The organism is Phytoactinopolyspora limicola (genome assembly GCF_011320225.1).
Taxonomy (GTDB): Bacteria; Actinomycetota; Actinomycetes; order Jiangellales; family Jiangellaceae; genus Phytoactinopolyspora; species Phytoactinopolyspora limicola.
In genome coordinates this window covers 1-230,686 of sequence record NZ_JAAOEN010000002.1, presented here as the reverse complement: position 1 = coordinate 230,686, position 230,686 = coordinate 1, and the positions used below count along the sequence as shown (strand labels likewise).

Annotated in this window: 206 protein-coding genes, 1 tRNA gene and 1 pseudogene; 100 read left to right on the top strand and 108 right to left on the bottom strand. The window is 67.5% G+C overall.

What is annotated here, in order from left to right; translation table 11 throughout:
• Positions 1-26 precede the first annotated feature (26 nt).
• The 4 genes from G8760_RS06695 to G8760_RS06680 all read right to left on the bottom strand — a co-directional run bounded on the left by G8760_RS06695 (position 27) and on the right by G8760_RS06680 (position 3,739).
• Positions 27-533 carry an AmiS/UreI family transporter gene (locus tag G8760_RS06695; protein WP_166348715.1) on the bottom strand — a complete coding sequence of 169 codons (507 nt, stop codon included), beginning with the start codon at positions 531-533 and terminating at the stop codon, positions 27-29.
• A 175-nt stretch (positions 534-708) separates the two neighbouring features.
• On the bottom strand, positions 709-1,962 hold the full coding sequence (gene fmdA / locus G8760_RS06690) for a formamidase (protein WP_166348712.1): 1,254 nt from the start codon (positions 1,960-1,962) through the stop codon (positions 709-711).
• A 126-nt stretch (positions 1,963-2,088) separates the two neighbouring features.
• Positions 2,089-2,370 (bottom strand): FmdB family zinc ribbon protein, encoded by a 282-nt coding sequence (locus G8760_RS06685; protein ID WP_166348709.1) that lies wholly within the window; start codon positions 2,368-2,370, stop codon positions 2,089-2,091.
• Between the two features lie 292 nt (positions 2,371-2,662).
• On the bottom strand, positions 2,663-3,739 hold the full coding sequence (locus tag G8760_RS06680) for a substrate-binding domain-containing protein (protein ID WP_246222459.1): 1,077 nt from the start codon (positions 3,737-3,739) through the stop codon (positions 2,663-2,665).
• A gap of 109 nt (positions 3,740-3,848) precedes the next feature.
• On the opposite strand from G8760_RS06680, the gene G8760_RS06675 reads away from it, so the two are divergent.
• Positions 3,849-4,322 (top strand): MarR family winged helix-turn-helix transcriptional regulator, encoded by a 474-nt coding sequence (locus tag G8760_RS06675; RefSeq protein ID WP_166348703.1) that lies wholly within the window; start codon positions 3,849-3,851, stop codon positions 4,320-4,322.
• A 51-nt stretch (positions 4,323-4,373) separates the two neighbouring features.
• On the opposite strand, the gene G8760_RS06670 is transcribed toward G8760_RS06675, so the two are convergent.
• On the bottom strand, positions 4,374-5,723 hold the full coding sequence (locus G8760_RS06670; RefSeq protein WP_343074378.1) for a PTS transporter subunit EIIC: 1,350 nt from the start codon (positions 5,721-5,723) through the stop codon (positions 4,374-4,376).
• Between the two features lie 470 nt (positions 5,724-6,193).
• Between G8760_RS06670 and G8760_RS31070 the strand changes: the two genes are divergently transcribed.
• Positions 6,194-6,424 carry a PTS sugar transporter subunit IIB gene (locus G8760_RS31070; protein WP_246222486.1) on the top strand — a complete coding sequence of 77 codons (231 nt, stop codon included), beginning with the start codon at positions 6,194-6,196 and terminating at the stop codon, positions 6,422-6,424.
• The gene (locus G8760_RS06660) at positions 6,421-6,897 is read left to right on the top strand and encodes a PTS sugar transporter subunit IIA (RefSeq protein ID WP_166348697.1); all 477 of its coding nucleotides are present in this window, start codon (positions 6,421-6,423) and stop codon (positions 6,895-6,897) included. The genes G8760_RS31070 and G8760_RS06660 overlap by 4 nt, the downstream gene beginning before the upstream one ends.
• Before the next feature lie 15 nt (positions 6,898-6,912).
• On the opposite strand, the gene G8760_RS06655 is transcribed toward G8760_RS06660, so the two are convergent.
• Both G8760_RS06655 and G8760_RS06650 read right to left on the bottom strand, forming a co-directional pair.
• A complete protein-coding gene (locus G8760_RS06655) occupies positions 6,913-7,680 on the bottom strand; it encodes a 3-hydroxyacyl-CoA dehydrogenase (protein WP_166348694.1) in 768 nt (255 codons plus the stop codon).
• Between the two features lie 102 nt (positions 7,681-7,782).
• Positions 7,783-8,679 (bottom strand): diacylglycerol/lipid kinase family protein, encoded by an 897-nt coding sequence (locus tag G8760_RS06650; RefSeq protein WP_166348691.1) that lies wholly within the window; start codon positions 8,677-8,679, stop codon positions 7,783-7,785.
• 62 nt (positions 8,680-8,741) lie between these two features.
• Here G8760_RS06650 and G8760_RS06645 point away from each other — a divergent pair, with 62 nt between their 5' ends.
• The 8 genes from G8760_RS06645 (at position 8,742) to G8760_RS06610 (ending at position 17,777) form a co-directional block, all read left to right on the top strand.
• Positions 8,742-9,878, top strand: coding sequence for an RDD family protein (locus G8760_RS06645; RefSeq protein WP_166348688.1), 1,137 nt, complete (start codon positions 8,742-8,744; stop codon positions 9,876-9,878).
• Between the two features lie 94 nt (positions 9,879-9,972).
• Entirely contained in the window at positions 9,973-10,758 is a 786-nt protein-coding gene (locus G8760_RS06640) for an META domain-containing protein (protein WP_166348685.1), read from the top strand.
• Positions 10,759-10,956: 198 nt separating this feature from the next.
• Complete coding sequence (locus G8760_RS06635) at positions 10,957-11,967, top strand: zinc-dependent alcohol dehydrogenase (RefSeq protein WP_166348682.1); 1,011 nt, start codon at positions 10,957-10,959, stop codon at positions 11,965-11,967.
• Positions 11,968-11,998: 31 nt separating this feature from the next.
• On the top strand, positions 11,999-12,592 hold the full coding sequence (locus tag G8760_RS06630) for a 2-oxoacid:acceptor oxidoreductase family protein (RefSeq protein WP_166348679.1): 594 nt from the start codon (positions 11,999-12,001) through the stop codon (positions 12,590-12,592).
• Positions 12,573-13,868, top strand: coding sequence for a transketolase C-terminal domain-containing protein (locus G8760_RS06625; protein WP_166348676.1), 1,296 nt, complete (start codon positions 12,573-12,575; stop codon positions 13,866-13,868). Before G8760_RS06630 ends, G8760_RS06625 begins: the two co-directional genes overlap by 20 nt.
• Complete coding sequence (locus tag G8760_RS06620) at positions 13,868-14,890, top strand: thiamine pyrophosphate-dependent enzyme (RefSeq protein WP_166348673.1); 1,023 nt, start codon at positions 13,868-13,870, stop codon at positions 14,888-14,890. Before G8760_RS06625 ends, G8760_RS06620 begins: the two co-directional genes overlap by 1 nt.
• Complete coding sequence (locus G8760_RS06615) at positions 14,890-16,515, top strand: NAD(P)-binding protein (protein ID WP_207782092.1); 1,626 nt, start codon at positions 14,890-14,892, stop codon at positions 16,513-16,515. The genes G8760_RS06620 and G8760_RS06615 overlap by 1 nt, the downstream gene beginning before the upstream one ends.
• 470 nt (positions 16,516-16,985) lie before the next feature.
• Positions 16,986-17,777: a 2-oxo acid dehydrogenase subunit E2 gene (locus G8760_RS06610; RefSeq protein ID WP_166348667.1), complete on the top strand. Its 792-nt coding sequence runs from the start codon at positions 16,986-16,988 to the stop codon at positions 17,775-17,777.
• Positions 17,778-17,890: 113 nt separating this feature from the next.
• Here G8760_RS06610 and G8760_RS29760 read toward each other — a convergent pair whose 3' ends face one another.
• The gene (locus tag G8760_RS29760) at positions 17,891-19,576 is read right to left on the bottom strand and encodes an HNH endonuclease signature motif containing protein (RefSeq protein ID WP_207782091.1); all 1,686 of its coding nucleotides are present in this window, start codon (positions 19,574-19,576) and stop codon (positions 17,891-17,893) included.
• Between the two features lie 171 nt (positions 19,577-19,747).
• On the opposite strand from G8760_RS29760, the gene G8760_RS06600 reads away from it, so the two are divergent.
• Positions 19,748-20,797, top strand: a complete 1,050-nt coding sequence (locus G8760_RS06600) for a DUF3048 domain-containing protein (RefSeq protein ID WP_166348664.1) — start codon at positions 19,748-19,750, stop codon at positions 20,795-20,797.
• A 46-nt stretch (positions 20,798-20,843) separates the two neighbouring features.
• On the opposite strand, the gene narI is transcribed toward G8760_RS06600, so the two are convergent.
• The 4 genes from narI to G8760_RS06580 form a co-directional block, all read right to left on the bottom strand.
• Complete coding sequence (narI, locus tag G8760_RS06595) at positions 20,844-21,557, bottom strand: respiratory nitrate reductase subunit gamma (RefSeq protein ID WP_166348661.1); 714 nt, start codon at positions 21,555-21,557, stop codon at positions 20,844-20,846.
• Positions 21,554-22,174 (bottom strand): nitrate reductase molybdenum cofactor assembly chaperone, encoded by a 621-nt coding sequence (narJ, locus tag G8760_RS06590; RefSeq protein WP_166348658.1) that lies wholly within the window; start codon positions 22,172-22,174, stop codon positions 21,554-21,556. The genes narI and narJ overlap by 4 nt, the downstream gene beginning before the upstream one ends.
• Positions 22,167-23,831, bottom strand: coding sequence for a nitrate reductase subunit beta (narH, locus tag G8760_RS06585; RefSeq protein ID WP_207782172.1), 1,665 nt, complete (start codon positions 23,829-23,831; stop codon positions 22,167-22,169). The genes narJ and narH overlap by 8 nt, the downstream gene beginning before the upstream one ends.
• 68 nt (positions 23,832-23,899) lie before the next feature.
• Entirely contained in the window at positions 23,900-27,643 is a 3,744-nt protein-coding gene (locus G8760_RS06580) for a nitrate reductase subunit alpha (protein ID WP_166348655.1), read from the bottom strand.
• 158 nt (positions 27,644-27,801) lie between these two features.
• Between G8760_RS06580 and G8760_RS06575 the strand changes: the two genes are divergently transcribed.
• The 4 genes from G8760_RS06575 (at position 27,802) to G8760_RS06560 (ending at position 31,206) form a co-directional block, all read left to right on the top strand.
• Positions 27,802-29,028 carry an MFS transporter gene (locus G8760_RS06575; protein WP_166349957.1) on the top strand — a complete coding sequence of 409 codons (1,227 nt, stop codon included), beginning with the start codon at positions 27,802-27,804 and terminating at the stop codon, positions 29,026-29,028.
• Between the two features lie 45 nt (positions 29,029-29,073).
• Complete coding sequence (locus G8760_RS06570; RefSeq protein WP_166348652.1) at positions 29,074-29,760, top strand: ABC transporter ATP-binding protein; 687 nt, start codon at positions 29,074-29,076, stop codon at positions 29,758-29,760.
• A 2-nt stretch (positions 29,761-29,762) separates the two neighbouring features.
• Positions 29,763-30,548, top strand: a complete 786-nt coding sequence (locus G8760_RS06565) for an ABC transporter permease (protein ID WP_166348649.1) — start codon at positions 29,763-29,765, stop codon at positions 30,546-30,548.
• 217 nt (positions 30,549-30,765) lie between these two features.
• On the top strand, positions 30,766-31,206 hold the full coding sequence (locus G8760_RS06560; RefSeq protein ID WP_166348646.1) for a pyridoxamine 5'-phosphate oxidase family protein: 441 nt from the start codon (positions 30,766-30,768) through the stop codon (positions 31,204-31,206).
• On the opposite strand, the gene G8760_RS06555 is transcribed toward G8760_RS06560, so the two are convergent.
• Positions 31,173-31,697 carry a hydrogenase maturation protease gene (locus tag G8760_RS06555; protein WP_166348643.1) on the bottom strand — a complete coding sequence of 175 codons (525 nt, stop codon included), beginning with the start codon at positions 31,695-31,697 and terminating at the stop codon, positions 31,173-31,175. The two genes, G8760_RS06560 and G8760_RS06555, sit on opposite strands and share 34 nt — an antisense overlap.
• Before the next feature lie 247 nt (positions 31,698-31,944).
• On the opposite strand from G8760_RS06555, the gene G8760_RS06550 reads away from it, so the two are divergent.
• Entirely contained in the window at positions 31,945-34,218 is a 2,274-nt protein-coding gene (locus tag G8760_RS06550) for a heavy metal translocating P-type ATPase (RefSeq protein ID WP_207782090.1), read from the top strand.
• 23 nt (positions 34,219-34,241) lie between these two features.
• On the opposite strand, the gene G8760_RS06545 is transcribed toward G8760_RS06550, so the two are convergent.
• Entirely contained in the window at positions 34,242-35,183 is a 942-nt protein-coding gene (locus G8760_RS06545; protein ID WP_166348640.1) for a universal stress protein, read from the bottom strand.
• A 215-nt stretch (positions 35,184-35,398) separates the two neighbouring features.
• On the opposite strand from G8760_RS06545, the gene G8760_RS06540 reads away from it, so the two are divergent.
• Positions 35,399-35,599 carry a DUF1918 domain-containing protein gene (locus G8760_RS06540; RefSeq protein WP_166348637.1) on the top strand — a complete coding sequence of 67 codons (201 nt, stop codon included), beginning with the start codon at positions 35,399-35,401 and terminating at the stop codon, positions 35,597-35,599.
• Positions 35,600-35,648: 49 nt separating this feature from the next.
• On the opposite strand, the gene G8760_RS06535 is transcribed toward G8760_RS06540, so the two are convergent.
• The 12 genes from G8760_RS06535 to G8760_RS06480 all read right to left on the bottom strand — a co-directional run bounded on the left by G8760_RS06535 (position 35,649) and on the right by G8760_RS06480 (position 47,768).
• Positions 35,649-35,879: a hypothetical protein gene (locus G8760_RS06535; RefSeq protein WP_207782089.1), complete on the bottom strand. Its 231-nt coding sequence runs from the start codon at positions 35,877-35,879 to the stop codon at positions 35,649-35,651.
• Between the two features lie 202 nt (positions 35,880-36,081).
• Positions 36,082-37,647, bottom strand: coding sequence for a DoxX family membrane protein (locus G8760_RS06530; protein ID WP_166348634.1), 1,566 nt, complete (start codon positions 37,645-37,647; stop codon positions 36,082-36,084).
• 174 nt (positions 37,648-37,821) lie between these two features.
• Positions 37,822-38,307, bottom strand: a complete 486-nt coding sequence (locus G8760_RS06525) for a hydrogenase maturation protease (RefSeq protein WP_207782088.1) — start codon at positions 38,305-38,307, stop codon at positions 37,822-37,824.
• Complete coding sequence (locus tag G8760_RS06520) at positions 38,304-39,602, bottom strand: Ni/Fe hydrogenase subunit alpha (RefSeq protein WP_166348629.1); 1,299 nt, start codon at positions 39,600-39,602, stop codon at positions 38,304-38,306. The genes G8760_RS06525 and G8760_RS06520 overlap by 4 nt, the downstream gene beginning before the upstream one ends.
• Positions 39,599-40,381, bottom strand: a complete 783-nt coding sequence (locus G8760_RS06515) for an NADH-quinone oxidoreductase subunit B family protein (protein ID WP_166348626.1) — start codon at positions 40,379-40,381, stop codon at positions 39,599-39,601. The genes G8760_RS06520 and G8760_RS06515 overlap by 4 nt, the downstream gene beginning before the upstream one ends.
• A 4-nt stretch (positions 40,382-40,385) precedes the next feature.
• Positions 40,386-41,207, bottom strand: coding sequence for an FAD/NAD(P)-binding protein (locus G8760_RS06510; RefSeq protein ID WP_207782087.1), 822 nt, complete (start codon positions 41,205-41,207; stop codon positions 40,386-40,388).
• Positions 41,204-42,409, bottom strand: coding sequence for a 4Fe-4S dicluster domain-containing protein (locus G8760_RS06505; RefSeq protein WP_207782086.1), 1,206 nt, complete (start codon positions 42,407-42,409; stop codon positions 41,204-41,206). The genes G8760_RS06510 and G8760_RS06505 overlap by 4 nt, the downstream gene beginning before the upstream one ends.
• A 303-nt stretch (positions 42,410-42,712) precedes the next feature.
• Complete coding sequence (gene hypE, locus G8760_RS06500; RefSeq protein ID WP_166348620.1) at positions 42,713-43,783, bottom strand: hydrogenase expression/formation protein HypE; 1,071 nt, start codon at positions 43,781-43,783, stop codon at positions 42,713-42,715.
• Complete coding sequence (gene hypD, locus G8760_RS06495) at positions 43,780-44,868, bottom strand: hydrogenase formation protein HypD (protein ID WP_166348617.1); 1,089 nt, start codon at positions 44,866-44,868, stop codon at positions 43,780-43,782. Before hypD ends, hypE begins: the two co-directional genes overlap by 4 nt.
• Entirely contained in the window at positions 44,865-45,137 is a 273-nt protein-coding gene (locus tag G8760_RS06490; RefSeq protein ID WP_166348614.1) for a HypC/HybG/HupF family hydrogenase formation chaperone, read from the bottom strand. Before G8760_RS06490 ends, hypD begins: the two co-directional genes overlap by 4 nt.
• Positions 45,138-45,141: 4 nt before the next feature.
• Positions 45,142-47,499 carry a carbamoyltransferase HypF gene (gene hypF / locus G8760_RS06485; protein WP_166348611.1) on the bottom strand — a complete coding sequence of 786 codons (2,358 nt, stop codon included), beginning with the start codon at positions 47,497-47,499 and terminating at the stop codon, positions 45,142-45,144.
• Positions 47,496-47,768 (bottom strand): DUF1876 domain-containing protein, encoded by a 273-nt coding sequence (locus G8760_RS06480; protein ID WP_166348608.1) that lies wholly within the window; start codon positions 47,766-47,768, stop codon positions 47,496-47,498. The genes hypF and G8760_RS06480 overlap by 4 nt, the downstream gene beginning before the upstream one ends.
• Positions 47,769-47,963: 195 nt before the next feature.
• Here G8760_RS06480 and G8760_RS06475 point away from each other — a divergent pair, with 195 nt between their 5' ends.
• The 5 genes from G8760_RS06475 to G8760_RS06455 all read left to right on the top strand — a co-directional run bounded on the left by G8760_RS06475 (position 47,964) and on the right by G8760_RS06455 (position 54,696).
• Positions 47,964-48,653, top strand: a complete 690-nt coding sequence (locus G8760_RS06475) for a CBS domain-containing protein (RefSeq protein WP_166348605.1) — start codon at positions 47,964-47,966, stop codon at positions 48,651-48,653.
• A 51-nt stretch (positions 48,654-48,704) separates the two neighbouring features.
• Positions 48,705-51,149, top strand: a complete 2,445-nt coding sequence (gene ppsA / locus G8760_RS06470) for a phosphoenolpyruvate synthase (RefSeq protein WP_166348602.1) — start codon at positions 48,705-48,707, stop codon at positions 51,147-51,149.
• Positions 51,150-51,181: 32 nt separating this feature from the next.
• Positions 51,182-52,087 carry a universal stress protein gene (locus tag G8760_RS06465; RefSeq protein WP_166348599.1) on the top strand — a complete coding sequence of 302 codons (906 nt, stop codon included), beginning with the start codon at positions 51,182-51,184 and terminating at the stop codon, positions 52,085-52,087.
• Positions 52,088-52,101: 14 nt separating this feature from the next.
• Entirely contained in the window at positions 52,102-52,911 is an 810-nt protein-coding gene (locus G8760_RS06460; RefSeq protein ID WP_166348596.1) for an HAD family hydrolase, read from the top strand.
• Between the two features lie 87 nt (positions 52,912-52,998).
• Complete coding sequence (locus G8760_RS06455; RefSeq protein WP_166348593.1) at positions 52,999-54,696, top strand: sensor histidine kinase; 1,698 nt, start codon at positions 52,999-53,001, stop codon at positions 54,694-54,696.
• A 239-nt stretch (positions 54,697-54,935) separates the two neighbouring features.
• Here G8760_RS06455 and G8760_RS06450 read toward each other — a convergent pair whose 3' ends face one another.
• The 3 genes from G8760_RS06450 to G8760_RS06440 all read right to left on the bottom strand — a co-directional run bounded on the left by G8760_RS06450 (position 54,936) and on the right by G8760_RS06440 (position 59,412).
• Positions 54,936-55,628 carry a response regulator transcription factor gene (locus G8760_RS06450; RefSeq protein WP_246222456.1) on the bottom strand — a complete coding sequence of 231 codons (693 nt, stop codon included), beginning with the start codon at positions 55,626-55,628 and terminating at the stop codon, positions 54,936-54,938.
• A 71-nt stretch (positions 55,629-55,699) separates the two neighbouring features.
• Positions 55,700-58,489: an HAD-IC family P-type ATPase gene (locus G8760_RS06445; protein ID WP_166348587.1), complete on the bottom strand. Its 2,790-nt coding sequence runs from the start codon at positions 58,487-58,489 to the stop codon at positions 55,700-55,702.
• On the bottom strand, positions 58,486-59,412 hold the full coding sequence (locus G8760_RS06440) for a universal stress protein (RefSeq protein ID WP_166348584.1): 927 nt from the start codon (positions 59,410-59,412) through the stop codon (positions 58,486-58,488). Before G8760_RS06440 ends, G8760_RS06445 begins: the two co-directional genes overlap by 4 nt.
• A gap of 225 nt (positions 59,413-59,637) precedes the next feature.
• Here G8760_RS06440 and G8760_RS06435 point away from each other — a divergent pair, with 225 nt between their 5' ends.
• A complete protein-coding gene (locus G8760_RS06435; protein ID WP_207782084.1) occupies positions 59,638-60,072 on the top strand; it encodes a pyridoxamine 5'-phosphate oxidase family protein in 435 nt (144 codons plus the stop codon).
• Between the two features lie 143 nt (positions 60,073-60,215).
• Positions 60,216-60,788, top strand: coding sequence for a DoxX family membrane protein (locus tag G8760_RS06430; protein WP_166348581.1), 573 nt, complete (start codon positions 60,216-60,218; stop codon positions 60,786-60,788).
• A 97-nt stretch (positions 60,789-60,885) separates the two neighbouring features.
• Here the strand turns inward: G8760_RS06430 and G8760_RS06425 are convergent, their stop codons facing one another.
• The 6 genes from G8760_RS06425 to G8760_RS06400 all read right to left on the bottom strand — a co-directional run bounded on the left by G8760_RS06425 (position 60,886) and on the right by G8760_RS06400 (position 65,834).
• Complete coding sequence (locus G8760_RS06425; protein WP_166348578.1) at positions 60,886-61,419, bottom strand: DUF1707 and DUF4190 domain-containing protein; 534 nt, start codon at positions 61,417-61,419, stop codon at positions 60,886-60,888.
• A gap of 101 nt (positions 61,420-61,520) precedes the next feature.
• On the bottom strand, positions 61,521-62,000 hold the full coding sequence (locus G8760_RS06420) for an NUDIX hydrolase (protein WP_166348575.1): 480 nt from the start codon (positions 61,998-62,000) through the stop codon (positions 61,521-61,523).
• Entirely contained in the window at positions 61,997-62,635 is a 639-nt protein-coding gene (locus tag G8760_RS06415) for a response regulator (RefSeq protein ID WP_166348572.1), read from the bottom strand. Before G8760_RS06415 ends, G8760_RS06420 begins: the two co-directional genes overlap by 4 nt.
• Positions 62,636-62,773: 138 nt before the next feature.
• A complete protein-coding gene (locus G8760_RS06410; RefSeq protein ID WP_166348569.1) occupies positions 62,774-64,102 on the bottom strand; it encodes a sensor histidine kinase in 1,329 nt (442 codons plus the stop codon).
• Positions 64,078-64,950 carry an ABC transporter permease gene (locus tag G8760_RS06405; RefSeq protein ID WP_166348566.1) on the bottom strand — a complete coding sequence of 291 codons (873 nt, stop codon included), beginning with the start codon at positions 64,948-64,950 and terminating at the stop codon, positions 64,078-64,080. Before G8760_RS06405 ends, G8760_RS06410 begins: the two co-directional genes overlap by 25 nt.
• A complete protein-coding gene (locus G8760_RS06400) occupies positions 64,947-65,834 on the bottom strand; it encodes an ATP-binding cassette domain-containing protein (protein ID WP_166349946.1) in 888 nt (295 codons plus the stop codon). The genes G8760_RS06405 and G8760_RS06400 overlap by 4 nt, the downstream gene beginning before the upstream one ends.
• A 593-nt stretch (positions 65,835-66,427) precedes the next feature.
• On the opposite strand from G8760_RS06400, the gene G8760_RS30525 reads away from it, so the two are divergent.
• Positions 66,428-69,337: a helix-turn-helix transcriptional regulator gene (locus G8760_RS30525; protein ID WP_166348563.1), complete on the top strand. Its 2,910-nt coding sequence runs from the start codon at positions 66,428-66,430 to the stop codon at positions 69,335-69,337.
• Between the two features lie 45 nt (positions 69,338-69,382).
• On the opposite strand, the gene G8760_RS06390 is transcribed toward G8760_RS30525, so the two are convergent.
• Complete coding sequence (locus tag G8760_RS06390; RefSeq protein ID WP_166348560.1) at positions 69,383-70,003, bottom strand: MBL fold metallo-hydrolase; 621 nt, start codon at positions 70,001-70,003, stop codon at positions 69,383-69,385.
• Positions 70,004-70,301: 298 nt separating this feature from the next.
• Here G8760_RS06390 and G8760_RS06385 point away from each other — a divergent pair, with 298 nt between their 5' ends.
• Both G8760_RS06385 and G8760_RS06380 read left to right on the top strand, forming a co-directional pair.
• Positions 70,302-70,715: a hypothetical protein gene (locus G8760_RS06385; RefSeq protein WP_166348557.1), complete on the top strand. Its 414-nt coding sequence runs from the start codon at positions 70,302-70,304 to the stop codon at positions 70,713-70,715.
• A 45-nt stretch (positions 70,716-70,760) separates the two neighbouring features.
• Positions 70,761-71,252, top strand: coding sequence for a cupredoxin domain-containing protein (locus G8760_RS06380; protein WP_166348554.1), 492 nt, complete (start codon positions 70,761-70,763; stop codon positions 71,250-71,252).
• Positions 71,253-71,343: 91 nt separating this feature from the next.
• Here G8760_RS06380 and G8760_RS06375 read toward each other — a convergent pair whose 3' ends face one another.
• The 7 genes from G8760_RS06375 to G8760_RS06345 form a co-directional block, all read right to left on the bottom strand.
• On the bottom strand, positions 71,344-72,324 hold the full coding sequence (locus G8760_RS06375) for an LLM class flavin-dependent oxidoreductase (RefSeq protein WP_166348551.1): 981 nt from the start codon (positions 72,322-72,324) through the stop codon (positions 71,344-71,346).
• Positions 72,325-72,603: 279 nt separating this feature from the next.
• The gene (locus G8760_RS06370; protein WP_166348549.1) at positions 72,604-73,773 is read right to left on the bottom strand and encodes a glycoside hydrolase family 3 protein; all 1,170 of its coding nucleotides are present in this window, start codon (positions 73,771-73,773) and stop codon (positions 72,604-72,606) included.
• 20 nt (positions 73,774-73,793) lie between these two features.
• Positions 73,794-74,870: an ABC transporter ATP-binding protein gene (locus G8760_RS06365; RefSeq protein ID WP_166348547.1), complete on the bottom strand. Its 1,077-nt coding sequence runs from the start codon at positions 74,868-74,870 to the stop codon at positions 73,794-73,796.
• Positions 74,867-75,922, bottom strand: coding sequence for an ABC transporter ATP-binding protein (locus G8760_RS06360; protein ID WP_207782082.1), 1,056 nt, complete (start codon positions 75,920-75,922; stop codon positions 74,867-74,869). The genes G8760_RS06365 and G8760_RS06360 overlap by 4 nt, the downstream gene beginning before the upstream one ends.
• A gap of 2 nt (positions 75,923-75,924) precedes the next feature.
• Positions 75,925-76,830: an ABC transporter permease gene (locus tag G8760_RS06355; RefSeq protein WP_166348545.1), complete on the bottom strand. Its 906-nt coding sequence runs from the start codon at positions 76,828-76,830 to the stop codon at positions 75,925-75,927.
• Complete coding sequence (locus G8760_RS06350; RefSeq protein WP_207782081.1) at positions 76,827-77,831, bottom strand: ABC transporter permease; 1,005 nt, start codon at positions 77,829-77,831, stop codon at positions 76,827-76,829. The genes G8760_RS06355 and G8760_RS06350 overlap by 4 nt, the downstream gene beginning before the upstream one ends.
• Positions 77,832-77,859: 28 nt before the next feature.
• Positions 77,860-79,482, bottom strand: a complete 1,623-nt coding sequence (locus G8760_RS06345; protein WP_166348542.1) for an ABC transporter substrate-binding protein — start codon at positions 79,480-79,482, stop codon at positions 77,860-77,862.
• Here G8760_RS06345 and G8760_RS06340 point away from each other — a divergent pair.
• Positions 79,456-79,812: a hypothetical protein gene (locus tag G8760_RS06340; RefSeq protein WP_166348539.1), complete on the top strand. Its 357-nt coding sequence runs from the start codon at positions 79,456-79,458 to the stop codon at positions 79,810-79,812. The genes G8760_RS06345 and G8760_RS06340 overlap by 27 nt on opposite strands.
• A 701-nt stretch (positions 79,813-80,513) precedes the next feature.
• On the opposite strand, the gene G8760_RS06335 is transcribed toward G8760_RS06340, so the two are convergent.
• Genes G8760_RS06335 through G8760_RS06310 form a run of 6 tightly spaced genes read right to left on the bottom strand, consistent with a single transcriptional unit; the run spans position 80,514 to position 89,385 of the window.
• Complete coding sequence (locus G8760_RS06335) at positions 80,514-83,372, bottom strand: hypothetical protein (RefSeq protein ID WP_166348536.1); 2,859 nt, start codon at positions 83,370-83,372, stop codon at positions 80,514-80,516.
• A 3-nt stretch (positions 83,373-83,375) separates the two neighbouring features.
• Positions 83,376-85,301 carry a BNR-4 repeat-containing protein gene (locus G8760_RS06330; protein ID WP_166348534.1) on the bottom strand — a complete coding sequence of 642 codons (1,926 nt, stop codon included), beginning with the start codon at positions 85,299-85,301 and terminating at the stop codon, positions 83,376-83,378.
• 51 nt (positions 85,302-85,352) lie between these two features.
• On the bottom strand, positions 85,353-86,657 hold the full coding sequence (locus G8760_RS06325) for a sugar ABC transporter substrate-binding protein (protein WP_166348531.1): 1,305 nt from the start codon (positions 86,655-86,657) through the stop codon (positions 85,353-85,355).
• Between the two features lie 45 nt (positions 86,658-86,702).
• Complete coding sequence (locus tag G8760_RS06320; protein ID WP_166348528.1) at positions 86,703-87,617, bottom strand: carbohydrate ABC transporter permease; 915 nt, start codon at positions 87,615-87,617, stop codon at positions 86,703-86,705.
• The gene (locus G8760_RS06315) at positions 87,614-88,585 is read right to left on the bottom strand and encodes a carbohydrate ABC transporter permease (RefSeq protein WP_166348525.1); all 972 of its coding nucleotides are present in this window, start codon (positions 88,583-88,585) and stop codon (positions 87,614-87,616) included. Before G8760_RS06315 ends, G8760_RS06320 begins: the two co-directional genes overlap by 4 nt.
• The gene (locus G8760_RS06310) at positions 88,582-89,385 is read right to left on the bottom strand and encodes an IclR family transcriptional regulator (RefSeq protein WP_166348522.1); all 804 of its coding nucleotides are present in this window, start codon (positions 89,383-89,385) and stop codon (positions 88,582-88,584) included. The genes G8760_RS06315 and G8760_RS06310 overlap by 4 nt, the downstream gene beginning before the upstream one ends.
• A 134-nt stretch (positions 89,386-89,519) precedes the next feature.
• On the opposite strand from G8760_RS06310, the gene G8760_RS06305 reads away from it, so the two are divergent.
• From G8760_RS06305 to G8760_RS06280, 6 genes are all read left to right on the top strand, one after another.
• Entirely contained in the window at positions 89,520-90,719 is a 1,200-nt protein-coding gene (locus G8760_RS06305) for a mandelate racemase/muconate lactonizing enzyme family protein (protein WP_166349940.1), read from the top strand.
• Positions 90,716-91,630 (top strand): dihydrodipicolinate synthase family protein, encoded by a 915-nt coding sequence (locus G8760_RS06300; protein ID WP_166348519.1) that lies wholly within the window; start codon positions 90,716-90,718, stop codon positions 91,628-91,630. The genes G8760_RS06305 and G8760_RS06300 overlap by 4 nt, the downstream gene beginning before the upstream one ends.
• Positions 91,631-91,700: 70 nt before the next feature.
• Positions 91,701-92,426, top strand: coding sequence for an SDR family NAD(P)-dependent oxidoreductase (locus tag G8760_RS06295; RefSeq protein ID WP_166348516.1), 726 nt, complete (start codon positions 91,701-91,703; stop codon positions 92,424-92,426).
• A gap of 80 nt (positions 92,427-92,506) precedes the next feature.
• Complete coding sequence (locus tag G8760_RS06290; protein WP_166348513.1) at positions 92,507-93,511, top strand: zinc-binding alcohol dehydrogenase family protein; 1,005 nt, start codon at positions 92,507-92,509, stop codon at positions 93,509-93,511.
• Positions 93,512-93,860: 349 nt separating this feature from the next.
• Entirely contained in the window at positions 93,861-94,034 is a 174-nt protein-coding gene (locus tag G8760_RS06285; RefSeq protein ID WP_166348510.1) for a hypothetical protein, read from the top strand.
• Entirely contained in the window at positions 94,031-94,276 is a 246-nt protein-coding gene (locus tag G8760_RS06280; RefSeq protein WP_166348507.1) for a hypothetical protein, read from the top strand. Before G8760_RS06285 ends, G8760_RS06280 begins: the two co-directional genes overlap by 4 nt.
• 796 nt (positions 94,277-95,072) lie before the next feature.
• Here the strand turns inward: G8760_RS06280 and G8760_RS06275 are convergent.
• The 3 genes from G8760_RS06275 to G8760_RS06265 form a co-directional block, all read right to left on the bottom strand.
• Positions 95,073-95,954, bottom strand: coding sequence for a hypothetical protein (locus G8760_RS06275; protein ID WP_166348504.1), 882 nt, complete (start codon positions 95,952-95,954; stop codon positions 95,073-95,075).
• Positions 95,929-96,465 carry a SigE family RNA polymerase sigma factor gene (locus tag G8760_RS06270; protein WP_166348501.1) on the bottom strand — a complete coding sequence of 179 codons (537 nt, stop codon included), beginning with the start codon at positions 96,463-96,465 and terminating at the stop codon, positions 95,929-95,931. The genes G8760_RS06275 and G8760_RS06270 overlap by 26 nt, the downstream gene beginning before the upstream one ends.
• 212 nt (positions 96,466-96,677) lie before the next feature.
• Positions 96,678-97,517, bottom strand: coding sequence for an oxygenase MpaB family protein (locus G8760_RS06265; protein ID WP_166348498.1), 840 nt, complete (start codon positions 97,515-97,517; stop codon positions 96,678-96,680).
• Between the two features lie 100 nt (positions 97,518-97,617).
• Here G8760_RS06265 and G8760_RS06260 point away from each other — a divergent pair, with 100 nt between their 5' ends.
• Positions 97,618-98,577 (top strand): NADP-dependent oxidoreductase, encoded by a 960-nt coding sequence (locus G8760_RS06260; RefSeq protein ID WP_166348495.1) that lies wholly within the window; start codon positions 97,618-97,620, stop codon positions 98,575-98,577.
• Between the two features lie 67 nt (positions 98,578-98,644).
• Here G8760_RS06260 and G8760_RS06255 read toward each other — a convergent pair whose 3' ends face one another.
• On the bottom strand, positions 98,645-99,718 hold the full coding sequence (locus G8760_RS06255; RefSeq protein WP_166348492.1) for a 3-deoxy-7-phosphoheptulonate synthase: 1,074 nt from the start codon (positions 99,716-99,718) through the stop codon (positions 98,645-98,647).
• Between the two features lie 450 nt (positions 99,719-100,168).
• On the opposite strand from G8760_RS06255, the gene G8760_RS06250 reads away from it, so the two are divergent.
• From G8760_RS06250 to G8760_RS06235, 4 genes are all read left to right on the top strand, one after another.
• Positions 100,169-101,623 (top strand): amidase, encoded by a 1,455-nt coding sequence (locus G8760_RS06250; protein ID WP_166348489.1) that lies wholly within the window; start codon positions 100,169-100,171, stop codon positions 101,621-101,623.
• 183 nt (positions 101,624-101,806) lie between these two features.
• Positions 101,807-102,457 carry a TetR/AcrR family transcriptional regulator gene (locus tag G8760_RS06245; RefSeq protein WP_166348486.1) on the top strand — a complete coding sequence of 217 codons (651 nt, stop codon included), beginning with the start codon at positions 101,807-101,809 and terminating at the stop codon, positions 102,455-102,457.
• A gap of 180 nt (positions 102,458-102,637) precedes the next feature.
• On the top strand, positions 102,638-104,254 hold the full coding sequence (locus tag G8760_RS06240) for an MFS transporter (RefSeq protein ID WP_166348483.1): 1,617 nt from the start codon (positions 102,638-102,640) through the stop codon (positions 104,252-104,254).
• Positions 104,255-105,014: 760 nt separating this feature from the next.
• On the top strand, positions 105,015-105,701 hold the full coding sequence (locus tag G8760_RS06235) for a TIGR03936 family radical SAM-associated protein (RefSeq protein WP_166348480.1): 687 nt from the start codon (positions 105,015-105,017) through the stop codon (positions 105,699-105,701).
• 43 nt (positions 105,702-105,744) lie between these two features.
• On the opposite strand, the gene G8760_RS06230 is transcribed toward G8760_RS06235, so the two are convergent.
• Positions 105,745-106,473 carry an aspartate/glutamate racemase family protein gene (locus G8760_RS06230; protein WP_166348477.1) on the bottom strand — a complete coding sequence of 243 codons (729 nt, stop codon included), beginning with the start codon at positions 106,471-106,473 and terminating at the stop codon, positions 105,745-105,747.
• Between the two features lie 117 nt (positions 106,474-106,590).
• Here G8760_RS06230 and G8760_RS06225 point away from each other — a divergent pair, with 117 nt between their 5' ends.
• Together G8760_RS06225 and G8760_RS06220 are read left to right on the top strand one after the other, a co-directional pair.
• Positions 106,591-107,559 (top strand): TIGR03621 family F420-dependent LLM class oxidoreductase, encoded by a 969-nt coding sequence (locus tag G8760_RS06225; RefSeq protein ID WP_166348474.1) that lies wholly within the window; start codon positions 106,591-106,593, stop codon positions 107,557-107,559.
• Between the two features lie 191 nt (positions 107,560-107,750).
• Positions 107,751-108,428, top strand: coding sequence for a FadR/GntR family transcriptional regulator (locus G8760_RS06220; protein WP_166348469.1), 678 nt, complete (start codon positions 107,751-107,753; stop codon positions 108,426-108,428).
• On the opposite strand, the gene G8760_RS06215 is transcribed toward G8760_RS06220, so the two are convergent.
• From G8760_RS06215 to G8760_RS06205, 3 genes are read right to left on the bottom strand one after another with little or no spacing between them, the layout of a single operon-like run.
• Positions 108,429-109,514, bottom strand: coding sequence for an aldo/keto reductase (locus G8760_RS06215; RefSeq protein ID WP_343074377.1), 1,086 nt, complete (start codon positions 109,512-109,514; stop codon positions 108,429-108,431).
• Between the two features lie 5 nt (positions 109,515-109,519).
• Positions 109,520-109,831: an L-rhamnose mutarotase gene (locus G8760_RS06210; RefSeq protein WP_166348463.1), complete on the bottom strand. Its 312-nt coding sequence runs from the start codon at positions 109,829-109,831 to the stop codon at positions 109,520-109,522.
• A gap of 43 nt (positions 109,832-109,874) precedes the next feature.
• Positions 109,875-111,197: an L-fuconate dehydratase gene (locus G8760_RS06205; protein ID WP_246222455.1), complete on the bottom strand. Its 1,323-nt coding sequence runs from the start codon at positions 111,195-111,197 to the stop codon at positions 109,875-109,877.
• Between the two features lie 193 nt (positions 111,198-111,390).
• Between G8760_RS06205 and polX the strand changes: the two genes are divergently transcribed.
• The 7 genes from polX to G8760_RS06170 all read left to right on the top strand — a co-directional run bounded on the left by polX (position 111,391) and on the right by G8760_RS06170 (position 118,468).
• The gene (polX, locus tag G8760_RS06200; protein WP_166348457.1) at positions 111,391-113,106 is read left to right on the top strand and encodes a DNA polymerase/3'-5' exonuclease PolX; all 1,716 of its coding nucleotides are present in this window, start codon (positions 111,391-111,393) and stop codon (positions 113,104-113,106) included.
• Positions 113,107-113,240: 134 nt separating this feature from the next.
• On the top strand, positions 113,241-113,552 hold the full coding sequence (gene rplU / locus G8760_RS06195) for a 50S ribosomal protein L21 (RefSeq protein WP_166348454.1): 312 nt from the start codon (positions 113,241-113,243) through the stop codon (positions 113,550-113,552).
• A gap of 73 nt (positions 113,553-113,625) precedes the next feature.
• Positions 113,626-113,883 (top strand): 50S ribosomal protein L27, encoded by a 258-nt coding sequence (gene rpmA / locus G8760_RS06190; RefSeq protein WP_166348451.1) that lies wholly within the window; start codon positions 113,626-113,628, stop codon positions 113,881-113,883.
• A gap of 191 nt (positions 113,884-114,074) precedes the next feature.
• Positions 114,075-115,433, top strand: a complete 1,359-nt coding sequence (gene obgE / locus G8760_RS06185) for a GTPase ObgE (RefSeq protein ID WP_166349938.1) — start codon at positions 114,075-114,077, stop codon at positions 115,431-115,433.
• Between the two features lie 2 nt (positions 115,434-115,435).
• Entirely contained in the window at positions 115,436-116,563 is a 1,128-nt protein-coding gene (gene proB, locus G8760_RS06180) for a glutamate 5-kinase (protein ID WP_166348448.1), read from the top strand.
• A gap of 63 nt (positions 116,564-116,626) precedes the next feature.
• The gene (locus tag G8760_RS06175) at positions 116,627-117,544 is read left to right on the top strand and encodes a sulfotransferase domain-containing protein (RefSeq protein WP_166348445.1); all 918 of its coding nucleotides are present in this window, start codon (positions 116,627-116,629) and stop codon (positions 117,542-117,544) included.
• Between the two features lie 87 nt (positions 117,545-117,631).
• Positions 117,632-118,468 (top strand): LLM class F420-dependent oxidoreductase, encoded by an 837-nt coding sequence (locus G8760_RS06170; RefSeq protein WP_166348442.1) that lies wholly within the window; start codon positions 117,632-117,634, stop codon positions 118,466-118,468.
• Between the two features lie 21 nt (positions 118,469-118,489).
• Here the strand turns inward: G8760_RS06170 and G8760_RS06165 are convergent, their stop codons facing one another.
• Together G8760_RS06165 and G8760_RS06160 are read right to left on the bottom strand one after the other, a co-directional pair.
• Positions 118,490-120,124 (bottom strand): DHA2 family efflux MFS transporter permease subunit, encoded by a 1,635-nt coding sequence (locus G8760_RS06165; protein WP_166348439.1) that lies wholly within the window; start codon positions 120,122-120,124, stop codon positions 118,490-118,492.
• Positions 120,121-120,708: a PadR family transcriptional regulator gene (locus G8760_RS06160; protein ID WP_166348436.1), complete on the bottom strand. Its 588-nt coding sequence runs from the start codon at positions 120,706-120,708 to the stop codon at positions 120,121-120,123. The genes G8760_RS06165 and G8760_RS06160 overlap by 4 nt, the downstream gene beginning before the upstream one ends.
• A 154-nt stretch (positions 120,709-120,862) precedes the next feature.
• On the opposite strand from G8760_RS06160, the gene G8760_RS06155 reads away from it, so the two are divergent.
• From G8760_RS06155 to G8760_RS06115, 9 genes are all read left to right on the top strand, one after another.
• Positions 120,863-122,125, top strand: coding sequence for a glutamate-5-semialdehyde dehydrogenase (locus G8760_RS06155; RefSeq protein ID WP_166348433.1), 1,263 nt, complete (start codon positions 120,863-120,865; stop codon positions 122,123-122,125).
• Between the two features lie 94 nt (positions 122,126-122,219).
• Entirely contained in the window at positions 122,220-122,363 is a 144-nt protein-coding gene (locus tag G8760_RS06150) for a hypothetical protein (protein WP_166348430.1), read from the top strand.
• Between the two features lie 91 nt (positions 122,364-122,454).
• On the top strand, positions 122,455-123,051 hold the full coding sequence (gene nadD, locus G8760_RS06145) for a nicotinate-nucleotide adenylyltransferase (RefSeq protein WP_246222453.1): 597 nt from the start codon (positions 122,455-122,457) through the stop codon (positions 123,049-123,051).
• A gap of 49 nt (positions 123,052-123,100) precedes the next feature.
• Positions 123,101-123,493 carry a ribosome silencing factor gene (gene rsfS / locus G8760_RS06140; RefSeq protein ID WP_166348427.1) on the top strand — a complete coding sequence of 131 codons (393 nt, stop codon included), beginning with the start codon at positions 123,101-123,103 and terminating at the stop codon, positions 123,491-123,493.
• Complete coding sequence (locus tag G8760_RS06135) at positions 123,490-124,125, top strand: histidine phosphatase family protein (protein WP_166348425.1); 636 nt, start codon at positions 123,490-123,492, stop codon at positions 124,123-124,125. The genes rsfS and G8760_RS06135 overlap by 4 nt, the downstream gene beginning before the upstream one ends.
• Positions 124,126-124,213: 88 nt before the next feature.
• Positions 124,214-124,286: transfer RNA gene (locus G8760_RS06130), tRNA-Ala, on the top strand.
• A gap of 421 nt (positions 124,287-124,707) precedes the next feature.
• On the top strand, positions 124,708-126,003 hold the full coding sequence (locus tag G8760_RS06125; RefSeq protein WP_166348423.1) for a DUF4143 domain-containing protein: 1,296 nt from the start codon (positions 124,708-124,710) through the stop codon (positions 126,001-126,003).
• A 177-nt stretch (positions 126,004-126,180) separates the two neighbouring features.
• A complete protein-coding gene (locus G8760_RS06120) occupies positions 126,181-126,657 on the top strand; it encodes a peroxiredoxin family protein (RefSeq protein WP_166348421.1) in 477 nt (158 codons plus the stop codon).
• A gap of 10 nt (positions 126,658-126,667) precedes the next feature.
• On the top strand, positions 126,668-127,249 hold the full coding sequence (locus tag G8760_RS06115) for an RNA polymerase sigma factor (protein WP_166348419.1): 582 nt from the start codon (positions 126,668-126,670) through the stop codon (positions 127,247-127,249).
• Positions 127,250-127,412: 163 nt separating this feature from the next.
• On the opposite strand, the gene G8760_RS06110 is transcribed toward G8760_RS06115, so the two are convergent.
• The 3 genes from G8760_RS06110 to G8760_RS06100 form a co-directional block, all read right to left on the bottom strand.
• Entirely contained in the window at positions 127,413-129,749 is a 2,337-nt protein-coding gene (locus G8760_RS06110) for an MMPL family transporter (protein WP_166348417.1), read from the bottom strand.
• Between the two features lie 112 nt (positions 129,750-129,861).
• Complete coding sequence (locus G8760_RS06105) at positions 129,862-130,644, bottom strand: helix-turn-helix transcriptional regulator (RefSeq protein ID WP_166348415.1); 783 nt, start codon at positions 130,642-130,644, stop codon at positions 129,862-129,864.
• Positions 130,645-130,703: 59 nt separating this feature from the next.
• Complete coding sequence (locus tag G8760_RS06100) at positions 130,704-131,174, bottom strand: MarR family winged helix-turn-helix transcriptional regulator (RefSeq protein ID WP_166348413.1); 471 nt, start codon at positions 131,172-131,174, stop codon at positions 130,704-130,706.
• Between the two features lie 561 nt (positions 131,175-131,735).
• Between G8760_RS06100 and G8760_RS06095 the strand changes: the two genes are divergently transcribed.
• The gene (locus G8760_RS06095) at positions 131,736-132,380 is read left to right on the top strand and encodes a rhodanese-like domain-containing protein (protein ID WP_207782076.1); all 645 of its coding nucleotides are present in this window, start codon (positions 131,736-131,738) and stop codon (positions 132,378-132,380) included.
• A gap of 136 nt (positions 132,381-132,516) precedes the next feature.
• Here G8760_RS06095 and G8760_RS06090 read toward each other — a convergent pair whose 3' ends face one another.
• Positions 132,517-133,146, bottom strand: a complete 630-nt coding sequence (locus G8760_RS06090) for a GntR family transcriptional regulator (RefSeq protein WP_166348411.1) — start codon at positions 133,144-133,146, stop codon at positions 132,517-132,519.
• Positions 133,147-133,253: 107 nt separating this feature from the next.
• Between G8760_RS06090 and G8760_RS06085 the strand changes: the two genes are divergently transcribed.
• Together G8760_RS06085 and G8760_RS06080 are read left to right on the top strand one after the other, a co-directional pair.
• Entirely contained in the window at positions 133,254-134,267 is a 1,014-nt protein-coding gene (locus G8760_RS06085) for an acetamidase/formamidase family protein (RefSeq protein WP_166348409.1), read from the top strand.
• A 32-nt stretch (positions 134,268-134,299) separates the two neighbouring features.
• Positions 134,300-135,058, top strand: a complete 759-nt coding sequence (locus G8760_RS06080; protein WP_166348407.1) for an SDR family NAD(P)-dependent oxidoreductase — start codon at positions 134,300-134,302, stop codon at positions 135,056-135,058.
• Positions 135,059-135,198: 140 nt separating this feature from the next.
• On the opposite strand, the gene G8760_RS06075 is transcribed toward G8760_RS06080, so the two are convergent.
• The 4 genes from G8760_RS06075 to G8760_RS06060 all read right to left on the bottom strand — a co-directional run bounded on the left by G8760_RS06075 (position 135,199) and on the right by G8760_RS06060 (position 138,140).
• Positions 135,199-136,002, bottom strand: coding sequence for an SDR family oxidoreductase (locus G8760_RS06075; RefSeq protein WP_166348405.1), 804 nt, complete (start codon positions 136,000-136,002; stop codon positions 135,199-135,201).
• 67 nt (positions 136,003-136,069) lie between these two features.
• Positions 136,070-136,297, bottom strand: a complete 228-nt coding sequence (locus G8760_RS30110; protein WP_211198946.1) for an ATP-binding protein — start codon at positions 136,295-136,297, stop codon at positions 136,070-136,072.
• Positions 136,298-136,358: 61 nt separating this feature from the next.
• Positions 136,359-137,414 carry a dipeptidase gene (locus tag G8760_RS06065; protein ID WP_166348403.1) on the bottom strand — a complete coding sequence of 352 codons (1,056 nt, stop codon included), beginning with the start codon at positions 137,412-137,414 and terminating at the stop codon, positions 136,359-136,361.
• Positions 137,415-137,543: 129 nt separating this feature from the next.
• The gene (locus G8760_RS06060) at positions 137,544-138,140 is read right to left on the bottom strand and encodes a helix-turn-helix domain-containing protein (RefSeq protein ID WP_166348401.1); all 597 of its coding nucleotides are present in this window, start codon (positions 138,138-138,140) and stop codon (positions 137,544-137,546) included.
• Positions 138,141-138,249: 109 nt separating this feature from the next.
• On the opposite strand from G8760_RS06060, the gene G8760_RS06055 reads away from it, so the two are divergent.
• Positions 138,250-139,212, top strand: coding sequence for an NAD(P)/FAD-dependent oxidoreductase (locus G8760_RS06055; RefSeq protein ID WP_207782075.1), 963 nt, complete (start codon positions 138,250-138,252; stop codon positions 139,210-139,212).
• A complete protein-coding gene (locus tag G8760_RS06050) occupies positions 139,209-140,393 on the top strand; it encodes an MFS transporter (RefSeq protein WP_166348398.1) in 1,185 nt (394 codons plus the stop codon). The genes G8760_RS06055 and G8760_RS06050 overlap by 4 nt, the downstream gene beginning before the upstream one ends.
• A gap of 28 nt (positions 140,394-140,421) precedes the next feature.
• On the opposite strand, the gene G8760_RS06045 is transcribed toward G8760_RS06050, so the two are convergent.
• Complete coding sequence (locus tag G8760_RS06045) at positions 140,422-140,979, bottom strand: TetR/AcrR family transcriptional regulator (protein WP_166348397.1); 558 nt, start codon at positions 140,977-140,979, stop codon at positions 140,422-140,424.
• Positions 140,980-141,025: 46 nt separating this feature from the next.
• Positions 141,026-142,060 (bottom strand): FAD-dependent monooxygenase, encoded by a 1,035-nt coding sequence (locus G8760_RS06040; protein WP_166348396.1) that lies wholly within the window; start codon positions 142,058-142,060, stop codon positions 141,026-141,028.
• 170 nt (positions 142,061-142,230) lie between these two features.
• On the opposite strand from G8760_RS06040, the gene G8760_RS06035 reads away from it, so the two are divergent.
• Together G8760_RS06035 and G8760_RS06030 are read left to right on the top strand one after the other, a co-directional pair.
• Positions 142,231-142,800, top strand: a complete 570-nt coding sequence (locus tag G8760_RS06035) for a sigma-70 family RNA polymerase sigma factor (protein ID WP_166348395.1) — start codon at positions 142,231-142,233, stop codon at positions 142,798-142,800.
• On the top strand, positions 142,797-144,041 hold the full coding sequence (locus G8760_RS06030) for a hypothetical protein (protein ID WP_166348394.1): 1,245 nt from the start codon (positions 142,797-142,799) through the stop codon (positions 144,039-144,041). Before G8760_RS06035 ends, G8760_RS06030 begins: the two co-directional genes overlap by 4 nt.
• A gap of 76 nt (positions 144,042-144,117) precedes the next feature.
• Here G8760_RS06030 and G8760_RS06025 read toward each other — a convergent pair whose 3' ends face one another.
• Positions 144,118-144,573 (bottom strand): cupin domain-containing protein, encoded by a 456-nt coding sequence (locus G8760_RS06025; RefSeq protein WP_166348393.1) that lies wholly within the window; start codon positions 144,571-144,573, stop codon positions 144,118-144,120.
• A 255-nt stretch (positions 144,574-144,828) separates the two neighbouring features.
• Here G8760_RS06025 and G8760_RS06020 point away from each other — a divergent pair, with 255 nt between their 5' ends.
• Positions 144,829-145,038: an NUDIX hydrolase gene (locus G8760_RS06020; protein WP_166348392.1), complete on the top strand. Its 210-nt coding sequence runs from the start codon at positions 144,829-144,831 to the stop codon at positions 145,036-145,038.
• A 236-nt stretch (positions 145,039-145,274) separates the two neighbouring features.
• Here the strand turns inward: G8760_RS06020 and G8760_RS06015 are convergent, their stop codons facing one another.
• On the bottom strand, positions 145,275-145,910 hold the full coding sequence (locus G8760_RS06015) for a TetR/AcrR family transcriptional regulator (RefSeq protein ID WP_166348391.1): 636 nt from the start codon (positions 145,908-145,910) through the stop codon (positions 145,275-145,277).
• Positions 145,911-146,244: 334 nt separating this feature from the next.
• On the opposite strand from G8760_RS06015, the gene G8760_RS30520 reads away from it, so the two are divergent.
• On the top strand, positions 146,245-146,379 hold the full coding sequence (locus G8760_RS30520; RefSeq protein WP_281355134.1) for a hypothetical protein: 135 nt from the start codon (positions 146,245-146,247) through the stop codon (positions 146,377-146,379).
• Between the two features lie 40 nt (positions 146,380-146,419).
• Here G8760_RS30520 and G8760_RS06010 read toward each other — a convergent pair whose 3' ends face one another.
• Genes G8760_RS06010 through G8760_RS06000 form a run of 3 tightly spaced genes read right to left on the bottom strand, consistent with a single transcriptional unit; the run spans position 146,420 to position 149,129 of the window.
• Entirely contained in the window at positions 146,420-147,253 is an 834-nt protein-coding gene (locus tag G8760_RS06010; RefSeq protein ID WP_166348390.1) for a class II fructose-bisphosphate aldolase, read from the bottom strand.
• On the bottom strand, positions 147,250-148,173 hold the full coding sequence (locus G8760_RS06005; RefSeq protein WP_166348389.1) for a 1-phosphofructokinase family hexose kinase: 924 nt from the start codon (positions 148,171-148,173) through the stop codon (positions 147,250-147,252). The genes G8760_RS06010 and G8760_RS06005 overlap by 4 nt, the downstream gene beginning before the upstream one ends.
• Positions 148,170-149,129: an ROK family protein gene (locus G8760_RS06000; RefSeq protein ID WP_207782074.1), complete on the bottom strand. Its 960-nt coding sequence runs from the start codon at positions 149,127-149,129 to the stop codon at positions 148,170-148,172. The genes G8760_RS06005 and G8760_RS06000 overlap by 4 nt, the downstream gene beginning before the upstream one ends.
• A gap of 531 nt (positions 149,130-149,660) precedes the next feature.
• Here G8760_RS06000 and G8760_RS05995 point away from each other — a divergent pair.
• Entirely contained in the window at positions 149,661-150,485 is an 825-nt protein-coding gene (locus G8760_RS05995; RefSeq protein WP_166348388.1) for a DeoR/GlpR family DNA-binding transcription regulator, read from the top strand.
• A 19-nt stretch (positions 150,486-150,504) separates the two neighbouring features.
• Here the strand turns inward: G8760_RS05995 and G8760_RS05990 are convergent, their stop codons facing one another.
• A complete protein-coding gene (locus G8760_RS05990) occupies positions 150,505-151,131 on the bottom strand; it encodes a TetR/AcrR family transcriptional regulator (protein WP_166348387.1) in 627 nt (208 codons plus the stop codon).
• Positions 151,132-151,252: 121 nt separating this feature from the next.
• On the opposite strand from G8760_RS05990, the gene G8760_RS05985 reads away from it, so the two are divergent.
• Together G8760_RS05985 and G8760_RS30185 are read left to right on the top strand one after the other, a co-directional pair.
• Positions 151,253-151,960 (top strand): ArsR/SmtB family transcription factor, encoded by a 708-nt coding sequence (locus G8760_RS05985; RefSeq protein ID WP_166348386.1) that lies wholly within the window; start codon positions 151,253-151,255, stop codon positions 151,958-151,960.
• A 94-nt stretch (positions 151,961-152,054) separates the two neighbouring features.
• Positions 152,055-152,453 (top strand): annotated as a pseudogene (locus G8760_RS30185) (ACT domain-containing protein); the annotation flags it as partial.
• Between the two features lie 60 nt (positions 152,454-152,513).
• On the opposite strand, the gene G8760_RS05975 reads toward G8760_RS30185, so the two are convergent.
• Entirely contained in the window at positions 152,514-153,269 is a 756-nt protein-coding gene (locus G8760_RS05975; protein ID WP_207782073.1) for a siderophore-interacting protein, read from the bottom strand.
• A 242-nt stretch (positions 153,270-153,511) separates the two neighbouring features.
• Here G8760_RS05975 and G8760_RS05970 point away from each other — a divergent pair, with 242 nt between their 5' ends.
• Entirely contained in the window at positions 153,512-154,240 is a 729-nt protein-coding gene (locus G8760_RS05970; protein WP_207782072.1) for a TetR/AcrR family transcriptional regulator, read from the top strand.
• On the opposite strand, the gene G8760_RS05965 is transcribed toward G8760_RS05970, so the two are convergent.
• The gene (locus G8760_RS05965; protein WP_166348377.1) at positions 154,233-154,832 is read right to left on the bottom strand and encodes a DnaJ domain-containing protein; all 600 of its coding nucleotides are present in this window, start codon (positions 154,830-154,832) and stop codon (positions 154,233-154,235) included. The two genes, G8760_RS05970 and G8760_RS05965, sit on opposite strands and share 8 nt — an antisense overlap.
• Before the next feature lie 216 nt (positions 154,833-155,048).
• On the opposite strand from G8760_RS05965, the gene G8760_RS05960 reads away from it, so the two are divergent.
• Positions 155,049-155,327 carry a hypothetical protein gene (locus G8760_RS05960; protein WP_166348374.1) on the top strand — a complete coding sequence of 93 codons (279 nt, stop codon included), beginning with the start codon at positions 155,049-155,051 and terminating at the stop codon, positions 155,325-155,327.
• A gap of 90 nt (positions 155,328-155,417) precedes the next feature.
• Here G8760_RS05960 and G8760_RS05955 read toward each other — a convergent pair whose 3' ends face one another.
• Positions 155,418-156,551, bottom strand: a complete 1,134-nt coding sequence (locus G8760_RS05955; RefSeq protein WP_207782071.1) for a DNA alkylation repair protein — start codon at positions 156,549-156,551, stop codon at positions 155,418-155,420.
• 142 nt (positions 156,552-156,693) lie between these two features.
• On the opposite strand from G8760_RS05955, the gene G8760_RS05950 reads away from it, so the two are divergent.
• Positions 156,694-157,116 carry a protein-tyrosine phosphatase family protein gene (locus G8760_RS05950; protein ID WP_207782070.1) on the top strand — a complete coding sequence of 141 codons (423 nt, stop codon included), beginning with the start codon at positions 156,694-156,696 and terminating at the stop codon, positions 157,114-157,116.
• 299 nt (positions 157,117-157,415) lie between these two features.
• Complete coding sequence (locus G8760_RS05945; RefSeq protein WP_207782069.1) at positions 157,416-159,026, top strand: ABC-F family ATP-binding cassette domain-containing protein; 1,611 nt, start codon at positions 157,416-157,418, stop codon at positions 159,024-159,026.
• A gap of 439 nt (positions 159,027-159,465) precedes the next feature.
• On the opposite strand, the gene G8760_RS05940 is transcribed toward G8760_RS05945, so the two are convergent.
• Genes G8760_RS05940 through G8760_RS05900 form a run of 9 tightly spaced genes read right to left on the bottom strand, consistent with a single transcriptional unit; the run spans position 159,466 to position 169,340 of the window.
• The gene (locus G8760_RS05940) at positions 159,466-160,245 is read right to left on the bottom strand and encodes an SDR family NAD(P)-dependent oxidoreductase (RefSeq protein ID WP_166348371.1); all 780 of its coding nucleotides are present in this window, start codon (positions 160,243-160,245) and stop codon (positions 159,466-159,468) included.
• A gap of 12 nt (positions 160,246-160,257) precedes the next feature.
• On the bottom strand, positions 160,258-161,745 hold the full coding sequence (locus G8760_RS05935; protein WP_166348368.1) for an aldehyde dehydrogenase family protein: 1,488 nt from the start codon (positions 161,743-161,745) through the stop codon (positions 160,258-160,260).
• Positions 161,742-162,941, bottom strand: a complete 1,200-nt coding sequence (locus G8760_RS05930; RefSeq protein WP_166348365.1) for a M20 family metallopeptidase — start codon at positions 162,939-162,941, stop codon at positions 161,742-161,744. Before G8760_RS05930 ends, G8760_RS05935 begins: the two co-directional genes overlap by 4 nt.
• Positions 162,941-163,807, bottom strand: a complete 867-nt coding sequence (locus G8760_RS05925; RefSeq protein ID WP_207782068.1) for an ABC transporter ATP-binding protein — start codon at positions 163,805-163,807, stop codon at positions 162,941-162,943. Before G8760_RS05925 ends, G8760_RS05930 begins: the two co-directional genes overlap by 1 nt.
• Positions 163,804-164,781, bottom strand: coding sequence for an ABC transporter ATP-binding protein (locus G8760_RS05920; RefSeq protein WP_425502296.1), 978 nt, complete (start codon positions 164,779-164,781; stop codon positions 163,804-163,806). The genes G8760_RS05925 and G8760_RS05920 overlap by 4 nt, the downstream gene beginning before the upstream one ends.
• Before the next feature lie 41 nt (positions 164,782-164,822).
• Positions 164,823-165,701, bottom strand: a complete 879-nt coding sequence (locus G8760_RS05915) for an ABC transporter permease (RefSeq protein ID WP_166348362.1) — start codon at positions 165,699-165,701, stop codon at positions 164,823-164,825.
• Entirely contained in the window at positions 165,698-166,645 is a 948-nt protein-coding gene (locus tag G8760_RS05910; protein ID WP_166348359.1) for an ABC transporter permease, read from the bottom strand. The genes G8760_RS05915 and G8760_RS05910 overlap by 4 nt, the downstream gene beginning before the upstream one ends.
• A gap of 50 nt (positions 166,646-166,695) precedes the next feature.
• Entirely contained in the window at positions 166,696-168,279 is a 1,584-nt protein-coding gene (locus G8760_RS05905) for an ABC transporter substrate-binding protein (protein ID WP_166348356.1), read from the bottom strand.
• The gene (locus G8760_RS05900; RefSeq protein WP_166348353.1) at positions 168,276-169,340 is read right to left on the bottom strand and encodes an isocitrate/isopropylmalate dehydrogenase family protein; all 1,065 of its coding nucleotides are present in this window, start codon (positions 169,338-169,340) and stop codon (positions 168,276-168,278) included. The genes G8760_RS05905 and G8760_RS05900 overlap by 4 nt, the downstream gene beginning before the upstream one ends.
• Before the next feature lie 161 nt (positions 169,341-169,501).
• Here G8760_RS05900 and G8760_RS05895 point away from each other — a divergent pair, with 161 nt between their 5' ends.
• Positions 169,502-170,299 carry a FadR/GntR family transcriptional regulator gene (locus G8760_RS05895; RefSeq protein ID WP_246222451.1) on the top strand — a complete coding sequence of 266 codons (798 nt, stop codon included), beginning with the start codon at positions 169,502-169,504 and terminating at the stop codon, positions 170,297-170,299.
• 121 nt (positions 170,300-170,420) lie between these two features.
• Complete coding sequence (locus tag G8760_RS05890; RefSeq protein ID WP_207782067.1) at positions 170,421-171,683, top strand: P1 family peptidase; 1,263 nt, start codon at positions 170,421-170,423, stop codon at positions 171,681-171,683.
• Between the two features lie 58 nt (positions 171,684-171,741).
• On the opposite strand, the gene G8760_RS05885 is transcribed toward G8760_RS05890, so the two are convergent.
• Positions 171,742-173,382, bottom strand: a complete 1,641-nt coding sequence (locus G8760_RS05885) for a PucR family transcriptional regulator (RefSeq protein ID WP_166348350.1) — start codon at positions 173,380-173,382, stop codon at positions 171,742-171,744.
• On the bottom strand, positions 173,379-174,671 hold the full coding sequence (locus G8760_RS05880) for a hypothetical protein (protein WP_166348347.1): 1,293 nt from the start codon (positions 174,669-174,671) through the stop codon (positions 173,379-173,381). Before G8760_RS05880 ends, G8760_RS05885 begins: the two co-directional genes overlap by 4 nt.
• Before the next feature lie 414 nt (positions 174,672-175,085).
• Between G8760_RS05880 and G8760_RS05875 the strand changes: the two genes are divergently transcribed.
• Both G8760_RS05875 and G8760_RS05870 read left to right on the top strand, forming a co-directional pair.
• Positions 175,086-178,487, top strand: coding sequence for a pyruvate carboxylase (locus G8760_RS05875; protein ID WP_166348344.1), 3,402 nt, complete (start codon positions 175,086-175,088; stop codon positions 178,485-178,487).
• Positions 178,484-179,338, top strand: coding sequence for an amidohydrolase family protein (locus tag G8760_RS05870; RefSeq protein WP_166348341.1), 855 nt, complete (start codon positions 178,484-178,486; stop codon positions 179,336-179,338). Before G8760_RS05875 ends, G8760_RS05870 begins: the two co-directional genes overlap by 4 nt.
• A 63-nt stretch (positions 179,339-179,401) precedes the next feature.
• Here the strand turns inward: G8760_RS05870 and glpK (G8760_RS05865) are convergent, their stop codons facing one another.
• Both glpK (G8760_RS05865) and G8760_RS05860 read right to left on the bottom strand, forming a co-directional pair.
• Complete coding sequence (gene glpK, locus G8760_RS05865) at positions 179,402-180,901, bottom strand: glycerol kinase GlpK (protein ID WP_166348338.1); 1,500 nt, start codon at positions 180,899-180,901, stop codon at positions 179,402-179,404.
• Between the two features lie 237 nt (positions 180,902-181,138).
• Positions 181,139-181,903, bottom strand: a complete 765-nt coding sequence (locus G8760_RS05860; protein WP_166348335.1) for an IclR family transcriptional regulator — start codon at positions 181,901-181,903, stop codon at positions 181,139-181,141.
• Positions 181,904-182,323: 420 nt separating this feature from the next.
• Here G8760_RS05860 and G8760_RS05855 point away from each other — a divergent pair, with 420 nt between their 5' ends.
• The 5 genes from G8760_RS05855 to G8760_RS05835 all read left to right on the top strand — a co-directional run bounded on the left by G8760_RS05855 (position 182,324) and on the right by G8760_RS05835 (position 189,336).
• Positions 182,324-183,085 (top strand): MIP/aquaporin family protein, encoded by a 762-nt coding sequence (locus G8760_RS05855; RefSeq protein WP_425502295.1) that lies wholly within the window; start codon positions 182,324-182,326, stop codon positions 183,083-183,085.
• Positions 183,086-183,174: 89 nt separating this feature from the next.
• Positions 183,175-184,692, top strand: coding sequence for a glycerol kinase GlpK (glpK, locus tag G8760_RS05850; protein WP_166348328.1), 1,518 nt, complete (start codon positions 183,175-183,177; stop codon positions 184,690-184,692).
• Between the two features lie 129 nt (positions 184,693-184,821).
• The gene (locus G8760_RS05845) at positions 184,822-186,531 is read left to right on the top strand and encodes a glycerol-3-phosphate dehydrogenase/oxidase (protein ID WP_166348324.1); all 1,710 of its coding nucleotides are present in this window, start codon (positions 184,822-184,824) and stop codon (positions 186,529-186,531) included.
• A 151-nt stretch (positions 186,532-186,682) separates the two neighbouring features.
• Positions 186,683-187,087, top strand: coding sequence for a hypothetical protein (locus G8760_RS05840; RefSeq protein WP_166348321.1), 405 nt, complete (start codon positions 186,683-186,685; stop codon positions 187,085-187,087).
• 374 nt (positions 187,088-187,461) lie between these two features.
• On the top strand, positions 187,462-189,336 hold the full coding sequence (locus G8760_RS05835; protein WP_207782066.1) for a glycerophosphodiester phosphodiesterase family protein: 1,875 nt from the start codon (positions 187,462-187,464) through the stop codon (positions 189,334-189,336).
• Positions 189,337-189,370: 34 nt separating this feature from the next.
• Here G8760_RS05835 and G8760_RS30515 read toward each other — a convergent pair whose 3' ends face one another.
• Positions 189,371-189,499, bottom strand: a complete 129-nt coding sequence (locus G8760_RS30515; RefSeq protein ID WP_281355133.1) for a hypothetical protein — start codon at positions 189,497-189,499, stop codon at positions 189,371-189,373.
• A gap of 48 nt (positions 189,500-189,547) precedes the next feature.
• On the opposite strand from G8760_RS30515, the gene G8760_RS05830 reads away from it, so the two are divergent.
• The 5 genes from G8760_RS05830 (at position 189,548) to G8760_RS05810 (ending at position 195,343) form a co-directional block, all read left to right on the top strand.
• Complete coding sequence (locus G8760_RS05830) at positions 189,548-190,579, top strand: extracellular solute-binding protein (RefSeq protein ID WP_166348315.1); 1,032 nt, start codon at positions 189,548-189,550, stop codon at positions 190,577-190,579.
• The gene (locus G8760_RS05825; RefSeq protein ID WP_207782065.1) at positions 190,569-191,822 is read left to right on the top strand and encodes an ABC transporter ATP-binding protein; all 1,254 of its coding nucleotides are present in this window, start codon (positions 190,569-190,571) and stop codon (positions 191,820-191,822) included. Before G8760_RS05830 ends, G8760_RS05825 begins: the two co-directional genes overlap by 11 nt.
• The gene (locus tag G8760_RS05820; RefSeq protein ID WP_207782064.1) at positions 191,819-193,603 is read left to right on the top strand and encodes an ABC transporter permease; all 1,785 of its coding nucleotides are present in this window, start codon (positions 191,819-191,821) and stop codon (positions 193,601-193,603) included. Before G8760_RS05825 ends, G8760_RS05820 begins: the two co-directional genes overlap by 4 nt.
• A gap of 43 nt (positions 193,604-193,646) precedes the next feature.
• Complete coding sequence (locus tag G8760_RS05815; RefSeq protein ID WP_166348310.1) at positions 193,647-194,468, top strand: HAD-IIA family hydrolase; 822 nt, start codon at positions 193,647-193,649, stop codon at positions 194,466-194,468.
• An 89-nt stretch (positions 194,469-194,557) separates the two neighbouring features.
• Positions 194,558-195,343 (top strand): DeoR/GlpR family DNA-binding transcription regulator, encoded by a 786-nt coding sequence (locus G8760_RS05810; RefSeq protein ID WP_166348305.1) that lies wholly within the window; start codon positions 194,558-194,560, stop codon positions 195,341-195,343.
• Between the two features lie 16 nt (positions 195,344-195,359).
• Here G8760_RS05810 and G8760_RS05805 read toward each other — a convergent pair whose 3' ends face one another.
• The gene (locus G8760_RS05805) at positions 195,360-195,620 is read right to left on the bottom strand and encodes a hypothetical protein (protein WP_166348301.1); all 261 of its coding nucleotides are present in this window, start codon (positions 195,618-195,620) and stop codon (positions 195,360-195,362) included.
• 219 nt (positions 195,621-195,839) lie between these two features.
• Complete coding sequence (locus tag G8760_RS05800; RefSeq protein WP_166348297.1) at positions 195,840-196,364, bottom strand: hypothetical protein; 525 nt, start codon at positions 196,362-196,364, stop codon at positions 195,840-195,842.
• 167 nt (positions 196,365-196,531) lie between these two features.
• Between G8760_RS05800 and G8760_RS05795 the strand changes: the two genes are divergently transcribed.
• A complete protein-coding gene (locus G8760_RS05795; RefSeq protein ID WP_166348292.1) occupies positions 196,532-197,623 on the top strand; it encodes a fatty acid desaturase family protein in 1,092 nt (363 codons plus the stop codon).
• 72 nt (positions 197,624-197,695) lie between these two features.
• On the opposite strand, the gene G8760_RS05790 is transcribed toward G8760_RS05795, so the two are convergent.
• From G8760_RS05790 to G8760_RS05765, 6 genes are all read right to left on the bottom strand, one after another.
• A complete protein-coding gene (locus tag G8760_RS05790; RefSeq protein ID WP_166348289.1) occupies positions 197,696-199,057 on the bottom strand; it encodes an acyltransferase family protein in 1,362 nt (453 codons plus the stop codon).
• Between the two features lie 89 nt (positions 199,058-199,146).
• A complete protein-coding gene (locus tag G8760_RS05785) occupies positions 199,147-202,005 on the bottom strand; it encodes a sugar-binding protein (RefSeq protein WP_166348286.1) in 2,859 nt (952 codons plus the stop codon).
• Positions 202,006-202,155: 150 nt separating this feature from the next.
• Positions 202,156-202,959, bottom strand: a complete 804-nt coding sequence (locus G8760_RS05780; RefSeq protein WP_166348283.1) for a carbohydrate ABC transporter permease — start codon at positions 202,957-202,959, stop codon at positions 202,156-202,158.
• Positions 202,956-204,038 carry a carbohydrate ABC transporter permease gene (locus tag G8760_RS05775; protein ID WP_166348280.1) on the bottom strand — a complete coding sequence of 361 codons (1,083 nt, stop codon included), beginning with the start codon at positions 204,036-204,038 and terminating at the stop codon, positions 202,956-202,958. The genes G8760_RS05780 and G8760_RS05775 overlap by 4 nt, the downstream gene beginning before the upstream one ends.
• A gap of 191 nt (positions 204,039-204,229) precedes the next feature.
• Complete coding sequence (locus tag G8760_RS05770) at positions 204,230-205,624, bottom strand: extracellular solute-binding protein (RefSeq protein ID WP_166348278.1); 1,395 nt, start codon at positions 205,622-205,624, stop codon at positions 204,230-204,232.
• Between the two features lie 32 nt (positions 205,625-205,656).
• Positions 205,657-206,784, bottom strand: a complete 1,128-nt coding sequence (locus G8760_RS05765; protein WP_166348275.1) for a PfkB family carbohydrate kinase — start codon at positions 206,782-206,784, stop codon at positions 205,657-205,659.
• A gap of 261 nt (positions 206,785-207,045) precedes the next feature.
• Between G8760_RS05765 and G8760_RS05760 the strand changes: the two genes are divergently transcribed.
• Both G8760_RS05760 and G8760_RS05755 read left to right on the top strand, forming a co-directional pair.
• Positions 207,046-207,798, top strand: a complete 753-nt coding sequence (locus G8760_RS05760) for a DeoR/GlpR family DNA-binding transcription regulator (RefSeq protein WP_166348272.1) — start codon at positions 207,046-207,048, stop codon at positions 207,796-207,798.
• On the top strand, positions 207,795-209,126 hold the full coding sequence (locus G8760_RS05755) for a 6-phospho-beta-glucosidase (protein WP_166348269.1): 1,332 nt from the start codon (positions 207,795-207,797) through the stop codon (positions 209,124-209,126). Before G8760_RS05760 ends, G8760_RS05755 begins: the two co-directional genes overlap by 4 nt.
• Before the next feature lie 82 nt (positions 209,127-209,208).
• Here G8760_RS05755 and G8760_RS05750 read toward each other — a convergent pair whose 3' ends face one another.
• Together G8760_RS05750 and G8760_RS05745 are read right to left on the bottom strand one after the other, a co-directional pair.
• On the bottom strand, positions 209,209-210,981 hold the full coding sequence (locus G8760_RS05750) for an ABC transporter ATP-binding protein (protein ID WP_166348266.1): 1,773 nt from the start codon (positions 210,979-210,981) through the stop codon (positions 209,209-209,211).
• The gene (locus G8760_RS05745) at positions 210,978-212,792 is read right to left on the bottom strand and encodes an ABC transporter ATP-binding protein/permease (protein ID WP_166348263.1); all 1,815 of its coding nucleotides are present in this window, start codon (positions 212,790-212,792) and stop codon (positions 210,978-210,980) included. Before G8760_RS05745 ends, G8760_RS05750 begins: the two co-directional genes overlap by 4 nt.
• Before the next feature lie 119 nt (positions 212,793-212,911).
• Here G8760_RS05745 and G8760_RS05740 point away from each other — a divergent pair, with 119 nt between their 5' ends.
• The 5 genes from G8760_RS05740 (at position 212,912) to G8760_RS05720 (ending at position 218,066) form a co-directional block, all read left to right on the top strand.
• Positions 212,912-213,943, top strand: coding sequence for an ABC transporter substrate-binding protein (locus G8760_RS05740; RefSeq protein WP_166348260.1), 1,032 nt, complete (start codon positions 212,912-212,914; stop codon positions 213,941-213,943).
• Positions 213,940-214,989: a FecCD family ABC transporter permease gene (locus tag G8760_RS05735; RefSeq protein ID WP_166348257.1), complete on the top strand. Its 1,050-nt coding sequence runs from the start codon at positions 213,940-213,942 to the stop codon at positions 214,987-214,989. Before G8760_RS05740 ends, G8760_RS05735 begins: the two co-directional genes overlap by 4 nt.
• Entirely contained in the window at positions 214,986-216,092 is a 1,107-nt protein-coding gene (locus G8760_RS05730; protein WP_166348254.1) for a FecCD family ABC transporter permease, read from the top strand. The genes G8760_RS05735 and G8760_RS05730 overlap by 4 nt, the downstream gene beginning before the upstream one ends.
• A gap of 43 nt (positions 216,093-216,135) precedes the next feature.
• Positions 216,136-216,936: an ABC transporter ATP-binding protein gene (locus tag G8760_RS05725; protein ID WP_166348251.1), complete on the top strand. Its 801-nt coding sequence runs from the start codon at positions 216,136-216,138 to the stop codon at positions 216,934-216,936.
• Positions 216,937-217,100: 164 nt separating this feature from the next.
• Positions 217,101-218,066 (top strand): type IV toxin-antitoxin system AbiEi family antitoxin domain-containing protein, encoded by a 966-nt coding sequence (locus tag G8760_RS05720; protein ID WP_343074376.1) that lies wholly within the window; start codon positions 217,101-217,103, stop codon positions 218,064-218,066.
• 44 nt (positions 218,067-218,110) lie between these two features.
• Here the strand turns inward: G8760_RS05720 and G8760_RS05715 are convergent, their stop codons facing one another.
• Both G8760_RS05715 and G8760_RS05710 read right to left on the bottom strand, forming a co-directional pair.
• Complete coding sequence (locus G8760_RS05715) at positions 218,111-218,818, bottom strand: hypothetical protein (protein ID WP_166348248.1); 708 nt, start codon at positions 218,816-218,818, stop codon at positions 218,111-218,113.
• Positions 218,819-218,967: 149 nt separating this feature from the next.
• Positions 218,968-219,732 (bottom strand): histidine phosphatase family protein, encoded by a 765-nt coding sequence (locus G8760_RS05710; protein ID WP_166348245.1) that lies wholly within the window; start codon positions 219,730-219,732, stop codon positions 218,968-218,970.
• Between the two features lie 177 nt (positions 219,733-219,909).
• Here G8760_RS05710 and G8760_RS05705 point away from each other — a divergent pair, with 177 nt between their 5' ends.
• On the top strand, positions 219,910-221,580 hold the full coding sequence (locus G8760_RS05705; RefSeq protein WP_207782060.1) for an MDR family MFS transporter: 1,671 nt from the start codon (positions 219,910-219,912) through the stop codon (positions 221,578-221,580).
• A 58-nt stretch (positions 221,581-221,638) separates the two neighbouring features.
• Here G8760_RS05705 and G8760_RS05700 read toward each other — a convergent pair whose 3' ends face one another.
• From G8760_RS05700 to G8760_RS05685, 4 genes are read right to left on the bottom strand one after another with little or no spacing between them, the layout of a single operon-like run.
• A complete protein-coding gene (locus G8760_RS05700) occupies positions 221,639-222,166 on the bottom strand; it encodes a hypothetical protein (RefSeq protein WP_166348242.1) in 528 nt (175 codons plus the stop codon).
• The gene (locus G8760_RS05695; protein WP_166348239.1) at positions 222,163-223,560 is read right to left on the bottom strand and encodes a DUF58 domain-containing protein; all 1,398 of its coding nucleotides are present in this window, start codon (positions 223,558-223,560) and stop codon (positions 222,163-222,165) included. The genes G8760_RS05700 and G8760_RS05695 overlap by 4 nt, the downstream gene beginning before the upstream one ends.
• Positions 223,557-224,084, bottom strand: a complete 528-nt coding sequence (locus tag G8760_RS05690) for a hypothetical protein (protein ID WP_166348236.1) — start codon at positions 224,082-224,084, stop codon at positions 223,557-223,559. The genes G8760_RS05695 and G8760_RS05690 overlap by 4 nt, the downstream gene beginning before the upstream one ends.
• On the bottom strand, positions 224,081-224,920 hold the full coding sequence (locus G8760_RS05685) for a DUF4129 domain-containing protein (RefSeq protein ID WP_166348233.1): 840 nt from the start codon (positions 224,918-224,920) through the stop codon (positions 224,081-224,083). Before G8760_RS05685 ends, G8760_RS05690 begins: the two co-directional genes overlap by 4 nt.
• Before the next feature lie 412 nt (positions 224,921-225,332).
• Between G8760_RS05685 and G8760_RS05680 the strand changes: the two genes are divergently transcribed.
• From G8760_RS05680 to G8760_RS05670, 3 genes are all read left to right on the top strand, one after another.
• Positions 225,333-225,893, top strand: a complete 561-nt coding sequence (locus G8760_RS05680; protein ID WP_343074375.1) for a vitamin K epoxide reductase family protein — start codon at positions 225,333-225,335, stop codon at positions 225,891-225,893.
• A gap of 327 nt (positions 225,894-226,220) precedes the next feature.
• Positions 226,221-229,106, top strand: a complete 2,886-nt coding sequence (gene leuS, locus G8760_RS05675) for a leucine--tRNA ligase (RefSeq protein ID WP_166348227.1) — start codon at positions 226,221-226,223, stop codon at positions 229,104-229,106.
• Between the two features lie 14 nt (positions 229,107-229,120).
• The gene (locus tag G8760_RS05670) at positions 229,121-230,101 is read left to right on the top strand and encodes a DegV family protein (RefSeq protein ID WP_166349906.1); all 981 of its coding nucleotides are present in this window, start codon (positions 229,121-229,123) and stop codon (positions 230,099-230,101) included.
• Positions 230,102-230,686 lie beyond the last annotated feature (585 nt).

Below are 230,686 nucleotides of genomic sequence, written 5' to 3'. Positions count from 1 at the left end.
TCCCGAATACCCAGTGGTACTCGGGTTCAGATGTAGTCGTTGAGTACCAGGAATCCGGGCAGCCAGGCAGTCCCGACCCCTACTGCGATGGTGACGTAGGCGGCGAACTGCTGGATGGGGCGTTTGAGCGCCAGCAGCAGGAAGTACAGGAACCACAGCACGGCCCACGCGGCCCAGCTGAGGCCTAGCCACACGAGGAAGGTGTCACCACCGGTATCCGACAACGTGATGATCGAGACCGGAACAGCGGTGATGGCGACGAACAGGCAATACCAGCCTAGTCCGGAGCCTTCCGCGTCGATGTACTGGTTGTAGGCCACCCACAGGTAGGTGAAGGCGAAGAGAAGGACATAGCCGGCCAGCTGGATCGAATCGAGATCCTGTTGGGAGATGGCGAAGATCGCCACCACCAGGCCGACGAGCCCGGTGAAGACGTTCATGATGGCGACTTCTCGGGCGTTGATCCGGCCGAGGAGCCAGATGCCGTTGACGAAGAGGACGGCACCGACATAGAGCAAGACGAGGCCAAGCAATGATGTCACCTCCGGTTCGGCACGCCGTGCCGACTGTGGTGATCGTGAGCCGCTTTCGGCCCTCGCCGCCGGTGATCATGTGCAGGAATGTGTCGCTATAGCGACCGGAACCAGCTCACGATCACCGGGGCATGGGGCGAGAATCAGCTGACGATCACGGGTTGAGGGCTCGTCGTTACGAGGCGACCGCGACCTGACCGCGGTCTTTCGCCACCGGGCCGCTAGCGGTTGGCCGGATGTCGTCCTCGAAGATCGCCGTCGGCAGGTAAAGCGAGCAGCAGGCGTTGGGCAGGTCGACGACGGCGCTGACCCGGCCCTCGACCGGAGCCGTGCCGATGATGCCGTAGGCCTGTTCGCCCGTGTAGCCGAACTTCTTCAGGTATTCGATGGCGTTCAGGCAGGCATTCTTGTAGGCGAGAGTGGCGTCCATGTATTCGTTCGTGTTCGTGGCGTGGTCGACGGAGACCCCCGCGAAGCAGACGAACTCCGAGTAGCGCGGCTCGACGTTGCCGGGCATGAAGATGGGGTTCGTCGTGACCCCGTACTTCTCCATGCCGCCCTTGATCAGGTCGACACCGAAGTCGATGAACCCGCCCATCTCGATGGCGCCACAGAAGGTAATCTCACCATCGCCTTGGCTGAAGTGCAGGTCGCCGCCGGAGAACTTGGCTCCCGGCACGTGTACCGGGTAGTAGATCCTGGAGCCACGGGTGAGGTTCTTGATGTCGTGGTTGCCGCCGTTCTCCCGGGCGGGAATCGTGCGTGCACCTTCGCGGGCGACCTTGGCGAATTCGGCGGAACCCCGGTCGAGTGCGCCGGCCAGCGCGTTGGTCTCGTCCGGAGGCAGCGCCAGTGGCGGAACCCGGTCCGGATCGCGAGCGATGAGCGCCCGTTCCCGCTCGTTCCACTTGGCCAGGAGTTCCGCGGACGGGGCGGTGCCGAACAGGCCCGGGTGAGTGATTCCGGTGTAGGACACACCTGGGATATGCCGCGACGAGGCCTGCTGGCCCCGGAAGTCCCAGATCATCTTGTAGGCGTCGGGGTAGTAGTCGGTGAGGAAGCCGCCGCCGTTGACCTTCGAGAAGATGCCGGTGTAGCCCCAGCCCTGTCCGGGAAGGCTGCCGACGGACTGCGGGATTGGTCCAAGGTCCAGGATGTCGATGACGAGGAGGTCTCCCGGCTCGGCGCCACGGATCCCGACTGGGCCGCTGAGGACGTGGCAGCGCAGTAGATCCATGTCGCGGATGTCGTTGGACGAGTCGTCGTTGACTACCTGGCCGTCGGTCCAGTCGAGGCATTCGATGCGGAACTCGTCACCAGGAGAGACCTCCGAAGCGATCGGGATGTCGGGATGCCAGCGGTTGTGACCAGGAATGTCCTGGTCGAACATGGAGCGCGAGTAGTCGATGGAGAATGCGACGTCGGGCATGGCGGTACCTCCGATTGGCGACGAGGCGGAATGACGTGACGTGGCGACGTGCAACTGAGGCTGTCCTGGCGAGGTGACCAGGACGTGGTGTGAAGTTGCAGAGCGCTGGCGGCTCGGCTAGTCCGGTCAGGGTGCCGGTAGGCGTGCCTGGCGCGGGTCGCTGAAACGACGCTGTTGGGGTCGCTGCGGTGGTACCCGGGTCACGACCTCTGGTTCGTCTTGCGACTTCTCGGCCCGGTCCAGTGCCCTGGTCAAGGGGTTCGAGCCGCGGTTGAAGTTCGGCGTGGAGTAGAAGCGTCGGGCGTTGGTCCCGCACTCGTCGCAGGTGTGCGACGTGGGAGCGGAGCCGATAGCCCGGATCACCTCGAAGACTCCGCATCGGGTGCAGCAATACTCGTAGATCGCCACGGTTCTCCCTTCCCGTTCCGAGGAACGCTCGACAGCTCAGAACGCGGCGCGGAAGCCAGCGTAATACCACCGCGACGGAATATTTCCGTATCGGAACAATATCGGTGGCGTGATACCCCGTCAAGAGTGGCGCGAGCAGCCCGGAAACCGGCCAGCGAACTAACGATCATGGTGCTCACGCGGGTTGAGCGCGTGGTTCGGCGGTGTCGGTGACGACCGTGAATCCGCCTGTTGTGGTGAGGGTGACCGCCGGCCGATCACCTGGAACGTCGTCCCGCGTGTCTGAAGATCGCTACAGCTGAGTGACGACGTCGAAGTCGGTGCCGTCCGCACGCGCCAGGTAGACACGTTGCATGAGGTGTTGACCCTTCAAATGCACCGAACCGCGCGGACCGTGGTATCCAACCGGAGAGTTGGTGCTGTGCACGATGTTGCGGACGTCGAGCGAACCGGCCTGCCGGACGAGTGCGGCCAGCAGTTGGATCGCCTCATAACACGACTCACCCATGCTGTTCAGGACCGGTGCGTCCGCGCCGAAACGGCGGGCGTAGCGCCCGTGTAACTCGAGTGCGTCCGGCGTGGCGAGTGTGCCGAAATACCCGGCGGCCGAGAACACGTCATGTGTGGCGCCCGCCCCGCTGGCCAGCAGCATGTTCTCATCCATCAACGAGCTGAGCCGGACCATGCGGCGGTCGAGGCCGGCCGCGGCGAAAGCGCGGTTGAAGTGGACCGCGTCCTGCCCCACGAGAAGCATGAGAACACCCTGCGCTGAACTCCGTCGAAGCCGCTGAATCACCTGGCTGAAGTTGTTCTGCCCGAGAGGGACGAAGATCTCTTCGGTGATGTGGAGGTCGAGGTCGCCGACGAAGTTGTGGACGGCGGTCGCCGAACCCCGGGGCCAGAGGTAATCGTCGCCCACAACAGCCCAGCGGCGGACTCCGAACTCGCGGGCCAGCCAGGCCATCGCCGGTGCGATCTGGTGGTCGGGGGTCTCACCTGCGAGGAAGACCCCGGGGGTGTGTTCGCCGCCCTCGTACAAGGTTCCGTACACGTACGGAAGGTCGCCGTGTAGGTGGGCGGCCAGGGCCTGGCGTACGTTCGACAGATGCCAGCCGGTGACGGCGTCGATCTGACCCTTGCGGGCAAGAGTTGCGACGCGGCGAGCGACATCGTGCGGAGATCCGGCGCCATCGATAGGCACCAGCCTGACCTCCCGGCCGAGCAGGCCACCCTGTTCGTTGATCTCCTCACCGGCGAGCACGGAGCAGGCCATACAGGAGAGGCCGAAGATGCCGGCCGGCCCGTTCATGGGAATCACCAGGCCGACGTTCACGGTCGCGGTACGCGAGACCGCCCCACGGAGCGGCACCTTCCGTAGAATAGGCGCACAGAACACCGAATGATCGACCGGCGCGGCTCCAGGCTCATCTCGCCAGGAGACCTCGCCGTACTGTTGGAGACTCGAGGACATTACGCTCATGGGAATCACCGATACCGAGCGGGTGCTCCAGATTGTAGGAGACCTGGACCGGCTACTGGTAGGGGTTCGCGATCCTGTCTTGAAACAGATCGGTATCGGACGTGAACATTGGCAGGTCCTGCGCTTGCTCGCCGATGGTGAGGGACACGCGATGGGCGAGATCTCCGACGCCATGGGTTTGGCCGGTGCCACCGCCACCCGCGTCGTCGATGCGCTGGCCCAGAAGATGCAGGTCTACCGGCGTAGCGACCCGCTCGACCGGCGGCGGGTGCTGATCTTCCTGGCCGAGCCGGGGCGGGCCACGCTCAACCAGGTGGACGAGGTGATGCTCCAGCGGACCGACCAACTGCTAGTCGACTTCGACCCGGCTGACCGGAACGAACTGCTGCGGCTGCTAGGTCAACTTGTCGCCGTGGCGGCAACCCCAGCGTCGCGCCCGTCCCCAGTGGCCGTGAAACGCGAAGCGCTTTGACGCCGAACCTGACGCCGCGCCCCCTGGCGGCCACACCGCTGACCTGACAAGTCAGCGTGGGTCGGTGTCGGACGGCTGGTCGATCAGTGGTGGGAGGTCGTCGTCGCTCGCACTGGACTGGCGCACAGCTTGGTGTCCGGTAGCGGTGGTGGCCGCCGCGGTCCCGGTGGCGGTCGACGGTGCTGTGCCTGGCTGGCCGGCGACGATCTCGGCGGCCTCTTCACCGAGCGACGCCTCAATGGACTCTGTATCTTCCTCACGGCCCGGCGTACGCATGTTCCACTTGGTGATGATCCAGCGGAACAGCACGTAATAGATCACGGCGTATCCCAGGCCGATCACTATCAACCACAGCGGTCCTTCCGCGATCCGGAAGTTGAGCAGGTAGTCGATGCCTCCGGCTGAGAAACCGAATCCATCCCGCAGTTCAAGCGCGTTGACCAAGGCCAGCGATGTACCGGTGAGGATCGCGTGCACCACGAACAGGGGGAAGGCCACGAACAAGAACGCGAACTCCAGCGGTTCGGTCACGCCGGTGATGAACGACGTCAGGGCAGCGGAGAGCATGATGCCGCCGACGATCTTCTTCTGGCTCGGGCGGGCGGTGTGCCAGATGGCCAGCGCGGCGGCTGGCAGCGCGAACATCATGATGGGGAAGAACCCAGTCATGAAGGATCCCGCCGTTGGGTCGTTCGCGAAGAAGCGGGGGATATCGCCGTGGACGATTTCCCCGGCCGCGGTCTCGTAGTCGCCGACCTGGAACCAGACGATGTTGTTCGGGATGTGATGCAGGCCCAGGGGGATCAGCATCCGGTTGGCGAAGCCGTATAGGCCGCCCCCGGCCACTTCGTGTTCACCCGTCCATTCACCGAACGACGCCAGGCCACTGCTGAACGGCCGGTAGATGAAGCTCATCAACACACCGATGAGCACAGCCGCGAACGACGTGACGATCGGAACGAATCGGCGCCCACCGAAGAATGCGAGGTACGACGGAAGCTTGATCCGATAGAAGCGCTGCCAGAGAACGGCGGCCACGATACCCATGATGATGCCGCCCAGCACGCCGAAGTTGATCAACTCTTGTTCTTCACCGGCGGCCGGCTCCCCGAGGATGTGTGGCGACATCGCCTCGGTCACACCACGGAAGACCAGGTAGCCGACGAGGCCGGCCAGTGCCGTGGAACCGTCGGACTTGCGCGCGAACCCGATGGCGACGCCAAGCGCGAACAGCAACGGCAGGGCCGCGAACAGTGCATCGCCGGCAGCGGCCATGACATCGCCCACCGGTTCCAGCCAACTGAGCCATCCGTACTGCGCCAGGCCGTCGACGCCGAGCATGTCGGGCTGGCCGACGCGTAGTAGTAGGGCGGCCGCGGGTAGCACGGCGATGGGGAGCATCAGGCTGCGGCCTATGCGTTGTCCGTGGGTGAGTGACGACCCCCACCACTTCTTCCACGCAGAGTCGCTACCTCCAGAGTTCTGCCCCGGGGATTCACCCGGTGCAGTGGCCGTTGCCGGATCAGGCTGGCGACCAGTCGGTTCAGTTGGATCCGTGCTGCTCATGTGGGCTTCTCCTCGCCTTGTCCGGTTATCCGCGCGCAGAGGAGATCGCCTGCCGGTCAGGATCCTCGCCTGCCCTCCGATCATCGGTAGCTCGGTCAATGTCTGGGCAGGTCTGACCGTCGCTACCTGGTGGGACGAAGGTCCTTCACACCATGACCGGGAGGCACTTGGCGATGCCTGGTGAACCGGCGACGCTGGTCATCAGCATCGGTGAGCCAATCGAGGACGCGGATCAACTGACGCGGATCAACCCTCGAGGACGCCGGATCAGCTGCGAACAGGCCGGACCTGCTGTGGAGGGCAACATGAGCAAAGCCGAACGGATCCTGGCTGCGCTGGGTGGTTCTGACAACATCATCGAGATCGAGCCGTGTATCACGCGATTACGCGCGGAGGTTGAGGATCCGTCGTTGGTCGACGAGGCGGCGCTCAAGGCCACGGGCGCCCATGGGGTCATGCGGGCCGGGGCGGCAGTCCAGGTGGTCGTCGGCCCGGAGGCGGACACGTTGGCGACCGAGATCGAGGACTTGATGTGAGCCGAACCGTTGCCGCACCCGTCTCAGGGCGGATCATCAGCCTGGCCGACGTACCGGACGCGGTCTTCGCTGAAGGACTCGTCGGTCCGGGCATCGCTATCGACCCGGGCGGCACGGGCCCGGTGACGGCTGTGGCACCCATCGACGGGTCGGTGGTCAAGCTGCACCCGCACGCGTACATCGTTCAGGCCGCCGCGGGGATGGCGGTGCTGGTTCACCTCGGCATCGATACCGTCGAGTTGGCTGGGCAGGGTTTCGAGACGCTGGTGCCGGAGAAGGCCACCGTCGTGGTCGGGCAGCCGCTGGTCACCTGGAACCCCGTGCAGGTAGCGGGTGGCGGCCGAGCGGCGGTATGCCCGGTGGTGGCGCTGGAGGCTCCGGCGGCCGCGATCTCACCGCTGGTGAAGCCTGGGGATGTGATCGCGGCCGGCGAGCCGTTGTTCGTCTGGGACAGCACCGCCGCCCAGGTGTGACGGCGAGCGGAGACGTCAGCGCGGCGCCATCCGGATCGCGCCGTCGAGGCGGATGGTTTCGCCATTGAGCATGGCGTTGGCGACGATGTGTGTCACCAGGGCGGCGTATTCGTCCGGCCGGCCGAGTCGGCTGGGGTGCGGGACTTGGGTGCCGAGAGACTGCTGGGCTTCCTCGGGCAGGGCTTCGAGCAGCGGCGTCTTGAACAAACCCGGGGCGATGGTGGTGACGCGGATCAGATGCTGGGCCAGATCACGCGCGATCGGCAAGGTCATGCCAACGATGCCGCCCTTCGATGCTGAATAGGCCGCCTGGCCGATCTGTCCGTCGAACGCCGCGACCGACGCGGTGTTGACGATGACGCCGCGTTCCTCATCCACTGGCTCGAGGCTGATCATCCGCTCCGCGGCGAGCCGGATGACATTGAAGGTGCCGACCAGGTTCACCTCGACGGTGCGCCGGAACGCGTCGTAGGGGAAAGGTCCCTTCTTGCCGACGACGCGGAATACGTCGGTGCCGATACCCGCACAGTTCACGACGATCCGCAACGCACCCACACTGGCGGCGGCGTCGAGCGCCGACTCTACGCCCGCTTCGTCGGTGACGTCGGCGGGCGAGAAAACGGCCGCGTCGCCGAGTTCGGCTGCGGCCGACGCTCCATTGGATGACGGAAGGTCGACGATGACGACGCGGGCGCCGTCGTTGACCAGTCGTTTCGCCGTGGCCAGTCCGAGGCCGGAGGCGCCTCCGGTGACGAGCGCGACGGTGTCAGGGGTGATGTCCATGCGGGCCTGCCTCACGTGGTCGGTTTGGGACGGTCCGGGATCGCCGGATGTCCTTGGAAGGCACCCTAAATGCCCGGCGTGGTCCGGTGAGCGGTGGGATGGTCATCCAGGATGAGCGGACCCATCCGACGCGAGTACTCGAAGTGCACCGGGCCGTACGCGGATCGTGACCGGCAGTGTGCCGAGTAGTTCGCCGTCGCCGCCGTAGGGCAGGCCGCGGTCGGCATCGATGTGGATCTCGCGGCCCTTGAGGATCTCCACCTCGGGCCGGTTCACGTGAGCACCGGTGTACAGCTCTCGCATGGCGATGGAGGTGAACGCTCGCTTCGAGACATCGCGGAGAACGACGACGTCCAGTACACCGTCGTCGACGCGGGCGTCCGGTGCGGGGCGGCGGCCGTTGCCGTAGAAGCCGGAGTTGGCGGCGACCACGGTGTAGCCGCGAGCTTCGTGCACCGCACCGTCCACGGTGATGCGGTAGCGTGCCGGCCGCCAGCTCAGCAAGGCGCGCCCGGCGGCGTAGTGGTAGGCGGCGCCGCCCAACAGCCGCACCCGGTTGAAGTACTGGTTGGCGACGGCGTCGATGCCGGTGTAGACACTGCCGATGACGACATCGCCGTCGACGTCGATGACATCCACCGGCTGCGGTTGCGCAGTCAGCAACACTCTCGCCAACGACGCCGGGTCCCGCGGCAGGGACAACTGGCGGGCGAAGTCGTTTCCACGGCCGGCGGGGACGATGCCTAACACGCCGCCGGCGTCGGCCACCATCGCCGCGAGGCCGCCGGCCGTGCCGTCGCCGCCCACCGCCAGCACGACGTCGCCACGTTCGACGGCGGCCTTCGCCAGCTCCGCTCCCTGTGCCGGATCATGGCTGAGTTCGACGGCGACGATCGAACCAGCATCCCGGAGATGGCCGACGAGCTGGCTGAGCCTTGCCTTGGCTCGCCGGCGGTGGCTGCCGGCCGCGGGATTCACGACGGCGGTGAACGTGCGCAATGATCCGGCCCCTTCGTGTCGGGATCGGGTGATGATAGCCCGTCGCCGGTAGAGTCGCCGGAATGGGACGCGTGAGCGGTGCACCTGACGGCGCGCAGCCGCCGAAGTCGAAGGGCAGGCTCAGCCGGCTCGCCGGCGCGGTGACCGGACGTGTCGTCGAAACCATCGACCCCGACACGGTCATCGACCATGTCGACGTCGATCACCTACTCGATCGGGTCGACGTGGACCGGTTGCTGGACCGGGTGGACGTCAACCGGCTGCTCGAGCGGGTCGGAGTGGACGCCTTGCTCGATCGGGTGGACGTGGACCGGTTGCTGGACCGGGTGGACGTGGACCGGTTGCTGGACCGGGTGGACGTGGACCGGCTGATGGACCGGGTCGACGTCAACCGGCTCGTCGCCAGAGTGGATTTCGACGCCGCCCTGAACAACGTCGACCTCGAGGCGGCGGTGCGCCGCGCGGGGGTACCGGAGATCGTCGCGGAGAGCACAGGACGGATGGCGGGTTCGGTGCTCGACCTGGCCCGGCGGCAGATCGCCGGGTTGGACATCGTCGTCGACCGGATCGTGAACAAGGTCCTGCGGCGGGATTCGGCGACGCAGCCGCTCGGTCCACCGGCGCTCGTCGGGCAGACAACCGGGGCGCCGGGTCAGGGAGCGCTGGACGGGGCGTCGCGGCTGAGCGTCACCGGCCACTATGCGGGCGTGGCGAGCCGCGCGGTCAGTGCGCTGGCCGACCTGGGCATCGTCATCGTGTCGTTCACCGCGGGTCTGGCCGGGATCGACGTGCTCGCCCGGGTGTTGTGGAACGCCCCGCTGGGTGACGACCTCGCTGGGCCGGCCTGGACAGTGGCACTAGCCGGGTGGGCCTTCCTCTACGTGTACGTCAGCCTGATGATCGCCGGCCGGACGGTAGGCAAGGGAATGGTGGGGCTGCGGGTGGTGGCGGCGGAGGGCGGCACGCTGTCCGGACGCCGTGCGCTGGGGAGAACTCTCACATTCCCGCTCAGCGCACTGGTCGCCGGTGTCGGCTTCTTGTTGATCATCGTGCAGCGGGAGCATCGGGCTCTGCATGACCTCCTGGCCGGTACCGCCGTTGTGTATGACTGGGGCGGTCGAGAAGCGGAGCTGCCCGGGCCGCTCTCGGAGTTCCTCGCCCGGCGCGCCGGGACAGAATACTCCTCGCTCTCCCGCTGATCATTGGCTTTTGACTACCGAATTCGGTAGTCAAAAGCCAATGATCAGCGAAAATGTACGCGGTGTCGTTCGGCCCGTTGGGGAGGAGTGGGAGATGCGGACCACGAGGTATGCGGCCGGATTCGCCCTGGCGGCGCTTCTGCTGGCCGGATGTGGTGGGGACGACGAAACAGACGGCGACGCCACCGGTGACGGCGCCATCGACGGGGAGTGGGAGCTGACCGAAGGAACCGGTCCGGGCGGTCCGTTGCCACTGGCCGACGATTACCGGGTGACGTTGACGATCGACGGCACCCAGATCGGTGGTGTCTCGGCGTGTAACCACTACGGCGCCACCGCGAGCCGGGACGGAGACACGTTCGCCATCGCCGAGATCGAGAGCACCGCCATGGGCTGTGAACCTACCGCCATGGACCTGGAGGTCGCCTATCACGAAGCGCTCCGCGACGTCGCCACGGCGACCCGCGAGGGTGACGTGCTGGTTCTTGCCGGCCCCCTAACCGACCTGCGCTTCACCGAAATCCCGCCGGTGCCGACGGCAGAGCTGGTCGGCACGGAATGGTTGTTGGACACCCTGATCGACGGGGAGGTCGCCTCCAGCGTGGGCGGCGACCCGGCCACCTTGTTGCTCGCCGCCGACGGCTCACTGACCGCCACCACCGGATGCCGGGAGCTGATCGGGCAGTACACCGAGGCGGGCGGGGAGGTTGTGGTCACCGAGTTGGCCGTGACCGACCAGCTGTGCCCGGACGAGCTCCAGGCGCAGGACGAACACGTCATCGATGTCATCGGGGACGGGTTCCAGGCGGACGTCGAGGGCGACCGGCTCACACTGACGTCCACCGGAGGGCTAGGCCTGGTGTACCACGTGACGTTGTAGCGCTGCGGACTCCGGAGGCTTCCGCCCGACGCCTGACAGACCACACCGCACACGGACCGGCGGTTGGTCGTCGAGATCGATGGCCGACCGACCCCAGTGGCAGTGACCTTCGCCTCTCACGCCACCCTGGCCAGGTGCGACACCGTGGATGCCATCACAAGAGCCAGGCCCGGCGTCGGGCAGAAGAGGGGACTCGTCATGAGGGCAGCGGTCGTACGTGAACTCGGTGCGCCGGTAGTGCTGGAGGATCGTGTCGATCCAGAGCCGGCGCCGGGGCAGATCCTCGTCCGGATGGAGGCGAGCGGTTTATGCCACACCGACATCCACGCCGTACACGGTGACTGGCCGGTGAGACCACATCCGCCGTTCGTGCCAGGGCACGAGGGAGTGGGGTTGGTGGAGAAACTCGGCCTCGGGGTGACCCACCTGGAGATCGGAGACCGAGTGGCGGTTCCGTGGCTCGGCTGGGCATGTGGGCGCTGCCAGCACTGCTTGACCGGATGGGAGACGCTGTGCCTGAAGCAGCAGAACACAGGCTACGGCGTCGACGGCGGCTGGGCAGGCTCCATGCTCGCGTGGGCGGACTTCGCCGCTCGCGTCCCCGACGGCGTGACCGCGGCTGAGGCGGCGCCGTTGACATGTGCCGGCGTGACGACGTATAAGGCGCTCAAAGTTGCCGGCGTCGGGCCTACCGATCTGGTAGCCATCTCCGGCGTCGGCGGACTCGGGCATCTCGCGGTGCAGTACGCCAAGATCGCGGGGGCGACGGTGGCGGCGATCGACATCACCGACGAGAAGCTCGAACTGGCACGTGAACTCGGCGCGGACATCGTCATCGACGCCCGCACCGACGACCCCGCCAAGGTCCTCCAGGAGCATGGTGGGGCCGATGCGGCGATCGGGCTGGCGGTGGACAACGCGTCCTTCGCCGCGGCCTACGCCGGCCTGCGCCGAGGTGGGCGTTTGGTGCTCGTCGCGCTTCCGGCGCAAGGCACCATCGACATCCCGGTGTTCGAGACCGTGCTGAACGGCACGTCCGTCATCGGGTCGATCGTGGGTACCCGCGCCGACCTAGCCGAGGTGTTCGCGCTGCATGCCGCCGGACGCACCCGGGTGATCTACGAGACCCGGCCGCTCAGCACAGTCAACGAGGCAATTCAAGATGTGCTGGCCGGCACGGTCAAAGCCCGCATCGTTTTCACTCCTTAAACCCGGCGTGAGTGCGGGGATCGGACCCGATATGTTCCAGATCCGGATACACGGCCGTGGTGGCCAGGGCGTCGTCACCGCCTCGGAGTTGCTGTCGGTGGCGGCGTTCGCCGAGGGCCACCACGCGCAGGCCTTTCCCAGCTTCGGCTCGGAGCGGACCGGAGCGCCGGTGGTCTCTTTCTGCCGGATCGACACGGTACCTATCCGCACCCGGGAGCCGGTCGTGGAACCCGACGCGGTGATCGTCCAGGACGCCACCCTGCTCCGTGCTGTCGACGTGCTCGCCGGCCTGCCAGCAAGCGGATTCGTCGTGCTGAATATGGCGCGAGATCTCGACGAAGATCTGCGTGCCCGGCTGAGCGCGTTTCGACCGGACCGGGTGGCCGTCGTTCCCGCCACCGAGTTGGCGCTCGAACACGTTGGCCGGCCCGTGCCGAACGCCGCGTTGCTCGGTGGGTTCGCGGCGCTCACAGGTGCCGTGTCGCTCGACGCCGTGGTCACCGCTATCGAGGAGCGATTCGGCCCGGACGTCGCCGTCGGCAACGTCGCTGCCGCTCGTGAAGCGCACCGAACGGTCCGGACATGTCGTGAGGAGTCTGGAGCCCATGTCCACACCATCGCCTGACCAACGGCAGATCGAGGGCTCGCGCGGCGTCGCGGAGACGGTCGCACGCTGCCGCCCCGAGGTGATTTGCGCATACCCGATCTCGCCGCAGACGCACATTGTCGAGGCGTTGAGCGCACTGGTGAAGTCCGGCGAGCTGACACCATGTGAGTACGTCAACGTGGAGTCCGAGTTCGCCGCGATGTCGGCGGCGATCGGGGCGTCGGTCACCGGGTCACGGGCATATACGGCCACCGCCAGCCAAGGGCTGCTGTACATGGTCGAAGCCGTGTACAACGCCGCGGGACTTGGGCTTCCGATCGTGATGACGGTCGCCAACCGGGCGATCGGCGCGCCGATCAACATCTGGAACGACCACAGCGACTCGATGTCACAACGTGACTCCGGCTGGATCCAGCTCTACGCCGAGGACAACCAGGAAGCGTTGGACCTGCATGTTCAGGCATTCCGGCTGGCCGAGGAGCTCTCCGTGCCGGTGATGGTCTGTATGGACGGGTTCATCCTGACCCACGCGTACGAGCCGCTCGCGGTCCCGGACCAGGAGAAGGTCGACGCGTTCCTCCCGCGATTCCTACCACGGCAGGTCCTCGACCCTGGGGATCCGATCTCGATCGGGGCGATGGTGGGGCCGGAGGCGTTCACCGAGGTGCGCTATCTCGCTCACCTGAAGCAGTTGCGAGCGCTCGACCTCATCGCGGAGGTCTCGAGAGAATTCAGGGACACGTTCGGCCGCGACTCCGGTGGTCTGGTGCGCTCGTACCGGTGCGCGGACGCCGACACCGTCGTGGTGGCCCTCGGCTCGGTGCTCGGCACTATCAAAGACACCGTCGACGAGATGCGTACTGAGGGCGAACGGATCGGAGTTGTGGGCATCACGTCGTTCCGGCCCTTCCCGTTCGAGGCGGTCAGCCGGGCGCTGGCGGTTGCGAACCGTGTCGTCGTCGTGGAACGGGCGTTCTCCGTCGGCGTCGGCGGAATCGTCACCTCGGATGTGCGGGCGAGCACGGCGAACCTCGGCACTGGCCGTCGTCCCCGCGAGTACACCGTGGTGGCGGGGCTCGGCGGACGTCCGATCAGTAAGGCGTCCCTGCGCCGGGTGTTCACCGATGCCATCGCCGACCGGCTGGAACCACTGACGTTCATGGACCTCGATCAGGACCTCGTGAACGGAGAACTGCGCCGGATCGGCGCCTCGCCGCGATCCGGCCCGACGGCGGAGAACCTCCTGCACGAACTGCGCGTGAACGCGAGGCAGATCCCGGAGAGGAGCACGTGATGGTCGCTCAGCCGATCAAGTTCTACCAGACGGGCAGCTTCGCCGTCGGCAACCGGCTCCTTCCACCGGAGCAGCGTTCCGTACAGGCGGCACCGGACCGCGCGAATGCACTGACGTGCGGGCACCGGGCCTGCCAAGGGTGCGGTGAGGCGCTCGGCGCCCGGTATGTGGTCGACGCCGCGCTGCGGGCGAGTGGTAGGCAACTGATCGCGGTCAACGCCACCGGCTGCCTGGAGGTGTTCTCCACGCCCTACCCGGAGACCGCGTGGCAGCTGCCCTGGATGCACTCGCTGTTCGCTAACGCTCCCGCGGTGGCGACGGGGGTGGCCGCGGCGCTCCGTGCACAGGGCCGCACCGACGTTCGGGTGCTCGGCCAAGGCGGCGACGGCGGCACCGTGGACATCGGGTTCGCCTGCCTGTCCGGCATGTTCGAGCGTAATGACGACGTGCTGTACGTCTGTTACGACAACGAGGCCTATATGAACACCGGTGTGCAGCGCTCCGGAGCGACCCCGCCCGCCGCTCGGACCGCGACCACGCAGGCCGTTGGGCCGGAACCAGGAAACGTGTTCGGGCAAGGCAAGAACGTCCCGCTGATCGCGATGGCGCACGAGATCCCGTACGTCGCTACCGCTACCGTCGCCGAGCTGCGCGATCTTGAGGCCAAGGTGGAGTACGCCATGAGCCTGCAGGGTGCTCGCTACCTGCATGTGCTCGTTCCGTGTCCGCTTGGGTGGGGGAGTTCGTCGGCGGACACGATCAGGCTTGCCCGGTTGGCCAAGGAGTCAGGTCTCTTTCCGGTGTTCGAGGCCGAGCGAGGGGTGATCACCGGGGTGTCGAAGATCCGCCGACGGGTCCCGGTCGACGACTATCTACGCCTTCAGGGGCGTTACGCACACCTCTTCGGAGCGGAACCCCGCCCGGACGTCGTCGCCCGGCTGCAAGGGTGCGCGGATCGCAACATTCAGCGTTTCGGCTTGCTCGACGACGAGATGGAAGAGTCTGGGGAGGTGCGTCAGTGATGGACCGGCCGTTCGCGATCACGCTCGGCGTCGGATCGAGCCTGGCCAACAAGACGGGAAGCTGGCGTACCGAGCGGCCGGTGTACACCAACCTCCTGCCACCGTGCGTCAACGCCTGCCCGGCGGGAGAGCAGATCCAGCAGTGGCTCTACCAAGCCGAGGACGGCGGCTACGAGCGGGCCTGGCGGCAGATCATGGCCGACAACCCGTTCCCCGCGATCATGGGCCGGGTCTGCTATCGCCCCTGCGAGACGGCGTGTAACCGCGGCCAGCTCGACGAGTCCGTCGGCATCAACTCGGTAGAACGGTTCCTCGGAGACGAGGCCATCCGGCACGGATGGACAGTACCGGTGACGGCACACAAGACCGGAAAGCGTGTCCTCGTGGTGGGCGCCGGGCCGGCTGGGCTGGCCGCTGCGTACCACCTGATCCTCCTTGGTCACGACGTCACGATCCGCGACCAGGGAGCCGCTGCCGGAGGGATGATGCGCTACGGCATTCCCGAGTACCGGCTGGGCCGTGCGGTTCTCGACGCCGAGATCCAGCGGATTCTCGACATGGGGGTCACCCTGGAGCTGGAGAGCCGGGTTGGCGACGTGGCCGAAGCGATGCGGGCCGGTGGCTTCGATGCCGTCTTCCTCGGAGTCGGAGCGCACATCGGTCAGCGCACCTACATTCCGGCTGGCGACTCCGCGCGGATCCTCGATGCCGTCACGGTGCTGCGCGAGACACAGGGCGACACCCGCCCGTTCCTGGGCCGGCGGGTCGCGGTGTACGGCGGGGGGAACACCGCATTGGACGTAGCACGTACGGCGAAGCGGCTCGGCACGAGCGACCCCGTCGTCGTGTACCGGCGCACCCGGGACCGGATGCCGGCACACGACTTCGAGGTGGCTGAGGCGATCGAGGAAGGCGTCCGGATGAACTGGCTGTCCACCGTCGCGCACGCGGGCGAGCAGTCGATCACCATCGAGCGGATGGAACTGGACGACGCCGGGTTCCCGCAGCCCACCGGCGAGTTCGAGGAGCTTGACGTGGACGCCCTCGTCCTGGCGATCGGTCAGGTCAGCGACCTCGCCCTCGTGGAGGGGGCCGGCGACGTCGAGGTGTCGGACGCCACCGTCGTCGTGGACGACCACATGATGACCGGGCACCCGGGGATCTTCGCCGGGGGCGACATGGTGCGCTCCGACCGGACGGTCACCGCGGCCGTGGGGCACGCCAAGCGGGCTGCCCGCCACATGGACGCGTGGCTGCGCTCGGGTTCGTACGACGAGCCCGCGCAACCGGAACTCGCCTCTTACGACAAACTCAATACCTGGTACTACTCCGATGCGCCGAAGCAGCACCGGCCCAAACTCGACGCCGCTCGGCGGGTGTCGACGTTCGACGAGGTCGTCAGTGGCTTGGACGAGGCCACCGCGTTGTTCGAGGCGCGGCGCTGCCTGTCCTGCGGCAACTGCTTCGAATGCGACAACTGCTACGGCGTGTGCCCGGACAATGCCATCACGAAGCTCGGGCCGGGGCTGGGATACGAGATCGACTACGACTACTGCAAGGGCTGCGACCTGTGTGTCGCCGAGTGCCCGGCGGGAGCGATCTCCACCGTTCCAGAACAGTCCTGATCTGCCGGCAGCCGCATCGGAACACGGCACCTCGGCGGCGCTGGGCTGTTGGGGACCTTCGGACCTCTGACGCAGGCCGCTCGCCCCTACAGCCCGCGGCACCAATGGTTCATCCTGAAAGTGGACACCCGCCGACGAGGAGATGGGCACAACAGCAGAGAGGCGCAACTAGGTGGCTCCTAGGCCACGAATCCCACCATCGATGCGATGGAAGCGCCTGCTGGGAACAGCTCCCACCAACACCGGCCGACGGGTGTCCGTCGCTGCTGCGCCGCGCTCCTTCGGGGTATAGGGAGCGACGTCGTGTACGTATCCCGCACCGGGTGCCGGTCAGTCAGCCGATCGAAGGGGGCACGCGATGGACGTCGTACCATTCCGCACCTCCGGCCTGAGGGGCCAGACATTCCTGTTGGTTCATGAAGGCAGCGGAGTGCTCGACGGGCCGACGGCCGGCGAGCGGTGAGGCAGCCATGACAGCCAGGCGCCGCCAGGTCGAGTTCCGGCCATTCCCGGCGCGTCGGCGTCTCCTGACCGCGGCGATGCGGGTTGGCCGCGCCATGGTTCCGATGCACGGCCTAGTGCAGGCCGACGTGACCACGGCGCGGCGCTGGCTGCACGAACAGCGGCCACGGGTGTCATTCTCGGGTTACGTCGTGGCCTGTGTGGCACGTGCGGCGGCTACGCATCCGGAGGTGCACGCCTATCGGGACTGGCGAGGCCGCGTAGTGCTACCTCAACACGTCGACGTCGCGGTGCTGATCGAGAAGGCACTCGGCGACGGGCCGGTTCCGGTGGCTCATCTGGTTCGTGACGCGGATGTACGAGAGGTGACGGACATCAGCTCCGACATCCGCGACGTGCAGGCCGGCCGGTCCCCCAGCAGCGCCGGCGCGATGTTCGACCGGGCCATGATCGTGGCGCGTATCCCGGGTGCCGTCCCGCTCGTCATGCGTGTCATGCGTCGATCAGTCCGCATGCACGAGTGGAGCGGATCGGTGGCGGTGAGTTCGATCGGCATGTTCGCCGGGGGAGGTGGTTACGGAATTGGGGCGCCGACCATGCTGACCTTGAACGTGATGGTCGGCGGGCTGAGCGAGCGGCCCCAGGTGGTGGACGGGAAGATCGAGGTCAGAACGATGGTGGACCTGACCATCACCGTCGATCACACCGTAGTGGACGGTGCCCCGGCGGCGAGATTCGGTGCCGCCCTCCGGAGCCTCCTCGAGTCCGCGGACCTGCTGCCAGGAATTAGCGACAGCTGATCCGCGGACGTCTCTCCCGCCGCGGTTCACCGAAGCGTGTGGTGGCGGCACGCGGGTAACGCGCTGCCCGTAGTGGAGAGCACGGTGCGGTGGCGCGTTGTAGGGACCGGTGGTTACGTGGCGGGTGGCGGCTGTTGATGGTGCCGCGGCCTGGTATTTCGCCGCGGTGTACGAGTTGCGTCTATCCACGCGGGTGGCAGGAACTCAGGATGCCCGTGGACGCCGAGACGGACGTCCCAGCCGCCGTGGTGGATGACGCGGTGGTGATGTCCACAGAGCAGGACGAGGTTCTCGACGTCGGTATCGCCACCATCGGCCCAGTGTTTGATGTGGTGGGCATGGCACCACTCCGGTGGCCGTGTGCAGGCAGGGAAGACGCAACCGCGGTCGCGTGCCACGAGAGCGGTCCAGATCCCCGCAGTGACGCTACGTTCAGCACGCCCGACGCGTAAGGGGACGCCGTGTTGGTCGACCAGAACAGCGGTGACTGCGGCGTCGCAGGCGAGCCTACGAGCGGTGCCGGTGGAGACGGGGCCACCCCAGGTGAGCTCGGCGGGGGCGACCCCGAAGCGGCGAGCCCAGGTGTCCTGCAGCCAGCGCCGCGGCTCATGGCCGCGGGATGCGTCGAAGTCCACGAAATGCACGCTTGAGCCACGGTCCACGTCGCTGCCGTCGTGGACGTCTCCCGGCTGGTGAGGTCCCCTCGCAGTGGTGCGACCGCAGGGGAAGTCACCTCCGGGGGAGTTGCGCTCGCCGGTGTGGCCCTCCGCGGTGCTGCTGCTAGTGGTGCGGCCTCCCGCGGTGCTGCTGCTAGTGGTGCGGCCTCCCACGTCGCTGCCGTTGGCGTGGCCGCATGTTTGGTGGTCGCCTTGGCCCTCCGCGGCGGCCTGCTGGTGCAGCAGAGTGGTGAGGTTGGCCAGCAGGAGCAGCTGAGTGGGGTGGCCGTGCCGAGTGGGCAGGTCACCGCGGCCGAGAAAGCGGCGGCAGAGCTCGACCAGAGCGTCGGCATGACGTTGCTCGGCGGCCCGGGGGTCGCGTTCTCCGTCGGCAGTTGGTTGGGGTGCCGCGAGCGGGTCGAGTGCGGTGCGCACCGTCGCCGCGTCTTCGTTCGAGAGCAATCCGCTGATGCGTACTGTGCCGTCGCCGAGATCGACCAGCCGCAGCCGCCTCTGACGCCGAGCGCGTTCTTCACGCTCTTCCAGGCTCTCCCCGGCCAGCACGTGCAGCAGGTGGGTGGCCAGGCGTTGCAGGGTGGCCGGGTCATGTTCCTTCGCGAACGCGGCGAGGTCTTCCTCCGCCAGGGTGGCGTCCTCAGCGGTGACATCCGGCGGCAGCTGAGCCATCGTCCTAGAGATGACCATCGCGTGATCGGTCGATACCTCACCCGCGACGAGCGCGGCCTGCGTGGCCGGCATCGACCGTGGGGCCTTGGCGCCCGCCGCAGGGTTGGCAGCGAAATCTTCCACCGGAACCGGTGGGCTGAGCCGATGGGCGAGATCCACAGACGACTTTGCCGTGCCTGGGCGCATGTTGAGCAGGTCTCGTATCCACGCCGGGGTGGACGAGGCGCCACGGCGACGACCCAGGTCCCGGGTGTCTGCCTCGGCCAGCAGCCGCAAGAACAATTCGGCCTGCTTCGCCGCTAGCCCATGAGCCCGCGCGAGTGCTTCGGCAAGTTCGTCATCGCCGAGCGAGTCGGCCTGAACCGCCTGCCCCTGCTCGAACACGGCGTCGGCGGCATCGAGCACATCCGCTACCGGATGGGCTCCAAGCCCGCCAATGACACCGTTATCGAACATGAGTTCGATTCTATGGCTCGCCACTGACAGTCTCGCGGTGTGTCAAAACGCGCTACACAAGTACAGGGGACGTACCACCAGCGCGGCGCTCGGGTACTTCGCCTCTCGGATCTATGTCGGCGGCGAAGCACAATGAGGATGTAGGCCGCTCGTTGGAGAGTAGGCGTCGACATGAAACGCAACCAGCGGACACTAGCCGTGACGATGACCGCCGCCGTGGCGCTGGCGGCGCTCGCATTGCTCACCGTCCTGGCGCTGCGCGCCGATGACCCCAGGTCGCCGGATGATCTGCAGGTGGCGACACCGGGATCGGTTGCCCCTCTCACCGGCCTGCCTGTCGACGACCCCGTAGTTCTCGAGCGTCCCGCTGTCGCGATCAAGGTGTCTGACGTTCGTCAGGCCCACCCGCAGGTCGGTGTAGACCGCGCGGACATCGTGTTCGCGCAGCCGATTGGCGAGGCGTATCTCCGGCTGGCGGCGGTTTTCCACTCCGATCTGCCCGCCAGCGTTGGACCTGTGCGATCGGTCCGTCCGGCGGACGCCGCGTTGCTCGGTCCGCTGTCCCCGGTCTTCGCCAACACGATGGGCGCCGGTTGGGTGGTCGAGTACACCGACAGCGTGGCGGACTGGGACAACCTGGGCACCTCGCGGATGAGCGGAACCGGGGCGTATGTCCTCGATCCCGCCCGCCCGAGGCCGGACCACGTGTTCGCCCGGCCCGCCATACTGCTCGACGCATCCGATCGCGCCGAACCGCCCGCACCGTACTTCGCCTACGCCGGCGGAGCCGAGCCCACGTCAGCTGAACAAGCCGCTGGCCCAGGGGCTTCGATCGAGATTCCGTACGCAGGCGCATGGGTGGTGGGGTGGAGATACGACGCGGCGAGCGGGCGCTATTCGCGGGCACAACCGTGGGGTCCGCACGTGATGGCGGACGGCACGCAGATTAGCGCTACCAACGTGGTGGTCATTCAGGTCGAGTCCGTCGTCGACAAACTGGTCGACGGCCACGGCGCTGCGGTGCCGGTGCTGCAACTCGTCGGTGGCTCCGGCACGTTCATTGCCTTTTCCGAAGGCTTCTCGGTGACGGGTACATGGACGAAGGGCGGAGCCAACGATCCATTCGAGTTCCGAACCGACAGCGGGACCGAGCTAGCGCTGTTGCCCGGAAATACGTGGGTCGAACTCCCCGCGTTGTCGGCGACGGTCGCGGCCCGGTGATCGTCGGACCACCCCATGGTCTGGGCCCAAACACTGGGGCCAACGTTCAGTGGCGCGAGGAGCCGGAGCGGGACCGGGGGCGTCCGGCGTCGCGGCTGCGGTAGACGATGTAGGGCCGGAACAGGTATCCGACGGGTGCGCTGAAGGCGTGGACCAGCCTCGTGAACGGTATGGAAACGATGAGCAGCAGTCCGGCCAGGGTATGGATCTGGAACGACGCCGGTGCGGCGGCCATGGCGTCGACATCAGGGTTGAGCGTGAAGAGCGACCGGAACCAGACGGAGACGGTCTCGCGGTAGTTGTGTTCCTCGCCCACCACTCCGGCGCCGATCAAGGTCGTCGCCAGGCCGGTGACGATAGCGGCCACCAACACGACGTACATCGCCTTGTCGTTCCTAGTGGTCGCCATGAACACTGGTCCAGTAGTGCGGCGCCGGTAGATCAAGATGGCGATGCCGGTCAGGGTGCTGAACCCCGCGATGGCGCCGAGCACCAGCGCTTGGATGTGGTAAGCGTCGTGGCTGACGCCGATGGCGTCGGTCCAGGACTCCGGGATGACCAGCCCGATGATGTGCCCGATGATCACCACTAGCAGCCCGAAGTGGAACAGTGGACTGCCGATCCGCAGCAGCCGGCTCTCGTACAGCTGCGACGAGCGGGTGGTCCAGCCGAACTTGTCGTAACGATAACGCCAGGCGGTGCCACCGACGAGCAGGGCGAGGGTGACGTAGGGCAGGGCGGTCCACAACAACGTGTTCATCGATTGACCATCCGGTAGGGTTCTAGCCCCACCAATTCAGTCGGCGGGCCGGTGGCGGCGATCCGGCGGGCGGCGGCAACGGCATCGCTGGCTGGGCCGGGCAGGGTGGCGCACACGGCGTCGAGAACACCCGCGTACGGGGATTCGGCCTTGTGCAGTGCTTGCCGGAGGAGCTCGAGGCCCGGCCGGTGCTCGGTCAGTAGCCGTTCTCCACCAGCGGGATCGATCGTCGCCGCGAACTCGAGGACAACGGCTAGGTGGTCGGGCAGTTCATCGCCGGGCGGTAGTGCCCCGGCCTCACGAAAGGCCGCCTTGAACGCGACGAGCGCGTGACCGCGGTTGCGGGTGTCGCCATGCACCCACCAGCTCAGGTACAGGCAGCACTTCTTCCGCAGGTCGAACGTGGTGACGTAGCTCCGTTGCTGGTCACCCAGCGGGGTGGCGTGTACATAGTCGAGGGTGGTGGTGAGCGGCCCCTTCAGTCGGGCCGGAAGACCCGCGACGGCTTCCTGCAGGAGGTCGAGCCGGGCCAGCAGGCTTTCGTCGGGGTAGGCGAGCAGCAACGACGCGACCTGCCGTGCCGCAGCGGAGCCTTGATATCCGGATCGCTCAGCCATCGCGGCGCTCCTCGTTGTCTGGGAACAGGCCCTCTGGGCGCCCCTGGCCGTCCCAGTTGAGCAGGTTGAGCCGTTGGTCTTTGTTGTCCGGCCCGGCGGGTGTGTCCGTGGTCTGCCGGACCCGCAGCGCATGGAAGGTCTCGACCGAGACCGGTGAGGGTTGCCCGGATGCCTCGCCGAACGGTCCGGACCCCGTGACGTACATGCCCGGCCCGCCGTCGTAGTCCAACGAACAGCTCAACTCCTCGAGTTGGCGGCCGGTCTCCTGGTGGGCGGCGGGGATCACGTAGCGGTCTTCGTACTTGGCGATCGCCAGCAGCCGGTACATCGCGTGCAGGGATTCTTCGGTCATGCCGACGTTGGCCGGGATCTCCGGACGGGTGTCCTTGCCGAGGTTGACGTCCCGCATGTAGGAGCGCATCGCGGCCAGCTTGCGGAGCACGGCGTCGACGGGCGCCGGATCGCCCGCGGTGAAGAGTTCGGCCAGGTACGAAATGGGGATACGCAGCGCCTCGATGGCGCCGAAGAGATTGCCCGCGTCTTCGGCGTCGTGTCCGGTGTCGCGGATCCGGTCCACCACGGGCGACAGCGGCGGGATGTACCAGACCATGGGCATGGTCCGGTATTCCGGGTGCAGGGGCAGTGCGACCCGGTAGTCCTTGGCGAGTTTGTACACAGGTGAGCGCTGCGCCGCGGTGATCCAGTCGTCGGCGATGCCGTCCCGACGGGCGGCCTCGATCACGGCGGGATCGTGCGGATCGAGCATGATGTCGAGTTGCGCCTCGTACAGGTCTTTCGGGTCCTCGACGGACGCCGCTTCGAGTACCCGGTCGGCGTCGTACAGGATCAGCCCGAGGTAACGCAGCCGCCCCACGCAGGTCTCCGAGCAGACCGTGGGCAGGCCCACCTCGATCCGCGGGTAACACAGCGTGCATTTCTCGGCTTTGCCGGTGCGGTGGTTGAAGTAGACCTTCTTGTAGGGGCAGCCCGAGACACACATCCGCCAGCCGCGGCACCGGTCCTGGTCGACGAGCACTATGCCGTCCTCGCTGCGTTTGTACATCGCGCCGGACGGACAGGATGCGACACAGGACGGGTTGATGCAGTGCTCGCAGATGCGCGGCAGGTAGAACATGAAGGTCTGCTCGAACTCGAGCTTTACGTCATCGGAGATCTTCTTCAAGACCGGATCGTCGGCGACGAGGTCCGGGCCCCCGGCCAGGTTGTCGTCCCAGTTGGCCGACCATTCGATCTTCATGGGGTCGCCGCTGATCAGGCTGCGGGGCTGGGCAACCGGCATTTGGTCGCTGAGCGGAGCGTTGATCAGCGTTTCGTAGTCGTAGGTCCAGGGCTCGTAGTAGTCCTGGATCGACGGCATCTTCGGGTTGGAGAAGATCGTGAAGAGTTTCCGCAGCCGACCACCGCCCTTGAGCCGCAGTCGGCCACGGCCCCGGCGATTGACGCGTTCCCATCCACCGCGCCAACGCTCCTGATCCTGGTAAGTGCGGGGATACCCCTGGCCAGGCCGGGTCTCGACGTTGTTGAACCACACGTATTCGGTGCCCGGCCGGTTGGTCCACGCCTGCTTGCAGGTGACCGAGCAGGTGTGGCAGCCGATGCATTTGTCAAGGTTCATCACCATCGCCACCTGCGCCATACACCGTCCGATGGGGCGGCTGCCGGCACCCCCGGCGCCGGTCGTGTGGTTCGGATCGTCGACGGTCATCAGTAGGTCACCTCCTGGGAGCGCCGGCGTACGACGGTGATCTCGTCGCGCTGGTTTCCGGTGGGCCCGAGGTAGTTGAAGGCGAAGGAGAGCTGTGCATAGCCGCCGATCAGATGGGTGGGTTTGACCAGCAGCCGGGTCAGCGAGTTGTGGATGCCGCCGCGTTTGCCGGTGGTCTCGGTCAGGGGGACGTCGATGGTGCGTTCCTGGGCGTGGTGGACGTAGACCGTCCCGGCCGGCATCCGGTGGGACACGATGGCGCGGCACACCACCACGCCGTTGCGGTTGACCGCCTCGACCCAGTCGTTGTCGCGCACGTCGATCCGGGCGGCGTCGGCCGGGCTCATCCACATCGTCGGGCCGCCGCGGGAAAGGCTGAGCATGAGCAGGTTGTCCTGGTATTCGGAGTGGATCGACCACTTCGAATGCGGGGTCAGGTATCTGACGGTGAGGTCGGTGACTCCGGTGCCGCTGCCGTCGCCCAAAGCCGGCTCGTCGAAGAGCGCGGTCATGTCCAGTGGTGGCCGGAACACCGGAAGTGTCTCGCCGAGGTCGCTCAGCCAATCGTGGTCGAGGAAGAAGTGCATCCGCCCGGTCAGGGTGTGCCAGGGTTTGAGCTCTTCGACGTTGACCGTGAACGGCGCGTACCGGCGTCCGCCGGTCTCGCTGCCGGACCACTCCGGACTGGTGATGACCGGAACCGGGCGGGCCTGGGTGTCCGGAAAGGTGATCCGCTTCTCTTCGGCGCCTTCGGCCAGGTGGTGCAACGGGCGGCCGACCCGCTTCTCCAGAACGCGGAAGCCTTCGGTGGCTAGCCTGCCGTTGGTGGTGCCGGACAACGCGAGGATGGCCGAGGCCATCTTGATGTCGGTGTCGAGCGCGGGGCGTCCGTCGGCCGGAGAGCCAGGTGCGTTCATGACACCACCCAGCGCCGCGAGCTCCGAGACCTCGCGATCCGGTTTGATGGTCACGGCCTTGGTCGTGGTGCCCAGACTGTCCACCAGCGGGCCGAGGGTGGCCATCTTGTCCGCGATCGCCGCGTAATCACGTTCGACGACGGCCAGGCCCCACATGGACTGACCAGGAACCGGGTCGACGTCGTCGCGGCGCCAGTCGCGCACCAGGCCACCGGGCTGGGCGACCTCGCCGGGGGTGTCGTGCTGGAGCGCGGTGGCCACCAGATCCTTGCGCACCCCGAGGTGTTTGGCGGCCAGCGCGCTGAACGCCCGGGCGATCCCGGAGAACGTGTCGAAATCGCTGCGGGTCTCCCACGGCGGATCGATGGCTGGGGTGAACGCGTGAATGTACGGGTGCATGTCCGTGGTGGACAAGTCATGTTTCTCGTACCAGGTGGCCGCGGGGAGCACGACGTCGGAGAGCAGCGTGGTGCTGGTCATCCGGAAGTCCATCGACAGCAGGAGATCGAGCTTGCCCTCCGGCGCCTCGTCCCGCCAGGTCACGTCGCGCGGGCGGCGATCCTCCGGGGTCTGCGAGGCGCGCAGGTTCGCGTCCGTGCCCAGCAGGTGCCGGAGGAAGTACTCGTTGCCCTTCGACGACGAGCCCAGCAGGTTGGCCCGCCAGACCGTGAGCACCCGCGGCCAGTTCTCCGGAGCGTCGGGATCCTCGCAGGCGTAACCCAGCTGACCACTGCGCAACTGCCGCACGACGTGTTCCTTGGGGTCCACGCCGGCCGCCTCGGCCTCGTCGACCAGATCGAGCGGGCTGCGGTCGAACTGCGGGTACGACGGCATCCAGCCCATCCGGGCGGACTGAGCGACGACGTCGGCGGTGTGCATCCGATCGAAGTGGCCGGCGGCCAGCGGTGAGGCCAGCGCGTTGGCCTGGTATCCGTCGTAGCGCCACTGATCGGTGTGGGTGTACCAGTAGGCGGTGCCGATCATCTGCCGCGGTGGGCGAGACCAGTCCAGTCCCATGGCGAGTGTGGCCCAGCCGGTGAACGGACGGCACTTCTCCTGCCCGACGTAGTGCGCCCAGCCGCCGCCGTTGCGGCCCATACAGCCGGTCAGCATCAGCAAGGCGAGGATGGACCGGTAGGTGGTGTCACCGTGGAACCACTGACAGATCCCAGCGCCCATGATCACCATGGAGCGCCCGCCGGACTCCTCGGCGTTCTGGGCGAACTCACGGGCGATCCGGGCCGCGGTCTCGGCCTTGACCGACGTGATCTCTTCCTGCCAGGCCGGCGTGTACGGATGTGTCGGGTCGTCGTACCCGGTGGGCCACTCGCCGGGAAGGCCGTCGCGGGCGACACCGTACTGCGCGAGCATCAGATCGAACACGGTGGTGACCAGCCGCCCACCCAGCCTGCGGGCAGGGACGCCGCGGCGCAGCACCGCGGGACCGGTGGGTTCGTCGAACCGGGGGAGCAGCAGCTCAACACCGGTGCTGTCCGGTTCGCCGTGCAGCGTGAGCCGGGGCTGGACGTCGTCCAGGTCGAGGTTCCAGCGCCCGATCCCGGACTCGGTGTGCCGGAACCCGATCGACCCGTTCGGCACCACCGGTGTGCCGGTGTGCTCGTCGAGGACGACGGTCTTCCACTCATCACCCTCGCCGGGCTCCCGCGCGTCGTCGGCCGCCAGATCCGCGGCCGTGACGAACTTGCCCGGTACGTAGGCGCCGTCGCGTTCGGTCAGCGTGACCAGGAACGGTAGGTCGGTGTACTGACGGACGTAGTCGGTGAATGCCGGGACCTGGCGATCGGCAAAGAACTCACGCAAGATGACGTGGCCCATCGCCATGCCGAGCGCGCCGTCGGTGCCCGGCTGAGCCGGCAGCCATTCATCAGCGAACTTGGTGTTGTCCGCATAGTCCGGGGAGACCGCGATGACCTTGGTGCCCCGGTAGCGCGCCTCAGCCATCCAGTGCGCGTCGGGGGTGCGGGTCACCGGCACGTTGGAGCCCCACATCACCAGGTACGAGGCGTCCCACCAGTCGCCGGACTCGGGAACGTCGGTCTGGTCGCCGAAGACCTGAGGTGAGGCCACCGGCAAGTCGGCGTACCAGTCGTAGAACGACGTCATCGCGCCACCGATGAGCTCGATGAACCGGGCACCGGCGGCATGGGAGACCATCGACATCGCGGGAATGGGGGAGAACCCGGCGACGCGGTCCGGGCCGTACGTCTTGATCGCGTGCACGTGGGCGGCGGCGATCATCTCGACCGCTTCGTCCCAGCTGATCCGGATCAGCCCGCCTTTGCCGCGTGCCTTCTGGTAACGGCGGCGACGTTCCGGATCGGCCTGGATATCGGCCCACGCGTCCACGGGATCGCCCAGCCGGGCTTTCGCCTCGCGGAACATCTCCACCAGGACGCCCCGGGCATACGGATAGCGCACCCGGGTGGGTGAGTACGTGTACCAGGAGAAGGCGGCGCCGCGAGGACACCCGCGGGGTTCGTACTCCGGGCGGTCCGGGCCGACACTCGGGTAGTCGGTCTCCTGACTCTCCCAGGTGATGATGCCGTCTTTGACGTAGACCTTCCACGAGCACGAGCCGGTGCAGTTCACCCCGTGAGTGGAGCGCACCACCTTGTCATGGCTCCAGCGGTCGCGGTAGAAGACGTCGCCCTCCCGGCCGCCGTGTTTGTGCACGGTGCGGTGGTGGTCGCCGACGTCGCTACGGCTGAAGAATCGTCCGGTCCGCAACAGAAGCTCGGCGACCGGTCCGTCGAGGTGTGCCGCTGAGGTGTGCTGCGCCGTCGGGTCGTCGGCAGCCGATGGCATTCAACCACTCCGTCCATGATCGATCTTGAACGCCGAGACACCTCCACCCTGCCGGATGGGCCCCCTGTCTACACCAGAGTCGAAGGGCCCTAGTAAGCCAGCGCCAGGTCGCTCTACCGTCAGGATCGCCGAACGGTTTCGTGACGACGACGGGAGAGATGGTGAGCACGCAACCGACACCACCCAGTGCGTCGAAACGGGTCGCGCCAGAGGGAAACACGCTGATGCTCGCGCTGGCCACGCTCGGATTCGTCGTGACGTTCTGGGCGTGGGCACTGCTGGGGCCGCTCGGGCCATCCTTGCGGGACCGGCTCGACCTCACCGTCAACGAGCAGGCCATCGTGGTTGCGGTGCCGGTGATCGTTGGCTCCCTGGGGCGTATCCCCGTCGGTGCCTTGACCGACCGGCTCGGCGCACGTGTCATGTTCCCGACGATGAGCCTGCTGACCATTCTGCCGGTCCTCTACCTGGGGCACCTGGCAGACACCTACGCGCAGCTGCTGATCGGCGGGTTCTTCCTCGGCCTCGGCGGTACCACGTTCGCCATCGGCATCCCGTTCGTCAACTCGTGGTATCCGCCCCGGATCCGGGGCGCTGCTCTAGGGGTCTTTGGTGCCGGCATGGGTGGCACCGCCATCGCGGCGTTCACCACCGTGCCGCTGGCCGACAACGTAGGCCCGTCGTTCCCGTTCACCCTCGTCGCCATCGTCCTGGCGATCTACGCCGTGGTCGGATGGCTGCTGCTACGGGACCGGCCGGACCGCACCGTGGCGGCGGGAAGTCTGCTCTCGCGCACGGCCAGCACGTTCACACTCCCAGCCACAGTGCCGCTGGCGTTGCTCTACGCCGTCTCGTTCGGCGGCTTCGTCGCGTTCAGCGTCTACTTGCCCACGTATCTGAGAAACGCGTTCGAGCTCTCGCAGTCCGACGCGTCCTACCGGACGGCGGGGTTCGTCCTGCTGGCGGTCGTGGCCCGACCACTTGGTGGCTGGTTATCCGATCGGTTAGGTCCGGTGACGGTCCTGGTCTGGGTGTTCGGGGCGGCGGCGGCGCTGGCCGCGCTGGCATCGTTCGAGTTCGCGCTGGTCCCGGTGGGAACGGTGGCGTTCCTCGGCCTGGCGGCCGCGTTGGGTGCGGGCGCCGGCGCGGTGTTCGCGTTGGTTGCCAGGTTGGTGCCAACGGAACGGGTGGGATCGGTCACCGGTGTGGTGGGTGCTGCCGGCGGACTTGGTGGGTTCTTCCCGCCCTTGGTGATGGGCGCGTTCTACAGCGCCACCGATTCTTACACCTGGGGGCTGATCCTGCTGGCGCTGACCGCGACGGCGGCGTGTGTGTATACGGCGACGGTCGTGCGGCGCCAGGCCGCCAGCGGGCCCGCCGGATGATACCCCTCGGCCGGCGGCGCACCAGCCAACGGCGACGATGAGGGTATGACGGACACCTTGACCGCTGGCTTCGCCTTCCACGACGTCGTCGTCGAGCGCGAAGGCGTCCGGGCGCTCGACGGATTCACCGCTCGGTTCCCCGCCCGCGGAGTGACCGGCGTGTCCGGCCCGTCAGGTGCGGGGAAGAGCACGGTGCTGCGCCTGTGCAACCGGCTCGAGGTGCCGACGTCGGGACGGGTGTCGTTCCGGGGCGACGACGTCGCCGACCTGGATCCGTTGCGGCTGCGTCGCCAGGTCGGCATGGTCTTCCAGCGGCCGACGCCGTTCCCAGGAACGGTCGCGGACAACTTGCGCATCGCGGCCCCGGACGCCGGGCAGGAGGATTTCGAACGGGCGTTGCGGCGGGCCGCTCTCGAAGGTGACTGGCTGGAACGCGACGCGACGGCGCTGTCCGGCGGTGAGGCGCAGCGCATGTGCGTGGCGCGCACGCTCGTGACCGAGCCGGACGTCCTCCTGCTGGACGAGGCGACCTCCGCGCTGGACGAGGCTGCGGCCACCGCCTTCGAGCAGACGGTGCGAGAGCTGGTCCGGGACGGATTGACGGTGGTGTGGGTCAGCCATGATCTCCACCAGCTCCAGCGGGTCGCTGACGTCGTCGTACGGGTCGAAGACGGCCGATGCGCGGGGATCGACTCGGTCCGGCCCGGTGAGGCGACCGGAGAGGTGGTGTGACCATGGATGGCGAGGTGAGTATCGCTGGACTGGCGACGTCGTTGTCGCTGATCGGGGTAGCCGCGGTGATCTCGCTCTGGCAGCGGCTCGGCCTGGAGCGACAGGTGGTGTGGGCCGCTGCGCGCGCTCTAGTGCAGCTCCTCCTGGTCGGGGCCGGGCTGGCGCTGGTGATCGAACCGGGCCGGAGCCTGTGGTGGTCGGCTGCGTGGGTACTGGCCATGGTGGCCTACGCCGGGGACGTGGCTCGTCGGCGTGCCCCCGAGGTGCCGGGCATCATGTGGATCTCGATCGCCGCGTTCGGCACCGCTGCGCTCGTCACGCTGGGTGTGTTGTTCGGGTTGTCGGTGTTTCCTTTGGAGGGGCGCACATTGGTGCCGATCGCCGGGATGATGGTGGGCAACTCGATGACCGCCACTGTGCTCGTCGCCCGTCGTCTGGTGGAAGAGCTGCGGGACAAACGGGACGAGGTCGAGGCGCGGCTGGCGCTCGGACAGTCGTCCAAGGTGGCGTCGATGCCGTACGTGCGGACGGCACTGCGTTCGGCGATCTCGCCGCAGATCGAGACCACCAAGGCCACGGGGCTGGTGTTCCTTCCGGGCGCGATGACCGGCCTGATCCTGGCTGGTGTCCCGCCGGCCCAGGCGGTGTTGGTTCAGGCGGTCGTGATGTTCCTGATCCTCGGTGCGGTCGCGACGACCACCGCGGTCGTGGCCCTAGGAGTGGTCCGTCGGCTCTTCACCGCTGACCACCGGCTGCGCTGGCTGCCTCGGCCAGCCGCTCGCACGTGACGTGCTCACGGTCGCAGCGCGCCGAGTCCCTTGGATCCTGCGATCCGCCCTGAGCACCCCGGCGTCGGGACGCCCGCGGTACGTCGGGACTTTCGGCCCTGGTTCAGGGTGTCCGAAGCGGGGAAGCTAGGGCACTAGGTGTATGGCCCGCAGCGAGGGAGGACATGGATTTGACCGTGCCACAGTGGGGAGCCGTCCGATGGTTGATCTTCCTACCATGACCTCGCTTCAGAACGAGCAGCGTCGGCTGGTTCCTCTAGGCCGCGCCGAGGCTCTTCAGCTGCTGTCCCAGTCGGCCCTGGGCCGGGTCGTCTTCACGATCGACGCGTTGCCGGCCATCCGCCCAGTGAACCATCTGATCGACGGTGGCGACGTCGTGATCCGGACACATCTGGGTTCCGCGATCACCTCGATGTTGGGCTCTTCGCAGACGGGAGTGGTCGTCGCATACGAGGCCGATGACATCGACCCCGACAGCCACCTCGGGTGGAGCGTCGTGGTTACCGGGTTGGCTCGGCCGGTCGAGGACGGCGCAGACGTCGCCCGGTACGAGCAACGCCTACGGCCGTGGATCACCCAACACATGGATCAGGTCATCCGGATCGTGCCGGACATGGTGGCCGGCTACCGGCTCGTCCCCAATGGCGACGGCGGGTGACTCCCGGCGCGTTCGATCTCGCTGAGGACACACCGCAGCAACCGGTCCACGGCCGCCGCCACCGCTGCGGTGAGGCCCGGCCCGGCGCTGAAGTCGGCCCCGTCGACCGCGAAGACCACCAGGCGACGGGGCATCGGTCCACGGGCAAGAGCCTGTTCGACCACTGGATTCGTCCCAAGGCCAGGTGTGCTCGACCAGGCGTCGTCCTCGGCTGCGGGCCGGTCGACGATGATCTGGCGCAATGTACCCGGGCAGGACGATCCGTTCTGGACGGCGGCGATGACGATGACGGGGTCACCACCAGACCACAACTCCACCAGCTGATCAGGTTCGTCGTCGGCGATGGCCAACGTCACGTGTGGAAGAGACCGGCGCTGGAGCATGCGGATGACGGTCGGCCCGACACCGTCGTCGTGCCGCAGCTGATTGCCCACCCCAATGACGACGACCTGACGGGTGGGTGTCGCTGGTGCTGTCTGAGCCGGGTACATAATCCGTCTCCCTCCGTGCCTCATAGCTCGATTTCACTCGATCCGGTGGGGCGGCTCCTAGAGGCGCCGGTCGGCCGGCCGCGGGACTTTCGGCCCCGAGTCCGGCTCGTCCGTCGGTAGGTGTCCAGGCTGGGCGTGTGGTCTGCTGGATACGAAGGGCGACGCTGCGCTCCTGGAGGTGACGGTGCAAGAAACAGTGGAGAGAGCTCGTCGGTCGCGGACAACAAGAGGTATTTCGGCGCCGACGGTGGCGTTGACGACCGCCGCGGTGACCGGGCTCGCCGCTGGTGGTGTCGCCACGTTCGTCGGTGCTGGTGGGCTAGCCACCGCGGTGTGGTCGGTAACCATCGTCGTTGTTCTGCTACCGGCTGTCTGGTGGGTCGCCGGCGCGTTGCGTCAGCGGCAGTTCGGCGCCGACACCATCGCGGTTCTTGCGCTGATCTCCACCCTCGCCGTCGGTGAGCACCTGGCTGGCGCCGTGATCGCGGTGATGTTCAGCGGAGGTCGGGCGTTGGAGGAACGGGCCACCCAGCGGGCCGAGCGCGATCTGTCCGCCCTGATGTCCATAGCGCCGCGCTACGCACATCGGCGGCTCACCGGTTCGGACGCTGAGACCTACGAGACGATCGAGGCCAGCGAGGTCCGAGTCGGCGACCAATTGATCGTCCGTCCCGGCGAAGCCGTTCCCGTCGACGGGACGACCGTCAAGGAGCCGGCGACGATCGACGAGTCCATGATCACCGGTGAGCCGTTGCCGGTGGAGATCGAGCCGGGCGGTGAGGTGCGTAGTGGGACGGTGAACGTGGGCTCCCCGGCGTACCTGGTGTGCACGGCGACGGCGGACGACAGCACCTATACCGGGCTGGTCCGGCTCGCTCGCGAAGCCGCCGCGGGAAGTGCTCCGTTCGTCCGGATGGCTGATCGCTACGCGGCGTTCCTGTTGCCCGCCACACTCGTGCTGGCCGGCCTGGCGTGGCTGTGGTCCGGGGATCCGGTCCGCGCGGTCGCGGTTCTGGTGGTGGCGACACCTTGCCCGCTGATTCTGGCGGTGCCGATCGCGTTCGTCTCGGGTATGTCGCGGTGCGCTCGCCGGGGTGTCGTGGTGAAAGGTGGGGCTGCGTTGGACCGGCTGGCCCAGGCGCGGGTCCTGCTGTTCGACAAGACCGGCACGGTCACCCAGGGGCGCCCCGTCGTCGCCGATACCGTCACCGCACCCAATGTTCCGGCGGATCACGTCGTGCGGCTGGCGGCCAGCCTCGACCAAGCCTCGTCGCACGTGCTGGCGGGAGCGATCGTCGAGGCCGGTACCTCGGCGGGGATGGCGCTCAGCGCGCCGTCGGATGTGGTGGAGGTACTCGGTCAGGGCGTCCGCGGTGAGGTGGACGGCCACGCCGTCGCCGTCGGGAAGGCGGCCCTCGTTGGTGCCCCAGTGCCGGCGTGGGCTGAGGCGGCTCGCCGACGGGCAGCGACCAACGGCATGATCACCGTGTTCGTCGGCGTCGACGGCAGATGCGCGGGGGTGTTGCTGCTGAGGGATCGGATCCGCGACGACGCCGCCCGTACTATGCGGTTGCTCCGCCGTGCGGGGATCGAGCGGACCGTCATGATCACCGGGGACCGGGCCGACGCCGCGGCGCGGGTGGCCGCCCGGGTCGGCGCCGACGCGGTCCACGCTGAGCAGACACCGGCCGGGAAGGTCGACGCCGTGCGGGCGGAGACCGCTCAGGCCAAGACGCTGATGGTGGGGGACGGCATCAACGACGCTCCTGCGCTGGCGGCTGCCGACGTCGGGGTGGCACTCGGTGCGCGTGGTGCTTCCGCGTCGTCGGAGGCGGCCGACGTCGTGATCACTGTCGACCGGCTAAGCCGGCTGGCGGAGGCGGTGGCGATCGCCAGGCGCACCCGGGCCATCGCCCGACAGAGCGCAGTCGTCGGCATCGGACTGTCCGTGATCGCGATGGGGGCGGCGGCAGCCGGTGTGTTGACGCCGGTTGTCGGGGCACTCGTCCAGGAGGCCATCGACGTCGTCGTGATCCTCAACGCTCTGCGGGCATTGGGGCCGGGCCGTTCGCGGACACCTCAGCTCCGGGGCGACGTGGCTGACCTGGTGCGCCAGCTCGACGAGACACACCGGCGAATCCGGCCGCGGATCGCTGCATTGCCGCAACTGGCCGAGGATCTCGCTGACCTCGACCCGCCAGAGCTGCACAGTCGACTCGACGAGCTGATCGCGTTTCTGACCGGCGAGTTGCTCCCCCACGAGCAGGTCGACGAGGAGTTGCTGTACCCGCACGTTGGCAAGGCACTGGGTGGCACCGACGCGACAGCTCCGATGAGCCAGCAACACGCGGAGATCGTCGACCTCGTCCGCCAGATCGAGCTGTTGGTCGCCGAGACGAAGGCAGGGGGTTCTCCGGAGACCCTCCGAGACCTACGGCATGCCCTGCTCGCGTTGCACTCGATCGTCCGCCTGCACAACGCGTCGGAGGAGCAGAATTATCACGTATTGGCGGACGGGTGACGGTGGGGCTGTGCGAGGGTGTGTCACGGCCGGCGGCGATGAGCCACCGCGACCGGGCAGTGTGCGTGCCGCAACAGGTGCTGGCTGACCGAGCCGAGCAGCAGTCCACGCATCCGTCCGCGTCCTCTGGTGCCGACCACGACGAGCTCGGCGCCGAGGCTTTCGTCGACGAGGCGGATGGCGGGATCACCACCCAGCAGGACAGTGGTGGCGTCGACGTCGGGGTAGCGCTCCCGGCAGCTGGCCAGCTCGGCCGCCGTTTCCGGCAGATGCTGGGTGAACAACGTCTCCCGCCTCCCGTGCTCCTCGTCCATGCCAGACCAGCAGCAGACGACGGTGACCGGCAGCTTGCGCAGGGCGGCCTCGGCGAACGCGAAACTCAGGGCCCGGTGAGAGTCGGCGGAGCCATCGACGGCGGCCACCACGCGCCGGTGGCCGTCCACGACCGGATCGCCGGTGCGCGTGACGACGACAGGGCACGAAGCATGGCTGGAGACGGTTGTGCTGACCGAGCCGAGCAGGGCAGCGGTCACCGGCGACCGTCCCCGCGAGCCCAGCACCATGAGCTCCGCTTCACGGGTAGCGTCCAGCAGCACCGCCGACGCCCGGCCAGGGGTGTGCGTCCCGACGACACTCTCGGTCGGAAGGCGGTCCCGCGCGTACGACATGGCGTGCTCGAACGCCTCTGACGTTCGGTGCGCCGGTGCCGCACCCTGGATCATGAAGGTCTCGGACGAGTACGGAGGTTTGTACGGGTAGTAGTGCGTCGCCGGGGCCGGGTCAGCGACCAGGATGACGTTCAGCGGTGCCTCTCGAAGCCGGGCCGCTTCGACCGCCCACCGCAGCGCTAGCTGGCTACCAGACGTCCCGTCGACGCCGACGGCGACCTGGCGTGCGCGTTGGCCAGGAGATTCGTCATGGTCGGCACGGTCCCGTGCCACCGGGTCCTGGTGCTGGGTTGTCATGATGGCCCCTCCAAGATCGCGAGCATGCGGCCTCCCCGGATGCCCTGTCGAGTGGACGTGGCGGGTACCGCCGCATCCAGCTACACCCACTGTGCTCGCGAAGAATTCACGGACGTAGTGCCGGAAGTCCCTCGCGCGATTGCCTTCGGCCCTGGTTGGCTGGGTCGGGGGGACAGATTCTGGGTATAGGCACCCATGTCGAGGAGGTGGACGTCGTGCAGGCGAACATCGGTGACCACATCGTGGTCGGGGCTGGTCAGCAAGGTCAGCGTGGACGGGAAGGCGAGGTAGTCGAGGTCCAGGGCAGAGGCGGCACGCCGCCGTACATCGTCAGGTGGATCGATACCGGCAAACTCGCCCTGTATTTCCCTGGCCGGGATGCGCACGTCCAGCATCCACAGGGCAACCGCTACTAGCGTCACGCCCGTCCCGGCGGCGCCAACTCGTCTGTGCCGTGCCCGCCCTTCAGATGTGAGCCTCCGCCTCGGCCGCCTGCCGCACCAGGCGGCGGGCCAGGTCACGAGCCTCGGCTGGGCTGAGGCTGAGCCATAGGTCGTCATACTCGGGGTTCGTCCGCGGAACGTCCACCACGATCCGGTCTACCGGACGGCTTACGCCGGGCAGCCGCAGCCGTCCCACCTCGACCACACGTCCGTAGCTCGTGTACATCGTCTCGTGCCGGATGCTATTGGGCATGTCCGTTCCCTTCGTATGCGTGACTGAGCTGTACCCCGTTACGCCGTCTCGTACTACGACGCGCCGCGTGTGCGCCACGTTCCGTCCGATCTCAGGTCACCGTCCGGGGCGTGGAGTCGGATGCCTGCCACGAGGTGGTCTCCGCCGGTAGGCGAAGACCACCTCGATCGTGGGCTTGCTGGTCCAGCCCGGTCTCGGCCCGTCACCCGACGGGCTCGGAGCGCCCGCCTGGTGCCGGTCCGGCGGCTGGCCCACCTGCGGGGGCCATGGTGCCGCCCGGGGGCGGCGGGGCGTCCGTGGCGGAGCTTGCCGGCACGGACGGGTCGCCGACGCTGGTGTCGCCTATCAGTGATGGCTGTCCGCGCTCGTCACGGAGCTGCAGCCAACCGGCGAGGGCGAACAGCGCCGAGAAGATCGCCACCATGGCGGTGGTCATCTGCCCCATCGACTCGGTGTAGCCATCGGGGGCGATCCCACCGGAGCCGACGACGGCGATCGTCGCGGCGACCGCGTTCACCGCGGCCAGGGCGGCTAGCACCGGGATCGCTCGGCGCGGGATCGGCAAGCCGTAGCGGGGTGGGCGTTGGCCGATCCGCTGGGCGTCGAGGCTGAGCGTGCGGCCCGAATCTAGGGCGAGCACCACGACGAGCAGCCCGAAGACGAACGGCGCATATCTCGTCATGCCGAGCACGCTCAGCCCACCGAGGTAGACGAGGCCGACACCGGCCGCGGCACGGGTCCACAGGCCTAGGACGAGCAGGACCCCGACGCCGACCTGCACGATTCCGAAGACGACGATCCAGAAGGCAGTCGAGGGCAGGAAGAGGTTGTCGACGACCCACGAGAACGGCTGCCAGTGGTTGGCCACCACAGTCTCGAAGACCTCGCGCTGCGCTTCTTCCCCGGCCCACCCGGGTAGTGCGTTCACGCCCGGATCGATGCGGACCCAGATCTCGTGCAGGAGCTTCACGCCGATGAACACGCGCAACAACGCGGCGACGACCGACAACCGGTCTGTCGCGCGGCGGCCCAGATAGAACCCGGCGGCGACCAAGGCGAACAAGAACGCCAACTCCATGGCGACCAGGTTCATCCGGGTGGTCTCCCGCATCGGCATCTGCAGGAAGAAGTAGATCGCGGCCAACGCGGCGCCCGCCATCACCACGGACTGCGCCCGCGCCGACACCAGCAGCGGAAGGTCGATCAGCCAGCGGATGGCGCTCGCTCCACGACCGCGCATGGACTGGACTCGGGCCATGATGCGTCCGTCGAGTCCGTGGAACCGTCCCGCTCCCGTGTAGAGCAAGAGCAGGTGTGCGGCGACGAAGAACGGCGGGATCCGGGAGTTGCCCAGGAAGAGGATGCTCAGGTCCATCGTCAAGGCGATCAAGGCGACCGGGCGGACCAGGAAGCCCAGGATGAAGCAGAGCCCGAAGGCTACCTGGAGGATCACCACGGCGTAGCTGAAGATCGTCGCCCCCTCGGCGATCACGTTCTCGTACAGCAAGGCCACCCAGTGCCACGTGCCGTCGTCGACGGCCTGGTCGATGTTCTCCTGCACGGCGTCACCCGCGCCGGATCCCAGCCAGCCGGGATTAACTCCCGAGCCGAAGCCGCCGATCTTCCAGTTGTGGCCAACGGTGACTTCGAAGAGCCAGAACACACCGATGAAGACGCGCGCGAAGGCGATGGTAGCCGCCTTGCGGGTCTCCCGCATGATCGGTGTCTCGGTGGGGCTGTCCACGGTGATCGCCTCCTTGGTCGGCATCAACCCGCGGTCATGGCCGCGGAGGTGGTGACGACGCTAGGAGCAGCCAGCCACACAACCCAGAGGCGATGGAGGTCAGCAGGTGGGACCTTCGGCCCATGATCTTCCTCATGACCGCCCGGTTGAGGGTTGTGCGGCGGGCGGCTGACCTACGCGGTCAGGTGACACACCCGGCTAGCCGGGTGCAGGGGTATACCGGGCCACCTCGTCGACGACCAGCTCGACGACGCGGTTCAGGCTGCGTGACACCGCGGCGGTGAGGCCCTGACCGACGCTGAAGGCAGCACCCTCGACGGCCAGGAGCACCAGCCGCCGCGGCATTCGATCGAGAGCGAGCGCAAGCTCGACCGCCTCGCCGAGGCCCAGACCGTGCGAGCTCGATCGTTGGCGCGGCGCGACGACCGGGCGATCGACGTCGACCCGATGCAGCCGTCCCGGCCTGGCTGGATCGTTGTGGACCGCGTCGATCACGACGGCGAGATCGGCGCCGGACCACAGCTCCAGGAGCCGTGTGGGCTCGCCATCGGTGATCGCCAGGGTGACGTTCGGCAGGGCGCGGCGGCGCAGGATCCGGACCGCCGCGGGGCCCGCGTCATCGTCGTGCCGATATGTGTTGCCCACGCCGATGATGACGACGGCGGGCCCGTCGGGCCTGGTCACGAGCGTTCTACCGTGAAGTCGAGGAAGTGGGCTGAGCAGGAGATGCATGGGTCGTAGTTGCGGATCGCCTGTTCACATTCCCACTGGAGCTGGTCGTCGGGTAGGGAGAGCCGGGTGCTGACGAATTCGGTGAGGTCGTGCTCGATGCTCGCTTGGTTCTGCGACGTCGGAGGAACGATCTTGGCCGAGGTGACCAGGCCCGCGGCGTCGAGCTCGTAGCGGTGGTATAACACGCCGCGTGGTGCCTCGGTGATGCCGTAGCCGACACCGGCGTGTGGCGGCACCTCGATCGCGGCCGGCGCGGGCGGCTGGTACCCGTCGATCAGGCGGAGCGCCTCGTCGATGGCATAGACGACCTCGACCGCGCGGACGATGATGCCGCGGAACGGGTTGCGTTCCTGCTCGCCAAGGCCAGCGTCATGGGCCACCTCCCGAGCCATCGGCGACAGCGACGCGGAGTTCAGCGTGTACCGCGCAGCCGGTCCAACAAGGTAGTGATCCCGGTTCACGAGGTGCGCATGGAGTGCGGTGGAGTGTGGAACCTGTTCCTCGACGACGTGATCCTCGAAGGCGGAAGCCGGGAACGCCAACCCGCCGGTGGAGATCAGCGACCCGGACTCGATCGGATAGCGGCCCGGTGTCGTCATGGCCAGCATCTCGTGGTCGTGGTGGAAGTCGGGAAAGTCGAACCCGGCCACCCACTGGACCGTCTCGATGGCGGCATCACGGGCCTGGAGCAGGCGTTCGCCTAAGGGGCGCAGCTCGGCCGGTGCGGGCGCCCGAAAGAACCCGCCCACCTTCACGTTAATCGGATGGATGGCGCGGCCGCCGATGACCTCCATGATGTCGTTGCCGAGCTTCTTCAGCGCCAAGCCGCGTTCCACCAGATCACGATGATCGGCCGCCATCTCGATCGCGCTCTGATAGCCGAGGAAGTCTGGTGCGTGCAACAGATAGATGTGCAAGACGTGGCTCTCGATCCACTCGCCGCAATACAGCAGCCGGCGCAAGGCCTGGATCCGCTCGTCGACAGACACCTCGCAGGCGTCCTCGATCGCTTGGCATGCGCTCATCTGGTAAGCGACGGGGCAGATGCCGCAGATGCGAGCGGTGATGTCCGGGGGTTCCAGGTAGGAACGCCCACGCAGCAGGGCCTCGAAGAAGCGGGGCGGCTCGTAGATCTCCAGCTGCACGTCGGCCACCTCGCCGTTGCGTACGCGTACGTGCATCGCTCCCTCGCCCTCGACCCGGCTCAACGCGCCGACGCGGAGCGAGCGATCGTTGCGGTGGGTCATCGAACACCTCCGGTAGCGTCGGCGAACGCGGGAGCAGCAGCGTTGAAGGTCCGGAAGACCCGCACGATGTCGTCCTCGGACATGCCCATGGCCCGCAGCCGGTCAGCCAGCGCCGCGACGTTGACAGCAGCGTCCGCCGGGCTGTCCACCGGTCCGAAACAGCCGAAGCAGCCTCGCCGGAAGGCTGGACAGATCGCCCCACATCCGGCTTGGGTCACTGGGCCGAGGCACGGGATACCGTCGGCGGCCATCACACAGGTGGCGCCGCGGGCCTTGCACTCGAAGCACACGCTGTGCCGAGGAATGTTCGGTTCGCGGCCGACCAGGAACGCCGTGCGCACCTCCAGGAGCTGATGCTTGTCGATCGGGCAGCCGCGCAGCTCGAAGTCCACGGGCACGTGAGCGGAGATCGGCGTAGACCGCGCCAATGTCCGGACGTGGTGAGGTGTGGCGTAGACGATGGAGCGGAACTCGGCGACGTCGGCGAAGTTGCGCAACGCTTGAATGCCGCCGGATGTCGCACAGGCGCCGATCACCACGAGCGTGCGGGAGACCTCGCGGATATGTCGGATGCGCTCCGCTTCGTCGGGTGTAGACACCGAACCTTCCACCAGCGAGATGTCATATGGGCCGGGCGACACGGCTCGTGACGCTTCAAGAAAGTGGGCGATCTCCACCTGCCCGGCCAGCCCCAGCAGCTCGTCCTCGCAATCGAGCAGGGTGAGCTGACACCCGTCACACGAGGTGAACTTCCATACGGCGAGTTTCGGGCGTGGCATGTCGTCACAACTCCTTGGTGGTCATCAAGGACAGGACTTGGTCGTAGGTGTTGACCGGACCGTCGCGGCAGAGCAGCAGTGGGCCGAGTTGACAATGCCCGCACAACCCCGCGCCGCAGCGCATGTTGCGCTCCAGCGAGACCTGCACCTGCTTGGCGGGCACTCCGCGGTCGAGCAACGCCTCGGCTGCGAAGCGCATCATCGCCTCCGGCCCGCACACATAGGCCACCGTGTGTTCCGGGTCGAGCGGGACGCGCTCCAACAACGTGGTGACGACACCAACGGACCCGCACCAGTCAGGCGACGGGTGATCGACGGTGGTCCAGACATCGAACCGTGGACGTGCGCTCAGAGTGCTCATCTGCCGGCCATAGAGCAGGTCTCTCGGCGTCCGCGCACCGATGAGCGTGATGACCCGGCGGAAGGACGAAGGCGCGGCCAGCGCGGCGTAGAGAACCGGTCGTAGCGGGGCCAGGCCGATCCCGCCGGCGATCACCACCAGGTCTCGCCCCATTCCGGCGGCTAGATCCCATCCCGTGCCGAACGGTCCGCGCACCCCGAGCACGTTTCCGGGGCGGGCGGTGGCCAAGGACGTCGTCACCGCGCCGACCGCGCGCAGTGTGTGCACCAACGATGTGTGTTCGTGCAGGTCGCCGCTGACGGAGACCGGCACCTCGCCGACGCCGAACGACGTCAGCATGGTGAACTGCCCTGGTGCCGGGGCAGCGATGGCGGCATCGATGGGCTCTAGCGTGAGCGTGGTGGTGTCGTAGGTCTCCTCGACGTTGTCGACGACCCGGTAGCGACGTGGCACGACATGGTTCACGGGGAGCCCTCCTCAGCCGCGCGCAGAGCGGCGACCTCAGCGGTGAGATCGATGCCCACCGGACACCAGGCGATACACCGGCCACACCCGACACAGCCCGACGAACCGAACTGGTCGTGCCACGTGCTCAGCTTGTGGGTGGCCCACTGGCGGTATCGGCTGGCCGTCGAGGTCCGGACGCTGCCACCGTGGATGTAGGAGAAGTCCAGATCGAAGCACGAGTCCCACCGGCGCCACCGTTCGGCGTGCTCACCGGTGAGGTCGGTGACGTCCTCGGTGGTGGTACAGAAGCAGGTGGGACACACCATGGTGCAGTTGCCGCAGGTCAGACAGCGGGAGGCGACGTCGTCCCAGTGTGTGGAGTTTCGGTTGCGCACCATCAGCTCGCGGAGTCCCGCGGTTTCCATGGTGCGTCCCATGTTGTTCGCGGCGTCCGCCACTGCCTGGGCGGAGCGTTCACGCGTAGCGGCGTCGGCACACTCATGGGGTAGGTCGCGGAGAAGGTCCGCATCTGCTTCGGTGCCGATCCGTACGGTGAAGTGGTGCCCGCCGTCGTCGTCGATCAGCTCGGTGAGTGCGAGGTCGAACCCGTCGTCGGCACCGGGGCCAGCGCCCATGGAGGTGCAGAAGCAGGTCTCGCCCGGTTCGGTGCACTCGACGGCGATGACGAGGATTCCGTCTCGGCGGGTCTGGTAGGCCGCGTCCGGATGGGCTCCGCCGGCTAGGACACGATCGAGGATGCCGATGGCGCGTAGATCGCATGGCCGCACTCCGAGGAACGCATATCGTGGCCGCTGCTCGGTGCTCATCCCGCTAGCCGGGTATGTCTCGGGTTCGGTGGACGCGCCAGTGCTCACCATCGAGCGTGGTGTGCCGGACGGCTCCGGCGCCGCGGACCCGTCGCGCGGCGCCGACCACAGCCGCTCGCGTGCGGGATGCAGGTACGTCTTCCACGACTGCGGCCCAGCCGCATGCCCGAAGGCGGCGCGGTCGTCCCGGGCGCGCAGCCGATACCGGCCGCCGTCCAGCCGTACGCCGGTACCGAACGGTAGCTCGTCGGCGCTGGTGAGTTCGGCGAGGACGATCGCGCCGTCGCGTACGGTGGGGCCGATCACGGTGAATCCTCGGCGCTGGAGGGTAGTCACCAGGATGCCGAGTGCCGAGACGTCGATCACCGAGGTCGTGGTGGTGTCGGGTGCCATGGGTGCACCCCCTTTCACCATCCACGCTCGTCGCTCGTGGCAATGGTGCCTAGGTCCGGAAGTCCCGGGGAACGGGGCCGCCCGGCCCTGCCGTCGGTGTTGGGGCGCGGTGGCGCGTGGCGATCAGATGCGTGTCCGGGCCTATCGGGTCGGGTAGCGCATCTGATCGTCTTCTGTCCGCGGCGTGAGATCTGTCCGGACGACGTCGCCATGCGCCGACCACCACCGTCGCCACAACGTGCGCACCTGATCGTCGCCACAAAGACGATCAGGTGCCGAAACGGAGATCAGGTGCACAACGGGTTAGCAGATGCGGGGGAGTTGCTCACCGACCAGCATGTCGACGATCCGCCGGGCACCGACGAGGGTGCGGGCGGTGACCCGTCCGGGATGTTCGGCAACCACCTCGCCGATCCGCACCGCCGCGGCGCCTTCGGGGCGGGCCCGCATGGCGACGAGGACGTCGTCGGCTGCGTCCGGTGCGACGAACGCGACCAGGCACCCCTCGTTGGCGACGTGCAGTGGATCCAAACCCAGCATCTCGCAGGCGGCCGCTACCGCCGGAGATACCGGGATCAACCCATCGTCGATCACTACGCCCACCTCGGCGGCCTGGGCGATCTCGTTCAGGGCGGACGCCAGCCCGCCCCTGGTCGGGTCCCGGAGGGTGTGGATCGCGGGACCCGCCGCGTCCACCATGGCCCGTACCAGCCGGTGCAGCGCTTGACTGTCCGAGGTCACATCCCCGTCGAAGCCCAGGCCCTCCCGTGCGCTCAGGACGGTGACGCCATGAGATCCGATGGGACCGGAGAGCATGATGACGTCTCCCGGGCGAGGCGCCGCCGCCGACAGCGCGGCCCCGGGCATTCGCCGGCCGATGCCGGTGGTCGTGATGAAGATCCCGTCGGCGGCTCCACGGTTGACCACCTTCGAGTCGCCGGTGACGACGGGCACCCCGGCCGCGCTGGCGGCTTGGCCGACCGAGCGGGCGACGCGCCGTAGATCGTCCAGCGGTAGCCCCTCCTCGATGATGAACGCCAGCGCCAGCGCCGCTGGGGCACCACCGCGCATCGCGACGTCGTTGATGGTGCCATGTACGGCTAACGTGCCGATGTCGCCGCCCGGGAAGAACAAGGGGTTGACGACGAACGAGTCGGTGCTGATCACCAGCTCCACGCCCCCGATGGGCAGCAGCGCCGCGTCCTCCAACGGCCCAGGTGGTGTCGCCCGGCCTAGCTCCGGAACGATGACCTCTCGGATCAGCGACGCCGATAGTTGCCCACCGGAGCCATGCCCGAGCAGCACCCGCTCGTCCTCGGCACGTGGCACCGGGCACACCGCCTGGGCCGGATCTACCGTCTCGTCGATGCTCATCGTGTCCTCCCAGCGCTGAAGAAGGCCGCGCAGGTGCCCTCGGTCGAGACCATCGGCGCACCCAGCGGGGTGCGGGGAGTACACCGGGTGCCATAGGCGGCGCAGTCGGTAGGCACCCGCGAGCCAGTAAGGATCGCGCCAGCGATGCACTCTGGGTGCTCGACGGCGTGAATTGCGCCGACCCCGAAGCGTCGCTCGGCGTCGTAGTCCGTGAATTCGGCGGCCAAGGCCAGCCCGCTCGTGGGAATGGCGCCGATGCCGCGCCACGTGCGGTCGGTGACGTGGAAGACGCGTTGGATGGCGTCCCGGGCGGCGGTGTTCCCGTCGCGATAGACGGCCCGGGCATATTGGTTCTCCACCTCGGCCCGGCCGGCTTCGAGCTGGCGGACCGCCATCAGGATCCCCTCGAGCAGGTCGAGCGGCTCGAAGCCGGTCACGACGATCGGCACGCGGTAGCGCTCGGCGATGGGCTCGTACTCCGTCCAGCCCATCACCGCGCAGACATGACCGGCGGCCAGGAATCCCTGGACCTCACAGTCGGGTGCGTCCAGGATGGCGGTGATCGCCGGTGGCACGAGCACGTGGCTGACCAGCATGCTGAAGTTGGGCAACTCCAGAGCCGCGGCATGAAGGACGGCCATCGCGTTCGCCGGGGCGGTGGTCTCGAACCCGACCGCGAAGAACACAACCTGCCGGTCTGGCCTGGCCGCGGCCAGCCGGACGGCGTCCATGGGGGAGTACACGACCCGGACGTCGGCGCCCCTGGCCTTCAACGCCAGCAGGTCGGTGCTGGTACCGGGGACGCGGAGCATGTCACCGAAGCTGACGAAGGTCACCTCCGGTCGGGCGGCGATGGCGAGGGCCTTGTCGATCAGTTCCAGCGGCGTCACGCAGACGGGACAGCCAGGCCCATGGATCATCCGGATACCGGCGGGGAGCAACTCGTCGATGCCCTGGCGGACCAGGGTATGTGTCTGACCACCACACACCTCCATGAGCGCCCACGGCGTGGTGGCGACCTGGGTCAACTGGTGCAGCAGCGTCCGGGCGACGGCCGGGTCACGGTACTCGTCGAGGTACTTCACGGGTGGCTCCGTGCCGGCAGCGGCTGGCCCAGCTCGCCTTCCACCGCGCCTTCCATGGCCCGCAGCACCTCGAGCGTGCGGGCCGCCTCCATCTCGTCCACCTGCGTGATGGCGAAGCCCACGTGCACGATGACGTAGTCACCGATACCCACCTCGGGCACGTAGGCCAGGCACACGTCCTTGTGGATGCCGCCGAAGTCGACGGTTCCCATGGCGAGCCCGTTCTCCTCGCCGACCGCCACGATCCGACCTGGTATGCCGAGACACATGAGGTCATGCACCTCCCATGCGGGCGGCGGCGATGGCCGCCTGCCCGTAGCTGACCCCGCCATCGTTGGCCGGCACGTGTTCATTCAGGTAGACGGTGAAACCCTGGTGCCGGAGCTGGTCGAGCAACACGCTGGCCAGCCGCCGGTTCTGCAACACCCCGCCGGACAGGCAGACCGCGCGCAGGCCGGTCGAGTGTCCGGCGTCGACGCACATGGCGACGGTCACCTCGACAATGGTGGTGTGGAACGCGGCAGCCAGATGGGCCCGTGGTGTTCGGTTCGCGACTCCGTCGAGGACCGCCGCGATGGTGGGGCCAGGGTCGTACACCAACAGCCCACCGGACCGGCTGAGCCGCCACGGCAGCGAGTCCGCGGTGATATCGCCGGCCACCGACTCAAGGGCCACCGCGGCCGCGCCTTCGTACGTGGCGTCGTCGCACAGTCCGAGCAGGCTGGAGACGGCATCGAACAGGCGTCCGGCGCTGGACGCCGGCGGGCAGTTGACGCCGCGCTCCACCATGCGCCGCACCGTGTCGACCTCGCGTCGAGGAAGCCGGTCGGTGAACGCCTGGACCGAACCCGGCTCGACGGCTACCCCGCCGAGCTTCTCCCCACCGAACAGATAGCCCAGCGCCATCCGGGCCGGGCGCCGGATGGCCGCCTCCCCGCCGGGCAACGGGGCCCGGGCGAAGCGGCCCACGCGCCGATAGCCGGTGAGGTCGGCCACCAGGAGCTCCCCGCCCCAGAACGTGCCGTCGTCGCCCCAGCCGAGGCCGTCGTAGGCGACGCCCAGGAACGGGCCGGTGACGCCGTGTTCGGCGGCGCACGAGGCGACGTGGGCGTGATGATGCTGGACGCCGATGCGACGGTGGGCCGGCCACCTCTGGGCGTACTGCGTCGACAGGTAGCCAGGATGAAGGTCGTGGGCAATCACGGTCGGCCGGATCGCGACGAGCCGGGAGAGGTGCGCCAGGGTGTCCTCGAAGGCGGCGAACGTGTCGTGGTCCGAGAGGTCGCCGACATGGGGGCTGAGTACCGCACGATCGCCGTCGGCCACGGTGAACGTGTGTTTCTGTTGGGCGCCGGTGGCCAGCAGGGGTTGTGGCGTCGGATGTGGCAGACGCATCGACGACGGTGCGTATCCGCGTGCGCGGCGGACCAGCGCTGGCCGTCCGGTGATGGTTCTCGTCACCGAGTCGTCGTACCGGGCTCGAATCTGCCGGTTGTGGGTCAGGAAGCCGTCTGCCAGCCCGCTGAGCCGAGCCAACGCGTCGGCATCGTCGATCGCGATCGGCTCGTCGCTGCGGTTGCCGCTGGTGACGACGAGTGGGCGGGCCAGCTCGTGCAGGAGTAGATGATGCACCGGGGTGTACGGCAGGAACACCCCGACCTGGTGGGTGCCGGGGTGCACACCAGGAGCCAGCGTGGTGGCTGACGCCGATGTCACGAGCACGATGGGCCGGGCAGTGGACACGAGCAGCTTCTCGTCGGCGGTGTCGAGGTGGGCGATCGATCGGGCGGAGGTGACGTCGCGGACCATCACGGCGAGTGGTTTCTCGGGCCGACCTTTACGTCCTCGCAAGGCCTGCACGGTGGCTGCTTGGGTGGCGTCGCATACCAGCTGATAGCCGCCCAACCCCTTGACGGCGACGATCGCGCCGTCGTCGATCGCGGCGGCCGCGGCCATCAGCGCGGCGTCACCGAGCACCCGGTCTCCGTGGTCGCCGATGGCCCACGTCAGCCGCGGGCCACACTTGGGGCACGCCACGGGCTCGGCATGGAACCGGCGGTCTGTCTCGTCGGTGTACTCCGCGGTGCATTCGGCGCAGAGCTCGAACGGAGCCATGGTGGTGCGGTCGCGATCGTAGGGCAGCTCGGTGATGATCGTCGCCCGCGGGCCGCAGGCCGTGCAGTTGACGAAGGGGTACCGGTAGCGGCGGTCGGATGGGTCGAACAACTCCCGCAGGCACGCGTCACACGTGGCGAGATCCGGTGGGAATTCGTGCGGTCCGGCCCGAGCGATGCTGCCCACGACGTGGAATCCGCGCCCCTGGAGCGTGGTCGCCGTCGCGTGGTCGAGGTGGGACACGTCGACCCGGCTGACCGCGGCGTTGGGAGGTGCGTCGGCGGTGAGCTGTCGGAGCAGCGTCGAGAGAGCCGCCGGGTTTCCAGCGGCTTCGATCACGACTAACCCCCCAGCGTTGTGTACCCAGCCGTCCAGGCCGAGCTCTCGTGCCAACCGCACCACGTGCGGCCGGAAGCCAACACCTTGGACCGAGCCGTAGACCTCGAAGCGCTGGCCTATCCGGCCCAGCCGGCCGGCCAGCTGGGCCGGATAGGCCACCGTGGCCCGTTCCCTCATCGCTTGAGGCTGACCGGTTCGTGTGTCGACGCTTCGACGTCTCCAGCCGCGATCCGCAGGAGTGTCTCACCGAGGGTGGCGAGCGCGCGGGCCGTGGCCAGCTCGTCGCCGATCTCCGGGACGTTGACGTCCTCCGGGTTGCAATGGGCGGCGCCGACGGCGCGAATGCTGGTTCCGGTGTGGGTGTCCAGCTGAGCTTCGGCTCGGGTGGTGCCGTCGTCGTGCTCACTGAGGAAGATCTGCACGGTCCAGCGTTTGGTAGTGGTCATGGCGCGGTCGTCCTTCCCGTGTTGTCGGCGCGGTTGGCGCCGGACGGGCCTTGACGACAACGACGCTACGGACTTGCCGGCACCGTTCACAGGGTCGATGGCCGGGCTTCGTGCGGGACCTTCGCCCCTGTCCGTCGAGTGGTGTGCCTGGACATGGTGGAGGTGGATCGTGCGGACACAACAGAAGGAGCCGGCATGAGACACGTGACGGTCGCCGACGTGATGACGACGTCTGTGATCACGGTTCTTGTCACCACCCCGTTCAAGGAGGTGGCGCGCCTGCTCCGGGACCACGGCATCAGTGCGCTGCCCGTGTTGGACGACGACGACGAGTTGGTGGGTCTGGTGTCCGAAGCCGACCTGTTACTCAAGCACGAGTATCGAGACCGGCGTCGCCGCGGGTCGTGGCTGTCCACGCCCCACCTGCACGAGGTGATGGTGAAGGTGGAGGGGGCGGTGGCAGGGGATCTCATGACGGGGCCACCGATCACCGTCGAGGCTGAGGCGAGCGTGAACATGGCCGCGCGGCTGATGACCGAACGTCACGTCAAACGGCTCCCCGTGGTCGACGACGCCGGTGTCCTCGTCGGGATCGTCAGCCGCGCGGACCTCCTGTCCGTGTTCCTGCGGCCGGACCGCGAGATCAAGGAAGAGATCATCGCTGAGGTCTTCCGCCGCGTGCTCCTGACCGAGCGGGGCGCGGTCCGGGTGGAGGTCACGAACGGCGTGGTCGTCCTCGACGGGGAGTTGGATCGAAAGAGCAGCGTCGACATCGCGGTTCGACTGACTCAGCAGGTGGACGGCGTCGTGGACGTCGTCGACCACCTCACGTACGTGTTCGACGACTCGGAGAGCCGGGTCGGCCGGGTCCTCCGGTCGATGTGAGAACAACCAGGAGGGCAGCGCGGTCGCGCGGTGCCTGAAGGAGGCAAGATCATGCCGGCACGAAAGGCACCGGTAAACGCTACGAAGGGCCGCCTCGTCGTCCGATTCGACGAGGTAGGAAGAGGTGACGTCAGCCACGTCGGCGGCAAGAACGCGTCGCTCGGGGAACTGACCCGAAACCTGGGAGCGGCAGGGGTGCGCGTCCCGGAGGGTTTTGCCGTCACCGCCGACGCCTACCGCCTGTTCATCGACGCGAACGGCCTGGGCGAGCGGATCGCGGCGGAACTCGACCGGCTCGATGCCGGCACGTCGTTGGCCGACGTGGGCGAGGCCATCAGAACGATGATCACCCGGGGGGTTATGCCCAAGTCGTTGGCGCGTGCGGTCCGGCTGGCCTACGCGAGCCTCGGGGTCGATATCGGACAGGCCGAGCCACCGGTGGCGGTGCGCAGCAGCGCCACCGCCGAGGATCTGCCGGAGGCCAGCTTCGCCGGGCAGCAGGAGAGCTTCCTCAACGTCCGAGGCGACGACGCGGTGCTGGCCGCGTGCCAGCGGTGCTTCGCATCCCTGTTCACCGATCGCGCCATCAGCTACCGGCGCGACATGGGCTTCTCGCACATGGACATCGCATTGTCGGTGGGGGTACAACGTATGGTCCGGGCGGACCTCGCCGGCGCGGGAACGGCATTCAGCCTAGACACCGAGACCGGCTTCCCCCGGGTGGTGCTGATCAACGCCGCCTGGGGACTCGGGGAATCGGTGGTCAGCGGCGCCGTCGATCCCGACGAGTATGTGACGTTCAAGCCGTTGCTCGACGACCTGCGGCTTCGGCCGATCGTGTCGAAGACGAAGGGGCGCAAGGAGCACAAGGTCGCCTACCGGTCCACCGGCGGAACCGCGTCGGTGACCACCAGCGTCGCCGAACGGTCGGCCTGGGTGCTCTCCGACGACGAAATCCTCCAGATCAGCCGGTGGGCGGTAGCCATCGAGGATCACTACGGCACACCGATCGACATGGAGTGGGCCAAGGACGGCGCTACGGGTGAGCTGTTCGTCGTCCAGGCTCGGCCAGAGACGGTGCAGTCCCGGACCACCGGCACCACGCTCCGCTCGTTCGAGCTGCTCGAGACCGGTGAGTCGATCGTCACCGGCTTGGCCATCGGTGACGCCGTGGGGTCCGGTCCGGTGGTCAAACTCGTCCACCCCACCGACCTCGACGAGTTCCCAGCCGGTGGGGTACTGGTGACAGGCATTACCGACCCGGACTGGGAGCCGATCATGAAGCGGGCGTCGGCTATCGTCACCGATCACGGCGGGCGGACCTCCCACGCGGCCATCGTCAGCCGCGAGCTGGGGGTTCCGGCGGTGGTGGGAACGGGCTCGGCGACGACGATCCTGAACGACGACGACGTCGTCACGGTGTCGTGTGCGGAGGGCGACCAAGGCAAGGTCTACCGTGGCCGGCTGCAGGTGCGCTGCCGAGACATCGATCTTGCCGGCATTCCCGAGACTCGGACGAGAGTGATGCTCAACGTCGCCGACCCGGCTGCGGCCTTCCGTTGGTGGCGCCTTCCAGCGGTGGGAGTCGGACTGTTGCGCATCGAGTTCTTGGTGGCCAGCGACATCAGGGTGCATCCGATGGCGCTGGCGCGTGCGGATCGACTCGCGCCCGACGTCCGGCGCCGGATCGAGCGGATGACCCGCGACTATTCGGACCCGGCCGAGTACTTCATCGATCGGCTGTCCACCGGCATCGCCCGGATCGCGGCCGCACACTGGCCGAACCCGGTGGTCGTGCGGATGAGCGATTTCAAGACCAACGAGTACGCCGCGCTGATCGGTGGGGAGTCGTTCGAGCCGAAAGAGGAGAACCCGATGATCGGCTGGCGCGGCGCGAGCCGGTACTACAGCCCGGGTTACCGGGACGGGTTCGCGCTCGAATGCCGGGCGATCCGGCGGGTCCGCAGCGAGATCGGGCTCGACAACGTCATCGTCATGATTCCGTTCTGCCGGACGCTAGCCGAGGCGGATGAGGTGTTGGCGGTGATGGCCGACGAGAGTGTGGCCAGAGGGGCGGACGGCTTGCGCGTCTACATGATGGCGGAGATTCCCTCCAACATCATCCTGGCCGCGGAGTTCGCGGAGCGATTCGATGGCTTCTCAGTAGGGAGCAACGACCTCACCCAGCTCACCCTGGGAGTGGATCGTGACTCCGACGTACTTGCCCGCCTATTCGACGAGAACGACGCGGCGGTCACGACGAGCATTCGGCGCTTGGTCGAGTCCGCGCATCATGCCGGGGTGCCGGTGGGCCTGTGCGGACAACGCCCAAGCGATGATCCGGCCTTTGCTCAAGTGCTGGTCGACGCGGGAATCGACTCCATCTCGGTGACACCGGACAGCCTGCTGAGTGTCATCCAGCACGTGGCGGCGGCGGAACGAATGAACGTCGACGATAGGTCGTTGGTCCTTGTTGATGGGACCGTCGGGCACTAAACCACGGCCCAGTTTGGTGGTGTTCTTGAGTCATGACTATCAGTCCCCAGAACCTGGAAGTGCCAGGTCTCGACGTAACCACGGTCGCTCCGATCGCGGTTGGCGTGGACGGCACTGAACCGTGTTTGGCCGCCGTGGAATGGGCGGCGGCCGAAGCCGTACGGGTGGGCGCCTCGTTGGAGCTCGTCCATGCGTATCCGGCAACTGTCATCGAGTACCCCGTGACGCCGGTCGGCCGGCAACGCGCCGAGATCGCGTTCGCGGCCGCCCGTGAGCGGCTGGCCGCAAGCCCGTACACAGGGGTCACGATGACGACGCGAGCGACCCAGGGGTCACCGTCGCGGATCCTCCTCCGGTCGGCCAAGGCTGCGCGCATGGTGGTGCTGGGCCGCACCCACACCGGACGGGTGTCCGGATTGCTCTCCACCTCCACAGCAGTGGCATGTGCCTCTGGCGCGAAGGTCCCAGTGACGGTGGTTCCGGCCAGTTGGTCTGGAGCAGGAGTCGGCGTCGGCGACGAACCCGTCGTGGTCGGAGTCGACGGATCGGAGCGCTGTCAGCCAGCGATCCGGCATGCCTTCGAGGTGGCGGCCGATCTGGGGGTTGGAGTCCAAGCGGTGCTGGCCCTCGACCTCCCCGCGGGATATCCGCAGGGGTGGCCCATCGGCAACGGAACCGGCTTCCTGCGCGAGGACGGCCGCCGCAGTCTGCAAGAGGTGCTCGAATCGCCGCGGCTGAGCTACCCCGATGTCAAGGTCGACGCTGTGGTCGACGAACGCTCGCCGGCCGACGCGCTGATGGACTACGGACGGACCGGCAACCGCATCGTCATCGGAGGCCGAGGCCACGGTCTGGTGACCGGAGCGCTGCTCGGATCGGTCGCGCGCACCATCCTGCGGCGGGCACCGTCGCCGGTGACCGTGGTGCATTCGCCGTAGGGAGGAAACGGATCATGTCGCACGAAACAGTCGTGGATCTGGACCGGGTCGATGCGGTCCTGTTCGACGTCGACGGGGTGGTCACCGACAGCGCCGTCTTGCACGCTCGGGCCTGGAAGGCGACGTTCGACGACTTCCTGCGGCGCCGGGCCCGAGAGGTCGGTGCGGAAGCCGCGCCCTTCAACACCACGGCCGACTACGCCCGTTTCGTCGGCGGCCGGTCCAGACGCGAAGGCCTACGTGCGTTCCTCGCCTCGCGCGGCTTCCAGCTGGCCGATCAGAACGGACCGAGCGGCGCCGACGCGGACACGTTGTGGTCGCTGGCGGAGCGGAAAGACGCCTGGTTCAGGGCCGCCGTCGAAGACGGACGTATCACGGCATTTCCGGACGCGGTGGCGCTGTTGCACCAGCTGCGCCAGCACGGGGTCGCCACCGCGGCGGTCTCCGCGGCCAGGAACAGCTCGTGGGTGCTGGCCAAGGCCGGCGTGAGCGGGCTGTTCGACCTGAGCGTGGACGCGACCGTCCTGGACCGGCGGTCGCTACCCGGCAAGCCGGAGCCGGCGGTCTACGTCGAAGCCGCGCATGGTCTGGGAGTCGCGCCGTGGCGGGCGGTAGTGATCGACGACTCCCTCGCCGGAGTGGAGGCGGGCGCCCGCGGTGGCTTCGCGGTGGTGATCGGCGTCGACCGGGCCGGTATCCTGGCCACCGATCTGCGCCGGCGTGGGGCATCCGTCGTGGTTTCTACCCTGCGTGAACTCGCGTTGGCCGGTGAACGGCGGCGGGTGTCTCCGGTGCGATCATGGAACATGCCGCGAGCGTCCTGATCTACCCCCACCCTTTGGGTGGATCATGGTGGGCCGGCCCGGGGAGTATCGTATGTCGGTAAGTTTCCCGGCACGTGGGTGGTGGAGATGGAAGAAGCGGGCCAGCTCCTGCCAAAGCTGCCGTTGGACGAGTTGCTGACCGAGGTGCAGGCCCGGATCCAGGCCGTGGTAGCGGCGCGGGACGGTGTGCACTCGCTGCTTGAGGCCGTGGTGTCCATCGGCCGCGACCTCGACCTCGAGACGGTGCTGAGGCGGATCGTCGAGGCCGCGACCGAACTGGTCGACTGCCGGTATGGAGCGCTCGGGGTCATCGGAGACGACGGTCAGCTGGCGCAGTTCATCCCGGTGGGTCTCACCGAGGACGAGATAGCGCGCATCGCCGAGTGGCCGCACGGCCGTGGCCTGCTCGGCTTGCTGATCAAGGAGCCGCAGGCGTTACGGCTACCCGAGATATCGGCGCACCCAGAGTCCTACGGGTTCCCGGATGGGCACCCGCCGATGCATAACTTCCTGGGGGTGCCGATCAGAGTCCGGGACGAGGTGTTCGGCAACCTCTACCTGACCGAGAAGAACGGCGATCGCGACTTCGACGAACAAGACGAGGTCATCGTCGCGGGGTTGGCCAGCGCTGCGGGTATCGCCATCGAGAACGCCAGGTTGTACGACGAGACCCGTCGCCGTGAGACCTGGCTCGACGCATCCGCCGAAGTCACACAGGTGTTGTTGTCCGGTTCGGAGCTGACAGACGCGCTCCAGCTCGTGGTGTCCCGGGCCAAAGACATGGCGTCGGCCGATACCGCGGCCGTCGTGGTCCCGGTTGGCGACGTCGACCTGATGACGGTGCTCGCCGCGGCCGGTCGAGACGCGGACAACCTCACGACGCTCGAATTCTCGGCTACCGGGACCTTGTCCGGGGCCGTGTTGGCCAGCGGCGAAGCCCGCATGGTGCCGGCGCTGAGGTCGTCGGCCGAGGCGTCCCCGCTGCTCGATCGGCTGCCCGCCGGGCCGGCGCTGATAGTGCCGCTGGGAACCCAGGAACGCGCCCGTGGCGTGCTCGTCCTCGCGAAGCGGCGAGGTGCCTCACCGTTCGTCGCCTCGACGATGCGGATGCTGACCGCTTTCGCCAACCAGGCCGCGGTGGTCTTGGAACTAGCCGATGCCCGCCGAGAGAGCGAGCGGCACGGGCTCGTCGACGATCGCGAGCGGATCGCCCGTGACCTACACGACGTGGTGGTGCAGCGGTTGTTCGCCAGCGCGATGACGCTGACCGCCGCGGTCCGGCTGATCGACCGGCCCGAGGTCGCCGAGCGGGTTCAACGCACCGTCGACGACCTCGACGCCACCATCAGACAGATCCGGTCCACCATCTTCGCCTTGCAGTCGACCCATGACACCGCGCCCACCACGCTGCGAGGTCGGATCGTCACCATCATCGAGTCGGCGACCGAACAACTCGGCTTCGCCCCTGCCTTGCAGATGAACGGCCTCGTCGATTCGGGCATCCCGGAGGAGATCGGCCAGCATCTCGTCGCCGTCTTGCAAGAAGCCATGTCCAACGTCGTCCGCCACGCACGCGCCTCGGCCGTCACCGTGACCGTGGCGGTCTCCGGCGGGCAGGCTCGCGTGTCGGTAGTGGACGATGGGGTGGGGATTCCGGCCGATGGCCGCCGCAGCGGTCTGGCCAACCTCGCCGAACGGGCCGAACGCCTCGGCGGCAGCTTCGAGATCGCACCGCGGGCAACCGCTGGAACCTCGCTGGTCTGGCAGGTCCCCGTCAAGCGCTGAGCCAGATTTTCACCGAGGCGATCGGATGCATGGTGGTGGCGACGGCCAGTGTCGGGGTTCGGGGGTGCGCATCTGATCTTTCCTCTGTATGGGCCTACTGGCTCAGAATTGCGGATGGGCCGCCTCGGACGCCGTCTATCCGCAATTCTGAGCCAGCAGGCCCCAACGATGGTTCCGGAACCCTGCTGATCTGGCAGGCGCTCGTCAAGCGCTGAGCCGCAGTGGGTGGCCGCAGCCGCTTAGGGTTCCCGATCGTTGCGCGCCGACTCGGCCTTGAGCTGCGCGGAGAGCGCCGCGGCCTGCGTACGCCGGCTCATGTCCAGCTTGGCGAGCAGGTTGGACACGTAGTTCTTGACCGTCTTCTCGGCCAGGAACATACGCTCACCGATCTGCCGGTTGGTGAGGCCCTCGCCGATGAGGTCGAGGATCTTGCGCTCCTGATCGGACAGCGCCGCCAGCGGGTCGGTCTGTGCTGCCTTGGTGCGCAGCCGTTCCAGCATCCGGGTGGTGCTCTCCGGGTCCAGCAGCGACTTGCCGTCGGCCAGCGCCCGCACCGCGCCGACCAAGTCGGTGCCGTGGATCTGCTTGAGCACGTAGCCCGACGCTCCAGCCATCACCGCGTCGAACAGGGCTTCGTCGTCGGCGTACGAGGTCAACATGAGGCAGGCCAGGGCCGGCAGGCGGGACCGCACCTCGCGGCAGACGCTGACGCCGTCGCCGTCGGGCAACCGAACGTCGAGGATGGCGACATCCGGCTTGAGTGCGGGAATACGGGCGATAGCCTGCTCCGCGGTGCCCGCCTCACCGATGACGGTGATGTCGGGTTCGATCTCGAGCAGGGACGCGACACCGCGGCGCACTACCTCGTGGTCGTCGAGCAAGAAGACCTTGATGACGCGTTCGGCGCTGGGCGGTGTGCTGGAATCGCTCACGTTAACGACCGTACTGTGCGCCAGCGTCGAGCGCCAGGCCAGGTGGTCATGGGTAGGCGTCGCTGCATCGTTCATCGGACCTCCGGCAGAGGGGATCGAGTAAGGATTCGACGGACGGTTTTCTCCGTACCGACCACCATGTAGGCGACGACGGCGACGGCCAGGGCGCGTCCCCAGGCATCGGCGCCGATCGGGGCGCTGTGGAACAACCCGTTCATCCATGGCAGATAGGTGAAGGCCATCTGAAGTGCCAGCATGGATGCGATGCCGACGCCGATCCACGGATTGCTGAACACCCCCACCCGCACGAACGACCGCTCAAGCGACCGGCAACTCAGCAGGTAGGCGGCCTGGACGAGCATGAACACGTTGACCGCGACGGTGCGCGCCTCATCGATCGAGGCCCCGCGGTCGAGTTCGAGGTGGAACAGCCAGAAGGCGCCGATCAGCATCACCACTGAGACCAACACGATCCGGCCGACGAGATCGCCGGTGAGCAGGGGGCGCGACGGAGGGATCGGTGCCCGCCGCATGATGCCGGGTTCCAGCGGCTCGAAAGCCAGCACCAGCCCGAGAGCCACCGCCGTGATCATGTTCACCCAGAGGATCTGGACCGGAAGGATCGGCAGCTGGGTGGCGAGCACGATGGCGGCGAGCACGACCAGTCCCTGTCCCATGCTGGTGGGCAGGGTGAAGGTGATGAATTTGCGCAGGTTGTCGAAGACCCCGCGCCCTTCCTCGACGGCCGCCTCGATCGAGGCGAAGTCGTCGTCGGTGAGTACCATGTCGGCGGCCTCTTTGGCCACCTCCGTCCCGCCCAGGCCCATGGCGACGCCGATGTCCGCGCGACGCAGCGCCGGGGCGTCGTTCACCCCGTCGCCGGTCATGGCGACGACGTGTCCGCACCGCTGCATGCTCTCCACCAAACGCAGCTTCTGCTCCGGAGTGACCCGGGCGAACACCGTGGTGCGCTCGACGAGGTGGTCCAGCTCGCCCGGCGGGCAGTCGTGCAGCTCGCGCCCCGTGACGATGGACGGCGGGCCGCCTTCGTGGGCGGTCAGACCGAACCGCTCGGCGATGGCCCGGGCGGTCGCGGCGTGATCCCCGGTGATCATCTTGACCTCGATGCCGGCGCGCTGACAGGTAGCTACCGCGTCGATCGCGTCCGGCCGTGGTGGATCGAACATCGCTTGCAGGCCGAGCACGGTCACCCGGGCGTTCACCAGGGTGCTGTCGGGAGATTCGCCATCCGAGAACCTGGGTTCCGAGCCCGGCAGCTCGACGCGGGCGAACGCGAGAACCCGTAGCGCGGACGCCGCGAGCTGGTCGGTGTGCCGATGGATGGCATCGGCGTCGACCGGGACGAGGTGGCCGGACGCATCGAGTTGGTCGTCGGCGATGGCCAGCACCCGTTCCACCGCACCCTTGAGGTAGGTCACGGTGCCACCGTCCGGACTACGGTGGGTAGTGATCATGTAGCCGCGAGCCGAGTCGAAGGGTACGGCGCCCAGGCGCGGATATCGCTGCCGGAGGTCGGCGTAGTCGAGACCTGCCTTCGTGGCCACCACCAGCAACGCTGCCTCGGTGGGGTCGCCGGCGACGCTCCAGTGGCCATCTATGGACTCCAAGCGGGCGTCGTTGCACAGAGCGCCGGCCAGCAGACACTCCGCGAGGACGGGATGGCGTTCCAGGCTGACCTGGGCGACGTCGTCCGGCCCAGCGCCACCGTCCACGGTCAACGCGCCGGTTGGGTGATACCCGGTACCGGAGATCGAATACGTGACGCCCCCGGCGACGACGGTGGTGACCGTCATCTCGTTGGCGGTGAGCGTACCGGTCTTGTCGGTGCCGATGACCGTCGTGCTGCCCAGCGTCTCAACCGCCGGGAGCTTGCGGATGATCGCCCGTCGTCGGGCCATGCGGGCGACGCCGATGGCGAGCGTAATGGTCACCACGGCCGGCAGGCCCTCAGGGATCGCCCCCACGGCCAGGGCGACCGCCGCGGTCAACATGTACCCGGCGTCTTCCCCTCGGGCCAAGCCGAGCGCAAACGTCAGCGCGGCAAGGACCAGAATCGCGGCGGTGAGGACGCGGCTGAATCGGCCGATCTTGCGCGTCAGCGGCGTCTGTAGGCTCTTGGCCTCACCAACCAACCGATGGATCGTGCCGATCTCCGTGGCGGCACCGGTAGCCACCACGACTCCGCGGCCTCGACCATGGCTGACCAGGCTGCTGGAATAGGCCATGTTGGTCCGGTCGGCCAGAGCGGTGTCCGCGGGTAGATGCACCGGTTCCTTACGCACGGGCACCGACTCGCCGGTGAGAGCCGACTCGTCGATGCCCAACTCACTGGTGGCGGCCAGCCGAATGTCGGCAGGCACCTTGTCGCCGGTCTCCAGCACCACGACGTCGCCCGGGACGATCCGTTCCGACGGGATCCGGAAGCGGCGGCCTGCGCGAACTACCGTCGCTTCCGTCCGGACCATGGCGACCAAGGCGTCGAGGGCACGCTCGGCCCGGGACTCTTGCAGATAGCCGATGGCGGCGTTGAGCAGCACCACCCCGAGGATGACACCGGCATCGACCACTTCGCCGATCGCCGTAGTGGCCGCGGCAGCGGCGAGCAGCACGTAGATCAGCGGATGATGGAACTGGAGAAGCAGCCGGGTGAGTGGCCCCCGCCGGTCGAGCCGAGGGAGCACGTTCGGACCGAGCCGGTGCAGGCGCTCGCGGGCGGTGTTGTCGTCGAGGCCACGCTCGTGGTCGGTCTCGAACAGCAGGAAGACCTCATGGGCCGGCAACGCGTGGTGGCGCCGCTCCGGTGCCGGCTCCAGCGCCGGAGCAGACGCCGGGGCGGTCATGGTGTGTCGGGGTCGGCGACGTCGTGGACGACGGCCACCGGTCCGTGGACACGATGCAGAAGGCGCTGACTGACCGAACCGAGGAGCATGCCGCGCAACGGTCCACGTCCGCGCGAGCCGACCACCACCAACGCGGCGTCCTCGCTCATCCGCCCCAGCACCTCGGCGGCGTCGCCGAGCACGACCTGGGTCTTCACGGTCACCGTGTCCGGCACGACATGCTGGTTGCGGTCCATGAACGCCTGCAGCCGCTCTTCAGCGGTCTCATGGCCGTAGGTTGCGGACGTGCCGGTGATGTTGGCGCCCTCGATCGGCATGGCCACCATCGGCAGCCAATAGGTGTGGACTACCTCGACGGTGGTGCCCCGGCGTTCGGCCTCGGCCACGGCGAACCTGAAGGCGGCGTCGCTCTCATCTCCGTCGACACCAACAACCACGGACCCGCCGCGTCGGTACTCAGCGTGTTCGACCGGGACGACGATGGTCGGGCAGTCGGCCCGGCTGGCCACCCGGGTGCTCACGGAGCCGAGGAAGGCCGACCCGACGGTGCCCAGGCCGCGGCTACCGAGCACAACGAGGTCGGCCTCCTTTGCCGCGGCCAGCAGGGCCATGACCGGAGGCTGAACGACCAGTTCGGTGGTCACCTGCACGTCGTCGGGTTCGGCGTCAGCGTCGGTTCCGGCGTCAGCCGCGCCGCGCCGCACCATCGTTGCAGCGACGTCCAGCAGGTTCGCCCCGTAGCTCTTGAGTTCCTCCGTTGGTGGAAGCACGGCAGTGCCACCGAATGGCACGGCGGTCACGGGTGTGTGTACGGCGTAGAGGATCGCGAGCGTGTCGCCCCGAAGCCGGGCCTCCTCGGCGGCCCAGAACAGTGCTGCTTCGCTGTCGCGGGAGCCGTCGACCCCTACCACTATGCGTCCCATGGTGATTCCTTCCTGCGTGAACGGAGCCAAGATGACTCCGTGGCGCCACCTGTTGGGCGCCTACTTCGTTCCTACCCGGGAACCGGCGGTGTCATCTAGCGGCATCGGTCCTTCCACCAAGGGACCTTCGGGCCATCCGGCCCGGTGACGAGATGCCCTGGTGGCTCCCCTTGTCAGGACGTTCGGCACTGCTAGCGGACGTGGTGGGCGGCGCATGCTGGGTCCGTGGACAGAACTTTCGAGACAGAGCCGGTCGGGCTGGACGTGCTCGGCCGGGACGAGTGCTTGGCACTGATGGCGACCGTGCCGGTCGGCCGGCTCGTCTTTACCGAGGGTGCGCTGCCGGCTATTCAGCCGGTGAACTTCGGCCTCGATGGCGAGGACGTGGTGATCCGGATCGGTATGGGGTCCAAGCTGGCCCTGGCGGCGCGGTCGGCCATCGTCGCGTTCGAGTGCGACGAGTACGACGAGCAGGGCATGACCGGCTGGTCCGTCGTCGTGGTCGGCCGCGCCGAGGCGGTCGGCGACGAAGCCGAGCGGCGCCGGCTGGCCGAACTGCGCATCACGCCGTGGGCGTTGGGCCATCGCCCGTACTACTTGCGGATCGTGCCGGACCTCATCCGGGGCCGGCGGATCCGCCATAACGTCTCCGCGCTGTGATGAGGCCGGTCTTGATGCCCTCCGCGGATGGGACCAACGTCCTAGGCAGTGGAGACCATCGACCGCATCGCAGCAGGTTGTTCCCAAGGTTTAGTGGAGATGACCCGGAAGTTCCGGTGATCACACGACTAGGAGGTAGGGCGATGTTTCGTCCAGCGAAGAAGGTGGCTCCGGACACCACCGGGCCTGACACCATCCAGACCACGCAGGCGACGGCTGTCGCCGGCGGCCGCCCCGGCATCCTCGGCTACGTGCTGGCCGCGCTGCGATTCGCTCTCGGCTGGACGTTCCTCTGGGCGTTCCTCGACAAGACGTTCGGTCTCGGTTACGCCACTCCGGCCGAGAACGCGTGGATCGACGGCGGAACCCCCACCGCAGGGTTTCTCGGCAACGTCGACGGCCCGTTCGAGGGTTTCTTCACCGGGATGGCCGGACAAGCCTGGGCGGACTGGCTGTTCATGATCGGTCTGCTGGGCATCGGTCTGGCGCTGATCCTGGGCATCGGGATGCGCATCGCCGCGGTCACGGGTTCGGCTCTGTTGATCCTGATGTACATGGCCGCATTGCCGCTGACCAACAACCCGTTCATGGACACGTACATCATCGAGATCCTGCTGGTGGTGGCGCTGGCCCTGGCAGGCGCCGGTCGAGTTCTCGGGCTCGGCAAGGTCTGGGCGAGGTTGCCGATCGTGAAGAAGAACCCCTGGCTCGTGTGACCCCGATAGCCCACCCGCTCGCCCCTCCCCATGATCATTGGCCTTTGACTACCGGATCCGGTAGTCAAAGGCCAATGATCATGGGGAGAGGGGGCGGTTAGAGGTAAAAGCCGGACCCGACGAAGACCACCCCGAAGAAGAAGAGCATGAGCAGCAAGCCGCCCAACGCGACCGTGTATCCCATGGCCAGTCCGGCGACGGCGAGCCCACGGCCCTCCTCACCGGTCCGCTTGATCCGGTTCAGAGCCATGTGCCCGGTGACGATCGCCGCGACGGAACTCAGACCGGTGACGAAACCCAGGCCGCCCAGCACCGCCGACGCCATTGCCAAGCTGTTGGTTGGCCGGCGCACCGGCGGATATCCATACGGCGGGACCTGACCGGGAGCCGCCGGGTATCCGTGCGGCACAGCCGGCGGGCCCGCCGCAGGCTGTGGTGTCACACCAGTGGGGAGGTCGCGGACAGCGTGGTTCAGCTCGGCGTACGTACGGGCGTTGAGCACTTGCCGCAGCCTGGCATGGTGTTCGTCCCAGCTGATCCGGCCTTCGGTGACGGCGGCCTTGACGACGTCGGAAGCCCGCTCGCGATCGGCGTCGGAGGCACGCATGGAATGCCAGGCGTCGTTGGTCATGCGTGGTCCCCTCGGGTAGTGCTGCCGAGCCAAGTGTACGGACTATTCGGTCACGGATGGTTGGGCCGTCACGTGCGGGGGCGCACCACCGCGTTCAGGGCTCACGGGGTGTCCACCCGGTCCCGGAGCCGGCCGAGAAAGGCGGCTTGACCCTTGACGATCTTCGTGGCGGCGGTGTCGAGGCGGAACCAGGCCACCCGGTCGATCTCCGGGAATCGCTGCAGCCGCCCGGAGCCACGCGGCCATTCGAGCTCGAACGTGCCCGGCACGATCGAGCTGGGATCGAGGTCCGCTTCGACCGCCCAGACCGCAACCGTTTTGCCACCGGACTGACGGACACTGCCGAGATCGACCAGCGCGGTGTGGGGAACCTCGGGTGGCGGCACGCCGAGTTCCTCCTGGAACTCGCGTCGAGCTGCGGCCAGAGGTTCTTCGTCGGCCTGGTGTTCTCCCTTGATAACCGACCAAGCAGCCTCGTCCCGGCGGGCCCAGAATGGTCCGCCCATATGCCCCAGAAGCACTTCGAGCTCGCCGCTGGTCCGGCGGAACAGAAGAAGCCCGGCACTACGGTTGCCACTCATGGTTCCGCCCCCGGGGTCGGCAGGATCCCGAGCGCGTACGCCTTGGTGACCGCCGCCGTGCGGTCGTCGACGCCGAGCTTCGCGAAGATCCGGATCAGGTGGGTCTTCACCGTCGCCGCACCGATATGAAGTTCCCGCCCGACGTCGGCGTTGGACCGGCCCTGTGCGACGGCGGCCAGGACCTCCAACTCTCGAGGCGTGAGCGAAGGGGCGGAGGGTGCACGCATGCGGTGCACCAGCCGAGCGGCCACCGGCGGAGCAAGCACCGTCTCGCCGCGCGCCGCCGCCCGGACGGCGTCGGCCAACTGCGCCCGCGGTGTGTCTTTCAGTAGATATCCGGTGGCCCCCGACTCGACCGCGCGGACGATGTCGGCGTCGGTGTCGTAGGTGGTGAGCACCAGGACTCGCGTCTGCGGCCGCTCGGCGAGGATCTGAGCGGTAGCGTCGGCGCCGTCGGTGCGTGGCATCCGAAGATCCATCAGCACCACGTCGGGCTCAAGCGTGCGGGCCAGCACAACCGCCTCGTCGCCGTCGCCCGCCTCGCCAACGACGAGGAAGTCGTCCTCCGCGCTGAGCATTCCGGCCAGGCCGGTACGCACGACCGGGTGGTCGTCGACAAGCAGAAGCCGCAGCACGGGAGCCAAGGCTACCGTGCCGGTCAGGTTAGGGTGCCGGGGTTCAGGCCGGGCCGGTCGGGCAGCTGGGCCGGTCGGGCTGCCGGGCCGCGCCGTCAGGCTGATGGGTCGGGCAGCTGGGCCGGTCGGGCTGCCGGGTCAGGTGGTCGTATCCGCCGGGACGTGGACCCGGATGGTGGTGCCGGCCCCCGGGGCGCTGATCACCTCGAGCCCGCCCCCGGCCTGTTGTGCTCTCGAACGCATGCCACGAAGACCGAAACCACCGCTGGGGTCGGCGGGATCGAACCCCGTGCCGTCGTCGGTGATCGACATCGACACCATGCCGCTGCCGCCGACGAAGGACACCGTCACCTGAGCTCGAGACGCGCCGGCATGTTTGCGGATGTTGGCCAGCGACTCCTGCGTCGTGCGCAGCAGCACGATCTCGGCATGCAGCGTCATAGGCAGCGCCACGCCTTCGACCTCAACGTCTGTGGCGACACCGGTCTCCTCGCCGAACCGGGCCGCGACCCGGTGAATAGCCTCGACCAGACTCTGACCCTGCAGGTCGATCGGGGCGAGGGCGTGGACCAGTGCTCGTGCCTCAGCCAGATTCTCCCGAGCGGTGCGCTCCAGTAACTCCAGCCGGTAGCGGACCTGGTCGGGATCGCGTTCCAACGCGATGTCGATCGCCTGGGCGAGCGTCAGCACGCTGGTGAACCCTTGTGCGAGGGTGTCATGGATCTCGCGGGCCAGCCGCTCCCGTTCGGCCAGCATCCCCCGGGCCCGTTCGGTCTCAGCCAGTTCGGCGCGCGTCGCCCGTAGTTCGTCGATCAGCTCGGCCCGCCGCTCGGCCTGATTGACCACCCCCACCATCAGCAAGCCGACGAGGAGGACGAGGGTGGTTTGCATGATGCCCTCGGGAACGTGCCGGGCCGCGGACTCCCAGCCCCACCCGGTCGCGTAGACCTGAGTGATGGTCAGCCCGGCGATCAGCGTGATCGACGCGGGAATCGGCACCGGAGGCCGCAGATAGGCCCAGACCTGTGGAAACAGCGCGAACAGCAGGAAGAAGACGGTGGTGTTGCCCGAGTTCACTACCAAGATCGTGTAGAAGGATGCCCACGTCAGAGTGAAATAGAAGACCGCCGGAATTCCGCCGGGACGCTGGTACAGGTGCCGTCCGAAGGCGACGTAGACGGCGGCCATCGTGGCGAGCAGGGCGAGGGTGGCCAGCCGTTGCCCGGAGTCGCGGTCGAAGATGGCGGTGGTCATTGCCGCCAAGGTCAGGATGCCGAGGTAGAAGCCGTGCCAGAACGGTTCTATCCGCTCCCACCATTGGTCGTAGGCCGCCACGCTGCTACTGGAGTTGGGGCCGTCTCCGGGGTTGTCCTTCGGGTTGGTTTTGATGATCCGGACCGCTGCCGCGAAGAACGGCAACGGTCCGCCATCACCCAACGGGCTCAGCCGTCGTCGCGGCGTTTCCACCGGAACGTCCTCAGCGCGAAGATCAGACCTAGGACGATCCAAGCGCCCAGGATCAGGATGGTTGGGCCGTGCTCCCACGATCCCGATACTTCCACAGTCTCGAACTCATCCGGCAGGAAAGCCGACCGCATACCTTGCGCGAGCCATTTCACCGGGAAGACCGCTCCGATGGTCTGTAGCCATTCCGGCAGGTCCGAGAAGACGAAGAACACCCCGGAGATGAACAGCAGGACCAGCAGCGGGCCGACCACCAGCGCTTCGGCGCTCTTGGCCGACTTCGGCACCGACGAGTACGCGATGCCGAGCACGGTCCCGGCCGCCGTGCCGAGCAGGAAGACCCAGGCGAACGTCGCCCATTTCGCCGGTTCCGTCGGCAGCGACACCCCGAAGGCGACGACGGCGACCACCAGGAGTGCGATCAGTTGGAGCGCCGCGGCGGCCAACACCATGCCGATTTTGCCGATGAAGTACGCCATCGGTGGCATCGGTGTGCCACGGAGCCGCTTGAGCGTGCGGTCGTCGCGTTCGGCGGCGATACCCACCGCGAGTGTCTGGAAACTGACCATCATGATGCCCGCGGCGGCCATGCCGGGGGTGAAGTAGGTCGCGAAGTCGATGCCGGCGGTCCGTTCGTCGAACAAGGTGTCATCGCCGCCGAAGACCAGCGCGAACACCCCGAGCAGGACGATGGGGAGCAGGAAGACGAACACCACGGCCGCGCTTTCGCGGAAGAAGACCTTCAGCTCCAGGGCCGCGCGGGCCAGGCCGATGCGGAGCGCATTCGGGCGTCGGGCGGAGGTTCCGGCCGATCCGTCGGTCCGGGCCGGCAAGGTGGATGGCGTGCTCATGGCTGCTCCGTCATGGTCTGGTGTGTGGTGGTCGAGTCGCCGATCAGGCGCAGGTAGACGTCCTCGAGGGTGGGCCGGGTGATCGTCAGCCCTGGGATCTCCCCGTCGAAAGTGGTGGTGAGCTCGTTGACCACCCGAGTTGGCTCGGCGGTGGTGACCTCGTGCCGACCGTCCGCGCCATGCCATCGGACGATGGCGTGATCGCGGTCGCGGCCACCGAGACTGGCGGGGGTGTCCAGCGCCACGATGCGGCCGCCGACGATCACCGCCACCCGGTTGGCAAGGTGTTCGGCTTCGTCGAGGTAGTGCGTCGTCAGCACGATGGTGGTGCCGTCGTGAGCGAGCGACGAGATCAACGTCCAGAACTCCCGCCGTGCCTCCGGGTCGAAGCCGGTGGTCGGCTCGTCGAGGAACAGCAGCTCGGGCCGGCCGAGGATGCCCAGTGCCACGTCGAGGCGGCGCCGTTGCCCGCCGGACAGGTGGCGCACCCGGGTCTTGCGTTTGTCATCCAGGCCGACCGCCGCGATCACCTCATCTGGCTGGCGGGCATCGGGGTAGTACAGCGCGAAGTGGTTGATCACCTCGGCCACTGTGAGGTCGTCATGGCCGCCGGTGCTCTGCAGCACGATGCCGATCCGCGAACGCCAGGCCTGGTTGGCTCGTCCCGGGTCGGTCCCCAGCACCTCGACGGTGCCGCCGTCACGTCGCCGGTAACCCTCCAGGATCTCCACCGTCGTGGTTTTGCCAGCTCCGTTGGGTCCGAGCAAAGCGAAGATCTCACCGGTCGAGATGTCGAGGTCGACCCCGTCGACCGCCGCCGTGCCGTTGTAGGCCTTACGCAGATCGCGCACGCTCACGGCCGCCGTGGTGGGATATGTCGTCATCATGCCTTCAGCGTGGTCGCTACGAGGGGGTGCCCGGCAGCATCGGGCGGCTGAACCTGGGGTCCACCGATCGGTGGACGGCGCCGTGTTGGTGCCGACGTAATGGCAGCGGCGATCGAGCGAAGGACGACACCACGTATCACGGCGCCTGCGTGGACCTCAGATGGCCTTAGCGGCGCGGCGGTGCTCTCTAAGGTAGGTGTGGCCGGCGAAGATGCGGCACTTACCCGATGTCCTAACCCCCCTCTTACGGCGACTCTCGATAAAGACAGGAGAAGAGCCAGCGGGAGGCGAACGATGCACATTTACCACGATGAAGTCCATCGGGCCATTCATATGGAGCGGGCACGGACCATGCAGGCCGACGCGGCGGCGCACGCACTAGTCAAGGGCGAGCGTCGGTGGGGTCGTCGGCGCTGGAGTCGGGGTACCGCCGCTAAACCGGCCCAGGTGCGACCGCGGGTGGCATGACGCGGGTGGAGTGATGCGGGTGGAGTGATGCGGGTGGAGTGATGCGGGTGGCGTGATCGGTGGGAGGCGGAGCCTCGGTCGAGGCTGACCCGATTGTCGGTGGTTGGTGGCACGATGGACGTGTGGTGATTCATTTGGGCTCGGCGGCGCTGATCGGACGCGACGACGAACTGGCCGACCTGCGCGAGGTGTTCAAGAGTGTGCAGGCCGGCCAGCCGGCCGCGGTGATCGTCGCCGGTGAGGCTGGCATCGGCAAGACGAGACTGGTCGACGAGTTCGCGGTCGAGGCCGGTGTGGCCGGCGCTCGGGTGGTCCGTGGCCAGTGCGTCGAGCTCGACGGGGAAGAGCTTGCCTTCGCGCCGGTCGCGGGTGTGCTGCGCGGCCTGCTGGCCGAGTTGGGCTCCGAACGGCTGATCGAGCTCGCTGGCCCGGGATCCGCTCCGCTGGGCGCTATTCTGCCGGAGATAGAGATGGCACCGGACTCCGGAGCCGGCCGGGGCAGACTCTACGAGTTGATCACATCTCTGCTGGAGCGGGTCGCTGGCGACGGCCCCCTGGTGGTCGTGATCGAAGACCTTCAGTGGGCCGACGGTCCTACCCGTGACCTCCTGCGGTTCACCGTCCGTAGCATCGCGGCTCCCGTCCTGCTACTGCTGACCTGCCGGTACGACGAGATCGGACGCGGGCATCCGGTACGGGGGCTGTTGGCCGACCTGGAACAGACCCGCCGGGTGGCTCGAGTCGACGTCACCCGGCTCAGCCGTGAGCAGGTGAGCGCCCAGCTGACCCAGGTGCTGGATCGCGAGGTTGGGCCTGACCAAGCCGAGTGGGTGTTCGAGCGCAGCGAAGGTGTTCCCTTCTACGTGGAGGAGCTAGCCCACGTGGAAGACCACGCGGGACACGGTGCACTGCCCGAGTCGCTGCGGGAGGTCCTCCTGGTCCGGGTCGAGTCCCTATCCGAACCGGCACAGCGATTGCTGCGGGTCATGTCCGTCGCTGGTCAGCGGATCGGGCATGCCAAGCTGGAAGCCGTCGCCGGTTATGACATCACCACCCTTGACGCGGCACTCCGAGAGGCCGTGTCGGCCGGGGTCATCGTGGTCGACGGCAACGGCTACCGATTCCGGCACGCGCTGCTGCATGAGGCCATTCACACCGACATCCTTCCCGGCGAGAAGGCCCGCATCCACGTTGGCTACGCACGGACGCTGGAAGAACACAATCAGTTGGTCCCAGACGGCCACTCCGCCACCGCCATCGCCCACCACTGGTATTCCGCTCACGATGTTGATAACGCCTTCCGCTGGTCGCTGAGCGCCGCGAACGAACTGATCAGCAACTACGCACACGCCACCGCTCAGGTCATGCTCGAGCGCGCCTTGGAGCTGTGGGACCAGATCGACGATCCCATCGGTGTGTCCGGTGGCACCCGTGGTGATCTGATGGCTCGGGCCGCCTATGAGGCGTACGCCTCCGGTGAACGAGACCGTGCGGTGGCGTTGACGAAGCTGGCGCTGAAGCAGATCGACGAGGCCAAAGAGCCGGAACGTGCCGGTGTTCTGCTCGCCCAGCTGGGGAGGTTCACCGGCAAGAGTGGTCTCGGTGGGGCGGTCGAACTCTTGGAGCGTGCCCGCCGGCTGATTCCCGCCGACCCGCCGACGGTTGCGCGAGCCGAGATGCTGGACCTGTTGGCGGGCATGCTCATGCTGGAGTGGCGGTTCGAGGAGGCCTTGCAGGTCGCTGACGAAGCCGAGCACACCGCCCGCGGGGCGGGTGCGGACCCCCTCGTCGCCTCGGCTCAGATCACCCGCGCCACCGTCTGGTGCGATCAAGGTGACCCCGAACCCGCCTTGCGGGTACTCGAGCAGATGCGGCCTATGGTCGACGACCACCCGACCATTCTGCTGCGCTGCTATGTGAACCTCTCGCATGTCCTGTGTCTGGTGGGCCGCTTCCACGACGCGGTGAAGGTGGCGAAAACCGGCCGAGAGCGGGCTGAAGCTATCGGCCGCCGACGTACTCTCGGCTCTATGCTGGCTGGCAACGCTGCGGAACCATTCCTTGAGCTGGGCGAATGGGAAAGTGCGAGCCAGCTGATCGAGCAGAATCTGGCCCACCACCCACCTGGTGAGCACTACATCCAACTCTTGGAGCAACACGCGCGGCTACGGCTATGGCAGGGTGATATCGAGGCGGCCAGCCGATTGAGCGCTGAGGCGCTGAGGCGTTTGTCGCGGCGGCGCTACTATCCGCAGAGCCGGGCCTACCATGCCCGCCTGGCCGCCGAGTTGGCACTCGCCACCGACCAGTTCGCAGTGGCATGGGAAGCCGGCGCCCAGGAACTACGCGACAGCCCGCGCCTGGTGCCCGGTCAGCATCTACCTGTGGCGTTCGCAGCCGCGGCGGCGCTCGGTGGGCTCATCCGGACCGGTGCCGTGAGTAGCGAAGCCGCCGCGGAGGACATCGCGTGGTTGGGAGGGCTCACCCGTGAGCTGTCGAGTACGTGGCCGTTGCCGGTGTGGCTGTCGTTGACCGAGGCTGAACTCACGGGGCATGACGTCGCTGCTTGGCAGCACGCAACTGACCATCTCGCCGCGTCCGAAGGGCCGGTGTATCTCATTCCGTACGCCGGGTATCGGCACGGCTGGGCGTTGCTGCGCGCCGGCGAGTCTGACCACGCGGCTCAGGTGTTGCGCGGGGCGCATGACGACGCCGTCCGGATCGGTACCGACCTGATCCGGCGGCGGATCGAGGAGCTGATCCGCCGGGAGCGGGTGGTGCTGCCAGGCAGTGAGCAACCGGAGCAGCCGGAGCAGGCGGCGGAACTGTCTCTTGGGCTGACTACCCGGGAGCGTGAGGTGCTGGCGCTCATCGCCGCCGGCCGTAGTAACCGGGAAATCGGCGAGGCGTTGGTGATCAGCACCAAGACAGCGAGCGTGCACGTGTCGAACATCCTCGCGAAGCTCGGTGTGTCGTCGCGCGGAGAGGCCGCCGCGTATGCCTATCGGTCCGGCCTGACCGGATCTGGGTAGGCGTGTGCGGACGGTAGGGCGGCGCCGATGTGAAAAGGCTGTCGCTCAATGTGCTTCGGAGCTGATATGGGGGGCCACCTTCTCCAGCGTGGACGATCTCCCGTGCCCGGTATGGATGACGGTTTCTGGAGGTAACGGGATAAGTCGGCGCTGAATTGACCCGACAATGGATACCGAGTCGCTGAACGACCCACCGGTGGGGCCCGGCCCGCTCTCGGTGATGGTGTCACCGGCGAACAGCACGCCGAGATCAGGCACGTGAAAACAGACCGACCCACGGGAATGCCCCGGGGTGTGTAGGACGTGGAGGTCGATTCCGGCCACGGTGATCCGCCGACCGTCGTGCAGGTCGACATCGGGGCCGACGCCGGGGTACACGAGATCCCAGAGCAGCCGGTCGGCCGGATGCAGGTGAATGGGTGCGCCGGTCTCGTCCCACAACGCACCGACGGCGCCGATGTGGTCGTCGTGCCCGTGGGTGAGCAGGATGGCGGTCACTCGACGGTTTCCGACGAGCGCAAGGATGGCCTGGGTGTCGTGCGGAGCGTCCACCACCACACACTCGGAGTTGTCTCCAAGCACCCAGACATTGTTCTCCACTTCGAGAGTGCGACCATCAAGACTGAATGTCCCGGTGGTAGTCGCGTGGTCGATGCGCACTGTCATGGACCGCTCCTGCTGTGGTGGGCTGCCGGCACTCGGTGAGCGATGTATGTTCTTCACCCTCCCCTGTTCGTCCAGGATAAGGGTCGGTCATTCGGACGATACGGCATTACCGCGAAAGCTGAGAAAAGTGCACTTGAGCGCCATGATCAAATAGGCTTTGCGGTGCCTGTGCGCGACTTCGCTACCGCCAGATGGTGTTCGCGGCTCGGCGAGGCCGATTCCGCCATCTGGCGGTAGCGAAGTCCGGTGATGATGAGGTGGGCCGGGAGCGTTAAGGTACGGGGAGGAGGTCCGGACGATGGGTGTGCTCAACCGCGTCAGAGAGTTGTTCAACCGCTCCGACGACGACGCCGAAACCGCGCCAGAGATCCAGCTGGACCTCGAAGCTCGTCGGGCCCAACTGGCTGAGCTGGAGGATGCGCTGCGCACACTCGCCCGGGCGATGGCCGACGAACAGAGTCGGATGCGCAACCCGGGGTGGCGTGGGCGCGTCGACGACCTTCGGTTCGCGGCGAACGAAGCCGGACGGCTCGCCCACGAAGGATTCGATCTCGCTGCGCTCCATGATCTCGCCGCTGAGGTCCGTCCGCTGTATGGGCGAGGGGTGGTTCCACCCGAATACCAGCCGTACGTCACCGAGCACGAACGGGTGCTCGCTGCCACCGAGCGGTTGCGGGCGGACATGCCGAGCGAACGCGGGCCAGCGTCCTGACCCATCGTGGTACGGAAATGGCACGTGGTGGGTAGGGTGGGGCGCATGCGACGCCGTTCCATGATTGCCCTTGCTGCCGCAGGCGCCCTCGGCCTGGCCGGGTTGGCCGGCTGTGGTGACGACGACGGACCCACCGACGACGCGGCCGAGATCGAACAGCCCGACGACGACGCCGACGATGATCTTAACGGCCCCGATGTCGGTGACGAGGACGATCCCGACGTCGACGATGCCGACGTGGACGATCCCGACGACGGTGAAGAAATCGTCGAGACGATCACCGTCCAGGCTGGTGACCTGTATTACGAGGGCATCCCCGACACCCTGCCCGCCGGAGCCATCCAGATCGAGTTCGAGAACGTCGGCGAGATGCTCCACGACATCGTGGTCGAAGAGCTCGATGACTTCGTCGTTGTGGCGGCTGCCGGCGGCGAGTCCGATGTCGGCACGGTGACCCTCGAACCAGGTGAGTACACGTTCTACTGCGGTGTGCCTGGACACCGGCCGCAGATGGAGGTTGTTGTCACCGTCGAGTAGCACCTCGCTACCTCGTCGTGCCCGCCGCTGTGGCGGTAGGGAGGCTTGCTGTCGCCAGGGCAACAGTATGGAAGCTTGTTGCCGGGGTGGTTCAGTCGGTGACGAGGGCGGGCCGCACCTTCTCCAGGAACAGCCGGGCCTGCTCCATCCGATCGGACCGGGGCCAGAACACAAACGAGTCGAACCCGAGGCGGTCCCGGTAGTCGCGCAAGGTCTCGATCCAGAAGTCGACCGGCCCGTTCAGGAGCTTGCTGTTCTCGGCCGGCCGGAAGGTGTCGATCTGGCCGAAGATGTTGAACACCCGGCGGATCCGGCTTGGATCACGGCCGGCGGCCGTTGCTGCTTCGTCGATCCGGCGCTGCATCTGCGGCACGCCCTCCAAATCGAGGTAGGCATTGGTGGGTAGCCATCCGTCTCCGCGTCGCCCGGTGACGGCAAGCATCTTCGGGCCGAAGGAACCGATCCAGATCGGCAGACTCGGCTTCGGCTTGGGGCTGACCTGCGCACCGTCCACCTGGAAGAAGGGGCCGTCGTGATGGACGGGAGAGCCCGGCTGCCAGAGTCGTCGAATCAGGTCGATGCCCTCGTCGAGTGCCGCTACCGACTCGGCCGGCGACCACCGTGGCCCGCCGAACGAGGCACTGCCGGCGGAGTCACCCGACCCCAAGCCGAGGACGAACCGACCGCCGCTGGCGAAGTGCAGGGTGGCGGCGGCTTTGGCCAGCAACGCCGGTGGCCGCAGCTGGAGGCTGGCCACGTTCGACGCAATAGTGATCCGTTGCGTGTGTGCGGCCAGAACGGTGAGCATGGTCCAGGTCTCGAGTTCGTTGGGGATGTACGGGTGGTCGGCGAGGGTGACGAGGTCGCCGCCGAGTTCCTCCACAAGACGGGCGGTCTCGAGCGTCTCGCCGAAGCGGTGTGCGGAGTGGGCCAAGGCAAGGCCGAACAGTGGCCCGCCCGCGTCGGCACTGGTTTCGTCCGCGGTGGTCCCGACATCCGTCGATGTGGCGGGGGTGCGGGTTGTGGAGCCGGTGGTGGCCATGGCGATCGTCCCTTGCGTCCGGGGGAACATTGGTGTCACCACGACCCTAGAACCTAAACCATGGTTTGGATCAAGCGGAGCTGCCCCCACCCTCCACGGTGATCGAAGTCAAGATTGGGTCGCTATGGCGACGCGAAAGCGGCAACGATCACCGGGGGTTGCGGGCCGCCCTCGACGGTGATCGAAGTCAAGTTTGGGTCGCTATGGCGACGCGAAAGCGGCAACGATCACCGGGGTAGGGGAGCGGGGGAGGAAGGTGGCGGGGGAGCCGGGGGAGGAAGGTGGTGGTCGGGGTGCGGCACCCGGGCTCTACGAGACGCTGCCGATCAGCCGCCGGGCCAGTTCCTGGTGCGCCCGTGCGCCGATGACGCCTCCGGCGGTGGTGAGGTCGACCATGGGGTCGTTGAACAGGCCGGCCCGGCGCTTGAGCCGCAAGATCCGCTCGACCGACTGGTCGATCCGCTCGGTGGTCAGTTCGCCGTCCTCGACGGCTTGCCGGATGGCCTTGACCGCGGCCGGGAAGGCGCCTATGGGCGGGGTGAGCAGTTGGTCCGCCCCCGCTTGCAGGGCCTTCAGCGGCGCCTCGACGTCGTCATGGGCGAGCCGGGCCGCGGACATGCCGAGGCCGTCGGTGGAAATGACACCGTCGAAGCCGAGTTCGTCGCGGAGCACGCCGGTGATGATGGGGTGTGACGTGGTCGCGATGGAGCCGGTGGGGTCGAGTGCGGGAAAGATCAGGTGGCCGGTCATCACCGCGTCGACACCCGCTTCGAGTGCGGCCCGGAAAGGCGGCAGGTCCAGCTGCTCCCACTCGTCTCGGTTGTGGGTGATGGTGGCTTGGCCGTTGTGGGTGTCGACGTGAGTGTCGCCGTGGCCGGGGAAGTGTTTAACCGTGGGGATCACGCCGCCATCCTGGAATCCCCGCACCTGAGCGCGGACGAAGGCGGCCACGGTGGCAGGTTCGGTAGCGAACGAGCGGTCGCCGATGGCGGGGTTGTCCGGGTTCACGTTGACATCGGCCACCGGGGAGTAGTTCTGCCGGATGCCCATGGCGCGCAGCTCCCGCCCCATCACGGTGGCGACCTCACGGGCTCGTTCGACGCCGGCGGCCGCCAGCGCCCGGGCCGACGGAAACCAGGTGGCCGGCGGCGACATCCGGGCGACCCGGCCACCCTCCTGATCGGTGGCGATGAGAACCGGTACGGAGGTGCCTTCCTTGCGGCCGAGGGCGGCCTCCTGGATGGTGTTGGACAGCCGGGCGACCTGCACGGGGTTCTCGATATTGCCGCAGTCACGGAAGTAGACGACGCCACCCGGCTGGTACGTGGAGATGAGGGCCGCTGCGTTGTCGACGCCGTAGGCCGCTCGGTTGTGCTCGACCGCGGCCGGATCGGTGGTGTCGGCGGTGGAACCGTAGACACGTAGCACGAACAATTGGGCGATCTTCTCTTCCAGCGTCATGCTCGGGAGGTCGTTCATCTCCCCAACGTTTCCACGCCTCACGTCTTTTGCACAGAGGTGGCCGCGACCTGCCGCGGTATGGGGTGGAAACACGCATGAACCCGGCCCCCGCCAGTTTCTGCGACGTCGTCCTGGTGTTCTGGCGCCGCTAGTCCCAGCACCGGCGTCTCCGCCGTGCACCGGTCGGTTCTGAACGGGCAGCGATCGGCGAACAGGCAGCCGGTGTCGTCTATGCCGGCCTGGGCTGCGGCCGCACCGCTATCGTCGGTGCCGGCATCGGCCGGGTTCAGGGGCTTCACCTGCTCGGGGCCGGGCTGTTCCATGCCGTACAGCACCGGGATCGCCGACAGCAGCGATTGGGTGTACGGGTGCACGGGGTTGGCGATGACCGTCTCGGTGGGACCGCGTTCGATGATCTGGCCTCGGTAGATCACGTACATGTCGCCGTCGGCGCCGATGTAACGGGCGGTAGCGACGTCGTGAGTGATGTAGAGCAGGCTCACCCCCAACCGTTCCCGCAGGTCGCGAAGGAGGCTGAGGATACCCAGCCGTAGCGACACGTCGATCATCGACACGGCCTCGTCGGCGATCAACACATCGGGGTCGACGGTGAGGGAGCGGGCGATCACCACCCGCTGCCGCATGCCGCCGGAGAGCTGATGTGGGTAGCGGGCCAGCACATGGTCCGGGTCGAGGTCCACCAGTTGGAGCAGCTCACGGGCCCGCTGGTACATCCACGACGACGACGCTCCGAGCTGCCGGGCCCGGAGTTTGAGTGGATCGTGCAGAGCCTGGTGAATGGTCCGGGTCGGGTTCAGCGCCGAGTACGGGTCCTGGTGGATGAGCTGCACCCGTCGGAAGTGGGGCTGCTGGGCGCGCGGACGCAGGGACGACATCGCCACGCCGTCGATGGTCAGCTCACCCTCGTCGTAGGTCTCCAGGCCGGCGATGATGCGTCCGAGAGTGGTCTTGCCGCATCCGGACTCGCCGATGAAGGAGATCGCGCCACCCCGTGGGATGGTGAAGTCGACCCCTCGGAGTGCCTTGACCTCGCGTTTGCCCAGAACGTCGCCGCGCTGACGGAACGTCTTGACGATTCCCCGGCCGCTGATCATCGGGTGGCTCCCTCGTGGCCGGTGGGTGTGACGTCGGACGGACCGGTCATGGCGTGACAGGCGACCAGCCGGCCAGCCAGGTGGACGCGGGGCGGGTCGACAGTCTCGCAAACCTCCATACGCAGCGGGCACCGCTCGCGGAAGACACAACCCTGCGTCGGCAACGTCATGAGGTTTGGTGGCCGGCCCGGTAGGGCTTGTGCCTCGTCGATACCACCGGTGAGCCGGGGAATGGCCCGGATGAGCCCGCGAGTGTACGGATGGTGGGGGTCGCCGAGCACCGTCCGGACCGGACCCTGCTCCACCACTTGCCCGCCGTACATGACTGCCAGCCGGTCGGCCACCTCGGCCACCACACCTATGTCGTGGGTGATGACGAGTGTGGTCAAGCCGCGTTCGGCGTGGATATCCCGGATGATCTCCAAGATGTTCGCCTGAGTGATCATGTCGAGTGCCGTGGTTGGTTCGTCGAGGACGACGAGATGTGCGTTGAGTACCAGGGCGAACATGATGCCGACCCGCTGGCGCATCCCGCCGGACAGTTCGTGCTGATACGAGTCGAGTACCCGCGCGCCGTCCAGCCCCATCCGTCCGAGCAACTGCTTGGCTTCGGCTACCAGCGCCCGCAGATTGTCCACGTCGTGGGAGCGGCCAAGGTCGAGTAGTTGTTTACCGACGGTCTTGAGCGGGTTGAGCGAGTTCTGGGCGGCTTGGAACACGTACCCGACCTGACCGCCGCGGACCTTGCGCAGCCGTTCGCCGCGTAGCCCGACGACGTCGCCGATGCCGTCGATCTCCACCTGCCCGGCGGCGATTCGGCCCGGTGGTTGGACAGCGTTGAGCAATGACAACGCGAGGGTCGATTTCCCGGACCCGGACTCGCCGACCAGGCCGGTTACGGTGCCCGCCGGCAGCTCGAGGTTGATGTCGCGGACCGCGGGAAGTTCCCCGGCGGGGGTTTTGTAGACGACGGTCAGGCCGCGGATCCGCACGCCGGCGGCGCCGGGTGTATCCGAGGTGCCGCCGGTGGCGGAGCGGGTGGCAAGGGGCACCGCTATTCCTCCCGAAGCCGCGGGTTGAAGATCTCGTCCATGGCGTCTACCACGAGCACGATGGCAACCGTGAGCAACATCAGCGCCAGCAACGGAGCCAGCATGTACGGCAGCCGAGCGGCCGTTGTCATCGCGCCGAAGTCGAACACCGCCCGGTTGAGCATGACCCCCCAGTTCTCCCCGATCACCGGCATCACGCCGAGGAAGAACAGGCCCACCTGGGCCCACACCGCGAGGATCATGCTCATCAGCAGATTCATCGCGATGTACGGGGCGATCGGGGGGAGTAGTTCACGGAAGACGATATGCGGGGTGGACAGGCCCAACCCGCGGGCCGCCTCGATGAACCCGCGCTCCCGCAACGACAGCGTCTGCGAACGCACCGCGCGGGCCAGTGCGCCCCAACCGAGCAGGCCCAGCACCAGGCCCATCTCCCACGGGCTGGCGAACTGCCACACGGTAGACAGCACCAGCAGAATCGGGATACCCGGGATGGTCAGGTTGATATCGGTGATCCGCATGAGAACCGCGTCCATGCGGCCCCGGCGGTATCCGGCGAACAACCCGATCGACGCGCCAAGCACGATTGTCACCACGGCGGTGATCAAGGCGGTCAGCAGGACGTATCGGGAGCCGATCACCACCAATGACAAGACGTCGGTGCCCTGGAAGTCGGTGCCGAACGGGTGCCGCAGACTCGGGGAGGCGAAGAAGTTGTTCGGGTCCCGGGGCAGCGGCCGGCTGTAGAGCATCGGCCCTATCGTGGCCATGAAGACGAACAGGGCCATGAGCAGCGCACCGAATAGCCGGCTCGGTTTGCGTTTCATCACCCGCCAGACACCGCGCCAGAAGTTCCGGCGCATCGACGGGCCCTTAGTGGTGACGTCGACCATCGACGACGAGGTCATACGCGTTCACCTGCCCTTCGGATCCGTGGGTCGATCACGCTGTAGAACATGTCCGCGACGATGTTGGCGATGATTACCGCGATAGTGATCAAGAGCAGTGCCCCGGCCATCACGGTGATGTCGCGGCGACCGATGCTGTTGATCAGCAACATTCCGAGCCCGGGATAGTTGAAGATCCGTTCAATGAAGATCGCCCCGCTGAACACCGCCGCGATGGAGAGCGCGAAGACGGTGAACAGCGGCAGGATCGCATTACGCGCGATATAGCGGAAGATGATCGACCGCTTCATGCCGCGTAGCTCGGCGGCAAGGATGAAGTCGTCGCCGAGCACCGTCACCACACTGGATTTCATCGCCAGGATGAAACCGCCGTAGGCGGAGATGGTGTACGTCGCCACCGGCAGGATCGCGTGGTAACCGAGGGAGAAGATGTAGTCGAGGTTGAACCCCGGCTCGTATCTGATGTCCACCGCACCCGCTCTGGGCAGCACTGGCCAGAGCGTCGCGAAGATCGCGGCCAGGGTCAACCCGATCACGAAGTCTGGGATGCCGCGGAGCAGCGATCCGGACATCGTGAGCGCGTCGCCGAGTTTGCTCGACCGTTTGATCGCCGCGTATACGCCGATGAACACACCCAGGCCGAAGCTCAGGATGGTGCCGAGCAGTACCGGGATGACCGTCCACTTCGCCGCGTCGAGCAGGACGTCGCCCACGTCGACCCTGGTGTACATCGACTGCCCCAGGTCGAAGCGCAGGAGCGAGCCGATGTACTCCACGTACTGTTCGGCGATGTTCCCCGTTGGCCGGAACCGGTGCAGCAGCGCGGTTTCGGACTCGGCCTGCTGCGGTGAGTAGCCCTGCTGAATCAGCTGCTCGTACATCGCGCGGACCGGGTCGCCGGGCATGATGCTGATGATCACGAAGGTGAACGTCAGCACCACCCAGATCATGACGAGCCCGCGGACCAGCTGGCCCGCGAGCCGTCGTGTTAGTCCCTTCAACGTCGTCTATATCCGTCTCGCGCCGGCGTCACTCGACCGCGGTGACCCAGCCCTGCTGGATCCATATGCCGGCGAGGCTGGTCACGCCGGTGACGCGGCGGGCGTCGTCCGGCGGGTCGGTGATGAACCGGGTGTTGTTGGAGAACTGGGTGTTGACGTAGTCCCACATCTGGACCACCGGCAGGTGCTCGTTGGTGGTTTGGGCGAGGATCGTCATGATCTCGTTGGTGCGGGCCTCGTCGGCGGTGCGCAGTTCGTGGGCCAGCTCGCCCGGGTTGACGGTGCCGTGTCCCTCCACCTCGTAGGTTTCCGGGCCACCCTTCCAGTTGCCGTCTTCACCGGGCTCGGAGTAGCTAAGCTGGCCGGCCAGCACCTGCCAGCCGTTCGACTGACCGTAGAGCCGCTGGTAGATGTTGTACGGCGACGGGCCCAGGCCGATCAGCCAGAAGCCCACCGGGTAGGCCCCGGCCGCCATCTCCTCCTGATAGACGGTGAAGTCAGGGGCGGTGAGGATCTCGGAGTCGATACCGAACTCGTTGAGCTGGGTGGCCATGTTCTCACCCGCTGCGATCCAGTCGGAGAAGCCGCTGACCACCTGGATCGGCACCTCGAACGGTTCGCCGTTGGCCTGGATCCAGCGGCCGTCCTCCTGGGTCATACCGGCCGCTTCCAGTTCCTCCGCGGCGCGGTCGAGATCGTAAGCGAACGGTTCGAGGTCACCCGCGGCACCACCAACCCAGGCGTCGAGCACCTCCTGGTGCATGCCGGAGGTCGTGGTGGCGGCCACGCCGCCGTCCGGACTGGCGATGTTCACCACTTGCTCGCGGTCGAGGGCGAAGGCCAGAGCCCGCCGCACATGGATGTCGTCGAACGGCTCGTAGGACTGGTTGAATGCCAGGCCGGCGACGACGGGCGAGTAGGTGCGGCTGGCCTCGTTGCCGGGAACCGCCTCGATCTGCTGCACCACGTCGGCCGGCACCGCCACGAAGTGCGAGGAGTCGAGCTCACCAGCGCGCAGGTAGTCCCACACCTGCTCGTTGCCGTCGTAGCTGCGCACGATCACCTGATCGGGAGCGACGAGGTGATCGTTGTGGAAGTGCTCGTTGCGCACCAGCAGCGCTTCACTGGGGTTGATCCGTTCGAGCACGTACGGACCGGCCGAGATGTCCTCCTCCGGAGCGAATCCGACGACGGCCTCACCTGCCTCGGCGACCGCCTCGCGGGCATCGTCGGCGGCGTCGTCGTCACCACGTGCGGCCTCGAGTGTCTGCTCGAAGTCGGCCGGGAGAAGGTCACCGTAGACGTGGGCCGGCACGATCGTCATGTTCATGATGCCGTTGACGAACTCGCGGGTGGGGTTCTCCGGGTCCTGGGTGAACTGGATCGTCTTGTCGTCGACCACCTCGATGTCTGACGCCGCGCCAGCCGCGCCCGGGTCGAGAATGAAGGCACCGGACCCCCGGGTATACGCGATGTTCGAGGAGACGACAACGTCCTCGGCGGTCACCGGTGTCCCATCCGACCAGGTGGCATCCGGATGGATGGTGACGGTGAGTTCGAGGTTGTCGTCGGACACCTCCCACTCCGAGGCCAGGCCGGGGTAGAACTCGGTAGGGCTGGTCGGATGGTTCTTGACCCAGGCCAAACGCATGGCGTTGTATCCGCCCCAGGAGTTCGGGTCGGGGTTGAACGGGTTGGCCGGGGCGGTGGCGTCGAGGCGGGTGATGATCGTCGTGTACGTGCCACCGCGGCGTACCTCGGACGCGTCAGGGTCTTCGTCTTCGCCGTCGTCGGTGGCGCCGTTGCCGTTGTCGTCAGGGGTGCCCGGCGCGTCGTCGCCGTCGTCGTCACCGCCGCATGCGGTGAGGGCAAGGGCGAACGCCGCCAGGGTGGCGGTGAGTCGCGTGACCTACATGGTGCTGCTCCCGGGGTCGCTGGTGACCGGTACATGGGCAAGCGTTCGGCGGTGCAATTGGTGTAGACCAATAGCCCGGAACGTAGCGAGAAAATAATTTCCGGTCAAGATGACGTAGAGGCTCATTGTCGAAACTGTTACCAAGCGGAGACACGCAACAGCGCAGCGTGCCGCAGCCGTATAGCCGAGCTCCCCCGGTTGTGCACCTGATCTCCGTTTGTCACCTGATCTTTTTCTTTGGAGCGATCAGATGCAGCCGGCGACGCGTTGACGCACGTGGCAGCGTGGTGGGTGCATCTGATCGCATCCCGAGGTATGGACACGTAGCGATCAGATGTACAGACAGCCATGTCAGGGCAAGTAGTGCATCTGATCTAGCGGGTCTGCCGCCCCCGCCCCACTAGGCCGTCGAGAATGAGGTGGGGAGTGTGGGGTGTGCCTGTGCAGTGAGCTTGACTGAACGTTGACCCGCGCGGAGTCGGTCGCCCACTGTCCAGGCGCGTTCGACGACGTCCTGCGTGGCACGTGACGACGCAGATCGGCGTCATGGGTGTTGACGATCAGATGCACTAACCCACCGATGCGCCCCGTTCATGCATCTGATCGCCACGCGTCCATACCTCGGGATGCGATCAGATGCACCGACCGCGCCGTCACCCGCCATCAACACGTCGTCACCGCATCTGATCGCTCCCATGCAAAAGATCAGGTGACAAAACGGAGATCAGGTGCACAACGGGGAGGGTGGACGGCGAGCTACGTGGGCACTACCAATCCCGGGACCCGGCCGCCGCGGCAACAATCGCCTGGGCCTCAGCCCGGTCCAAGAGCCCTTCGGCACGCCAGTCGTTGGCCGTGGTGCGCACGGAACGGACCAGGTCTCCTTGGCCGTCGAACGGGGCGGTCTGCCAGACGACGTCCAAGAATGTGCATCCGTCGCCGCGGTCGTAGTTCGGAACCCCCGAGTCGCTGGTACCGAACCGGATGGTCTCGTCCGCCGGGAACCCGTCCGGGCACGCGTCCACCTCGACTTGCACGCTGGTGGCGAAGGATCCGAACCCGTACGAGACGGTGACCACGTCGCCGGCTTCGGCCCCGAGGTCGTCCAGGTCGAGCAGCCCGGTGAACGTTCGGGCGCCCGGATCGGTCTGCCGGACCTGCACCTGCACCGGATCCGCGTCGCCGTTGTGGACGTCGACCAGCCCCTCGTCCACCGAGTTGGCGTGCAGGTTGAGCGGGGCGGTCAGGGTGATCGTCGCCGTTTCTCCGGGGGCCAGTGCGGTCACCGGGCTGCCGTCGCCGGCATGAACCGTCACGTCGGTGGTGTCTGCCGCTCGCCACGCCAACGACGTGTTCCACGCGGTGTTGAACGTTACCCAGCCTTCGGAGTGGCCGATGTTTCCGACCGACGGGTTGTAGGGATAGTGGTCGTTTTTCGGACTGCCGTCCAGGACCCCGCGGGCTCCCTGCAGACGTCCGGCACCACCCTGATATTCCGTGTACCAGCCGACGTCGACGCCCTCGAAACCCCATTGTTCGGTGGGGCCGCGGTGTGACGCGTGCCGGCCGGTCGGGTTACGCCCGAAGATGTTGTCGACGTGCGCGGTGGCGATACCCCGCAGCCGGGCGGACAAGAGATCCTCGTCGCCGAGCAGCCGGACCGCGGCCAGCGCTGGTGCAGCGAAGCCGGCGACGTTGCCGGTCTCGTTCGGGTCGGACGCGCCGCCGCCGGTGAACGACGGGATGGTCCACCGGTCGCCCGAGTAGCGTCGGAAGTCCCACAGGTTGTCCGAGCGGTCGACGACCACCTGCGCCCAGGCGCGGACGAAGTCCTCGACGCCAGCCGGTGCGGCATCCGGGTGCGCCTGGGTGAACCGGGTGAGCGCGGTGATCAGATGGTGCTCGCCCTGCCGTTGGCCCTTGGTGACGCGCGGGTCGCTGGGATCGACGTTCTCGAGGATCCACGCGGTTTGGTCATGGGCGGCCTGGAGATACCGGTGGGCGTCGTCGTGTCCTTCACGGACCGCGACTTCGTACATCATCACGTTGGGCCAGATCGAGTGGCCCACGGGGAACTCCCCTTTACCAGTGCCGATCTGGGTGTATACCTGCAACAGGTCGGCGGTGTGGTCGGTGTACTCGTGCCAGGCGAATCGGTTCTTCGCCGGCTGGTCCCACAACGGGAAGAGGTAGTCGCGGGCCCGCTCGTAGACGTCCCGCGGGATGTGCTGCTCCAGGTGTGGGTAGGCGTAGAGGAACGATGCCAGCTGCTCCTTCAGCATCGTGTGGTTCACCTCGCCGTCGAGGTATACCTCGACGGCCCAGTGGATCAGCCGGGCGATCTCCGGGGTATCCACCGGCAGCTGTTCCGGTAGGCCCACGTAGACCGCGTCCGGGTCGGTGATCTGCTCGAACGCCGACGGGTTGGCCAGGTAGAGGTCGACGAGCGAGTTGAGCTCGTACGAGAACTGGTGGGAGTCGCGCCAGCCCACCCCGTAAAGGCAGTTGGCCGGGTCGGTGCCGCCGTGCGCCATCAAGTCCATCCTGCCGTAGTAGCAGCGCACGTCGGTCATGAACGCGATGGCCTGCCGGTAGGAGACCCGTTCCAGCCAGAACGCCCCGATCCCGAACGGAACCGACTCGCCGCTGCCGGCCGCGCCGTCGACGGCCACCGTGAAGGGGCCCACGTCAGGTGGGTCGAACTCGGTGAAGTCGCCCACGCCGCCGTTGACGGTGCCTTCGTAGCGCACCGTCCCGGACTCGTCGGTGATGGTGAAGGGGGCGCCGTCCTCGGCCCGTGGTGCGGTGAACCGTTTCGTCTCGGTGAGGTTGAACCCGCTCTGATTCAGCATGATCGGCTGATCGATCTCGGGTTCGTGCCATTCACATCCGGTGGCTTCGGTGGGGTGACCGTCGGGGATGCCGGACAACTCGTGTACGGCGACCGACGCGAACGACGCGCGGGCGTGATACACGCCGATCCCGACCGTGCCACCTGCCGTCGGGGAGTCGACGGCGGCGACGGGTTGCCCGTCGACCTCGATCACCGAGATGTCTCCCGCCCGGCGGATCAGCAGGTCGTGCCATTCACCGGTCTCGATCGGCGCGGCCCCGGAGCACACCACGGCCTGGCCCAGCGGGCGGGCGGCGCGGATGCCGCCTGGCCCGGTGATCTGCGCCGCCAGATTGCGCTCGGTGACGACCAGTGGTTCACGGAAATCGGTCAGCAGGTTCACCGTCGGCGACGACGTCGCGGCCTCGAACCGGACCCGAGTGCGTACCTCGTAGTGCTCGGGCAGGTCGATCTCAGCAGCTGGGACCAGGTAGCGGCCAGCCGCTTGGTCACGAGTGTCGACCGTGACGTACGAGAACTCGGCGTGGGTGGTGCTCCACTCGTCGAGGGAACCGGCGATGGCCTGCCACCCGGCGACGCCGTCGGTGAAGTCGTCGACGAACAGGGGTTCCACAGCGGCTGTGCCGGGAACACCGGGCTCGTCGGCGGCGGGTGCGGTACTGGTCAGCGAGACCAGCAGGAGCGGGGTGAGCACCGCCGGGGTGAGCGCTACCCGGGTCAGCATCGTGGCCCGGCGTCGCCGGGAGGACTGCGTGGTACGGACGGGGTACATGGATCAACCTCCGGAGATGACCTCGATCTCGAACACGCGGGCGACGTCGATGGGGGAATCCGACGGATCGGTGATGACGAGCCGAACCTGGTCCGCCGCAGCGCCATCGGTCTCCGCCACTACGGACATGGACGTGTTGCCCGCGATGTCGGCCACCTGGTGCCACCGCCCGTCTCGGTGGAACTCGATGGTGAAATCGCGCAGCACATCCGTCGCCGGGATCGGCGCAGCGTGGTAGCCGCTGTAGACACGCACCTGATCGACTGGGTAGGTGGCCTCCAGATCGATCGTGATCACCGGCTCGGGGTCGTCTTGGGCGGAGATCCACCGGCTGTTGTCGGTGCACTGGCCGTCGACGGCGTTCTCCCCCTCCGCGCCCTCCCGAAGTACGGAGGAGACGGTGACCGGTGCGCCGAGTGCGACGTTCGTGCCGGCGGAGTCGTCGCCCAGCAAGCGCCCGGTGATGTCGGCGAACGTCTCGCCTCGCGGCGGCCGGCCGGTCCGGGGGACGGCGGCGTGCCAGACCCGGCCATGGTGGACGTCGGACATCGGCGCGGTCAGATAGACGGTGTCGTGTCCGCTGGTGCCGGTGAGAGCCCGCAGCCGTTGCAGACCCCGCTGGGCATCACCGAGCGGCACGAACCGCCAGCCGGCCCGTCCGTGGCCACGCTCGGCTCGGACCGCCTGGCTACGGTGGCCGCCGCACGCCTGTGCCTCGGCTACGAAGTAGATACGGGTGACCCCCTGCGCGTGGGTGGCGTCGATCGTCGCCGACGTCTGGACCGCGTCGGTGCCGGCGCTCGCCCGATCGGCGACGGTCTCGCGCACCCACGCCGAGCCGTCCCAGGTGGCATAACGGACGTCGAACCCGGCGAACGTGCTGCCGGTCGGTTCGGGACGGTAGCGGTACGCGATGCCGTGTAGCCGCGGGTTGGAGCCGTCCAACGCGATCTTGGCCGTCTGCACCGCCGGATACGGCGAGGTGATGGTCTCGTCACCGGTGAACGGCTGGTAGACCACCGGTTCGCCGTGATCTGGTCTGATCGGGACGTTCACCGGGGTTCCCGCGACGTCGCGGAAGGATCCGTCAGCGGGGTCGTACACCGCGTACGAGCCGAGATGCCGCAGCGCCGTCGCCGGCCATGGGCCCCACTCCCACGCCAGATGGATCCGGCCCGACGTGTCGACCTGGAGATCGTTCGGGTAGAAGGAGTAGTTGGTCGCGGAGGCCACCACCGCCTCGCGGCTCCACGTCTGGTTGCCGACGTCGAACCGGTAGAGCCGACCGTCCCGGATCGCCAACGAATCCCGGGCGGCGCGCACCATGACGTACACGTCACCGTCGTTTCCCCGCGCGGTGACCGGATAGGTGATGCCCATGGGTGCGTCCGGCATCTCGTCGCTGGCGTCAACCAGCGAGGTGACGTCACCCGGCATGGTGGTGCGGTAGTACCGCCACGGGTCGTTGTGCATGGACACGAAGGCATGGATGTGCCCGGCGCCGTCCACCACGATCGACGGCTGGTTGTGGCCGATGTCGTCGGGGTAGGTGACACAATCGCCGGCATCGTCGCGGAGACAGCCGGCGGTCCATTGGCCACCGGCATCTCGGGCGGCGACGTGGACCTCGTGCCTGGAGCCGGTCGTGGCCGGAGCGTTGTAGGCGAAGTACGTGACACCGCCGAACATGTCCAACGGACGCCACCATCCCGCCTGGTTGGAGGTGTCGACGGGGAACGGAAGCTGTTCGATCGGGGCATCGTGGACACCCGGGACCGGTCCGGCGCCGGCCGGGGCGGCGGCCCCGACCAGCGCGGCGGTGAGCGCGGCGGCCAGTCCCGCGACGAGGCCCCGCAATGGTGTGGTGGAACGGCGTGACGAGCTGCGAGAACGGGCCGGAGACGTGATGGTGCGGGTGAAAAGCGGCATGACGTTTTTCCTCCCGAGGTTTGGAGGCGCGACCTCCAACGGCGACCGTGGTCAGATCAGCGACTGCACGTCTTCTCCGGCCGCCCGCATAGCGTCGGCCGGGGTGGCCGAGCCCACGAGCGCGGCCTGGATGTGTTCGGCGACGGCGGCCTCCATCTGCGCGTACTGCGGGAACCGCCAGAACGGGCTGGGGGTGGCGGTGGCGGTGACCCGCTCGGAGAACGCCGCGGTGAACTCGTCGTTTGTCACCGCGTCCGAGCCGAGCGCGGCGTCGGTGGAGGGCGGGAGCGACAACTGCTCGAAGTATTCGACCGTGGTCTCTTCGTCGGAGGTCAGCCACTGGGCGAACTCCGCCGCGGTGTCCGCGCCGTCGCCGTCGACCACCACCACGATGTGCCCCCACAGGAGTGCTCGCGGGTCGTCGCCGGAGGCCACCACCGGCCGCGCGGCCGGAGCCATCTTGGCCTCTAGATCAGCATCCGGGGAGTCGGCCAGCACGGCGGCCTTACCCACGATCGCGTCGTCGTAGATCGCGGCGCGGCCCTGCGCGAAGAGACTCCGGGCGTCGAACCGGTCGACGTCGGCGGCGATCAGGCCGTCGTCGTAGAGCCGTTTGTACCAGGTGATCGCGTCGACGCTGGCGTCGTCGCCGATGGTGACCTGGTCGCCGTCGATGAGGGGACTGCCGAACGTCTCCATCCACATCAACGCGTCCTTCAGCGCCTCGACCTTGGTCGCGGCGGCATACGGGATGACGCCGTCGCCGAGCCCCTTGAGTTCGCGTAGCGCCGCCTCGAACTCTTCGATGTCCGTCGGAAGTTCGGCGACGCCGGCCTGGTCGAGCAGGTCGGTGTTGGTGACCAGCCCGATGGCGCCGATGGTCCACGGCAGGCCGTACTGGACGCCGTCGAGCTGACCAGCGGCGAGCGCGGCGTCGGTGTAGCCCCGGCCCTCCGTCAGCGGCGCGAGATCCCGCAACATGCCGAGGGCGGAGAGCGCGCTGAGCCAGGCGATGTCGAGCTGGGCGGCACCGGAGAACTGGTTGCCCCGGGTCTGCAGAGTTACCTGGTTCAGATACTCGGCCCAGGGATACGAGACGGTGTCGATCTGGACGCCGTGGTCGCTGGCGAACGTGTTCACCATGCCTTCGATCACCGGTTTGGGGGTCTCCTCGGTCAGTGACCAGGAGGCGAACGTGAAGTTTTGCCCATCACCGCCGTTGGTGGCGGATCCGGGTTCAGCCGACGACGACGACGCGTCGTCGGAGCCACACGCGGCGAGCCCACCGACGGTGAGCGCACCGGCGCCCGCTCCGAGCAGGTGGAGCAGGCGGCGTCGGGTGTAGAGGGTGCTCATGAAGACCTCCGGAAAGGAAGGGGCCAGTTGTTCCTGGTTGCTGGTTCAGCCCTTGACGGCGCCGGCGGTGAGTCCGCCGACGAGAAAGCGCTGGAGCAGGATGAAGCCGATGACAACAGGCAGTGAAACGACGAGCGAGGCGGCCATCAGCGACGGCCACGAGGTCTGGGCTTCGCCGACGAACGTGTTGACGAGGCCGGGCGGCAGAGTCTGTTTGTCCGGTCCGGCCAGGGTGAGTGCGTAGATGAAGTCGTTCCAGCCGCGGACGAACGCGAAGAGACCCGCGGCCACGAGTCCGGGTGCGGACAGCGGTAGGACGATGGAGTGGATGATCCGCATGCGGGACGCTCCATCTACCCGGGCGGCCTCGATGAGCTCGTCGGGGATGGTGTCGAAGAACCCTTTGAGCATCCAGACACACAGCGGCAACGTGAACGTGGTGAACGACAGCACCATCGCGGCGTAGCTGTTGAGCAGACCGTAGGTGCTGAACACCGTGTAGAGGGTGACCAGCAGCAACGCCTGCGGGAACATCTGCGACGACAACACCAGGTACATCAGGGAGCGCCGGCCCCGATAACGGAATTTGGAGAACGAATACGCCATGTAGGCCGACACCACCACGCTGAGCACGGCGGTGATCACCGAGACGATCACGCTGTTCGTCAGGTACCGGAACAGCTCCGGCCGGTTCGCCAGGTCCGCATAGTGCTCGAACGTGATGCTGGTCGGGAAGAAGGCCGGCGGGTACTGGAAGACCTGGTCGCGTGGGGTTAGGGAGGTGATGAGCAGCCAGTAGACGGGCAACATGGCGAAGCCGCCGAACACCACCACGGCGATCCATGCGCTGATGCGGTGCCCGCGGCGTTCTCTGGCGGATCGCCGCCGTGCCCGCTGCCGCGGGGGCGGGGCCGGTGGAGCCGGGGCGTGGGTGGCTTGGTGGGCGACGGTGGTGCTCATTGGCGCTCACCACGTTCGGAGAAACGGACGTAGGCGACGACGAACACGAGCAGGATCACCATCCATAGCAGGCCGAGAGCGCCGGCGCGACCGAGGTCGAAACCGGAGAAGGCCGCTTCGTAGACGGCCGTGGCGAATGTCTGAGTGGAACCGGCAGGGCCGCCGCCGGTCATCACGTAGATGATGTCGAAATGCTGGAAGTTCCAGATGAACTCCAGGAGGATGACCAGTCCGATGATGCCCTTGAGATGCGGCACCGTGATGGCGAAGAACCGCCGGATGGTCCCGGCGCCGTCCACCTCGGCGGCCTCGTGAAGTTCCCGGGGCACGGTCTGCAGTCCGGCCAGCAGCATCACCATCATCCAGGGAAAGCTGTTCCAGGTCTTGGCGATGATGAGCGCCGCCATCGCGGTGTTGGGCTGAGCCAGCCAAGCGGTGGGTTCGTCGATGATGCCGAGGCGTTCCAGCAGCCCGTTGGCGACGCCGTAGTTGGCGTTGAAGATCCACATCCAGAGGAACGACACGACGACGCCGGGCACCAGCCACGGCACCAACAGCAGGCCGCGATAGACGTTGCGACCGCGGATGCCGGTGTTCAGGGCGAGCGCCAGCCCGAAACCCACGATGAACGGCAGCACCGTCGTCCCGATGGTGAACACCATGGTCTGCTGGAAGATCCGCCAGAAGTTTCCCTCCAGGACGGAACGGAGGTTGTCCAGCCCGGCGAACTCGCGGCCCGGTACCACCAGGCTTTCGTCGAAGAAGGCGCCGACGAGGGCGGAGACCAGCGGATACATGACGACGGCGAGGAGCAGCGCGAGTCCTGGCAGGACGAGCACCACGGCGAACCGGCCGTCGCTGAGCCGGCGGGGAACACCCGGTGCGCCTCGTGGGTCGTCTGGTACCCGGTGGTCCGGCGGCTGTACATGACCAGCGCGCGGATCGGTGGGATGGACGGTGGGAGTCATCGACCAACTCCGAGGACGGCGGCCGTCGTGTGCTGCGGGCCTAAGTAGCCGAGGTCGACGCTGATGGCATCGGCGACCTCGATGACGGTGCGGGCCAGTTCCGGCTCGCGACTGGACAGGTCGAGGGCGGACAACGGTCCGGACACGGAAATGGCCGCCGCGACCGCTCCTGACTGGTCGAGGATGGGCGCGGCGATACAGGCGCGGCCGAGCGCTAGCTCCTCGACCTCGACCGCGTAGCCGCGTTCGGTGGCCTCGGCGAGGGTGTCGTCCAAGGTGGTGTGGTCGGTGACCGTCTGTGGGGTGAACCGGGTGAGTTCCGGCAACAGCTCGCGCCGGGCCGATGCGCTGAGCCCGGTCAGCAGGCATTTGCCGATGCCGGTAGCGTGCAGCGGGTTGCGCTGTCCGGTTAACACGTACGACTTCGGCGCCTGCGCACCCTCGAAGTTGCAGAGATAGAACAGCGAGTCTTCTCGGCGGGTGGCGACGTTGGCGCCGAGGCCAAGGCTGGCGGCGAGTTCCTGAGCGCGCTGCCGGGCGGCCCGATGCACCGGGTCCTGGTTGAGCGCCGCTCCGGCGAGGGTGATCAGCGCCGGGCCCAGCCGGTAGAGGTTGGTTCCGGAGTCGCGCTCGACGTAACCGATCGACTCCAGCGTCGACAGCAGCCGGGACGCGGTCGATTGCCCGACACCGGTGGCCGCCGCGACGTCGGCCGCCCGTAGTGACCGGCCCGGCAGGAACGTCGCCAGGACGGCGGCTGCCTTCTCGACGCTCTGGTTGGTGCCCTGGTCGGTTGCCACTTCGCCTCCGTAGGTGTGGACCTGGATGAACTAGTCCGTATGTGCGAGTGATGTCGTATCTATTGAGTAGGCCATGCAATATATGCAACGATTACGCACATGTTGCATGATGTCAACCACAGATTGCAGGCGTGATGCTGATAGATAACGTGGAGACCTTCGTTCTGAAGCTCCCTGCCGACGAGGCGTACCTTGGGCGGTTGCCGGACGGGACCCGCATGGGCGACGCCTACACCGTCCGCCCGCCCTGGCGCAGCCTCTATTCCGCTCGCTTCGAGACGCTGCTGGTCAAGGTCAGCGCGACGGACGGTACGGCTGGCTGGGGAGAGGCGCTAGCGCCCGTCGCGCCGGAGGTTCCAGCCACCATCGTCGACTTGCTTCTGGCACCTGTCCTGCGGGGCATGGATGCCAGGTCGCCACGGCCCGCGTGGTCGCGGCTGCGTGACCTCATGCGGGAGCGCGGGCACCTCGTCGGGCATCAGGCCGATGCCCTGGCCGCCGTGGACATCGCTCTGTGGGACCTGGCCGGACGGCTGGCCGAACTGCCCGTCGCGGCCATGCTCGGCGGCGCGTTCCGCAACGACGTTCCCGCCTACGTGTCCGGGCTGCCCCGCACCACCGATGCCGAGCGCGCCGAACTAGCGTCTCAGTGGGAGGGGCACGGTGCTTCGGCGGTCAAGCTACATCTGGGTTACGGGGTCGAGGCCGACATCGCCACCGTCGACGCGATCCAGGCAGCGGCACCGTCCCTGCGGGTCGCCGTCGACGCACACTGGGCCTACAACGGCCCCGATGCGCTGCGGCTGGCTCGCGCACTCGGCGACCGGGGCGGATGGTTTCTGGAGGCGCCGCTAGCGCCCGAGGACGTCGCCGGGCACACCGAGTTGGCCAGTGCGTCGCCGGTGCCAATCGCCATCGGGGAGACCCTCCGCAACCGCTACGAGTTCGGTGCATGGCTCGACGCACGCGCGGCCCGGATCGTCCAACCCGACGTCGCCCGCACCGGGATCACCGAGGCCATGATCATCGCTGACCTCGCGGCCGCCCGGCACCTGCCCGTCGCGCCCCATCACTCCGTGGGACTGGCCGTCGCACTCGCCGCCGGCCTCCACGTCAGCGCCGCAGTGGAAGACCTCGTCGCCTTCGAGTATCAGCCGAGCTCCGTCGACGTGGGCACGCGTATCCTCGGCCGGCCCATCCCCGTCGCGGCCGACCAGATCTCGTTGCCGGACGGTCCCGGGCTGGGGATCGACGTCGACGAGGGTGCCGTGCGGGCCCTAGCCGCCGCGAGCCCATCCATCCACCCAACACCGAGGAGCGACGAGCACCGATGACCCACACCATCCACGGCCTCGTGCCGATCCTGGCCACTCCCTTCCACCTCGATGGCACACTCGACCTTCCCGGGCTGCGCCGCCTGGTCGAGTTCCAGCTGGCCAGCGGGGTCGACGGGGTCGCGGTTTTCGGGATGGCCAGCGAGGGTTTCGCCCTGACCACTTCTGAGCGGGACGTGATCCAGCGTGAGGTGGCCGCTGTCGTCGACGGCGCGGTACCGATCGTCGCCGGGGTGAACGCTACGTCGACGGTGACCGCGCTGGAGCAGGCCCGGCAGGCCGCCGACACCGGCGCGCAAGCCCTCATGGTGCTGCCACCGTTTATGGTCCCGCCCACGCCGGACCAACTGGTCGACTTCTACGGTGACGTCGCCGGGGTCGGGCTCGAGGTCATGGTGCAAGACGCTCCCGGCGTCACGGGCGTCGCCATGCCCGCCGCTCTGGTGGTGGAGCTGAGCAAACTCGACGGAGTCACGTCGGTGAAGGTCGAGGCGCCACCGACGGTGCCGAAGGTGGGCGCCGTGGTCGACGCGGTGGGCGGTTGCATCGAGGACGGCGCGCGTGGGGATAGCGGGTTCGCGGTGCTCGGCGGGATGAACGCCCAGTTCGTCCTGGACGAGTACGCGCGCGGAGCCGTCGGCACCATGCCGGCCTGTGAGTTCCCGGACCTACTGGCGCCGGTGCTCGCGGACTGGACCGCCGGCCGGCACGCATCGGCCCGTGAAATGTTCGCCCGCCTCCTGCCGCTGATCGTGTACGGCTTGCAACCGGGGATCGCGTGGGCGGTGCACAAAGAGGTGCTGGTGCGCCGGGGCATCATCGATCAGGCTACGGTGCGGTTGCCGGCCCGGCCGATCGACGACACCGCCCGGACGTTGCTCGATCAGATCCTCGCTCCACTCTTTTCATGAGCCGTTGCATCGGGTCCGAGCCGTGGGTACATGATCGTCTGAGTGCTGACTCCGGGGTGGTGAAGGTTGGATGAAGGTGGTCGTCATTGGTGCTTCGTCGCCGATCGGACGGGCGATCGCCCGTCAGTTCCACGCCGACGGCGAGCGTGTCGTCGGTATCTCATTGGCGGCGTCGGGCGACACGTCGATGGTGGCGGAGCTGACGGCGGACTGTTCCCAGCCGGCGGCGGCCACGGCGGCAGTCGATGAGGCCGCCGCGCTGCTCGGCGGCGTGGACGTGGTGGTCCCAGCCGCCGGGGCGATGCCGGTGGCTGCTGCCCACGCGACCACCGACGACCAATGGCGCCTGGCGCAAGCCAGCTGCCTCGACACCTTCTTCTTCACCGCGCGCGCAGGGTTGCGCCACCTCGGTCCGGGGTCGGCGATCGTCGCCGTCTCATCGGTGAACGCGGTACTTGCCGCCCCGGGCGTCGCCGCGTACGCGGCCGCCAAAGGAGGTGTGGACGCTCTGGTTCGTCAGCTCGCCCTCGATTACGCCCGTCGTGGGATCCGGGTGAACGCGGTGGCCCCTGGGCTGGTCGGCGGTGCCGACGTTCCCGACGCCGGTGCCGGGTATCCCCGTGGTGCCCCGGTAACGGAGGTGGAGGTCGCCGCGGCCGTCGCCTTCCTCGCCGGGCCGCGGGCGTCCGGCATCACCGGTGTGGTCCTGCCGGTGGACGCCGGGCTGTCCATTACCTCCCCGGCGGTGTTCGCGCGGGCGGACCTCAAGGAGCGGCTGAACTTCCGCAGGACGTAGCGCTACGTCCTGCAACACGAGGTCGCCAGCGCTCGCCGTGCAGGACGTAGCGCTACGTCCTGCATTCGTATTCTGGTCTGATGGCCGATCAGCGAGTGTGGCGAGTGCACCGGCCTGGACCGATCCACACGGGTCCGGTACGGCTGGTGACCGAGCCGCGGCCCCAGCCCGCTGCCGGTGAGCTGTTGGTACGGGTGTTGGCCAGCGGCGTGTGCCGGACCGACCTGCATGTCGCCGAAGGTGACCTGCCGGTGCATCGGCCCGGCGTGGTGCCTGGGCATGAGGTGGTGGGGGAGGTCGTCGCCGTCGGCGCCGGGGTGGTCCCGGACGGGGTTCTGGGCTCGCGGGTCGGCATCGCCTGGCTGCGGGGCACGTGTGGGGTGTGCCGTTATTGCCAGCGTGGCGCCGAGAACCTGTGCCCACACTCGGTGTACACGGGATGGGATGCCGACGGCGGCTACGCCGAGTACGCCACCGTCCCTGCGGACTACGCGTTACGGTTGCCGTCCGGGTACGTGGACATCGAACTCGCTCCGCTCCTCTGTGCGGGCATCATCGGTTACCGTGCGTGGCGCCGAGTCGACCTTCCGCCCGGTGGTCGGCTGGGTATCTATGGCTTCGGTGGCAGCGCCCACCTGACCGCTCAGGTGGCATTGGCCCAGGGAGCCACCGTGCACGTCGTCACTCGGGGAGAGCAGGCGCGCGAGCACGCCCTAGAGCTGGGGGCGGCGTCGGCCGCGCCGAGTGTACCGCCGGAACCACTCGACGCGGCCATTCTGTTCGCGCCCGCGGGAGAACTGGTGCCGGCCGCGCTGGCGGCTTTAGACCGGGGAGGTACGCTGGCCATCGCCGGCATCCATCTCAGTGATATCCCCGCGCTCAATTACCAGACACACCTGTTCCAGGAGCGGGAAGTGCGCAGCGTTACCGCGAACACCCGAGCCGATGCCCGGGCGTTTCTCGATCTGGCTGGTCAACACCGGCTGACGGTGTCCACTGTTCGGTATGCGCTGGCCACCGCTGACCGGGCGCTACAAGACTTGGCCGAGGGGCGGGTGCGCGGCGCCGCCGTGCTTGTGCCATGATTCCTCTCGCCGTGATCAATTCGTCCTTGATCATCCCAGCCTGGGTGGGATGAGTGGTTTGTCGTCCGTTCGGTTGACGCAGGCCCGGCCGAATGGTCAGAGTTTGCCTACTGGCCCCGCCCAACCTTCCGATGACCTGGTAGAACGCAATACGTGACGAACGTTCGCGTTGCGGGAGAGCCGGTTCGGCGAGACCATCGAATTGGCGGATCCCCGTGCCGGACCACCCTCGTGGTACTCGCACACGTACGGCGAAAACATGCACGGCGAGGGCGGCATTCGGGCATCGTGGGGCGAGTGGAACTTGGTGCGTGGCGGCTCGAAGCCGGCCACGTCAGGGAGGACGGCCATGTTGCGCCGGGACACGGAGTACGTGTTGACCTGGAACGCGCAAAATCACAGCTGGCTGGTGCGGCCGATCGAACGCGACGGGAACCGCATCGTCCAGATCGGCCCCGGAGGCACCCAGATGGGTGACCCCGCCTGGGCCATGGATTCACTCGTCTCGGAGTGGGACGAATGAGCTCAAACCGCCTGCCCCGGCGGTTCGCGTTGCAACGCCACGAAGACACCACCGGGGTTTCGGGGGTGGGATTGGTCGCCTACGGCACGGTGTACCCGACAGGGCGCACCACGTTGGCGTGGTGTTGCGACGAGATCCCTTCTGTGACGGTGTACGACTCGCCGGAGCAGGTGATTCAGATCCACGGGCACGGCGGTTCTACCGACCTGGTATGGATCGACGAACCAGTCGGCGCCGACTGACACCTGTGAGCCCGGCGTCGACGGCCGCCGCGATTCCTGACGGCGGGTTTGATCTTGGTCGGTGTGTTACCGCTCCTTTAGCGGGGCTAGTGGCCCACGTGTGCACCTGATCTCCGTTTTGTCACCTGATCTTTCTCCCTGGGGCGATCAGGTGTGCTGAAAGTGCGTGGCGGCGCGGTGGGTGCATCTGATCGGGTCTTGGAGTGTGGACGCGTGGCGATCAGATGCGGGAACGGGGGGTATCGGTAGGTTGGTGCATCTGATCGGCAGGGTCTGGCGTCGAACTGCGTCGTGCATCTACGCACGGTGCGGCGTGCGCTGCTCGGGCCGTACGCCCATCGTGCCGTTATTCCTCCCACGGGTTTCGCCGACAGGCATGTCGGACTGTGATCGATCAGATGCACAACTGCCCTAAATGCGGCTGGCCGTGCGTCTGATCGTCGAGCGTCCATATCTCGGGATGCGATCAGATGCGCCCACCGCGCCGCCACGCGCCGTTGGCACACCTGATCGCCCCAGGGAGAAAGATCAGGTGACAAAACGGAGATCAGGTGCACAAGTGGGGGTGTAGCAGGTGCCTATGCCGCTGTCGATGTTGTGCTATTGGTGGAGCCGGCCGCCGCCTACCACCGTAACTACCTGATTCCCCTAGAACCCGGCGTAACGACGGACTTCGACGTACCGCCACCCTCACGCTACGGAAGCTGACCAGCGACACGCCAAAACAAGATCGAACCTCCGCCGTGATTCTCAACAGCGGAGGATGGCAACATGCATAAGGGGTGGACGATAACGCTCAGAAGCCCCATTCGTAGGCGGGTTGGCACTCCTGCGGATCGAGTTCTGCGTCGTCATCGTCAACCGGAAGATACTCGCCGCTCGGTAGGACGAAGCACCGTGTGCCCTCATGGTCGGTCGACGAGTCGTACATCAGCTGGCCGGATTCGTCATAGGCACGCAGGACGTAGCCGGGATGAGTGATGGCGAAGCTCCAATCAAGTCCGTCGTCCGCATAAATATCGTCATCGTCGCTGTCGTCCTGCATTGCGAGGAACCAGAAGCCGTCCTTCATGAAGGCGTCCTGTTCTGGGGCGTCGCCCACGCGCACCGTCACTCGGGCCACCTCAGGAATGTGCCGGCCGAACTCCAATCCGTCCTGTGTCACGGGAGCCAACAGGTGGTGGTCTTGCTCGTCGGTCAGGTCGTACTCAGTGAAGTAACAATGGTCCGTTACACCGTCAAGGCTGGCCACGAGGTGATTCTCGCCTTCTTGTGCGACGATCCAGGAAGCCCATGCCCAGTCGGGCGGAACATAGGCGCGGATACCGAATTTTGGTTCGACCTCAGTCCAATTGGCCCAGGAGTCCGTGTCGTCGGCGAACATGCAGGCGGTGTACGCCGTGTCGAGTTCGTCGGAAGACATCTCGCCGTACTCGAAGCTCGTGTCGTTGGAATCGGCGTACTCAAGGGACCGATTGGCCTCCAGGACACCAGGGAGCGTGGCGGCCCCGGTCGCGAGCAGCGCTGCCGCGGCCACACCACCGGCGGCCACCATCACGCGGTGCCGGAAGAGACCTCGCCGGCCGCGCCGGATGTCGTCCGCGGCGGACGACATCATCGGCGGCTCGCCCGAGAAGGCAATGCCGCGCAGCCTACGGCTGAGGTGCTCGTCGTCCATCGGTGTGGCTCCCTTCGAAGTCGTCGGCGGACAGGGTCTCCCGCAGACTGGCCATGGCGCGTGCGGTCTGGCTTTTGACCGTTCCTACTGAGCACTTCATGTCCGCTGCGGTTTCCTCGACAGAAAGCCCGTACCAGTGGCGCAGAACGACGGTGGCGCGTTGCCGCTCGGGTAACGCCTTGAGCGCGGTCACGAGGATGTCGGTATCCTCCAGCGTGCTCGTGCCTGGGACCGCGACGTCCAAGCCGTCGAGACCGGCTCTCTCCCGCCGCCACGGCCGGCGCTTTTCATCGAGATGCGCCCGCACGATGATGCGGCGGGCATAAGCTTCTTCCGCGCCGTCGCGCTGGATCCGACGCCAGGCGATGTAGAGCTTCACCAATGCCGTCTGCACCAGGTCTTCGGCCAGGTGCCAGTCTCCACATATGAGGTAGGCGACGCGGCGCAGATGGGCTCGCCGCGTGTTCACGAACTCCGCGAACTCGTCGTCGCGGTCTGGTCGTGTCGTCACCGCATTCGTTCCCCTCCAAACGCCGGAGCCGCCGTCGTCCCCCCGTGACCACTGGCGCTCGATCACGTGCTCTGTTACTTGTTCAACGCAAGCGAGGCCCGGTTTGGTTGTCGCTCCTGCGCGGGTGGTCTTGTTCCGTCGGCGGAACAAGACCACCCGCGCAGGTCGGCTGGGATCCTGCACGCGCGGTGATCGTCGCCGGATTTCTGCGGTTACCGGGTGGGGCGGGGCTCGGTGTGGGCCTCTGCCCGGCGCAGGGCGTCACGGTAGATCGGCCCCTCACGGATGGGTAAGACGCGGGTCAGCTGCCGTAGTCCGCGCACGGTCAGGCTCGCGGCAGTGTCCACGCCCGGTACGGGTGGCGTGCCATACAGCCGCTGAGCCCAGCGCGGTAGGAGGGTGAAGGCCAAACCTGCGACCACTAGCCAGGCCGGACGCCCCCCGGCCCAGGCATAACGACGGGGCATCGGCGGGAAGGTCAGGAAGCGGGCGACGTCCCGAGCCTCGGAGGTGAGCGCGAGCTCTGATTGGATGTCGGTGAAGTACTCCGCGACCGCTCGACCCGAAGCCGGCACGTCGTCCGGCGATAACCCCACCAGCTCCGCCGCGCGCACTTGTTCGGCGTAATAGTGGTCGACGTCGGCCCCGCTCAGGGGCACCCCGGCGCGCTGGGCCGTGGTAACGAACGAGTTGACCTCGCACACGTGCACCCAGCGCAGCAGGGGTGGTTCGTCCACCCGGTATATACGCCCGGAGACTGGATCGGTCGCGCGGAGATGCTCGTGAATCCGGCGGACCCGGGCGCCCGCCGCGTGTGCGTCGGCGGTAGTGCCGAAGACCACCGTCGCGACGTAGTCCGCGGTACGTATGAACCGTGCCCACGCACCCGTCCGGTAGTCGGAGTTCTGCGCCACCGCCGCGACCGCCCATGGATGCAGGGCTTGCAGGTACAGGGCGCGCACACCGGCAACCCACAGAATGGGCTCACGATGCACCCGCCAGCTGACGCTGTCTGGTCCGAACAGTCCGACGTCGGAACTCACCTTTGCCATCGTAATCCGGTGCTCGCGACCCGAGCCGGGGTGACGCTGCATGGTGATGCCCCGGTATGAGAGGCTGCGCGACGGATACCTCGGAGGTGACCATCCCACCATGAACGACACGCGGACCGATCGGGTCGAGGGAAACGGAGCCGGAACGAGCCGAGCCGTCGTCTTCGACGGCTATGGCGATGCCAGCGTCCTGCGAGTGGTCGAGATGCCACCGCCGCAGCCCGGAGCCGGCCGGGTTCGGGTACGTGTACACGCTGCCGGAATCCAGCCGTTCGACGTCAAGCTTCGACGGGGAGACACCGCGGACTGGGCGCCGGCGCGGTTTCCGCAAGGAGGGGGTTCGGAGTTCGCCGGTGTCGTCGACCAGCTCGGCCCTGGCGTCACCGAGTTCGCGGTGGGCGATGAGGTGGTCGGCTGGGCCGTCGGCGCCGCACATGCCGACCATGCACTCGCCCGGGCCGACTCCCTGGTGCGCAAGCCGTCGGCGCTGCCGTGGGCGGAAGCCGGCGCGCTGGGTGCGTCCGGTCAGACCGCTCACACGTCGTTGCAGGCGCTGGAGGTACGCGGCGGTGAGACTGTACTGATCCATGCAGCGGCAGGAGGAGTCGGCACCGCAGCCGTGCAGATCGCCCGAGCCTGGGGAGCCACCGTCATCGGTACGGCCAGCGAGCGCAATCATCGGTATCTGCGTGAGTTGGGTGCGGTGCCGGTCGCGTATGGCTCTGGCTTGGTCGATCGGGTCCGCGCCGCCGCACCAGGCGGGATCGACGCGGCGTTGGATGCCGTTGGCACCGAGGAGGCGCTGCAGGTGTCGGCGGAGCTGGTGACGGATCGTGATCGGGCCGGCACCATCGCTGGGCACGGGCTCGCCGAGGAGTACGGGGTGCGGGTCCTTGGTACCGAGCGATCCGCCGAGAGACTGGCGTCGTTGGTCGAGCTCTGCGTGTCCGGTCAGCTGCGGGTGCGGATTCATGCGACGTACCCGCTGGCCGAGGTCGCCGCAGCGCATCGTGAGGTGGAGTCCGGCCATGTGCGGGGCAAGATCGTTCTCGTCCCCTAGACGCCCCCCTTCCCCATGATCGTTGGCTTTTGACCACCAAAGTCGGTGGTCAAAAGCCAATGATCACCTAGGCGGGGGTGGCGGAGCGGCGGGTCCGCACGGCGGCCGCGAGGTCGTCCAGCAGCCGCTCGGTGGTGTCCCACGCCATACATGCGTCGGTCACGCTCTGGCCGTACGTGAGTGGTCCCGCATCGAGATCCTGGCGGCCGGCCACGAGGAAACTCTCCAGCATGATGCCGCCGATGCCCGTCGCACCGCCCGCGACCCGCGCGGCGATCTCCTCGGCGACGACGGCCTGCCGCTCGTGGTCCTTGCCGCTGTTGCCGTGGCTGGCGTCGATGACGAGGCGCTCCGGCAACTCCGCCTTCTGCAGCAGCGCCAGGGCGTCGCGGACGTCGTCCGGCCCGTAGTTCGGCCCACCGCGCCCACCCCGGAGGATCACGTGGCAGTCGGGATTACCCGCGGTGGAGACCGCGGCGGCCCGGCCCGCACCGTCGACCCCGAAGAACACGTGGCTGCTCGCGGCGGTGAGACAACCATCGATGGCCGCCTGGACGTCGCCGCCGGTCGCGTTCTTGAATCCGATTGGCATGGACAGCCCCGACGCGAGCTGCCGGTGTACCTGGCTCTCCGGGGTTCGGGCACCGATGGCTCCCCAGGACACGGCGTCGGCGATGTACTGCGGGCTGATCGGCTCGAGGAACTCGCAGCCGACCGGCAGACCGGTGTCGAGCACGTCGAACAGCAGGGTCCGGGCCAGCCGGAGCCCGCGGTGGATGTCGAATGTGCCGTCCAGGCCCGGGTCGTTGATCAGGCCCTTCCATCCCACCGTCGTGCGGGGTTTCTCGAAGTAGACCCGCATGACGATACGGAGGTCGGCGTCGAGGCGGGAGGCAACCGAGGTGAGCCGTCGCGCGTAGTCGAGTGCCGCGTCGGGATCATGGACCGAACACGGGCCGACGACGACGAGCAGTCGGTCGTCGGCACCGGCCATGATCTGGCGAACCTCGGCTCGGGTGCGCTGGACGAGTTCCTCGTGCCGGCGGTGCGGCGGCAGTTCGCGCAGCAGCTCCTGGGGTGCGATCAGCGGCTGGATGTCGGTGATCCGAAGATCGCTGGTGGGTGTGTGGTTGTGGGACATTTCGCGGCTCTTTTCCGTTCCTCATCGGTGACGGGACGGCCCGCGAACGCACCCGAGCCGGCCCGTCTGAAACGACGAAAGGCAGCGACACGAGTCGCTGCCTCTGCTGGCTCCGGGTGGGGTGGTTGGTCAGGGTGCGCTGGCCGCGGCTCCACCCGGAGCCTGCGTAAAGCGCCAATACCAACGAACCTCGACCACGAGACTGGACTATAGCCCCGCGCCCCGGACGACGTCTACCCGCGACTCCGGGTGACGTTTACCCCGCGACTCCGGGTGACGTTTACCCGCGACTCCGGGCGACGTCGACCCGCGACCGCGGCCGCCCACCATCCGGGGCCACGAACGACGTCCACCTGCGATGCGGCCGGGCCGCGACGTTCGCCACGTCCCGTCGGTTTCGGCAGCGAATCTAGGGTGCGGCCCGCCAGGGTGACACGTAGGGTCGGAGGTGTGTCTGAGATACCCGAGCTGACGGCGTTGGAACTGGTCGCGGCCTACCGGGCGGGCGAGACGTCACCCACAGAAGTGCTCGACGCTACTCTGCGGCGGGCTGAACGTCTGGGGCCACAGGTGGGCGCGTTCGTCGCGCTCGCACCCGAACTGGCCTGGGAGCAGGCGATCGCCGCCGAACGTGCGTTGGCCGGCCGCGCGGTTGACGGCGAGCGGGGGATCGAGTTGGCGCCCGACGCCCCGCTGTTGGGCGTGCCGTGTCCCATCAAAGATCTCACTATGGTGGCCGGCGTTCCGGTCCGTGTCGGCAGCGCCGCACTCGGAGACACGATCGCATCCGTCGACGACGGGGTGGTCAGACTGTTGCACGACGCCGGGACATTGATGGTCGGCAAGACCAACACCCCGGAGATCGGGTTGCCCGCGTATACCGAGCCGGACATCGCGCCGCCCGCGCGTACCCCGTGGGACCTGCGGCGTTCCGCAGGTGGTTCCAGCGGTGGCGCGGCGGCGGCGGTGGCGGCCGGGATCGTGCCTATCGCGCACGGCAGCGACGGCGGCGGTTCCATCCGGATTCCGGCCAGCGCGTGTGGTCTGGTTGGCCTCAAACCCACCCGGGGGCGGGTCAGTCCCGGCCCGTATGGCATCGAAGGTGCGGGTTTGGCCACCCACGGTGCGTTGACCAGGGACGTCCGCGACACCGCTGCCGTGCTCGATGTGCTTTCGAGAAGCTGGCCGGGTGACTTGTTCACCGTGCCCGGTCCGCGGACCACCTTCCTCGAGGCGTGTGAGCGTCCCCCGGGTCGGTTGCGGGTCGGCTTGCTGTCCACGCCGGTGGTCGCCGCCGACGTCCCGGTCCATCCCGTGTGCGTCGAGGCGGTCGAGCAGACGGCGATGTTGTTGCACGAACTCGGCCACTACGTCGAGCCTGCACCGGTGCCGTTTCCGGCCGAGCGTTGGGTGTCCTTCGAAGCGTTGTGGTCGGTGATGGCGTTGCTGGCGCCCATCCCGCCGGAGTCCGAGCACCTCCTGGTCCCGCTGACCCGCTGGCTGCGGGACAAAGGGCGGGCGGTCACCGGACTCGAATACGCCCAAGCCGTCAACAACGTGCAGCTCATCACGCGCGAGGCGGCAGCCACATGGGCGACGTACGACGTCATCCTGGCGCCCACCCTGGCCCAGCCACCGGCGCTGGTGGGAGGGTTACGCAACGATGCCGACCCGGCTGCCGACTTCGCGGCCCAGACGGCCTATACGCCGTGGACCAGTGTGTGGAACCTCACCGGCTGGCCGGCCATCAGTCTGCCCTTACATTGGGCCGACGTCGACGGCGTCACGCTGCCGATCGGCGTCATGCTCGGTGGGCGGCATGGTGCCGAGGAGACCCTGCTGTCGCTATCGACGCAGCTCGAAGCCGCTCGTCCATGGCGAGACCGCCGCCCGCCGCTGGACTGATCGCCACAGCGCACCGGCGGATGACGTTGCGGTTGCTGCCCGACGGCTGCCTCGCGCCGCGTCGAATGTGATGTACGTCACGTCAGGGTCGGAAATTCCGGGGAGCGAGTCCCCGTTTAGCTCATTGTCCGGCTGTAACCGGGGATCTGATCCCCGGTTCGGCGTCAAACGATCCACGAGGAGGTGCCAGCCGTGAACGCCACTGCCACTGCCGGCCCGCGGCGGCGCGCCGATGCCTCCCGCAACCGCGAGCGCATCCTGGACGCGGCCCGCGAGGCGATACTCGAAGATGGCCCCGACGTCCCGCTGGACACCATCGCGCAGCGGGCGGGCGTCGGCAACGCCACCGTGTACAGGCACTTCACCGACCGCAAAGCACTCCTGCGCGAGCTGATGCTGTACTCGATGACGCGTATCACCGACGCGGCCGAGGCTGCCCTCGCCGACCGGTCCGACGCGTTCGAGGTGCTCCGCGGGTTTGTTCACACCGCCGCCGACGAGCGCGTCGGCGCACTCTGCGGCATGCTCTCCGAAGACTTCGATGCCCGCCAGTCCGACGTCATCGCCGCACGAGACCGCCTGACCCACGCGGTTCAAGCACTCATGGACAGGGCCCGTGAGTCCGGACAACTACGGCCAGACGTGGCCATCGGTGACCTGATGGTCGCCGTCACCCAGCTGGGCCGGCCACTGCCTGGTTCCGAATGCGCCCATTTCAAACGTTACGCACGTAGGCACCTGCAAGTGTTCGTGGACGGCCTGCGTAACCCGGCCCGGTCAACGCTGCCCGGGGATCCCATCACCATGGAAGAACTGGAGCGCCGCACCACCTGATATCCCTCGCCTGAACGTCGCCTGCCGGCGCCCCACCATCGCGCCTGTCGCGTCGGACTCCGCCGAGCTGCCGATTCCCGGTCCGTAGGGGCTGGTCGTCGCAGCACGGACGGCCGTTGGCTGCCTTGTCGACCGCGCCGAAACATCTCATCCACCTCTCCACCTGATTGGTGACTCCGCATGTCTGAAATATCCCAACCTGCTCAAGAACAGCCGGAACGTGTCCCGCTGGCCACCCCGGGGACCCCGGCTCCAGGTGGCGATCAGCGGGTTGGTGCGCCGGCCGCACCAACACCACCGGCGCGCACCACCCCTGACCCGCGGCGCTGGAAGGCCTTGGCCTTCATCTCGATCGCCCAGCTGATGGTGGTGCTCGATGCCACCATCGTCAACATCGCGCTCCCATCCGCACAGGTCGAGCTCGGCATCTCGGACGGCAACCGGCAGTGGGTCGTGACCGCGTACGCGCTGGCCTTCGGTGGCTTGCTGCTGCTCGGCGGCCGGATCGCCGACATCTGGGGCCGCAAACGCACCTTCAACACCGGTCTCGTGGGCTTCGCCATCGCCTCGGCCATCGGCGGCGCGGCCGTCAACGAGGCGATGATGTTCGCCTCGCGGGCCTTGCAGGGCGTCTTTGGCGCCTTGCTCGCCCCGGCGGCGTTGTCGCTGCTCGCAGTGATGTTCACCGACGGTAAGGAACGCGCCAAAGCCTTTGGTGTGTTCGGTGCGATCGCTGGCGGCGGCGCCGCGGTCGGACTGATCTTGGGTGGTGTGCTTACCGAATACGTCGACTGGCGTTGGGTGTTCTACGTCAACATTCCGATCGCCCTCATCGCCCTCTTCGGATCCGTCGCACAGATCCGCGAACCCGAGGGCGGCCGCAACCCGGCGGCTCTCGACATCCCCGGCGTCCTGCTGGGCACCAGCGGCATCGTCGCCCTCGTATACGGTTTCGCCCGCGCGGAATCCGAAGGGTGGACCGAGGGGGTGACCCTGTCGATGTTCGTCCTGACCGTGGTTCTGTTGTCGTCGTTCGTCCTGGTGGAGCGGCGAGCCAAGGCGCCACTGCTGCCGCTGCGCGTCGTGCTGGATCGTAACCGTGGAGGGGTGTATCTGGCACTCGGCATGGCGATCGTGGCCATGTTCGGGCTGTTCCTGTTCCTCACCTACTACCTGCAGATCGTCGAGGGATACAGCCCGGTCAAGACCGGCCTGGCGTTCCTGCCGATGGTCGCCGGAATGATCACCGGGTCGACTCAGATCGGCGCCAGACTGATGACCAGGGTGCCGGCCCGCTACCTGATGGGCCCGGGACTGCTCGTCGCCACCCTCGGGATGCTGATCCTCACCCAGCTCGAACCGGGCAGCTCCTACGTCACGATCGTGCTTCCGGCGCAGATCCTCCTCGGCCTGGGGATGGGCGCGACGTTCATGCCGGCGATGAGCCTGGCCACGTTCGGTGTCGAACCACGCGACGCCGGCATCGCCTCAGCGATGATCAACACATCCCAGCAGGTCGGCGGTGCCATCGGGATCGCGCTGTTGAACACCGTTGCGACGAGCGCCACCGCGTCGTACCTGACCACCCATCTGGCCAGCGGGCCGGCGGACGTCGTTCAGCTGGAAGCGATGGTGCACGGTTATACGACGGCTATCTGGTGGGCAGTAGTCATTCTGGCGGCCGCGGCGGTGATCGCATACACGTTCGTGACCGCGGATCAGCGCCGCGCCGGTGGTGTGGTGGGCGGAGGCGATGCGTCCGCTGACGGCGACCAAGTTCCCGTCCTCGTCCACTAACCCGTTTGTGCACCTGATCTCCGTTTGTGCGCCTGATCGTTTCCGGGGGAGCGATCAGGCGCACAAACGTGGCGTGCGGCAGCCGCGCCTGCATCTGATCGCATCACACGATGTGGGGCGCTTGACGATCAGATGCGCGAACCGACGGCTGACGTCCGGTGGTGCATCTGATCGGGCAGCGACGGCTGTCGACGGCGCTTGTGGACGGACCTGCTGGGTTCGCGGGTGCACGTTGTGCCCGAGCCCAGTACCGTCCGACGATGCATGGTGCGCTGGCCGCCTGTTGAGGCGGGCGAAATGTCGGAGATGTGGAGGCCGTCAACGCGCCATCCCGGGCCGTGCCCCACCGGACTACCCCGGTAGGCCTTGAAGAACACCGAAGAAGTTGGCGACGGTGGCGCCCCGCACCAACGCTGCATCCGATCAGCACGGCGCCGACCCAACACGATCAGATGCACCACCGGACGTCAGCCGTCGGTTCGCGCATCTGATCGCCAAGCGTCCCGTATCGTGGCGGCGATCAGAGGCCACTACCGCCCGTCGACACACCCCGTCGCCGCCATCGATGCATCTGATCGTCGCCATAAAGACGATCAGATGACAAAACGACGATCAGGTGCACACCAGGGGTGGGTAGGCTGGTGGGGTGAACGGATCGTCGAGCCCTACCGCTGATGCACCAGGCGCTGTGACAGGAGACGCATCCACGCCACCACGGCGGGGTCCGCGGCCAGCTCCAGAGCGAGACCAACTGCCGGCCGTGCAGAAGCTGCGCGTCAGGTTCGCCAAACGAGGCCGGCTGCGCTTCGCGAGTCACCGGGATTTCCAGCGGTCGTTCGAGCGTGCGCTGCGTCGTGCGCATGTGCCGATGGCCTATTCACATGGGTTCACGCCCCATCCGAAGATCTCCTTCGCCGGCGCCGCGCCCACGGGAGCGGCCAGCGAAGCCGAGTATCTCGAGATCTCGCTCACCGAGCAGCGCCGGCCCGAGGATGTCCGTGCGGCTCTCGACGCGGCATTGCCCCCAGGCCTGGACATCGTGGCCGTCGCCGAGGTGGCCAGCACTGGTGGTGCGGCGTTGGCGGATGAACTCGCGGCGTCGGTGTGGTTGATCGAGCTTCCGGACGTGGACCCGGCGGTGGCCCGGGCGGCCGTGGAGGCGTTGGTCGCCGCTCCGACCGTTGAGGTTGAGCGTCGCACCAAGAAGGGTGTGCGCACTATCGATACCCGCGGCGCGGTCCTTCGGGCGGAGTTTGACGAGTCTGGGCCGGTACCCGCCGTTCGTTGCGTATTAGAGCATCAGACGCCGACCGTCCGCCCGGAGGAGGTGCTGGCCGGCTTACGGGTCGTTGCCGGGTTCGAGCCGTCGGCGCCGCCTCGTTCCACCCGCCTGGCCCAGGGTGCCTGGGACGATGATCGTGGTGAATTGGTGCCACTGACCTGGTGAAGCGTCCGGCGGACGAACCACCGAAAACCTCTGGCCGGCGACGTCAGGCCGCTACGGGACCGCCGCGCCAGGTGGGCAGCGGCTGGTGGCCGGCGGCGACGTCGTAGGCGGCCCGGGCCAGGAGCCGGGTGGAGTCGAGTATCGGCAGGGGGGAAACCTCGGCGGGAATGAGCAATGGGATCTCGGTGCAGACCAGGGCGACGGCGTCGCATCCGTTCTCGCGGAGCCGCTCGATGACGCTGACATAGAGCGCCCGTGCGGCGTCGGTGAATACGCCGTTGACAAGCTCGTCGAAGATGATCCGGTTGACGGCGGCCCGCTCGTCGGGTTCGGGAATGCCCGCGGCAAGACCACGAGCGGCTAGCTCCCGCGGGTAGATCGGGCCCTCCATGGTGTACGACGTACCGAGGACACCTACCCGGGTGTAGCCGGTCTGCCGGGCGTGTTCGGCTACGACGGCGGCGATGTGTAGGCCGGGCAGGGCGAGGTCAGGGCCGAGAGATTCGAGAGCAAGGTGCGCGGTGTTGTCCGGGCATACGAAGAACTCCGCACCAGCAGCCGCGAGCCGCTCCACCGAGGTAGCCAGAATGGGGCGGATGCTCTGATGGTCGCCGGCCTCCCAGGCGGGCATGCTGTGCCCCATGGCGATGCAGTCGAGTGTGACGTCGGGGTGCATGTGTTCGCCGAGGTCGTCGAAGCCTCGCTGGCAGAACGTCCGGAAGCAGAGGGCGGCGCCTTCGGCGCTGTGCGCGAGGATACCGGCGTGGTGCATGGAGGCTCCCATTCAAAAGGGCGCGAGTGGTGCGCGAGCCGGCTCGGCGGCACTGCCGGCAACGTCATGTCCGTCTTCCGCCAGTGCTGAGGATACGGGGCGGCTAGCGTCGTGGTTATGACCACCCCGACGACGATCCGTCCGTTCCGATTTGGTGTGCTCGGCGAGCGCGCAACGACGACGGAGGCGCTGACCGGTACTGCGCGCCGGGCCGAGGAACTCGGCTACAGCACGTTCCTGCTGCGCGACCATTTCATCCGAGAGCCGTTCGGGGATCAGCTGGCTCCCATGGTGGCGTTGACGGCGGCGGCACTGGCCACCCGCACGCTGCGGGTCGGCACGGTGGTGCTGGCCAACGACTACCGGCACCCGGTCATGCTGGCCAAGGAGGTGGCCACCCTCGACGTGCTGTCGGGCGGCCGGTTCGAGCTGGGACTGGGTGCTGGCTGGCTGCGCGAGGAGTACGACCGGGCCGGGATGCCGTTCGATCCGGCCGGCCGGCGGGTGGACCGGTTGGAAGAGTCGTTGCTGGTCCTTAAGGGGATGCTCAGCGGGGAGCCGCTGGACTTCGACGGAAAGCAGTACACGATCACGTCGCTGTCCACCTTCCCAACACCCCACCAGCGCCCACATCCACCGATTCAGATCGGCGCGGGAAGCCGGCGGATGCTGCGGTTGGCCGGGCGGGAGGCCGACACGGTGGGTGTGTTGCCGCGGGCCCTCGCCGAGGGCACCATCTCCGAGGAGCTGTCCGAACGCACGGCGGAGACGATAGCCGGCAAGGTCGCGGCGATTCGCGAGGGTGCCGGCCGGCGGTTCGGCGACGTGGAGCTGTCCATGGTGGTCTCGCCGGTGATCGCCGACGACGTGGCGGAGGCGGCGCTGCGGTACACGGAGGCACACGGGTGGCCTGAGGCGGCTGTCCCGGAGGTGTTGGATATGCCTCCGGTGTTTCTCGGGCCGATCGAACACATCGCAGAGCGGATGCATGATCGTCGAGCGCGGTTCGGCTTCTCCTACTACATCGTCCCCGACGCCCTCATGGAGGATTTCGCCCCGGTCGTCGCGTCGCTCAGCGGCCGCTGACGACGATTCCGGCTCCGGTCAGGGCCGGGCGGTTCAGGGCCGGGCGGTTCAGGGCCGGGCGGTTCAGGGCCGGGCGGTTCAGGGCCGGGCGGTTCAGTGGCATAAAGCCGTGATCGGTGCGGTGCTCCTCGTACGCTGGCATACTTGAGCGAACCGAATACATCGGATCTCTGGTAGAAGGCAGGCGCGGTATGGCCGTCACTGACGAGGCGATCCTCAGGATCAAGGAGATGATCGTCAGCGGGGAGTTGGCGCCTGGCGACCGACTCCCCCGTGAGGCTGACCTTGCCGCGCGGCTGGGCCTGGCCCGGAACTCGTTGCGCGAGGCCGTGCGGGCGCTAGCGCTGATCAACATCTTGGACGTGCGGCAGGGCGACGGCACCTATGTGACCAGCCTGGAGTCGCCGCTGCTGCTGGAGGCGCTGAACTTCGTCGTGGACTTCCACAGCGACGATTCCGTCCTCCAGTTCTTCGAGGTCCGACGGATCATGGAGCCCGCGGGGGCGGCTATGGCGGCGGTCCGGATCAGCGACGGTGAGCTTTCTCAGCTGCGTAAGCTGCTCGACGACATCGATCCAGAGGCACCGGTGGAGGATCTTGTCGCCAGCGACATCGAGTTCCACCGGATCGTGGCTCAAGCGTCGGGAAACCTGGTGTTGGCGTCGTTGGTGGACGGATTGTCGGCGCCGACGCAACGGGCCCGGGTTTGGCGCGGATTAACCGAGCAGGGCGCCGGTGAGCGCACCCTCAACGAACATCAGGCCATCTACGATGCCCTGGCCCAGCACCAGCCCGAGTTGGCGCAGTCATGGATGACGGTGCACATCTCTGGGGTCGAGCGATGGTTGCACCACGCGTTGGCGCCCTGATCAGGCAGCGGTAGGGCCCGGCCCGGGCGGCTCCGGAGCTGACGATGTGGGGGCCGACGGGCTCAGCGCCGACGGCGAGGTCGACGCGGGCTGCGTCGGGGTCGGTGCGTCCGGATGTAGTAGGCCTTCGGCCCGAAGCTCGTCCCACAGGTGCACCGGAACCACGGCGTCGAAGAGCTCCACGTTGCGCCGCACCTCCTCACGGTGCCGGCAGCCGACGTTGACGCTGACCACCGCCGGATGGGCAAGCGGAAACCTCAACGCCGCCGCGGGCAACGTGGTGCCGTGCCGTTCGCATACGTCGGCGAAGCGATTCACCCGGCGCAACAGCTCGGGCGGAGCGGGTTCGTAGTTGTAGGTGGCGCCGGGGGCGGGCCGGGGCCGGGCGAGCAGCCCGGAGTTGAACACGGCCGCCGCGACGACACCGATCCCGCGCCGTTCACACAGCGGCAGCAGGTCGTCCAGCGCTCCCTGTTCGAGCAGGGTGTACCGCCCGGCGAGCATCACGAGATCGGGGTCGGTGGCACGGACGAACCGGGCCAGGAGGTCGGCATGGTTCATGCCGGCACCGATCGCCGTCACGAGGCCTTCGTCGCGCAGCTGCGCCAGCGTGGGGTACGCCTCGTCGAGCGCCTGCTCCCAGCGGTGTTCCGGATCGTGCAGGTAGAGCACGTCGATCCGGTCGACGCCGAGGCGGGTCAGGCTCTGCTCGACCGAGCGCAGCACGCCGTCGCGGCTGAAGTCCCACACTCGACGGTGTGTCGCTGGCACGTCGAACTCGGCGTCCCGGGGCAGCGACTCGAGGGCGACGTCGACGACGGGATCCAGCCGCCGGCCCACCTTGGTGGAGATGACGTACTCGTCACGCGGCTGACCGCGCAGCGCCGTGCCGAGCCGACGCTCGGACCGGCCGAGACCATAGTGCGGTGCGGTGTCGAAGTAGCGGATGCCGCCCTGCCAGGCCGCGTCGAGCGTGGCGTCGGCGTCGTCGTCGCTGATGGCGTGGTGGAGGTTGCCGATGCCGGCGCCGCCGAGCGACAACGTGGTGACCCGGGCCCGTGTCGATCCGGCCGGACGGTGTTCGATGCCGGTCACGGCAACGCCCACACCAGCCGTAGGCCGTCGTCGTCCCCGGCGTAGCTGTCCGGCATCTCCAGCAGTTCGGCCATCCGGGTTTGCCATGGCACGTTGGCCGGATGGTTGCTCAGCGCCCGCCGCATGGCGCGGTAATCGTCCACCTCGACCAGGTGGAACAGGTCTCGCCCACTACGCCAGATCCGCCAGCCGTGTACCCCGGCGGCCCGTAACGCGTCGTCGAGGTCGGCGGGGATGGTGGCGTGCACGCGTTCGTACTCGTCCTCCATGCCCGGCTTGAGCCGGGTGTGCAGGGCTATCTGCTGCATCGTTGCTCCCTCGTCGTTCCTTCGTAGCTCCTCTCGCCCGTGCTCAGCCGCCCTGGAACGTTGTCCACACCGGCCCATCCGGGTAGGTGTGGCGAGTGCGGGACTCGGCTTTCATGGTCGAGCTGAAGCCGGGTGCCGTGGGGGCGACGTAGCGGCCGGACTGGATCACGACCGGATCGGCGAAGTGTTCGTGCAGGTGATCGATGTACTCGATAGTGCGTCGCTCCAGCGATCCGCTGACCGCGACGAAGTCGAACATGGACAGATGCTGGACCAGCTCGCACAACCCGACCCCGCCGGCATGTGGGCACACCGGTATGTCGAACTTGGCGGCGAGCAGCAAGATGGCGATGTTCTCGTTCACGCCGGCCACGCGGGCAGCGTCGAGCTGCAGGAAAGAGATCGCCTCGGCCTGCAGCAGCTGCTTGAACACGACCCGGTTGGCGACGTGTTCGCCGGTGGCGACGCGGACCGGAGCGACGGCGCGGGCGATAGCGGCGTGCCCGAGCACGTCGTCGGGGCTCGTTGGTTCTTCCACCCACCAGGGGTCGGCCGGTGCGAGCTCCTTGATCCAGCTGATGGCGGTGCCGACGTCCCAGCGCTGGTTGGCGTCGATGGCGATGCGAATGTCGGGTCCACATACGTCGCGGGCCAGTTGCAGCCGTCGCCGGTCGTCGTCGAGATCGGCGCCGACCTTGAGTTTGATCTGGTCGAAGCCGTCGCGGACGGCCTCTTTGCACAACCGGGTGAGCTTCTCGTCGTCGTAGCCGAGCCAGCCCGGAGACGTGGTGTAAGCCGGGTATCCCTGCTCGAGGAGTTGTGCCGCGCGTTCGGCTTTGCCCGCTTCGGCTCGTTTGAGGATGGCGAGGGCCTCGTCCGGGGTGAGCGCGTCGGTCAGGTAGCGGAAATCGACCAGCTCGACGACCTGCTCGGGGGAGAGGTCGGCGAGCAGCCGCCACAGCGGCTTACCCTCGCGTTTGGCCTTGAGATCCCACATGGCGTTGACCACGGCGGAGATCGCCATGTGCAGCACGCCTTTCTCGGGGCCGAGCCAGCGCAGCTGAGAATCGTGGACGAGGTCGCGGTAGAAGTCGCCAAGGTGGTCGAGGGTGGCCTGGAGCGGGCGGCCGACGACGTGTGGGCGTAACGCGTCGATCGCGGCTACTTGGACGTCGTTGCCGCGTCCGATGGTGAAGGCGAAGCCGTGCCCCTCGTGGGCGTCGCCGGCGCTGGTGTGGACGACGACGTAGGCGGCGGAGTAGTCGGGATCGCGGTTCATCGCGTCGGACCCGTCGAGGTCCACGGAGGTGGGAAACCGGATGTCCGAGGTCTCCAGCGCGACGATCGTCGCCTCGGCTTCAGTCACGGCGGGCCTCCATGGGTAACCAGGTGCAGAGCAAATACATCGGATGTTTAGCAGACATCCGATGTATATCCGAACCGGGCTGCCGGTGTCCACCTCGGCCCCACACCCCCTTGTCCCCATGATCATGAACACTTTGCCGTGTCATGACACGGCAAAGTGTTCATGATCATGGGGACAAGTAGAATCGCCGCTCATGGCCCGTCCCAATGACGACGTCGCCGACCTGCTCTTCGAATACGCCGACCTCATTTCCATCACCGGAGGTGACGCCTTCAAGGCGAGGGTCTACGAGAAGGCGGCGCGCGCCGTCGCCGGCTTCCACGACAACGTCGCCGACCTCGATCAGCGTGGCGTCGAACGTATCCCCGGCGTCGGGCGCTCGATCGCCGCCAAGATCGTCGAATACATGACCACGGGTAGGGTCGCGGCGATCGAGGAACTCCGGGCCGGCATCCCGGACGGGGTGCGGCGGCTGACCGCCGTCCCCGGACTCGGCCCCAAACGTGCCCTCCAGCTCTACCGGGAGCTGGGGATCTCGTCGATCGACGACCTCGCCGCCGCCATCCAGGCCGGGCAGCTGCGTGAGCTCAAAGGGCTCGGCGAGAAGAGCGAGGCCAAACTCCTGCACGGTATCGACCTGCTACGTTCCACCGGCGGCCGCAGCAAGCTCCACGTCGCCGAGGAACTCGCCCGCCGGCTGGTCGCCACGATCGCCACGGTGGACGGGTGTCAACGCTGCGCCTACGCGGGATCCTTGCGCCGGATGCGCGAAACCATTGGGGACGTCGACATCCTCGCCGCCGCCGACCGGTCCGCGCCGCTCATGGAGGCGCTCGTGGCGCAACCGGACGTTGCCGAGGTGGTCGCCCGCGGTGAGACGAAGACCTCGGTCCGCACCGTCGCCGGGGTCCACGTCGATCTGCGGGTCGTGCCGCTGGCGGCGTGGGGTGCGGCGATGCAGTACTTCACTGGCTCCGCCGCGCACAACGTGCGGATCCGTGAACTGGCGGTTCGGGCCGGCCTGAAGCTGTCCGAGTACGGGCTGTTCGACGCCGGGACGGGTGAGCTTCTGGTGTCGGAGACCGAGGCCGAGGTCTACGAGCGCCTCGGCCTGCCATGGATCCCACCCGAGTTACGCGAGGATCGCGGTGAGATCGAGGCGGCGCTGCGCGGCGACCTTCCGGACGTGATCGCCGCCGACGCGCTCCGCGGCGACCTACATACACACACGAACCTGACGGATGGGCAGGCCAGCGCCGAGGACATGGTCGCCACGGCCGCCGCCCGAGGCTACGAGTACTACGCGATCACCGACCACGCCCCGGACCTGTACATGCAGCGGATGTCCGACGAGAAGATGCTCGCCCAACGGACGCGGGCGCACGCCCTCGACGGCGCCTACTCGGGCATGCGCGTGTTACACGGGACCGAACTCAATATCGGTCCCGACGGCGAGGTGGACTGGCCGGCGGAGTTCCTGGCCGGATTCGACGTCTGCGTGGCGTCCGTCCATTCCCACTTCACCCAGTCCTCCGACGACATGACACGACGGCTCATCCGGGCCTGCGAGAACCCCCACGTCCATATCATCGGACACCTCACCGGACGCAAGATCGGCCGGCGCGCCCCCATCGACGCCGATCTCGACGCCGTCTTCGCGGCGTGTGCCCGTACCGGTACCGCCCTGGAGATCAACTCACATCCCGATCGGCTCGACCTCCACGACGAACACATCCTCCGGGCCCGACGCCACGGCGTGAAGTTCGCTATCAACAGCGATGCCCACTCCACGATCCATCTTCCTTACGTGCGGTATGGCGTCGGCATGGCCCGGCGCGGATGGCTGACCGGTGCCGACGTGATCAACACCTGGCCCTTGGAACGGTTGCGCTCGTTCCTCGCGGTTTGACCGTGGGTGCTCCTGGTCCGTATCCTTGGACGTCGGCGCTGTTCGCGCCTCAACCCGCGTGCCCGCTTCACGGCGGAGCGCGTGTGCCCTGACCGTAGCGAGCCATCTGGCCCGATAGAGAGAGTGAGTCCGCGGTGTACGCGATCGTCCGTAGCGGCGGCAACCAGAAGAAGGTGTCCGTCGGTGACGTCATCGACGTCGACCGGCTCAACAGCGAGGTCGGCTCCACCGTCACCCTCCCCGTCGTGCTCGTGGTCGACGGCGAGACCGTGACCAGCGACGCCAAGAAGCTCGCGAAGGTCTCGGTGACGGCCGAGGTCGTTGACGAGGTCAAGGGGCCGAAGATCGAGATTCTCCGGTACAAGAACAAGACCGGGTACCGCCGGCGGCAAGGCCACCGGCAGAAGTACACCCAGGTCAAGGTCACCGGCATCGAGACGAAGTAGTCGACAGGCTTCTCCAGACAGTTCATGGTCCAGTGCTTCCCGCACCCGCGGGGATGATCCAGAGGGATTTCGGATGGCTCACAAGAAGGGCGCCTCGTCCAGCAAGAACGGGCGCGACTCCAATGCGCAACGGCTTGGCGTGAAGCGTTTCGGCGGCCAGCTCGTCAATTCCGGCGAGATCCTGGTCCGCCAGCGCGGCACGCACTTCCACCCGGGCGACCACGTCGGTCGGGGTAAGGACGACACCCTGTTCGCCACCGCGGCCGGCACCGTCGAGTTCGGCGTCAAGCGGGGCCGCAAGGTCGTCAACATCGTCCCGGCGGGGGAGTGACCCCGCCTCGACGTCAGTGCCCTCACTCTTCAGATAGGGCTCTCGTACCGTGGCAGACGCGGGCCGGTCAGCGCGACCGGCCCGCTTCGTCGTTTCAGGGCCGTCGGCGTCCCGGGGTAAGTGATCACCGGGAAGGTGATTCGCGCGGCTGGCCGAGAACGTGAAGGTGGAAGGAGACAACGGCGATGGCGATACCGTCGTTCGTCGACCGTGTCGTGCTGCACCTGGCGGCCGGTAACGGTGGCCACGGCTGCGCGTCGGTGCACCGAGAGAAGTTCAAACCACTCGGAGGTCCCGACGGCGGCAACGGCGGCCGCGGTGGCGACATCGTTCTCGTCGTCGACCCCAACACCACGACGTTGCTCGACTATCACCGGTCGCCGCACCGGCGAGCCGGCAATGGCGCCCCCGGCGAAGGCGGCCACCGCAACGGCGCCGAGGGTGGCGACATCATCCTGAAGGTACCCGACGGCACCGTCGTGTCCAGGCCGGACGGTGAGGTCCTCGCCGATCTGGTCGGCGCCGACACCCGGCTGGTCGTCGCCCGTGGCGGGCGAGGCGGCCTCGGCAACGCCGCGCTGGCAAGTACCCGGCGCAAGGCACCCGGTTTTGCCTTGCTGGGTGAACCGGGAGAATCCCTGGACGTCGTCCTCGAGCTGAAGAGCATCGCCGACATCGGGCTCGTCGGTTATCCGAGCGCGGGTAAGTCGAGCCTCATCGCGGCGGTGTCGGCAGCCCGTCCGAAGATCGCCGACTACCCGTTCACGACACTTGTGCCCAACCTCGGCGTGGTGGAGGCCGGTGACGTCCGGTTCACCGTCGCCGACGTCCCCGGGCTGATCGAGGGAGCCAGTGAGGGCCGCGGCCTCGGGCACACTTTCCTTCGGCACGTCGAACGGTGTGCCGCCCTCGCCCACGTCGTCGATTGCGCCACGTTGGAGCCCGGCCGCGACCCACTCAGCGACGTCGACGTCATCGAGGCCGAGCTGGAACGCTACGGCGGGCTCGACGATCGGCCACGTCTCGTCGTGTTGAACAAGATCGACGTGCCGGAGGCGCGGGAGCTGGCCGAGTTCGTGCGGGCCGACGTCGAAGCCCGCGGCTGGCGGGTATTCAGCGTCTCCGCGGTGTCGCGGGAAGGGCTACGCGAGCTGACCTTCGAGATGGCGCGGATCGTCACCGCGGCCCGGTCGGCCGCGCCGGCGACGGAGCCCACCCGGTTGGTGTTGCGCCCCGTGGCGGTCGACGACGACGGCTTCACCGTCACGAAAGAACACGACCACAACGGTGAACGGTTCCGCGTTCGGGGCGCCAAACCCGAACGGTGGGTGCGCCAGACGGACTTCACCAACGACGAGGCCGTGGGCTACCTGGCCGACCGGCTCGCTCGCCTCGGAGTGGAGGACGAGCTGGTCAAGGCCGGTGCGCAGGAGGGCGACGAGGTCGTCATCGGCGGTGAGGACGCCGTCGTCTTCGATTGGGAGCCGACGTTGCAGGCCGGCGCGGAGCGGCTGGGGCCACGCGGCTCGGATCCGCGGCTGGAGCGGTGACCATGCGCGAGCCGATTGCCAAGGCGGGCCGGCTGGTCGTGAAGGTCGGGTCGTCGTCGCTGACCACGTCGGCGGGCGGCTTGGACGAGAGCCGGCTGGCGGCGCTGGTGGACACGCTGGCGCGGGCCCGCGCGTCCGGACGCGAGGTCGTCTTGGTGTCGTCCGGGGCGATCGCGGCCGGTCTGGCGCCGCTGAACCTTCCGAGCCGGCCGCGTGACCTGGCCCGCCAGCAGGCGGCGGCCAGTGTCGGTCAGGGGCTGCTGATCGCCCGTTACACCACCGCGTTCGCCACCCATGGCATGCAGGTGGGGCAGGTGTTGCTCACCGTCGACGACGTCACCAGGCGCTCGCACTACCGCAACGCCTACCGGACATTGCACAAGCTGCTGAATCTCGATGTCGTGCCGGTGGTCAACGAGAACGACACGGTCGCCACACACGAGATCAGGTTCGGCGACAACGACCGGTTGGCGGCGCTGGTGGCGCAGTTGGTGCACGCCGACGCGCTGATCCTGCTGTCCGACGTCGACGGACTGTACGACGGCGACCCACGCCGGCCGGACACGTCGCGGGTGTCGGAGGTCAATGATCCCGCCGAGCTGGCTGATCTGAAGATCGGTCGTACCGGCCGGTCGGGCCTGGGCAGTGGCGGTATGCAGACGAAGGTCGAGGCGGCGATGATCGCCACCGGTTCGGGTATCGAGGTGGTGCTGGCCGCCGCGGACTCGGCCGAGCAGGCGCTACGCGGCGACACTGTTGGCACCTGGTTCCATTCCCGGGCCCGGCGCCGGTCGACGCGGCTGCTGTGGTTGGAGTACGCCGCCGACAGCGCGGGCCGGCTCCACCTGGACGCCGGGGCGGTGCGGGCCGTCGTCGAGCGGCACACGTCGCTGTTGCCGGCCGGGATTACCGCGGTCGACGGCAGCTTCACGGCGGGCGATCCGGTGGACATGGTGGACGAGGAAGGCCGCGTCGTCGCCCGGGGATTGGTCAATTATGACGCCGCCGAACTGCCCGCGTTGCTTGGTCGGTCGACCCGGGATCTGGCGCGTGAGCTGGGGGTTGAGTACGAGCGGGAAGTGGTCCATCGCGACGATCTCGTCGTCCTCCGCCGGCCGGACCACGGCTGAACGACAGCAGCCGGTACCCGAGGCCGGGTGGCCGATCCAGCGGCGGCCTCTTAATATCGGCGGATGCCGGACGCCCCCACCCGTTACCAATCCGCCGATGAAGACAGCGCTCGGTGGCTGGATTTTCCGATCCGCGACGGTGACATCGTCATCAGCACCCGCTCGAAGAGTGGGACGACGTGGATGCAGATGATCTGCGCCCTACTGGTGTTTCAGACACCGGAGCTGCCGGCGCCGCTTCCGACGTTGTCGCCGTGGCTGGATTGGTTGGTGGTGCCGCGCGACGACGTCTACGCGACGCTCGAGGCGCAACACCATCGGCGGTTCATCAAGACTCACACGCCGCTGGACGGCTTGCCGCTCGACCCGGCGGCGACCTATATCGTCGTCGCTCGGCATCCGCTGGATATGGCGGTGTCGTTGTACCACCAGGGCAACAATCTCGACCGGGAGCGGATCCGGGAGTTGACTGCCCACGCGGAGGCTGTCGAGGGGCGTACCGCCGCCGCTTCGCCGCCTGCCCAGATGGACCGTCCCGAACTCAACGAGTGGTTACGGCAATGGATCGATTCCGACGCCCGCCCGGGGGACGAGTTGGACTCCCTACCAGGGGTGATGTGGCATCTGTCGGACGCGTGGGAGCGGCGGTCGGCGGGGAACGTCGTCCTCGTTCATTACGCTGACCTCGTCGCCGACCTCGACACTCAGATGCGCCGGCTGGCCGAGCGGTTGGACATCGAAGTGCCCGAGGAGGCCTGGCCCGATCTCGTGCGGGCGGCGTCGTTCCAGCACATGAGAGCCAACGCGGAGCGTTTGGCGCCGGACCCGGCCGGGGTGATGAAGAGTAAAGCGGCGTTCTTCCGGGAGGGTGGTTCCGGTGCGGGCCGTGCGTTGCTGTCGGACGCGGAGCTCGACCACTACGACGCGACCGCCGCGGAGATGGCACCTGCGGACCTGCTCGCCTGGCTGCACCGCCCGTAACTCACCCCCTGTCCCCATGATCATGAACACTTTGCCGTGTCATAACACGGCAAAGTGTTCATGATCATGGGGGTGAGAGACTGAAGTATGCGATTCGGACTGAAGCTGAGCCAGAACGCGCACATCGACGAGTACCGGGCCGTCTGGCGCATCGCCGACGAGGCCGGTTTCGACCACTGCTGGAACATGGATCACCTCGCCTCACTCGGCGGTGATCCCACCCTGGACATCTTCGACGCCTGGGCGTTGCTGGGCGCCATGGCCGAGGCGACGTCGCACGTCAGGATCGGTTGTATGGTCACCGGCAACACCTACCGGCATCCCGGGGTGCTCGCGAAGATGGCGGTGACCGTCGACCACCTCTCGGGTGGGCGGCTGGAGTTCGGCCTCGGCGGCGCATGGGCGGAGAACGAACACACCATGTTCGGGCTGGAGTTCGGCACAGTCGGGGAGCGGCTGGACCGGCTGGAGGAGGCGTGCCAGCTGATCCGCGGTTTATGGACGGAGCCGACGACGACGTTCCAGGGCCGCCATTACCGGCTCGACGCGGCGATCGCCGAACCCAAACCGATCCAACGGCCGCACCCACCGATCTGGATCGGCGGTAGCGGACGCAAACGGACGTTACGCATCACCGCGCAGTATGCGGACGTGTGGAACGCCGCGGGCGGCACCCCGGCGGAGCTGGCGGAGCTGTCGGACGTGCTCGACCAGCACTGCGCCGACGTCGGGCGGGATCCCGCGGACATCCGGCGCACCGTTCAGGTGCGGCTCACCGATCAGGTCTCCGACGTTCTGCCCCAGGTGGAGAAGTACGCCCGGGTCGGCATCGACGACGTCATTCTGATCACGAACGGCGGATCGGCCGAGGCCCAGGCGGAGCGGGCCGCCGAGTTGTTGCCGCGGTTGCAGGAGATCGCCTGACCCGGTGACCGTCGCCGGTTCTCAGCTCCCAGCCCCGGTGTCTCGGCGCACGGAGCGGAACGATTCGACGACGGGGCGGGGCATCGACAGGCACGCCACCGCGCCGAGCACGAGAATCAGCGCGGGGAGCACGATCGAGGCGCGAACGGCGTCGGTGAAGCCGTAGACGAACACCGTGTCGGCCGCGGCCTGAAGTTGATCGATCACGTCCGGCGGCACGTCGTGGAGGTCGGCCGGGATGTCTACGCCGCCGTTGGTGTCCATCGGTACCTCCCCGACGTGTGTGGCGCCTTCGCTGATCCGGTCGACGAATCCTTGCCGGTATTCAGGCGGCAGGGTGCTCGCCTGGATCTCGGCCTGCCGGGTCAGCTCGACGCTCAGCCGGGCCTGCAAGAGGACGCCGACCGACGCGCTACCGATGACGGCGCCGACCTGCCGGAGGGTGTTGAACAGGCCGGAGCCGCCACCGACCAGGTGTGGAGGCAGGCTCAACGTGCCGAGCGTGGCCAGCGGGGCGAAGATGGCGCCCATGCCGATGCCGGCGACCAGGAGTGCTGGGGTCAACGCCGCCGGGTGCACGTCGGCGCGGATGGTCCAGGCCAGCAAACCGAGGCCGACGCTGTAGCCGATGAAACCGGCGCCCCCGAGTTTGCGGCCGTCGAACCGTTCGGCCAACCGGCCGACGATCGCCGACATGACACCCGACGCGAGTGGCATCGGTGCGGAGATCACACCCGCCATGAGCGGTGAGTAGCCACGGACGGTCTGTAGGTACAGCATCAACGGCAGGATGCTCCCGATGAGCGCGAAGCCGAGCGTGGCGTTGGCCAGGATCGACTGCGAGAAGCTGCGGAAGGTGAACAGCTGAAGCGGCAGGAGAGGTTCGCGGCGGTTGCGGTGTTGCCACCAGACGAACGCGGCCAGCAACACGATCCCACCGGCGATCATCCACCACACGGTGACCGGGCCGGCGACCGAACCCCAGTCGTAGCGCTCGCCTTCCTGTAAGCCGAAGATCACCGCGGCCAGGCCGATGCTGAACAGGCCGATGCCGAGGAGGTCGAAGCGGCGGCTGTGCCCGGGCTGCCAGTTCGGGACCAGGCGGATCACCATGGTGAGGGCCACTACGCCGATGGGCAGATTGACGTAGAAGATCCACTGCCAGCCAAGGGTGTCGACGATCACGCCGCCGAGTAGTGGGCCGCTGACGGTCGCCACGCCCGCGGTAGCACCCCACGCCCCCATCGCGGCGCCGCGCCGGCCCGCCGGGAACAGGTGGTAGATGAACGCCATGGTCTGCGGCATCATGGCGGCCGCGCCGAGGCCCTGAACGGCCCGGCCGGCGATCAGCGGCCCCACCGACGTCGCCAGCCCACAGGCGAGTGAGGCGATGGTGAAGATGACGAGACCGGCGATGAAGATCTGTTTGGGCCCGTACCGGTCGCCCAGGCGCCCGGTGATCAGCAGCGGTACGGCGAAGGACAGCAGGTAGATGCTGTTGACCCAGATGATGTTCTCGAGGCTGGTCTCGAGTTCGGCGAGGATGGCCGGGATCGCGATGTTGACGATGGTGGTGTCCAGCAGGAGCATGAAGAACCCGATGCACAGCGCGCTGAACGCCAGCCAGGGTCGGGTGCGGGATGCGCCGTCGGTCATGTCCGGGTTTCCTCCGGCACGGTGGCGTCCCAGTCCAGTTCGCCAGACTCGATCTCTGCGGTGAGCTGGTCGACGAAGGCCAGCTCGGCCTGGCGCACCATGAGCGTGTAGCGCAGGTCTAGCCAGTAGACATCGGGCAACTCGATCTTGGTGACTCTGGCGACCTGGGCCTGTTCCTGCTTGATCCGGCTCTCTAGTTCGGTGCGCCGGCGACGCAGAGCGGCAAGTACCGCCTCCTGGTTCAGGTCGTCGCTGAACGCCAACCCCAACGGGAACGCCGGGTACTCGTCCGCGACAGTACTGATGAGATCGGGGACCTCCTCGGCGAAACGCCGGCGGCCGGCATCGGTGATGCGGTAGCGGGTGCGTTCCGGGCGGCGGCCGCTGCGCTCGGTCTCCTCGGCCTCGACCAGGCCGAGGCGTTCCAGCCGCTCCACCGCGTGGTAGAGCGAGCCCGCTTTGAGTTTGACCACCCGGTCGGTGTGGCGTAGCCGCATGGTGCGGTGCATCTCGTAGGGGTGCATGGGGCGGTCGAGCAGGAGTTCCAAGGCGGCGAGCGCCAGCGGCGTCAGCTTCGTTGCCACTCCTCGCTCCTCACATCATCCATTCCAATTATTCCAACTGGAATATACCAGCCGGGCGCCAGCGGATTCGGCTTCGGCCGCGCCGTCTCTGCCGCTCGGGCACCGGGTGCGGGCCCGCTGGGGCCGGGGTGCGAGTGCTCGTAGACTTCGACGTATGACCGACGAACTCGCCGCCCCCGTGTTCGACGCGGCCCGACGCGCCCGCGCGGCCGCTGCCGACTTGGCGGTCCTCACCCGCGCGCAGAAAGACTCCGCACTCGAGGCTATGGCCGAGGCGTTGCTGTCCCATGCGGAACGGATCGTTGCCGCCAACGCCGACGACGTCGCCCGCGCCAAGGAGAACGGCACCAGCGTCGCCATCATCGACCGCCTGCGCCTCGATCAAGGCCGGGTCGAAGCCATGGCCGACGGGTTGCGCCAGGTCGCCGCCCTGGGTGACCCCGTAGGTGAGATCGAGCGCGGTTACACCTTGCCGAACGGGTTGCGGGTCAGCCAGCGCCGGGTGCCGATGGGTGTGGTCGGCATCATCTATGAAGCCCGCCCCAACGTCACCGCCGACGCCGCCGGGTTGGCGTTGAAGAGCGGTAACGCCGTCCTGCTGCGCGGCTCGTCCAGTGCCGCATCGTCCAACGCCGCCATCGTCGAGGTCCTGCGGGGCGGGGCGGCGGTCTCCGACGTCCCGGTCGACGCCGTACAACTCGTGCCCGGTGACGGTTACGAGCCGGCCAAACACCTGATGCGGGCGCGCGGCCTGGTCGACGTGCTGATCCCGCGCGGGGGCGCCGGGCTGATCCGCAGCGTCGTGGAGGAGTCGACGGTGCCGGTCATCGAGACTGGCGTGGGCAACTGCCATGTCTACGTCGACGCGGCGGCCGATCTGGACAACGCCCTCGACATCGTCCTCAACGCCAAGACGCAGCGGCCCAGCGTATGCAACGCTGCCGAAACACTGCTGGTTCACACGGACGTCGCCGACACCTTCCTGCCCCGGGTCCTCGCCGCGCTCCGGGAGGCCAGTGTCACCGTCCACGGCGACCACCGGGTCCGATCCCACGACGCGACGGTAGCCGCGGCAACGGATGACGACTGGGCCGCGGAGTACCTGTCGCTCGATCTCGCCGTCGGGGTCGTCGACTCGCTCGACGACGCCGTCGCCCATATTCGACGGTGGGGTAGCGGGCATACCGAGGCGATCGTCACCAACGACCTCACCGCGGCGCACCGCTTCACCACCACAACCGACTCCGCGGCGGTGATGGTGAACGCTTCCACTCGGTTCACCGACGGGGAGCAGTTCGGCTTCGGCGCCGAGATCGGCATCTCCACGCAGAAGCTGCATGCGCGGGGGCCGATGGGGCTACGTGAACTGACCACCACCACCTACGTCGTCACCGGCGACGGCCACACCCGCGGATGACGTGGCCAGGGCTGACGAGACACCCGGCGCGGGTGGGGCGTGGGTCCGGCCCCGTGTGCTGGCGCCTTCGACCAGGTGAGATAGGGTGACGGCCATGGAGAAGGTTGTACTGCTAGCAGACGAGGCGTCGAGCGACGGCGGATTCCCGGCCGAGGGTTGGGGTATTGGCGCGTTCATCATTCTGATTGCCCTGTTGGCTATCACACTCGCCTTCGGCAAAGGCCGCCCACACTCCTGACCCGCGGAGAACCCCGTCCGATGAACCCACCGCGCGTGTGCCGGCGTCTGGCCGAGCCGCAGCACGATACCGCTAGCCAGGGTCGGTGCCGGTGAGTTCGCCGCGACGGCTCGGCATCATGGGTGGCACGTTCGATCCGATCCACCATGGCCACCTCGTGGCCGCCAGCGAGGTCCAACACGGGTTCGGCTTGGACGAGGTGGTCTTCGTGCCCACCGGTCAGCCCTGGCAGAAGGAAGACCGGCAGGTTACCGCCGGGGAAGACCGATATCTGATGACGGTGATCGCTACCGCGTCGAACCCTCGGTTCTCCGTGAGCCGGGCGGACATCGATCGCGGCGGCAGGACCTACACCGTGGACACGCTGCGCGATCTACGCGACGAGTACGGCGCGGAATGCGAGCTGTACTTCATCACCGGCGCCGACGCCTTGGAGCAGATCCTCACCTGGCGCAACGCCGACGAACTATTCGACCTGGCGCATTTCGTGGGTTGTACTCGCCCGGGTCACATACTGTCCGACGCTGGCTTGCCCGAAGGCAAGGTGACGCTGGTGGAGGTGCCTGCGCTGGCCATCTCCTCTAGCGAGTGTCGGCAACGCGTGGCCGAGGGGGAACCCATCTGGTATCTGGTGCCCGATGGCATCGTCCAGTACATCAACAAGCGCCGACTGTACCGAGAAGACTAGGATTCACCCAGGCCCCCTTTCCGCCGAGGCCAACCCGAAAGGTTCAGATTTGCCCGCTACCGATCGCGCTCGACACCTCGCTATCGCGGCCGCCGAAGCGGCGGCCGACAAGCTGGCCGACGACATCGTCGCCTTCGACGTCTCCGACCAATTGGTCATCACCGACGTGTTCGTCGTCTGTTCGGCCGCCAACGACCGCCAGGTCCGGGCCATCGTGGACGCCATCGAGGAGCGGCTGCGCCAGTTCGACGCCAAACCCGTCCGCCGCGAGGGCGAACGGGAAGGCCGTTGGGTCCTCATCGACTACATCGACATCGTCGTCCACGTGCAGCATGCGGAGGAGCGTGTGTATTACGCGCTGGAGCGGCTGTGGAAAGACTGTCCGACGCTTCCTCTCCCCGAGAGTGTCAAGATCGGTCGTGGCGGCGGAGCCGGAGAGTGAGCCGGCGCGTCGTCCTGTGGCGGCACGGTCGGACCGAATGGAACGCCGCCGGCCGGTTCCAGGGGCAGACCGACGTCGACCTGGACGAAACCGGTCGCCAGCAAGCTCGGGAGGCGGCTGCCCGGCTCGCGTCGCTACAGCCGCAGCTGCTCGTCACGTCTGATCTCAAACGCACTCGAGACACCACGGCTATGCTGGCCGCGCTCGTCGGCACGGACGTCGAACTCGACGTCCGGCTGCGTGAGACGTATGCGGGCGAGTGGCAGGGATGCACCGCGGCGGAGATCGCCGAGCACTGGCCGGACGAATACCGGGCCTGGCGATCCGGTGACCCACACCTGCGCGTGGGGGGCGGCGAGACCCGGCAAGAGGTAGCCGACCGCATGGTGGCGGCCGTCACCGACGTCGCGGCCCGGCTGCCCGAGGACGGACTGGCCGTGCTCACCTCGCACGGTGGTGCTGCCCGCCTGGGGATCGCCGCGCTGATCGGCATGCCGTTGAAGCTGTTCACCAACATCGGCGGGTTGTCGAACTGCTCCTGGTCGATGCTGCGTGAAGGTGAAGACGGCTGGATTCTGGTGGAGCACAACGCCGGGACACTACCGACGCCGGTCGGCATCGAGGAAGGCTGAACCAGCTGGTCAACGGCCTGATCGCATTGGTCGGAGGCCGATTATGAGATCCGGGCCGGTGTCGGTTAAGCTAGCTGAGCGTTTGCACGGGGCTGTGGCGCAGTTGGTAGCGCGCCTCCATGGCATGGAGGAGGCCAGGGGTTCGAATCCCCTCAGCTCCACAATTGAGGACGTACTAGAACACCTGACATCGGTTGATTCCGGTTCAGGTGTGAGGGCGGCGAACGGCTCGGCGAGTCGGATCGTCGCCCTTCGTCTTCGCTGATCTCTCGATGCCGTTGGTGAGTGCTTGGTTGCCAGCCGTCCCCGATTAGGGGCCATCTCCATCTGCGTGACGGTCTGGCCGAACGTGGCCGCCCACGCGTCGAACGACCCGATCCCGGTCCGTTCCAGCAGGTCGGGGTGTAGGTATCGCTGCATGACGAACGCCTCGGTCACCGAGTTGGATGTTAGATTCGGTCGCCAGGTTCTGGGGTGATCTGCGGAGAGCGTCACATTCTAACAGTTTGGGTGCTCACATTTGGGTAATTAGGTCGCTCACTTCTGGGTGTTAGAGAGGCTCACGTCTGGTAGTTTCAGGATATGGCGCCAGCTCGGGGGCTTGTTAAGCGGAGGGTTAGTGCCGCGCTCGTGGATCGGGTGGCCGATGAGCCCGTCATCGCCTTGCATGGGCCGCGATCGGTGGGCAAGTCTACTGTTCTGCGAGCCTTCGCTGACTCGCATGGGGTTGAGGTCATCGATCTGGACGACATCGAGACCAGAGAGGCGGCAATCGGCAATCCGGCCTGGTTTGTCACTGGCCAGACCCCTTTGTGCGTGGATGAGTATCAGCGTGCGACGGATGTGCTGGACGCGATAAAGACGCGTCTGAACCGAGAGGGAAGCCGTCCCGGAGTCGCGGTCATCACCGGCTCGACGCGCCAGGACGCATTGCCGCAGACCGCGCAGGCACTGACCGGCCGACTTCACACGATGACGATCTGGCCGCTGTCGCAAGGTGAACTGGCCGGTGACGAGGAGAACCTGTTGCAGGGATTGCGGGACTTCCCGGAAGCAGCTGTCGCGCAGCACCCGGCCTCCGGCACGACGCGGGTGGACTATGTGTCAAGAGCATGTGCGGGCGGACTTCCACTTGCGGTACATCGTTCGGAGACTACGCGCGCGAGGTGGTTCGATGACTACCTGCGTCAATCGGTCGAGCGTGATGCTGCTGAGCTCGTCCGGCTCAGGCAGCGACAGTCGTTGACAGATCTGCTCAGGTATAGCGCGGCTCAGACCGGCCAATTGCTTAACATCACGAAAGCGGCCGACTCGGTCGGTGTTGAACGCAAGACAGCGGAGGCGCATCTGCGACTGCTGGAAGACCTGTTTCTCGTCGTGCGGCTTCCGTCGTGGGGAAAGACGCTGCGGTCCCGGGTGAGCGCTCGGCCGAAAATCCACGTAGTCGACTCCGGACTCGCTGCTCGTTTGCTTCGGCTCGCGCCGGCAAAGCTCTCCGCCCCCACCCCTTCCGCGTTGGCGGACTTCGGTAATCTGCTGGAGACCTTCGTCGTCGGTGAGATCCGTAAGCAGGTCTCCTGGCTCGATGAGCCGGTCACTGTTGGCCACTGGCGTACTAGCGATGGAGCCGAGGTTGACGTCGTTGTCGAGTTCGACGACGGCGTGGTAGTCGCGTTCGAGGTCAAGGCGAACGAACGGGCTACGGGAGCCGACTTCACCGGCCTAAAACAACTTCGTGACGCGCTCGGCCCACGCTTCGGTGCCGGTGTGGTGTTCACCACCGGCCGCCGGTCTTTCACGTATGAAGACCGTCTCCACGTCATGCCAATCGATCGCCTGTGGCAACCGATCGACATTCGTAGTGCACCCACGCTATAGACGGCGCCAGCGCATCCACCTGAGCAAGTTCACGGACCGGAGGTCGAAGTGACATGTGTGCTCTCGACGTCGCCGCGGACCCCATCTTGGTCGCAGACGAATCCTTTTCCCGGGTGTGCGTCTCTTCTCTTCAGGCGACTCACTGATCTCGGGTGTCGCTAGTCGAAAGGAGAAAATATGATCAAGGTAGGCCGATTTGCGCCTGATCTGCAGCTGACCGACACCAGCGGTGCGGCTATCCGCCTGCACGACTTCCGCGGCAAGAGTCACGTGCTCATCTACTTCATGCGCCACACCGGATGCCCGATGTGTAACCGGCACGTCAAACGCCTCGCGGTGAATGCCGCCGACTACGCTGCCCATGGGACCACCATCGTCGTGGCCGTGCCCGACGATCCCGACACGGCGACTCGATGGGCCGCCCGGACGCAGCTGCCATTCGCCGTGGCGATGGCTACCGAGGGTACGCCCCACGCGGCGATTGGGCTAGCGCGCAAGGTCTTCGGCTCGATGCAGGAATCGGGCACTGTCCTCGTCGACCGCACAGGCGTGGTCCGCTACCGCAACATCGCGACGCTCCCGTCCGGTGGCTACTCCCACCGGGCCGTGATGGACGCGATCACAGTGGTCGCGGGCGAGCTGGAAGACAAATAGCGTGCCGGTCGTGAGGTCGGACGAGGCGGGTTGGCCCGTCGGTGACATCGTGGTGGCGGCGCAGGAGGGTGACGTCGCCGCGATCCGCGCCTTGCTGACCGCCTCGCATCCGCACGTACATCGGTTCGCCCGCACCGTCTGCCTCAGCGAGCAGGATGCTGAGGACGCCACCCAGGAAGCACTGATCATCCTTTATCGCAAGATCGGGACCTTACGTGCTTCGGCGGCGCTGGCATCATGGATATTCCAGATCGTTCGCAACGAGTGCCTGCGCCTCATCGTCACAGCTCGGCGTCGCAGGCAGGAGCCGATCGATTCGGTACAGGACACGCCGCACGACGCCACGCTCGAGGATGAGGTGATCCAACGGCTGGAAGTCGAGCGGGTCGCATCCGCGATCGCCGAACTGCCGGATGATCAACGCCGGGTGCTTATCATGCGAGACGTCTACGGCCATTCCGGCAAGCATGTCGCCAACAGCCTCGGACTCAGCGTGGCGGCGATGAAGTCACGCCTATACCGGGCCCGGGCCGCCGTGCGCGACAGGCTGGACATCCCGGACAAAGGCCGTCAGCCGCCATCGGAGTCGTGACCACGGGGGCACTCTCAGTGTCTCCTGGCGGCAGTGTGCCTCTGTTCTCGGCTTGGTGCGGTGAGTCCTCGCTCGATTGGCCCAGATGCCGGTGTCCAACGAGCGTTCAGCGCACCAGCAACCCCGCTGAAATCCGATGAGCCCAATGTGGTGCTGGGAGTGGTCAGCTCGGGGCGCCAGGCCGGACAGCGTGGGTGTGCGATGGCGCCTCTGTGAGGCCGACCTTGTTGTGGAATGCGCGTAGCCAGTGGGGTAGCCACCAGTTGGCGCGGCCGCACAGGCGCATGAGCGCTGGCATCAACGCTCCGCGGACGAGTGTGGCGTCGACGATCACTGCGATGGCCAATCCCACGCCGAGGAGCTTGATAGGTGTGAGACCGGAGGTGGCGAAGGCGAACAGCACGATGGCCACGATCATCGCGGCCGCGGTGACCAGTCGACCGACCCGTTCCAGGCCCCAGGCGACCGCTGCGATGTTGTCGCCGGCTCGTTCATAGTGTTCTTTGATCCGGGACAGCATAAACACCTGGTAGTCCATTGATACGCCGAACGCGACGCAGAACATCAGGATGGGCATCCGGATGTTGATGTTGTCCGTGAGGGTGAAGTCGCCGACGAGCCATTGGAGGTTGCCGTCCTGGAAGATGAACACGATCGCGCCGAAGGTGGCCGTGAGGCTCAACATATTCATGAAGATCGCCAGGAGCGGGATGAGCAGACTGCCGGTAAACAGGAACAACAGGATGAACGTGGCGATCGCGATGAACAGCAGGACCCATGGCAGCATCTCGCCGATGTCACCCCTGGCGTCGACCAGTTGCGCTGCCTGCCCACCAACCAGCGTGTCCGGCGACGGTGACGGCAGATCACGCACCTGGGCGACCAACTCCCCACCTTCCGGGGAGTAGGCCATCGGCTCGGAGATGATCGACACCCAGGTTCCAACCGGAGCGGCGAAGCGTCGCGAGCTCACGTCGGGGGGCGCCGCCTGCTGACCGTCGACATAGGAGCCAGTGGAGGCGTCGACCCGAGTCACACCGTTCAACTCGGACAGCGTGGCGGCGTAGTCGCCGACGGCCGCCTGATCCGAGGCGGGAACGCCGGGGAGGACAACGGTGATGGGGGAGTCCTCTTGGCTTACGTAGTGGTCTCGGATGTACTGCGCGGCGACGTGCGCCGGTGCGTCCGGTGGGAGGACCCGGTCGTCGCTCTCGCCGAACTTCACACCGAGGAATGGTGTGCCGGCTACGAGCAGGACCGCGGTGACCACCAGGAAGAACGGCCACGGGCGCTTCATCACGATCAGCGACCACCGATGCCAGAAGCCGGACTGTATGAGGCCGCGCGGAGCGGCCCCTAAACCGTCCGCCGCCTGCGGTTCCCGCCTGCCTGTCCGGCGGAACAGGCGTTGCAGGCTCAGGGAGTTGATGCGATGTCCGAGGACGGACAGTAGCGCGGGTAGTGCGATCACGGCCCCGAAAGTCGCCAGCGCAACTACCGCGATTCCCGCGTAGGCGAACGATCGGAGGAAGTCCAGAGGGAACAGGAGCAACGCGGACATCGAGATGGCGACGGTCACCGCGGAGAAGACAATCGTGCGGCCCGCGGTGCGAACAGTTGTGCCCACCGCTTCGCGAACCTCTGCCCCGGAAGCGAGTTCTTCGCGGAACCGGGTCACGATGAACAAGCTGTAGTCGATGGCCAGACCGAGCCCCAGCGCGATGGTGATGTTCACCGCGAACACCGACACCGGGACCATCTCGTTGAATACCCTGAGCAGTACCAGCGAGCCGACGACGGCGAGGCCGCCCACCGCCAGGGGAGCGAGCGCGGCGATGACCCCACGAAACACGAGCAGCAGGACCAGTAACGCCAGCGGGGCGGCGATCAGCTCGGCCCGGATGAGGTCCTTGTCGCTCTGCTTGTTTACCTCGGAGCGCACCTGAGCCACTCCCGTGGCCTCGACGGTGAACTCGCCGTCATTCCCAACGTACTTCGGCACGATCCGGTCGGTGGTCTTGCTGACGTCGTTCTCGCTGCCGGCGAGGCTCACGAGGATCAAGGCTGAACGGTCGTCCTCGCCGCGTAGCGGTTGCGCTTGGTTCAGGGTCCAGAACGACTGGGCTTGAACCACGCCGTCCTCGGCGGCTAGGTCTCGGGTGAGGTCGGTGCCGAAGGCCACCGCGGCTGGCTCGCTCACCGTGCCTGGTGTCTTGACCAGGAAGACCACATCCGGCGTTCCGCCTTGGAACTCCTCGTCGAGGATGTCGTCGGCTCGTGTCGACTCGGCATTGGCAGCGGTGAGTCCACCTTCGGACAACCGCTCGGTGACGTCGGAGCCGTACGGCAACGCCAGGCCGATCGCGATCGCCACACCGATCAGTACGAACACGCGTTTGCCGAAGATGCCCAAGCCGAGGCGTTCCAGCAGCGAGCGTCTGCGTGTCTCGGCCGGGTGGTGCGCCGCGACCGGTGTCCGCTTCGCGTCCTCGACTCCCATCGGTTGTTCTCCTCGTCAGTGGCGTGCATCTACCTCCGGGTGGCAGGCCGACGAGAGCCAGTGTGGAGCGCGAGGATCTTTGTTCACTTGTACGAAGGGGCTGACCTGTTGCTCAGTCCGGGACCAACGGGGTCACGGCCTTCACCAGTGTGGAGGGTGGCAGGCCGAAGGTCCGGTGAGTGACCTTGGTGAGGTGTGAAGAGTCGGCGAACCCTGCCGCGTGTGCGGCCTCGGTCAAGGACGCGCCGCCCAGCACCTCGTCGGCGGCGCGTTGCAGCCGCAACCAGAGCACGTAACGCCGGAAGGGCAGACCGACCTGGCCGGCGAACAGATGCCGCAGCCGACTCGCAGACAGACCGACCTCGGCGCCGACGTCGGCTAGCCGCACCGGTCCGTCGAGCATATCCGGCAGGGATCGAAGCGCGCGGCCCACAGCGGGATGTACCGTGTCGCCGCGTAAGTGGGTGTCGGCGACGCCCAGCACGCCCAATATGTTCACCGCAAGCGACTCCGGCGTTCTGGCCCACGCCTTGTCCTGCCCGGGGCGGATGTTGGTCAACCCGTTGGCTGCGCTGGTCCAGGTGTCGATAGATCCTGGGTCGCTACACCATCGGCCCGATACCGTGCGCCCCGCAGTGCCTTCCGGTTCGAGGTACAGCATCACGGCCTCGGCAGCGCCCTTAACGATCGTGTGCGGGGCATTCGCAGGGATAACAGCGGCGGTACACCGGCGTTGGTATCCCCCGCTGTCTTGCAGCACCATCGGGGTGTCCGAGAGCACGACTTGGATGGCGTGGTGGGCATGTTCGTTGGCCGGCCCGACCGCGCCGAGGTAGAGATGCCAGCCAGGTTGGATGACGCCGAAACGGCCGTCCCACCCACCGCTAGCAGCCATTCTCCTGCCCCTTTCCCAGCCGAGGGAACCCAACTTCAGTGTGACAGCCGCGGGTGGAGCTACCTCGCTAGCCTTGGGCTTCCGTCGACAGGTGGGGGCCGGGAGTCAGGGCGCAGCCGGTCCGCGACCTGGGCGAGGGTGGCGAGGAATGACGTGAGTTGTGGGCCGCTAATGCCATCGAGGAGTTCGGAGGCTCGTGACCGGTAGGCGGCGAGCAAATTGTCGACGGTGCGCCGGCCGGTGGGGGTGAGCGCTACCAGGACTGCGCGGCGGTCGCTGGGGTGGCGCTGGCGCTCGACCAGCCCGAGCGCGTCAAGGGCATCGACGAGTCCGGTGACGTTGCGGGGTGTGCACTGGAGGCTGTCGGCGAGCTGGCGTTGGGTGGTGGGTCCGTGGTGGTGGATGCGCCACAGCACCTCGGCTCGCGGGCGGCTTAGCCCTTGCTGTTCCAGTCCCCGGTCTAACAGGTCGGTTAGGAGCGTGGCGAACTCGAACAGCCTCTCTAGGGTTCCGTCATGGTTGGTCGTCATCTGGGGTTCCTATTTGAGGCAGCGGCTTAATCGTGCATAGGCTTCACTATATACGTGGTTCACTTATGCGGAAGGCTAAAGGACTCGTCATGACTCCACGAACCCCTGACGCCGCACACCAGGGTGGCCCACGGCATCGGTTGTTCTCGCGGTGCTACGGATGGGTGTGCCCTGCGATGGAGCGGTCGGGGATGGCCGGGCGGCGCCGCCAACTCTTGGTCGGCCTGAGCGGCGTGGTGACCGATCCGGCCGCGGTCGTGGCCGAGCTGCACCGGGTGGTCCGTCCGGGAGGGGAGCTTCGTTTCATCGAGCACGTCCGAGCGCCGTCGAGCCGCATGCGTCGCGTCCAGCGCATGCTTGACGTCACTGTGTGGCCACGGCTGGCGGGCGGTTGCCACACCCATCGAGACACCCTCGCCACCATCGAGGGCGGCGGGTTCGACCTCGATCACGTCGACCGATTCCACTTCCCCGAGGGCCCACAGGTATTGCCCACCTCACCCCACGTGGCTGGTATCGCGGTCCGGAGCATGTGGTCCACCCGGTCGGAGGCGGACAGGGATGAACCACGAACCTACGGGAATCGCAGTAGCTGGACTGGTCGAGCGCTACGGTCGGGTCACGGCCGTCGACGATCTGAGCTTCACCGCCGGGCCAGGAGAGGTGACCGGGTTCCTCGGACCGAACGGCGCCGGCAGACGACGACTCTGCGCATCCTGCTCGCGCTGGTTACCGCCGACGCTGGCACCGCCACCTTCGATGGTCAGACCTACCGGGACGTGTCTCGACCGGCCGATATCGTCGGTGCGGCGCTTGACGTCTCGGCTTTTCCACCCCGCCCGTACGGGCCGGAACCACCTGCGCGTGCTGTGCACCGTCAACGACGAAGAGCTCACGCACGATGAACTCCTCGCGCGGGCGTCGAACGGCGACGTGGTTGTCCTCGATGTCCGGCCACGAGAGGAATACAACTTCGCCCACATCCCTGGTGCCGTCTCCATCCCCGTGGACGAGCTTGCTCAACGGCTGCAGGATCTACCCGACGGTCAGGAGATCGTGGCGTACTGCCGTGGTGCCTATTGTGTCCTCGCTTATGACGCCGTTGAGTTGCTCCGTGCTCAAGGGCGACGGGCTCGGCGCCTCCAAGACGGCATGCTCGAATGGCGCCTCGCGGGGCGGCCGATCCAGCACCGTGGCGCCGCGTGACCGGTGCGGCGCCGATCACCGTGATGGGGAGGTCGCGCGACCTCTTGCTGGCTTTATCGTGCGGATAGGGCCCGAGTATCCAGTGTCATCCGCACGATAAGGCCAGCAAGTTGGGCATTGCCGCGCCGGCCACGGTTCAGCGTTGCCGTAGCACTTCCAGGAGTGCGGCCCGGCCAGCGTGTTCGATGTCGGCGGTCAGCGCGCGCAGCGCCGCCTCGCCGCCGGTGCGGAGCCCGTCGGCGAGGTCTCGGTGCAAGGCGATCAGCTGATCGCGGGAGATCAGCGGCGCGACGGCGGTCAGCATCAGCCGAAGCTCGTCGGCGCAAGCCCGGTGTGCCCGGAGCAGCCGTGGGTTCCCGGCCGCCGCGACAATCTCGTCGTGGATCCGGCTGTGCACCTCCATCAGCCGCCCCCAGTTCGCGTCCGGCGGCTCCGCCGCCAGCGCGTCGACGGCCTGTACGACGGGGGTGAGGTCGACGCCACGCGTCAAGGCAACCCGCAAGCTGCCGAGCTCGATGACGAGCCGGTAGGTGAACATCTCGTCGACCCAGTCGCTGGTTAGTTCGCGGACCCGTGCACCGCGATTGCGCTCATGGACGATCAGTCCGGCCGCGGCGAGCTGCTGCAGTGCGCTGCGGACGGTGTGCCGCCCCACGCCGAACCGCTCGCACAACTGCTCCTCGTGCAGGCGCGAGCCGTGGGGGATCACACCGTCGAGCAGTTCGGTCCGCAGCTTGGCGGCCACGCTGTCCGGGGCACTGGTCATGGCGCGACTCCGTTCCCTCCCGCCAAGAGATTGTGACACAATCTGTGACGGTGGCCGGGCTAAGTGAGCCGCCGTCCGGACCAGGCGCAGCTGCGAGGAGACGCACCGTGGATACCGTGGAATTCAGCCCGCGACCGGACCAGTACGCGTTCACCTTCGGTGGTGTCGAACCGGTGCTGCGGATCGATCCGGGTACCGCGCTCAAGCTGTGGTGTCAGGACGCGTACTGCGGCCGGATCACCTCCACCGACGACCACGCGTCGTCGAGCCTGGTGGCGACCGAGCTGAATCCCCAGACCGGTCCGTTTCACGTCAACGGCGCCGAGCCCGGGGACACGCTGGCCATCCACATCGTCGACCTCACACCGGCCCGCACCTGGGGTGCTTCCGCCGTCATCCCCTACTTCGGCGGCCTCACCAGTACGCCCCAGGCGCCCACCCTGCAGGCGGCCCTTGAGGAACGGACCTGGGTGTATGAGTACGACCCACTGGCGAAGACGGTGCGCTACGCCGCCCGGGGCAGCGACTTCCACCTGGACCTCCCCGCCAACCCGATGCTCGGCACGGTTGGGGTCGCGCCCGCCCAACGAGAGGTCCGCACGTCCCTGGTGCCGGAGATGTTCGGCGGCAACATGGACACACCGGAGATGCGGGCCGGCACCACCTGTTTCCTGCGGGTGAACGTCGAAGGTGCGCTGTTCTCGTTGGGAGACGGGCACTACCGGCAGGGTGAGGGCGAGTCCTGCGGCACCGCGGTCGAGGGGGCGATGAACGTCACCGTCATCGTCGATCTAATCAAGGACGACGGCCCGGCGTGGCCCCGATTGGAGAGTGACGAGGCGTTGTGCGTCGTCGGATCGGGGCGTCCCCTCGAGGACGCCTGGCGGGCCAGCCAGGTCGACATGGTCGGATGGCTGCAAGAGCTGTACGGGCTGGACGCGCTGGACGCCTACCAGTTGCTGAGCCAGATCGGGCAGGTGCCGATCGCCAACGTCGTAGACACCAACTTCAGCGCGGTCACCAAGGTCGATAAAGCGCTGTTGCCGCCGGCCGCCGCCTACGAGGGGATGCACCGCCGGCTCCGGGACGCGGCCGGATCGCTCGGCTCGATCAACTACTGAACCGTTCGCCCCAGCGTCGTTACGGAGACATCATGGATCTCAACCTGTCAGGCCGCCGCGCACTGGTCACTGGAGGTACTCGCGGGATCGGCCGGGCCATCGTCGCCGGGCTGCTCGCCGAAGGCGCCAAGGTCGCGTTCTGTGCCCGCACCGCCGATGCGGTCGCCCGTACCACCGACGAACTGTCCAGCCAGGGGGCGGTGATTGGAACGGCCGTCGACGTCGGCAACGCACCCGCGATCGCTGCCTGGGTCGAGGAATCGGCGGCGGCACTAGGCGGCGTGGACATCGTGGTCGCCAATGTCAGCGCGCTGGCGATCCCGGACGTTCCGGAGAACTGGCAGACCTCGTTCGAGGTCGACCTCATGGGGACGGTGCGGCTCGTCGACGCGGCATTGCCGCACCTGCGGCAGGGCAATGGGCCCGCGATCGTAACGATCTCCAGCGTGTCGGGACGCGAGATCGACTTTGCCTCGGGTCCGTACGGAACCATGAAGGCCGCGATTGTGCACTACACCCAAGGGCTGGCGCACAACCTGGCGGCCGAAGGGATCCGGGCCAACACCGTCAGTCCGGGCAACACGTACTTCGACGGTGGGGTGTGGCAGTCGATCGAGCAGGGTAATCCCGACCTCTTCGGTACGGCGATGGGGCTGAACCCGACGGGCCGGATGGCGGCGCCGGAGGAGATCGCCAACGGGGTGGTCTTCCTGGCGTCGGACCGGGCCAGTTTCGTCACCGGCACCAACCTGGTGATCGACGGTGCGCTCACCCGGGGCGTTCAGCTTTAGGAGGCGGCCCGAACGGGGGCCGGTTGGTGCACGTGCCTTGGCGCCCCTCAACACGCCACCCCTCTGCTTCCTTGATCATGTGCGAGTTTTTCCCTGCATAGGGGGTGTAGCCCGCACATGATCAAGTGCTGCCCCGTGCGCTACATCGTGGGGCTGGGCTGGTATTTGGCCTTCAGGTAGTCGCTCCATGTGCGGGAGCCCCGCGGTTCGGACCTGGTCGTGAGATGTCCGGCTCTGAAGGCCTTCCCGAGCTTGCCCGGAATGCGGACCGGCATGTTCGGCCGCCGTTTTCCCGTCGACGTCAGCCATTGCTGCGCCGCTGTGCGCAGGTCCAGCACCTCGGGACCGGCGAATTCGACCGAGTTGTCGTTCGGCCCATCGCGGAGTGCGGTAAGCAGCCGCTGAGCGACGTCGCCGGTATCGACGGGTTGTGCGACGACGCGACGGTCACTGACCATCACCCCGATCCGGGCGAGCGTACTGAACGCCTGATCGACGAACTCGTAGAACTGTCCCAGGCGCGCGATGGTGAAGGGCACGGGACTTTCGCGGACGATGTTCTCCGCAGCCACCTTGGTCCGGAAGTAGCCCCACGGGATCTGGTCGCAGCCGATGATCGAGGTATAGATGATGTGCTGAATACCAGCGGTGCGTGCCTCGTGCAAGAGGCGCCGGGTGCCGTCGATCTCCACATCCTTGGTGTAGCCACGACGATAGGGCGCCGACGCCAGATGGATGATGTTTTTTGCGCCGTCGATAGCCTCACGTATCCCAGCACCGGTAGTGATGTCACCAGTGACCCAGGTGACATTCTCGCTTGACGGCTGCGCCCGACGGGAAAGCGCCCGGACGGGAACATCGGCGGCGACGAGGCGTGCTACGACGGCCCGGCCGAGCATGCCAGTTGCCCCGGTGACGAGTACAGGTTCGAGTGTCTCGTTCATAGCACACCAGTGTGCTCCGGCACGCAACCGTAGCGCGCGTGGCGAGGTCTGCCCGGCGCTCCTGCGGTTACGCAGCCGGAAGCGTGACGTCGAATCGGGCGCCTCCCAATGGGCTGTCGGACACCGTGACGGATCCGTTGTGGCGTCGGACGACCTGGTCGACGACCGCCAGCCCTAGGCCGACGCCGCCACTCTTTCGGCTGCGCGACTGCTCGAGCCTGGTGAACCGCTGAAACACCCGTTCACGATCAACGAGCGGGATGCCGGGTCCGTCGTCGTCGACGGTAATGACCACGGTTCCGTCGTGAGCCGTGCCTGGCTCCCATATGACGCATCGCCGGACGAGGCCGGCCGGCTCACGATGCCGGCCGCCCGAGCTCCGCGCGCAGCAGGCGTCGCACGTTGTCACCAAGCACCGCCCGGATATCGTTCTCGGCCCAGCCGCGTCGTACCAACGCCTCGGTGACCAGCGGCATCCCCCGTGGGCCGGTCAGCCCAGGGATGTAGCGGACTTGGTCGATCACCGGATCGGTCGCGGCGATGTCGTCGCAGCCAGGCATCGTTGTGTCGGCGATAACTTCCTCGACGAAGTCTGGTCCCAGCCCGACGTGCTCGATGCCGGCGACGGCGACGATGTGTTCGATGTGATCGATCAGGCGGTCAACGGTGTGCTCCTGTGCGTCGAGGAACGGCGCGAAGAAGTTCACGCATATCACCCCGCCGGTGGCAGCCGTGCCCTTGAGCTGGTCGTCGGTCAGGTTGCGATGATGATCACGCAACGCGCGAGCGGACGAATGGGTGGCGATCACCGGCCGGGTGGCCAGCTCGAGTACGTGCTCCACCCCGGTAGCCCCGAGGTGACTGACGTCGAAGAGCATGCCCAGCTGTTCCATGAGAGCCAAAGCCTCGACCCCGGCGCGGGTGAGGCGGCTGCCGGTGGCATCTTCGGCGCTGCCGTCTGCCAAGGGGGTACGGCCGAAATGAGCGAGTGACGCTACGCGGACACCGAGCCGGAACAACGTCTCCAGCAGTTCGACATCCTCATCGATACCGGGTGCACTCTCCAACGCGAGGACGAGTGCGATCCGTCCGGTTGCGAGGGCCGCGTCGATGTCCTCGCCGTTCAGGCAAAGCGAGACTGTCTCGGAGTTGGCCTCGGCGATTCGATGAGCACACTCGATCATCCTCATGGTGTGCCGGAGCGCACCTTCCGGACGGTAGTAGTCATCGATGAACACCGGTAACACCTGCAGGTTCACCCCGCCGTCCACCAGCTGCGGCAACCACTGGTCGGCGAAGAACGTACCCCAGCTCGATACCGGGCGGATCACAACAGCGCTGAGTAGGTCGTTGTGGGTATCGGCCACCACCGCGCTGCGGTGTATCTCGTGCGGATCGATCGGCGTACCCATCTCATGCTCCTTCGCTCAATCGGGCGGACGGGCCCGATCATAGGGAGATGGCTGAGGGCATTCTTTGGTCTTCCCCGACAAATCACTGCCGCCATGCTGTCCAGGAGACCAGGGAGTCCGGTAGGGGCCTCAGGTGCGCGCAGGCCGTGTGGGTGGGCGGGCGCGGATGTGGGCTCGTTCCCCGTTTCCGCCGAAGATGCTGAGGATTTCGACGGGGCCGGTGCCGGTAGAGCCGAACCAGTGCGGGTGCTGGGTGTCGAACTCGGCGACCTCGCCGGGGCCGAGGGTGAGGTCGTAGTCGCCCAGGATCAGCCGCAAGCTTCCTGACAGGACATACATCCACTCGTAACCTTTGTGGGTCCGGGGATGCGGCTCGTTCTCGGTGGCGGGAATCATGATTTTGTACGCCTTGGGTTCGTCCTGGCCGCGGGAGAGCGCGACGATGATGCGGCCATCGGTGCGCTGCGGTCGTTGCGGCATCCGCGGATCCACGATGCGCGGTGCCTGCACGATGTCGTCGAGAGGTACGGCGAGAGCGGCCGCGATCGGCAGGAGCAGTTCGAGGCTCGGCTTGCGGCGGCCCGCCTCCAGGCGCGACAGCGTGCTCTTCGAGATGCCGGTCAGCTGGTGCAGGTCGGCGAGGGACACGTTTTTGTTCTCCCGGATCCGGCGGAGCCGGACGCCGATCTGACTGAGAGTCGAGGAAATCGCCGGGTGCTCGGCCATGCTGTCCACTTCATCATGCGGTTCCAGTTTTGGCAACGAAACTTCCCGGTTTTGGCTTCTGGATGCCAGGGTCCGTTGGTGTCGGGTTCCCGTTTCGGAGGAGGCAATGATGGACAGCAGGTACGACGTGGCGGTGGTTGGTGCGGGCGCCGCGGGGGTGACGGCCGGGATCGTGCTCTCCCGCGCGCGGTTCGACGTCGTTGTGGTGGACGCGGGTCAGCCGCGGAACGCGCCGGCCGCCCACATGCATGGCTTCCCGGCCCAGGACGGCACCAGTCCGAGTGCGTTCCTTGCCACCGCCAAGGCAGAGCTTGAGCATTACGGCGGCCTCATCACATCCACCCAGGTGGTTGACGCCGCCCATGAGGCGGAGTCAGGACGTTTCCGGTTGGATCTCGAATCAGGCGACGTAGTGCGCGCCCGGGCAGTGTTGATCGCAACGGGCCTCACCGACGAGCTGCCCGCGATCGAGGGCGTCCAGGAGCTGTGGGGCTCGTCGGTACACCACTGCCCGCACTGTCATGGCTACGAGGTCCGGGACCAGGAGATCGTCGTGGTCGGCGGGGCGGTACCGGCGATGTCTCTGCATCAGGCGGCGCTGCTACGCCGGTACAGCGGACGGGTCACGCTGATCGAGAACGGGATGCCGCTTTCCGTGGATGATCGCGCCCGGATGGCCGCGATCGGGGTGCGAGTCATCGACGGCCGCGTCGCTCGCCTGCGGATCAAGGAGGACCGGCTAGCCGGGGTTGAGCTGGGCGACGGCGGCTTCCACGCCTGCGAGGCGGTGTTCCTCGCCCCGAAACCTCGCCCGAATGACCACCTCCTGCGGGCATTGGGCTGCGCAACCGACCCCGAGTCGGGGTGGACCACAACGGGCCCCGGTGGGGCGACGAGTGTTCCCGGGGTCTGGGCAGCAGGGAACGCCACCAACCCGCGGGCGCAGGTTGTCACCGCCGCGGGCGAAGCTTCGGCCGCCGCGATCGGCATCACTTCCTGGCTCGTGGAAGCGGACATCGAGGCCGCGCTCGCGGTCCAGACGGCGGATACCGGCGTGGGGGCGGAGGGATGAGCGCCACTACACACGCGGAAGCGCCACCTCGGGTTCGCGGGGCGCTCCCTCTGGGGGTCTACCTGCTGGCGTTCAGTCTGTTCGCGATGGGCAGCGCGGAGTTCTTACTCGCCGGCGTACTGCCCACCGTCGCGAGTGACATCGGAGTGAGTCTGGCGACCGCCGGCGGGCTGATCACGGCCTTCGCCGTTGGTGTTGTCATCGGTGGTCCACCGTTCGCGATCATCAGTCTGCGATGGCCGCGACGTACGGCGCTGGCGGTGACACAGGTTGTGTTCGCCGTGAGTATCGCCCTAGGTGTGGTCGCCGCGACGTATCCCGCGTTGTTCGTCACCCGGTTCCTCGCGGGGCTGGCGTACGCGGGGTTCTTCGCCGTCGCCGCCGCTACCGCCGTCAGCCTGGCCGGCCCGGCCCGGGCCGCCCGCGCCTCCGGCGTTGTGGTCAGCGGATTAGGCCTGGCCATGGTTCTCGGTGGGCCGGCAGGGACGTTCCTCGGCTACAGCATCGGGTGGCAGGCCGGCTTCGGTCTTGTGGTTGTCCTCACCGTGGTTGGTGCGGTCGCGGTGGCGTTGGTGATGCCCCGGACGAACACCGCCGAACAGATCCCTAGTGTTGCCGCTGAGCTGACGCCGCTGCGACGGCCACGGCTATGGCTCATTTTCGCTGCTACGGTACTCAGCACCGGCGCCTACATGATCACTTACAACTACCTCGCCGAGATCCTCACCAGCGTCACCGGAGTACCGGATCTGTGGGTAGCGGTCATCCTTGTTGTCTTCGGGGTCGGGGCCTGGATCGGGCTCGCCATCGGCGGCCGGATCTCGGACCGGATACCCCACTTCGCGCTGATCACCGGTTCGGCCGGGATCGGTGTCTGCTCGCTGCTGCTCGCGATCTCCGCGGGGTCGGTGCTCGCCGTGGTCCCGCTGGTCCTCCTCCTCGGCATTTCCGGGTTCGTGCTGAACCCCGCCATCTACGGGCGCGCCTTCGCGATCGCCTCTGACGCACGCACGCTTTCCGGCGCCGTTGTGGTCTCCGCCTTCCAACTCGGCATCAGCCTCACCCCGGTGATGGCCTCGCTGGCCCTCAACCACTCCGCTTCCATCACCACGGTGAGTTTGATCGGTGCCGCGCTGGCCGCGTTGACCATCCCCATCGTGCTCATCGAGCGCTCACGGTGAACCGTGGCTGGCAGGCCCCAGTTCCCGCCTAGTCTCCGCACGAGCGGACGATCGCCTCGAGGTCGTCGTAGATGCCGGGGGCGTCGTCGAAGGTGAGTCTGTGAAAGATGGCGCCTTCGATGTAGGTGAGGATCCGGCGGGTGGCAGCGAAGGGGCGGGGAAAACCCAACTCTTCGAGAGTGAGTGCCGCCCAGGTCTCGATGCGGGCGCGTCCGTGGGCGAGTGCGTCGTGCACGTGGGCGTCATGGAAACCTTCGACGAAGAAGGCGAACCGGGCGGCGGTGAGCATCCGCTGTGGGCCGGCGGCGTGGTCGACGAAGACGGCGAGCGCCTGCACCAGATCCTCGACCGACCGTGGCCGGTTTCCTTCGGCGAAAGCACCCCGCTCGGCTTCCACGAGGTAGTCCACGGTGGCGTGGATGAGGGCCGCGCGGGTGCGGAAATGGTTGGACGTCGAGCCCTTCGGCAGGCCGGCGACGGAGTCCACGCGACCGTGGGTAAGCGCTCGGATCCCTTGGCTGCCGGCGATCTGCAAGGCCGCGTCCAGCGCCCGGCCGCGGTTGCTGACGGCGCTCTCGTTCGTCATCGATGCCCCCTCGCGTCATCGGTTGACCATGACACTAAGGCAGGCCCTAGGCCAGGCGCGCAAGGGCGTTCATCGTGCGGTGTCGCGACGTTGTGAAACGTCGTGCGGTGGACAGCCGGTTGAGGAAGCGGGAGATGCGGACGGTTCTCCGCCCGGCCCGACGGCGAGCGCGATCGAAGGCACGCAGACCGTCGTCGACAGTTTCGGATGCGCGCAGCGCGTCGGCCAGGTGCACGGCATCGAGGAGTGCCTCGCAAGCGCCGCGGCCGGCATTGGGTGCCATGGCGTGTGCGGCATCGCCGATGACCACGGTGTGTCCGCGGACCATGGAGCCGAACGGGGCGGCGTCGTACAGTGGTCGCTGATCGATCTGCTCCGGGTCTACCCGGGTCACGACCTCCGCGACGGCTTGGTGCCAGTGTCCGAACAGGTCGGTGAGCAGTTCGGCGGGGGTGAGAGTGCTGCCGCGCTCGGCCAGGAGGTCGTCGCGCACGCAGGCGAACCAGTTGATCGTCTGCTGATCCTGCGGCGTGATGCCGAACAGGCGGCCCTCGCCCCACGTCTCGGTCACGTCGTCGACCGTGCCGGGTACAACACCGCGGAACGCAACCGTGCCAAGTGGCCTGGGGGCGGTTCTTCGGCCGGCGACCACGTCCCGGATGCGGCTGTTGATCCCGTCTGCGCCCACAACCAGGTCGGCGTCGGGAAGAGATGTGGGGTCGTCCACGACGGCGTCCCAGCCGACGCTGTCTTCCAACGCGCCGCTGTACAGGATCTCGTGGAGCGTCGGCCGGGACACCAGGTAGGCCGGATCGGTGGACGTGACGCGGGCGAACGGGACGCCGTCCGGACGCAGGAAGGTCGCACCCTGTTGGAGCACTCCTCGCGCTCGCACCGCGTCGCCGACGCCGAGGCGGTCCAGGGCGGCCATCGCCTCGGGCCACATGCCGAGGGCGGTGCCGGTACGAGGCAGGCCGTCAGTCCGCTCGTAGATGGTGACCCGCCAGCCGTCGGCGCGTAGCGCCCGGCCCGCCATCAAACCGCCGATTCCGGCCCCAACGATGATCGCGTCGCCTTTCATGCGCCCACACTACTACGAATATAGTGTGAATCGACTATCTATGTAGTGCGTGTGGGATCCGGAGCCATGGCGCGTTGGCGGTGTCGCACACTGGGCAACGATTTCGGGTGGGTGGTCGTCTTGATCTATGACGGGACGCAACCAGCGGCCCGCAGGGCGCGAGGAGCACAGTGGCAGCCGAAGATGCACTCGTCGTCGTGGCAGGTGATCGCCACCGCGCGTTGGTCGGGTATGCCTATCTGCTGACCGGAGACCTGGCGGAGGCCGAGGATCTGGTCCAGGAGGCGATCGTGCGGACGTTCGCGCGATCACTACGTGGTTTAGAACTGCAGGACGCGGAGAGATACGTACGCCGTGCCGTCCTGCGGCTGTATCTCGACGGGCGCCGCCGGTGGGGCCGCTGGCTGGGCATCCGGCACCTGGTGGCGACGCGAAGCGATGATCGAGGGTCCCCAGCCGGCCCAGAACTGACCGACATCCAGATCGACGTGCGGCGTGCGCTGGCCGATCTACCCCGCAGGGAACGAGCGTGTGTGGTGCTGCGCTACTTCGACGACCTGACCGTGCCACAGATCGCCGACCGGTTGGACGTCAGCGCCGGCGCGGTGAAGCGGTACCTGAGTCAAGGCGTGCACCGGCTACAGGCGGTGCTTGGGCCGGCGGCCCCCGTCGACGACGCGGCCCAGGCGGCACCGGACCGTGTGACATCGGACAACGCGGACATGAAGGAGCGACGATGACCGACGATCTAAGCCAGCGACTCAACGAGATCGCAACCGCGGCGGGGAAGGCAGCCCACGACGGTGATGTCGCCGGCGTTCGAGCGCAGGTACGGCAGCGTCGCCGACGCCGCATGACCGGTGCGGCAGGTGTCAGTGTGGGGATCGTCGGGGCAAGTGTCGCGGTCGCTTTGGCGCTGGACGGTTCGTCCGACCCGTCGATCGCCAGCGAGTCGTGGGATGCCTGCGGGCAGGACGTGAAGGCCGCCGCCGGGGCCGTGTTCCCCGGTGCCACCGTCTACACCGACGACGGGCCAGTCGGTCTCCGGCTCGATCCGACGACGACGTCTGGGTCCGCGGAGGTCTATGTCGCCGCGGAGATGACGTACGCGGCGAGCGGTGTCGATCGTTACGCCGTCGTGAATGCAGCGGGAGCGCCGTTGTCGTTGTGGGTTGTCGACGGCGACGGACGAGTCGTCGGCACTGGCGAGCCGGTTGGTAGTTATCCGGACGATATGGCGGTCACTCCGCAGGACTCCACCTGGATGGACGTCGGGTTCGAGCTGCGCTCGTGCGGCGGCATCGACGGAACCGCGCGGGGGGAGCTGCTCCCGCCTGGAGAGTACGACGTCGTCGGAGGTGTCGGTGTCGCTCCGGCATCGTCCGGCCCCGTTGACGCGGCGGCCGCCGTTGTCCTCGCACCGGCCGTGTTCACCGTAGGTGAGGAGGTGGAGGATCCGTTGTTCAACGCCCAGTGCGGCGCCGAGTGGCCGGGCGACGTCGTGACCTCCACCGATGGGTACGAGCTGGGTCTTCGGCTCGACGGGCCGGCCGACCTCGGCGACGTAGCACCTCAGGACCCGACCGACGGTGACCCGCGGGGTGCGGTGTTCACGGTGACGGCGACGAACGTGTCCGACGCCGACCTGGACGGCTTGACCGGGCATCCGTGGATCGTTGTGGTCAGGGACGGCGTCGTCGTCGGCACCACCGGTGGGGTAGACGACATCGGGCTCGAGGCCACCATGGCGGCCGGTGCGTCGATCGACTACGAGGCGTGGGTGCCGCTGCACGATTGCACGACGGTCGGGGTCGGCGAGCACGCCAACACCGGTGGCGGCGACCCGTTGCCCGCGGGAACGTACGAGCTGTACGCGGTGATGGGGTTCTTCTTCACCACCCCCGCGGGTGGCGACGGGCCTGAGGGTGACCGCACCGACGTCACAGCGGTCGGCGGGCCTTGGACGGTCACCGTTCCCTGACTCTCGCTGGCGACGCCGTTGCTCCCCGTCATCACCGATGTGGTGGCGGGGAGCAACGGCGTCGCCTGGTGTAGCGCTAGCTGTCCGCCTTGCGTCCGGCGTATTCGGGTGCGATGGAGAGTGCGCTGAACGTGAAGGGGCGGGTGACCTTGATGAAGTCGAGTGGGCAGTGGCGTACGCCGGCCGGGATGTATACCGAACCCGACTGGGTGACGATGTGCTCCTCGCCATCGATGACCATTCTGAGCTCAGCGCCGAGATCACGTGGGTTGTCGGGATCACTGCCGGTCCAGATCAGAACCTCGTCGTAGTCGTGGATGTGCTCATCGACCCAATGGTGTTCTTGACTGGTCTCGGTGATCCACACGTACGTCGAGTGGATCTTGGCGTCGGGCTGGACGAGGCGCCCGATGAGCTCGAAACCGTGGCCGACGTTCGGCGGGTCCGGCCGACCAGCCCCCTCGCCCTCGTAGTCGAACACAACCTGCAAGTCGGGCAGCTCATTGAAGTAGTGGTCGTATCTTCCCGCCATGGTGTTCTCCTCCAGGTCGCCGGACCGGCATCGAGCTGTGTCCCACTGTCTTCGATATCCGCGGTTCTCGTAAGCCGGTTGGCGCGGCAGTTCACCTGGAGTCAACCCTTATGCGCTGGTCAAACAGGATCGGCATGGTCCGGCGAGCCGCGCCGGGTGTGTCCGCCGAGGGCGGGCGGATCGAGGTGGGGTGTGGCGGGCTAGCCTCCGAGCCACTAAGATACCAACTGGTCGGTTAAGGTCTTGGTGGTGAATATGACTGAGCGAGAAGCGGCGCCGATCACCAGTGCGGTGCGTGAACTGTACGAGGGGACGGGGCTCGACATCGCCGAACTCGTCGAGTTGCGCACTGGGCCGGTGTTGAACCTCGTGGATCGGGGCGGCGCCGCCTGGCAGGTGCACACGTTCCGGGCCGAGACTCTCGTGCATCGACTACGGCCCCCTCCGGTGATCATTGGCTTTTGACTACCGAATTCGGTAGTCAAAAGCCAATGATCACCGGAGGGGTTGGTAAATTAACCTGCGGGTCGCCTGCTCCGTAATGCCGGGACGCCATAGGTGGACGGCGCTGTCGACGTCCACGCCATCGCGTGTCGGCACCTGGTAGAAACATACCGAACGGTCTGCCGTTCTGCACGTCTTGGGTCGACGGCCGCAGCTTAGAGCCGACGTGACGGAGGGGAGTGCCGCTGGGGGCCTGTTCAGACCCGTAGGCCGTCGACGACGATCTTCCCGAACATGTCGCCGATCTCGCGCACCGAGAGTTCGCCACCGGAATCGAGCCAGGTGTGGCTCCAGGCGCACATGCCGATCACGCCAAAGGCCACGAGCCGCGCCGGGCCGAGTTCTTTGAAGATGCCGGTGTCGACGCCGCGCTGGATGATCTGCACAACGCAGTTCTCGAACTCGTCTCTTTTGACGCGGATCTCGTCGAATGCGGCGTCGGAGAGGAACCGTTGTTCTTGCAGGTAGACCGAGATCTCGGACTTGTAGATCCCTAGCGGCTCCATCAGGACCTCGGTGACCAACTGGGCGAGAAGTTCGTCGGCCGGAGCGTCTCGCTTCAGGACGGCATGGGCGCGTTCGAGTTGGTAGTCGATGAACTCGTCGTGCACGTCCCGGAGTAGGTCTTCCTTGCTCTCGAAGTAGTGGTAGAACGCACCCTTCGTTCGGCCCGCTTTGTCGACGATCTGCTGAACCGACGTGCCTTCGTATCCGTACTTCTCGAACAGCGTGACGGCGCTCTTGCGTAACGCGGCCCGGGTTGCGTCGGGATCGCGGCGCACCGGGCCACCGCGACTGCGCCTGCCCAGGCCCTTCTTTCGCTCGGTTGCCATCAATCTGCCTCTCTCGATGTTGCCGATCGGCATGCTCCGGACTCGTCGTCGACCGCGCCACTGTGCCCTGCACACCACAAGCTCGTCGGTCGGAAATCCTATCGTCGATTCCAAGGGACAGGAGGAGAGCGTCGCGTTCACGCCGGTGCGACGGTCTGCCAGGGAGGTGCTTCGTGAGAGTCGACATCTTGCACTCGTTCTCCAACGACGGGAATACCCGGCCCTGGAACGAGATCCTGCAACGGGCTCGCCGGCGGATAACTCTCGCCGACGAACTCGGGATCGATGGCTTCTGGTCGGCTCCCCCGAGACCGTCACCGAGAAGATGCTTCGGATGGCCCGTCGGCACGACGTGAGCCATTGGCTGCTGTCGCAGTTCCTCACCGAGGACGACGAACGCGTCGACAAGTCGCTTCACCTCATGGCGACCGAGGTCTTGCCCAACGTCCGGGCCGCCCTAGCGTCGTAACGTGAGCGGCAGCCGCCGTCTCACGCGACACACTTGGGGCTCAGGCCGAGCGCAGGAGCTCGAGGAGCCGGCGGGTTTCGGTGTGCACCGCGTCGCGGCCTGCGGCGACGTACTTGCGGGGGTCGACGACGTCGTCCTGGGCGAGCCGGTGTCGCAGCGCGGAGGTGAACACGACGTTGAGGTGGGTGGCGATGTTCACTTTGGTGATCCCCGCCCGCACCGCGTCGACGAGCCCGGCATCGGGGACGCCGCTGGACCCGTGGAGCACCAGCGGCACCGGGACGGCCGCGTCGAGGGCTCGGATCAGCTCCTCGTCGAGAACGGCGTGCCGGTCGGTCATCGCGTGTGAGCTGCCGACGGCGACGGCGAGGGAGTCGACACCGGTGGCTTCGACGAATTCGCGGGCCTCGGCGGGGTCCGTGCGGACCCCGGGTGCGTGTGCGCCGTCTTTGCCGCCGACCTCACCCAGCTCGGCCTCGACCGACACTCCACGTTCCCGGCAGTGCGCCACGACCTCGGCGGTCCGGGCGACGTTCGTCTCGTAGTCGAGTGTCGAGCCGTCGTACATGACGCTGGTGAACCCCAGATCGACGCCTTCGTGGACCAGGTCCACGCTCTCGGCGTGGTCCAGATGGACCGCGACGGGCACGGTGGAACGTCGCGCGAGTTCAAGGCTGGCGGCGCCGATGGGAGCAAGCGATCCGTGATAGCGCACACAGTTCTCGCTGATCTGCAAGATCACGCCAAGGCCGGCGGACTCGGCCGCCCGCACGTAGGCCTCGGCATGTTCGAGGAGGATGACGTTGAAGGCCCCTACCGCGTAGCGGCTGTCGGCAGCTGGCTTGAGCAGCGCCGTGGTGGTCACCAGGGTCATGTGGATACCTCGTGGACGTCGACGTGAGCGAGGAGCTGGTGGTAGATCTCGGGATCGAACTCGCCGGCCACGGGGGCACGGACGGTGGCCGCGGAGAGCGCGCAGGCATCCCGGACGATCTCCGGCCAGGATGACCCTGAGCGTAGGCCGGCGGCGATGGCCGCGACGACGGAGTCACCAGCGCCCGTGGGGTTGCCGTCGAGTGGGCGTGGCAACCGGGCCCGCCAGCGTCCGGAGTTGGTGACGGCGAGCAGCCCGTCGCCACCGAGGGACACCACGACCGCGCCGACGGAGTCGCCGCGCAGGTACTCCGCTGCCCGCTGCGGGTCGTCGATGCCGGTGGCTTCGCGCAGCTCCGCCGCGTTCGGCTTGAGCACGGTTGGCCCGGCGGCGGCGACCTCGGCCAGTGCCGGCCCCGAGGTGTCGGCGACCAGCGGCCGCCCAGCGGCAATGATCGTGCGGGTGAGTTCGGCCAGGGCCGCGGGGTCGATGCCGGGCGGCAGGCTGCCAGAGATGGTGACGATCTGTGCGTTGCCGGCCTGTTCGACGATGGCAGAGCGCAGCTGGTTCCACTGATGGGGGGTGAGGACCGGCCCCGGCTCGTTGAACAGGGTCGCGTCCCCGGCGGCGCGGTCCACGATCGTCACCGTTCTGCGTGTGTTCACGTCGAGTTCGACCAGGGCCTGTGGGATGCCGAGCGACTCGACGCCGGAGCGCAGGAGTTGCCCGTCGGCCCCTCCGATTGGCCCGGTCACCAGCACCGGTACGCCCCGCTGGTGGAGAACTCGGGCAACGTTGAGTCCTTTGCCACCCGGCCGGGTGGCGACACCGTCGACCCGATGGGTGCCGCCGGGCCGCAGCCGGTCGACGGGGTAGGTCACGTCGACGGCTGGGTTGGGGGTGACGGCTAGAACGGTCATCGTCGGCCGCCGGCCTCGATGCGCTGACGTGCCAGAATGCCGGCGCCGATACATCCGGCCCGGTCTCCGAGGGCGGCTGGGACCAGTGTTGGCATCCGCTGGAACGTCAGTCGGTCGCGGAGTTGGTGTTCCACGGGATCGAACAGGTCCGGGCCGGCCAAGGCGAGCCCGCCGCCGATCACGATCATGTCGGGCGCAACCAACGTGGTAGCGGCGGCGAAGGCCCGGGCCAGCCCGTCGACCGCTTGGGCCCAAACATCGACGGCCACGGTGTCGCCGTCGCGCTTGCGTTCGAGGACCTCGGCGGCGCCCTCGACGTTGACCCCCGAGCGCCGGCTGTACCGGCGGGCGATGGCGGCCGCCGATGAGACCGCTTCGGCGCAACCTGTGCCGCCGCAAGCGCACGGTTCGTCGTAGCCCACGTCTAGATGCCCGAGCTCACCGGCGAGGCCACGGCCATCGACGACGTGGCCGTCGGTGATGATCGTGGCAGCGATGCCGGTGCCGATGGGGACCACCAGCACGTTCTTCTGCCCGCGTGCGGCGCCGACCTGCGCCTCGGCGAGCCCACAAGCGCGGACGTCGTGCCCGACGGTGACCGGCAGGCCGAGCCGCTCTTCGGCCAGCGTCTGGAACGGGACGTCGCGCCAGCGGATGTTCTCCGACCAGACGGCTCGACCGTCGACCGGATCGACCAGTCCCGGCAGGGCGAGGCCCGCGGCGCCTACGTCGCGGGCCTCGGGCAGGTCACGCAGCGCGACGAGCGTATGGAGGATGCGGCGGACGACCTCATCCGGACCCGCGTCGGCTCCGGTGGCCTGGGTGAGGTCTGCCAGGGAGCGTCCCGCGGCGTCGAGCACGGCGCCCTTGAGCCGGGTGCCACCGACATCGAGCGCGAGCACCGTTCCGGTGGACGGCTGAGAGATAGTCGGCTCCAGCTGGTCGGGTATGGCCACGGCGGGATACGTCAGTTCCGGGACGGCGCGACTGTTATCGACCGGCCGCGGGTGCGGGAGGTGATCGGGTTGGGCTCGGTCTGGTCTTCGACCTGCGTTCTGACTGACAACTCAACCTCCGATCGGGTGGTTACGCGTGGCGTCGGGGACCTCATCCACGGTAATACTCCGGTGAGTCTGTGCGTGATGTCAAGCGATCTATGCTTAAATCGCTCAGTAACAGTCAACTATTCCTGACGATTGACCGGCCCGGCCCCACTCCGGGGCCTTCGTCTGATGGGTTGATGTGCGGGATCGTGAATGTTTCAATCACTATATGATCAGAAATGATCATATAGTCGACGGTGGCCGGTTGGGGAGGGGAGACATGATCATGTCGCTATTGGTGCTTGCCGGACGTCCTGCCGGTCGATCCCGTTCTGCCTGGCAGTACGCCTCCGGAGTCTCTATAGTCGGCATCGTGTCCGCGATGATCCGCTACCCGCACGCCGCGTCGCAGCTGGTCGCTGGCCAGCCAGTGGGGGCTGCCGGATGAACTCCGCCGAGCCCAAAGGAGACCGCAACGACTCGCGCGACCGCGCATTGCGGCTGCAGACGTTGCTGGACATGCTGGCCGAGCGCGGCAGACTCTCGGTCAGTGCGGCCGCGGAATCGCTGGGTGTCTCCGAGGCGACCGTCCGTCGAGACTTCACCACCCTGGCCGAACAGCAGCTGGTCACCCGGACCCACGGAGGTGTGGTGGCCTCGTCCGTCGCCTACGACCTCCCCGTCCGATACCGCGGGCGAGGAGACAGCCACGCCAAGGAGCGGATCGCGGCCGCGGCCGGAGATCTCGTCGAGCCAGGGATGGTGGTCGCTTTCAACGGCGGCACCACCACCTCCGCGGTGGCGCGTCGGCTGGCGGCCCGTACCGACCTGGCCAAGGATGGTCAGCGGCCAGCGGTGACCGTCGTCACCAACGCGCTGAACATCGCCACCGAGATGGTTCTGCGCCCGCACATTCGGTCGGTCATCCTCGGGGGTGTCGCGCTGCCGCAGTCGTACGAACTTACCGGCCCGTTGGCCACCCTCGTCCTGCAGGAATTGTGGTTGGACCTGTTGATGCTCGGCGTCGACGGGTTCGCCCTGAGCACCGGTGCGGCCTGCCATGACGAGAGCGAGGCGGGTGTCAACGCGATGATGGTGCGGCGCGCTCGACGGGTGGTAGTGGTCGCTGGTTCGGAGAAGCTCGGCCGTCGTTCCTTCGCCCGCATCTGTGACGCCGACGCCGTGGACACGTTGGTCACCGATAGCGACGCCGACCCCGAGATCGTCGACGCGCTGCGGGCCGCCGGGACCACCGTCATTCTCGCGTGACCGCTACCCCGACCTGCGCTTATGAGTGTTCCCGCCGGATAGCGTGATCGATGAAGTCGAGGAGTGCGGCCGTTTGCTGAGGTAGATCGACCGTTTCGTCCATCGCCCACGAGCCCAGCACACCATCGGCGGCGCGCAGGATGATGGTCGCGACTCGGCGGGTGTCGAACGATCGGAACTCCTGATCGCGCTGGCCTCGGGCCAGGATCTCGGCCAGCCCGTCGACTTCTTCGGCCACCTCGCGGGCGAACGCGTGTGATCCGTCCGGCTCCCGATGGTTGGTGACGATCTCACTCATGGCCAGGAACTCCGTGCGATGCTCGTGGAAGAACTCGAGCTGAGACCCGATCCACGCCTCGACCTGGCCGGCAGCGGTGTCCCGCGCCACGATCTGGGTCTCCATGTGCTGCCATGCTCGTTCGAAGAACTGGGTGGCAACCAGCCGTAGGAGCTCGTCTTTACCGCTGAAATGGTAGGTGATCACGCTCTTGCTGATGTCGGCGTGTTCGGCGATCCGGGCCAGCGATGTGTTGGTGTAGCCCACACGGGCCACGACCTCGGTGGCCGCCTCGACGATCTGGGCTCGTCGAGCCTGCTCGATAAACGACCGCCTGGGTTGTCCAGCCGGACCGGGTTTCTTCGCCATGGACTGATTATGAACTGCCCGGGCAGGGGTATGGACGTCGATCCCGCGGGCCTGTTGCCGGCCATGAAGGTGCCCGGACGCTTCGATGCCGGCCGAACCATCCGTGGTGCAGGATGGGGCCATGAGCAGGCGGGTGGATGCGGCACCGGAGATGGCCGCGCTCGCCCGGCTGTTCGCGGACGAAACTCGTGCGGCGATATGCCTGGCGCTGCTCGATCGACGGGCATGGACCGCCGGCGAGCTGGCCCGATATGCGGGCGTAGCCCGTTCCACGGCCACGGAACACCTCAACCTGTTGACTGCCGCCGGGGTGCTGGTCGACGAGCGGCAGGGCCGGCACCGGTACGTGCGGTTGGCCGATCCGCAGGTGGCGGCGTTGGTGGAAGTCCTGTCGGCACACACCCCACCTGGCCCGCGTCCGGCTACCCTCAGGGCGGCGACGGCGAGGTCGGCGTTGGCGCGGGCCAGGACGTGTTACGACCACCTGGCCGGGGCGCTGGGCGTGGCGCTCGCGGACGCGCTCGCCGACTCGGGGTTTCTCCACCGCGACCGTGGCTGGGCGGTCTCGAATGGTGGGGCGGGCTGGTTGGCCGGCCTCGGAGTCGACGTCGAACACCTCCGCCGGGCCCGTCGCCCCATGGCCCTGGCCTGTCTGGACTGGACCGAGCGCCGGCACCACCTGGCCGGAGGTGCGGGCGCTGCGTTGCGCAGCCGTTTCGAGGCGTTGGGGTGGATCGCTCCGACCGGGATCCACCGGGGAATCCGGGTGACCGGTGAAGGACGTGACGCTCTGGCCCGGGAGCTAGGTCTGACCTGGCCCGACGGCTGACCGTCACGCCTCTCGTTGCGATCGTCACACGTGGGGCGGTCTGGCTATCCGGAGTTCGGTCGTCGCCGAACAGACTGGCTCGTAGCGTCGTCACATGTTCACACCCGATGGCGATGCGCGACATGACGAACGACGATCAGCCGGCACACCGCAGGACATCGAGGTCGTCCTCGACAACAGGCCCGGCGCTCTGGCGGCGCTCGGGCAGGTACTGGGGCAGGCGGGGGTCAGCCTCGACGGCGGCGGCGTGTTCAGCACTGGGGCGACGGCGACGGCACACTTCCTGGTCAGCGACGCGTCGGCGGCCAGCAGTGCCCTGGAACAGGCCGGGATATCACCGGTGCACATCAACGACGTCGTGATGGTTCGCCTGGATCAGGACACCCCTGGTCAGCTAGGTCTGTTCGCCCAGCTGATGGGCGAGGCCGGGGTGAACATCACCGTGCAGTACAGCGATCACGCTGGGAATCTGGTCATCGTGGTCGACGCGGCCCAGTACGCGGAGTGCTCTCGTCTGGCCGCGATGTGGGGCGGGGCGGGGCGGGGCGGTGAGCTAATGCAGGCCGGGCTTCCCCACGGCCCAGAACGGCTTGACCTTGATGGCGGTGCGCGGCCAGTTGCGCTCCTGTACCAGGAAGTTGCGGATGAGCTGACAGGTACGGGCCTCACCGGCCACATAGGCCATACCCGGCTGCTCGGGCAGGGCGAGATCGGCGACGCCGTCGAGTAGAGCCTGGGAGGCGACGGCGGATGCCCCGTGACGATACACGCGTGCCAACTCGTGTCGCCCGGGCATGGGGAGGTCGTGCTCGGGCGACTCGCTCTCCAACACGCCGTAGACAGGGGCCGACGGGTCGAGCGCGCGGATCATCGGGCCGAACGCCGCGCTGGCGGTCTCTTCACCGAGGAACACGTGATAAGCAGCCTCATTGGTGGTGTAGAAGTCTCCCTTGGGCCACCAGTACGTCACTGGATCGCCCGGGCGCACCTGCTGAGCCCAGGCCAGGCCGATGCCATCGCCTGGATATAGATGAACCCGGAGCTCGATGGCGCGTTCGTCGAGATGGAGATCCCAGATGGTGTAGGTGCGCAGGGTCTCACCGGGACGCAGGATCCCGGAGATGGACAGGGGGTCGTTGATCTGGACTCTGATGTGCTGGCCCGGGGTGTACGGGAAGGTGATGGGCTGCTCGGCGACGAGCCGGATCCGCTGCATCGTCGGCGTGACCGGCTCTGAGTGGGTGACCGTCGAGTGCGCGAAGTGCTTGGCGAAGGCAGCTGCTAGCGGGTTACGGGTCCGGCGGCTCACCTGGCCACCTCTCGGGACGCCTCGCGTTGCCGGCCGGCACGCGACAGCCCCCACCACGTTGCTCCTACCAGCAGTATCGACGCGGCGACCAATGTCCATCTGAGAGTCACGTCGAGTCCTTTCACTTGACCGTTGTCTAGTAGCCCTAGGTAAATCTAGATCTACTAGAATTGTCAAATGTCGACGGGAGCGAGCCGCTCCGTTCAGGGGCTCTAAGGTGAGTGATGGAGAGGAGGTGCGTGGTGTCCCAGCCGGTCACCAGCAGGAGAGATCGAGTACGTCAGGCAACCCTGGCGGAGATTCACGCAACGGCCCGGCGGCTTCTGGTCACTCGCGGACCCGGAGCGGTCACCATCAACGCGGTCGCACGCGAGATGGGTATGAGCGGGCCCTCGCTGTACCACTACTACGCCAGCCATGACGAACTCGTCGGTGCGGTAGCTGCCGGCTTCTTCCGGGAACTGACCGAGACGATGGAGCGTGCCCGCGACGAGCAGGCGGAGGCCGCACTCAGTGATCGACTGCTCGCCACCTGCCGCGCCTTGCGATCCTGGGTCACCACCCACCCGGCGGAGTTCTCATGGGTCTTCGCGAGCACCATCTCCGAGCCGAACCGAACCCCCGGCTCCGCGCGGCTCGAGGCCGCCCAGCGCTTCGAGCACATCCTCCTCGAACTGATCGTCGAACTCTGGCAGCGGCGACCGTTCCCGGTGCCTGACCTCGACGACCTGCCCCGGTCGCTTCGTGATCAACTCGCCGCCTACTCGGCATCGATCGACGAGCGGCTGCCGGTCGAGGCAGCCCACGTCTTCCTGTCGTGCTGGATCAAGCTCTACGGCTTGTTGTGTATGGAGGTCCTACACCAGCTGGACTTCGCGTTCACCGACTTGGAGCCGGTCTTCGAGCAGTGCCTCCGGGAAATGTCGGCCGCGCTGGGCCTGGAGTACGCCGCGCCGGCACCGGTCACGTGAACATCGCTACCACCGCCACGAGAACCCGCGGCAACGTCAGGAACGACAACACGTACAGCAACGCCAGCGCCACCGAGACGAGGGTCTGGCCGCCCCGGCCGGTACGGCGGATCCGCCACCAGGCGAGGTGGCCAACCACGATCGCCACCGGCCACGCCAGCGGGCCGAGCAAGGCGAGCACCAGTGTGGCGATCGCCAACGGATGCATCTTGGGTGGCATCGGTGCGCTGGCGGGCCGCTGCGCCTCGGCGCGAGATGGCTCAGCACCGCTCGCCCCGGACTGGTGCCCGTCGGGTTCGGACCCAGTGGGGTGGTGGGTGGCGGCGCCGCTGGTAGGCGAAGGGCCGGAGGTGTCGGCACCGGTCGCCCGGCGGGCGGCGTTATAGGCTGCCAGCCGTTCGGCGTCCAGCAGGATGTCCTTAGCTCGAGTGAGGCGCCGGAACGTAGGGGCATCACCGCCGGTGTCCGGGTGCCCGCCGTGCATCGCATGGCGGCGGAACGCCCGGTTGACCTGCTCTTCGTCGGCCCCTGGATGGACCCCTAGCACCACATGTGGATCGCGCCCGCCGAGCTCGTCGAGATCAGTGGCCATGGCATCACCCTCCCTCACACGATGTATGACGAGATAGGGGGCGAGAATGTGACACCCCGGAGGCGGAATGGCCAGATGCCGCGAATCGGATCCGGCCGGGAAGGATGATAGACATGCTGGTCACCTCCCGTTCGTACGCCGAGTACATGGCGATGTTCGATCTGGCGGCGCATTCGCTCTCCGGCCGCGTCCTTGCCACACCTACCGTTCCGCGACGTGTCCTTTGACCTGGTGGTGTGTTCACATCTGCTATTCACCTGGGCAGATGTCCTCGATGAGGAGTGGCACCTGGCCGCGTTGCGGGAGATGGTGCGGGTCGCCCGCCGCGAGGTACGTGTCTTCCCGCTGGTCGGGCAAGGAACCGGGGATGACGTGCCGTTCCTGGCGGCTCTGATGTCGCGGTTGGGCGTCGACGGGTACACAACCGACGTGCGCACCGTGCCATACGTCTTTCAGCGCGGCGCCGCCGAGATGCTCGTTGTCGGGCGTGGCTGACTGGATACCCGGCGTGATGAGCCAGCGCCGGTGTTTGAAGCGACTGGCTGAGCTGTGCCGAGAAGTCACGCCCGCCGACGACGGATGGGACTATTCGAGGGTGAACCACGCCTCTGCTCGGACCTCGCCGTTGAGCAGCAGCTCGACGAGGTGTTGTCCGGGGTGGTGCGTGCGGGTGCTGTGCTGGGCCAGGGACACACTCTTCGACACCGTGCCGTCTTCGGCCGGTGTCAGCTCGAAGGTGGTGCCCTTGAACACCTTCGGGCTGCTGGAGCCGTTCGCCTTGACGAAGTGCACGCGCAGGTCGGCCAGAACAGGCTGAGGAGTATTGGTTCCGTTGTGAATCCCGGCCTCGATCCTGATCTTGTCACCGATCCGGGCTCGAGCTGGTGTGACGGACAGTCCAGTGACTGTGACTGGTGAACCGGGAGCGTAGCCCAACAGGGCCAATGCGCCGGGGTGACCTTGTTTGATCAGCGTGCGTAGGCCATGCCTGATCAGCCGCTGGCGCTGCGGCGTGGCTGCGGTGGACCACTCCCGGCACACCTGCACCACGAGGTCGGGGTGGTCTTTGGCGATGTCGTTGAGGTTGTTGGCCACTGACCGGCGTACATACTCCTCGGGATCGTCCTTGAGTATTTCCAGTAGCGTGATGACCGGTGTCGGGTCCTTCTGGAAGCGGCGTAGCCGGGCCGCCCAGGGCAGCCGCGGGCGGGTCCCCTCCGACACCAACCGTCGTACGTGCACACTCGGGTCGGTGGCCCACTGCCCGAGCCGTGCCATAGACAGCTCAGGATGGCGCTCGATGAAGGCACGGATGCTGAACTCGGCGGTGAACCGCTGGGTGAGCTCGTACTGAGCCTGGAACGACTCCTCCGGACAGTCCAGCCCGTACTCCGCGACGAACAGGACATGCGGCAGGTAGATGAACGGCTCCATACCTTCCAGCCGTTCGATCTTGGGGCCCAACGATTCGACGAGGATGCCGATGGCTTCGGCCGGATCGGGTGGGAGGTGCTGGGCGAGCGCCGTCGAGATCTGGCGGGCCCGCGGGGTCAACTCGAGATCGTCGTAGCCGTCCAGGGAGTTGGCCACGAACTCCGAGGATGGAAAGCTCGGATGGACGGCTTCGATCATCGCGGCTATCCGTTTGGGGATGTCCGGGCCGTAACTGTTCTTGAGCGGTTCGGCCACGGCTACCGCCCGGACCCTGGAAGCCAGCACTCCTGCACCGTGCCCTGGGACACGTGATCGTCGTTTGCGCGCATGGCTCATTCTTACCTGCCGCACTGACAACGACCCGCCCGCGCCGGAGGTCCTTGGCCGGGCCCGCCGCCGTCACCGGCGGGCCCGTATCGTCGGATGGGTGATCGCGTGGGCTGACCGCCCTGGTGTGGTGGTATATCCGGACGGCCGCCGAGTGCGCGGGCGCGGCCTGCGTCACATACCACCTGGCGACCTGAACCCCGAGTTCGCCGTGTACCTGCTGGGGCGTGCGCCGGACGAGCCTGGCTGGTCCTACCGCTGGATTCCGTGGCCCGACCTCCGACTGCCTCGATCGAAACCTGAAGCGCTGACGGTTCTACGTGAAGCGTACGAGCGAGCTGCCACCGAACGCGTCGAGATCGCTTGTGGTGGCGGCGTCGGGCGGACCGGCACCGCGCTGGCGGTGATGGCGACCTTCGCCGGAGTCCCGGCGGAGGATGCCGTGCAATGGGTGCGTCGGCGCTACCACCCTCGAGCGGTGGAGATGCCGTGGCAGCGGCGCTGGGTCCGCTCGCTCGGATGACGTCTTCCTGGTCTCTGATGACGGATGCGTGTGGATTAAGAGCCGGCATGCGGCATTGGAGACCAGCAAGTGAAGCGGACCTGCGGGCGCGGGAATAGTCTCGGTCCGCAAAGTGGTTTGAAGATGAGCTGCGGGACGTGTCATCCTTGTTTCGCACGCCATTCCCGAGTGTGAGGTACTACGACGGTGAAGACTCTCGACGGTTTCCGGCCGCATCCCGCGCGCTGACGTCCGTCGTACCCGCTTCGCCGGGCTCTTCGGGTCAGCGCATCCACGCCGACCTTCTCGGAGAGTCCACCATGTCTTCCACGTCCTCCATACAGTCCACCTCTGTCCAGTTCAACGGCGTGACGTTCGCCTGGCCGGACGGAACACCGGTGCTTCGCGACGTCACAGCGACGTTCGGTCTCGGGCGGACCGGCATCGTCGGCGCCAACGGCAGTGGCAAGACGACGCTGCTGCGCCTGGTACGCAGCGAGATCCGGCCGTCGTCGGGCAGCGTCACCACCACCGGTGAGGTCGCCTACCTACCGCAGAACGTCACGCTACGAGCCGGATCGACGGTCGCCGACCTGCTCGGCATCCGCGTCGCGCTCGACGCGCTGCGAGCCATCGAGTCCGGCGACGTCGCCGAGCGCCACTTCGACGCGGTTGGCGACGATTGGGATATCGAGACCCGAGCCGCTGAAGTTCTGGGTGCGGCCGGCGTGCCCGAGCTTGGCCTGGATCGCCGGGTGGACCACATGTCCGGGGGCGAGACCATCCTGGTCGCGCTGGCGGGGCTGCGGCTGGCGGGCACGCCGATCGTGCTGCTCGACGAACCGACCAACAACCTCGATCGCGAGGCCCGGGCGCGTCTGTACTCGATGGTGCGGAGCTGGAACGGGGCGTTGCTCGTCGTCAGCCACGACACCACGTTGCTGGATCTGATGGACGAAACCGCGGAGGTCCGGGCCACGTCGTTGACGGTGTTCGGCGGGGCGTTCAGCGACTACCAGGTTTACCTTGCGCAGGAACAGGAGGCTGCACAGCGGGCCCTGCGCGACGCCGAACGGGTCTTGAAGGTCGAGAAACGGCAACGTATCGAGGCCGAGACCAAACTCGCCCGCCGGCGCCGCTACGCCCAGACCGACTACGAGAACAAACGCAAACCCAGGGCGGTGATGAACCAGCGGAAGACCGAGGCCCAGGTATCGGCCGGCAGGTTGCGCGTCGAGCTCGGCGAGAAGGTCGACGCCGCGAGTGCGGCTGTCGACGAGCGGGCCGCCCGGGTGCGGGACGACCGCCGGGTCCGTATCGACCTGCCGGACCCGGGTGTCCCCGCCAGCCGTCGGCTCGCCGAACTCGGCGACGGAGAACGTACGCTCGTGATCCAGGGGCCGGAACGAGTGGCGTTGACCGGACCGAACGGCGTCGGCAAAACCTGTCTGCTGGAGTCTCTGGTGCATGGGACGCCGGCTGGTATCGCGGCCCTGACCGCCCGGGCGTTGACCGATCGGATCGGTTACCTGCCGCAGCGGCTGGACGTCCTCGACGACGCGGCGAGCATCCTGGAGAACGTTCGCCGCGCCGCACCGGTCGCTACGCCGGGCACGGTCCGGGCCGGGCTGGCCCGGTTCCTGTTCCGAGGTGACGAGGTGGATCGGTCCGTGGTGCAACTGTCCGGCGGCGAGCGATTCCGGGTCAGCTTGGCGCGGCTGCTGCTCGCCGACCCGCCACCGCAGCTGGTAATACTCGACGAGCCGACCAACAACCTCGACCTGGAAAGCGTCGACGCACTCGTGGATGCGTTGAGCAGCTATCGGGGTGGAATGATCGTCGTGAGCCATGACGACGGGTTCCTCCGCCGGCTCGGTATCAACCGCTGGCTGACGTTGGACCGTGGTGGCCGGCTTGCCGAATCGTCATAGTTGGGTGGGCTCTGGCGCGTGGCGTCTCGGGGACGGCGCCAAGGAGTTCGACAGATCTGACGCAGGTGCGGTCTATCAACGCGTCGCACGATGTGTTGATGCGCCGTCGGACGAGGTGGGTGAGTGTCATCACCCACCTTGTGCACCTGATCTCCGTTTGTGCACCTGATCGCTTACGCGGCGGCGATTAGGGTAGGTAAACGTCGGTAGGGGGCTGGTCGGGTGCATCAATGTGCGCCAATCCCCATCTCAGTATCCGGATGCGCGACGATCAGATGCACAAGTCGGTGCTGAAAGGCTAGATCTGCATCTGATCGTCGCGCGTCCAGACTGTGAGAAGCGATCAGATGCACAACGGGTCTGCGTCGCTGCTGGTTGGCACACCTGATCGCTGCCGCGGAAACGATCAGGCGCACAAACGACGATCAGGTGCACAACGCTAGGCGGGTGGGTCGAAGCGGCCGTCGATCGCGGTCCATCCACCGTCGACGGCTAACACGCTGCCGGTGACAAAGCTGGCCGCGTCGGACGCGAGGTATACCACCGCTCCGGCGAGTTCGCGCGGTTCGGCCCACCGGCCCAACGCACTCTTGGCGGCGTACGCGTCGTACCAGTCGGGCCGGGCTTTGATCGGCGCGGTGAGTGGTGTCTCCACCACCCCCGGGGCGATGGCGTTGACCCGCACACCGGATGGTCCGAACTCGGCCGCCGCGGTGCGCAGCAGCTGCACCAGCCCAGCCTTGGTGGCCGCGTAGACACCTTGACCGGGCTCAACGGTGACGGCGCGGATCGAGGCGAACCCGACGATCGAACCGGATCCACGCTCGGCCATCGGCCCGCCGAACGCCCGGATCAGGTGGAACGACGACCGCAGGTTCAAGTCGACTACCCGGTCGAATTCCTCGTCGGTGTAGTCGAGCAGCCGTTTGCGTACGTTGGTGGCTGGTGTGAAGACGAGGACGTCCACCGGGCCGAGTTCGGCGGCGGCACGGGAGACGGCGCCCGGATCGAGCACGTCGAGCTGATACGCCGATCCGTTCGTACCCACGGCCGCTGCGGTCTCGGATACGGCAGCGGAGTCGCGGTCGGCGGCCACCACGGTGGCGCCGTGGGCGGCCAGGGCCAGCGCCGCTTCCCGGCCGATACCACTCCCGGCGCCGACGACGAGCGCGCGCCGCCCATCGAGCCGGAAGAGGCCGGCATAGGCTGTGTAGTCCATCGTGTCTCTACCTCACATCGGCCGGATGATGGCCATCCGGGTCACGGTCAGCTCTTCGACGGCGAAGCGGGGGCCTTCTCGGCCGATGCCGGAGTCTTTGACCCCGCCGTAGGGCATGGTGTCCGACCGGAAGCCGGGCACCTCGTTGACGACGACACCGCCGACGTCGAGCCGCTGCACCGCCGTCATGGCGGTGGCCAACGAACGGGTGAACACACTCGCGTGCAGCCCGTAACGGGACGCGTTCACCTGCTCGAACGCTTCGTCCATCGAGTCGATGATGCGGACGCATACCACTGGCCCGAACACCTCTTCGCACCACACCGCGGCGGTGTCGGGGACGTCGACGAGCACCGTCGGTGCGGGTGTGACGTCGCTGGGTGCGGTGGCCAGCCGGCGGGCACCGGCCGACTCGGCTGCCTCGACCCACTCGTTCACCCGCTGGGCGGAGCGTTGGTCGATCAGCGTGGAGACATGGGTGGCCTCGTCACGGGGATCTCCGACGACGACGCTGCCCATACCCGCTGCTAGCCGGTCGAGGAATTCGTCGGCGACGCCCCGTTCCACCAGAACCCGCTGCACCGAGATGCATGCCTGGCCGGAGGCGTAGAACCCGCCACGCAACACGGCGGCGGCCGCCGCCTCCACGTCGGCGTCCGCGGCTACACACAGGGCGGCGTTGGACCCCAGCTCCAGGAGAACCTTGCGGGGTGCGGCATCACGGGCGATCCGATGCCCAACAGCCGCCGAACCGGTGAAGGACACCGCCCCGACCCTGGTGTCGGTGACCAGGGTGGACCCCACGTCGACGTCGCCGGTGACCAGCTGCACCAGACCGGGAGGCGCACCGGCGGCCAGCGCTGCCTCCCGGATCAGCTGCACCAGCCACAACGTCGCCAGCGGAGTGGACGGGGCGGGTTTGCAGATCACCGGACATCCGGCCGCGATCGCCGGACCCATCTTGTGGGTGGCCAGCAGCAGCGGATAGTTGAACCCGGCGATGCCGACGACGACGCCAATCGGCTTGCGCACCCAGAAACCGAGCATTCCGTCGCCGGACGGCAAAAGGTCCAGTGGGACGGTTTCGCCGTGCAGCCGGGACACCTCCTCGGCGGACGCGGCCAGCGTGACGAGGGTACGGTCCACCTCCACCCGGCAGTCCCGCACCGGCTTGCCGGTCTCGAGGACCAGCAGGTGCTCCATCTCGTCGCGCCATCCCGCCAGGGCATCCCGGGTGGCCAGCAAGATGTCGCGGCGGATCCGCGACGGCAGCGCCGCGACGGCGCCGGCCAGTTCGGTGGCGTGATCCACCGCGGTACGGGCGTGGTCGGCGGTACCAACCGGCGCGTCGGCGACGTGGGAGCCGTCGTACGGGAAACGGATCGGTGTGGTCTCGCCGGTGTCGACCCACCCGTCCCCGATCGGCAATCCCGTGGGCACGGTGGCGGAGAACGACGATGCGACGGTGGCGGAGAACGACGGCGGGACGGTGGTGCTCATGCCGTCGTCCCGCGGAGGAAGTGGTCGGCCGCCTCGGCGTAGATGTGGGCGCAGTGGACGATGTCGGCCACCTCGACGAACTCGTCGGCCTGGTGCGCGATCCATTTGCCTCCGGGGCCGTAGACGACGGTGGGGATGCCGGCGTCGCGGGTGAGGATGGTGCCGTCGGTGGCCCCCGGGACGCCGCCGTACCGTGCTGGTTCACCACGGACGGTCTCGTGGGCGCGGGCGAGGGCGGCGACTACGGGATGGCCGGGATCCACCTCGACCGACGGCCGGTTGTCGACGACGCTGACCTCGCTGGTCACACCGAGCGGCCCCGCGGCGGCCTCGGCTAGTTTGGCGATGGTGGCGATCACCTGATCGTGGTCCAGGGCAGGCACGGTGCGGATGTCCACACACACGGTGGCGCGGGTGGGAATGACGTTGATCTGGTCGGCCGAACCGGCCTCCAGGACCGTGGGCGTCACATACGGCAGGCCTAGGTGTTCGTGTTCGCCCAGCTCGGCCTGCCAGTGCTGCTGCTGGTCAGCCAGGGCTGCGAGAAGCGCACCGGCCGGCGCCACCGGGTTGCGACCATGCTGCGGCATCGCACCGTGGGCCATCTTGCCGGTGAAGTCCACCCGCAGCCGGATCGCGCCCTTGGCGGCGACGCAGATTTCACCCTCTTCCGGTTCGCAGATGATGGCGGCATCGACGTCCCGCGACGCGGGCGAGGCGGCGAAGTGTTTGGCGCCGAGCATCAGCCCTTCCTCGTCCACCAGCGCACACACCATGATCCGGCCGGGGAAGGGACCCGCCTGCTGCAACGCGTGTACACCGTAGAGCATCGCCGCCACTCCGGACTTCATGTCCGCCGAACCCCGCCCATAGAGGCGGCCGTCGCGGATCTCCCCGCCGTAGGGGTCGACGGTCCAGGCGTCGAGGTCGCCCTCGGTGACGACGTCGGTGTGGCCCTCGAACACGAGTGTCGGACCGTCGCCACCGCCGCCGTCGATCACGGCGATCACGTTGGGCCGGCCCGGTGCCACCTCTGTCACGTCGGGCGCCCAGCCGAAGGAACGCATCCGCTCCGCCACCAGTGCGGCCGCCGCGGCCTCGGCTTGGCCGCGTTCCGGATCGTGCACGCTGCGGATACGCACCAGGTCACGGGTGAAGTCGACGACGCCTCGTTCGTCGACGGGGAAGCGGGTCACTACTGTTCGTCCTCCTCGGGATCGGCGGCGGTCACGGCGCGGGCAAGTTCGGCGGCCGACACGCCGGCCAGGGCGCGGCGCAACGTCGGCACGGCGGCGACCAGTCGCCTGGTGTACGAATGTTGAGGGTTGTCGTAGACGTCGGTGGTGGCCCCCATCTCGACGAGTTCACCGTGGTGCATGACGGCGATGGTGTCGCACACGTGCCGCACCACGGACAGGTCGTGTGAGACGAACACCAGGGTGAGCGAGTACTCGTCGGCGAGATCGGCGAGCAGGTTGAGGATCTGCGCACGTACCGACACGTCGAGGGCGCTGACCGGTTCGTCGGCCACCACCACGGACGGCCGGGTGGACAACGCGCGGGCGATGGAGATCCGCTGCCGTTGGCCGCCGGAGAACTGGTGCGGGTATCGGTCGCCGGCGTCGTCCGGCAATCCGACCGCGGTGAGCAACTCCCGAATCCGGTCCGGCGGGGTTGGTTTGCGGGCAGCCACCAGGGGTTCGGCGATGATGTCGCGTACCCGCATCCGGGGGTCGAGGGATCCCATCGGGTCCTGGAAGACCACCTGTAGCCGTTCGCGGAGGAAACCGAGCCGCCGCTCGGGCTGACCGGAGATCCGGTGCCCCTCGAACTCGATCGAACCCGACGTCGGGTGGTCGAGTGCGGCCAGTAGCCGGATCAGGGTCGACTTCCCGGACCCGGACTCACCCACCAAGCCGAACCGCTGCCCCGGCTGGATGTCGAAGGACACACCGCGCACCGCCGGCACTTCGCTCGGGGGCTTGAACAGCGACGTACGGGCCCGCCGGTACCGGCGGTGGACGTCGCGGACGCTGAGGATCGGTGGACTGGGCTGGCTCATGTGGGCTCCTCGACCGGGTGCCAGCAGGCGTGGGCACGTGCCCCCTTGTGCTCCAATGGCGGCACCTGGACACATTGCTGAGTCGCGTGCGCGCAGCGGTTGCGGAACACACATCCGTCGGGGAACCGCCCGGCGGCCGGGACCGTGCCCGGGATGGTGTGTAGCCGTCCCCGCCCGTCGACGGCGTCCATGTCCGACGCGTCGAGCAGCCCGCGGGTATACGGATGCCGGGGCCGGGTGAACACCTCGTCGATGGGACCGGACTCGACGATCCGCCCCCCGTACATGACCAGCACCCGTTCGCAGACCGTGGCGACCACCGCGAGGTCATGGGTGATGAACAGCAGCGCGCTGTCTCGTTCGGCGACACCGGTCAGGATGAGATCGAGCATGTGGGCCTGGACGGTGACGTCGAGCGCCGTGGTTGGCTCGTCGCAGAGGAGGACGGCGGGATCGTTGGCCAGCGCGATGGCGAGCACGACGCGTTGGCGTTGCCCACCGGAGAGCTGATGAGGGTAGGCGCGGGCTGCCCCTTCGGGATCGGGCAGGCGCACCTTGGCCAGCATCTCCACCGCTGCGCGCCGGGCGGCGCGACGGTCCGGCTGGCGGCGGTGCAGCAGCATGATCTCGGCCACTTGGTCGCCGACCTGCATCACCGGATTGAGTGCGGTCATCGGCTCCTGGAACACCATGGCCATCCGGTCGCCCCGGACCTTGGACATCTGCCGTTCGCTGGCGCCGACCACGTCGAAGCCGACCTCGGAGAGCCGGATAGACCCGCTGGCTTTCACCTCTTCGGGGAGCAGGCCGAGCAGGGCCAACGCGGTCAGCGACTTGCCGGAGCCGGATTCGCCGATCAGGCCCACCCGCTCGCCGGGGGCCAGCGTGAAGGACACGTCGGTGATGAGGTCGAGATTGTCCGTGCCCACCCGAAGGTCACGTACGCGCAGCGCGGGTTCTGCCGCGTCAGGTATGCCGGCGCCTGGCGGAGTCGATGGTCCCGCGATCTGGTTGTTCACCGGCGAACCTCCAGACGCGGATCGAAACGGTCCCGGAGGCCGTCGCCGAGCAGGTTGAACCCGAGCACGGCCAGTGCGATCGCGATACCCGGCCACAACGCCAGCCGGGGCGCGGAGTGCAGCAGCTCCTGCGACTCCTGCAGCATCCGGCCCCAGGACGGGGTGGGCGGGCGGGTGCCGAAGCCGAGGAACGACAACGCTGCCTCGGCCAGGATCGCGATGGCGAAGGCCACCGAACTCTGCACGATGACCAGCCCGGAGATATTCGGTAGAACGTGCCGTACGGCGATGGCCCGGCGGGTGCGGCCGGCCGCACGGGCGGCAAGCACGTACTCGGTGTTCATGACCCCGAGGGTGCCGCTGCGGGCGAGCCGGGCGAACGACGGCACGGTGGCGATGCCGATGGCCGCCATCGCGGTGAGAGTGCTGGGCCCGTAGACGGCGGCGAACATGATGGCCATCAGCAATGCCGGGAACGCGAGCAGTAGATCGTTGCCGCGCATGACGATCTCGCCGGCCCACCGGGACCCCATGCCGGCGAAGATGCCGAGCGGGGTGCCGATCACGGCGGCGATACCGACGGCGACGATCCCCACGAACAGGGTGGTGCGGGCGCCGACCAGCAGTTGGCTGAAGACGTCGCGGCCGAACTTGTCGGTGCCGAGCCAGTGGTCGCCGCTGTAACTCGTCAGCCGCGCCGCCGCGTCGATGCGGGTGGGGTCGTAAGGCGTCCAGACGAACGACAGTAGAGCGGCGCCGATGATCAGCGCGACGATGCTGCCGCCGACGATCAGGCTCGGGTTTAGCCGGGAGCCGCGTCGGGCCGCCGCTGGTTCGGCGACCGGTACGGAAACGACGTTGACCTGTTCGCTCATCCCGCCCTCCGGAGCCGGGGATCAAGGACGGTATACAGCACGTCGACGACGTAGTTGACGAGGAGTACGGCGAGGACCAGCACCATGACGACGCTCTGGACGAGCAGCAGGTCCCGGTTGGCGACGCCGTCGAGTAGCAGGCTCCCGAGACCGGGAATGACGAACACCCGCTCGACGACAACAGCGCCGATCAGCAGCGTCGCCAACTGCAGGGCAAGGACCGTGACCACCGGGATGGCCGCGTTTCGCAACCCGTGTTTGACCAGGGCGCGATACGGACCGAGGCCTTTGGCCCGGGCGGTACGGAGATAGTCCTCGCGCATTACGTCGAGCACCGCCGACCGGACGTACCGGGTGACGACCGCACCCTGAACGAGACCTAGCGCCAGAGCAGGCAGGATCAACCGGCGCAGGAACTGCACGGGGTCGTCGGCGGGCACCACCCAACCTCCGGGCGGCAGCCAGCCCAGCTGTACCGCGACCACCGACACCAGCAGGATGCCCGCGAGGAAGCTCGGCACCGCCATCCCTACCTGGCTGGCGCCGGAGAGCATCATGCCGCTGAGCCTGCGGTGCCGCACCGCCGCCAGGACCCCCAGCGGCAGGGCGATGACCAGCGCGACCAGCATGCCTGCCATCACCAGCCAGGCGGTGACCTGCAACCGGTCGAACACCTGCGGCCCGATATCCGCGCGGGTCACGTACGACCGGCCGAGATCACCCTGGAGCAGGCCACCCACCCAGTCGAGGTACTGGGCGGGCAGAGACCGGTCCAGGCCGAACTCGGCCCGGGTGGCCTCGAGCGCCTCGGGCGTCGCCTGGACGCCGAGGGCCACCCGGGCGGGGTCGCCCGGCAGCACCGCCATGAAGGCGAAGACAACCGCCGACGCCAGCAGCAGGCTGAGCGCGAAGACCACCGTCCGCCTCGCGAGCTGGAGCAGCACCGGCCGCGCACCCCTTTCCGATCAGGCCCCGGTTCGGCCGGGGCGGCCCGTCAGGACCTCGATATCGCCGTCAAGTCGAACGACTCGCCGACGCGATTCTCCGGCAGGCCGGTGACATCGTCGGCGGCGACGATCAGGTTCGGCAGCAGGAACAGCCAGTCCGCGACGGCGTCCTCGGCCAGCAGCCGGGCCGCGTCCTGCATCGACGCGATCTGCTCCTCCGGCGTGCCGGCATCCGCGGCGGTCAGGAGGTCGCGCAGCTCCTCGTTGTCGTACCGGAAGTAGTAGTCCGGGTCGCCGAAGATACCGATGTCGCGGGGTTCGACGTGGGCCACGATCGACATGTCGTAGTCGGCGTTGGTGAACACCTCGTCCAGCCAACGGGCCGGGAACTCCAGCGGCTCGATCTCGGCTGTGATGCCTACGTCGGCCAGCTGTGAGGCGACCACCTGAGCGGCGGCGACCGCGTAGGGCAGGTTGGCGATGCGGAAGCGTAGTGTCACACCCTCTGCGCCGGCGTCGGCCAGCAGGTCCTGAGCACGATCAGGATCGTACGGGTACATGCCGGTCAGATCTTCGTACCAGGGGTCCGTGGGCGGAACGTGGCTGCCGATGAGGTAGCCACGCCCGGCCCACGCCGTCTCCAGCAGGGCCTCTCGGTCGATGGCGTGTTTGACCGCCTGACGGACCCGCACGTCGGACATCGGGCCGGACTCGTTGTTGAACGCGAGGGTGACCTCACCGTTGGTGGTGCCCTCGATGACCTGGAAGCGGTCCTCATTCTCGAACTGGTCGAGTGCCTCGGGCGCCTGCACGGTGCCGATGACGTCGATGTCGCCGGTGAGCATCGCGTTGTTCGCGGCGGTCGGGTCGGCGAAGTAGCGCAGCGTCACGGTGTCGATGGCCGGGGCATCACCCCAGTAGTCGTCGTTGGCCGCGAACACGATCGAATCGCCCCGGTTCCAGGTGTCCACCACGTACGGTCCCGTGCCGACCGGCTCGTTGGCGAGGTCGTCGACTCCGGTGGGCGTGAACATCGCACCGATGCGGGTGGTCATCCGGAACAGCCAGTTGTTGCTGGGTTCGGTGAGGACGACGCGGACCTCGGTGGGGGAGACCACCTCGACCTCGTCGACGACGTCCATGCCGGACTTCAGCGACACCGACCAGTCGTCGGACTGGACCCGTTCGATGCTGAACTTGACGTCGTCGGCGGTGAATTCCTCGCCGTTGCTGAAGGTCACCCCCTCACGGAGGGTGAAGTCGTAGATGGTGCGATCCTCGCTGACCTCCCACGACTCCGCCAGCAGCGGGACGATCTCGCCGGTGTCCTGGTCGAGTTTGACCAGGCCTTCGTAGACGTTCACCAGCAGGGCTTCCGGGATGGCCGCACCGTCGGTGGTGGTGAAGTCCAGATTGGCGGGTTCGGCGGTAAAACCGACGGTGAGCGCGGTGGGCTCCCCGGCGGGTGTGTCGTCACCAGGGTCCGCGTCGTCACCGTCGCCGTCGTCGGCCGTGGAGCCGTCGGCTGAGCTGTCGGTGGCGTCGTCGTCGCCGCTGCCTGCTCCGCAGCCGGTCAGGAGGAGGAAACCGGCCGCGGTCGCCGCGACGGCGGTGCGGAGCGATCGTTTCATCTGGTGTTCCTCTCGCGATTCAGCGCCGCCCGGACGGCCGTGGCCACCCCTTCGGTGGTTCCGGTACCGCCTAGGTCGGGTGTATGGATGGATGGATCGAGCAGTGCGGTGGCGATCGCGTCGCGGATCGAGTCACCCGCGGCGGGAAGGCCACTGTGGTCCAGCATCATGGCACCGGACAACAGGCACGCCACCGGGTTGGCGATTCCTTGTCCGGCGATGTCTGGGGCGGATCCGTGAATCGGCTCGAACAGCCCGGGGGTGGCCTGCGGGCTGACGTTCGCACTCGGGGCCATGCCGAGTCCACCCGCGAGCACCGCGGCCAGGTCGGCGAGGATGTCCCCGAACAGGTTGCTGCACAGCAGCACATCCAGCTCGGTGGGGCGTTGCACCATCCGGGCGGCCATGGCGTCCACCAGTACCGGCTGCCACTCGACCGCCGGGAAGTCCTCGGCCACGTCGGCGACCACCTCGTCCCACAGCGTGTAGCCGTGCCGCATCGCGTTCGACTTGGTGACCAGCGCGAGCCGGCCGCGCCGCCGGCTGGCCTGGTCGAACGCGTACCGGGCGGCGCGTTCGATGGCGTGCCGGGAGTGGATGGCGACTTCGACGGCCAGCTCCGCACCGCTGGCCCGATGGGCCCGCCCACCCGCCCCGCTGTACTCACCCTCGGTGTTCTCCCGGACGATGAGCAGGTCGGTGCCCGGCGCGGAGGTGACGACGGAGGGCACGCCATCCCAGCTGCGCACCGGGCGGAGGTTCACCGCGAGGTCCAATTGTTGGCGCAGCGCGATGATGAGCCCCCAAACCAACTCGTGGTCGGGGACGTCTGGGCGGCCGACGGCACCGAATAGGACGGCGTCGTGCTGGCGAACGATGTCGGCGGCGTCGGCTGGCATGGGCGCCCCGGTTCTGAGGTGCCGCTCGCCGCCCCAGTCCACCTCGAGAACATCCAGCTGGGCGCCGTGCAGTGCGGCGGCGTCCCGGATGACCGGGAGCGCGGCGGCGATGACCTCGGGGCCGACGCCATCGCCGGGGATACACGCGAGACGGAGTTGCATCGAACCTGCCTACCTATCGCCCTGCCTTGCGGACCAGGATTCCGGGCTTGAAACCTCGTAGGCTACTGGTCGGACCAGTAGCCTTAGTGAGGAATAGGTACGGTTGCATGGCCGGCCCAGGCTGTCAAGGTCCGGGCCCGAGACGTAGAGCGGAGCGCTGGATGGCAGGCGAGGTGAAGTTCGAGCGGGTCCGGCCGGTGCGCGCCTACGAGCGGGTGGTCGAACAGATCGAGGAGCACGTGCTGCGCGGCCAGCTGCGGCCGGGGGACCGGCTACCCAGTGAGCGGGCACTGATGGCCGAGTTCGGGGTGAGCCGCTCCACGGTGCGGGAGGCGTTGCGCGTTCTGGAGAGCAACGGGCTGGTCCGGTCCCGGCCCGGTGATCCCGCGGGGCCGGAGATCCTGGAGTTCTCGCCCACCACGCTGCGTAAGTCCGTGACGCGGCTGGTCCGCACCGACCAGGTGGGCTTGGGTGAGCTCGTACAGTTTCGGATGTTGCTGGACAGCTGGGCGAATTTGCTGGCCGCGAAGCTGGCCACGGATGAGCAGGTGGCCGAGATGGAGGCCGCCATGGCCCGGATGGAGCAGGCGATCGACGAGGGGTACGTCGAGTTCAGCCAGGCCGACGTCGCTTTCCACGACGCGGTGGCGCGGGGTAGCGGCAGCACGTTGATCCAGGTCTGTAGCGACGTCGTGCGGGGGGTCGTCGTGGGGCTCATCGCACACAAGATCGCCGACAGTCCGGACCGACGGGCGCTGATGCGCAAGTCGCTGAATCATCATGCGGAGGTCCTCCACGCGTTGCGCGAGCGCGATGGCGAGCGCGCGGCTCGGCTGGCCCGGCACTCTCTCTACGCGTACTACGCCGAGTACGTGCCGGTGGGAGAACGACGGCTGCTGCAGGCGTTGCTGGAGGAGGTTCCGCCGCCCGGAACGGTCCACCCGTCGGCGCTACTGTGATCGTGGAAATGTTCCATGGTGTTAGTTATTGCTGATCCACTATTACAGAGTGTCTCTTGTTCACTGAGCGTCACCACGTCGAGACTCTGGGCAACCACGATCGCATCCACGGGAGGCCGACGTGTCCCAGAACCTCACTCGACGATTCCGCCGGGTCCGCGCGCCGCTCGCCGTCGCCGCGGCGGGAGCTTTGCTGTTCGCGCTGACGGCGCCGGCGCAGGCTGACCCGGACGAGTTGAGCAACACCATCACCGACGTGCCTGGCATCAAGGTCGGGCAGTACACCCAGTTCGGTGACGGTTACCGCACCGGAACCACGGTCATCCTGACCGAGGACGGCGCCACCACCGGCTACAGCCAGCAAGGTGGTGGCCCGGGGACGAAGGAGACCGACTTACTGGAGCCGGGCGGACTCGTCACCGAGGCCCACGCCGTGGTGCTCAGCGGCGGCAGCGCCTATGGGTTGGACGCGGCCTCCGGTGTGATGCGGTGGCTGGAGGAGCGCGGGGTCGGATACCCGGTGGGCGGCGGCGTGGTGCCGATCGTGCCGTCGGCGATCCTCTACGACCTCGGCCGTGGCGGCGACTTCCAGGCCCGTCCGGATGCCGAGTTCGGCTACCTAGCGGCGGAGAACGCCAGCACCGACCCCGTCGAGATGGGGCGGGTCGGTGCCGGAATGGGGGCCAATTGGGGCCTCGGATCAGCGAGCATCGAGCTACCCAACGGATACCGCGTCGGCGCCATCGTCGGGCTCAACCCGGGCGGTTCGCCGGTGAACCCGGACACCTGCCGGCCCTATGCGGAGTTCCTCGAGATCGGGAACGAGTTCAACCTCACCAAACCGAACAAACGCGACTGCCCGGACGCCCGGCCGGGGAATGCCGCGTCGGTGGAGGGAATGTCCGAGGAGCCGTTCAACACGACCATCGCCGTCGTCGCCACCGACGCACCACTCGACCAGACCCAGGCGCAGCGGATGGCGATGATCGCCAACAGCGGGCTGGCCCGCTCCATCCGGCCGGTTCACAACCTCGGCGACGGTGACACCGTGTTCGCCATGGCCACCACCACGCCGGCCGGGGGCCTGTCGAACAACGAGCTCAGCCAGATCTACAACGCCGGCGCGGACGCCCTCGGCCGGGCCGTCGTCCACGCGATGCTGGAGACCGAGACCATCGGCAACCACCGGTCTTACTGCGACCGGTACCCGAGCGCGTGCAAGCACCGGGACCGGCCGGGCGCGGCGAGCACGACCACCGACACCAGCGATAACACCACCAGGGACTCCGACGATTCCGCGGTGGTGGCACCGGCGGTCGCTTCCAACGGTGGCTCGACCGGCCTGCTCACGTGGATCGCTCAGGCGGTACGCCACCCCCGTTGATCCCCCTCCCATGATCATGAACACTTTGCCGTGTCATGACACGGCAAAGTGTTCATGATCATGGGGAGAGGGAGGGGCGGTGCCGGAGAACATCCAGGGCGACGACCGCCACGTGCAGCGATAGGCACGCCTCGACCGCATCGAGATCGGTCCGCAGGATCCGCTCGATGCGGTCGAGCCGCTGGTAGAAGGCGGGCCTGCTCATGCCGGCGGCTTCAGCCGCGGCGGACTTGTTGCGGCCGTGCGCCAGATACCCGGCCAGAGCAGCCACGAGGTCGGTGCGATGTGCGCTGTCGTGCATCAGCAACGGGCCCAGTTCGTGCTCGACGAACATCTGTAGCCGAGGGTCGTCACCCAGCAGATAGAGCAACCCGCGGATATGGATGTCGGATAGTTCGTGGTAGAGCTTCTCGCCGGGTAATCCAGGCGCCGCGAGGGCCACCTGTCTCGCCTCGGCGAGGGAGCGCCGCAGCCCGGCCACGGTGTCCACTACGGTGCCGACGGCGAGGGAGACCCCCGCCCCCGGGGTGGCCACGGCCATGGATTCCCGGACCCGGCGCATCACCCGCCGCAACACCTCGTCGGTGTTGTGCGGCCCAGTCGGCAGCGTCAGCACCATCGCGATCTCGTCCTGGCCGACCGCTCCCACGAGTGCTGGGACGCCGGCTTCGCGGGCAGCAGCCGCGATGGTCTCCGCGACGTCGCGGACCCTGGCCTCCAGGGCCAGCTCGCCGCCGGCCGGCCGGTCCGATATGCGGGCCATGGCGCCGATCAGCGGCCGCTGGCCGAGCGGGACACCGAGGGCCGCCGCGCGGAGGGCGGTGTCGTCATCCGTGGCCGACGTGCCGGCGCGGATGTCGTCGATCACACTTCGGTGGGTCATCCGTTCTAGGCTGGATTGTTCACGCTCCATCATCCGGTTCATCACCAGCGCCCCGGCACCCCGTTCCAGCGCGACCACGTCGAGCGACGACGGCGCTCCGTCGAGCCGCAAGAACAGCCGACCCCACTGTGAACCGCGGGCCCCGATGGTCGTCACCAGCCACCGGTCGGGCATGGCCACCACCTGGGTCGGCTCGGTCGGCCGCACGAACCGGGACCGCGATTCCCAGTCGTCCAGCAGCTCCTTGATCGGCACCCCGGCGTTCTCGCAGCCGAGCACCTGGTGAGCCAGATTCTCCATGACGACGGGGCGGCCGGTCAGTTGGCTGATGTTGGCCAGGATGGTCTCGGTGTCGGCGCCTTCGAGAGTCAGTTCGGTGAAGCGTCGATGCACCGTTTCGGAGTCACGTAGCAGCCTCACCTGGGAGTCCACGATGATGCTGTGGACCGCTTCGGTGATGCGGACGAACGGGACCTCCTGCTCCAGAGCCACGAGCGGTAGGTCGTGGCGGCGAGCGGCAGCCACGAGCGACGTGGGTAGCTCGCCGAAGCGCCGTCCGAGCTCGATCACTAGGCCGCTCGCTTGTGCGGCGGCGAGGGCGTCGACGTATCGCGTCAGCTCCGTTTCGGCTCCGTCCAGCGCGATCCCCGTGGTCAGGATGAGTTCACCGCCGTGCAAGAGCGGGGCGATGTCCGGGAGTTCGCTTACATGCACCCAGCGCACCGGATTGTCGAGCCGCTCATCGCCGGCTAGCAGGCGTGGCCGGCCGCGGCGCACCTCGGGTAAGGCCAGGACCTGACGCACGGTGAGGCTCACGGCACTCGACGTCCCTTCGGCGTTGGCGGTAGCGGAAGGCCACCGGACTCGGCCAGGAGGCGATCGCCTCCGAGCCGCACGGCGAGGATGTTGGCGCGGCGGCGCGCGCGGTGGATTCTTACCGCTAGCCGCACTGCCATCGCCGTCGCGATCAGGCCGACCAGAAGCAGCACGAGGCCGACCTCGAAGGGGAGGTCCGGATCGACGGACCAGGCCACCGGCCCTCCGATGATCCCGAACATGCCGAGAATTCCCCAGGCGCCAACCCCGAAGGTTCTGGCGCGTTCTCCAGAGGGCGTGCCCGTGAACGGGCGCAGCATCTCCGGCGGTAGCCCACGGGTGGTCTGGTCGGCGTCGCGATCCTCCAGCCACGCCAGGACCGCCTGCTGGCGACGACGAGTATCGGCGTCGGCCGCGAGGCAGTAGATGAGCCCGGCCACCACGCCGAGCCCGAGCGCGGCCAAGACACCCACCGCCGCCACGGTGTTGACGTCGGCCGGTAGGTCCCCGCCGGCGACCTGCTCGCCGATAGCGGCCACGAAGATCGCCGTTCCGGCCAAGGTCAGGGCGGCCACCGTCAGTCGTCCGGCATATCGGCGCAGCGTGTTTACCCCGGTTGGCTGGTGCTGCGAGAACTCCGCCGCGTCGGCGTCGTCCTGGGCCCAGGCGTGCTGGAGGCGTCGTCCGGCACCGGAGATCGTCCGGCGGGTGGGCTCTGGAACCGGCCTTCCGGCCAGCTCTGCGAGCAACATGGCTCGGCTGGCCGGTGTCCGGCCGCCGTACCGTGCGTCGGCCAGGAGACGCTGCTCGGCCCGGAGTCCGTCGGTGTCCGACGGATCCACCAGCGGTAACGCCTCGATGAACTGCGCTAGGTGGGTGCGGTCGTCGTCGCTGAGGCCGGGCAGGGGACGGCCCGCGACGTGCACCCTACCCCACGGGCCCTCGGTCGACTGGAAGCGATAGGAGATGTACTCCGCATGCCGCCCGCGGCTCGTTTGCCGCCAGGCCCTGGTGATCGTGCTCAACGGGACCGTCGTCCGTCCTAGGCGCACGGAGCCGGTCGCGAGATCGACAGCGACCGAGCGGTAGGCCAGGGTGAAATAGAGCAGGATGCCACCCGGCAGGATCGCGACCCAGCAGGCTAGAGCGGACAGGTACGGCAGCGGGGCGCCGGCGAAGAGGTCGACGGTGAACCACGCCAACAGCGCGGCGGCCGGTACGGCGGTGGTGAAGATGAGGCGCAGCGCGCTGATGGCCGGTGGGCGCCCGATCCGGACGAGGCTGCTCATCGCGGGAGCAGGTCGACGCAGCCAGCGGAGGTCAGCGGAGTCTCTGGGGCGATTCGCGGCATTCGATGATGTTAGAACCCGCGCGAATAGGGGCGCCGGATGGGGAGCGGGGCCGGGCGCCTGGATAGCGAGGCGGTGGAAGGAGTCGCACTGGGTTTGTGCGTCGACTGACTTCCAACGACGCTAGCCAGGATGCCTGGGCACGCGAGCCCGGCGAATCCCTATTCGCGCGGGTTCCTAAGTGCCCTGCGTGGACCACACCCGCGTCAGACGCTCTAGCGCCGAGAGCGGCGTGCTCCCACCCATGGCGGGACAGTCTCACGGAGCGTGCGTTCCAGACGGCGGAAACGCCGGTCTGAATACGATGTGTCCGGACTGCTGGTGTCCACCGATAGGGCTGAGACGGGAGGCTGGATGTTCGCCAAGGTGCTGGTGGCCAATCGGGGCGAGATCGCCGTACGTGCCTTTCGGGCCGCATACGAGTTGCGCGCCCGCACGGTTGCGGTGTTTCCGCATGAGGACCGCGACTCGGTGCACCGCCTCAAGGCGGACGAGGCCTACCTGATCGGCGAGCCGGGCCGCCCGGTGCGGGCTTACCTAGATGTCGACGAGATCGTCCGGGTGGCTACCGAGTGCGGTGCCGATGCCGTCTACCCGGGGTACGGGTTCTTGTCCGAGAACCCCGACCTTGCTCGCGCGTGCGCCGAGCATGGCATCACGTTCGTTGGCCCGCCGCCGGAGGTGCTCGAGCTGGCGGGCAACAAGGTGCGGGCGGTGGCGGCGGCCAGGTCGGCCGGGGTACCGGTACTACGCTCGACCGCCCCCTCGGCTGACGTGGACGAACTGGTGGCCGCGGCGGAGCCGATCGGGTTCCCGCTCTTCGTCAAGGCGGTTGCCGGGGGCGGCGGCCGAGGGATGCGACGGGTGGACGATCCACGGGAGTTGCCCGACGCGCTCGCCGCCGCCATGCGGGAAGCCCAGGCGGCCTTCGGCGATGCCACCGTCTTCTGCGAGCAGGCGGTGCTTCGGCCGCGGCATATAGAGGTGCAGGTGCTCGCCGATGGCACCGGTGACACCATTCACCTGTTCGAGCGGGATTGCTCGGTGCAGCGTCGGCACCAGAAGGTCATCGAGATCGCACCGGCTCCCGGGCTCGACGACGAACTCCGCTCCAGGCTGCACGCCGACGCCTTGACGTTCGCCCGATCGATTGGCTACGTCAATGCGGGCACCGTCGAATTCCTGGTCGACACCGCGGGCGACCGCGCCGGCGAACATGTCTTCATCGAGATGAACCCGCGGATCCAGGTAGAGCACACGGTCACCGAGGAAGTCACCGACGTCGACCTCGTGCAGTCGCAGCTGCGGATCGCCGCCGGTGCCACGCTCGCCGAATTGGGCCTGACGCAGGAATCGACGCACTGCAACGGCACCGCCATGCAGACCCGCATCACCACCGAAGACCCCGCCAACGGGTTCCGGCCCGACACCGGACGGATCACCGCCTATCGGTCTCCGGGCGGTGCGGGGGTCCGCCTGGACGGCGGCACCACCCACGCCAACGCCGAGGTCAGCGCCCATTTTGACTCCATGCTGGTCAAGCTCACCTGCCGGGGGCGGGACCTGGAGGCGGCGGTACGACGGGCCCGTCGGGCATTGGCGGAGTTCCGGATCCGGGGTGTGTCCACCAACATCCCGTTCTTGCAGGCGGTGCTCGACGAGGACGACTTCGTGGCCGGCCGCGCGACCACGGCGTTCATCGACGAGCGGCCACATCTGCTACAGGCGCGCACGAGCGCCGACAGAGGCACCCGGCTGCTGCAATGGCTGGCCGACGTGACGGTGAACCGTCCACATGGCACCGCCCCGGTCACCGTCGTTCCAGGTGACAAGTTGCCGTCGCTGGATAGTTCCGAGCCGGTCCCGGACGGCACCCGGCAGCGGCTACGCGCGCTCGGGCCGGAGGTGTTCGCCCGAGAGTTGCGCGAACGCGTCGGAGTAGCGGTCACCGATACCACCTTCCGCGACGCCCACCAGTCTCTGCTGGCCACCCGGGTCCGCACCAAAGACCTGGTCACGGCGGCGCCGTATGTGGCGCGCCGGCTGAGCGGCCTCTGGAGCCTGGAAGCCTGGGGCGGCGCCACCTACGACGTCGCCCTCCGCTTTCTGGGTGAGGACCCGTGGGAGCGGCTGGCGGCGCTGCGCGAGGAGGTCCCGAACGTCGCTCTGCAGATGCTGCTCCGAGGACGGAACACCGTCGGGTACACGCCCTACCCCGAACAGGTCACCCGGGCCTTCGTGGACGAGGCCGTCCGCTCCGGTGTCGACGTGTTCCGGATCTTCGACGCGCTCAACGACGTCGAGCAGATGCGCCCGGCCATCGACGCCGTCCGCGAGACCGGCACGGCCCTGGCCGAGGTGGCGTTGTGCTACACCGCTGACCTGTCCGACCCGGGCGAGCGCCTCTACACCCTTGACTACTACCTGGCCCTCGCCGAGCGGATGGTGACGGCCGGCGCACACGTGCTCGCCATCAAGGACATGGCCGGCCTGCTGCGACCCCCGGCGGCGAAACGTCTGGTGGCGGCGTTGCGTGAGCGGTTCGACCTGCCCGTGCACCTGCATACCCACGACACCGCGGGCGGTCAGCTCGCCACTCTCACCGCTGCCATCGACGCGGGTGTGGACGCCGTCGACGTCGCGTGTGCGTCCATGGCCGGTACCACCAGCCAGCCTCCGATGTCGGCGCTGATCGCAGCCTTACGGCACACCGAGCGCGACACCGGCCTGGATCTGCGCGCGGCGCAAGACTATGAGCCGTACTGGGAGGCGGTGCGCCGGATGTATGCACCGTTCGAGTCCGGCCTACCTGGGCCCACCGGGCGGGTCTACGACCACGAGATCCCGGGTGGCCAGCTCAGCAACCTCCGGCAGCAGGCCATCGCACTCGGGCTGGGCGAGCGGTTCGAACAGATCGAGCGCATGTATGCCGCGGCGGACCGGATGCTGGGGCGCCTGGTCAAGGTGACGCCGTCCAGCAAGGTCGTGGGCGATCTCGCGTTGCACCTGGTGGCGCTCGGCGCGGACCCGGCCGAGTTCGAGGCCGAGCCACGCCGGTTCGACATCCCCGACTCGGTGATCGGGTTTCTCGCTGGTGAGCTGGGGGACCCACCTGGTGGCTGGCCGGAGCCGCTGCGCAGCAAGGCGTTGGAAGGCCGGGAACCGGAGCTGGGGCTGACGGAGCTCGACGACGCCGACCACAAGGTCCTGGAACAGCCGGGCCGGGACCGCCAGGAAGCACTGAACCGGCTGCTCTTCGCTGGTCCGGCCGCGCGATTCGGGGAGATGCGCCAGACGTACGGCGATCTGTCCGTGCTGGACACCGTCGACTACCTGTACGGGCTCCGGCCGGGGGACGAGTCCGTGATGGAGATCGGCACCGGCGTCCGGGTGATCGCGCGGCTGGAGGCCATCGGCGACGCCGACGAACGCGGCATCCGCACGGTGATGTGTACGCTCAACGGGCAGTTGCGGCCGGTGTGGGTGCGCGATCGCGCGATCGCGGCGGATGTGCCGGAGACGGAGAAGGCCGACCCGAAGAATCCGAACCACGTGGCGGTTCCCTTCGCTGGGGTGGTGACGCCCGCGGTGGCCGAGGGGGACGCCGTGGAGGCCGGGCAGACCGTGGCCACCATCGAGGCCATGAAGTTGGAGGCGTCCATCACCGCGGCGGTGAGTGGGCGGATCACCCGGCTGGTGGTGACGGAGTCACGCCGGGTAGAAGCTGGTGACCTGATCGCGGTGGTCGGATCATGACCGTCGTCGACGCGCACCATCACCTCTGGGTGCGGGCCCGGCATCCGCAGCCCTGGATCGATCCGGTCACGATGGCGGCCATCCACGCCGATTTCGAGGTGGCCGACCTGACGCGGCACACCGCGGGGCTATCGGTCACCGAGACCGTGGTGGTTCAGTGCACCGCTTCGGTCACCGAGACCATCGATCTGCTGGCGATCGCCGCTAAGGGCGGGCTCGTGCGTGGTGTGGTCGGTTGGATCGATCTCGCGTCGGACGACGTTGCCGACCAACTCGACCGGCTGCGCTCGAGTCCCGGTGGATCACGGCTGGTCGGCATCCGGCACGGCGTCCAATCCGAACCCGATCCGTGGTTTCTCGACCGGCCGGACATCCGTCGTGGGATCCAGGCGGTCGGTGGGGCCGGCCTGGTCTTCGATCTGCTGGTACTCGCGCATCAGCTTCCGGCGGCCACCCGCCTCGTGCGTGCCCTTCCCGAAGTGTCCTTCGTCCTGGACCACCTGGGTAAACCGGCTCTGGCCAGTGGAGACACCACCGGGTGGAAGCGTGATCTGGCCGCCCTCGCGGAGGCACCTAACGTCACCGCCAAGCTGTCCGGCTTGGTGACGGAGGCCAACTGGAGCACGTGGACACCGGGCGACGTCGCACCGGCGGTGTACCACGCGTTGGACGTGTTCGGCCCGGACCGCCTCATGTTCGGCTCGGACTGGCCAGTGGCCCTCTTGGCCGGCTCGTATGAGCGGTGGGTCGAGGTGTTGACCGGTCTGCTTGCCGGCCTCGACTCCGCTGACCAGTCCAGTATCTGGCGCGATACCGCGCGCCGGGTCTACCACCTGCCCCCCTCCCGGTGATCATGGGCTTTGGACTACCGAATTCGGTAGTCAAAAGCCAATGATCACCGGGAGGGGGCGGGATCACTGAACCCAGTCGAAGGTCAGCTTGACCGCGCGCTGCCAGTTGGCGTACTCGGTGTCACGGTGGGTGGGGTCCATCTGCGGCATCCACCTGGCCGCCAGGTGCCAGTTGCGGCGTAACCCCTCGAGGTCCGGCCAGTACCCGACAGCCAGCCCGGCCGCGTAGGCCGCCCCCAACGACACTGTCTCGGCGACCATCGGCCGCATCACCGGAACGTCGAGGACATCGGCGATGAGCTGCATCAGCAGATGGTCGGCGGTCATCCCGCCGTCCACTTTCAGGGTGGCCGAGCGTAGGCCGGCGTCGGCGTTCATCGCGTCGACCACCTCTCTGGTCTGCCATGCGGTGGACTCGAGGACCGCCCGGGCCAGGTGCCCCTTCGTGATGTACGACGTCAGCCCCGCGATGATGCCGCGGGCCTCACTGCGCCAGTGCGGCGCGAACAGCCCGGAGAACGCCGGCACGATGTAACAGCCGCCGTTGTCGTCGACCGTGCGGGCCAGCGTCTCGATCTCCGGTGCACTGTTGATCAGCCCGAGGCTGTCCCGGAACCACTGCACCAGCGATCCGGTGACGGCGATGGAACCCTCCAGTGCGTACACCACCCGTTCCCCGGCCACCTGGTAACCGATGGTGGTGAGCAGGCCGTGGGTGGAGCGCACCAGGGTGGTGCCGGTGTTCATCAGCAGAAAGCTGCCCGTCCCGTAGGTGCATTTGGTCTCGCCGCGGGCGAAGCAGGTCTGGCCGAACAGAGCGGCATGCTGGTCGCCCAGCGCAGCCGCGATCTTGATGCCGGGCACCACACGCCGGGTCTCCCCGAAGATGTCCGTCGACGGCCGGATCTGTGGCAGCATCTGCCGCGGGATACCGAAGAATGCCAAGAGGTCGTCGTCCCACGAGAGTGTGGCCAGGTTCATCAGCAACGTCCTGGAGGCGTTGGTGACGTCGGTGGCGTGGACCCCACCGTCCACGCCACCGGTGAGATTCCAGATCAGCCAGGTCTCCATGGTGCCGAACAGCACGTCACCGCGTTCGGCTCGCTCCCGCATGCCGGGGATGGCGTCGAGCATCCAGCGTAGGCGTGGTGCGGTGAAATACGTGGCCAGCGGCAGTCCGCTGCGCTCCCGGATGCGCTCGGAGCCGGGCGCCCGCTCGAGTTCCCGGACCAGGTTCTCGGTGCGGATGTCCTGCCACACGATCGCCCGGCCGATGGGGACGCCGGTATGCCGGTCCCAGACAACGGCGGTTTCACGCTGGTTGGCGATGCCCAACGCGACGACGTCGGCGGCGGAAGCACCAGCGTCGCGGAGTGCCCGTGGGACGACCCGGTCGACGTTGCGCCAGATCTCCACCGCATCCTGTTCTACCCATCCCGGCCGGGGGAAATATTGCTGGTGTTCGCGCTGTGCCACGGACACGAGCCGGCCGCGCTGGTCGAACAGGATGCAGCGGGTAGAGGTGGTTCCCTGGTCGATTGCCATCACATAGCGCTGGGCCATTGCTTCTGGTCCTCGTCGGGGTCGAATGGGTGGTGAGAGGCCCTGATGCCGATCCTCTGGACTCTAACGTCCTAAGAACCCGCGCGAATAGGGAGTCGCCGGGCTTGCGTGCCCAGGCATCCTGGCTAGCGTCGTTGGAAGTCAGTCGACGCACAAACCCAGTGCGACTCCTTCCTCCGCCTCGCTATCCAGGCGCCCGGCCCCGCTCCCCATCCGGCGCCCCTATTCGCGCGGGTTCTAACCGTCGGTCATGAGGTCACGGGACACCGCCCGGGCGGCGTCGTGTACGTCGCGGACGAGTTCGGGCGCGGGAGTCGAGGACGGCGCGCAGATCCGATCGACCGGACCGGAGATGCCGATCGCGGCGACGACGAGCCCGCCGGGCGCCCGGATCGGCGCGGCGATGCTCGCCTCACCCGGCATACACTCCTCGGCTTCGCTCGCCCAGCCGGCGGTGCGGACCTGGCCAAGCACTCGAGCCAGCGCTGCGGGTTCGACGATGGTGCGCCGGGTGAGTGAGGTGAGCTCGGCCCGGCGGATCCGGGCAGCAAGCTCAGCGTCATAGGCCAGCAACACCTTGCCCAGCGCGGTGGCGTGCATGGGAAGCAACGATCCGACGTCGAGGATTTGGGGGGTGTCGTCGGGCCGGAAGACGTGGTGCACCACGAGGACACTGCCGTCGAGAGGGGTGCCGATGCGTACGGCTTCGCCGCTCCGAGCGGCCAGGGTATCGGCCCAGTTGATGGCGCGGGAGCGCAGCTCATTGGCGTCTAGGTAGCTGGTGCCGAGATGGAGAAGCGCCGCGCCCAGCCGATAGTGGCCGGAGGTATGGTCCTGCTCGACGAATCCGACGCCCTGCAGGGTGCGGAGTATGCCGTGGGTGGTGCCCTTCGGTAGGTCGAGTGAAGCGGCGACATCGCCGAGGCCGAGCCGCCCCGAGCCGCGGGCCAGGAGCCGCAGAATTGCCGCGGCCCGCTCAATCGACTGGATCGGTCCCGGCATATGCCGGAAGCTATCTCATCGCGGCTGATTCGACAATGTCGAACGGGTGGGCCGGTCGCAACTTTGCTGGTGTATGGGGTGATCAGCGGTATGGCTAACGAAGAGTGGGTAGATCAACCGGACCACACCACGGCTCCCGTTCGACAATGCCGACCACATTCCGTTGAGGTCACCGAAACTCCCCCGTAACGTCGCCGTCCACCACCCAGTGATCTTTTTGGGTACCGCCACTCGACCAGATTTGCTCAGCACATCTCCTCAGGTCAGCCGACGACGCAGTCCGGTGACCGGCCGGGACCGGGCGGTCGAGACCGGGCGGTCGAGACCCAAGGGTGGCCGGCAGCGTTCGACATTCAACGACGAATGGAGGGAAACGTGGACCTCGGCACGGTTTTCGTGAGTGAGGTGCTGGGCACCGGCATGCTCATTCTGCTCGGTGCGGGCGTCGTCGCCAACGTGGTGTTGGCCAAGTCCAAAGGGTTCGGCGGCGGCTGGCTGCTGATCAATATGGGCTGGGGCCTGGCCGTCATGGCGGGTGTTTTCGTCGCCTACAAGTCGGGCGGGCATATCAACCCGGCCGTCACGTTCGGCATCCTCGCCAGTGGAGCGGACGAGTACTCGCCGGGTGTCGACATCACGGTCGGCTCCACCCTGACCTACGTCTCCGGGCAGTTCCTCGGCGCGTTTATTGGTGCGTGTATGGCCTACGTGGCGTACAAGAAGCACTTCGACGCCGAGCCGGACGACGGTAAGAAGCTGGCGGTCTTCTCGACCGGGCCGGAGATCCGAAGTTACGGCTGGAACTTCGCCACCGAGGTGATTGGCACGTTCGTACTGGTGATCGTCGTCTTGTCTCTCGGTAACACGCCGCACCAGCTTGGCCCGGCGGCGGTGGCACTGCTCGTCGTCGGTATCGGTGCCTCACTCGGTGGGCCCACCGGATACGCGATCAACCCCGCCCGAGACCTTGGGCCCCGGATCGCACACGCGCTCCTGCCGGCGTCGCGGCGGTCCGTGGTCCCCGCGGCGGTGAGCGCTGGGCCCGGAGCCGAGGGGGTTACCGACCCGCCGCCACCAGCGGGCCGCCGAGCCTCCAGCGATTGGGGCTACGCCTGGGTTCCCGTGGCCGGCCCCGTGGTCGGCGGGGTGCTGGCCGGCCTGCTGTCACAGGCCGTGTTCTGAGTCTCGGCTCGACCAGATGGGTGCCGGGCTGGTCCGCCGGCCGCGGCACCCCGCACTATCCACCTTCACCACCCGTGGAACGGAGCATCATGACGAACTACGTCCTCGCAGTGGACCAGGGCACGACGAGCACCCGGGCCATCATCTTCGACCGGTCCGGCCAGATCGTGTCGGTCGGCCAGAAAGAGCACGAGCAGATCTTCCCCAAGGCCGGCTGGGTCGAGCATGATCCGTTGGAGATCAGCGCGAACACTCGCTACGTGATTGGTCAGGCGCTGGCCGAGGCCGACTTGAACATCGGCGACCTCGCCGCGGTGGGTATCACCAACCAGCGGGAGACGACGGTGGTGTGGGACCGGCTCACCGGTGAGCCGGTCTACAACGCGATCGTCTGGCAGGACACCCGCACCCAGAGCCTGGTCGAGGAGTTCGGTGCCCTCGGCGGTGGCGCGGAGCGGTACAAGGCGACGGTGGGCCTCCCTCTCGCGACGTACTTCTCCGGTCCGAAGGTGACCTGGATCCTCGACCACGTCGACGGTGCCCGAGCGCGAGCGGAGAACGGTGAGCTGCTGTTCGGCAACATGGACACGTGGACGTTGTGGAACCTCACCGGGGGTGTCAACGGCGGGGTGCACGTCACCGACGTCACCAACGCGTCGCGGACGATGCTCATGGACCTCGACACACTTGCCTGGGACCCGGACATCGCCGCTGAGATGCGTATTCCGATGGCGATGCTGCCGGAGATCCGTTCGTCGTCGGAGGTCTACGGCACCGGCGGACCGGGTGGGGTGCTCAAAGGGGTGCCGATCTCTGGCATCTTCGGCGACCAGCAGGGCGCCACGTTCGGCCAGATCTGCTACGAGGTCGGTACGGCCAAGAACACCTACGGCACTGGCAACTTCATGCTGCTCAACACCGGTGAGGAGAAGGTGGCCAGCGAGAACGGCCTGCTCACCACCGTGTGCTACAAACTCGGCGATGCGCCGGCGGTGTACGCACTCGAGGGGTCGATCGCCATCACCGGTGCGCTGGTGCAGTGGCTGCGGGACAACCTCGGGATCATCGGTTCGGCCCCAGAGATCGAGCAGCTGGCGGCCAGCGTCGATGACAGTGGTGGCGCCTATTTCGTGCCGGCGTTCTCCGGGTTGTTCGCGCCCTACTGGAGGGCCGATGCACGCGGCGCCCTCGTGGGGTTGACCCGCTACGTCGACAAAGGACATCTGGCCCGCGCCGTTCTGGAGGCGACCGCCTTCCAGACCCGCGAGGTGCTCGACGCGATGAACGCCGACTCCGGCGTCGATCTCACCGAACTGAAGGTCGACGGTGGGATGGTCCAGAACGAGTTGCTCATGCAGTTCCAGGCGGACCTTCTCGACGTCCCCGTCGTACGGCCCAAAGTCGCCGAGACCACCGCGCTCGGCGCCGCGTATGCCGCGGGCCTGGCCGTCGGCTACTGGAACGGCCTGGATGACCTGCGGGTCAACTGGGCCGAAGACAAGCGCTGGGAGCCGACGATGGACGCCGACGAGCGGGAACGCCGGTATCGGCAATGGAAGAAGGCCGTCACTAAGACCTTCGACTGGGTCGACGACGACGTCCAGTAACGATCCCCGTGATCGTTGCCGGGTTTGTGTCGCATTTCGCGGGCGACACGCCGTCGTCGGCGACAATGCAGCGACCAAAATCCGGCGACGATCACCGGGTTGAGTGGAACAACACCTGGGAGGTCATACGTGCACTCTGGGCTGGACCGTACCTACCGGGCGGCGGCGCTGCGGGCATTGAGCGACGCCGAACTGGATGTGCTGGTGGTTGGCGGGGGCATCGTCGGCGCCGGGGCCGCACTCGACGCGGCGTCGCGAGGGCTGTCCGTCGCGCTGGTCGAGGCGCACGACTGGGCTTTCGGGACCTCCAGCCGGTCGAGCAAACTCATCCACGGCGGGCTGCGTTATCTCGAACAACGTGACTTCGGGTTGGTTCGGGAGGCCCTGCGGGAGCGCAGCTTGTTGCTGCACCGGCTGGCGCCTCACCTGGTTCGGCCGGTGCCGTTCCTGTATCCACTGCGCCACCGGGGCTGGGAACGCGCGTACGTCGGCGCCGGAGTGGCGCTGTACGACAGCATCGGGGGCGCGCGTGCCCTGCCCCGGCACCGGCATTTGTCGCGGCGACGAGTGCAGCAGTTGGCGCCATCGTTGCGGGACGATGCTCTCACCGGGGCAGTGGGGTATTTCGACGCTCAGGTAGACGACGCGCGGTACACGATGATGGTGGCCCGCACGGCTGCCCGGCACGGCGCCACGGTCGTGACCCGTGCCCGTGTCACTGGCCTGGTGCGGGAGAACGCCGCGGATCCGCACAGCCGGGTGGTGGGAGCACACATCCGGGACCTCGAGTCGGGCACCCAGCTGGCCGTCCGGGCTCGCCGGGTCATCAGTGCGGCCGGGGTGTGGACCGACGACGTGCACGAGTTCGCCCGGGCCGAGGCCCCGTTCAGCGTGCGGATGTCGAAAGGTGTCCATGTCCTGGTGCCCCGGCAGCGGATCCAGCTGAGCACCGGCCTGATCACTAGGACCGAGAAGAGTGTGCTGTTCGTCATCCCATGGGGTGGGTATTGGATCGTCGGCACCACCGACACCCCCTGGGACCAAGACCCCAGCAGTCCGGTCGCTACCCGCGCCGACGTCGAATACGTGTTGGAGCACGTCAACGACTGGCTGCGGGAACCACTCGGCGTGCACGACGTGGTAGGTGTCTACGCCGGGCTGCGGCCGCTGCTGGCGGGTGAGTCGGATGAGACCGCGCAGTTGTCCCGGGAACACGCGGTCGCGGAGCCGGCGCCGGGATTGTTCGTCGTCGCCGGGGGCAAGTACACGACGTACCGGGTGATGGCGGCCGACGTCGTCGACGTGGCGGTCCGTGGACTCGGGCGAGTTGTGCCGCCGTCGCTGACCGAGCGACTGCCGATCCTGGGAGCCGTCGGTTTCCACGAGATGCAGGAGGAACGGCAGGATCTGGCTCGACGGCTCGGTGTCGCGGTAGGACGTGTGGACCGGTTGCTGGGCCGGTACGGATCTATGCTGGCCGACCTATCCGCCATGATCGACGACGATCCGCGGCTGGCCGAGCCGGTGTCCGGTGCGCCGGCGTACCTGAAGGCGGAAGTGGTGTACGCGGCCACCCACGAAGGCGCGCTCCACCTCGACGACGTGTTGGCTCGGCGGACCCGGATCGCCATCGAGACGGCACGCGGGGGAGCGGCGTGTGCCCGTGAGGTCGCGGAGCTCATCGGATCACATCTGGATTGGGCTGGTCCGGACATAGCCGCCGAGGTGGACAGGTACGTGGATGAGGCCCTGGCGGAGCATCGCGGATGGGCGGCGACGGCCACCGCGGAGCCGGAGTTCGACTCCATGGAGGAGGTAGGAGCGCGCTCGACCTCGTAGCCCACGTCGGTCACGGAGGAGCGGTCGCCACGTGTTATCCACAGGAGCCGGTAGCCTGTGGATAACATCGTGCGAGTCCGCCGGCACACTGCTAACGTCAGGTCAGGGTTGCTCGTTTGAGAACCTGATTCCATGACGTGAGGAGCTGTCTATGCCCGACCTGGAAGATCGCGTCGCCGCGCTCGAAGAGCGGGTCGATCAGATCGACGTGCAAGGCCGCGACGCCACCACCCTGGCAGCCATCGCGACACGAGACGCCCTGGCATCTCGCGATGCCCATCTGAAGAACGTCGAGCTTCTCGGCGCCTTACGCGAGACCCAGGCTGAACACTCCGCCACGTTGGCTGAGCAGTCCGCGACGTTGGCCGAACATACCGCCACGTTGGCCGAACATACCGCCACGTTGGCCGAACACTCCGCCACGTTGGCCGAACATACCGCCACGTTGGCTGAACATGGTCGGCGGCTGGATTCGATCGATGGAAAGCTGGGCCAGGTCACCGTTGGTGTGTACACCATCGAGGGGCTGCTCCGTGGGCTCGTGGAAGATCAGTGAACGGCTGACGTTTCTGGCCGGCCAATCCCGCGCTGCGGGATGTGGTGATGGGTATCGCAACCATCCCTGCTGACCGTCGCCGGGCCTAATTCACCCATCGTCGCCGCGCGCTGACGTTCTGCGCGCGCTCAGCAGTATGCGCCTGAGGGACTGTGCGCCGCGGACACGCCTCCCCCTGTCCGCGGCGCTTCGGCGCTGCCCCGCCGGGTAATGGCGGGTGATGAATGTTTCTGCTCATTTAGCGGGAAGATGCCCCTTGACCGGTGGATGGCAGGTGAATAGACTCCCGAAACAGTGATCGGATATGAAGGTTTTTGAACGAATCCGATCGGTCTGTCATGACCCAGCAGGTACCACGTCCACGGAGGTGCCCGGTGCGGCCCAACCGACTCTCCCTCCCCCTCTGGGCAGCCGTCCCCCTGGTCGCTGCCCTGCTGACCGCCATTCCGGTGTCGGCGGCCGGCGACGAACCCCAACCGGACGAACCCGAGGTGATCCTCCATGAGGACTTTTCGGGCGGTGAGATTCCCGCGGGCTGGAACCCCGTCGACGGTGAATGGGAGGTGGTCGACGGCCGGCTGGTCGGCACCAGCGCGTCCTCGTCGCAACAGTCGCGGATCACCTTCGGCGAGCATCGCCGTAATTTCCGGGTCGAGGTGACGGCCCGTTTCGAGCAGGTCGTCAACGCCGCGCGCTGGACCGCCGTCGCTCTCGACATCGCCGATGACGGGTCCACGCCGTGGTGGATCGCCACCATGCGCAGCGGTACCGCCGCACCCAACGGACTCGAGTTCGCCCAGCGGACCGCCTCGGACTCGTGGAACGTGACCGACACCGCGGCGGCACCCTACGATGCCGGCACCGGGCGCGACGTCCACATCGCGATCGACGTCAGGGGCAGCCGGGCTACCTGGATTTTCGACGATCAGGAGATCATGGAGACGGCCGCCTTGCACCGGTCCGCGGACGGGGTCCTCGGCTTGATCGTGAATGGAGCGACGGTGTCTTTCGACGACGTGCTGGTCACCGAACTGGATGACGACCCCATTACCCGGCCGATCGGGCCGGACTCGGTGCCGGCGGTGATCGCACACCGCGGCTACTCGGGTGTCAATCCGGAGAACACCCTCGCGGCCATCGAAGCCGGCCTGCGCAGTGGCGCCGAGTATGTGGAGATCGACGTCCACAGCAGCTCCGACGGTGTGCCGATCGTGCTGCATGACCAAACACTCGACCGCACAACCGATGGTACGGGGGCGTTGTCTGGGGTGACCTCGGAGTACGTGGCCGGCCTGGACGCCGGCTCGTGGTTCTCCTCCGCGTTCGCCGGGCAGAAGGTGCCGACCCTGGCCGACGTGCTCGACCTGATGCAGGGGAGGGCGCCGGTCCTGCTCCTGGAGATCAAGGGACCGGAGACCTACGACGAACTCACCACCACCATCGACGTCATCCGCGAACGTGACCAACTCGATCAGGTGATATTGCAAAGCTTCGACGAACAGGTGCTGCGCGACGTGCGGCAGATCGAGCCAGACCTGCGGATCGCGTTGCTGCGGTCGACGATCGACCCCGACCCGGTCACGGTCGCCCAGGAGTTCGGCGTCATCGCCTACAACCCGAACTGGAATCGGCTGCGGGAACGCCCGGAGGTCATCGCGGAGTTGCAGGACGCCGGCATCGCCGTGATGCCGTACACGATCAACGACCCAGAGCAGTGGGCCATCCTGCGCGACATCGGCGTCGATGGGATTATCACCGACCACCCGGGTGCGCTGGTCGGTTGGAATGCCCGGCACGTGCAGACCGTCCCCGACGAGCCGGCCGTCCAGATCGTCGCACCTCTCGACGGAGCCACGGTCACCCGCGGCGACACTCTCGTACCGGCGGTGGTCGCCGAACGTGCCGATCAGATCGAGCTCACCTTCGACGGCGAGCCGGTTGCCGTAGGCGCCAGCATCGACGTCGACGGTCTTGACCTCGGCGACCACACGATCGAGGTATCGGTCCGCGGGGTCGCCGGCGAGGCCACCGCCAGTTCGACGGTGACCGTCGAAGCATCGGCGGCCGGGCTGATCCGGCTGGCGACCACACCCGACGTTCCTCGTCAGCTACGCGACCAACTGCTGCGGGCGATCGATCGTGGGGATTGGACCAGAGTCGCCGGCACCGCCGAGCGCGCCGGCGAGCGAGACGAGCTCCCCGCGGAGTTGGCCGCCCGCATCTCCGGCGACGCGCAGGCGCTGACCTAACCACAAAGCCGGGTGCCGCCGAGGCGTAACCCGGCTACCACCACCACGGCTCGGGACCGGAGCGCAGGGACACCGCCGTCTCGACACCGACGCTGAACAGCGAAACGTACCCCGACGATCGTCCGGGGGCCAGACCCCGCACTACCACGTCTCGCCGAGCCATGCCCTCATGTCCCCGCGGCCGGCGAGCCGATACCGAAAGGACCACACCATGACACGTCCACACCTGTGGGGCACCACCGCACTGGTCGCGTCGGCCGCCTTGACCCTCACCGCATGTGGTGGGTCCGGCGACGACGGCGGCATCGGCACCATCAACTTCTACTCGCCCGAGACGGCCGACATGACCGAGGAGATCGCCGCGGCCTTCGAAGACCAGGTCGGTGGCAAGGTCACCGTGACCTCCGGTGGTACCAACGAGATCGTCAACCAGATGCTGGCCGAACAGGACAACCCGCGCGGCGACGTCTGGTATGGCGGGGGTGGCTTCATGCCGTTCGAGTTCGCCAAGGAGAACGGCCTGCTCGAGGCGTACACCCCCGACGTCGTCGCCGATCTGGACCTGTTCGACGGGCCGATCCAGATGCGCGACGACGAGTGGTACTGGATCGGCGCCGACATCTTCGTTCTCGGCTTGGCCTACAACACGGAGCTGGTCAGTGAGGACGAACTGCCGGAGACGTGGGCGGAGCTGGCCGATGAGCGATGGCGGGACGAGATCCAGCTACCGAACCCGGCCGCGTCGGGCACCGCGACGTTGTTCGTCCTCAGCCAAGTCATGCTGCAGGGCGAAGACGCGGCGTGGGAGTACTTCGACCGGGTCGTCGAGAACGCGAGCGCCATCCCGGACTCCGGCGCCGGCCCGACCCAAGCGGTGGCGCAAGGTGAGGCATCGCTGGGGGTCGCCTTCGAGTTCATGCCGTACCAGCTCCAGGAGCAGCAGGGTGCACCGGTGGAGTTCCACGTGCCCGCTGACACTCCGGTCCTGGTCAACCCGATTACGTTGATCGCGGACGGGCCCAATCCGGAGGGTGGGCAGCGGTTCATCGAATGGTTCCTCAGCCCGGAGGGTCAGCAGATCCGCGCCGACTGGCACTACTTGGTCGCCAACGACGAAGTCGACATGCGGATCCCCCTGAGCGTGGCTGACGTCATCGACCACGCCATGGATCTCGACATCGACTGGGTGTCCGACAACTACGACGCCACTCGGCAGCAGTGGGCGGATCGTTATGGCAGCTGAGCCGATGCTGACGACCGAGCGGGTGGAGTACGCGGAGCAGGACGACACAGACGGCTTCCTCGTCCTGCGTCACCTGACCAAACGCTTCGACAGCACCGTCGCCGTCGACGACGTCGATCTGAGCATCCGGCAGGGCGAGTTCTTCGCCTTGCTGGGGCCGTCGGGATGCGGCAAGACGACGACGATGCGGTGCATCGCTGGCTTCGAGCAGCCGACGTCGGGACATATCGAGATCGCCGGCCGGTCGGTGGCCGGCCTCCCACCGGCCCAGCGCGACACCGGCATGGTCTTCCAGAACTACGCACTATTTCCGCATTACGACGTGTTCCGCAACGTGGCGTACGGGCTGCTGATGGACCATTTGCACGGCTCCGGTGTCGCCGGCCGCGCCCGCGCGCTGGCCAGCCTCGCCAGCGGCCGTCTCGCGCACCGGCAGGCCGATCTGCGCGACGAGGTGGGCCGGGCGCTGGAACAGGTCGACCTCGCCGGATACGAGAAGCGCAAGATCAGTCAGCTCTCTGGTGGTCAGCAGCAGCGGGTGGCGCTGGCTCGGGCGCTCATCAAGCGGCCCTCCGTGCTCCTGATGGACGAGCCGCTGTCGAATCTCGACCGCAAGCTGCGGACCCAGATGCGTTACACGATCCGTGACATCCAACAGGAGGTCGGGATCACCACGATCTTCGTGACCCATGACCAGGACGAGGCCATGAGTATGGCCGACCGGATCGCGTTGATGCGGGCCGGCCGCATCGTCCAGGTGACGACACCCGCCGAGCTCTACGAGCGGCCCGCCAACCCTTGGGCGGCGGACTTCGTCGGCACGTCGAACCTGCTGGACGGCGAGGTGACCGGCACCGAACCCGGAGCCGTCGTGGTGTCGATCGGCGGGCACGAGTTGCGTTCGACCGTCGACGGCGATGACCACCGACCGGCGGTGGGTGGTGCGTGCACCGTGTTGATCCGGCCGGAGGCGATCGCGGTCGTGCCGGCCACCGCCCACGGCGACGCTGGTGGCGCGGTGCCAAGTGCTGGGAACCGACCGGTCAACGGGTTGCCCGGACGGGTCCGGCACGTGGGTTTCCTCGGCGCGGTGGTGCAGTACGAGGTCGAGACCCCGGTCGGACTGATCCGTGCCGAGCACCAGTTCGGTGGTCCCACCACCTTGATGGACGTCGGCGACGGTGTGGTGCTCGACGTGCCGCCGGCCCGGGTCCGGCTGCTCACCGCCGAGGACGAGCCGTGACGGCGCCGGTGACGCAGGAGCGTGCTATCGCGGGGCAGGGCAACGCGGCACCCGCCGGAGGGAAACGCGGCCGAAGGGCCAGGATGCGTGAACGGCTGGACACACTCGGCCTGCTCCGGGTATTGATCTGGGCTTTCTTCACCATCTTCTTGCTGGTCCCGCTGCTCTCGCTGGTGGTGGTCAGCCTGACCGGCCAGCCGGCCAACCTGCTCGGCTCGGTCGTCGACGGGACTCTTCGGGCCACCAACCTGGAGCGGCTGGCCGACGCCTCGCTGGGCACCTTCGCCGACACGGTGACCCGACCGGCCTATGTGTCGGCGCTCGGCAACAGCCTCACCCTGGCCACCTGGGTGGCGCTGATCACCACCCTGATGGCGATGCCTATCGCCTACGGGATCGCGCGGACCGCGATGCCGTTCAAACGGACACTCTCCGTGTTGTGCACCGTTCCGATCGTCATCCCGACCATGGTCGGCGCCGGTGGCTTGATCATCATGTTCGGCCGCTCCGGCTGGGCGTCCGAGCTGTACCGGCGGCTCGGCGGCGACGGCGTGATCTTCAACGTCAACTCCATGACCGGGATCGTGCTGGCCATGGTCTTCTTCCTATTTCCGTTCGTGCTGTGGCCGATGGTGGCCGCGTTCCGCGTGGCCGACGTGTCCGTCGAGAACGCCGCGATGAACCTGGGCGCTCGACGGTTGACCCCGTTCTTCACCGCCACTCTGCCGTTGGCGCTGCCCGGCGTGATCTCGTCGGCCCTACTGATCTTCGCCATCGCGTTCTCCGACTTCGGCGCCGCGATCGTGCTGGCGCCACCGGACCTGAACCTGATCGTGGTGCAGGCCTATCGCGAGATCGCCGGCTTCTTCAACTGGGCCGGCGCGTCGGTCCTGGTGATCGTGATGACGGCCGTGGTAGCGGCGTTCTTCGGTCTCCAGCGGCTGGTGCTGCGCGGCAAGGGGTACGGAACACTCACCGGCCGGGGCACCACCATCGAGCTGAACCGGTCCACCGGCCTCTGCCGGGGACTGGCCGTGTACACAACCGTCGTGGTGCTGTTGCCGACCCTGGTGCTGCTGTCCGTCGTCGTCATGTCCTTCTCCCGTCGGTGGAGCTCCAGTCTGGCGCCGCAGCAATGGACCCTCGCCCACTACGAGCGGGTCTTCGGCCGCGGCTTCGACAACGTCATCAACAGCCTGATCCTGGGCTTCGGGGCGTTGTTGCTGTGTCTTGTGCTGGGTACGTTCATCACTTACTTCGTCCACCGGCACAAGTCGACGGGTTTGGACTTCTTGACCACGATCCCGCTGATCGTTCCCGGTATCGCCCTGGGGATCGCGCTGATCCAGTCGTTCAACGCCGGTCCGTTCGTGCTCACCGGTGGTGCGTTCTTGCTGGTCGTTGGTTATGCGATCCGGCGGTTGCCGTACATGTTGCGCTCGACGGCGGGGAGTATGCAGGCGATCGGCACAGAGGTGGAAGAAGCCGCCGGGAGTCTCGGCGCTTCTCGTTTCACCGCGGTATCCACCGTGGTGTTCCCGTTGCTCGCGCCGGGGTTGCTGGCCGGTTCGATCCTGGTGTTCGTCACCGTCATCAAGGAGACCAGTCTGACCGTGCTGATGGCGCCGGCCGGCTGGCAGCCGATGAGTTATCGGATCTTCGAGGCCTTGCATCGGGGTGAGATCTTCACCGCGTCGGCGCTCTCGGTCTTGCTCGTGGTGATCGTTGTTGTTTTGCAGCAGGTCGCCTACCGGTTGACCGGTGGAATGGGACGCCGCTGACGTGGGTGCTGATCGAGATGGACTGGCGCGAAGGGACTGCTGAATGTACATCGTTGTCGACCTCGACGGCACCGTCTACCGTGGGGAGCGGGCCATCCCGGGAGCTGTCCAGGGCCTGCGGATGTTGGCCGAGCACGGACACCGGTGTGTGTTCGTCACGAACAACTCCCTGGAGCCTGGCGCGGCTTACGTCCGCAAGCTGCGCAGGCTAGGTGTCGAGCTGGAACCGGATCAGTTGCTGACCGCTGGTGAAGCGTTGTCGACGAGGCTCCTCGAGGCTTTCGGCGCCGACGCGGCGGTGTATCCGGCCGGTTCGGTGGCCATGCGAGAGCAGATCGCGGCGGCCGGACTACGCCTGGTAGATGACCACCGCGATGCCCACGTCGTGGCGCTCGGCTGGGACCGCGATTTCACCTACGCCAAACTGGACGCGATCTGCGCGGCTCGGTGGTCCGGCATCCCGGTGTTCGCGACCAACCCTGATCCCACATGTCCGTTGGTCGACGGCGAGGTCCCCGATTGTGGTGCCCTGATCGCCGCGATCGAGACAGCCACTGGCCGGCCGGTGGAGGAGGTGGTCGGCAAGCCGTCGCCCCGGATGATCGAGCTGGCGCTGGCCCGGTTTGGTGGCCTCCTCGACGAGTGTTGGGTTGTCGGTGACCGGCTCGAGACCGACGTCCGGATGGCGTTGGACTCCGACGTGTCGTCCGCGCTGGTGTTGAGCGGAGCCACCACGGCGGCGGCTGTGCGGGCTGCGGACGTCACACCCACCATGGTGTGCGACGACCTGTACCAGTTCGCGTCGTTGGTCACCACCGGGCGGGCTCCGGCACGGCAGCGGCACGATCAGGTGGCGGATCGGTAGGATCCGGTGCGACGGACGGACACGATCATCCCGCACCTACCCGGTGCCGGTGACGTTCCAGAACTGGCTCTGAGGCGGGGGACAGCAGCGTGATCCCAGAGGAGCGCCGGCAACGTATCTACGACCGGCTGATGGAGACCGGCGCGGTGCGGGTGTCCGACCTGAGCAAGGAGTTCGGCGCGTCCGAGACGACCATCCGGCGAGACATGGCCCGGATGGAAGCCAAGGGGGTGTTGGAGCGCACTCACGGCGGTTCGATTCTCACCCGGCGGATGAGTTCGGAGCCTCGTTATGACGACAAAGGTGAGCGGGAGGTAGCCGCCAAGCGGTCCATCGGTGCCGCGGCCGCGGCGTTGGTGCAGCCGGGGGAGAGCATCTTCGTCAACAGCGGATCAACCAACCTCCACGTCCTGCGCCACCTGGCGGCCAAAGAAGGGGTGCGCGTAGTCACCAACAACGCTTCGGCGCTGGAGGCGTGGCGGGAGGGTAATGAGTTGGTGCTCTCCGGTGGCCGCTACCGGCCGCGCTCGAACTCTTATGTCGGTCCGTTGGCGGCGCACTCGATCCGTTCGATGTACGCCGACCGGTGTTTCATCGGCGTAGACGGCATCAGCCTGCGGCACGGGTTGACCACACCCAACGAGAGCGAAAGCGAGATCGCCCAGCTGATGATCGCCGGTACGCTCGGTGCCGTTGTGGTAGTCGCCGACCACACGAAGATCGGTACCGTGGCGCAGTTCGTGACCGCGTCGCTCGAGCGGGTGTCCACGCTGGTGACCGACCGTCGGCTGGCTGACGACTTCGAGCAGGCCCTGTCCGAGCTGGACGTGAACGTCGTCTACGCCGACGAGCACGAGCCTGGCTCAGGGGTGTGAGCGGCGCCGCGTCGGGTCAGGCTCCGTTCCATTCGGGCGGGTGATCGGGGATGAGCCGGACGGAGAAATGGCCCTTCTTGGCGCTGCGCTCAACGGTCAGTCCGGTGCGCAGACCTTCCATCACTCGCGCGGCCTCCTTCTTGTATGCGCGTTCGGACACGGTCACTTGGCCGCCTGCCTGGCGGATGAGGGCGCCGAGTAGGGCGGCGGTGAACACGTGTGGTGGGACGTGAAGGTCGGCGACAGGGTCGCTGTGGGCGTCGTCTTGTTTGGCCATTCGAGCCCCTTCCTGTGCTGAAACCCGGCCCCGAGGCCAGGGCGCGGGCAGGCCCGGGACGGGCTCGTGCACCGGCGCGGCAGGTCCGGACCAGCCGTTAGCCGCGCCGTGGAGTGAGCCAAAGTTTACTAGGCGACCCTAAGAATGAGAAGCGCTGTTTATTCCCCGAGAAGGTTCGGTAGAGGCGAAAGTTGGTGGCGGCGTCGGCATGCCGTGAAATCAGCGGCTGGCCAGCATCTCCTGCTCCAGGCGCCAGGTGCCGTCCGAGTCGGCAATCCAACCGTGCCAGTGGAAGCGGCTCGACGTGATGTCGGTGAAGGTCCAGAGTAGGGCGCTTCCGTCGACGTCGGGCCCTTCGAGGTGGATCTCGTCGCCGACGGCGCGTGCGGTGAGTACGATCAGCGTTCCGCTGTGTGTTCCGAGCCATACGACGCGCCACGTGTTGGTGGTGGGGTAGTAGTGCCGCAGTGATGTTCCGATACCGCGGGCCCCGTACTCGTCGCGGCCTCCGTGTGGATAGGTCAGGACGTCCTGTACGGAGCGGCCGTCGAGCACCCAACCGAACGACCACCGGCCGGGATGGTCGAAGGTGGTGGTGCCTGCGGTGTCGAAGAAGCGGACGCGCATCGTCCAGGTGCCGACGAACTGTCCGAAGAGGGCGAGTCCAGGCGAGAGGTCCGGATGGGGGCCGCGGGCTATCAGTTCGGTCAGGGGCGTGTCCGGCTGCCTGTAACCGTCTATCATAAACGCAAGTTAACAGCCCGATGGTGACGGCGCAAGCGCCGCCGCTGCGCGGCTGGCGGCGCCCTGTCATCTCGGGGTGCCACTCGCGATGCGGGGGTTAGCTGCACCCCAGACACTGGTGCCAGCGCCGATGACTAGGCTGTTATACGTCCGTATTGTACGAATGTATGAATTCCATTGCTGTCGACAGTGCCGATCGCCCAGACGTCCGTCGTCACCGGTACACCAGCGATTACGCGCGTCTCACCGAGCAGATCAGGGAGGCCGGCCTGTTGCGGCGGCGGCCGCTCTTCTACGCCGTGCGAGCGGCGGTGCTCGCCGTGATGCTCGCCGGCTGCGCCGTCGCCGTTGTTGTCGTCGGCGATTCGTGGTGGCAGCTGCTCATCGCCGCGATCTTGGGTGTTCTGCTGACGCAGGTGGCGTACCTGTCACACGACGCCGCGCACCGGCAGATCTTCACCTCAGGTAAGCGTAACGAGTGGTCGGCCCTGCTGATGGGAAACTTGATCACAGGACTCAGCTACGGATGGTGGATGTCGAAGCACAGTCGGCACCACGCCAACCCGAACAAGGCCGGCGTCGATCCCGACGTGGCAGATGACGTCCTCATCTTCACCCCGGACGGTGCCCGGCGACAGCGGTGGCGGCGGGGCTTCGCCGGTTGGTTCGTCGCCCGGCAAGGCACCCTGTTCTTCCCGCTTCTGCTGCTGGCCGGGATCAACCTGCACGTCAGCGCGGTCCGGACGGTGTTGGGGCGGGCGCCGGTCAAACACCGCCGGGTGGAGATCCCGCTACTCCTGATCCGGCTTGTGCTCGTCCCGTGGATGTTGTTCGCGGTGCTCTCGCCCGGTGTAGCCGCGGCGTTCCTGCTGGTCCAGTTGGCGGTGTTCGGCGTCACCATGGGGGCGACGTTCGCGCCCAACCACAAGGGGATGCCGTTGGTGCCCCGCGACCTCAGCGTCGACTTCTTCCGCCGTCAGGTACTGACCAGCAGGAACGTACGAGGTGGCTGGCCGATCGACGTCGCCATGGGTGGGCTGAACTACCAAATCGAGCACCACCTGTACCCGAGTATGCCGCGCCCGAACCTGCGGCACGCCCAGCCCTTGGTCCGGCAGTTCTGTGCGGAACAAGGTATTCCCTACACCGAGGCGGGTCTGGTGGAGTCGTGGGGGATCGTCGTGCGACATCTCAATCGGGTCGGCCTGGGGGAGCTGGACCCGTTCCAGTGCCCTCTCGCCGCTCACCTCGGCCGGTGATCATCAGCGGAATCCGGTCGCGATCTTGTGGTCGTTGGTCGAAGAACGCGACCGCTGCGCGACCGGATTCCGCTAACGATCACCGGGGTGGGACGTGGTGGTGTGGCGGTACCGTGCCAATCGCAGCAGTCCTGCGCCGGTGAGGTAGGCGACGAGCGCCAGCGGTGCGAGGCCGGTGACGTGCTCGTCGCTGCGGCCGGAGTTGGCGACGATCAGCAAGCCACCCAGCACGCCGGCGATCCCGAGGCCGGTCATCGCCTGCCACGCCCACCCGGGCAGACGCAGGCCCGACACCACCTCGCCGCGGCCGACGGCCCGGCCCTTACTCGTGCCCGTCGTCTTCGCCTCGATCCGGGCGAAGAGAACGATGAACACGGTTAGTACGGCGGCGCAGAACACCACCCACGGCAACCGCAGCAGCAGCCACTCACCAGAACCCACGGCCGGTTCCGGCATGATGCCCGTGGGGTAGAGGGCGACGGCGGACACCACGGCGGCGCCCATGTGCCAGAGGAACATGGTCAGCACTACCGCGTTCACCGCCACGACCGCGGTCCACGGTCCGCGTCGCTGCAAGAAACGGTTCGCCGGCCGCTCCAGAAGTAGCGCGACGGCGGCCTGGGTCAGGCCAAGCACGACGAGCGCGAACGTGGGCGGTGCGGTGTTCTGGAGGTCTTCACCAGGAACACCGACCATGCTGACCGGATATGGGCCGATGGACGTCAGCGCGATCAGCAGCGCCAGACCGGCGACGGCCGACGCTGCCAGGGCGGCCGGGCGCACGGTGATGGTGCCGTCCTGCCAGGCGAACCCGATCTGGTGGAACACCAGCCATACCAGTAGGTAGTTGGCGCCGCCGACCAGCGGCACGTCGAACTGGAGGCGCGCGACGTCGAGGACGAGGACAACAACAGCCACCGCCGCCGGGAAACCCAGGCCGAAACGGCGGTGTGCCGCATAGAGAAACGGCGCGAGAAAGACCAGCGCGGAGTAGGCGGCGAGGAACCACAACGGAATCGAGGCCGCCCACACGGCGAGCGCGACGTCCGATGGATCCGCGCCGAGCAGCCGCGCCGTCGTGCCGAATGCCGCCAGCAACACGAGGAACGTCGTGGCGGGGCGGAGCAGCCGGGCGCTACGGCTGAGCAGCCAGCCGGCGTTGTCGCCGCCACGTTGGTAGTGGGAGGTCAGCGACATACCGTTGGAGAAGCCGCCCACGAGGAAGAACAGTGGCATCACCTGCAGGATCCAGGTGACGGGGTGTGACCAGGACAGATATGACAACGCGTTCTGACCGTCCACGCCGTTGTCGACGATCACCACCGCGGCTAACCAGTGGCCGATGACAACAACCGTGATGGCGGATGCCCGCAATAGGTCGACATGGCGGTTGCGGTCGGTGGGAGTCTGCTCCGCCGCAGTCCGCACATCCACGTTTCAATGCTAATCGGCCACCCACCTGATCATTGGCTTTTGACCACCAAAAACGGTGGCCAAAAGCCAATGATCATGGGAGGGGTGGGTCAGCGGACTTCGTGAGCGGCGGCGAGTGTGCCGTCGTCGGTGATGAACGCCACCAGCACCGCGAGGTCGGCGTCGCCCGCGTCACTGAGCGGCACCTCGACCGTCGACTTGCCGCGGGCCACATCGGCTCCGCTCACCGAACCGACGACCGTCTCGCCGTCCCAGACGAACACGTTCGCCTGGCCGGCCTCGCGGGTGCGCAGTTCGACCGACACGTCGTCGCCAGCGAGCTGAGCGGAACCAATCCGCAGAGTCTTGCCGTCCAGGCCGGGTCCGCCGCCGAGCGGCACCCCGTCCGCAGCGGACTGCTCGATGCTCTGCGGCGAGTTGATGCTCAACGCCACGTCAGACGGCAGGATCGGCTCAACTGGATCCGGCTCGGACTCTTCCAGCCCCGGTAGAGTCACCAGACCCCAGGCAAACGGGTTCGCCTGCACCCCGCCGAAGGTCGACCAGCCGATCCGGGTCTGGCCGGTGCGGTCCTGGGTGTCGGAGTCATACACCAGGACGTTGAGGCCCATCCGCTCCGGGTCCACCGTGTCCGGCAAGACGTCGAACGGGATCTTCGCTTCCACGGTGTAGCCGGTGTAGTCGCCGCCATCCGCGGCAACCTGAGTGATCGCTCCAGCGCACGCTGCGCAGCCGCACGTTCCGCACGCCTCGCTTTCGTGTTCGGTGACGAACTGCGGGCCGCGCACCACCGAGGCCACCTCCATACCCGGGGCGGTCTCCTCTCCCGGACCCTGGCGGTTGTCAGCATCACGCTGGAAACACGGCGGGTTGCCGTTCTCCGGGTCGTCGGTGATCGGGAAGATGCCGGTCTTGAACGTCGTCGAGCTGTTCTCCGAGTTGCCGCGCGGGTCGATGGTGATCTCGACCGAGTCGGTGCGCCAGTGTCGCTTGCAGTCTTCCGGTGTCAACACGGTGCCGAGAACGTCGTCGGTGACGTCGACGAACACGTACAGTGCCTCATCGGTGAAGCTGACCTTGGCGGTCGCGGAGATGTCCTCCGGGCCGACTTGTTCGCCTTCCCAGTGCGTCGAAACGTCCAATTCTTCGCCGGGGTACTCGCCGTCGTTGGCGACACCGTCGAGCACGGGTGCCTCGTCGAGTTTCGGCACCGTGGTGGTCGGCACCAGTTCCAGCAACGCGTCCTGCACGTCGGTGGTGGAATCGAACGTCGTGTGGATCTGGAACGGGTAACCACCACCAGGGGCATTACTCGACGTCGGCAGCGACGTGTCGGTGTTGGTGACGGCGAAGGTCACCGTCGTCGTCTCTCCGCCGGCGAGATCATCGAACGGGTGCTGCCGCGGCTCAGCGCTGAAGCCGTCGGCCAGGTCGAGTGTCACGGCGCCGCTGACGGCCTCGTCACCGTCGTTGGTCACCTCGACGTCGATCTCCTGGGTCCGCCCGGTGCCGATAGACGCGGTCTGCCGGATCAGCGTCTCCAGGTTGGGCAGGTTCTGCTCGTGGGTCCACTCGTTGAAGTCGGCGATTTCCTGCCGCGGGGCCAGCCGGGCATGCACTTCGTGGACGGTTTCGACGCCGGTTTCGTTCGTGCCGGACGCGCCGTCGCGGGTGGTGACCGTGGCGCCGAGCAGGGAGCGCTCGCCGACCGCGGCGTCCTCGGACGGAGTCACGACGACGTCCACGGTGGTTTCCTTACGAGGCGCGACGACGCGGGGCAGGTCGCCCTGGATGTCGACGCTCCAACCATCCGGTGCGCTGATGGTGAGCTCCGGACGGTTCAGCGGCCGGTTGGCGGCCTTCAGCCGTACCGTCGCCTCGAACGGAACACCAGGCAGTACGGTGAACTGATCGGTGTCGATGGTCAGCTCGGTGCCGAGCGGTAGTCCACCCTCGATCGGCAGCGCGGCGCCCTCCACGGCGGCAGTTCCACCACTGTCCGGTGCCGGGTACGGAGTACGGCTGTCGATGACGGTGAACCAGGTACACGGCAGCCGGTCGGGATCGTCGGACGGCGCGGGCCAACGGTCCCAGCCCTGCGAAACGTACTCCCACTGGGCACGCCGTTGCAGCATGGCCCAGGTCTCGCCGGCGGCCTCGGACGGACGGCCCTGCCAGGTGCCGAACACCCGGTCAGAGGGGTCGGCCGGCTGGTAGGCGGAGGTCTCACACGTCTCGCCGGTACCAGGTGCGGACCCGGTGGCGCCGTGCCGGAGGACCCTGCCCGCCGCCCAGGGCTGCAGCCCTTCGTCCCGGATCTGCTCGGGGAAGGCGTTGGGGTCGGCGGCAGCGTAGTACGCCTCGACGGCTAATCGTGCAGCCTCCTGGTGTCCGCCGTGGTTGCCCGGTGTCGGGGACGGATTCATGGTGACGATGACCTCTGGCTGGGTCGCTCGAACCACCCTGACCACGCGGCTTAGTGTTTCGTCGGGGTCTTCACCGTCCCAGGCGTCGCGATGGAGCGGGGCGCTCAGGGTGTAGAAGAGGTCGATCTTGTCGAGATTGTAGACATGCTCGATGCCGGCATAGGCGACGGCGCGGCGTTCCTCGGCTTCGCGGATCAGGCCGAGATCAGGCCCTTCCTCCAGGCCGGCGGCATTGCCGCCGCCCTCGCCGCGGGTCACGGTGACGACGCCGGCACGCAGGTCGTCGTACTCGTTCCATTGGCCGAACGCGCCGAGTGCGCCAGCTTCGTCGTCGGGATGGGCACCGACGAACAGGACGTCGAGATCGGCCGGCTCCGAGGGCCGCGGCGAGGCGGCAGCGGCGGCGGCAGATGGTGACGTGACCGAAGCCGAACCGGCCGCGGCGACCGAAACCGAGGAGACGAGTAGAGCGGCGAGTGGTACCGCGCCTAATCGGGTGAGATTACGAGGGAGATGTCGCACGGGATCTGTCCTCTCAGGGGAAGTGAAGCAGACCTGCACTCGTTGTTGATCGCGGATACGTCGACCGGTGCTTCAACCCCGATCCACGCGATGGCCGTGATCAACGGATTCTTGAGCCCGGTGGGCCGCGTGAAGGCGGCGCCGGGGCCGTCACTTGACCGCGCCTTCGACCATGCCGCGGATGAAATGCCGTTGCAGGAACAGGTAGACGAGCACGACGGGCAACGCGACGAGCGTGGCACCGGCGGCCAGCAACGCCGTGCCCGCGGTGTACTGGCCTTGGAAGAACGCCAGCCCGAGCGGTGCCGTACGCAAGCCTTCACTGGTGGCCATGACCAGCGGGATGAGGAACTCGTTCCATGTCCACATGAAGATCAGTACGAGCATCGTCGTGATCGCCGGCCGGCCCATCGGCACCAGAACCCGCCACAGAGTGCGCCAATGGCCCGCGCCGTCGAGCCTCGCGGCCTCCACCACCTCGCGGGAACTGGACCGGAAGTAGGCGCGCATCCAGAACGTACCGAACGCCACCGACTGCGCCACCTGGGGCGCCACGATCGCCACCAACGTATTGGTCAAACCCACGGAGCGCAGGTCGAAGTAGAGCGCGACGACGAGGGCCTCCGCGGGCACCATGATCCCGAGCAGGACCACGTAGAACAACACCTCGGAGCCGCGGAAACGCATCGTGCCGAACGCGTAGCCGGCCATGATCGAGAACAGCGCGGATAGGCCCACCACCAGCACCGCCACGATGGCGCTGGTTCTCATGTAGGAACCGAACCGGCCTTGGGTCCATGCCTCGGCGAAGTTGCCGAAATGCAGCCCCCCGGAGTCGCCGATCTGGTCCGGCGACAGCGCCGTGGAGATGATCATGAGAACGGGGTAGAGGGCGATGGTGGCGAAGAGGATGAGGATCGCGTAGTTCGCGATCCGTTCGGTACGGGAGATCATCGGCGCCGCCCTCCCTCGTCGCTAGCCGCAGGTGTGCTCAGCGCACCGGACGGTGCCGAGGTGACGGTGGTGGGTGGATCGTCGTGACGGCGGCGCAGTAGCGCCCGGATGCCCCGGGTGGCCGGTGGGCCAGCCGGTCCCTGCCCGTCGTCGCCGATCCGGTTGATGATCACGGTGGCGACGAACACGATGGCGGTGAGCACGAGGGCGAGCGCGGCGGCCGTCCCGACCTCGCCGATCAGGAACGCATGGCGGTAGACCTCGTAGGACGGGACCGCCGTGCGGTTGCCGGGGCCGCCGCTGGTCATTACGTATACCAGGTCGAATGTCTTGAGCGCGGCTATCACCGTGAGGGTGAGCGCGACGGCCAACTCGCCTCGCACCGACGGGAGCGTGATGGTGAAGAACTCACGCAGCGGGCCGGCACCGTCGAGGCGGGCCGCCTCGTACAGTTCACGCTGGATCTTGGCCATACCGGCGAGGAACAGCACGAAGCACAGGCCGGTGCCCACCCAGGTGCCGACCAGCCCCACCGATGGCAGCGCCCAGGTGTAGTCGCCAAGCCACGGACGGGCGAGTCCGTCGAGGCCGACCCCGCGCAGCAACGAGTTGAGCGGTCCCTCTGGTCCGTAGATCTGCCGCCACGCGATGGCGACGACCACCATTGGCACCACCTGGGGCAGAAAGATCAGCACCCGGAACAAGCCGAGGCCGCGCATCCGCCGGGCCCGCATCATGGTCGCGGCCAGTAGGAGGCCGAGCGACACCGGGATGACGGCATAGAAGACGATCAGCACCAAGGCGTGGAAGAACGCGCCCCGCAGGGTCGGGTCGGAGAAGACCGCGGTGTAATTCGCCAGACCCACCCACGTGCTGCTGCCGAGGCCGTCCCATTCGTAGAAGGAGAAGGTGGCACTGCGCACCAGGGGGAAACCGATGAAGGTGGCGAAGACCGCCACCGCCGGGAGGATGTACAGGTAGGCAAGCCGTCGCGGCTCGCCCGGCGGTCCCGATGAGCGCCGCCGGCGCCGGGTTGCCGGCGTGTCGGCCGCTCGGTCGGCGGCGTGTGTGCCCGCCATCGACCCCATCGCCCCTCCTTGTCGTGTTCGTCGATACCCACCACCGCCGGTGATCGTTAGCGGATTTCCGCCCCCAGCCCCCGTGATCGTTGCCGGAATCCGGTCGCTATAGCGACGCGAATCCGGCAACGATCACCGGCGAGGAGGGCGGAAATCCGCTAACGATCACTGCGGATGTAGAGCTTCCGCTCTTAGCTGCCGACCTGCTCCACGTACTCCGCTTCGAGGTGCTCCAGGAAGTCCTGGGGCGCGCGCTGACCACCCAGCAGGTCTTGGATGGCCGCGGTGATGGTGTCGTAGAACGTCGGCGTCGCGTAGTCCAGGTACGGCACCAAGAGGTCTTCAGCGCCCGCCTGGGCCCATGCCTCGAACACGTCAGCCTGCAGGCCGCTGGCCTCCTGCTGCTCGGCGTCCACCACGGGAAGGTTGCCAGCGTCGGCCACCGTCGCCATCGCCTCGGAGTTCGTGATGAAGTCGATGTACGCCGCGGCAGCGTCCTTGTTGTCGCTATTGGACGGGATGGCGAACGGAATGCTGATGCCTCCGGTGACCAGGTTCTGACCGCTCGCCCCGGCCGGCGGGAGGATGAAGCCGACGTCGTCGCCCATCGCGCCGTCGAGGTCGGCCAGCAGCCACGTGCCAGCGACGAGGAAGACGCCCTCGCCCTGGGTGAACTGCTGCCACGAGTCGTCGTAGTCGAGTCCGGCGAAGCCGTCGGTGAAGTATCCGGCGTCCACCCAGTCCATGATCGTCTCGGTGGCCTCGACGCTCTCCGGCTCCAGCCAGGACGAACCCGGCCGGCCGAATCCGAGGTTGCGGATGGTCTCGGCGTCGACGAACTGGTTCTGCACGAACCCGTACTCGTGAATCCCGGCGAACGGGTTCAGGTTGCCGAACTGGATCGGCAGCTCACCGGCATCGTCGGCCGCCTCCAACGCGGCGACGAACTCGTCGTGTGTGGCCGGCGGGTCGATGCCCAACTCGTCGAGCTTCGGCTTGCTGTAATAGAGCCCGACGATCTCGCCCATCTGCGGCAGACCGTACAGAGCGCCGTCACCATAGACCTCGCCATCGTCGCTATACATCGCCAGCGACCGGACCGACTCCGGGAAGCGGTCGAACCAGCCGTACGTGCCCGCGTACGAGTCGAGCGGCTCCAGCAGGCCGGAGGCGACGTACTGACCCATGTCGGTGCGGCCGTTGTTGGCCTGTACGACGTCAGGAGCGTCATCGTCGCTCAGGGCCAGCCGCAACGTGGTGCGGAGGTCATCGGTGCTCCGGGACACCCGCTCGATGGTGATGTTCGGGTACTCCGCCTCGAACGCCTCGTTGAGCGCGTCGATCTGCTCGGACTGCCCACCGCGTACTTCCTGGTCCCACACGACCAGCGTGAGTTCGCCGAGGTCGCTTGGGTCGGTATCCCCGTCCGCGTCGGCGTCCGCATCCCCGTCGGCGTCAGCGGTGGTGTCGCCCCCCGCGTCGCCGTCGTCACCATCGTCGTCGCTGCCGGGTGCGCAGGCCGCGATGAGCGCGACGACGCCCGCGGTGGCCACGAACCGTGCCCACTTGCGTGTTGCTCTGCTCATTCCTTGTGCCCTTTCGTGTTGGTACTCCTCGATTAGCGCCCGGCGCGGAATCCCAGAGTTGCGATAGCCCGGGAGACCTCGGGAACGTCGTAATCGGGGAGGATCTCATCGAGGAATGCGTAGCTTCCGGCCAGCGCCGGGTCCTTCGATCCGGTGTCATTCCACCAGGTGGCGATATCGCCCCATCCGGGGGCCGCCAGGGCGCCACCGAAATGGCGCACCGAGAGCGCCGCCGCCAGATTGGCCAACCGGAGTCGATGCTCCAGCGGCCAACCGGCCACGGTGCCGGTCATGAGCCCGGCCAGGAAGACGTCGCCGGCTCCGGTGGGATCCATCGCGTCGACCGGCACGGCTGGTGCGTGCACCGTTGTATCCGTGTCTCGTTCGTAGGCGATCACCCCGTCGGCGCCGCACGTCACCACGGCCAGCGGCACCAGCTTCGAGAGTGCCTTGACCGCGTCGGCCGGGGAGTCGGTACGGGTGTAGCTCATCGCTTCGACCGCGTTGGGGGAGAAGGCGTAACAGCCACGCAGTTTGTCGCGCAGCCGGTCGATGTCCCAGCGGTCCTCCGGGTCCCAGCCGAGGTCGGCGAAGATCAGTCCGCCGTCGTCCGCGATGGTGTCGACCCACGGCTGGCGGTCGGCACCGAGGTCGATGAAGGTGGCCCGGGCCCGGGGCGGGTGCCCGACCAGCCGCGACTGGGCCTCGGCGATGTGTCCGTGGGTGACCATCGTGCGGTCGCGCTGGTACACCGTAGATACCGTGACCGGGGAGTGCCATCCGGTGATGTATCGGGAGTACGTGAGATCGACACCTTCTTGGATGCCCAGTGTCTGCCGGCAGTAGTCCCCGTAGAGGTCTTCACCGAAGGCGGTGGCCAAACTGGTGCGTAGGCCGAGGCGGGCACAGGCGACCGCCATGTTCGCGACACCACCCGGACCGGAGCCCATGCCCGACGCCCAGACCTCCGTGCCACGTTGGGGCGGCGCTTCGAGGCCGATGAAGATGATGTCGAAGAAGACGGTGCCCGTCAGGAAGATGTCCACCTCGGGGTCGCCGTCGTTCCGGACGGGTTCGAGTGGGTCGTAAAAGTGTCGCGCCGGGCGACCGGGCGGGCGCGGCCCGCCGGGTGGCGGCGGTGGTTGTGCGGTGCTGGGCACTGGTACCTCGGGGTGTGGTGGGCCGTGGGACGAGCGGGCGACCGGTGCGGTAGTCGGCCGGGCCGATGGTGGTGCGGGGTGCGGGGTGCGTTGTGACACTGTCGTGTTGTTGTCGTGTTGTTAGAACATAGCCGTCGTGCTTGAAGTTGACAAGATCTGCTCATAACGAGTGGCGTACCCCACCATATGTGAAGGTTATTTGATCATTGTGCGCAGCCCTGCGATGGACATCGCGGCATATTTGATTGATATTGTTCAATTGTGCTCGCACAGCGACGATATGAGTTGATCATGCAGACCCTGCGTTCCGAGGGTCCCGTCTCCGTTGGTGTGCTCGCCGACCGGCTAGGCGTCAGTCCGGCCACGGTCCGCCGCGACCTGACCCGCCTCGAACGGCTCGAACTGCTGACCAGGGTTCGTGGTGGCGCCGCGGCGCGCACCGCGCTGGAAGAGCCATTCGCCGAGGTCGCCACCATGGGCCAGGAAGCGCGCGACGCCGTCGCCGCCCGGGCCGCGGAACTCGTCCAGGATGGTGACGTCCTCCTGCTGGATATCGGGACCACGGTGCACCGACTCGCCGCTCACCTGCGAGGCCGCTCGATCACGGTGATGACGGCCAACCTGGCCGTGTATGAGGAACTGGTCCCGGATCCAGAGATCGAGCTGATCCTGCTCGGCGGGGTCGTACGCCGCAACTACCGCTCCTTGGTGGGGTTCCTCACCGAAGATAGCGTGCGCCAACTCAGGGCCGGTCGCTTCTTCATGGGGACGAGCGGCGTCAGTCCCGATGGCACCATCGTCGACACCACCGCGGTGGAGGTGCCGGTACGCCGGGCAATGATCGCTTCCGCGGATCAGGTGATCCTGGTGGCCGACCGGTCGAAGTTCCCCGGCAGCGGGTACGCCACCGTCTGTGGACCAGAGGCGCTCGACACCGTGATCACCAACGAGGGCGCCGATCCAGGCACCCTCGCGACCTTGAATGAATCTGGAGTAGAGGTGATAGCCGTATGAGGCTGACCATCCTGGGCGGTGGCGGCTTCCGCGTCCCGCTCGTGCATTCCGCGCTGACCGACGAAGGTTCCGGCGTCGACGCCGTGGTGCTACACGACACCGACCCCGAGCGGGTGCGCGCGGTGCGCGCGGTGCTGGACGACACCGCCGGAGGACGCGGACCTGAAGTGGTGGTTGAGGATGACCTGGGAGCCGCGTTGGACGGCACCGACTTCGTCTTCTCCGCGATCCGGGTGGGCGGCCTGCGGGGCCGGGTGTGCGACGAGCGTTCGGCGTTGGCCGAAGGGATGCTCGGTCAGGAGACCACCGGGGCGGGCGGCATCTGCTACGGCCTGCGCACCGTCCCAGTAGCGCGGCGCATCGCCGCGGCCGTCCGTGAGCACGCACCGCAGGCGTGGGTCATCAACTTCACCAATCCCGCCGGGATGGTCACCGAAGCGATGAGCCAGATCCTCGGAGACCGAGTGATCGGGATCTGCGACTCGCCGGTCGGCCTCTTCCGCAGGGTAGCCCGGGCACTAGACGTCGGCATGGATGACGCGTGGTTCGACTACGCGGGGCTCAATCACCTGGGCTGGCTGCGGCGAGTCCTCGTCGATGGGCGCGACGTGCTGCCGGATCTGCTGGCCGACACCGACGCGCTCACGTCGTTCGAGGAAGGCAAGCTGTTCGGCGTCGAGTGGCTGCGCACGCTGGGCGCCATTCCTAATGAGTACCTCTATTACTACTACTTCACCCAGGATGCCATCACCTCGATCGAGGAGGCTGAGGCGACGCGGGGCGAGTTCCTGCTCCGTCAGCAGGAAGGTTTCTATCGGGAGGTCGGCGAAGGCGACGCGGCCGCCCGATGGGACCGGACGAGGCAAGAACGTGAGGCCACCTACATGGCCGAGAGCCGGGAGGCATCTGGGGCCGGCAGCAGGGACAGCGCGGATCTCGACGGTGGCGGATACGACCGGGTGGCGCTGGCATTGATGCGGGCTATCGCGGCCGACGAGCAGGTGCGCCTCGTGCTGAACGTCCGCAACCGCTCCGCGTTGGCCGGCCTCGACGCCGACGCGGTGGTGGAGGTGCCGTGCGTCGTCGGCCGCAACGGAGCACACCCGCTGGCCGCCGGTGCGCTGGAGCCGTCGGCGTCCGCCTTGGTGTCCAGCGTGAAGGCGGCGGAACGGGCCACCATCGAGGCCGCCACCACCGGGTCGCGGGCGGCTGCGGTGAAAGCCCTGGCTATCCATCCGCTCGTAGGGTCGGTACATGCGGCCGAGCGCATCCTGCAGCGGGAATTGGACGCGCTGCCGGAGTTGCGCTCGGTGCTGACTCAGCCGTGAGGCGCCACGGGGTGTGGTGCCCACCCCCACTTCCATGATCATTGGCTTTTGACTACCGGATCCGGTAGTCAAAAGCCAATGATCATGGGAGTGCGGCGAGTTGCGGTTCCACCAGTTCGCGGTATGTCGCGCACGTCTCCAGGAGCTCGTGGTGAGTGCCGTCGCCGACGACGCGGCCGTGGTCGAGGACGACGATCCGCTCCGCCCCGAGGAGGGTGGACAGTCGATGGGCGATGACGATGGTGGTCCGGCCAGTGCGGTCGGCCGCCAGCGCATCGCGGACGTCGCGTTCGCTGGAGACGTCGAGCTGGCTGACGGTCTCGTCGAGCACCAACGCGCGGGCACCGGCGAGGATCGCACGAGCGAGTGCTAAGCGCTGGCGTTCCCCGCCGGATAGCGCTGCGCCGCGTTCACCGACAACGGCGTCCAGTCCATCGGGCAGGGTCCGGACCAGCTCGGCGATCTGCGCGGTCTCCAAGGCATGCCATAAGGCGTCGTCATCCACGCCCTCGGGTTCGCTGACGGCCAGCAGGAGATTGGCCCGGATGGTGTCGTGGAACAGAAAGACGTCCTGTGGGACTAATCCCACCGCCGCGGCCATCGCCTGCGGGTGCAGAGCGCGAAGATCGGTGCCGCCGGCCTGAACCTCGCCGTCATCCGGGTCGGCGAACCTGGCCAGCAGGGCGGCGAAGGTGGACTTGCCCGCTCCTGACCGCCCGGCGACGGCGACGTTCTCGCCGGGCGCTATGCGAAGGTTCACGTCCTGCAGAGTCGGCGGACCATCCGCCGTTCCTGGCCAGGTGAAGCCCACCTGGTGCGCGGTCAGCCCGATAGTGCCGGTTCCGGGGATGGTCGCGGTGCCACTGCGGTCAACCGGGGTCGGAGCATAGAGCAGTGCGGCGATTCGCTGAGCGGCCTGATGGGTGGTTCCGGTGTGTCGGGTGACCCCGATTAGCTGGAGCAAGGCGGCCGGGGTGAATCCGGCGAGGGTCATCGCCGGCGCCAGGAGCGTGGCGTCGAGTGTGCCGTTGCCCACCCGCCACGCGCCAACAGCGCCCGCGACCAGTACACACAGGATGGCGACGACGCCCGCCACACTCGTCTCCAGTCCGGCTCGGCGCGCGTTGGCCACCTGGAGCCGGCCAAGCCGCTGGTCGAGTTCACGGATCCGCTCTTCGCGATCGGCGGTGATCCCGTATCCGACGATCTCGCGGACGGCCCCCGCGTTCTCGCTGACGTCGGCGGCGAGTTCGGCGAGGGTGTCCCGGATGGCCTGGCCGTGCCGCAATGCCCGGCGCCGCAGCATCAACGGTGCGATGCCGGCCAGCGCAAGGACGGGCACGACGGCGACCGCGACGACGGGGTCGACGATGCCGAGCCCGACGGCGAGAACCGGTGTGGTGATCGCGGCGGACGCCACGTAGATGGACGAGTGGGCGTAGAAGATCTCCAACGCCTCGGAATCGGCCAGCGTGGTGGTTGCCACGTCACCGGTGCGGCGGCGAGCCAGCCCGGCCGGGGCGATGCGGGCTAGGGAGGTGAAGATCCAGCCACGTACCCGGCTCATCATCTGGAAGCTGAGGTCATGGCTCAGCCATGCCTCTAGCCAGGTGGCCCCGGCGCGGACCGCCACACAGGCGGCTACCACCACTACCGGGGTGACGAGATCGTCGGCGCTGGCGCCGAGAATCGCCCTGGATACCGCCCAAGCGCCCACCGCCGCTCCGGCGGCACCGGCGGCGACGCTGACCAGGTTGAGCAGGACGCAGGTGGCGAAGATTGGCCAGGAACGTCCGAGGGCCGAGCGCAAGCCGGTGCGGCTGACCAGGGGGGTGCCAGGGGCCGGCGGGTTCATCGGGCGGCTCCATCGTGGTGGGTGGCATCCTGCAATGGGCGGGTGGCCCGTGCGGCGGTGCGCAGGGACTCTCGCTGGATGTCCAGCATCCGTGCCCAGGCCCCGCCGGTGCGGGCGAGTTCGGCGGGCGGGCCGGCCTCGACGACTCGGCCTCGGTCGAGGACAACCACGACGTCGGCGCTGGCGACGGTGGAGAGTCGGTGGGCGACCACGATGGTGGTGCGGGCGTCTGCGCCGGGCCCATGTAGCGCTTGAGTGACGAGTGCTTCGTTCTCGGCGTCGAGAGCCGAGGTCGCTTCGTCGAGGACGAGCACCGGTGCACGTGATGCGAGGGCACGGGCGAGTGCTACTCGTTGTCGCTGGCCGCCGGAGAGGGCGTTGCCTCGCTCGCCGACCGGTGTGTCGAGGCCGGCGGGGAGTGCGCTGGCCATCTCGTCCACCCGGGAGGCGCGGATGGCCTCGTGGAGTTCGGCGCGGGTGGCGGCCGGTGCCGCCAGCCGGACGTTGTCCCAGATGCTGCCGTTCAGTAAGACGACGTCCTGGGCCACTCTCGCGGTGACACCCCGTAGCTGGTTCAGCGGCACGTCGCGCAGATCATGACCGTCGATGGTGATGGACCCGGAGGCCGGGTCGATGTCGCGTAGCAGCAACTGGACCAGTGTCGATTTACCCGCGCCGGACGGCCCGACGACGGCGACCGTGCTTCCAGCCGGGATGTCCACGCTGACGTCGTGCAGCGCGTCGAGGGGGGCGTCGGGGTAGCGATAGCCGACGTGATGGACCTTCATCGCCGGGGGAGTGTTCAAGGTGGCGCGGCGTGCGTCGGGATGTTCGGCGACGTCTGGCGGCGTATCGAGGAGCTGGGTGATGCCACGCGCCGCCGAGAGACCGTAGAAGCCCTCATGCCAGTACGTCTGCAGGTCCTGCAAAGGTCGGAAGCACTCGGCGGCCAAGAACAGGACGAGTAACACGTCCGCCGGTTGGAGGTGCCCCTGGGCGGCATGGATCGCGGCCAGCACGGTGGCACCCGCGGTTCCCGCTCCCATGGCGGTGTTGGTGACGACGTAGACCCCGAGGGAGGCTCGGAGGTTTGCGGTGGTGGCGGCGCGCAGGTGTTCGGCCTGTTCAGCCAGCCGCCGACCGGCCCGCTGGGTGGCGCCGAGCGAGACCAGTGTGACGATGCCGGCGATGGTGTCGGCGATCCGGGCCGCGTAGGTTTCGTAGGCGTCCCAGTGATGGTTCGCCCGGCGGCCGAGGAGCCGCCGCCACACGCGCTGGGCCACGGGCACACTCAGTACGCCGGCCGCGACGAGCAGGGCGACGCCGATGTCTCGACTGGCGAGGATTCCGACGAGTGCGGTGGGGACGACGAGTGAGACGACCACTTGTGGCAGATAGAAGCCGACATAGGCCTGTAGGTGTTCGACGCCGTCCACCAGTGTCGCCTGGACGCTGCCGCCGCGCACCCGACGAGAATGGGTGGGCCCGAGGTGAAACAGGTGGCGGACCAGCTGGCGGCGGACCCGGTGTTTCACCTCGACGGCGGCCTGGACGGAGGCCTGTTCGCGCCACCACAGTAAGGCGGCTCGGGTGAGAGTCAGCGCCGCGGCGATAGCCAATGGGGGAAACGCGGCGCTGAGTTCTCCGGCGTTTCCGGAGCTGGCGGCGGCGAGGACCCGGGTGACAACTTCGGCGAGGGCGAACGCCGTGGCGACCGCTGCGGCCGAAGCGGCCAGGCCCAAGGCGACGACGCCTGCCAGGCGGCCACGTGCCGCGGCAACGAACCGGAACACGGTGCGGTCGATCAGCATATGTCTCTTTCTCGCTTGGTGACGATGCCGGGCGGCAACGCTCAGGCGGTAATGATAACGACTATCACGATACGATATGGTGTGCCTGCTTCCGTTCACACTCACCCATAGGAGTTCGTGTGCTCCACCGACCACGACCAGCTATCTCGGTCCTGGCCATCGCCGTCCTCTCGATCGCCATCACCGCATGTAGCTCGGATGACGACGGCAACCCCGGAGAATCGGGGAATGCCGGCCCGGACAGTTCGACCGACGTCGGTTCGGGTGACTCCGCCGCCGACGCTCCGGTCGAAGTCGAGGACTGGAGTGGCGTCACCGTGGCCCTGGACACACCCGCCGAGCGAGTGGTGTGCCTCGACGGCACGTGTATCGACGCGTTGACCGAACTCGAGCTGGAACCCGTCACGTCGTTGCAGATCGACCAGGTCCAGCATCCTTACTTCTTCGGTCCCGACGTCGCCACCACCGCACTCGACGGCACGTTCTTCGAGCCCAGCATCGAGGGAATCGTCGCCGCCGAGCCCGACCTGGTGATCGGTTCAGCCGCCGTGCACGGCGCATTGCGTGACGCGCTGGGCGATATCCCGTTCTTCGGCATCGCGCTCGAAACCGACGGTGACGCCGAAGACAACCTCCGCCGCATAGCCACCCTCACCGGCCGGCTCGATGCCGCCGAGACCGCCATCGAGCGGTACCAGGCCACGCTGGCCGCCTACGGACCAAGCACACGGGACACCGCGGTGTTGTCCATGTACGGCGGAGCTACCAGCGATATCGGCATCGATGCACTCGACTCCGCCATCGGCCGGCTGCTCGCCCAGTACACCGACTACCCTTGGCCGGCGGCCCAGGAGGGCGACAGCGGATTCCTCGAGATCGGTCTCGAAGACATCGTGGCCGTTGACCCTGAACAGATCTTCGTTCTCGACTTCGGTTTCGATCCGGGTGCCCCCGCCCTCGTCGAGCAGTTGGCCGACCAGCCCATCTGGAGCACGCTGCAGGCGGTCCGTGATGGCAACGTCCACGTCGTCGACAATGCATGGTGGGGCACCACCGCTGGCACTCGCGGCCAGCAGCTCTACCTCGACGTGGTGATGCCGGCCGTCTACCCCGACGAGTTCCCCGAACCCATCGGGCTCGCCGCACCTTGAGCCCGCCCGCACGAATAGCCACCAGCGGGCACCACGATCAAGCCCCGGCGGTCGGGCGACGGGTGGGCTGGCTCGGGTTCGCCTGCGCCGTCGTCGCCGTCGTGGGTGCCACCATCGGGTTGCTCGTCGGTAACCCTCGCCTTGACATCGCTGGGGTCGTCGATGCCTGGCAGGCGTCGGCGGACGATCCGTTGCACGTCGTCGTCACCCAACTACGAGCCCCCCGGATCGTCCTAGCCCTCCTGGCCGGCGCGAGTCTCGGCCTGGCCGGAGCACTCCTGCAGGATTCGCTGCGCAATCCGCTGGCCGCGCCGGAACTGCTCGGTGTCAGCGGCGGGTGCGCGCTGGTGGTGGCCTCGGTGGCGGTACTCGGACTACCCATCGGCCGGAACCTTCTGCCTGCGGCGGCCACGGTGGGTGGTCTCGTCATCGGGCTCGGGGTGATTGTTGTCGGGCGGCGCCGGTCCGACCCAGCGGTGCTGGTGCTCACCGGGTTGGCCTGCTCCACATTCCTCACCGGCTGCGTCATCGCCATCCTGACTCTGGGGGCGCCGAGCGACGTCGGGCTCTTCTACCAGTACCTGCTCGGCAGTCTGGCCAACCGGTCCTGGGACGACGTCACAAGTGTGCTGCCGTGGGCCGTCGTGTTTCTGCCCCTGGGCATCGCGCTCAGCCGCAGGCTCAACGTGCTTCGGCTAGGCGACGACGTCGCCGCGTCATTGGGGGTCAATGTCCTGGCTACCCGGCGGCTGGTGTTGGTGACCACGTGTGGGCTCACCGCCGCGGTGGTGGCCGTGACGGGGCCCATCGGCTTCGTCGCGCTTATCTCTCCACATATCGTGCGCAAAGCTACGCGTAGCGCCAACGCCTGGGTGGTGACGGCCGGCGCGGTGGTGGTGGGCGCCGTCCTGCTGCTTCTGGCCGATCAACTCGGTCGGGCACTCACCCATCCACGGGAAGTGGCCGCTGGTGTCTGGACCGTCCTGCTCGGCGCGCCGGTGTTGCTCATGCTGTTGCGGTCGCGGTGGCGTCGGGAGCCGACATGAGTATCACCCGGTCGAGCCCAGCTGCATCCACAGATCAGTACCGGTCGACGAGCGAGGCCGGGCGCGGGCCGTCTGACCTGCCTGCGGGGGCGCGCCGCTATGCGGCTGTGCTGGTCGCGGCCGGGGTCGTACTGGCGACGCTCGTGGTGGTCTCGCTGGGCGTCGGGCACGTCGCGCTTGCGCCGAACGAGGTGCTCGCGGCGTTGCGTGGTGAGCCGGTCGTCGAGTACCACGATCACATCGTGCGCGGGTTGCGGCTGCCCCGGGTGCTCATCGCCGCCGTCGCCGGTTGCATGCTCGGGCTGGCCGGAGGGTTGTTGCAGGCTGCCACCCGCAACGACCTTGCCGAGCCGTCGCTGCTCGGCGTGACCGGTGGGGCCGTGCTGGCCATCGTCTTGACATTGACCCTCACCGGCCGCGACACCTTGCCCGGGTTGTGGAGCGGTGCGATCGCACTCGTGGGGGCTTTCGCGGCAGGTGGACTCGTCTATGCCCTCAGCTGGTCTCGGCAGGTCGGACCGGTGCGCCTGGTCCTGGACGGTGTGCTGGTCTCGGCCGTGCTGTCCAGCCTGGTCTCCGTCCTGCTCTTGCTCGACGGTTCGCTCTTCTCGGCTGTTCTGCGCTGGGTGGTGGGTTCACTCAACGGCCGGGTGTGGACCGACTGGGCGTTGCTGTGGCCGTGGGCGTTGATAGCGGTGCCGGCCGGCCTGCTGGCCGCGCGGTACGCCAGTGCCCTCTGGCTCGGTAACGACGTCGCCGCGGCCATCGGACTGCGAGTCGGCCGGGCGCGGCTAGCCGTGCTGGTCACCGCCACCGTATTGACCGCCGGCGCGGTGGCCGCGGTGGGTGCGATCGGATTCGTCGGATTGCTCTCCGCACACATCGCTCGGCTCGTCGTTGGGTCACATCCCCGGCGGGTGCTACCGCTGGCCTGCATCGCCGGCGCGATGCTGCTGGTCAGTGCCGACCTGGTGGCGGAGCTGTTCACCACGTTGTGGCCGGACGGCGGAGTGCGGAACCGCCCGTCATTGCCAGCGGGCGCGGTCACGGCCGCTCTGGGCGGCCCGGTGCTGGTGGTGCTGCTGGCCCGGCGGCGGGACTGAACCGATGCGCGGCATTCGAGAAGACCGGAAAGAAGGGCTGACGATGACCACCGATCTGCTGGCCGCCCTCGAACTGCGGGTGAGTTATGGCTCGCGGACCGTGCTCGACGGGTTGGCGGCCGGTGTACAACCGGGTGAGGCCTTGGCGCTGGTCGGAGCCAACGGGTCGGGGAAGTCCACCCTGCTGCGTGCGCTGGCGCGGCTGCTCCCCGCCGACGCCGGGACGGTTCTGCTCGATGGCGCCGATATCGCCCGGTTGCCCACGGCTGAGGTGGCCCGACGGCTCGCCGTGCTGCCTCAAGGGCCGGTACCACCTAGCGGGGTGACGGTCCGCGAACTCGTCGAACACGGCCGTTTCCCACATCGCAGCGCGTTGGCCCGACCCACGGCGGCGGACCGCGACGCCGTGCGGGACGCGCTGGCGATGACGGGGCTGACCGACTACGCCGATCGTTACGTCGACCGGCTCTCCGGTGGTGAGCGTCAGCGTGCGTGGATCGCCCTCACCATCGCCCAGGAGACGCCGATCCTGCTGCTCGACGAGCCAACCACGTTCCTGGATATGGGGCATCAGCTCGAGGTCCTCGACCTGGTGGCGCGGCTACGCCAAGAACGGCGGCTGACGGTCATAGTGGTCTTGCACGATCTCAACCAGGCTGCCCGATACTGCGATCGGATCGTCGCCCTCTCCGGCGGGCAGGTGGTGGCCGACGGGCCGCCGGCCCAGGTGGTCACCGAGGAGTTCCTGGTCGAGTATTTCGGTGTGCGGGCCACCGTCAGCACCGACCCGGTGACCGGTGCGGTGGTGTGCCTGCCATACGCCGCCGTCCCCCCGTCCCCATGATCATTGGCTTTTGACTACCGGATCCGGTAGTCAAAAGCCAATGATCACGGGGACGGGGTGGTGGTTGTCCACATTTTGCGTCTGACTACTTTCGTACGCGGATGACAACCGTCATTGTCGTCGGTATGACGGTAAGACCAGGTGGAGGGCTTTATTTCAGGACGATTGACCCAGTCGTCGAATCACCAGTCGACGGGATCGATGAGCTTCTGGCGGGGCAGCGCGGCGTCATAGAACGCCGGCAGGCAATGGACCTGGGGTTGAGTACTCGCCAGATCGACCGCCTGGTGACGTCGGGACGATGGCGTCGCGTTCACCGGGGTGTCTATGCGACGTTCACCGGACCGCTGTCCGACGAAGCCACCCTGTGGGCCGCTATCCTGCGTGCCGGTCGCGGCGCCGTAGCCAGTCACCAGACCGCGGCGTTCCTCGATGGCGTCTGCGACGATCCCGACGATGTGATTCACGTGACCGTCCCAGCGGGCAGGCACATCCGCGGCCGCATCGACGGAGTTCGGGTGCATTATGCACACCGGCTGGCGCGGACCCGGCACCCGACCAGGATCCCGCCACGGACCCGCGTCGAGGAGACCGTACTGGACTTGGTCGACGTCGCACTGCTGCCGCGTGAGGTCGAAACGTGGGTTATGCGCGCTTGTCAGCGGCGGCGCACGACGGCCGAACGCCTAGCGGCGGCCCTGGGCCTACGCGCGAAGATCCGGTGGCGACCCATGCTGGAGAGCATGCTCGCCGATGTCGACCAAGGGGCCGAGTCGCCGCTTGAGCTTCGGCATCTGCGCAGGGTTGAACGGGCCCACGGTCTGCCGGCCGGTCGTCGTCAGCAGCGGGTCGCGGGGCGGCGCGTCATTTGGGTCGACGTCGACCATGACGAGTACATGTTGCGGATTGAGCTCGACGGCCGCCTGGGTCATGTCGAGGATGGGCAATTCCGGGATCGACGACGCGACAACGTCGCCACGGTGGATGGTGTAGCGACGCTGAGGTACGGCCATGCCGACGTCTTCGGCGATCCGTGTGGCGTCGCCGCGGAACAGGCGAGGGTGCTGGCCGCCAGAGGATGGCGTGGGCGACCACGGGCCTGCGGCTCCGACTGCCCCGCGTTCCCATGATCATTGGCTTTTGACTACCGGATCCGGTGGTCAAAAGCCAATGATCATGGGGAAGTGCCGGTGAGGTGACAGGCTTCCTCCCACCGGGTCGGATCCGGGCTGCGCGGGCTGATCGGCTGTCCGGCCAGCCAGGTGTGGCAGTCGTCGACCGTCCGTTCCAACAGTGCGTGTAGCCGCGTATCGGCGTCGTCGACACAGGCCTGGCCGATGCCGATGACCGAGCAGCGCACGGCCGTGGGACCGGCATGGCGGCGGAAGCCGCGCATCGTGGTGGACGTGCCGCGCGAGAAAGACCGGGCCCACTCCGCGGCGTCGGGTGCCTGGGCAAGCGCGACCCGGGTGATGTCGGTGTGATCGTCCGGATCGCGGTGGTCGAGTTCGGCGAGCACCCGCTCGGCGGCGATGGCTGCCACCGCGAGTACCCTCTGCCGTTCGGCCGCCACTACCGGCAGGCCGGCTACGGCGGCTCGGCGCACGATGAGCGCGTCGAGGTGTGGATCATCGTCGTTCAGGCCCACGACCAGCGGTATCAGAGTGGCCAGCCGAGGTCGGTATCCGTCGGAGATGGTGTCGTTGACCACCCGCGCCATCGCAGCGAGCAGTGGATGTGTGCAGCGCGGGTGGTCGCTCCACCGCTCACCGGCCAGATAGGAGGCGAACTCCATGAAACAGGCACCCTTGCGTGGCCGACGGTGTTTGCCGCGGGACAGGACGGGAAGCATGGTCGGCGTGTCGAGATCAAGGCCGGGCATCTCCAGCACCCCCACGTGGTTGGCGGGTCCGCTCGCCTTCTAGTTTTGCTCGGTTGGTCCCCAAATGCCAGTGTGTTTATCGTCGTGAGAAACCCGAATCGGCTGGGTCCACCGGCCGTCACAAGGGGTGTCGAGCGCGAGTACTAGTGTCACGGCGAGTCGGTGAGCCAGCGCGGCATGTCGGTTGACGTGCTGGCTCCAGTTCCGGGTCCCGTATACACCTGATACGAGCTGTTGTACTCGCTGAGGTGGGTCGACGTGATGTCGTCGTCGGGATCGACCAGGAGCGTGAGGACGGTGACCGAGCAGTTGGCGGGAGGGGCGAGTAGGCGGTGCCCGCCCGGCGGTAGACCCAGCGCCTCGGCCACGGCGACCCGGACCGGCCCGCCATGGGTGAAGACGAGGGCGGTCTTGGTGCCTCGATCTGGTGTGCCTCGGACGGTACGCCGGGCGATGTCATGTAGTGCTTCGGTCACCCGGGAGCGCATAGCGACGAACGTCTCGCCAGTGCGGCCACGGGGGATGTCCGCACCGTGGCGGATGGCGGCGAGTTCGTCAGAGAACTGTTCGGCGACGTCGTCCATCAACAGTCCGCTCCACTCGCCGGCGTCGATCTCCCGTAGCCGTTTGTCCAGTTCGGCTGGGTGACTGGCGTGCGCGAGGTAGGGCTCGGCGGTGCGTAGTACCCGCTCGAGATCGCTACTGACCACGAAGGCCGGATCGGGGTAGGTGGTGATCAGGTGCTGGGCGACGGCCCTGGCTTGGGCTTGTCCTCGAGCGGTCAGTCCGGTGCCGAGTTGACCTTGAACCCGGCGTTCGGCGTTCCACTCGGATTCGCCGTGCCGGATGAGGACCAACTGTGCCCGGCGCCAGGTAGTCTCCGCCGGCTCGTCGCCGCCCCATCGTCCACTCACGTCAGCCAGCATGCCATGACCGCGATTCGACCTTCCTCCCCACCCACCCCCGCCCCTCGTCCCCATGATCATTGGCTTTTGACCACCGGATCCGGTGGTCAAAAGCCAATGATCATGGGGACGAGAGGCACGGGAAAATAGTTGCGTGATACATCCATCTAGGTGTTAACTGGTCTAGTGCATCAACCGAAGCCTGATACCAATGGCTTCCTTTCGCACAGGCAGATCCTGATCGTCCTCGCCGGATTGATGGCCGGCATGTTCCTGGCGGCGTTGGACCAGAGCATCGTCAGCGTGGCGTTGCCACGGATCGTCAGTGAGCTAGGCGGCCTCAACCACCTGTCCTGGGTGGTTACCGCCTACCTGCTGACCACCACGGCGTCGACGCCGCTGTGGGGAAAGATCTCCGACCTGTACGGCCGACGGCCGACCTTCCAAGCCGCCATCGTGATCTTCCTGGTCGGGTCGACGGTGGCCGCACTGGCCGGCAGCATGGCCATGCTGATCGCCGGGCGGGCCATTCAGGGCTTGGGCGGGGGAGGACTGATCGCGCTGGCCCTAGCCATTGTCGGCGACGTGATCCCGCCTCGGGAGCGCGGCCGATACCAAGGCTATTTCGGCCTGGTCTGGGGGTCGGCCAGCGTCGCCGGCCCGTTGCTCGGCGGATGGTTCACCGACGGTCCGGGCTGGCGCTGGATCTTCTGGATCAACCTGCCCGTAGGGATAGCCGCGCTCGCCGTGACCTCATTGGCTCTGCGGATGCCGAGGGTCCGTCGTGAGCACACCATCGACTACCTTGGTGCCGCGCTGGTCGTCGCCGCGGTCAGCTCGATTCTGCTCTACACCGCCTGGGCCGGGGGAGAGTACGGCTGGGGTGATCCGTTCTCGCTCACGCTGCTCGGCTCCGGGGTAGTTCTCGCCGCGGTCTTCGTGCTCTGGGAGTCGCGGGCCAAGGAACCGATCATCCCGTTGAGGCTGTTCCGTAGCCGCATCTTCAGCCCGGCCGTGGTTTTTACGGTCATTATGGGGGTGGCGATGTTCGGGGGCCTGATTTACCTGCCGATCTACCTGCAGGTAGTGCAGGGGATGTCGCCAACACAGTCCGGGCTTGCCCTGCTCCCGGCCATGGCCGGTATCTTTCTCAGCTCGATCGGTTCGGGCCAGCTCATGACCCGCACCGGCCGGTACAAGGTGTTCCCTATCGTCGGTGCATGCATCACCGCGGTCGCTATGCTGCTGCTGTCGACCCTGGGCACGCAGACGCCCTACTGGCAGGTGGGGACGTACGTTTTCGTCTTCGGGTTCGGGCTCGGGTTCACCATGCAGATCGTCGTGACGATGGTGCAGAACGCGGTGGAGCGCCGCGACATGGGTGTCGGTACGTCGAGTATCACGTTCTTCCGCTCGCTCGGAGGTGCGCTGGGCACCGCGATCTTCGGCGCGGTGCTCAACGCCAGGCTGGGCAGTTCCCTACGCGATGCCCCCGCGATCGCCGCTCCAGACGGGTTCGACGAGGCCAGCGTGGCCAACAACGTCGAGGCCATCCGCGCGTTGCCGGCGCACGCACGAGAGGTGGTGACCGACGCATGGGTGGACGCCCTCGGAGGGGTGTTCCTTACCGCGCTGCCGTTCCTGGCGGTGGCCCTCGTCGCGGCGGTCATGATTCCGGAGATCCCGCTCGGCACCCGGGAATCCGTCGCGGGCGCCGATGCACCGGACCAGGTCGATGCACCGGACCAGGTCGATGCACCGGACCAGGTCGATGCACCGGACCAGGTCGATGCACCGGACCAGGTCGATGCACCGGACCAGCGAGACACCACCGCCGGCCGATCGTCGCCATCCTGACGACGGCCGGGCGACCGCACCACGGACTGAGCCAACGGCCTGACCGTCGAGTCTGCTTTCAAGGTACGACGAGGAGCGCGAGCACGACGAGCGCCTGGCTGGCGGCCTGCACGACGGCGAACCGGCGCAGCGACGGACGCAGGGCGGCGAACTCCACCTTGGTGTCCATGGGGACGACGGCGGCGAGAGCCGCGCTCAGATGAACAGCGTGCACCCCTAACACCGCCCCGGCAGCCCAGGCCGACAGGCCAGGATCGTTGACCAACACGACGAACGCGGCCAGCGCGATCAGGGCGGTCGCCGCATGTGAGCCGGGCCTGAGCACCGTCCACACACCCGCCAGAGCCAGCGCTACCAGCAGGGCCGAACTCGGCGCGCTCCAGGCCGCGACCACGCCGATAGTCGCCGCGCTCGCCGCCCCGACGGTGGCGCGTAGTACCCAGGCCGCCACGGTCGATCCGACCCGCCCACTGTCCCGACCGGGATCGGCGGCCGGCTCCGAGCCGGATGTCGTCTCCGAGCCGGACCCAGCGGACGGGTCGGCCGGTGTGGTCGCGTGACGACGTTCATCTGGGAGGCCGGTCATCGGTGCCGGCTCCGTCGCGGCGCCCGGGCCAGCCGGGCGAGGTGGAGCGCAAGCCGCGCTGGGTCGGCCGGGGTGACCGTCACGCCATGTCCGGTCAGGGTGCTCAGCCGTTCGGTGCGTTCGGCCTGGACCACGCTCAGCGCCGCGGCCAACGCGTGGTCCCTGGTCGTGAGGAACAATGGGCCCGGGAGGACGTCGACGGCCAGGACCGGGTGGCCGGCCCGCCGCCAGCCGGCGGCCAGCCGCACCACCTCGTCGTCGAGGAAGACTGAGGTCACGACGATGATGGAGCCGGGCGGGAACGCGGGAATGCCCTGGGCGAGTCGGGCGAGATCGCCGGAGGTCGGGCGGCGGGTGTGTTGTGCCAAGTGGTTGCGCAGCCGGATCAAATGCCGTTGACCGCTGGCCGGGCGGACCATGCCGGTCGGCGCGGAAAGGTCGATCAGGCCTACCCGGTCTCCGTGCGCGAGGTACGCTCCGGCGACGGATGAGACGGTATCGACGGCGATATCCACACTGGTCCGCTCACTTGGACCGGTGTCGGTCCGCCCTTCGTCTTCGGTGTTGACGGCTGTTGTGGCCGACCAATCGTCGACCCGGGCTGGCAGGTCGTACCGGTTGTCCATACAGCACATGACATCCGCGTCGGCGTCGACGAGGGTACGACGGGCGAAGAGCCGCTCGTCGGCTCCGGCCTGACGCGAGGTGACCCGCCAGTCGATGCGGCGGAGCCTGTCGCCGGGCACGAACGGCGCGATCTCGTGCAGTTCGGTGCCTTCACCTGGCCGCCTCGTGCGGTGTGCTCCGACCATTCCGGCGGGCCGGGGCGGCAGCGGGCCCGAGGGCAGCCGCGCGGCGACCGCTGGTAGCACTTTCGCCTCGAACGGGTCTCCTTGGAAAGGTCCGGCCACCCAGAACGCGTCGTCGGTGGTGATCAAATGGTGCGGGCGGCTGAGCACATGGGTGCCCCAGGTGGTGGCCTCCATCCGGGTCACGACCTGGCGGGGTTCTTGGCCGGGCGACGGCGCGTGGATCGCTACCCGCTGGCCGTCCCCGCCCTGGACGTCCGGTGGCAGCAGCACCGTGACGATCTGCCCGTCCGACGGCGCCATACTCGTCGCCAGTTGAACCTGGCTCCCGGCGTCGACGCGTTCCGGGCCGAGGACGCGGACGTCGGGAGGCGGGCCGAGGCCGGCGGCCCCCGTCCAGGCCCGGGCCAGCCCAGTGTGGCGTCCGTGCGCAAGCGCCACCGCCAGGGCGAGTGGAGCGCCCAACAACACGAGTTCGACCCGGCCGACGACGAGTGCGACGGAGGCCAGGACCACCGGAAGCGCGATCGCCCGGCTGTACGCCGGCGTGGGGTACCAGAGTCGCCGCCTGGCCAGCCAACTCATCGTGCTCCTCCAGGTGGTACGGCGATCTCGTCGTGCGCCGGTGTGTCGACGCCCGCGCCAGCCGTGAGCCCGGCGTCGAGGCGGTCGAGCGCGGCCACGATACGTTCCACTGTCGCCGGATCCGGGACGAAGGCGGCGCCGTCCAAGGCAGCGTGGACATCGGCGCCGAGCAAGCCCACCACACGCGGGTCGGACCACGAAACTCCGAGGCGTTGCAGCTTTCGGATCGCCAGCGTCCGTAGCCGGTGCTGCACCGCGGTGTCCGGCAGCCGCGCGCCGCGGGAGCTGGGGGACATCCGGCTGGCGAGGCGGGACACTTGATGGGAGCCGCCACCACGGGCCGGTTGTGCGGCCCGCGGCCATGCCATGTGGGCTCCTTCGGGCCAGTGCCGCGGTGCCCAGATGAGGAGCCCCGCGACGACCAAACCGATGACGACGGCTCGCCCGACATGTACGCCTAGGACGACCATGATTGAACCGGCGGCTATCCCGCCCGCCGGTCCGAGGATGTACCACCGCTTCATGGCGTGGCTCCGGTGCCTGGTCGGCTCGGGGCGTCCGGCCCGCTCGGCGCGGTCGGGGCGTCCTGCCCAGCCTCGAGATCCGGCGACGGTGCGTGCAACGTTCGCATGATCGTTTCGAGAGCGGCTCGGGCGGTGTCGACGTCGGCCGGTGTGACGTCGGGCCGCGTGGAGAATCGAGCACGGTGGTAGAGGTCGCGCAGTCGGGCCGTAGCGATTTCGTCGGCGTGGTGATGGCGGAGGAGCCCAGCGGTGAACTCGCTGGGAGTCTGTGCGGGCCGGCGTGGGGCGCCGGACTCCTCGGCAGCCGCCTCGAGATGCTGCCAGGCGTCGATGATGGCATCGCTGCCGCTGCCCCGGCGCGCGTCGAGGGTGGTGCTTGCGGTCTCGACGGCGGCCCGCAGATGGTGCGACTGGTCGAGGGAATCGTCGATATGTCCGCCGACGACGGAGCTGCCGCGGCGGCCGAACCTACCCCGGGGTAGCCGGCGCAGGAGCACGATGGCGACCGCCACGATCACGATGATGAGTGTGGCCAACGCCGCCTCCCACGGGATGGTGATGCTGGGCAGGGAACCGTCGGTGTCGTCGGGATCGATCGGTATCAAACGATCCGTGGGAGCTGGCGCGGGAGTCGTGATCCGGCTGGGCTCGGCTGCCCCGGAGCCGACTTGCCAGTCCGGTGGGTCGAGCTCGATCCGGCCTAGCCCCGCGATGCTGATGACGAGCAGGGCTGCTGTGGCGAACACGGCCAGGGCGGGAAGAAGAGCACCGATCCGGCGGTCGAACCGGCGGCCGGTGTGGGGGTTGTCCTTGCGGTCATACCCAGGGTTTCCCACAACTGACGATACTGGCACATCACCGACCCCGGTGGGTGGTCGGGCAGTGCATCCGCGCAGGCGCAGGTCGCCATGCCGAGTCCCGCGCGGGCGCGCGTCGTCGTGCCGGTTCGGGCCACCACACGTCGTCGTGCCGGCCGAATATCTTTGGTGACGATCCGCGGGCACTTTCACGACGATGCAGTACGTTAGTGGAGCGGGAGAATTCCGTGTCAGGTGATCAGGTGGAGCGATGACCACACAACTACCAGCCGAGAGCAAGCCTCGCGGCAGCGCGCCGGTGAGCCCGGAGCCGTCGGCAGCCGCCGAGGCCGGGCTCGAAACCGACCCTGCGGCCGAAGCCGATGTATTGGCCGACGACGAGTTCGGCGGGCCAGCCGCGGGGGCAGAACGACCCGCCTCCAGCCTCGTCATGGGCTGGCTGCTCCTGGTCGGCGGCCTCGTCGGGCTGGTTGGCTCGGCCACGTTGGCGATCGAGCGGGTGCTACTGGCCGGCGACCCCGACTACACCCCATCCTGCAGCTTCAATCCGCTGCTGAGCTGCGGCCAGGTGATGGAGAGCTGGCAGGCATCGCTGTTCGGCTTCCCCAACCCGTTTATCGGCGTTGGTGCCTTCCCCGTGGTCATGACTATCGGCGTCTTGCTCATCGCCGGTCTCACCCTGCCGCGGTGGATGTGGGTGAGCTTCTGGGGTGGCACAGTGCTGGGGGCGGCGTTCGTTACCTGGCTGTTCACCCAGAGCGTCTATGTCATCGGGGCGCTGTGCCCCTACTGCATGGTGGTCTGGCTCGCCATGATTCCCATGTTCGTGTACACCACGGGCTACGTGCTCTCCCGTGGGTATGTGCCAGCTCCGGCGGGGCTGCGGCGGGCCGTCGTCGGTAACCGTGGGCTCATCACCGTCGTGTGGCTGCTGACCATCTTGATCTTCATCATCGTCGAGTTCTGGGACCGCTGGGACCTCGTCTTCTAAGCACCACTTTTCCACTTGTCAAGCCGGACAACTTCGCTGCCAGGTCTGATGTGGTCGATTGGCCTGACACGTCGGTGAGCGGCGGGTCGTTGTCAGGTTAGGTGAGCGCAACTCGGCAGCTCACCGAGTTGTCCGGCCTGACAACTCTGACACTTGGGGAATGGTGCGCTAACCTAGATGTGTGCGAGGTCTGTTGCTCCTTATCAGGCCGCGCTGACATCAAAAGGACGCTTCCAGGCGTCGTGTCGGCGCGGCAAGCCCCTCCTGCGTGAGGGGCTTTTTGACGTCTGGGCCCGAGCACACCACTTGACAAAGGAAGCTATGTCGATGAGTCAGACAGGCCACAGCACGGTTGATCAATCCGACGACGTCCCGTACCGGTACACCAGCGAGATGGCAGCCGAGATCGAGCAGCGCTGGCAAGACCACTGGGAAGCCGAAGGCACGTTCCACACCCCTAATCCCGTGGGCGAGCTGGCTGATTCCAGCGGCGAGGCCGGAGCCAGGAAGAAGTACTTCCTGATGGATATGTTCCCGTACCCCTCCGGGGCAGGACTGCACGTCGGCCATCCACTCGGATATATCGCCACCGACGCCACCGGCAGGTTCCGCCGAATGTGCGGTGACAACGTCCTGCACGCGCTGGCCTACGACGCCTTCGGCCTGCCCGCCGAGCAATACGCGGTCCAGACGGGACAACACCCACGTAAGACCACCGAAGAGAACATCTCGAATATGAAGCGTCAGCTGCGTCGGCTGGGCCTGGCGCACGACCCGCGGCGGACGTTCGCCACGATCGACCCGGAATACGTCCGGTGGACGCAGTGGATCTTCCTGCGGATCTTCGATTCCTGGTACGACCCCGAGGCCGACGGTGGACGCGGCCGGGCCCGCCCTATCACCGAGTTGGTAACGCGGTTCGAGTCCAGCGAACGCGCCACACCTGACGGCCGGCCATGGGCCGCGCTGGACGCGGTGGAGCGGCGGCGGATCATCGATGACCACCGCCTGGCCTACGTATCCGAATCGCCGGTCAACTGGTGTCCCGGGCTGGGGACGGTGCTGGCCAACGAAGAAGTCACCGCCGAGGGCCGCAGCGAGCGGGGCAACTTCCCGGTGTTCAAGCGGCGGCTGCGGCAATGGATGATGCGCATCACCGCCTACGCCGACCGCCTGGTCGACGATCTGGACCGTATCGACTGGCCGGAGAAGGTCAAGGCGATGCAGCGCAACTGGATCGGACGCTCGGAAGGGGCGGCGATCCGGTTCGCCACCGACGTCGGTGAGCTGGAGGTCTTCACAACCCGGCCGGACACCCTGTTCGGCGCCACCTTCATGGTGCTGGCCCCGGAACATCCACTGGTCGAAGCACTGACAACCGAGGCGTGGCCGGAGGGAACCAGAGACGCCTGGACCGCCGGGCACACGAGCCCAACCGAGGCTGTGGCGCAGTACCGTGCCACCGCCGCGGCCAAGACCGACATCGAACGGCAGACCGAAGGCCGGGACAAGACTGGTGTGTTCACCGGTTCATTCGCCACCAACCCAGCCACGGGTGCGCGGATCCCGGTATTCATCGCCGACTACGTGCTGATGGGGTACGGCACCGGGGCCATCATGGCGGTGCCTGGTCAGGACGAACGTGACTGGGAATTCGCGGAGCGGTTCGACTTGCCGATCGTTCGGACGGTGCAGCCTCCGGCCGACTTCGACGGCAAGGCGTACGTCGGCGCTGGTCCGGCGATCAACTCGGCCAACGACGACATCTCGCTGGACGGCATGGACGTCGAGCCAGCGAAGCACGCCATGATCTCGTGGCTGGAAGAACAAGGCTCGGGTTCTGGAACTGTCACTTACCGGCTGCGTGACTGGCTGTTCAGCCGGCAGCGCTATTGGGGTGAGCCGTTCCCCATCGTGTACGACGAGCACGACCTGCCGATCGCTATCCCGGCCCGGCTGCTGCCGGTGGAGCTGCCCGACGTCCCCGATTATTCGCCCAAAACATACGAGCCGGACGCCGCGGACACGGAACCGGAGCCTCCGTTGGCACGGGTCCCGGAGTGGGTCGAGGTGGAGCTGGACCTTGGCGACGGTCCGAAGCGTTATCGGCGAGACACCAACACGATGCCCAACTGGGCTGGTTCTTGCTGGTACCACCTGCGCTATCTGGATCCGTTCAATGACCAGCAGGTGGTCGACCCCGAACTAGAGCGGTACTGGATGGGACCGCAGCCTGACCGGCAGCCGAACGACCCCGGCGGAGTGGACCTGTACGTCGGGGGAGTGGAGCACGCCGTCCTGCACCTGCTGTACGCCCGGTTCTGGCACAAGGTCCTCTACGATCTGGACTACGTCTCCAGCGAAGAGCCCTACTACCGGCTGTTCAACCAGGGGTACATCCAGGCCTACGCATACACCGATTCCCGAGGTCAGTACGTGCCGGCCGAGGAGGTCGAGGAGAGCGTCGACGGTGCGGAGACGACGTACACCTACAACAACCAGCCGGTCCGCCGTGAGTACGGCAAGATGGGCAAGAGCCTCAAGAACGTCGTCACGCCGGACGACATGTATGCCGCGTACGGCGCCGACACGTTCCGCGTCTACGAGATGTCGATGGGGCCGCTGGACGTGTCCCGGCCGTGGGAGACGCGGGCAGTGGTCGGCTCGCTGCGGTTCCTGCAACGGCTGTGGCGCAACGTGGTGGACGAGCACACCGGAGAGGTCGTCGTCGACGACGACGACGCGGACATCACCACCAAGCGGGTGCTGCACCGGACCATCGACGCCGTGCGCACCGACATGAACGGACTGCGGTTCAACACCGCCATCTCCCGGCTGATCGAGCTGAACAACCATCTGACCAAGCTGGATCGGGTGCCCCGGGAGGCCGCCGAGGCCCTGGTGACGATGGTGGCGCCGGTCGCTCCGCACATCGCCGAAGAGCTGTGGTCTCGGCTAGGGCACGGCGGGTCAGTGGCACACGTGACCTTCCCGGAGCCAGATCCGGCACTGTTGGTCGACGAGACCGTGACATGTGTGGTCCAGGTGGGTGGCAAGGTCCGCGACCGGTTGGAGGTTCCGCCGTCGGCAAGCGACGCTGAACTGGAAGAGCTCGCGCTGGCCTCCGCAGCGGTACAGCGGGCACTGGATGGCCGGGCCGTGCGTAAAGTCATCGTCCGGGCGCCGAAGCTGGTCAACATCGTCCCCGCTTGAGACGGGCGGCCGGAATGGACGCGGTGGACCGGGACGGCAACCGTGGCGGAGCGGCGCGTTCCCGCGTGGCGGTGGTCACCGACTCCACCGCCTACCTGAGCGCGTCCGCCACCGCTGCCGCTGGGGTCGAGATCGTGCCGCTGCACGTCGTCGTGGACGGAGTCTCACACGTCGAGGGTGTCGAGATCGGTCCCCACGAGGTCGCAGCTGCGCTGCGTGGGCACCAACAGGTCAGCACCTCGCGGCCAAGCCCCCAGGAGTTCCTGGACACCTACCGGCGGTTGGCCGGCGACGGCGTGGCCAGCATCGTGTCGATACATCTGTCGTCGACACTGTCCGGCACCGTCGACGCCGCTCGCCTCGCCGCCGCCGAGGCGCCCGTGCCGGTCGAGGTGGTCGACTCCCGTTCGCTCTGTATGGGCCTCGGATTCGCCGTCCTAGCAGCGGCGGAGGTAGCGACCGGTGGCGGAGACAGCGCCGACGTTGCGGCTGCGGCGGTAGCCCGGTCAGCGTCGTCGTCGGCGTTCTTCTACGTCGATACTCTGGAGTACCTGCGCCGCGGGGGACGGATCGGCGCTGCGTCGGCGATGTTTGGACATGCCTTGGCGATCAAGCCGCTGCTGTACGTCGACGCCGGTGAGATCAAACCCTTGGAGAAGGTGCGCACCGGCGCGCGCGCCTTAGCCCGGTTGGAAGAGCTAGCCATGGCACGGGCCGCGGAGTTGACCGGCGGCGCCCCCGGGCCGGTAATGGGTGCCGGCGTGGCCAGTGAGGATGTGCCTGGCGCGAAGGTGCCTGCCGTGGACGCCGCCGGGGTCGACGTCGCGGTTCACCACCTCGACAATGCCGTCCGCGCGGATGAGTTGGCCGAGCGGCTGTCGATGCGGTTGCAGGGGTTGGGTGAACTCGTCGTCTCCGAGGTGGGGGCCGTCATCGGCGCACACGTCGGCCCCGGGCTGCTCGCCGTCGTCCTCACCCCCACTTTGCGCACCTGATCTCCGTTTTGTCATCTGATCTTCTGTGTGGCGACGATCAGGTGCGTGAGCGGCAGAGTATTGCTGGTCGACGTAGGGCGGTGACGTCTGATGCCATCTCATGATGTGAAACGAATACGATCAGATGTAGCCGGCGAGGCATAACGCGAGATCGCGCATCTGATCGTTGCTCGTGCGCAGCGTGGGCGGACGGTCCGGAAGGTGCGGGCAGCGGCCCAGCCTCAGCGGCATCCCGGCCTCGGTGAGTGAGTGTTTTGAAGCGTCGCGCGCGGAAGATCAGGTGCACATCTGCGTCGTGTGTGGCCACCCGAGCATCTGATCGTCGTTCAACCGCATTGTGAGACGTGATCGGATGCTCCGCGCGGGCGTTCGTTTGCGCTTGGCACACCTGATCGCCCCAGGGAAAACGATCAGGCGACGTTTGGGACGACCTGGGGTGCGCATCGTGTGCAGCGCTAGCCTATTTCGACCCATCAGAGGTTGGCTGCCGGGCACATCACCTGTTCGGATGCATGAACCGGGGCTTGGCCGTGGGGTGGTGCATCTGATCCACGGGGTATTCGTGTCGACACGGTGGTAGCAGGC

Bases quoted from the DNA above. Each gene is read 5' to 3' on its own strand.
- G8760_RS06175 (WP_166348445.1), top strand. From the start codon at position 116,627: ATGCCGGACGCCCCCACCCGTTACCAATCCGCCGATGAAGACAGCGCT.
- G8760_RS06100 (WP_166348413.1), bottom strand. From the start codon at position 131,174: ATGACGACCAACCATGACGGAACCCTAGAGAGGCTGTTCGAGTTCGCC.
- G8760_RS06125 (WP_166348423.1), top strand. From the start codon at position 124,708: ATGGCGCCAGCTCGGGGGCTTGTTAAGCGGAGGGTTAGTGCCGCGCTC.
- G8760_RS05730 (WP_166348254.1), top strand. From the start codon at position 214,986: ATGAGTATCACCCGGTCGAGCCCAGCTGCATCCACAGATCAGTACCGG.
- G8760_RS06445 (WP_166348587.1), bottom strand. From the start codon at position 58,489: ATGACCGCCCCGGCGTCTGCTCCGGCGCTGGAGCCGGCACCGGAGCGG.
- G8760_RS05825 (WP_207782065.1), top strand. From the start codon at position 190,569: ATGGCAGCTGAGCCGATGCTGACGACCGAGCGGGTGGAGTACGCGGAG.
- G8760_RS06560 (WP_166348646.1), top strand. From the start codon at position 30,766: ATGACCTCGCTTCAGAACGAGCAGCGTCGGCTGGTTCCTCTAGGCCGC.
- G8760_RS06105 (WP_166348415.1), bottom strand. From the start codon at position 130,644: ATGGCTGCTAGCGGTGGGTGGGACGGCCGTTTCGGCGTCATCCAACCT.
- G8760_RS31070 (WP_246222486.1), top strand. From the start codon at position 6,194: ATGAGCAAAGCCGAACGGATCCTGGCTGCGCTGGGTGGTTCTGACAAC.
- G8760_RS06330 (WP_166348534.1), bottom strand. From the start codon at position 85,301: ATGCCGCTTTTCACCCGCACCATCACGTCTCCGGCCCGTTCTCGCAGC.
- G8760_RS06095 (WP_207782076.1), top strand. From the start codon at position 131,736: ATGAACCACGAACCTACGGGAATCGCAGTAGCTGGACTGGTCGAGCGC.
- G8760_RS06475 (WP_166348605.1), top strand. From the start codon at position 47,964: ATGAGACACGTGACGGTCGCCGACGTGATGACGACGTCTGTGATCACG.
- G8760_RS05745 (WP_166348263.1), bottom strand. From the start codon at position 212,792: ATGCTGATCGACCGCACCGTGTTCCGGTTCGTTGCCGCGGCACGTGGC.
- G8760_RS06260 (WP_166348495.1), top strand. From the start codon at position 97,618: ATGAACGACACGCGGACCGATCGGGTCGAGGGAAACGGAGCCGGAACG.
- G8760_RS06675 (WP_166348703.1), top strand. From the start codon at position 3,849: ATGGGAATCACCGATACCGAGCGGGTGCTCCAGATTGTAGGAGACCTG.
- G8760_RS06490 (WP_166348614.1), bottom strand. From the start codon at position 45,137: ATGTGTCTCGGCATACCAGGTCGGATCGTGGCGGTCGGCGAGGAGAAC.
- G8760_RS05800 (WP_166348297.1), bottom strand. From the start codon at position 196,364: ATGATAGACGGTTACAGGCAGCCGGACACGCCCCTGACCGAACTGATA.
- G8760_RS05870 (WP_166348341.1), top strand. From the start codon at position 178,484: ATGACCGTCGTCGACGCGCACCATCACCTCTGGGTGCGGGCCCGGCAT.
- G8760_RS30515 (WP_281355133.1), bottom strand. From the start codon at position 189,499: ATGGCTCGGCGAGACGTGGTAGTGCGGGGTCTGGCCCCCGGACGATCG.
- G8760_RS06055 (WP_207782075.1), top strand. From the start codon at position 138,250: ATGGACAGCAGGTACGACGTGGCGGTGGTTGGTGCGGGCGCCGCGGGG.
- leuS (WP_166348227.1), top strand. From the start codon at position 226,221: ATGAGTCAGACAGGCCACAGCACGGTTGATCAATCCGACGACGTCCCG.
- G8760_RS06440 (WP_166348584.1), bottom strand. From the start codon at position 59,412: ATGGGACGCATAGTGGTAGGGGTCGACGGCTCCCGCGACAGCGAAGCA.
- G8760_RS05755 (WP_166348269.1), top strand. From the start codon at position 207,795: ATGAGGCTGACCATCCTGGGCGGTGGCGGCTTCCGCGTCCCGCTCGTG.
- G8760_RS06230 (WP_166348477.1), bottom strand. From the start codon at position 106,473: ATGCACCACGCCGGTATCCTCGCGCACAGCGCCGAAGGCGCCGCCCTC.
- proB (WP_166348448.1), top strand. From the start codon at position 115,436: ATGCGCGAGCCGATTGCCAAGGCGGGCCGGCTGGTCGTGAAGGTCGGG.
- G8760_RS06670 (WP_343074378.1), bottom strand. From the start codon at position 5,723: ATGCTCCCCATCGCCGTGCTACCCGCGGCCGCCCTACTACTACGCGTC.
- G8760_RS06240 (WP_166348483.1), top strand. From the start codon at position 102,638: ATGTCTGAAATATCCCAACCTGCTCAAGAACAGCCGGAACGTGTCCCG.
- hypF (WP_166348611.1), bottom strand. From the start codon at position 47,499: ATGAGGGAACGGGCCACGGTGGCCTATCCGGCCCAGCTGGCCGGCCGG.
- G8760_RS05775 (WP_166348280.1), bottom strand. From the start codon at position 204,038: ATGGCGGGCACACACGCCGCCGACCGAGCGGCCGACACGCCGGCAACC.
- G8760_RS06400 (WP_166349946.1), bottom strand. From the start codon at position 65,834: ATGACGACATATCCCACCACGGCGGCCGTGAGCGTGCGCGATCTGCGT.
- G8760_RS06420 (WP_166348575.1), bottom strand. From the start codon at position 62,000: ATGAGTGGCAACCGTAGTGCCGGGCTTCTTCTGTTCCGCCGGACCAGC.
- G8760_RS06025 (WP_166348393.1), bottom strand. From the start codon at position 144,573: ATGGCGGGAAGATACGACCACTACTTCAATGAGCTGCCCGACTTGCAG.
- G8760_RS06575 (WP_166349957.1), top strand. From the start codon at position 27,802: ATGGTGAGCACGCAACCGACACCACCCAGTGCGTCGAAACGGGTCGCG.
- G8760_RS06165 (WP_166348439.1), bottom strand. From the start codon at position 120,124: ATGACCGACGGCGCATCCCGCACCCGACCCTGGCTGGCGTTCAGCGCG.
- G8760_RS06040 (WP_166348396.1), bottom strand. From the start codon at position 142,060: ATGAAAGGCGACGCGATCATCGTTGGGGCCGGAATCGGCGGTTTGATG.
- G8760_RS06345 (WP_166348542.1), bottom strand. From the start codon at position 79,482: ATGCGTTTGGCCTGGGTCAAGAACCATCCGACCAGCCCTACCGAGTTC.
- G8760_RS06050 (WP_166348398.1), top strand. From the start codon at position 139,209: ATGAGCGCCACTACACACGCGGAAGCGCCACCTCGGGTTCGCGGGGCG.
- G8760_RS05915 (WP_166348362.1), bottom strand. From the start codon at position 165,701: ATGAGCGAACAGGTCAACGTCGTTTCCGTACCGGTCGCCGAACCAGCG.
- narI (WP_166348661.1), bottom strand. From the start codon at position 21,557: ATGAACACGTTGTTGTGGACCGCCCTGCCCTACGTCACCCTCGCCCTG.
- G8760_RS05695 (WP_166348239.1), bottom strand. From the start codon at position 223,560: ATGAGTTGGCTGGCCAGGCGGCGACTCTGGTACCCCACGCCGGCGTAC.
- G8760_RS06460 (WP_166348596.1), top strand. From the start codon at position 52,102: ATGTCGCACGAAACAGTCGTGGATCTGGACCGGGTCGATGCGGTCCTG.
- G8760_RS06365 (WP_166348547.1), bottom strand. From the start codon at position 74,870: ATGATCAGCGGCCGGGGAATCGTCAAGACGTTCCGTCAGCGCGGCGAC.
- G8760_RS05945 (WP_207782069.1), top strand. From the start codon at position 157,416: ATGTCTTCCACGTCCTCCATACAGTCCACCTCTGTCCAGTTCAACGGC.
- G8760_RS06015 (WP_166348391.1), bottom strand. From the start codon at position 145,910: ATGGCAACCGAGCGAAAGAAGGGCCTGGGCAGGCGCAGTCGCGGTGGC.
- G8760_RS06080 (WP_166348407.1), top strand. From the start codon at position 134,300: ATGGATCTCAACCTGTCAGGCCGCCGCGCACTGGTCACTGGAGGTACT.
- G8760_RS05875 (WP_166348344.1), top strand. From the start codon at position 175,086: ATGTTCGCCAAGGTGCTGGTGGCCAATCGGGGCGAGATCGCCGTACGT.
- G8760_RS05925 (WP_207782068.1), bottom strand. From the start codon at position 163,807: ATGAGCCAGCCCAGTCCACCGATCCTCAGCGTCCGCGACGTCCACCGC.
- G8760_RS05900 (WP_166348353.1), bottom strand. From the start codon at position 169,340: ATGCAACTCCGTCTCGCGTGTATCCCCGGCGATGGCGTCGGCCCCGAG.
- glpK (WP_166348338.1), bottom strand. From the start codon at position 180,901: ATGGCCCAGCGCTATGTGATGGCAATCGACCAGGGAACCACCTCTACC.
- G8760_RS06380 (WP_166348554.1), top strand. From the start codon at position 70,761: ATGCGACGCCGTTCCATGATTGCCCTTGCTGCCGCAGGCGCCCTCGGC.
- G8760_RS06285 (WP_166348510.1), top strand. From the start codon at position 93,861: ATGTTGCGCCGGGACACGGAGTACGTGTTGACCTGGAACGCGCAAAAT.
- G8760_RS06315 (WP_166348525.1), bottom strand. From the start codon at position 88,585: ATGACTCCCACCGTCCATCCCACCGATCCGCGCGCTGGTCATGTACAG.
- G8760_RS30520 (WP_281355134.1), top strand. From the start codon at position 146,245: ATGGCCCGTCGGCACGACGTGAGCCATTGGCTGCTGTCGCAGTTCCTC.
- G8760_RS06640 (WP_166348685.1), top strand. From the start codon at position 9,973: ATGCGGACCACGAGGTATGCGGCCGGATTCGCCCTGGCGGCGCTTCTG.
- G8760_RS06075 (WP_166348405.1), bottom strand. From the start codon at position 136,002: ATGAACGAGACACTCGAACCTGTACTCGTCACCGGGGCAACTGGCATG.
- G8760_RS06425 (WP_166348578.1), bottom strand. From the start codon at position 61,419: ATGACCAACGACGCCTGGCATTCCATGCGTGCCTCCGACGCCGATCGC.
- G8760_RS06565 (WP_166348649.1), top strand. From the start codon at position 29,763: ATGGATGGCGAGGTGAGTATCGCTGGACTGGCGACGTCGTTGTCGCTG.
- G8760_RS06655 (WP_166348694.1), bottom strand. From the start codon at position 7,680: ATGGACATCACCCCTGACACCGTCGCGCTCGTCACCGGAGGCGCCTCC.
- G8760_RS06220 (WP_166348469.1), top strand. From the start codon at position 107,751: ATGGCCGTCACTGACGAGGCGATCCTCAGGATCAAGGAGATGATCGTC.
- G8760_RS06555 (WP_166348643.1), bottom strand. From the start codon at position 31,697: ATGTACCCGGCTCAGACAGCACCAGCGACACCCACCCGTCAGGTCGTC.
- G8760_RS29760 (WP_207782091.1), bottom strand. From the start codon at position 19,576: ATGTTCGATAACGGTGTCATTGGCGGGCTTGGAGCCCATCCGGTAGCG.
- G8760_RS06635 (WP_166348682.1), top strand. From the start codon at position 10,957: ATGAGGGCAGCGGTCGTACGTGAACTCGGTGCGCCGGTAGTGCTGGAG.
- G8760_RS05965 (WP_166348377.1), bottom strand. From the start codon at position 154,832: ATGGCCACTGATCTCGACGAGCTCGGCGGGCGCGATCCACATGTGGTG.
- G8760_RS06305 (WP_166349940.1), top strand. From the start codon at position 89,520: ATGCTGATAGATAACGTGGAGACCTTCGTTCTGAAGCTCCCTGCCGAC.
- G8760_RS06010 (WP_166348390.1), bottom strand. From the start codon at position 147,253: ATGACCCTGGTGACCACCACGGCGCTGCTCAAGCCAGCTGCCGACAGC.
- G8760_RS06385 (WP_166348557.1), top strand. From the start codon at position 70,302: ATGGGTGTGCTCAACCGCGTCAGAGAGTTGTTCAACCGCTCCGACGAC.
- ppsA (WP_166348602.1), top strand. From the start codon at position 48,705: ATGCCGGCACGAAAGGCACCGGTAAACGCTACGAAGGGCCGCCTCGTC.
- G8760_RS06625 (WP_166348676.1), top strand. From the start codon at position 12,573: ATGTCCACACCATCGCCTGACCAACGGCAGATCGAGGGCTCGCGCGGC.
- G8760_RS06065 (WP_166348403.1), bottom strand. From the start codon at position 137,414: ATGGGTACGCCGATCGATCCGCACGAGATACACCGCAGCGCGGTGGTG.
- G8760_RS06430 (WP_166348581.1), top strand. From the start codon at position 60,216: ATGTTTCGTCCAGCGAAGAAGGTGGCTCCGGACACCACCGGGCCTGAC.
- G8760_RS06530 (WP_166348634.1), bottom strand. From the start codon at position 37,647: ATGCCGACCAAGGAGGCGATCACCGTGGACAGCCCCACCGAGACACCG.
- G8760_RS06535 (WP_207782089.1), bottom strand. From the start codon at position 35,879: ATGCCCAATAGCATCCGGCACGAGACGATGTACACGAGCTACGGACGT.
- G8760_RS06060 (WP_166348401.1), bottom strand. From the start codon at position 138,140: ATGGCCGAGCACCCGGCGATTTCCTCGACTCTCAGTCAGATCGGCGTC.
- G8760_RS05725 (WP_166348251.1), top strand. From the start codon at position 216,136: ATGACCACCGATCTGCTGGCCGCCCTCGAACTGCGGGTGAGTTATGGC.
- G8760_RS06320 (WP_166348528.1), bottom strand. From the start codon at position 87,617: ATGAGCACCACCGTCGCCCACCAAGCCACCCACGCCCCGGCTCCACCG.
- fmdA (WP_166348712.1), bottom strand. From the start codon at position 1,962: ATGCCCGACGTCGCATTCTCCATCGACTACTCGCGCTCCATGTTCGAC.
- G8760_RS06150 (WP_166348430.1), top strand. From the start codon at position 122,220: ATGGAGAAGGTTGTACTGCTAGCAGACGAGGCGTCGAGCGACGGCGGA.
- G8760_RS06265 (WP_166348498.1), bottom strand. From the start codon at position 97,517: ATGGCAAAGGTGAGTTCCGACGTCGGACTGTTCGGACCAGACAGCGTC.
- hypE (WP_166348620.1), bottom strand. From the start codon at position 43,783: ATGAGCATCGACGAGACGGTAGATCCGGCCCAGGCGGTGTGCCCGGTG.
- G8760_RS06340 (WP_166348539.1), top strand. From the start codon at position 79,456: ATGGTTCTTGACCCAGGCCAAACGCATGGCGTTGTATCCGCCCCAGGA.
- G8760_RS06405 (WP_166348566.1), bottom strand. From the start codon at position 64,950: ATGAGCACGCCATCCACCTTGCCGGCCCGGACCGACGGATCGGCCGGA.
- G8760_RS05990 (WP_166348387.1), bottom strand. From the start codon at position 151,131: ATGGCGAAGAAACCCGGTCCGGCTGGACAACCCAGGCGGTCGTTTATC.
- G8760_RS06110 (WP_166348417.1), bottom strand. From the start codon at position 129,749: ATGGGAGTCGAGGACGCGAAGCGGACACCGGTCGCGGCGCACCACCCG.
- G8760_RS06355 (WP_166348545.1), bottom strand. From the start codon at position 76,830: ATGACCTCGTCGTCGATGGTCGACGTCACCACTAAGGGCCCGTCGATG.
- G8760_RS06225 (WP_166348474.1), top strand. From the start codon at position 106,591: ATGACCACCCCGACGACGATCCGTCCGTTCCGATTTGGTGTGCTCGGC.
- G8760_RS05670 (WP_166349906.1), top strand. From the start codon at position 229,121: ATGGACGCGGTGGACCGGGACGGCAACCGTGGCGGAGCGGCGCGTTCC.
- G8760_RS06020 (WP_166348392.1), top strand. From the start codon at position 144,829: ATGACTGAGCGAGAAGCGGCGCCGATCACCAGTGCGGTGCGTGAACTG.
- G8760_RS05805 (WP_166348301.1), bottom strand. From the start codon at position 195,620: ATGGCCAAACAAGACGACGCCCACAGCGACCCTGTCGCCGACCTTCAC.
- G8760_RS06570 (WP_166348652.1), top strand. From the start codon at position 29,074: ATGACGGACACCTTGACCGCTGGCTTCGCCTTCCACGACGTCGTCGTC.
- G8760_RS05795 (WP_166348292.1), top strand. From the start codon at position 196,532: ATGAATTCCATTGCTGTCGACAGTGCCGATCGCCCAGACGTCCGTCGT.
- G8760_RS05840 (WP_166348321.1), top strand. From the start codon at position 186,683: ATGCCCGACCTGGAAGATCGCGTCGCCGCGCTCGAAGAGCGGGTCGAT.
- G8760_RS06620 (WP_166348673.1), top strand. From the start codon at position 13,868: ATGGTCGCTCAGCCGATCAAGTTCTACCAGACGGGCAGCTTCGCCGTC.
- G8760_RS06155 (WP_166348433.1), top strand. From the start codon at position 120,863: ATGACCGACGAACTCGCCGCCCCCGTGTTCGACGCGGCCCGACGCGCC.
- G8760_RS06645 (WP_166348688.1), top strand. From the start codon at position 8,742: ATGGGACGCGTGAGCGGTGCACCTGACGGCGCGCAGCCGCCGAAGTCG.
- G8760_RS06505 (WP_207782086.1), bottom strand. From the start codon at position 42,409: ATGGCACCCGACACCACCACGACCTCGGTGATCGACGTCTCGGCACTC.
- G8760_RS05830 (WP_166348315.1), top strand. From the start codon at position 189,548: ATGACACGTCCACACCTGTGGGGCACCACCGCACTGGTCGCGTCGGCC.
- G8760_RS06210 (WP_166348463.1), bottom strand. From the start codon at position 109,831: ATGCAGCAGATAGCCCTGCACACCCGGCTCAAGCCGGGCATGGAGGAC.
- G8760_RS05895 (WP_246222451.1), top strand. From the start codon at position 169,502: ATGGCAGGCGAGGTGAAGTTCGAGCGGGTCCGGCCGGTGCGCGCCTAC.
- G8760_RS06545 (WP_166348640.1), bottom strand. From the start codon at position 35,183: ATGACAACCCAGCACCAGGACCCGGTGGCACGGGACCGTGCCGACCAT.
- G8760_RS06455 (WP_166348593.1), top strand. From the start codon at position 52,999: ATGGAAGAAGCGGGCCAGCTCCTGCCAAAGCTGCCGTTGGACGAGTTG.
- G8760_RS06005 (WP_166348389.1), bottom strand. From the start codon at position 148,173: ATGACCGTTCTAGCCGTCACCCCCAACCCAGCCGTCGACGTGACCTAC.
- G8760_RS05985 (WP_166348386.1), top strand. From the start codon at position 151,253: ATGAGCAGGCGGGTGGATGCGGCACCGGAGATGGCCGCGCTCGCCCGG.
- G8760_RS06090 (WP_166348411.1), bottom strand. From the start codon at position 133,146: ATGACCAGTGCCCCGGACAGCGTGGCCGCCAAGCTGCGGACCGAACTG.
- G8760_RS06630 (WP_166348679.1), top strand. From the start codon at position 11,999: ATGTTCCAGATCCGGATACACGGCCGTGGTGGCCAGGGCGTCGTCACC.
- G8760_RS05860 (WP_166348335.1), bottom strand. From the start codon at position 181,903: ATGCCGGGACCGATCCAGTCGATTGAGCGGGCCGCGGCAATTCTGCGG.
- narJ (WP_166348658.1), bottom strand. From the start codon at position 22,174: ATGGCTGAGCGATCCGGATATCAAGGCTCCGCTGCGGCACGGCAGGTC.
- G8760_RS06045 (WP_166348397.1), bottom strand. From the start codon at position 140,979: ATGACGAACGAGAGCGCCGTCAGCAACCGCGGCCGGGCGCTGGACGCG.
- G8760_RS06280 (WP_166348507.1), top strand. From the start codon at position 94,031: ATGAGCTCAAACCGCCTGCCCCGGCGGTTCGCGTTGCAACGCCACGAA.
- G8760_RS05780 (WP_166348283.1), bottom strand. From the start codon at position 202,959: ATGATCTCCCGTACCGAACGGATCGCGAACTACGCGATCCTCATCCTC.
- G8760_RS05940 (WP_166348371.1), bottom strand. From the start codon at position 160,245: ATGGACTACACAGCCTATGCCGGCCTCTTCCGGCTCGATGGGCGGCGC.
- G8760_RS05750 (WP_166348266.1), bottom strand. From the start codon at position 210,981: ATGAACCCGCCGGCCCCTGGCACCCCCCTGGTCAGCCGCACCGGCTTG.
- G8760_RS05680 (WP_343074375.1), top strand. From the start codon at position 225,333: ATGGGCTGGCTGCTCCTGGTCGGCGGCCTCGTCGGGCTGGTTGGCTCG.
- G8760_RS06275 (WP_166348504.1), bottom strand. From the start codon at position 95,954: ATGGACGACGAGCACCTCAGCCGTAGGCTGCGCGGCATTGCCTTCTCG.
- G8760_RS06465 (WP_166348599.1), top strand. From the start codon at position 51,182: ATGACTATCAGTCCCCAGAACCTGGAAGTGCCAGGTCTCGACGTAACC.
- G8760_RS06030 (WP_166348394.1), top strand. From the start codon at position 142,797: ATGACCGACGATCTAAGCCAGCGACTCAACGAGATCGCAACCGCGGCG.
- G8760_RS05815 (WP_166348310.1), top strand. From the start codon at position 193,647: ATGTACATCGTTGTCGACCTCGACGGCACCGTCTACCGTGGGGAGCGG.
- G8760_RS06370 (WP_166348549.1), bottom strand. From the start codon at position 73,773: ATGAACGACCTCCCGAGCATGACGCTGGAAGAGAAGATCGCCCAATTG.
- G8760_RS06255 (WP_166348492.1), bottom strand. From the start codon at position 99,718: ATGTCCCACAACCACACACCCACCAGCGATCTTCGGATCACCGACATC.
- G8760_RS06580 (WP_166348655.1), bottom strand. From the start codon at position 27,643: ATGCCATCGGCTGCCGACGACCCGACGGCGCAGCACACCTCAGCGGCA.
- rpmA (WP_166348451.1), top strand. From the start codon at position 113,626: ATGGCTCACAAGAAGGGCGCCTCGTCCAGCAAGAACGGGCGCGACTCC.
- G8760_RS06325 (WP_166348531.1), bottom strand. From the start codon at position 86,657: ATGAGCACCCTCTACACCCGACGCCGCCTGCTCCACCTGCTCGGAGCG.
- G8760_RS06295 (WP_166348516.1), top strand. From the start codon at position 91,701: ATGAAGGTGGTCGTCATTGGTGCTTCGTCGCCGATCGGACGGGCGATC.
- G8760_RS06390 (WP_166348560.1), bottom strand. From the start codon at position 70,003: ATGACAGTGCGCATCGACCACGCGACTACCACCGGGACATTCAGTCTT.
- G8760_RS05935 (WP_166348368.1), bottom strand. From the start codon at position 161,745: ATGAGCACCACCGTCCCGCCGTCGTTCTCCGCCACCGTCGCATCGTCG.
- G8760_RS05905 (WP_166348356.1), bottom strand. From the start codon at position 168,279: ATGAAACGATCGCTCCGCACCGCCGTCGCGGCGACCGCGGCCGGTTTC.
- G8760_RS05855 (WP_425502295.1), top strand. From the start codon at position 182,324: ATGCTCATTCTGCTCGGTGCGGGCGTCGTCGCCAACGTGGTGTTGGCC.
- G8760_RS06290 (WP_166348513.1), top strand. From the start codon at position 92,507: ATGGCCGATCAGCGAGTGTGGCGAGTGCACCGGCCTGGACCGATCCAC.
- polX (WP_166348457.1), top strand. From the start codon at position 111,391: ATGGCCCGTCCCAATGACGACGTCGCCGACCTGCTCTTCGAATACGCC.
- G8760_RS06600 (WP_166348664.1), top strand. From the start codon at position 19,748: ATGAAACGCAACCAGCGGACACTAGCCGTGACGATGACCGCCGCCGTG.
- G8760_RS06515 (WP_166348626.1), bottom strand. From the start codon at position 40,381: ATGCCACGCCCGAAACTCGCCGTATGGAAGTTCACCTCGTGTGACGGG.
- G8760_RS05880 (WP_166348347.1), bottom strand. From the start codon at position 174,671: ATGAGCAGCCTCGTCCGGATCGGGCGCCCACCGGCCATCAGCGCGCTG.
- G8760_RS06520 (WP_166348629.1), bottom strand. From the start codon at position 39,602: ATGACCCACCGCAACGATCGCTCGCTCCGCGTCGGCGCGTTGAGCCGG.
- G8760_RS06170 (WP_166348442.1), top strand. From the start codon at position 117,632: ATGCGATTCGGACTGAAGCTGAGCCAGAACGCGCACATCGACGAGTAC.
- G8760_RS06615 (WP_207782092.1), top strand. From the start codon at position 14,890: ATGGACCGGCCGTTCGCGATCACGCTCGGCGTCGGATCGAGCCTGGCC.
- glpK (WP_166348328.1), top strand. From the start codon at position 183,175: ATGACGAACTACGTCCTCGCAGTGGACCAGGGCACGACGAGCACCCGG.
- G8760_RS05770 (WP_166348278.1), bottom strand. From the start codon at position 205,624: ATGAGCAGAGCAACACGCAAGTGGGCACGGTTCGTGGCCACCGCGGGC.
- narH (WP_207782172.1), bottom strand. From the start codon at position 23,831: ATGGCGCAGGTGGCGATGGTGATGAACCTTGACAAATGCATCGGCTGC.
- G8760_RS06300 (WP_166348519.1), top strand. From the start codon at position 90,716: ATGACCCACACCATCCACGGCCTCGTGCCGATCCTGGCCACTCCCTTC.
- G8760_RS06120 (WP_166348421.1), top strand. From the start codon at position 126,181: ATGATCAAGGTAGGCCGATTTGCGCCTGATCTGCAGCTGACCGACACC.
- G8760_RS05690 (WP_166348236.1), bottom strand. From the start codon at position 224,084: ATGAAGCGGTGGTACATCCTCGGACCGGCGGGCGGGATAGCCGCCGGT.
- G8760_RS05715 (WP_166348248.1), bottom strand. From the start codon at position 218,818: ATGCCCGGCCTTGATCTCGACACGCCGACCATGCTTCCCGTCCTGTCC.
- G8760_RS05700 (WP_166348242.1), bottom strand. From the start codon at position 222,166: ATGACCGGCCTCCCAGATGAACGTCGTCACGCGACCACACCGGCCGAC.
- G8760_RS05995 (WP_166348388.1), top strand. From the start codon at position 149,661: ATGAACTCCGCCGAGCCCAAAGGAGACCGCAACGACTCGCGCGACCGC.
- G8760_RS06480 (WP_166348608.1), bottom strand. From the start codon at position 47,768: ATGACCACTACCAAACGCTGGACCGTGCAGATCTTCCTCAGTGAGCAC.
- G8760_RS06375 (WP_166348551.1), bottom strand. From the start codon at position 72,324: ATGTTCCCCCGGACGCAAGGGACGATCGCCATGGCCACCACCGGCTCC.
- G8760_RS06335 (WP_166348536.1), bottom strand. From the start codon at position 83,372: ATGTACCCCGTCCGTACCACGCAGTCCTCCCGGCGACGCCGGGCCACG.
- G8760_RS06610 (WP_166348667.1), top strand. From the start codon at position 16,986: ATGACAGCCAGGCGCCGCCAGGTCGAGTTCCGGCCATTCCCGGCGCGT.